This is a genomic window from Antrihabitans cavernicola (assembly GCF_008297975.1).
Taxonomy (GTDB): domain Bacteria; phylum Actinomycetota; class Actinomycetes; order Mycobacteriales; family Mycobacteriaceae; genus Antrihabitans; species Antrihabitans cavernicola.
On the sequence record NZ_VLNY01000003.1, the window covers coordinates 226,872 to 457,557 of the forward strand.

Sequence of the window (230,686 nt, forward strand, 5' to 3'; positions counted from 1 at the left end):
ACCTTGTCGCTGTTCAGAAGCGCCTTGGTGACGTCTGTGCTCGACGCGTTGAAGTCGGTGGTCAGCGGAAGCTCCGCGGTGCTGCTGGCCGCGTAGCCCGCAGCCGCGATCCGGGTATCCGGCGTGGACTTGTCCGAGCCGATGGTCGACACGTTCTTGGTCCGGGCCATGTCCGCCGAGTGGCCCTGAGCGGCCGCAGTGAGCTGCGGGTTCACCGAGAGTGATGCGCAGCCGAGCTTGGCGCGGGCGGCGTTGATCTGGCCGACCGAAGCATTGGTGTCGAGCGACGATGCCGACGCGGGCACGGCGAGCGCGACACTTGCCGCCGCGATGCCGACAGCCGAGATCGCCAGGGTGACGCCGCGGCGCGTGGTGTTACCGATATGCATAGCGGGAACCTTAGCGTTCGAGAGGCCCTCGCGCACTGCGAGGGGCATCCTGTTCGGTCTAGTCCAGTTCGGGCCTAGTCCAGGTAGTCGCGCAACACCTGCGAGCGCGACGGGTGACGCAGCTTGCTCATGGTCTTCGACTCGATCTGACGGATGCGCTCACGCGTGACGCCGTAGACCTGGCCGATCTCGTCGAGCGTGCGCGGCTGACCGTCGGTGAGGCCGAAGCGCAGGCGAACGACGCCTGCCTCGCGCTCGGACAGCGTCTCCAGCACCGACTGCAGCTGATCCTGCAGCAGGGTGAACGACACGGCATCTACTGCGACAACGGCTTCGGAGTCCTCGATGAAGTCGCCGAGCTGGCTGTCGCCCTCGTCGCCGATGGTCTGGTCCAGCGAGATGGGCTCACGCGCGTACTGCTGGATCTCCAGCACCTTCTCGGGCGTGATGTCCATTTCCTTGGCGAGCTCTTCTGGGGTGGGCTCGCGGCCCAGGTCCTGGAGCAGTTCACGCTGGATGCGGCCGAGCTTGTTGATGACCTCGACCATGTGCACCGGGATACGGATGGTGCGGGCCTGGTCGGCCATGGCGCGGGTGATGGCCTGACGGATCCACCAGGTTGCATACGTGGAGAACTTGTAGCCCTTGGTGTAGTCGAACTTCTCTACCGCGCGAATCAGACCGAGGTTGCCTTCCTGAATCAGATCCAGGAACGCCATGCCACGACCGGTATAGCGCTTGGCCAACGACACGACCAGTCGGAGGTTTGCCTCGAGCAGGTGGTTCTTCGCGCGGTTGCCGTCACGGCAGATCCAGGTGAGGTCGCGACGCTGAGCAACGGGGAGCTTGTCGCCCTTCTCGGCGAACTCACGCATCTTCTCGGTGGCGTAGAGCCCGGCCTCGATGCGCTTGGCGAGTTCCACCTCTTCCTCGGCGTTGAGGAGGGCGACCTTGCCGATCTGCTTCAGGTACGCGCGGACCGAGTCGGCGGACGCGGTGAGCTCGGCATCCTTACGCGCCTGGCGAAGGGCTTCGGATTCCTCTTCGTCCCAGACGAAGTCGCCGGACGCCTTGTCAGCGGGCGTCGGTTCCTCGACAGCGCCGTCGTCTTCGGTCGCATCGGCGCCGACGGCAACCACCTCGACGACGTCGGATTCGGCTGCCGCCAACTCGCCTTCGGGTACTTCGAGCTGACTGATGTCTTCGATCTCGTTGCTGTCCGCGCCGTCGGCGTTGTCCGCGGTCGGTGCAGCTTTCTTAGCGGGCGCCTTCTTGGCGGCAGCTTTCTTAGCCGGCGCCTTCTTTGCGGGAGCCTTTTTCGCCGCTACCTTCTTGGCCGGAGCCCTGGTACCCGATGCTGCGGCTGAAGCGCTCGCGTCGTCGTTGGTACCGTTCTCGGTCAGAGAGTCGGTCTGACGGGTATTCGTGGCTACCACGTACGCCCTTTCGTGACGGTGTCGTGCGGCGTCACGCCAGAGTGTTTTCCGGCGGAGAGGTCTGTCGGGTTTCCCCGGTCAGTCACCGGGTATTCACCATTGTAACGACAGATCACGAATCACTCCGGCGCGATGCCCGTCTCGGCGGCCATGGCGGCTCCCACGATGCCCGCGGTGTTGAGCAATTTCGCCGGAACGACCGGAGTTCGGTTGGTCAGCAACGGGATCCATTTGTCGCTCTTGCGGCTGATGCCGCCGCCTGCGATGAACAGATCGGGCCAGAAGAGCGCCTCGTAGGTCGACAGCACGCGGCTGACTCTCTCGGCCCACTCTTCGTAGCTCCAGCCCTTCTTCTCCTTGACCGACGATGCCGCGCGGTGCTCGGCTTCCTTGCCGCCGACCTCGAGGTGACCCAACTCGGTATTGGGTACCAGCACGCCGTGGTTGAGCAGGGCAGATCCGATTCCGGTCCCAAGGGTGACCAGGATGACAAGACCGGTGGCGTCCTTGCCTGCGCCGTACTTGTCCTCGGCCAGTCCGGCGGCGTCTGCGTCGTTGAGCACGGTGACCTCACGGCCGCCCAACGCTTTGCTGAACAAGGCGTCCGCGTCGGTGCCGATCCACGACTTGTCGATGTTGGCGGCCGTATGCACGATTCCGGCGGAGACGACGGAGGGGAGCGTGATCCCGACCGGTCCTTCCCACGACGCCTCGGCGACGATTTTGGCCGCTGTGTCGGCGATCGCTTCCGGCGTGGCAGGCTGCGGCGTAAGGATCTTGATTCGTTCGCCGATCAATTCGCCTGTCGACAAATCGACAGTTCCGCCTTTCACCCCGCTGCCGCCGACGTCGATTCCGAATGCTGTCTTTACTTGATCAGGCATGAAGTTCTCCCGGCGAAGTGTGGTCCGGCTCTCGTCGGAGCCAACATTAGTGCGTAAGTACCGGTATCTGTGTTGCGATTGAGAGGTGCCTGAGTCGGAATCCGAAAATTTGCCCGGTGTTGACCTACTCGAATTGCGAGACGTAGCGGTCCGGATCGCCGAGGAGGCTGCCGCGCACGTTCGGGCTCGCCGTCCAGAGGTGTTCGGCGGGGTGGGTGCCAGTCGCATCACCGACGACGCCGATAGCGTCCAATCCAAAAGCACGCCAACGGATCCGGTCACGGTGGTGGACACCGAAACCGAGGAAGTCGTTCGCGCACTGCTGGCGCGTTTGCGCCCCGAGGATCGGATTCTCGGTGAGGAGGGCGGTGGGTCGTCGCAATCGCTGCACGGTATTCGCTGGGTGGTCGATCCGATCGATGGAACCGTCAATTTCCTCTACGGAATTCCGGCCTACGCGGTCTCGGTGGGCGTGCAGATCGAGGGTCGCTCGGTCGCCGGCGCAGTGGTCGACGTCGCACGTGAATACACCTACAGCGCGGCGCTGGGGCACGGCGCTACTCGGTCGGGCGACGGTACGAGGACCGACTTGCGGTGCACCGACATCGAATCCGTGTCGATGGCTCTGGTGGCCACCGGATTCGGCTACGGCGCTGCTCGTCGCACCGCGCAGGGCGAGCTGATCGGTGCATTGCTACCGCGGGTTCGTGACATCAGACGCATCGGATCGGCTGCGTTGGACCTGTGCATGGTCGCGTCCGGCCAGGTGGACGCGCACTTCGAGCACGGATTGAGCCCGTGGGACTGGGCGGCCGGTGCCTTGATCGCCGCTGAGGCCGGTGCCCACGTCCATCTGCCCACCGCCGATTCGATGAGTGCGGCAGGCGATGTCGTGGTCGCCGTCGCACCTGGTATCGCGTCGGAGTTGGGCGCGATCTTCGACGAGATCGGGGCTTACGCACCCATTCCGGACGCTTGAACGGTCAGCACTTCGCCGTGCGGGCGGCTTCGAGCAACTTGATGTCCAAGGGCGCAGGAGCTACGCCGGGCGGCGGGTCCTTCAGCGACCGCAGTACTTCGTCGGCATCCGTGTTCGGCGCGATGTCGCTGAAATAGGTGCCGAGGGCAAGGTCGACGGTGTCGTCCTGACGTTTGTCTTCGATCAGTTCGGCGCACGGCGCCGCCAACTGCAACGTTGCCGCTGCCGCCTGGCCGCTGGGACCGAATCGGATCTGGCTCGAGCACTGCATGTTCTGATCGACGTAGACGGGATCGTTGCCTACCTGCACGTCGGGAGCACTTGCGAAGCCGTAGTCGCTGAGCTCGGAGGCGACGTGCGCAGCTTGACCTCGCTCACCGTTGGCGTTGAAGACGCGCACCTTGGTCGCCGAAAGGGCGGCGGGCTCCACATCGTGCACGCTGGCCGATCCGACCCGCTCACCCAGCGGAGCGGGTGGCGGGGCGCCGGGATCCTGCGACGCGGGGACGGTGGGGCTGTTGCACGCCATCGCAGCCGTACTCGCGTCGTCGGATGTGAACACCTTGATCCAGACCACGGCGCCGATCAACGCCGTGATGGCGACCATCACCAGCCAGGGGGTGGCCCGGCGATGCGGGTACCGCTTACCGTCCGGGTCCGTCGAACTGCCCTCGGTGATCAGTGAAACCACAGTGTGCCTTTCGTGGGAACCACGGCGTCGCTTTCGTGGTTCGGTCTGCGAAAAGTGCAGCGTTCCGACGGGAATGCGGTCGGCATGCGTCATCACTCTAGATGGCCCGACTCGGTGTGACGACGATCCCCGGGGTTCGCGGAATGTCTCGCGGCGCGGCGTTGTTGGTGACGATTGCCCGACACTTTCGTGCTGATCGGATCGCGAGAGCGACAATTGCCGATCTGTCCGCTATTGTCTGGCGGCCGAGACCGAAATTTCGCAGCGTGGCAAACCAGGGTCGAGGAACCGTTCTCGGTGCAGTTCGTGTTTCTCCAACCGCCGTTTCGGGCACTTTCGAACAACCCGAGACGTTGACACAACACCAAGTTCGAGTGCACCACCGGCGGTCATGGTGACGGCGTCGAAACGGATCGTTTCGACGCGGCGATGCCAGGGCCGGGATACATGAAGGAAGACGAGGGGAAGAGACAATGGCAACCGACTACGACGCACCGAGGCGAACCGAATCCGACGATGTGTCGGAGGATTCGCTGGAGGAACTGAAAGCCCGCCGCAACGAGGCGCAGTCCGCCGTTGTGGACGTGGACGAGTCCGATACCGCGGAGTCGTTCGAACTGCCGGGCGCTGACCTGTCCGGCGAAGAGCTCTCGGTTCGGGTCATCCCGAAGCAGGCGGACGAGTTCACCTGTGCGAGCTGTTTCCTGGTTCACCATCGGAGCAGGCTTGCGAGCAGCTCGAACGGCCAGCTGATCTGCATGGACTGTGCCGCGTAGCGACGCGGTCCATGAAAATTGCCGCGTAGCGACGCGGTCCATGAAAGTTGTGCCGCGGTTTATCTCGTCTCGGGCGCCGAGCTGCTAGCTCCGGCGTCCGAGACACCCATCGCGGCCAATAGTGCGGCAGGGCGGCGAGTGCTCAGCAACCAATAGGGCGTCGGATCGTCCGGGTCGTCGAGCACCACGAGCACCATCGACGGCACCCACGGTCGATGCTGCACGTATGCCGCTGGATCCAATTGCCGCCCGAGTGCGGCACTTTTTGCGCTGGCGGGAATGGATCCCGCTCGCGCGACCACGTTCAAGGGCAGATGCGCCCTACCGACCCGCAACTCGCCGGCACTCGCGCCGGCGGCGGGTACCACTTCGACCGTCAGCCTGCTGAAGAACAACAGCACCCATACGGGCAGTGGGAACAGGATCACGTAGGGCAGCCAGGCCCGGAGGCCGGGGGCGCCCATGTGGATCTCCGCGGCCAACAGTCCCGTGATAGCCAAACCGATGGGCCACCACCACAGCGGAACCCATAGACGCTCGGAATATTTCGTTCCTGAGTCGCCATCGCGTTCGGCAGGAGCTGGCCGGGATTGTTCTGACACCAGTCCAGCCTAAACAGCCGCGGCCGTGGGCGTAGTCTCGGTCCACGTGAGCGGCATACCCCCCATCGCCCTGCGGCGCCTCGACCCAGAGATAGCAATTCCCCAGCGTGCCCATGAGGGCGATGCCGGTGTCGACCTGTGCAGCACGGTCGACGTCACCATCGCACCAGGTGAGCGGACGCTGGTCGGAACCGGAATTGCGATCGCACTACCGGTCGGCACCGTGGGCCTGATCCATCCGCGGTCCGGCCTCGCGGCAAAGTCAGGGCTGTCGGTAGTGAATACGCCGGGCACCGTCGACGCCGGCTATCGCGGCGAGATCAAGGTGTGCCTGATCAACCACGATCTGCAGACGCCGATCGAGCTGCGACGCGGCGATCGGATCGCCCAGCTGCTGGTACAGCGGGTCGAGTTGGTCGACTTCGTCGAGGTCGACGAGCTGGACGAGACTGCTCGCGGAGCAGGCGGATACGGGTCGAGCGGCGGCCACGCCAGCTTGTCTGCCGCGGTGACGAAGGGGGCATGATCATGTTCGGAAAGCGTAAGAAGGCAACCGATTCCGAGCCGGAGACGTTCTTCGCGGACGAACCGCGCGGCTACCATCGAGCCCCCGACGACGACGCCGCGGACGACTTCGACGATGTCGCGGACGAGTACGCACCGACTGCGTCGGACGAGGATCGCGGACCGTACGACGCCAACGATGTCGAAGAAGACTCCTTCGAAGGCGAGCGACTGGATCTGGGCTCGGTGATCGTGCCCGTGCCCGCCGGCGGCCAGCTTCAGGTCGAGATGGGCCCGGACGGCGCCCCGCAAGCCGTGCACCTGATGTTGACCGATGTCGGTCGCATCACTGTCGCTGCCTATGCGGCACCGAAATCGGCAGGGCAGTGGCGCGATGTCACGACCGACCTCGCCGACTCGCTGCGCAAGGACAACGGCTCGGTGAGTATCGAGAACGGTCCGTGGGGTCGCGAACTGGTGGCATCGGCCGAGGGCGCCGACATGCGTTTCATCGGTGTCGACGGCTACCGCTGGATGGTCCGGCTGGTCGCCGTCGGGCCGAAGGGAGCGGCCGAGGAAGGGCTGCCCCTTGTCGAGGCGGCGCGCGAAATTCTGCGGGAGACGGTCGTACGCCGCGGCGACGATCCGCACCCAGTGCGCACGCCGTTGCCGGTCGTGCTGCCGCAGGTGCTGGCGGAACAATTGATGGCCGCCCACCAACAGCAGTTGGCGCAGCAAGCCGCCGCCGAGCTGGAGCCGGCGTTACCCCAGCCGAGCGAACCGGAACCGCAGCAGCCGAAGCGGCCGCGACGCGGTGCGGGCGGCTCCGCAATGCAGCAGCTGGGTCGCCAGTAGCGGAATTCAGAGCACGAAACCCGTTGCAGCCAAAGCAGTTACGGCGCCGTTGCCCAGTTCCGCCGGGTCGGCGCCGATCCTGTCCAGGGTCGTACGGAACAGCCCGGCGCGGGGGAGTCGAGCGGCCCACTCCTCGCCGACGGCCAGCGGGTGCACCGGATCGTCGACGGCCGAGCAGATGCCGACAGGCACCGTGCACCCCGACAGGTCGTCGAGCGTGGGCGCACCGTAGCGCGCGGCTTCGTCGAGCGCGGCGGGCAGGTCCGGCCACTGCTGATGCCACGATGCGGTCAGGGTATCGGCGAGCCATGGTGGACTACTGGCACGCATCTCGGCGGTGACCGAGTCGAGTCCCTGGTCGCGCAGTTTCTGGGCGGTGAATGCCGCGCTCAGGGCGGCGGGAGCACTGCCTGATGCTCCGGTCCACGGGGGCAGAGCAACCAGCACGGCAACAGCTGTGGCGTCGGCTTCGATCGCCCAATTCACTGCGGCGGCAGCACCGAGGGAAATGCCGCCGACCAGAATCGGGCCGTACCGCTGCGACGCATCGACCATCGCTGTGACGTAACTCTCGATGACGCGGCGCGGGTCCGGTTCGACGGCGATCAGCGGAATCGAGAGGCCGCTCACACACGGCCCGAAGGCAACCTTCGCAAATGCCGCGTTGGAGCCTGTACCAGGCAAAACAACGGCGGCACGAGGCCGCGGACCAGGCTGCATGCCTCGATTTTGCCAAGAACGTTTTTGTACCGGCGCACCGAGTGGTTCGTGTATCAGGATGGGTCTACAGTCGACTTCGGATGGCCTGGAAGGTAGTAGTTTCGAGGCCGAGATTTGCACCGCACCACAATTGCTCGAGGAGCGCGCCATGGCATCCCCCGCCACAGGCTATTTTCGACGGCTGGGCAAGAAGTTGACCGAGGACATCGATCAACGCGACGCCCGCGAAATGGCAGAGACCGCCGACGCCTCGGGAGCGCAGCGGGCGTCGGAGTGTTGCCGCGGTGACGAGGTCACCATGCTGGGCAGGCTCCGCAGCGTCGAGGCATGCCCGAAGGCCGCGGGTGCGGGCATGGAAGCCGAATTCTTCGATGGCACCGACACCATCACCCTCGTATGGATCGGTCGTCGTCGCATTCCTGGCATCGAACCGGGCAAGACCGTCAAGGTGCGGGGCCGCGTCGGTGAACGCGGGTCGGACAAGGTGATCTACAACCCGTACTACGAACTGCAGGAAAACAGCTAGCGGATTCCCGGGTCGGCCATGCCTTGTGGCACCCTCGTCTGGTGACCGACAACCAACCCCAGACCATCCTCGAGCAACTCGGGGGCATCAGCGGGTTGATCTACTCGACCCTGCCGATCCTGGTGTTCGTGCCGGTCAACAGCATTTTCGACCTCACAGTGGCAGTCTGGTCGGCGCTGGGCGTTGCTGCCGCGATCCTGGTCTGGCGGCTGATCCGTCGAGGTCCCGTGCAGCCTGCGATCTCCGGATTCATCGGCGTCGGTGTCTGCGCGTTCATCGCGTACCGGACCGGCGATGCGAAGGGCTTTTTCCTCTTCGGTATCTACACCAGCCTGCTCTACGGCGGCGTGTTTCTGGTGTCGATTCTGGTTCGCTGGCCGCTGGTCGGCGTGCTGTGGGGATTCCTGAACGGGCACGGCAACTCGTGGCGCTCCGACCGTAGGGCATTGATCGGCTACGACATCGCCACCGCCGCCTGGGTGCTGGTCTTCGGGGCGCGCTACCTGGTGCAGTCGCAGCTCTACGACGCCGACCAGGCGGGTTGGCTCGCTGTCGCACGTATCGCGATGGGCTGGCCGTTGACCGCGTTGGCGTTCCTGGTCAGCGTGTGGGCCGCGCGGCGCGCAGACCACATGGTGAAGAAGAGCGAACCGGCCGTGGTCGAGGACGCCGAAGACAAGCCTGCTTAAACGCCGACCGCCGCTCGTAGCGCATCTTCGACCTCGACGGACGCCACGAACAGCAGTTCGTCGCCGCCTTCGAGCGGGTCGTCGGACTGCGGGACGATCACCCGACCACCACGCAGAATCGTGACCAGCGCGGCATCGCGCGGCAAGTCGAGCTTGCGGACCGGCTTGCCGGCAAGCGGTGTGTTGCCGGGCAGGGTGATCTCGACCAGGTTCGCCTGACCTTGACGAAACGTCATCAATCGCACCAGGTCGCCGACGGATACCGCTTCTTCGACCAACGACGCGAGAATCCGCGGCGTCGACACCGCGACGTCTACACCCCAGGACGGGTCGAAGAGCCACTCGTTGCGGGGATCGTTCACTCGGGCAACGACACGTCTGATGCCGAACTCGGTCTTGGCGAGCAGGCTCAGCACCAGGTTGGCCTTGTCGTCGCCGGTAGCGGCGATCACCACCTCGTACGTCTCGAGTTTCGCGGCCTCCAGCAGGGCTAGCTCACACGCGTCTGCGTGGACCCACGTCGCCTCGGGAATCGCTTTCGAATCGACGTGATCGAGTTGGCGTTCCAGCAGCATCACGTCGTGCTCCGCCCGGATCAGCTCACGGGCGATCGATCGTCCGACCGCACCCGCGCCGGCAATTGCGACTCTCATCGTCGATGTCCTCAGTTCTCTGCCGGTGGGGGGTTGCCTGCCAAGGCGACGGCCTCGCCGACCGTGCCGGAGACCGCGGCGATGTACACGGTGTCGTCGGCCTGGATGACGGTCTTCCGATTGGGGAGCACGCCCTCACCGAAGCGGACAATGAAGGCGACACGTGACCCGGTGGCGGTCTCGAGATCGGTGACGGTCTTGCCGAACCAGTCTTCGTGCAAGCTCAGTTGGGCAACGGCGACCGCACCGGACGGGTCGCGCCATTTGGTGATCTCGTTGTCCTGGACGAGGGTGTGCAGGAACCGGTCGGTGGTCCAGGGAACCGTTGCGACAGTAGGGATTCCGAGCCGTTCGTACACGGCGGCGCGCTTGGCGTCGTAAATCCGTGCGACGACGCGTTCCACTCCGAACGTCTCGCGCGCGACGCGTGCCGAAATGATGTTGGAGTTGTCACCGGACGAGACGGCCGCGAATGCCTGGGCTCGTTCGATTCCGGCGTTCACGAGCACGTCCCGGTCGAAACCCATTCCGACGACGCGATGGCCGGCGAAGTCGGGTCCGAGTCGCAGAAACGAGCTCTCGTCTCGATCGATCACGGCTACTTCGTGCCCGATACGTTCCAGACCCGCGGCGAGTGCCGAGCCGACGCGTCCGCATCCCATCACGACTACGTACAACGCTTGTCACTCCCCATCACTGTTGCTGCCCACGGCATGGAACCGTACCGCCGATCACACCACGGCGCGCCTGCATCGGCGCGGATCGGGTCGAGGTGGTGGTGCTCGAAATGGATGTTCCCGGTTGCGGCTACGCTTTCCCGGTGTCCAAGCTCACGACGGCGACCAAGCGCCTCTTGCTAGGTAGGCCCTTCCGTAGCGACACACTGGGGCACACCCTGCTACCGAAGCGAATCGCCTTGCCGGTTTTCGCATCGGACGCGTTGTCGTCGGTCGCTTATGCGCCCGAGGAAGTCTTCCTCGTTCTCTCCACCGCGGGCCTGTCTGCGTACGTGTATGCGCCGTGGGTCGGCCTCGCGACCGCCGCGGTGATGATCGTCGTCGTCGCCAGCTATCGGCAGAACGTGCATGCGTACCCATCGGGCGGCGGTGACTACGAGGTCGCCACCACCAACCTCGGCCCGACCGCAGGGCTCACCGTGGGTAGCGCGCTGCTGGTGGACTACGTGCTCACCGTGGCGGTGTCGATGTCGTCCGCGGCGTCCAACATCGGATCGGCTGTGCCGTTCGTCGCCGAACACAAGGTGCTGTTCGCAGTCGCGGCCATCGTGTTGTTGACCGCGGTGAACCTGCGTGGCATCCGGGAATCCGGCATCGCCTTCGCCATTCCGACGTACGCATTCATCGTCGGCATGATTTTCATGCTCGGCTGGGGGCTGTTCCGCATCTATGTACTCGGCGACAACATCAAAGCCGAGTCGGCAGGATTCGAACTGCACGGCGAGAATTCGCACCTCTACGGCATCGCATTCGCGTTTCTGATCGCACGAGCATTCTCGTCCGGCTGTGCCGCGCTGACCGGGGTCGAGGCCATCAGCAACGGCGTTCCCGCGTTCCGCAAGCCCAAGTCACGCAACGCTGCCACCACGCTGCTCATGCTGGGTGGCATCTCGATTTTGTTGCTGCTCGGCATCATCCTGCTCGCGCAGAAGCTTGGAATCGTCTACGCGCAGGACCCGAGGACGCAGCTCGGTGGGGCGCCGGACAGCTATCAGCAGAAGACGTTGATCGCGCAGATCGCGCATTCGGTGTTCAGTGATTTCCCCGTCGCCTTCTTCTTCATCACCGTCGTCACCGCTCTGATCCTGGTGCTGGCCGCGAACACCGCGTTCAACGGTTTTCCCGTACTCGGGTCGGTGCTTGCGCAAGACCGGTTCCTGCCGCGCCAGCTGCACACCCGCGGCGATCGATTGGCCTTCAGCAACGGCATCCTGTTCCTCGCCGGTGCGGCCATCGCGTTCGTCGTGCTCTTCGGCGCCGAGGTCACCAAGCTGATCCAGCTCTACATCGTCGGCGTGTTCGTGTCGTTCGTGCTCAGCCAGACCGGCATGATTCGACACTGGACGCGACATCTGCGTACCGAGACCGATCCGGCGGAGCGCTCGCGCATGATGCGTTCGCGCGTCATCAATGCGATCGGCTTGACCATGACGGCGATTGTGCTGGTGATCGTGCTGGTCACCAAGTTCCTCGCCGGTGCCTGGATCGCCATCGTGACGATGACCGCGATCTTTGTTTTGATGCGACTCATCCGTAAGCACTACGACACGGTCGCCAAGGAACTCGCCGATACCGAGTGGGACGGCGTGCTGCCCAGCCGCACGCATTCGATCGTCCTGGTGTCCAAGCTGCACATGCCGACGATGCGCGCGCTCGCCTACGCACGGGCGACGCGACCGGACACACTCGAGGCCATCACCGTCAACGTCGACGAGCCCGACACCCGCGCTCTTGTGCGCGAATGGGAGAAGAGCGACGTGACGGTGCCGCTCAAGGTCGTCGAATCGCCGTATCGCGAAGTCACCAAACCGGTCCTCGACTACGTCAAGCGGGTGCGCAAGGATGCGCCGCGCGACGTGGTGACGGTCTTCATCCCCGAGTACGTCGTCGGCCATTGGTGGGAGCAGATTCTGCACAACCAGAGCGCGTTGCGGCTCAAGGGGCGGCTGTTGTTCGAGCCCGGTGTGATGGTGACGAGCGTTCCGTGGCAGCTGATGTCGTCCGAGCGCGCCAAGCGCGAAGGCTGGGAAGACGCACCTGGTGCAATTCGACGCGGTTATCAGGACAAGTGACTGATTCGCGCTGGTTCGGCCGCACGTTGGAGTTGCGGTTGGGCAATCCTGGGCACGGCGGTTTCTGCGTCGCTCGTCACGAGGGTCGAGTCGTGTTCGTTCGGCACGGCTTGCCGGGGGAGTTGGTTCGAGCAACGATCACCGAGGATCGGGGCGGATCGTTCTGTCGCGCGGACGCCGTCGAGATCATCGAGGCCTCGGCCGATCGCATCCCCGCGCTATGCCCGGTCGCCGGACCCGGTGGCGCCGGATGCTGCGATTTCTCGCACGCGACGTTGTCGGCTCAGCGCGCCATCAAGGCGAGTGTGGTGGCCGAACAACTTCGACGACTTGCCGGGCTCGACATGAGTGTCGACGTCGACGAGATCGCGGGAACAGGTAACGGCGGAGGTTGGCGAACGCGGGTTCGGCTGGCCGTCGACGACCGAGGTCGCGTGGGAACCCACCGCTTCCGAAGTTCGGATGTGATCACCGATCTTCGCTGCCCCCAACCCGTTCCGGGGGCGATGGATGGTTTGGACGATCAGGAGTGGCGCCCGGGATCCGACGTGCAGGTGGCGATCGACAGCGAGCGGACTCGCCATGTCGTGGAGCTCGAGCCCGCGCGGGTGTCGAAAACGGGCAAGCGCAGTCCTGGGCGCAGGGGAGCGATGGCTCGACGTGCTGCCGCAGGCGGTCCGCGTGCCGAGCGCGTGGTCGATGGAACCGGGAAACCCGTTCAGCGCGTGGGTGATCGGGAGTGGCGCGTGGGTGCGACCGGCTTCTGGCAGGCCCATCGTGGCGCGGCCGACGCCTATTCGCAGGTGATCTCGGAGTGGGCGCAGGCATCGCGCGACGCTGTGGTGTGGGACTTGTACAGCGGTGCAGGTGTTTTCGCGGCCCAGCTGGCAGAGCAAGTCGGTGCATCGGGAACCGTTGCGGCGGTGGAATCGTCGGGCGCCGCGGTGGCAGACGGGGTCCGCGCGCTGGGCGACCTGCCGCAGATCGACATGCGGGCGCAACGGGTGGAGCGCGCCATCCCCGAGCTACCGGCCCGCCCCCAGGTGGTGGTGCTCGATCCGCCCCGCGCAGGGGCTGGGCGCGAGGTGATAGCTGCAGTCGCACACCACGGTCCGGAGCGCATCGTCCATATCGGTTGCGACCCGGCCTCTTTCGCGCGCGATGTCTCGCTGTACCAGAGCGAGGGTTACCGGGTGGAGCAGATCCGAGCATTCGACGCGTTCCCGCTCACGCATCACGTCGAATGCATCGGCTTGTTCGTCCGCTGAATCAGCGGCCCTGACCGAGGGCCACCCCGAACAGCATCTTGATCGTGGTCACGACGAAGTCCGGCAGAGCACTCAGGTTGCCTTGATCGAGCAGAGTCGATGCGACGGTGGACGTGCGGCAGCCGGGCGGATTGACCGGTTGATCGCTCGACATCGCCCTGTCGAGCCAGGCGAACGCGCCACCGGCGCCGGTCAGTGCGACGATGGTGTGATCGCTGACGATGTCCGGAAGCCCATCTCGAGTGTAGGTCACCGACGTACCTGTCGAGCAGTACTGAGCGACCGTCTTGTCCACTCCGGCAATCGAACTCACCTCGTCGTTGACGCCGTTGTAGATGTACATCGGGACGGTCGGTGCTGCAGGCGGGCGAGTGCGCGCTGCGATCTCACGCTTGACCACCGGATCGGCGAGCAATTGATCGAGCGGAACCGTGATGTAGCTCGAGACCTGCCGAAACATGTTGAACAGAACATTCTTGTTCAAGCATTGCGCGCCTGCGGCGGCCATGATGGACCGGCCCTCCGGGGTCAGATACTTGTCGATCGTTGCGGCGAACTCGGGCGAGTCCTTCGAGATCGAACTGACGCCGATCGGGATGAGTCCGGCGAGAATGCGGCCGTTGGCCGTGTTCAACGCGGTCGCTAGGTCGGGCACGGGTGCGCCTATCGCGGCACCGGCAAGATTCAGTTCGGGCGCGTACTTCGGTTGCAGCTCGGATGCCCAACTGGTCGCGATACCACCGCCGGAGTACCCCCACATCGCGGTCTTCGTGCTCTTGCCCGGCAGGCCGAGCGGAGCAAAGTTCTGGGCCGCGCGAATGCCGTCGAGCGTGGTGTACCCCATGACCCGCGGGGTGAGGAAGTGATTGTCGATGCCGCCGGGGTCGGGCATCGAGACCGCCCAGCCTTTGTCGAGCCCCGCAGCGGCGAGGGCGAACTCCAGCGGTGGGAGGGCCCATGGCGCCTGCTTGGTCGAATCCAGCAGGTCGAGGGGGTTTGCCTCGCGCAACGAGTACGAGGGCATGCATTCGCGTTGGGTCGAATCGTAGGCGGTTTGGTAGGACAGCAGCGGCCGCGGCTTCGCCGGTCCTTGCGGAATCATCACGGTGGTGACCGCGGCGTACGGGCTGCCGTCGGAGTTGGTGGTCCGGTAGAGCAACTGCCATGCCTGAACGTTGACGGGGAACAGCTCGAGAGCCTTGACCGTCACCGGTCGGCTCTTCAAGATTGCACCGGGCGCGGCACTCGCGAAGTTGGCGGGCGGATCGTAGAACGAGTCCGTCGGTGGCGCGGCGACGGCGGCGGGAGCAGTTGCGACGACGATCGCGCCGAACCCCACGATCATCAGCACACTCGATGCGAATCGAAGCCAGCGGTTACCCATCGAAGCCATGCTCATTCCAACCCCATTGCGCGAAACCGTCCTCAGTAGATGCCTGACGCTAACCAATCGGGCCCGGCTCGGTGCCGAAATCGGCGAGTGCGGTTGTGCCGACACCGATATCGTGCGATTCCTCCCGGTATTCGGGAGTACTTGCAACGGATCCCCTTGGCGGTGCGGGAATACCGTCGCATCGGCGACGACCAGTGGGACACGATTCTTTCGCCACTGTTCGACATGCCGGGCGCCGACAAGCCGGGCCCGCTTCGCGCCGCGATCAACCACTACGCCTACGACGACGCCTGGGTCCCCCGACATGCTCGCAGGCAGAACCGTGGACGAAGCAGGATGCGACAAGTTCGACGGTGATCTCCTGGGCGCCGAGCCGTCACGACGCGTGGCCGCGCGCCCACCTGGCACTACTTCTGGCAGCTGAAGAAGTTGACGGGTCGGAGGGGCTGATCGTCTGCAGCGCAACCGATTCGGAAGACAATCGGTGTCTCCACGTACTCGACCAATCGGCGCGCACGGCAGTTGCAGCGTTGGTAAGACACCGTGCCGGTACTCGTCCTATGGGTCGATTCGTTCATCCACTGGTGTCCATGCATGTCGGTCATCCCACCAGTGTGTTGTAATGCCATTGTGCATCTCAACCCTTACGGTGCCGATGCGGTGGTGCTGGCGACCGAGCTCGTCAACGACCCGCCCGATGACGTCCGAGCGCTCGCGCGGCGATGCGTCGACGCGGGTGTGGTGGTCGAGGTCGAACCGACCGCCGCCGACTTCGCCGCCACCCACCGTTTCCTCGACGCCTGGACCGAGGTGGTCGACGCAGAGTCGGATGCCGAGCGCGCACTGCTGCTGAACCGACTGCTCGCTCGGGCATCGGCCTATCCACGGTTGACGGACCACGCAGAGACCGGCTGGCATATTCACTACCGGGACCCGGACATGCCGTTGAGCGGCGTTCTCGAGGCGCTCTTGAGCGTCGGAACAGCTCTGCACCTCACGGGGCGTGGGATGGATCGACTCGGCAGGTGTGCCACCGCGGAATGTGGTCGGGTGTTCGCGGACGTCTCACGCAACGGACGGCAACGCTACTGCAGCCCGGCGTGTTCCAATCGGGACGCGGTGCGGCGGCATCGGGCACGCAGTCGCGGGTAGCTCACCGTCGAAGGGGTGCGGCTGCGGCGCGCACCATCTCGGTGATGCGATCCACTCGGGGTGATCGCAGCCGCCAGCATTGCCAGTACAGGGGTACGTCTACGCGATCGCGGATGCTCAGCCTGACCAGCCGTCCTGTCTCTAGGTCGTCGCCCAATTGATCCTCCGGCACGGTGCCCCAACCCAATCCGGCGCGGACTGCGTAGATGAAGCCCTCCGACGACGGCACTCGATGCGTCGGTGGCACCGAGTTCACGCGATGCGCGTCGAGTATTCGTTGTTGCAGATCGTCTTTGGCGTTGAATCGAACGACAGGCATCGACGACCAAGCGGTACCCCGTGCCGTCGAAAAGCGTTGGGCGAGCTGAGGTGCGGCAACCGGTAGGTAGCGGATCAAGCCGAGCGGTTCCACCGAGCAGCCCTGCACCGCAACGGGATCGGAGGTCACGGCGCCCAGAACTGCGCCGCTGCGCAACAGTGCGGCAGAGTGATCCTGATCTTCGACGTGCAGCCGCAGCATCACCTCACCCCATCGGGCGCACTCGTCGATCACCGGTCGGAACCAGGTTGCGAGGGAGTCCGCGTTCACGGCGACCGGGAGTTCGGTCAGCGCGCGCTCACCGGAAGACAATTCGGCAAGTGCCTCGCTGGTCAACAGTCGCCGCTGTCGTGCCATCCGCAGCAGAATTGTGCCTGCGTCGGTCGCCCGGCACGGCGTGGTGCGTACGACCAATACCTGCCCGACGGTCGATTCCAATCCGCGAATCCGTTGGCTGACGGCGGACGGAGTCACCGACAGCGCACGCGCCGCGGCATCGAAAGTGCCGTGGTCGACGATGGCCGCCAGCGCGTCCAGTTGATCATCGTTCATGTGAAGTGATGCTAATGGTTGGTTAGAAACATTCGCTTCACTAATGTGGTGCCGAGACCTAGCGTCAGTGTCGATGACAGCACTCCTCGCGGGCTTGTTGACCGGCCTCTCCCTCATAGTCGCGATCGGCGCGCAGAACGCATACGTGCTCCGGCAAGGACTTTCGCGCAATCACATCGGTGTCGTGGTCGCGATCTGCACATTCGCCGATGCCGTGCTGATCATGGCCGGCGTGAGCGGCGTCGGCGCAATCATCGAATGCAACTCGACCGCGCTGTCGGTTCTGGTGTGGATCGGTGCCACCTACCTCGTCGGGTTCGGGCTGCTGTCGTTGTGGCGCGCGCGGAAGCCGCAGTCGCTGCGACCCGCTCCGGAGAACGGGCGGGGGAGGGCCGCGGTGATCGCCGCGACGCTCGCGTTGACCTTTCTCAACCCGCACGTCTACCTCGACACCGTGCTGATGCTCGGTTCGATCGCGAATCAATATGGTGCGCAGGGCAGATGGTGGTTCGGCGGCGGCGCGGTCGCAGGCAGCGTCATCTGGTTCACCGGGTTGGGGTACGGGGCACGAGCTGCTGCTGACGTCGTAGCCCGACCCCTCACGTGGGGGATTCTCGACACCGTCATCGGCATCGTGATGATCCTGCTCGCGGTCAAGTTGATCCTGATGTAGCGGCGCTGGAATCAGCTCGAAATGCGTTGGCTCAGAGTCTGTATCGCCGCCGACATCTGCTGATAGGCGCCCGCCGCCAGCTGCTCGAGCAAGGCAAGTTTCACGTCCGGATACGCGGTCGTCAACGCCGCGAACGCCGCCGCAGGCAGCACGTACACCGTGACCCGGGAGTCCGCGCGCACATCCACCAGGGAATCGGTACCGAGCAACATCGGCATCTCGCCGAAACTCATACCGGCGGCCAGAGTGGTGATCCGGTGTGTCACCTCGTCCGGCGCCGTCACGGTGGTGCTGACCCGCCCGCTCGTGATCAGGAACAACCCGTCAGGGGTGTCGCCGTGCCGCATCAGCACCTCGTCGCGCACGTAGGTCCGTTCCGCCAACTCGGGGAGGAAATTCGACAGTTGCTTCGGCGTCAGTCGAGCCAGCATCGGATGGTCGCCGATCGGCACGGATGTGGGTTGTCGGCGACCACCGCAGTGCCGATCGAGCAGAATCTCCTCTACCCACTCGGTGGCCGATTCGAGATCGGCGAAAGTGCGGCCTTTCGCGGCGTCGGAGCCGACGCCGGCACCGCCGAGCAGGCCCTCCGGATCCACCAGCACCACCTGGCAGCCGCGGGTCAGGAGATCGTGGCGCAGATCGTCGAGCATGCGACGCGCGACGAGACCGACGTCGTCCACGCGACGGACATCGATGATCAATGCGTCCACCTTGTCGCGCAGCAGGCTGATCTCGCGAACCGCCGTTTCCGCGCCCGCGAACAGTAGGTCGCCGTGCAGTTCGAAAATTCGACCCTGAGATCCGTTGCGCTGCAGCGTTGCTCGTTCGGCATCGGTGCGTCGAGTTCGCGACGGCGCGTCGGCGACGGTGTAGCGGGCGCGAATGGACGATTTTGCGGGCCTCGGCACGTGCAAGAAATGCAGTTCTAGTTCGCGCGACAGCATCCGGCACGCTTGCACCCCGCGGACGCTGTTGCCGTGCTCGTCGAGGCGCGGCGAGTAGACGGCGATCCCGATTTGACCGGGTAACACCGCCAACACACCGCCGCCGACACCGCTCTTGGCAGGCAGGCCGACGTCGGCAACCCAGGTTCCGGCCGCGTCGTACATTCCGCAGGTGGTCATGACGCTGAGCACGCGTTCGACCAGTTCGGTCGACAGCGCGCGCTCGTGGGTCGTCGGATTGACGCCGTTGTTGGCCATCGTTGCTGCCATCATCGACAGATCGCGGCAGGTGACGTCGATGGAGCATTGCTGGAAGTAGGTGTCGACAGCCTGGTCGGGATCGTCGGTGATGATGTCGAACGAGCGCAGCATGTGCCCGATGGCCCGGTTGCGATGCCCGGTGCGCGCTTCGGATCGATAAACGGAGTCGTTGATGGCCAGCTCACGCCCGGCGTAGCGCGAGTAGGTGGCACGAATTCGCTCGAACCTGTCGGACGCCGATGCGCCGGTGATCAACGACGCCGACGTGATGGCGCCTGCATTGATCATCGGGTTGCGCGGACGCTCGGTGACCGGGTCCAGGCTGATCTCGTTGAACGGCTCACCGGACGGTTCCACGTCGATCTTCTCCGCCACTCCTGCGAGCCCACGATCGCCAAGAGCAAGGCCGTAGGTGAAGGGCTTCGAGATCGATTGGATGGTGAACGGCACGTCCGTGTCGCCGACCTCGTAGACGTACCCGTCGCTGGTGGCGATGCAGATGCCGAAGGAGTCGGGTTCGACGGCGTCCAGTTCCGGAATGTAGTCCGCCAGCGCACCGTCCCGATTGCGCAGGCACTCGTCGTAGACCGCGGCAATGAACCCGTCGACCACGTTCGGCATTGCTTCACCCTAACGTCGGTGGGTGACCGAAGGGCGCCCGCCGACGGTAGTGTCCAGCAACTATGGAGACCACCCCGTTCGGCCGCGTCATCACCGCGATGGTGACGCCCATGCACGACGACGGCTCGATCGACTACGACGGCCTGCAGCGGCTTGCCGTTCACCTCGCCGACCACGGCCACGACGGGCTACTGGTCAACGGCACCACCGGTGAATCACCGACCACCACCGACGACGAGGACTACGCGTCGGTGCAAGCGGTCGTCGAAGCCGTCGGCGATCGCGTAGCGGTGATGGCGGGCTGCGGCACCAACGACACCGAGCACTCTGCCCGTGCCGCGCGAGAGATGGTGGCCCGTGGCGCGGACGCGCTGTTGGTGGTCACGCCGTACTACAACAAGCCCCCGCAGGACTGCATCCTCGAACATTTCCGCGTCGTCGCCGAGGCCGGCGGGCAGACGCCGGTCATGTTGTACGACATTCCCGGCCGCACCGGCACGGCGCTCACCACCGACACGATTCGACGCGCCGCCGAGATCGAGCAGGTCAAGGCTGTCAAGGACGCCAAGGGCGACCTGTTCGAGGCCAGCCGACTGATGGCGGAGACCGATCTGCTCTGGTACTCCGGTGACGACGTCATCAACCTCCCGCACCTCGCGCAGGGCGCCACGGGAATCGTGTCCGTGGTGGGACACGTCGCAGGCGACCGCTACGCCGAGATGATCGCTTGCGTGGACCGAGGCGACCTGGTGCGGGCGCGCGCGATCCACCGACAGCTGATTCCCGCGATCGACGCGATCATGAACATCTCGCAAGGTGCGATCCAGGTGAAGGCCGCGCTGAAGATGATGGGGATCATCGAGTCCGACCGACTGCGAATGCCGTTGCGGCAGGGCCCAGCCGAACACGTCGAACGGCTGCGGACCGGCCTCGCAGCGGCAGGCTTGCTCTGATCGAAGGACGCGTGGACTTGATGGGGTGTGCTCGGATCTACTGTGGTCCTGGAGGGGATCGCCGCATAGTGTGAGAGGACTTCGATCGCAGGTGACAAGAGTCTCAGGGAGTGTGCGGCGGCGCTTCGATGCGCTCCGTAGACTGACGGGACTGTTTTGGCCCGCAGGGGTCGTGCAATCCGGAGGGAGCGTTTCGTTGGGTGTTCTGTCCCGGGTAGACATGCCCGCTGATCTTCGTGGGCTCTCACTCGACGAAATGACGATGCTCTCAGCCGAGATTCGCGACTTCCTCGTCGAAAAGGTGTCGGCGACCGGCGGCCATCTCGGCCCCAACCTCGGCGTCGTCGAACTGACGCTCGCGATCCACCGCACGTTCGACTCGCCCAACGACGCGATCATCTTCGACACCGGTCATCAGGCGTACGTCCACAAGATCGTGACCGGTCGCAAGGACCGCTTCGAGACGCTCCGGAAGCAGGGCGGTCTGTCCGGCTACCCGTGCCGTGCGGAGAGCGTGCACGACTGGGTCGAGTCCTCGCACGCGTCGGCTTCGCTGTCCTACGCCGACGGGCTCGCGAAGGCTTTCGCCCTCAAGGGCGAGGATCGTCACGTCGTCGCCGTCGTCGGTGATGGTGCCTTGACCGGCGGGATGTGCTGGGAGGCCCTGAACAACATCGCGGCCGGACGCGACCGATCGCTGGTGATCGTCGTCAACGACAACGGCCGCTCGTACGCGCCCACGATCGGTGGACTTGCCGATCGACTCGCGGCACTGCGGTTGCAGCCGGGCTACGAACGTTTCCTCGACACCGGGCGGCGCTTGTTGCAGCGGGTTCCCGGTGGCAAGCCGACCTACTCGGTGTTGCACGGCATCAAGGTCGGGCTCAAGGATGCGATGAGCCCGCAGGTGCTGTTCACCGACTTGGGAATCAAATACCTGGGGCCCGTCGACGGTCATGATCAACAGGCCATGGAGGCCGCGCTTCGACGCGCCAAGGACTTCGGCGGACCGGTCATCGTCCATGCGGTCACCCGCAAGGGGATGGGCTACGAGCACGCAGAGAACCACGAAGCCGACCAGATGCACTCGGTCGCCGTCATCGACCCGACCACGGGCAAGTCGACGAGCACGTCCGCGCGCGACTGGACGTCCGTATTCTCCGACGAGCTGATCGCGCAAGCGGAGCAACGCGACGACATCGTCGCCATCACCGCAGCAATGGCGGGGCCGACGGGGTTGGCCGCCTTCGGTCAGCGCTTCCCCGATCGGACCTACGACGTCGGTATCGCCGAGCAGCACGCGATGGCCTCGGCGGCGGGGCTTGCCCTGGGCGGTCTCCATCCGGTCGTCGCCATCTACTCGACGTTCCTCAACCGCGCCTTCGATCAACTGCTCATGGACGTTGCGTTGCTGCAGCAGCCGGTCACGCTGGTGCTCGACCGTGCGGGCGTCACCGGATCAGACGGCGCAAGCCACAACGGCATGTGGGATCTGTCGTTGCTCGGCATCGTTCCGGGTATGCGGGTTGCCGCACCGCGTGATGCCACCACCTTGCGCGAAGAGTTGGCGGAGGCGCTGGCGATCTCGAACGGTCCTACGGCACTGCGGTTTCCGAAGGGTGCGGTCACCGAAGAGATCGCTGCGGTGAATCGCATCGACGGTGTCGACGTGCTGCACATGCCGAACGGGGGACAGGGCGACGTCCTGCTGGTTGCCGTCGGACCGTTCGCCACCCTCGCGCTCGATACGGCACAGCGCCTCGCCGAGCAGGGCATCTCTGCGGCAGTGGTCGATCCGCGTTGGGTGTTGCCGGTTCCCGAGGCGATCGTGAAGCTCGCCGAAGAGTTCCGGATCGTCGTCACGGTCGAGGACAGCGGTCTGCACGGCGGTATCGGCTCGACGGTGTCCGCGATGCTGCGCGCTGCGGGCTTGGACGTACCGTGTCGCGATCTCGGTGTGCCGCAACAGTTTCTGGACCACGCTTCGCGCGATCAGATTCACCGCGAACTGGGCCTGACTGCGCAGGATCTCTCTCGCCGGATCACCGGCTGGGTTGCGGGTCTCGATCCGGTCGACAGCGCCCACCCGGTGCTCGATGCCGGTAAGCAGGTGCTCGGTTAGTCGGTCGCCGGTTCTTCGGCGACGGCCGGTGCGGTCAGGATTGCCTCGGCCAAGCGATGGACGGTGAGTGTGCGCTGCCACACCCGTGCGTTACCCGCCGCCAGATAGTCGTCTATCGCCGGCACCAACATGTCCGGTGTCGCGAGTAACTCGTCCCACTCGATGCCGTCCCAGACCAAACGCCGCAGCAGGTCCGGTAGCAAGATGTTCTCGACAGGAACCGACACTTCGTCGCTGAGGGCGGCCATCGCGGCCCTTGCGGCTGTGAGCCGTTGTGCCGCTTCGGGATTGCGGCGCGACCAGCGGTTGATCGGCGGCGGTCCGGTGATTTGTTGATTCACCGGCGGGAGTTCGTTGTCGGGCAGTGCCCGGGCTTCGTCGATGGCGTCCAGCCATACCCTCGACATCCGTCGTTGCCGCGGCCCGCCGAAGACAGGCACCTTACGCAGCTGATCAACCGATTTCGGATCGGCCGACGCGGCCGCCACGATCGCCGAATCCGGAAGGACGCGGCCCGGCGCGATATCCTTGCGGCTGGCCAATTCGTCTCGGGCAAGCCACAACTGACGCACCGTGGCCAACTGCCGAGCCTTCTTCAGTGTGTGAATCTGCGACGTGCGGCGCCACCGTTCGGCTTTCGGCTTCGGCGGCCCCGCGGTGCGAATGTATTCGAATTCCTCTGCGGCCCAATCGGTCTTGCCGGTCGCGGCCAGCTCCTCGACCATCTTCTCGCGCAGCTCGAGCAACACTTCCACGTCGAGTGCCGCGTAGTTCAGCCAGGTATCGGGGAGTGGACGCGTGGACCAGTCGGCGGCGCCGTGCCCTTTGCGCAACTCCAGGCCGAGTGTGCGTTCGACGATCGCGGCCAGGCCAACGCGCTCGAACCCGGCGAGTCGGCCTGCCAACTCGGTGTCGTACAGCGCGGCAGGGCGCAAGCCGAGTTCATCGAGCCCCGGCAGGTCCTGGTCGGCCGAATGCAGCACCCATTCGAGCGGATTGATCGCCTCGGCCAGCGGCGCCAGATCGCCGGCGACCGGGATCGGGTCGACGAGGAAACTGCCACTGCCTGCTCGTCGCAGCTGAATCAGATACGCCCGATTCGAGTATCGGAAACCCGACGCCCGCTCGGCATCCACGGCCAAGGGTCCGGTGCCGGCTGCGAGCTCCGCTGCGGCCTCGGCGACGGCATCGGCTGTGTCGATCACCGGCGGCACGCCGTCCGCAGGTTCCAGAAGCGGCACAGGACCGTCCGATGCTTGTTCTACTTCGGACGTACCGGCCTCGGACATAGTGGAGAACTTTACGTGCCGATGGTTCGGTAACTGCGCGACCCCTGAGATTTCCAGGCGAAAGGGATCGTGGTCTCGACCTGTGCTGGTTGACACAGTAGAACCTGTTCTAGTTATGTTGGTGAGATGAAGCTCACTGCCGTTGCGCCGGTCGGCGAGATCCGGACCGGAACTATGGTCGATCTGCCCGGCCGAGGCAGCACGTACGTGGTCGATTCCGGGCCGTCCGATGGACCGACCCTGCTGTTGCTGCACTCGGTTGCCTGCACCGGAATGCTGACCTGGTACCCGGTGTTCGATCGCCTCGCCGCCAAGGGGCGCGTCGTGGTCTTCGATCAGCGCTGGCACGGCCGGGGGATCCGTAGTCCCCGATTCACGTTGGAAGACTGTGTCGACGACGGCATCGCGTTGGCAGACGTTCTGGGTATCGACAGGTTCGTCGCCGTCGGATACTCGATGGGATCACTGTTGGCGCAGCTCACGTGGCGTATGCATGCCGATCGAGTTGCGGGTTTGGTGCTGTGCGCGGCCACCACCAGCTTTCGTCGCGCACCTCGCGAGCGGATGGTGCTCGACGGATTCGCGCGCGCGGTCGCCACTATCGGCGCGGACGCGGGTCCGCTTCCCGTCGATGGCGGCAGGCAGGGCGTCGGCGATCGACGATGGGCCTACGAGCAGTTCCGGCAAACAACGTCCGGCGCCGTCAGCGGGGCAGTTGCGGCCATCGGCAAGTTCGATTCCGCCGACTGGGTCGCCGACATCGATGTGCCGACTTCGGTGGTGGTCACCGCGCGAGATCGCGCGATTCCGCCGAGCCGACAGCGTTGGCTCGCACGCCAGATCGCAGGTGCAACGAGTTACGAAGTGAACTGCGGACACGCAGGGTGCGTCATGAACGCCGAGGAGTTCAGCTCGGGGTTGCTACCTGCGTGCTCGTCTGTTCTCGCTCGTGTGCGGCTTTGACCAACTCTTCGAGCGCCTCGGGGAATGCGTCGGCCAGAGACCACAGGTCGGGAGCCAGCTCGGAGCAGGCGATCAATCCGACGTCGAGCTTGTCCTCCAGCGACATCACGGTGGCGGTCAACCCGGCACCGTGGAAGACGGGTCCCATCGGGTACATGCCGTCGATACGCGCACCAAGGAAATAGAGCGGAACCGGAGGGCCCGGGACATTGGAGACGACCAGGTTGTGAATCACCGGGTGGCGTTCGGCGAGTCGGAGGCCTGCGTAGAGCCGCATCGCCGCACCGAAGGTGGCAGGCGAGGCGAACTGTGCCCAGTCCTGCAGCAGGGTCGCGCCCAGCGCCTCGTTGTGCAGCTTGGACACCACGTTGGCCTCGGCGATCGCCTGTAGCCGCTCGGCCGGATCTTCGATGTCGGTACGCAATTGACTGAACATGCCGGAGACCTTGTTGGTGCCCGGCCGATCCGATGTGGCGTGTACCGACACCGGCACCATCGCAACCAACGACGAGTCGGGAAGCTCGCCGCGATCTTCGAGGTACATGCGCAACGCACTGGCGACGAGAGTGAGCACCACGTCGTTGACCTTCACGCCGAACGCGTTCTTCACAGTCTTGACGTCGGCGATCGCGAGCTTCGTGAATGCGACGCTGCGATGACCTGTGATGGTGCCGTTGAAGGACGTGCGTGGTGCGGTGAACGGCGCGGGCATCGCCTCGCCTCGACGGGCTCGCCCGATCCAGCCGGGTAGCAATGGCATCGCGGACGGCAGCATCTTTGCGAATTGCACAGGGCGAGAGGCGAATCCAAGGAGGCCGCCGAGCGCGAGCTCCATATTGTTGGCACCGCCCGTCTCGTTCCCGCGAGTATCCGCGATCTCCGGGCGTGCGGCGTCCGGTTCGAGGCTGCAGAGTTGCGAGATCATGTTGGCGCCGGTCACGCCGTCGACACCGGAGTGGTGCATCTTGGATACGACAGCCACTCGACCGTCCTCGAGCCCCTCGATCACCCACATCTCCCACAGCGGTCTACTGCGGTCGAGTGGTTGACTGGCGATATGGCCACACAGTTCGGCAACCTCTTTGCGGCCGCCGGGTGCGGGCACGGCGATGCGGTGGCAGTGCCGGTCGATGTCGAAGTCGGGATCGTCGACCCACACCGGATGATCGAGATTGAATCTCGAATCATGGATTTTGCGTCGGAAGCCCGGCATCATTCTCGCGCGAATGGCAAGCTCGGCCTTGAGCTTCTCGAACGAATATCCGTCCGGCGTGGTGGATGGATCGAGCTCGATCAGCCCCACCACGTGCAGCAGTTGGGTCGAGGTTTCCAGATACAGGAAGCTGGCATCGAGCCCACTGAGTCTCTCCATGGCGACCATACTAGAACGTGTTCTAGAATGGCGTCCATCGGTTCGGCAAAATCAATGGTGATGATGGTCACGGAGGAGTTGACGGCGTGACGCGACGGTTCCTGTTTCGACAAGCGGCAAATCTGGCATTGACGGTGAATGCGGTGCGCCCGGTGCCGGGCATGACGGCCTCGCTTCCGGTGTTCTTCGCGGGGTGGCTCACCTCGGAGCTGGCGCCGCAGCTCCTTGCCGCGACGGCTCTGGACGCGTCGGTGCACGTGGCGCGACGCGGTCTCGGCGATCGATCCGACCGCCTCGGCGTAGCGGCGGCGGGTGCGTCCGCGATCGGCCTTGCGGCGATGACCGTGAGCGCCCGCCGAGCAGGCACCGAGGTGGAGGACGCGCTCACCGAGGGTTTGGGCCCCGACTATCGCGAGGTGGCCGACCTACCCGGTCGCACCGCCGAGGCATTGCCGTTGCGCAAGTTGGCGATGCCGTTCCATGTCCGGCGACCCGACGTCGTCCGGCACCGCAACCTGGCGTACGCGGAGGGCGGCAAGCGATTTGCCGTCGACATCTTTCATCACCGCGACATGCCGTCGAACGCTCCGCTGCTGTTGGAGATACACGGTGGCGGCTGGGTGACCAGCAACAAAGATCACCAGGCGTTGCCCTTGATGGTGGAGATGGCATCGCGCGGGTGGGTCTGCGCGTCGATCAACTACCCGCTGTCGCCGAAGGCGAAATGGCCTGACCAGCCGATCGCAGTCAAACGTGCGATCACCTGGTTCAAGGAGCACGCCGGCGAGTACGGGGGCACGCCGGAGTTCCTGGCTATCACCGGCGGATCCGCGGGCGGGCACCTCGCTGCACTCGCGGCGCTCACACCGAACGACCCATCGGTGCAACCGGGATTCGAGTCGGCCGACACGTCGGTTCAGGCCTGTGTTCCGATGTACGCGCCGACGGACATGGCGAACGAGACGGGACTGAAGAGTGTGCGCCTGCGCAGCGAATCGTTCCTGATGCCGATGGTGTTCGGTAAGGGCGCGAAGTTCCCGGACGACTATCTTGTGGCCTCGCCCTACGCGAAGGTTCGCGCGGACGCCCCGCCGTTCTTCGTGGTGCACGGCTCGAACGATTCGCTGGTGCCGGTGCCCGAATCGCGGGCGTTCGTCGAGCACCTGCGATCGGTATCCCGAAATCCGGTGGCCTACGCCGAGTTGAAGGGAGCGCAGCACGCGTTCGACGTGTTCGCATCACTTCGCAGCATCGAGGTACTCAACGGTGTGACGAGGTTCCTGGAGTGGTCGCGGGTGCATGCGCGCTCGACCGAGCGCGTGGCGGTGGGCAGCTAAGTCCGGTTGTGCTGGCCCAGTTCGGTGATGCCGGCGGGCGGCAGACCAGCCGCGTAGGCGAGTACGTCGCAGAACGCTTCTACGTGCGGGGCAAGAGCTTCGGACGTTGCTGTCCAGGATGCGCGCAGCTCGAGCTGGTGCGCACTGGGCGGACCGGCGATGTCGCCGTAGCGGACCGAGCTGGTCGCCGTGACAGTGCCGCCGAGAGCGTTGAGCGGTTCGGAGCGCGATTCCAACGCTTCGGTCAACCAACTCCACGCGACCTCGGGCAGCAGCGGATCGCCCGCGAGCGCCGCTTCGAGGTCGGCCTGGATGTAGGCGACCAGTCGTAGGTTGCCGTTCCACGCGTCGTCGCCGTTGGGGTCGTAGAGCAGGATCAGACGGCCGAAGGCGTCACCCTCGGACTGTTCGGGGATCACGTCCGTATCGGCGTGCTTGACCTCGGCGCTGATCGCATACGAGTAGGGAGCCAGCTTCTGCGGCGGACGCATCGGGCCCAGTTCGATGCCTGGATGGACCACAGCCGCATGCATCGCGTCGATGGCGGCGCGAAACGGTGCTGGCTCGGCAGCGGTACCCGACGTTGTCACAGAATCGGACGGTAGACGGGGTTGCTGCTCGCGAGCGGCAGGCGCGCCGAGTAGTCACCGCTTTACCGCGTGAGACGATGGAGTAGATGAGCGAATTACTGGGAAGCACCCGCCGGCAGTTGGTCGATTCACCGTTTCTCGCCGCGGCGACAGGCCGCATTCCGAGCCGTCGGCCGGTGTGGTTCATGCGGCAGGCCGGACGATCGTTACCGGAATATCGGGAGATCCGCGCAGGCATCGGAATGCTGGAATCGTGCTTCGATCCGGCCCTGGTCTGCGAGATCACGTTGCAGCCGGTTCGCCGCCACGGCGTGGACGCGGCCATCCTGTTCTCCGACATCGTCGTACCGCTCAAGGCGGCGGGCATCGATCTCGACATCGTGTCCGGTGTCGGCCCGGTGATCGCGAACCCGATCCGCTCGACGGCGGACGTTGCCGCCCTGCCACACCTCGAGCCCGGCGCTGTCGGCGCCATCGGCGAGGCCGTTCAACTCCTCACCGCGGAGCTGGGCGATACGCCGCTGATCGGATTCGCCGGGGCACCGTTCACGCTGGCGTCGTATCTGGTCGAAGGCGGGCCGAGCCGCAATCATGAGCGCACCAAGGCGCTCATGCACTCCGATCCGGCCACCTGGCATGCCTTGCTGGGCGCGTTGACCGACATCACCATCGGCTTTCTGCAGGCGCAACTGCAGGCCGGTGTCGACGCTATCCAGCTCTTCGATTCCTGGGCGGGCACGCTCTCGCTCGCGCAATACCGCACCTTCGTTCTGCCGCACAGCGAGCGCGTGTTCGCCGAGCTGTCGGATTGGGGCGTGCCGCGCATTCACTTCGGCGTCGGCACCGGCGAGCTGCTCGGCGTCATGGGCGAGGCGGGCGCCGACGTGGTCGGCGTCGACTGGCGCATCCCGCTACCCGATGCGGCCCGACGCGTCGGAGCCGGAAAAGCGTTGCAGGGCAACCTCGATCCCGCTGTACTGTTCGCCGGTCAGGAGGCCGTCGATACGGAGGTGCGACGGATCGCTGCCGAGGCCGACGAGGCGATCGCACTCGGCTCTGCGGGTCACATCTTCAATCTCGGCCACGGCGTGCTCCCCGACACCGATCCCACTGTGCTCACGTCGGTGGTGGAGCTGGTGCATTCGCTGTGACGTCGGTTGCGGTGATCGGCGGCGGTATCGCCGGCCTGGTTGCCGCTTATCGCTTGCGGCACAGCCTCGGTGACGCCGCGACGATCACGGTGATCGAGGCGTCCGACCGAGTCGGCGGGAAGCTGCGCACCGAATCTCTGGCCGGTGGTTCGGTGGATGTCGGTGCGGAGGCGTTCATAGCCCGACGCCCGGAGGTGCCTGCGCTGCTCACCGAACTGGGTCTCGCAGACCAGCTGGTGCATCCAGCGGGGTTGCGGCCGTTGGTGTTTGCGGGCGGGTCGTTGCATGCGCTCCCCGCCGCGACACTGATGGGCGTCCCATCGGGGCCGGATTCGATGGTCGGTCTGGTCGACGACGCGACGATCGCCAGAATCACCGACGAGCCCAACTCTGCGCTGACGTGGAATCGCGATACCGACGTCGACGTCGCGTCGTTGGTTGCCGCGCGTTTCGGTGAGCAGGTGGTGGCGCGATCGGTCGATCCGTTGTTGGGCGGGGTGTATTCCGGGCGTGCCGACACCATCGGGATCCGTGCCGCACTGCCGACCTTGGCGAAGGCCTTGGATGCGGGTGCGCCGAACCTCACACAGGCTGTGCGCGACGCGATGCCGCAGCCGAGCGCGGGTCCGGTCTTCGGCGGTATCCGCGATGGTTACGGGGTGCTCCTCGACGCGTTGGTGGCAGCAGCCGATGCATCGGTACTCACCGGGACCGCAGTGGAGTCCCTCGAGCGGGTTGGTGATCGGTGGTCGGTTGCGCCGATCGGGACATTCGACGCCGTCGTGCTCGCTGTTCCCGCACCGGGTCTTGCGTCGCTGTTGGGCGACAGTGCACCCGACGCCGCCGGAGCTGCGAGTCGGATCGCTGTTGCCGCGTCGGCGTTGGTAACACTGGCTTTTCCGGCGGACACCGCGTTGCCCCAGCACTCCGGTGTACTCATCGGATCGGGGGAACCGTTGCACGCCAAGGCTTTCACGCTGTCGAGCAACAAGTGGCCACACTTGCGCGAACGTGAGGCCGTGTTGGTTCGCGCGTCGTTCGGTCGATTCGGTGACGACTCGACGGTGCGGTGGCCGGATGCCGAGTTGGTGTCTGCGGCTCGAGCCGACCTGTCGACCGTCCTGGGCGTTACCGCCGAACCGGTCGGATCAGTGGTGCAGCGGTGGTGGACAGGGCTGCCGCAATACGGGCCGGGCCACCTGGATCGGGTGCGTGCGATCGAGGACGGCGTGGCACGACTGGACGGGCTCGAGGTGGCCGGCGGGTTCCTGCACGGAGTCGGAGTTCCCGCGTGCGTGGCGTCGGGTACGGCCGCAGCGCAGCGCTTGGCGGCACGAGTGGCACCATAGAGGCATGGCACGCCTCGACTTCGACGCACTCAATTCCACCATCCGATACCTGATGTTCTCGGTCTTCCAGGTGCAACCGGGCGTTCTCGGCGACGATCGCGAGGCCGCCATCAAGGAGGCACGCGTCTTCTTCGAAGGCCTCGCCGACAAAGACGTGGTGGTACGCGGGATCTACGACGTGGCGGGTTTGCGCGCCGATGCCGACTTCATGATCTGGACGCACGCCGAGAAGATCGAGGATCTGCAGGCTGCGTATTCCGACTTCCGCCGCAGCACGGCTCTGGGTCGCGCGAGCGCGCCGGTGTGGAGCAACGTGGCGCTGCACCGCCCTGCGGAATTCAACAAGAGCCACCTGCCTGCGTTTCTGACGGGGGAGGAGCCGGGCAACTACATCTGCGTCTACCCCTTCGTCCGCTCGTACGACTGGTACCTGCTGCCCGACGCCGAGCGCCGCAAGATGCTCGCCGATCACGGCAAGGAGGCTCGCGATTACCCCGATGTGCGGGCGAACACGGTCAGCTCGTTCGCGCTCGGCGACTACGAATGGATCCTCGCGTTCGAGGCGCCGGAGTTGCATCGGATCGTCGACCTGATGCGCGATCTTCGCGCGACCGAGGCGAGGCGTCATGTGCGCGAAGAAGTTCCGTTCTTCACAGGTCCACGAGTCGATGTCGAGAAGCTCATCACCGCACTGCCGTAACTAACGCACTGCCGTAGTCGTTCCCGGGTGAATGTACCTTTCGTTCGATCTGAGCGAACGAAAGGTACATTCACCCAGGTCAGGGGCCGGCAGACGTAGGCGTGCGGGGAGCGCTACTCCTTCGGTCGCAACGTCAAACTGATGCTGTTGATGCAGTAGCGCTGATCGGTCGGGGTGTCGTAGCCCTCACCTTCGAAGACGTGGCCGAGGTGGCTCTTGCAGTTGGCGCACACGACCTCGACACGCTTCATGCCCATCGACCGGTCTTCGTGAAGGATCACGGCGTCGGTGTCCTTCGGGTCGAAGAACGACGGCCAGCCACAGTGCGATTCGAACTTCTCCGAGCTGCGGAACAACTCGGCGCCACAGGCGCGGCAAGCGTAGACGCCTTCGGTTTTGGTATCGGTGTATTCACCGGTGAACGGCCGTTCGGTGCCTGCCTTGCGGAGTACCGCGTACTCGTCGGGCGTGAGGCGCTCGCGCCACTGGTCCTCGGTGATCTGGTCTGCGGGAGTGTTCTCCAGGGAACTCATGCCTCCACGCTAATACGTCGTCGCGTAATGCGTGCTCAGGACCGCGCGGGCACCCGTTCGGGCTCAGCGTCCCTCAGGAATGCGGGGTCGATTCCCGACTCCAGCCTGCCCTCGCGTTTCGCGACGAGATAGCGATCCACCAGAACGGCGCACACCACGATCAGCAGCAGACTCCAGCCGAACGTGATCTTCATGTACTCCGCCCACCGACCCATGGTCGGGAATCTGTTGGACAACCACTGGTCGTACGACAGGAATCCGTAGATCGCCAGCCACGCAGGCCAGTTCCGCAGCACCGAGTTTCGAAGCACCACCGTCATCAGCATGGGGAACAGGAACATCGAGTAGTACATCTGGCCAAGCGAGCTGAGCAGGAACTGCGCAGTCATCAGGACGCCCGACGCGGTGGTGACGAAGAACAGCTCGTCGTCGCGGTAGTAGCGATACAGCAGCCAGAGCGAGACCAGCACGATGATGCCGAACAGCACTCGCATGAACCACACCAGACCGTCGGGAAGGCCGTAGTACAAGCCGTTTCCGACGATCGTGCTGTTGAAGTAGTCGCGCGACTCGCTCAAGTAGGGCGCGGTGTGATGGATGAAGTCCATCGGGTCGGCCGAGAGCGGCCATGCGATGAGCGTCAGCACGACGGGAACACCGATTGCCGTGATGAAGACCTTCCATTGCCCGCGAACCAGCGCGATCAACAGCAGCGGAGCGAGGATCGGTTTCACTGCGAGCGTGAGGCCCATCGCCACACCCGCCCACAGGTCACGCCGCGAGAGCAACAACATGATGAATCCGACTTCGCCGAGCAGGACGAGGCCGTTGACGTTGGTGAAGACCAACGTGTTGGTGACAGTCTCCGACATGAACATCGTGAGCAATAGAATCGGCGCCGCGATCGACGACAGCGTGAATTTGAACAACCGCAGCAGCAGGTATCCCGCGATGATGATCGCGATCGCGTTGATCGCGATGAAGCACCACCGCGACTTCTCCGGGTCGATGATTGCGATCGGCGAGAACAGCAATGTGGCGCTGGGCGCGTAGAGGTAGTGCGGGTCGACGTAGTCGAAGTTGGTGTCGTAGACGGGCTTGTGATTCAGAAAGGCAAGGGCGGCGCGATAAACAGGGGAGTAGTCGTCGGTGATGTAGCCGTTCACGGCCTTGACCACCACTCGCTGCAGCACGGTCAGGATGGCGATAGGCCACAGTGCGTACTTGATCACGTCGCTGGCAGATCGCCCCGTGCGCGGCTCGAGCTGTCTAAGGAACACTGGGGCACGGTACACCGGCCGAGTCCTTTCGCCGTGTGGACACCCCGGTCACCAGCACTTCACGCAGGACACACCGTTCCGTTCGGCGGCAGCTTGCCGGTGTCGGCATACGCAACGGCCGCTGCCTGGGCGCAGCCGGAATGCGCGAGCGTCGGATGGCCCCAGCCCTGCCAATTGACCGTCGACGGGCGACCACCGGCCCCCGACACCGCACCTGTCGCCGAACCGAGCCCCGCATTGCCCGCAACGGGATCTGCCGCGCCACTGAGCGCCAATACCGGAATCTTCAGGTTCGTCACTCCTGCGGGTGAGGGTGCGACGGGCCACGCGGTGCAGGCGAGCATGCTGGTTGCGGCCTGCTTGCCGAAGACCGGATAGAGCCGATCCCACTTCTCCTGCAACTCACGGACGCGCTGCTGCGCGGGCCACTGCTGACCGTCGCTGCACCGAGCTATGAACTGTCCGTCGCTCCCGATCGCGGCCTCCTGCGATGCGATCAACGCCGAAAGGGCTGCTGTGTCACCCGTACCCGCCGACGACAATGCATCCGACAAGGCCCGCAGCTGGTTCTGCTGATCGGCGCGCGGCGAGCCGAGGAAGCCGTACAGGGCCGTCAGCAGCGCATTCGACGAGATCGGCCCCAGTCCGCCGTTCCCGGCGCGCTTGATCAGATCGATGATCGCCCCGTGCGGATCCGGGCCGAGCGAACATTTCAGGCCGACGCAGCGGGCTGAGAATGCCGCGACGGCGGCCTCCGCACCCTGCACCCGTTGCTCGGTGATCGTCGTGGCGTCCATGTTGACCCCCGGTGGGGAATCCATGATCAGGCGGCCGACGTGGGTCGGGTACTTCGCCGCGTAGGCGAGGGCGACGTTGGTGCCGTTGCCGGTGCCGATGATGCCCAGGCTGTCGACCTGCCAGACCAAGCGCAGCTGCTCGAGGTCGTCGGCGGCGTGGGGTGCATCGAACGCCAGCTCCTGCGGCTGCAGAAAGTCTTTGCAGGCAATCGTCGCCTTCTCGCTGAACGCGGCGAGGGCGGTGACGGCATCGGGATACTCCATCGTGAACTCGGCGTTGTCGGCCAACGCGCGGCGCGTATCGGCCGGAATGCAGTCGATCGGTGTCGACGTGCCGATGCCGCGCCTGTCGACGGCGACTATCGGGCGAGCGGCGAGCAGGCCGCCGGCGGGTGCGGCGGCGAGTCCCGCCAGGGTCGCGGTGGACGAACGATCCGAGCCCGACGTCAACACCAACGGCGCCGCATCGAGGGGCGTCTGGGGGAGACGGGCGCGGAGAGCGCCGACGTTGAAGGTGCCGTAGATGGCCCCGGACGAATCGACGGGCGCAGGAAAGTCGGCGCATTCCAGGATCAGGCCGTTGGGGCCTGCACCGAGTCCGAGCGAGTCCAAAGTCGTTCGCGTGCAGTCACGCCACGCCAGATCGCCCTTCGGCTTCGCGAGGGCGGGCAATTTGTCCGCAGCGTTGGGTGTGGTGGTTCCCGCAGACCCGCTACCCGGACTTTGCTGCTCGACCGCAACCCCCGGTCGTTCGGATGGACCGGCACCGCACGCGGAGCAGACCGCGACAACTATCGAGATGGCGGCCGCCAACCGTGTCCAGCGCATGCTGCACAGCCTGCCAGGTTCGTCAGCGCTGCCGAGCGCGCACCCATCGGGTCAGCACGGTGCCGTCGCCGTCGATCAGCATGTGGCCTCGCGTCATCGCGTTGCGTAGGCCGCGCGCGGAGTGTGCGATTCTGCTGCTCGAGCCGCCGACGAGCACCGGCGACGTGGTCAGGCACAGCTCGTCGACCGCGTCGTCGTCGATGAGTTGACCGAAGATGCCCGGACCGCCTTCGCACAGAACCCGGGCGAGTCCCTCGGCGGCGAGCGCGCCGAGCAATGCATCGGTCGGAACCGAATCGGTGCCCAGTTCCAGCACTCGGGCACCGGCTGCGGTGAGTCGGTCTTTGCGCTGGGCCTGCGCACCGGAAGTGGTGAGAATCAACGGCGGCACCTCGGTGTCGGTGAACAACCGCGACGACGCATCGATGGACGCGCTCGCAGACACCACGGCGACCGGAGGAACGGCCGCCCGACCTGCGACGAGGCGTCGCCGTCTCGTCGCATCGTCGACGCGCACTCCACCGTAGTTCTCGGCGCGCACGGTGCCCGCGCCGACCAGAACGACGTCGGCCAGCTCCCTCAGTACGCCGAAAACCTTTTTGTCCGAAGGTGTTCCGAGTCCGCCCGATGCGCCGTCGACAGATACCGCGCCGTCGATGCTCGATACGAAGTTCACCCGAATCCACGGGGCCGCGAGGTCGGCGGGATACGCATAGAGGCCCAGCAGGTCGGTGTGGCCGATGTCCGCCTGATCTGTGAGGTAGGTCGCATTATCGATATGCTGCACAGATCCGATAAGACCACGTCGTTAGGGTTGCGCGCATGCCCGCACGTCTCGTCGATCGCAGTCCGGTGGTTCCGGCTGACCAACTGGTCGCACAAATGGTTCCGCCGCCCATGTTCGACGATGTCAGCTTCGCGTCCTACATCCCCGATCCCAACGAGCCGAGTCAGGCCGAAGCCGTCCGTAAGGCGGAGGCGTTCGCCGAGAAGGTCGGCAAGATTCGCCAGGGCAAGCGCGGCCTGTTCGGCAAGCGCACGCCGTCGATCGGCGCGGGTCTGTATCTGGACGGCGGATTCGGTGTCGGCAAGACCCACCTGCTCGCGTCGATCTATCACCGGGTGGCCGAGCCGAAGTCGTTCGGCACCTTCGTCGAACTGACTCACGTGGTCGGCGCGCTCGGCTTCAACAAGGCCGTGGAGGAGTTCTCGGCGAACAGCATCCTGTGTATCGACGAATTCGAGCTCGACGACCCGGGCGACACCATGCTGGTGTCGCGACTGTTGACGGAGCTGTCCGATCGCGGTGTGTCGATCGCTGCGACATCGAACACCCTGCCCGGCCAGCTGGGGGAGGGCCGCTTCGCGGCACAGGACTTCATGCGGGAGATCAAGAAGCTCGGTTCGATCTTCGAGTCGATCCGCGTCGACGGTCCCGACTACCGGCACCGCGATCTACCGCCGGCGCCGGAGCCGATTTCCGATACCGAACTGGAAGCCCGCGCCGCCGCCGTTCCCGGTGCCACGCTCGACAACTTCGACGCGCTGTGCGAGCACTTGAGCACTCTGCACCCGTCGCGCTACGGCAAGTTGCTGGACGGCGTCGCGTCCGTGTTCATCGAGAACGTGCATGCGGTGAAGGATCAGGCGGTGGCGTTGCGTTTCGTAGTGTTCGCCGACCGGTTGTACGACGCGAGCATCTCGGTGACGGTGTCCGGAGCGAAGCTCGACGAGATCTTCACCCAAGAGATGCTCGACGGTGGCTACCGCAAGAAATATCTGCGTGCGACGTCGAGACTGCTGGCGCTGTCCCGCTTCGAGGTCCCGAGCTCCTAAAGGTGTTTCTGCATCACGAAGTCGTGATGGATCTGTGAACCCACCTGAAACGTCTTGGTACCGACCTTCTCGAAGCCGCTCTTCTCGTAGAACCGCTGCGCTCGCGCATTGTGCTGGTTGACGCCGAGCCACACCCCCGGGTAGTCGTTGTCGCGCGCGTAGGCGACCGACGCATCCATGAGGGCGGTCGACACGCCGGTTCCGTGCTGGCCGGGGAGTACGTACATCTTGCTGATCTCGAGGATCGGCCGCACCGTCAGCACGGCGGCGACGTCGGGATCGGCCGGCTCGCCCTCCAGCAGCATCGCGTAGCCGACTATCCGGTCGACGTTGGTCGCCTTCAAGACCGTGCGGCTGGGATCGGAGAGGTACTCGCCGAACCGCTCGAACGAGAGCACCTCGTCGACGAAGGCTTCGATGTCCTCGGCCGACGAGCCGGGCGGGCAGGCCAATGGAAACGTTGCGGCTGCAACGTCGCTGAGTGCCTCGGCATCCCAGAGACCAGCGCGGCTCACGTCGACGGCGACGGTGTTCATTCTGTTAGTAGACCACGCGATTCATCGGAAAACCGTTATCCACAGAGTTGCGAGCCTGATGAAATGCTGGTCCAGGAGTTTGCTGGCTTCCCGAAAGTGGTTGCACAGTCAACTTGTTGCCGCTGATGAAGTGCGCATTTCGGGCGTCCGCGCGTTGCGGTTGCGAATGCCCGCAGGTTTGCGACGATCATGTCGTGACCGAACCCGCGACGAGTCGTCCGCACGTGATCGTTCTCTTCGGAGCCACCGGCGATCTGGCACGACGAAAGCTGTTGCCGGGCCTGTTTCATATCACCGCGTCCAAGCTGGCACCCGAATGTCGGATCGTCGGAACGTCACTCGACGATCTCGGCGACTCCGGATTCGCCGCGCTGGCACGTGCGGCGTGCGACGAATTCTCGACCAGGGTGATCGACCCCGGTGGTTGGGCGGAATTCGAGAAGCGGTTGCACTACGTCCCGCAGAGCGCCGGTGCGGCTGCCCTCGCTGCTGCGGTTCGCGAACAACAGGCCGAACTCGGCGACGACGTCGAGCTGCTGCACTACCTCAGCGTTCCGCCGAAAGCCGCTGTCGCAGTGGTGCGTACGCTCGCCGAGGCTGATCTGGTTGCGCATTCCCGAATCATCATGGAAAAGCCGTTCGGTACCGACCTGGCCAGCGCGACCGCGCTCAACGCGACGATCCGCGAGACGTTCGCCGAAGATCAGATCTTCCGCATCGACCATTTTCTCGGCAAGGAACCCGCGCTCAACGTCCTCGCGATGCGATTCGCCAACGGATTGTTCGAGCCGATCTGGAACAGGACGTTCATCGATCACGTCCAGATCGACGTTCCCGAGCTGCTGAGTGTGCAGGGTCGAGCCGAATTTTATGAATCGACAGGCGCTTTCAGAGATATGGTGGTCACCCATCTGTTCCAGATCCTGGCGTTCACGGCGATGGAGCCGCCGACCGACTTGACTCCGGCGGCGATCAGCGAGGCGAAGAACAAGGTGTTCCGGTCGATGCTGCCGATCGACCCCGCGAACGTCGTGCGCGGGCAGTACCGCGGCTACCGCAACGAACCGGGTGTGTCGACCGAGTCGGAGACCGAGACGTTCGTCGCGTTGCGGTGCGACATCGACAACTGGCGTTGGGCGGGGGTGCCGTTCTACCTGCGCACCGGGAAATGTCTTGCGGAGGGCCAACGCATCATCTCGATCGCGTTTCGGCAGCCGCCGAAGAGCATGTTCGCCGAGGAATCGGGCGTCGGTGCCGAAGGCCCCGACCACCTGACGTTCGATCTTGCGGACGCGTCGAAGGTTTCACTGTCGTTCTACGGCAAGCGCCCTGGACCAGGTATGCGTCTGGACAAGTTGAGTCTGCAGTTCGGGTTGTACGAGACGGACACGGCAAAGGATGTACTCGAGGCGTACGAGCGGTTGATACTCGACGCCATGCACGGCGATCACACGCTGTTCACCACCTCGGAGGGCATCGAGCGTTTGTGGGAGGTGTCGGCGCCGTTGCTGGCCGACCCGCCGCCGGTCAAGAGTTACGAACCAGGATCGTGGGGTCCCAATGCAATCCACCAACTCGTCGCTCCCAACGCCTGGCGGCTCCCCTTCGAGCGAGCCTGGCGTGGCATCGAAGCGCAGTAGACCACTGCTGCCCGAATGGGCGCACCACGCCGACTGGCCGCTGACAGGCGCCGCCGTCGCGTTCCTGATCGCCTACGCGTATTCCGTTCTGGCGCAACCGCATGGGTCGGCGCGCACGGTGACCGACGCGATCCTGTGGCTGACCTGGCTGTGCTTCGCGCTCGACTACGTGGTTCGCCTCTATCGCGCCGAGAATCGCCTGCGTTGGTTTCTGTACAACCTGCACGAGTTCGTGATCGTTGCGCTACCGATGTTGCGTCCATTGCGGCTGCTGCGGCTGGTCACGTTGATCAGTGCGTTCCAGCGGTCGGTCGGCGGTGCCCTCCGGGGCCGCGTGGTCGCGTACGCGTGCGGTGGTTCCGCGTTGCTGGTGTTCGTCGCCGCGCTGGCAGTGCTGGAGGCCGAGCGGGTCGATCCGAGCGCCACCATCACCCGCTTTCCCGACGCATTGTGGTGGGCCGCAGCAACAGTCACCACCGTCGGCTACGGCGACTATTCGCCGGTCACCACCACCGGCAGGGTGATCGCCGTCGGGCTGATGATTGCGGGCATCGCGTTGCTCGGTGTAGTGACCGCCACCCTTGCCTCCTGGTTGGCGCAACGAGTCGCCGCCGACGACGCGCAATCACAGTTGGCGACCCGCGAACACGTCGACGCGCTGACCGCCGAGATCGTCGCGCTTCGTGCGGAACTGCGTCAGCTCGGAGAGCGAATGCAGTAGCGCTGTTCTAGGCGCACGGTGGTTTGTAGGGCAGTTGCGGCAGATGCTCGGTCCACAACTCGGGAGTCATCATGGTCGCGGTGGTGGCACAGATCCGATGGATCGAGTGCGCAACATCGAGATCCCACAATCGAACTGCGCCACCTTCGCCGACCCCCGCCAGCGAGCCGCCCGCAGGATTGAACTGGACGAGCCAGCGCTGCGTTCCGGGTGGGGTGATCGACGTGCCGATGGCCGACGGATTGCTGCGGTCCGACACGTCCCACAATCGCACAGTGGTGTCGTCGCTGCCGGAGGCGATGGTCCTGCCGTCAGGGCTGAACGCGACCGAATGGATCGAACTACGGTGCGCCACTATCGGTTTGCCGATAGCTGTGCCGTTGGCCGGGTCGGTGATGTCCCACAGTCGGATGGTCAGGTCGTCGCCGGTGCTCGCCAACGTTCGTTGATCCGGACTGAACGCGATGCTGTTGACGGCCTTGGTGTGTCCGTCGAGTTCGTGGCCCAGTTGCCGCACCCGAGCACGGTCGGAAACATCCCAGAGCTTCACGGTGTCGTCCGATCCGGCGGTCGCCAGGATCTTGCCGTCGGGACTGAACTGCGCGTCGTTGATGAAGCCGGAATCGGCATCGATCGGCGCACCGATTCGAATCGGCTTGGTCCGATCGCGCACGTCCCACAACTGAATCGAGTTGTCGTCGTTGCCGGTCACGAGAACGGAGCCGTCGGGGCTGAAGGCGAACGGGTAGGCGTAGCGGGTTGCCAACTGCAGCATGGTGATCGGTTTGACGTTGCGCCGATCGGTGGTGTCGAGCAGGAACGCCTTGCCGTCGGCGCCACCGCCGACCACCACGGTGCGTGCGTCCGGGCTGATCGCCAATCCGTCGACCTGATGCCTGCCGTCGAGGACGTACCTGCCCAAGCGTTTGGGTCCGGTCGGATCGCTCGAGTCCCACAATTGCATCGTCCCGTCGACCGATGCGGTCGCCATCACCGACCCGTCGGCGCTGAGGCCCAGCCCTTTCACCTGATCGGAGTGGCCGGCCTTTACGGTCGTGGACAGCGACCACAACCGGACCACACCCTCTTGGCTGCCGGCCGCGAGTGTCTGTCCGTCCGGGCTGAACGCCACGGAGATCACCGCACCGCCACCACCTGCCAGCGCCGGACCCTCGAGGGTCGGGGTTGCCGGATCGGACAGATTCCACAGCTTGGTCGTGCCGTCCCAGCTTCCGGTAGCCAAGATGTGGCCGTCGGGGCTGAAGGCGACTGTCCACAATGCGGCGCTGTGCGCGGCGAGGGGCCGACCGAGCACCACCGGATGAGCCGGATCGCTGACGTTCCACAGTTGGGCCGTCGTGTCGTCGCTACCCGCCGCGAGCTTCGAACTGTCCGGGCTGAACGCCACCGAGTGGGCCGCGCGGGTGAAACCGGTCAGCGGTGGGCCCCACGGGACGGGATTCGCCAGATCGGTCATGTTCCACAGCTGCACCGTCGTGTCGTCGCTGCCGGTTGCGAGACTGCGGCCGTCGGGGCTGAAAGCGAGGGTTCGGACCGGCGCCTGCTGGCCGACGAGTGGTTTGCCGAGCAGTGTCGGCCTGGTCGGGTCGGACACGTTCCACAGTGCGACGCTGTGATCGTCGTTGGGTGCCGCCAAGGTTCGGCCGTCCGGGCTGAACGCGACCACGTACACCGTTCCGGCGCCGCGGGTCAGCGGCTGCCCCAACGGTTTTGCGTGGGCCGGGTCGGACACGTCCCACAGTCGAATCGTGTGGTCGCCGCTGGCACTGGCAAGGACCTTGCCGTCCGGGCTGAAGGCCGCCGACGTGAGAAAGCTGGTGTGCCCGGTCAGCGGCTGGCCCAGCTGCTTCGGATGTGCACGATCGGATACGTCCCACAGCCGAACGGTCTTGTCGTCGCTGGCCGACGCCAGCACCTTCCCGTTCGGGCTGTAGGCAACGGTGTAGACCGAGCCTTTGTGGCCCGGCATCGGTGTCGCCAACGCCAGATCCTGGCTCGCGAGGATGCGAGATTCGACCGCATCGTCGTCGGGTCGAAGGTTGTGCGCGACCAGGTCGAGTTGCGCGGACAGTGACGGATCTTCGGTCTGCAGCTTGTCCGAGTCCGTCAGGACATTCCGGAACACTGCGTCGTCGCGACTCGATTCCGCCGCATGGCCTTCGCGATCGGCCGCCACGGCGGCGATGGCGGCAACAACGGCCGCGACGAAGGCGATCAGCGCGAAGGCGGCAACTGCGCCGACCAGATTGCGGCGGCGGCGCTCCCGGGCGCGGCGTTGCTGCATCGATTCGGCGAGGAACTCGTCGACGACCTGTCGCAACGCGTTGGGGCTGCGTTCGTCGGCCCACTCTTTGGCGCTGACGAGCCGCGTTCCGGTGTAGAGAAGGTCGCGATCGCGGCTGTGCGTGTTCCAGTCGTCGGCATCCTTCTCCAGGCGCTGGCGGAGCAGATTGCCTGCACGGTCCTCGTCGATCCAGGATCGTAGCGGCGGCCACGCGTCGATGATCACCTCGTGCGCCAACGTGACGCTGTCCGCGTCGACGGTCACCAGCCGTGACTTGGTGAGCGCCTCCAACGCGCGCTCGGCGGCTTCGGGATCGTCGTTGTGATGGCCGACCAGGTCGTTGCGATTGCGCGTGCGCCTGCTGTCTCGACTGTCCTCGCCGATCTGCACCAGGCCCAGCAGGATGTGCCGCGCTGCCTGGCGGGCGGGCTTGTCGAGGTCGGCCCACACATGGTCGGCGGTCGCGGACAGCGAGCCGGCGACCCCGTCGGCCGCGTAGTAGCCGGCGATGGTGAGTTTGTTGCCCCGTCGATGCTGCCAGGTGCCTGCGAGGACGTGGGAGAGCAGCGGCAGCGCGCCGGGGTGATAGACGGCACGACGTCGTTGCCCGCCACCGATGCCGCACAAGTCGGCGATGATCAGATCTTCCAGACCGCGCTCCAGCTTCAGCCCGACCGCTTTCGCGGGCATCGCGATCGCGTCGCGCAGTTCCGCGATGCGCATCGGCCCCAGGGCGAGTGAGCGCCGTTGCAACGCGTCTTCGAGTTCTGGATATTCGAGGCAGCGGGCATAGAAGTCGGCGCGAATACCGACGACGACCACCGCGGGTGGCCCGTCACCGTGGTTCTCACTCGCGGCGGCCAGGACGGCGAGGAAAGCGTCCCGCTCGGCATCGTCCGGGCAGGCGGTGAACAGTTCCTCGCCCTGATCGACGACTATCAGCACCTGTTGCTGCTTGCCCCACGATCGGACCTGCGCGCGCACCGCGTCGGCATCGACGTCGTTCGAGTCGATCTGCAGCGTGGGGATCGCGGCGGCCAGCGTCGCAAGGGGGGTGGTGCCCGGCGTGATCGATACCACCGGCCACGTCGCGGACCCTGGAATGGACGAGTCGGCGCGGGCCAGAGCGGGGATCAGGCCGGCCGCCAACAAGGACGACTTGCCCGCACCCGACGCACCGATCAGCAAGGCGATTCCGCCGTCGACGGACGACTGTTTCGCCAGATCGACCAACGATTGGGTTGCCCGGGTGCGACCGAAGAACCAGTCGGCCTGGTCGGGTCCGTATGCCGCCAATCCGAGGTAGGGGCAGACAGCCGGAACCTCGTCGGCCACGGCAGCGGCGCCGTTGCTCGCCGACTCCCAGATCCGCTTCCAGCGATGCGGTTCGAGCAGTCGGGTGTCGACGGTGTCGTCGCGTGCCTTGGTGCGATCGATCAGTTCGAGCAGGACGGGAAGCAGCGGCTCGAACGAGGCGGGAACGTTCGTTCCGGCCTTCCAATCACTGATGCGTTGCGCCGACGGTGTCGACCCGCGACGGCTACCGGTACTCGCCGATCGTGCTGCGGCGGCATCCGCAATGCGACGCAACGGCGGTTCGCCCGCAGCCGTGTAGAGCTGACGGAACTGCTCCGCGAAAACGCCTTTTGCGTCCCTCGAGGGGTCGACCACTGAAGATTCTCCCTTGTTTCCCCGAGGGCGTCCGGTCCGGACAACCCACTGTAGCGCCCTGAGCTGCGCTGTTTCGGCGGATATCGTCCGGTGCCGTTGCCGACGCCGAGGGTGCGTCGACATTCTTGGCTCACGCCACGACCGAGGTCGTGCTCACCGCAGGGGGGTGGGCATGGCCTCGGTCGGGCCCTGACTCCGAGGTGACTCCGAGGGTTTGCACCGTGAAGTGCCCGGGCACCCGATAGCCATGACATCGAACGACAACACTGTTCCGCTCGTCGAACTCAACGATGGCAACAAGATCCCGCAGTTGGGTTTCGGCGTTTTCCAGATCGAGCCGGAGAACACGTCCGCCGCCGTGAAGACCGCTCTCGACATCGGTTACCGGCATATCGACACCGCCCAGATGTACGGCAACGAGAAGCAGGTCGGTGCAGGCATCCGCGACTCCGGGATCGACCGCGCGGACGTCTTCATCACCAGCAAGCTCAACAACGGTTTCCATCGGCCCGACGATGCACGGCACGCATTCGACGACACGCTGGCCGCGCTCGGTACCGACCATGTCGACCTGTTTCTCATTCACTGGCCGCTGCCCACGCGCTACGACGGCGACTTCGTCTCCACCTGGAACGTGCTGGAGGAGTTCGCCGCGGACGGTCGGGCTCGCAGCATCGGCGTATCGAATTTCCAACCTGCACACCTCGACCGGCTGGCGCAGGAATCCGGCACGGTCCCCGCGGTGAACCAGGTCGAGATCCACCCGTACTTCGTCAACGACGAGGTTCGCAGATACGGCTGGGACCACGGAATCGCGACGGAAGCGTGGTCGCCGATCGCGCAAGGCAAGGTGCTCGACGATCACGAGATCGGCATCATCGCCGAGACCCTCGGCAAGTCGCCCGCCCAGGTGGTGCTGCGATGGCACATCCAGCGCGGCGACATCGTGTTCCCGAAGTCCGTGACCGCCGCACGCGTGCAGTCCAATTTCGAGCTGTTCGATTTCGATCTCAGCGATGCGGACATGGAAACGATCGCCGGCCTCGACAAGGGTGAGTCGGGGCGCACCGGTCCAAATCCTGATGAGTTCGACTACATCCCCGACTAGGCCATCCCCCCATTAGGCGATCCCCGATCAAGCCCAGGAGCGGGGGCTGCGTTCTCTGATTCGGCCGTGTATCGGGACGATCGATTCGCACCGAGCGGCGCGCGGATTGTCGGGGTCAAGGGCGTTGAGCACGAAGTCGGCTGCTCGCCTCGACCCGGCGAGCGCGAGATGGTCGGAGCGGTCCTTCGGGCAACCGTCCTGTACGACGATGTTGGTGGCGTTCTCGCCGTCGACGATTCCGGATGTGTACGGCATGACGATCTCGTCGTAGCGGGTGACGATGTTGGTGTACTGCACGCCGGATGCGTACGGCGTGCCGTCGGACCAGAGTTCACGCAGCAGCTTGGAGCCGTGGATCAGCTCGCCGGCGGCGCCGAGCGGTGATCGTTCGTCGAGCAGCGCCTGCAGCGCGGGCGGTATCAGCTTGGTGAGATTGGCCGGGCCGGTGCCGTCCCAGAGCGGCGCGAGGGACGCGATGGAGCCGACTGTGCCGGGAAGCAGCTTCTTGGCGACCCAGCCGGCGACCACCGAGCCTTGCGAGTGGGTTACGTAGTCGACCTGATCGGCGCCGGTCGCGTCGAGGACTCGCTCGGTGAACGCGGCGACCTCGGGTGCGCCGTGCTCGCGAATAGATCGCAGCCCGCCGACCGCACCGAACGGCCAGGGCGCGGCGTAGTTGCCGTAGGTCAGGGAGTAGACGGTGTAGCCCTCGTTGTAGAGCAGCGGGCCGTACGCCAACCAGTTGTCGGTCATACCGCCGCCCGTGCCGTGGACCAGAACGACCGGTCGCGGATGCGCGGCGCACGGTGTCGCAGACCAGTCGTTCGCGCCGGGTAACGGAGCGTGCGGATGGGCCAACTCCAGCCGTGCACCCGCAAGAAATCGATCCTTCAGGGGGAGTAGTAGCCGCTCCGCCTCAGCGACGACATCCGATGATTCGATGTCCGGTAGTTCGCCCAATGTCGGCTCAGCCCTGCCTGTATCGCGAAGAAGTGTCGTAGTCCCGGCCATACTTTCAGGCAGGCGAGTTCGTGGGGCCCTCGGGTCCGAACGTTCCAGCACCGATGAGTTCGCGAACTCGCAACGGTCTCATCAGGTATGGACACGAACGAGGAGTTGCAGATGATCGATCTTCGGCCCGCTTGCCGACAGATGAGCGACCTGATCGCTGGAATCGACGACGAGAAGTTGGAATTGCCGACGCCGTGCGCGGAATATTCGGTCCGCGATCTGATCGAGCACGTCGATCAGGGGGCTGTCGGCTTCGCGATCATGGCGCGTAAGGCAGATGGCGAGGAGCCCGACATCGAATGGGGAGCGGGTTGGCACGACCGCGTGGTCGGTCATGTTCAGGATTTGGGTGAAGCATGGACAGATTCGTCAGCGTGGGAGGGGAGTACGGCTGCCGGACCAGGATTGGATCTGCCGAACGACGTCTGGGGCAAGATTGCGCTGACCGAGATGGTGGTGCACGGCTGGGATCTCGCCGTCGCAACAGGTCAGCAGTTCGATCTACCTGAGCCGATGCTGCAGGCTTGCCACGATCATGTTGCGAGTCTGCTCACGGAGCCGCCGCTACCCGAGTTGTGGAGCAATCCGATCGAGGTGGGCGCGGATGCGTCGTCGATCGATCGAATCGTCGCCGTGACGGGTCGAGATCCGGGTTGGGCGAGCGGCGCGTGAGCGGTTCAACGGATTCGGCGACGTTCGGTCATCTCGTGATCACGTCTGTTCTGCGCGATGGTCAACGAGACCGCGAACGCGAACATCACGACGACCAGCACGGGCACCACCCACATGGGCCACTCGAGCCCTTCGGCCAGTTCGTAGGTCTCTTTCGCGGCGATCAGGAATCCGCCGAGGGCGACGAGCATCCAGCCGAGCGACTTGTTGCGAAGGCTGGTGAACGCGAACAGGTCTTCGTCGGACATTCGGTCGACGATGTCGCGCTGATGCCGCTTGCGTCGGCGGCGCGTGAGCAACATCCGAACCGGCGGCAGCAGCCACCACCAGATCGAGACTCGTGGCGGCGACGGAATATCGGCGGTCGCGGCACGGATGCGATCGAGTTCGACATCCTCCGACTGCAGTTCGATCGACGCTTGATAGATCGGCCCGGCCACCAGGAGCCACGCACCGAGAAAGCCGAACCAGAGGGCAGCGCAATGCATGGGTCAGAAGCCTATGCGACGCAATCGGACTCGGCTCACCCCGATTTGCGCGCTCGGTAGGCCGCGACGGCTGCGCGGTTGCCGCAGGCCGTGCTGCAGAAGCGGCGGGATCGGTTGCGCGACAGGTCGAGTACCAGAGCGTCACAGGTTGGGTCGTCGCACAGGCCGAGGCGGCTCATCTCGTCCGAACGGATCACGTCGATCATCGCCATCGCGGTCTCGACTGCGATGCGGGTGGCCAGTGCGCGGTCGTCCTCGACGGCGTGTAGGTGCCAGTCGGTGGTGCCGTGGCGAACCAATTGAGGGTTGGCCTTCGTCTCGGCGAGCATCCGGTTGACGAGCGCCACAGCGTCGTCACGGTCGCTGGTGAGAAGTTCCCGCAGCGCCGGTCGCAATGCGCGGACGGAGGCGAGCTCGGCGGCATCGCCGTCCATGCGGCCGGTATAGGAATGCTCGACGAGGAACGCCGCGAGCTGGTCGGTCGTCGTCATGGTGTCCGGGTCCTCGCCGGAATTGACGAGTGCGACGGCAGCCAGCATCGCCAACTCGGTGTCATGAGTGAACGGCATATTGACACCTTACAACCCGACGCCTAGCGTCATGTGTCATGACGGCTTTGGCTCATGACATCGAAACGGCCCCTTCCTCTCGCGTCGCGTCGGGGTTCGGATTCGCGGCGCTGTCGGCTATGGCCTTCGGGCTGTCCGGCTCACTGGCGAAGGGGCTCCTCGATGCTGGGTGGACTGCAGGCGCGGCGGTGACCGTGCGTGTGCTCCTTGCCGCCGCGGTGCTTCTGATTCCCGCTGCTGTTTCGCTGCGCGGACAATGGAATCGACTGCGGGACAACGCAGGCCTGATCGTCGCGTACGGCGTGATCGGGGTCGCCGGCTGTCAGTTGGCGTACTTCAACGCAGTCGACCACATGGATGTCGGCGTGGCGTTGTTGATCGAGTTCACGTGTCCGGTCGTGGTGGTCGGATGGATGTGGTTTCGCCACGAGCAGCGCCCGGGACGGCTCACCGTGATCGGTGGGAGCCTGGCAGCCGGGGGACTGGTGCTCGTCCTGAATCTGTTGTCCGGCGCCGATATCGATGGCATCGGCATCGTGTGGGCACTCGGTGCCATGATCGGAGCTGCCGTGTACTGGGTCATTTCCGCCGACGACGACACCGGACTACCGCCGCTCGCACTCGCCGCGGGTGGATTGCTCTGTGGCGGAGTGATTTTGCTGATCGCCGGTCTGGTCGGCGTCGTTCCGTTCGCCGCCACTCGCGCCGATGTGACCTTCGCGCACGCGACCGTGCCGTGGTGGGTGCCGATCGTCGGGCTCGGAGTCGTCACGGCCGCGCTCGCCTACGTCTTGGGAATCGCCGCCAGCCGTCGTCTCGGTTCGCGACTGGCCTCGTTCGTCGGCCTGGCAGAAGTGCTGACCGCTCTGGTGTTCGCATGGCTGTTGCTCGATCAGTCACCGAGCCCGGTGCAACTCGGTGGCGGTGCGCTGATCTTGCTCGGTGTGATCGTGGTCAAGCTCGGCGAGCGGCAGGTGCGTCAGGAAGATTTTTCGACAGGCAGCCAGATCTCCACTGTGTAACTGTCTTTCGCGCCATCGGAATCGGTGCCGTAACGCTCGAACTCGGGGCCGACGACCGCGAAGCCGGACGTCGGCATCCATTCGTTGCGAATGCGGGCATACGTGTGTGGCAGTTGTCGGATCGGGCCGTCGTGAGTGAAGACGGCGTAGTTGCCTGCCGGAATGTCGATCGATCGGAACCTGCTCGGCAGGCCCGAAGCGCTGCTCACTTCGACACCGGCGACGTAGTCGAATCCGTCGTCGTGAAAGTTGGCGGCGGCGCCGTAGGTGAAGTCGCCGACCCGGTTCGGGATGTCGTCGATGCAATCGTCCAGCGATGTCCACAGTTCGGGGATGGCAGCCGCTGTGGTGTGCGTGTACCGACCGGACAGGCCCGCGACCACGAACGGCTCGGCTGTCTCGAGCCGCGGCGTCAGCGTTTCGGTCATCCGCCGACGACCAGATCTGCGCACTTCTCGCCGATCATGATCGACGGCGCATTCGTGTTGCCACCCACGATGTTCGGCATGATCGACGCATCCGCGACGCGGAGCCCGTCGATGCCACGAACGCGAAGTTCCGGATCGACGACCGCGCGCTCGTCCACGCCCATCCGACAGGAGCCGACGCCGTGATAGACGGTGGTCGCCCTGTTGCGAATCTCGTCGCGAAGCCCGGTGCCGGTGACGCCCGAACCCGGATGCAACTCGCCGTCGCACGCCTGCGCGATCTTGGCGTTCGCCATCACGTCGCGGATCATCTCGACGCCCTCCTGCAGCACCTGCAGGTCGGCGTCCTCGGCCAGGTAGTTGAAATCGATCAGCGGCGCTGCGGTGGGATCGTTGCTCGCCAACCGCAGAGTGCCGCGCGAGCGTGGATAGATCAGCGTCGACATCACCGTCAGCGCGGGGCGTCGGTCGACCTTGTGGAAGACGGGTTCGTCCTGATTCGGCGAGGGGTAGGCCCACGGTAAGACGTGGATCTGGAGGTCGGGGACGTCGGTCGCGAGCGATGTTCGGACGAAGCCCACGGTTTCGAACACGGAGTTCTCGAGGAACGACCCGCCTCGGGTCATCTGCTTGGCCATGCCGCGGGCGTAGTACGTCGGGATGCCGCGATGCTTGGCGCTCGGCATCAACCAGGTGGTCGGAACGAACAGGTGGTCGTGCAGGTTGTCGCCGACGGGCAGGTCTGCGAGCGTCGAAATGCCCTGTTCCGCAAGATGATCGGCGTGGCCGATGCCGGACAGCATCAGCAGCTGCGGCGATCCGAAGACCCCTGCCGACACGATCACCTCGCGACCGGCTCGAACGGTTCGCCGGTTCTTCGACTTGTCGATCACCTCGACGCCCGTCGCTCGCGTGCCCTCGATGACGATGCGCGCGACGGTCAGGCCGGTCTGCAAGGAGAGCGTCGGATGCGATCCGTTGTGCAGGTAGCCACGTGAGGACGAGTAGCGCAGGCCGTTCGACGCACTCTGCTGGAAGGTGCTGATGCCTTCCTGCGAGCGGCCGTTGTAGTCGTCGAGAACGGGAACGCCGAGCGTGTCGACTGCGGCGTCGCGAAACCGCTCACTGGCCTCGGTTGGCTGCGTGTGCCGGGTGACCTTGATCGGACCACCCGCACCACGAAATTCGTTGTTGCCATCCTCGAAGTCTTCGATGCGCTTGTAGACGTCGTTGACCTCGTCCGCGCTCCACCCGGTGTTGCCGTCGGCTGCCCACGAGTCGTAGTTGGCGCGGTTGCCTCGCACCCACAGCATGCCGTTGACCGAACTCGATCCGCCGAGCACTTTCCCGCGCGTCTGCGGAACCTTGCGGCCGAGCGCGTGCTGCTGCGGGGTTGTGTAGTAGCCCCAGTCGACCAGCTTCTTGAGCTGCGGCACCGAGTGCATCGGGCCGATCATGCCCGGCATCTTGAACAGCGTCTTGTCGTCGCTGCCACCGGCTTCGAGGAGAATCACCGACGCCCCCGACTCGGCCAATCGGGCGGCAACCGCGCATCCGGCACTGCCTGCGCCGACAACGACGTAGTCGGCCGCATCGACGGGATTCTGTTTGCTCATCGACAACCTTCGGTCGCACGTCAGGGATACGCCGCAACTGTAACAAGTTCTACTTTGTGCGGGGAATGCCCGTGCGAAATCACTTGTGTTCCGCTAGCGCCCGTCGACGAGGACCAGCACAGGCCGAGGGATCTCTGCGGCTCCGTCTGCGAGCGCGGCCAGATCACCATCGAGCGCGACAAGATCCGCGCGTCGCCCAGGTGCCAACGTCCCGACCCGGCCCTCGTCGTGCACAAGATAGGCACTGTCGACGGTCATCGCCCGGATCGCTCGCTGCACGCTGATTCGCTGGTCGGCGCCCAGCACCGAACCAGCGCTGGTCAGGCGGCTGACTGCGGTCCTGATGGTCTGCAGGGGATCCATGGGCGTGATCGGGCAATCCGAGTGCAGACCGAACCGTAATCCGAGCGCCGCGGCGCTTGCGAGCGGGTCGATGTCGGCCGCGCGTTCCGGGCCGAGGAATCTGTCGCGATGGCGATCGCCCCAATACCGGATGTGGTTGACGAAGAAGCTCACGCCGAGTTCCGCATCTCGAATGGCGGCGAGATCCGCCGGGCTACTCACCTGGCAGTGTTCGATGCGGTGGCGGGCCCGTCGCCCGTCGCTGTCTTGCGCACGTGTGAGCGCCGAGATGGCAGCCCCTACGGCGGCATCGCCGTTGGCGTGCACCGCGACTTGGCCGCCGGCTCGATGGATGTCGATGACCTTTGCGTCGAGCTCATCTTGCGAATAGAGCAAATCGCCGTGGTGGTCGGGGTTGCAGGCGTACGGGTTACGCAGCGCGGCAGAGAGCCCCTGAATGGATCCGTCGGCCCACAGCTTCGCGCCGGCCAGTCGGAAGCGGGAGCCAGGAGGGGCGACGGACCGGAACTCGTCGCCGCTCGGAATCGACTCCCGCAGATCACCGCGAACGAATCCCACAGTGTGTACGGGTAATTCGCCCCGGCCGTCCAGATAGTGGTAGGCGGAAAGCTCTTGCGCTCCGCCGGCGATACCGATAGCCAGATCGTGCACCGTCGTGATCCCACGCGAGCGTGCGAGTTCCAGACTTCGCAGCAATGCAGCGCGCACGTCCTGCTCGGACGCCTCCGGGATCGCATCGGTCAATCGAACAACGGCGTCGACTTCCCACGCCAACCCCGTCAGTCGTCCGTCATCGGTGCGCGGAAATCCTCGATCGCCTGGATCCACCGTGGATTCGTCGATTCCTGCGGCAGCCAACCCGACGGTGTTCGCCACGGCGAAGTGCCCCGAGATGTGCTGGACGATGATCGGGCGTTCGGTGCTCACCGCGTCGAGATCGTCGCGGGTCAGATGCCGGTTCTCGCGAAGGAGGGTGTCGTCGTAGCCCCAGCCGCGGATCCACCCTGTCCCCACGTTTGCCGCCCGGAGCGCAGCCTGCACATCGGCGACGGATGTACACGGCGGCGTCCGGCAATCCGCCCACCCGTCCGTCAGACCTGCATAGGTGGGATGCACGTGCGATTCGATCAGTCCGGGAACGACCGTCGCTCCTGGCAAGTCGATACGGCGAGCACCCGGACCGGCGAGGTCGGCCATCTCGGTCCGGTTCCCAACGGCGAACACGCTGTCACCCTCGATGACGAGCGCCGCTACCGTCGGCGCCGTCAGATCCTGCGTGTGGATCGCCTCAGCGGTGACCAACGTTCTCGTCATGGCGCTGTCACCTGTTCCGTAACGAAGGTCTCGGTCCGTGCCCGGCGGCCCGCCCGGAGACCCGCAACGGGATCGACTGCAGGCCACAGGAACCTGGTCGCGACCACGAACAGAGCGTTCAGCACGAGTGCCGCGGCACCGATGTTGACGCCGTGGTCGTTGATCCATACCGCCACCGGACCGTTTTTGTCCAGGTACAGCCAGAGCACGATCGCGTCGCCGAGAATCACGCCGAGTGCGAGCGCCGCAGGGCGTACTTTCCAACCGAATACCAACGTCGCGAACACGATTGCCGCTTGCGTCACGCCGTAGTAGGCGGTGTTGACCAAGGTGAGCAGCACCTGCGGCGTCGCGAGACACAATACGAGGGAGACGCCGAGGTAGGCGACGATGACGCCACGCACCCAAATGCGTTGGCGCGACTCGGGAATTCTCGGCACCACGTTCCGAGAGACGATCGAACCGATTCCCAATGCCGATCCGCACAGCACCACGATTGCGCACAGCGCGGCACCGCCGGCAACGACGCCCGTCAACCAGTCGGGCAGCACGACCCGGGACAGCTGCAACAGGGCCTGATTGGATTGCGCACCCTCCAACTTCTTGGGCAGCAACGAGATTGCGCCGAACGCCGCTGCAACGAGGAACGGGTACATCAGCATGTACAGCGGGTTGAAACGCGCAACGCGCTTGAGGGTCGCCTCGGACTTCGCCGAGAGGATCGCCTGCACGAAGAACGGGAAGATGAACAGTCCTATCGCTTGAAAGACGATCGTCGTCAGGACGAAGATCAGCTGACTGCCGGAAAACGACGAGTGCCCGGCATTACTGGCTGCGGCGTCGGTGAAAAGCTTGGTGAGTCCACCCGACTTCACGGTGGCGGCGAGGCCGATGAGCACCGCGCCGATCAGCAGGGCTGCGTCTTTGACGTAGGACACGAACGCCGGCGCGCGAACCCCCGACAACAGCAGAAACAGCAGCGCCAACGCTGCGCCGGCGAAGACGGCGACCGTGGGGTCGACCGTGATTCCGAGTCCGCTCAACGCGACTTGGAGCCCGGCAAGCTGGAGCTGCCCCCATGGGATCAAGAAGATGACAGAAGAAATGGCGATCGTGAGTTCCAGTGCGCGAGAACGAAAGTGTCGTCCGGCGACGTCCGGAAGTGTCATGGCGTTGTACCGCTTGCCTGCGCGCCACAGATACGGGGCGAAGAAATACCCGATGGGGTAGGCCAGCAATATGTAGCCGATGAACCACACGCCATAACTCGCGCCGTTCGCGTACACGCCGCCGGGGAAGCCGATCAGAGTGCCGATGCTGTAGGTCTCGCCCGCGCCCAGAATGAAGACGAGGATCGGCCCGAAGGTACGTCCGCCGATCAAATAATCGGCGATCTCCTTCTTGGCACCGCGGCGCGAGAGAAAACCTGCACCGAGAGCGAGAACCAGGACGAGGGTGAACGTGGCGGCGATCATGATTGCCCACCGATCTCGGCGTCGGCGTCGTGGGCATCAGCGCGCTCGGCTGCCTCGAATTCGTCGCGGTCGAACAACGTCCAGGCGAGATGCAGGCAGAGGGTCGTCAATGGCATCCACAAGAACAACCAGGCGAACACAATGGGGAACCCGAACACCGTGGTCCCGGAGCCTGCGAGGAGCACGATTCCCCCGAGTACCCCGACGAAGGGGATTCCGATCGCGACAATCGCACTCTTGGCTTCGTTGCTCACAGCAGTGAATACCCCCAGCGTGACTTCCGAATCCGTGCCGGTGAGGCCGGAAGCCCATGTCGAGTTCGAAACGGACTCGGTCGATCATGGTCGCTGTTGCCGGTGACGTCCATCGTTGGAATCGTGGGGAAGTTATGAAATTCGGGGATGCGTACTGGGTCGAGGACGTCACGAAACAAGAAAGGCACCCTCGAAAGGGTGCCTGACCTGCTCTAACTGTGGTGCGCGATACTGGGATTGAACCAGTGACCTCTTCCGTGTCAGGGAAGCGCTCTCCCGCTGAGCTAATCGCGCGAGGTGGAGACGGGAATCGAACCCGTGTGCACGGCTTTGCAGGCCGTTGCCTCACCACTCGGCCACTCCACCGTGATAAGAGTCGAGCCCAACCTCTCGAGCGGATGACGGGATTCGAACCCGCGACCCCAACCTTGGCAAGGTTGTGCGCTACCAGCTGCGCCACATCCGCACTCCTCGGGGGCATGTTTCCGCCTCCGTGGTGCGAGAGGAAACATTAGCCCACGGACCTCAGTTGTCACAAATCCGCTGGCCAGCACCGAGTTGGGTGATGAGCGCGGGAACTGATTGGGAGGCAATCGTCGCGTCATGTTAAAGTTCGTCCTCGTTCGGCTGGCGTTCGATCGAAGCCGAAACGGTCCCGTGGCTCAGTGGAAGAGCGTCCGCTTCACACGCGGAAGGTCGCTGGTTCGATCCCAGCCGGGACCACTCCTCTTGCGAATCCCCGATAGTGTGCGATTCCTCCCGGAAACCGGGAGTAATACAACTGGATCAGCCGCCATCAACGATTGTGGTCGTTAGCATGGTTCCCGACGGTCTCTTCGGGGCGGATCCGAAGCCGAAACGCACTGGCGGATCGACTGGACCCAACGTGCCGAGATCGGCTCCACGCCACGATGCGACCACCGACTCGATCGCGTATTGCCCTCGCGCACCGTAGAACTCGCGCCGACCGTTGCCTGCCGTTCCACGCGTGCGGACACCACGCATCACGACGCGGGCAATTGGATCGCTCAACGCGCAGAACCATGGAGCAGTCGACACTGCGCGGGGGACCATTGACAGCATCCTGCCCAATAAAGTTGCGCGGCCGAGTTCTAACCGCACCAGCAAATCGCCGGCGGAAACGACCCGCGTGGAACCCTCGACGCTGAACTTGACCGGCGTCACCACCGTCCTATCGAACGTGTAGGTCGCTGTGACGTAATCACGTACTTCGTCGGACGGCGCGATCAACAATCGCTCGCCGTCAGCGAATTCGACCATCACATCGGTGAATTCGCCCAGCGGCGACGCCAGCCAATGGCCCACGACGATTCGAACTCCCGATGCCGTGCCCATGCCGAAGATTTCGCCGTCGAATCGCGACCGTGTCACAGTCCGAGGCTACGGGCGTCGGGTTGCTTCGATCACATTCGTTGTCCGAATTAAGTGGTTTCTCAGGGTTTGACCATATTGTCGGAATTTGCGCCGTGTTCAATGTGGAGCCGGCGCCGGACGTGAACATGTTGGCCCACAACCGGATTCATCCCCGGCGAGGAGAGCGATGTCGACCGACACCCTGATCCACAGTTCCACCGAAAAAGTCGCTGAACCTGCAGAACCTTCGAAACTGACCAACCTGCTGCGCCACGACCTGCCCGCCTCGCTGGTGGTCTTCCTCGTTGCGCTACCGCTGTCACTCGGCATTGCCATCGCATCGGGAGCCCCGATCATGGCCGGTCTGATCGCCGCCATCGTCGGCGGTGTGGTTGCCGGCGCGATCGGTGGATCGCCGTTGCAGGTCAGCGGACCCGCCGCCGGATTGACCGTCGTGGTCGCCGAACTCATCGACAAGCTCGGCTGGCAGCTGACGTGCCTGGTCACCGTCGGCGCGGGCGTGCTGCAGATTCTGTTCGGTCTGAGCCGGATGGCCCGTGCCGCACTGGCCATTTCGCCCGTCGTCGTACACGCGATGCTCGCCGGAATCGGCGTCACGATCGCACTCCAACAGGTGCACGTCCTGCTCGGCGGGACCTCGGAGAGTTCCGCCTTCGCGAACATCACCGCCCTACCAGGTCAGCTGCTGGACCTGAACATCGACGACGCGCTGATCGGTGGCGCGGTCATCGCAATCCTGCTGGGTTGGCGCATGCTCCCGGCGGCGATGCGCAAGGTGCCTGCTCCATTGGTCGCTGTAGTGGTGGCCACTGGCATATCCGTGCTGTTGCCCACCGACGTTGCCCGCATCGAGTTCGACGGATCGCTCTTCGACTCCATCGGTTTGCCCGCCATGCCCGACGGGCAGTGGTCCGCGGTGATCATGGGCATCGTCACGGTGGCGCTGATCGCGAGTGTGGAGAGCCTGCTGTCCGCAGTCGCCGTCGACAAGATGCACAACGGCCCGCGCAGCGACTTCAACCGCGAAATGCTGGGTCAGGGTTCGGCGAACATGGTGTCCGGTGCGATCGGTGGCCTGCCGATCACCGGCGTCATCGTCCGCAGCACTACCAACGTCGCGGCCGGCGCGATGTCTCGCGCCTCGACGATCATGCACGGCGGGTGGGTCTTGTTGTTTTCGGCGTTGCTCGCGAGTGTCGTGCAGTTGATTCCGAAGTCGGCGCTGGCCGGTCTGCTGATCGTAATTGGCATCCAGTTGGTCAAGATGACTCACATCAAGCTCGCCCGGCGCACCGGCGATATCTGGATTTACGGCGTGACTCTGCTGGGTGTGGTGTTTCTGAACCTGCTCGAAGGTGTGCTCGTCGGGCTGGCGCTCGCATTCGGATTGTTGCTGTGGCGCATCGTGCGGGCATCGATCCACACCGACGAGGTGGCAGCCGGCCGCTGGCGCGTCGCCATCGAGGGATCGTGCACTTTCCTTGCGCTGCCGCGGATTTCGGCTGCCCTGGCATCGGTTCCCGGCGGCAACGTCGTCGATGTCGATATGACCGTGGACTTCGTCGATCATGCCGCCTACGACGCGATCACCGAGTGGGCAGCAAAGTACGAAGCCAACGGTGGCACTGTGCGGATCAACGAGGTGGGCGGTGCGCTGATGTCGTCGGCGACGGCGGGACCACCGATCAGGGAAGCTGTGGACGCCCCGTTGCGTGACATGTTGGCACCTCGCAGCGCGGACGTGAGTGCACCGCAGTCCGAACGCTCGCCCGCGATTGCGCCGATCATCGATGGCATCGCGAGCTACCACCGTCGGCATGCCCCGCTGATGCAACCGCACATGACCGAGCTGAAGGACGGCCAAGCGCCGGACTCGCTCTTTCTCACCTGCGCCGACTCTCGGGTGATGCCGAACATCATCACGGGAACCGGCCCCGGGGACTTGTTCACGGTCCGCAACGTGGGCAATCTGATTCCGTCGAACCGGGCGGACAGCTCGATCGAGGCGGCGCTGGCCTTCGGCATCGACGAGTTGGGCGTGAGTTCGGTTGTCGTCTGCGGTCATTCCGGGTGCGGTGCCATGAATGCGCTCGATGGCGGTGCGTGCGAACCGGATTGGGATGGCGATCCGGCAGTCGGGGAGTGGTTGCGCCACGCTCGGACGACCATGACGAACTTCGCGAGCGGACATCCCGTCGCCCGCGCAGCGGAGGACGCCGGGTTTGCGCCGATCGATCGACTCGGCATGGTCAACGTGGCAACCCAACTGCAAACGCTGACTCGGCACCCGGTGGTCGGCCCCGCCTACTCGGACGGGCGCGTGCGCCTGGTCGGGCTTTTCTTCGACATAGCCACGGCGCAAGTGATCGAGATTTCGCAGAGCGGCATCTCACACATCCGAAGCTGAGTAATTCGCAAGTAATTGCCAGCAAGTGTGCAGGTGTGGCTCAGGCTCGGCCAAGACACTGTTTCCATGGCGCTGCTATCCCATCAACAGGTGTCCCACCACCGACCCGCACCGGGTCGGGTGGCGCGCTTCGGCATCACATGGCTGGCCGGCGTCATGGCGTACGTGGCGCTGTTCGTCGTGTTGTATCCGGTGCTCGAGGTCTACAGCGCGAACGTCGTCGCTGGGGCGAGCGCAGCACTTCTCGTCCTCGCGGTGAATCCCGCTCACCGCACCGGCGGGCAACGGTTGCAGGACGTGCTCCTGGTCGGTGTCGGGCTGGCCGTCACCAGTGACGCGCTTCTGATCCTCCACGAATGGATGCCTGACACGTCGATGCGCGCCGAGGTGCTCACGATGAGCGTGGTGAACCTTGTGGTCGTCGTCGCGTTGGATCTCCGGTTGCGCGTGACAGCGAATTCGGGGCCGGCGCAGTAGGCCGGCCCCGAATTCGGCTGCGTGACTTCAGTTGAAGCGCTGCCACTCCCACCGTCCGTGACCCCAGCGGTCGCCGTGCCATTCCCAGTGGCCGTGGCCGTTGTCGCAGTTGTTCCAACCCCACTGGCCGCGGTTCTGCTGCCACTGCCACGGGCCGCCGTGGTCGCAGTCCTGCTGCCATGGCCGGTTCACCTGGGTGAGCCCCGGAACCGACGGCGCGGCGAGAGCAGGCGCCGCGAAAAGACCCATCGGCAATGCGACCAGCGAGCCGGTCACCATCACTTTCGCGAAAAGGTGGCGCTTGGTGTCCTTGATCATGATCGAACCTTCCTTGCATCGAACGTTCGGACCACCTGGGCGGCGGATCCGAAATCAGCCAAGCAGCGCTCCCTGGAGGTCACCTGCGATCGGCCTGGCAGTTCGCCCCTCACTGTGACCGCCCGTTTTGTCGTGACTGGGTACGCTGGGGCGGCGAGGTAGTACCGGAACAGACGTAGAACCGGCACGAGGGGGAGTCCTGAGCGGCAACGAGCTGGCGGCCGATCGAACCGACGACGAGCCCGGTCCGTGGGCGAGGCGACGCGCGAAGATCGCCGAGCGGCCGACTGCCAACCTGGTCTATCGCATCGGTGTGGGCGTCGTGGGCACCATCGTGCTGATCGGCGGGATTTTCGCGATTCCGTATCCAGGCCCAGGCTGGTTGATCGTGTTCGCGGGTCTGGGGATTCTTGCGTCCGAATTCGAGTGGGCGCAGCGCGCGCTGCATTGGGTGAAGCTGCGCTACGACCGCTTCATGGACTGGTTCGGCAAGCAGTCGATCGTGATCAAAGCGCTCGGTGTCCTGTTGACCACCGCTGTGGTGTTGCTGACGCTCTGGTTGCTCGGCACCGGCAAGCTGGTCGGCAGCTGGTTCGGCTTCCATCAGTCATGGTTGAAGAGTCCGCTGGCCTCGTGATCGCCGGGACCGCGCTCGCGGACACCCGGTGGCTCGCCGACCGGATCGCCGACACCGCTCGGACGTGGCGGCACGACGATCCGCGGGTGATCGGGACGCTGTGGTGGTACATCGTCAGCTCGACGATGTTGGAAGAGCCGATGCGCGCGCTCGTCGCAACGGGTTCCGCGCCCGACCCAGCTCTCGAAGCACTGACCTGCACCGTCAGGCCTGACGGTTCGCTGGAACGTGTCACGTCGTCGGGTGTGGTCGACGGCCCGAGCGCCTTCGCCACCGCGCTGGGCGCAAGCCTGCACTCGATCGTGACCGCACTCGCATCGGTGAGCGGCGCCGGGGAGCCGTCGTTGTGGGCTATCGCTGCCGATGCGCTCGGCAACCGCGTGCTCGACGCCTCGCCGACCGATCACGACCGGGCCACCGAACTGGCTCTGACCATTGCCGATGTGATCGGCGATGTCATGCCGACACCGCGATTCGTCGACGTGGGGAACCACCGGTACGTCCACCGCACGTCGTGCTGCCTGATCTACCTGACCGGGGTCGCCGACAAATGCGTCAGCTGCCCGCGCCGGACACCGGAGGAACGCGCAGGGCTGCTGGCCGCGCGCGCAGGCACCGGCCGATAGCATAGGCACGCCGGAACCGATCGTGTTCGGCGATCACCACCACCGACATCAGGAGCGCACAGCCGTGAGCATGCCAGCCCCAGTACCCGCCGGAACCGTCGTTGTACGGGCGGGAACGACGGCCGGTGCCGCTGTGCGCGAGGCCGATCTGCCAGGTAAGGGACCCGACGCCATCGTCGTCGTTCGCAATTCCGACGGTGAGCTCAAGGATCTGTCGTGGATTCCCGACGCCGACACCGAGGTGGAGCCGGTCGCGGCCAACACCGACGGTGGTCGCAGCGTCATCCGCCACTCGGCCGCGCACGTACTCGCTCAGGCTGTGCAGCAGGAGTTTCCCGATGCCAAGCTGGGCATCGGCCCGCCGATCAAGGACGGTTTCTACTACGACTTCCAAGTCGAGCGTCCGTTCACTCCGGAGGATCTGGTCAAGCTCGAAAGCCGGATGAAGAAGATCGTCAAAGGCTCGCAACGGTTTTCGCGTCGAGTCACCGATCTGGAGTCGGCCCAAGTCGAGCTGGCGAACGAGCCGTTCAAGCTCGAACTCATCACCGACAAATCGGGTATCGACGACCCCGAGGTCATGGAGGTGGGCGGGAACGAACTCACGATCTACGACAACCTGGATCCGCGTTCCGGCGAGCTGGTCTGGAAAGACCTGTGCCGCGGCCCGCACATCCCGACCACCAAACACATCCCGGCGTTCAAGCTGACCCGCAGTTCTGCCGCATACTGGCGTGGCGATCAGAGCCGCGAGGATCTGCAGCGCATCTACGGCACCGCCTGGGAAAGCTCCGAAGCGCTAGAGGCGCACCTGGAACTGCTGGCCGAGGCCGAGAAGCGCGATCACCGCAAACTCGGTGCCGAGCTGGACCTGTTCAGTTTCCCCGACGAACTGGGTTCCGGTCTGCCGGTGTTCCATCCCAAGGGCGGAATCATCCGGAAGGAACTCGAGGACTACTCGCGGCAGCGGCATATCGAGGCGGACTATTCGTTCGTCAACACCCCGCACATCACCAAGGGCCAGCTTTACGAGACCTCGGGACACCTCGACTGGTACGCCGACGGCATGTTCCCGGCCATGCACGTCGACCAAGAGCTCAACGAGGACGGCACCGTCCGCAAGCCCGGCCAGGACTACTACCTCAAGCCCATGAACTGCCCGATGCACTGTCTGGTGGTGCGCTCGCGCGGTCGGTCCTACCGTGAACTTCCGTTGCGGCTCTTCGAGTTCGGCAGTGTGTACCGCTACGAGAAGTCCGGCGTCATCCATGGCCTCACCCGAGTGCGCGGCATGACTCAGGACGACGCCCACATCTACTGCACCCGCGAGCAGATGCGCGATGAGCTCGCCAGCCTGCTGCAGTTCGTTCTTGCGCTGCTGAAGGACTACGGCCTCGACGACTTCTATCTCGAGCTGTCGACCAAGAACGAGGAAAAGTTCGTCGGCTCCGACGACGTCTGGGAAGAAGCGACCGAGACGCTGCGTGAGGTCGCCACCGCATCGGGTCTGAACCTGGTGCCCGATCCGGGCGGTGCCGCCTTCTACGGCCCGAAGATTTCGGTCCAGGTGAAGGATGCGTTGGGTCGAACCTGGCAGATGTCGACCATTCAGCTCGACTTCAATACCCCCGCGCGCTTCGAGCTCGAGTACACCGCATCCGATGGCACCAAGAAGCAGCCGGTGATGATTCACCGTGCACTCTTCGGCTCCATCGAGCGGTTCTTCGGAGTGCTCACCGAGCACTACGCAGGTGCGTTTCCGGCGTGGCTCTCACCCGTTCAGGTGGTCGGCATTCCGGTTGCCGAGCCGTACGTCGAACATCTGCAGGCAGTTGTGAAGTCGTTGAAGCAGGCCGGTCTTCGCGCCGAAGTGGACTACAGCGACGACCGGATGCAGAAGAAAATCTTCAATCACACCGCGCAGAAGGTGCCGTTCATGCTCCTCGCAGGCGAGCGAGACGTAGAAGCCGGCGCGGTGAGTTTCCGCTTCCGTGACGGAACCCAGATCAACGGTGTGCCGGTGGCTGACGCGGTTGCCAAGGTGACCGAGTGGGTCGCTCGCCGCGAAAATGCCTCACCGACAGCCGAATTGCTGGGGTGACCGACATGGCTGACGACGCACAGGAAAAGGATCTGGTCGATCGCGGCGCCGGACACCCCGATCGTCTGCAACGACTGTGGACGCCGCACCGGATGTCCTACATCGCCGAAGCGCCGGCCGCCAAAGACTCGTCGAGCGAACCCTTTTCGGATATTCCGAAGATGTCGGACGAGGACGGGTTGGTCATCGCTCGTGGCGAGCAGGTCTACGCGGTGTTGAACCTGTATCCGTACAACCCGGGGCACACGATGGTGGTGCCGTACCGCCGGGTGGCGAACCTCGAGGATCTGACGACGGCGGAAGCCGCCGAGCTGATGTCGTTCACGCAGAAGGCGATCCGGGTGATCAAGCAGGTGTCGAATCCGCACGGCTTCAACGTCGGGCTCAATCTGGGCGGCGTCGCGGGCGGATCGCTGGCCGAGCACCTGCACCAGCACATCGTTCCGCGCTGGGGTGGCGACGCGAACTTCATCACGGTGATCGGCGGCGTGAAGGTGATGCCGCAGCTGCTGCGCGATACGAGGTCGTTGCTTGCGTCGGCATGGAACGACGGAGCCGACGGCGACCCGCTAAATTGAACGCAACAGAATTGGGGGACAGGTAGGTGCTGAGCTTCTTCGGTCGAGCAGCGGTCTCGAAGGCCACCTTGCCCTTGGGGAGGGCGCTGAACAGCACGGGTCTCACTCCGGATGCGGTGACGGTCGTCGGCACGGTCGCAACGATCGTCGCCTCCGTCACGTTGTTTCCGACGGGCCATCTGTTCTGGGGTGCGTTCGCGATCTGGATGTTCGTGATGTTCGACATGCTCGACGGTGCCATGGCGCGTGCGCGGGGCGGCGGCACCAGTTTCGGTGCCGTGCTGGACGCAACGTGCGATCGCGTGGCTGACGGTGCGATCTTCGCCGGTCTCGCGTGGTGGGTGGCCTACACCGAACAGAGCAAATCGTTGCTGGTGGCGACGCTGATCTGCCTGGTCACCTCGCAGGTGATCTCCTACGCCAAGGCGCGCGCAGAGGCGAGTGGCCTCTCCGCCGACGGTGGGCTGATCGAGCGGCCGGACCGCCTGATCATCGTCCTCGTCGGTGCCGGATTCACCGGAATCGCAGGCTACTGGGGTATCGGCTGGTTCGAATGGTCTGTCTACGTGGCGATGTGGCTGCTCGCGGTGGCCAGCGTCATCACCGTGTTCCAGCGTGTGCTGGAAGTGCGACGCTCGCCTGGTGCGCGTGACATCATTCCGATTGCACCCAAGACCACCGACGAGCGGGGACAGACGCCGGCATGAGTCTTTCGGAGCGAGCCAGCGACCTCGGTTACGCCGCAGGGTGGCGACTCGTTCGCGCTCTGCCCGTAGGTGTCGCCAGTCGCCTCTTCGATGCAGGCGCGGATTTTGCCGCACGTCGCAACGGCGGCCCAGATCAGTTACGTCGCAACCTGTCCCGCGTCGTCGGAGTTCCGCCTGCCGAGGTATCCGACGAGCTGATGCAGGCGAGCATCCGCTCGTACGCGCGGTACTGGCGTGAAGCGTTCCGGCTGCCGTCGATGGATCCGGTCTGGGTGGGCAATCAGGTCGACGAGAATCTGACCGGGCAAGAGCATCTTCAGGCCGCTGTCGACGCGGGCAAGGGTGCGATCGTGGCGCTGCCGCACAGCGGAAACTGGGATTTCGCAGGAGTATTCGTCGTTCAGCGATACGGAACGTTCGCGACCGTTGCCGAGCGGTTGAAGCCGGAGTCGCTGTTCTGGCGCTTCGTCCGCTACCGCGAAAGCCTGGGCTTCGAGATCTTCCCGCTCAGCGGTGGCGAGCGCCCGCCGTTCGAGGCGCTGTCCGAACGGCTACGCGAAGGCAAGATCATCTGCCTTCTCGGCGAACGCGATCTGGCGAAACATGGTGTGCCCGTGACGTTCTTCGGCGAACCGACACGCATGCCCGCTGGGCCTGCACGGTTGGCGATCGACACCGGTGCCGCCCTGCTGCCGACGCACTGCTGGTTCACCGACGACGGCGGGTGGGGATTTTCCGTCGGCGAGCCCATCGACACGTCGGGCGGCGTCGAATCGGCGACGCAATTGCTGGCCGACAAATTCGCCGAGAACATTGCCGCTCACCCCGAAGACTGGCACATGCTGCAGCCCTTGTGGCTGGACGATCTGTCGCAAGCCCGACTGGATCGAATGGGTGAATCAGGGCCGCCGACATGAACATCGGCATGGTGTGCCCCTACTCCTTCGACGTCCCCGGTGGGGTGCAGTCACACGTCGTCGAACTGGCCGAGGTGCTGATCGAGCGCGGTCACCGGGTGAGCGTGCTGGCGCCGGCCTCCGATGACACGGTGCTCCCGGACTTCGTCGTATCGGCGGGGCGCGCGGTCGCCATTCCGTACAACGGTTCGGTGGCCCGCCTGAGTTTCGGCCCCACCGCGTACTCGCGGCTGCGTCGTTGGATCTCGGACAACGACTTCGACGTTCTGCATATTCACGAGCCGAACGCGCCGAGCCTGTCGATGCTTGCGCTCAAGGTTGCCGACGGTCCGATAGTTGCGACGTTTCACACGTCGACCACCAAGTCGTTGGTGCTCAGCACCTTTCAAGGCGTCCTGCGGCCGTATCACGAGAAGATCAGCGGTCGGATTGCTGTGTCCGAACTGGCCCGGCGCTGGCAGGTCGAGTCGCTGGGCTCCGATGCTGTTGAAATCCCCAACGGCGTCGATGTCGGCGCGTTCGCCCATGCGACACCGTTGCCCGGCTACCCGCGTTCCGGCGGCACGGTGCTGTTCCTCGGTCGCTACGACGAGCCGCGCAAGGGTATGGCATCGCTGATCGCCGCGCTGCCCGCGTTGGTGGCGCGGCATCCCGAGATAGAGATTTTGGTCGTCGGCCGCGGTGACGAGGATCGGCTGCGACGCGAGGCAGGCCGGCATGCCGGGCACCTGCGCTTTCTGGGGCAGGTCACCGACGAAGAAAAGGCGTCTGCTTTGCGCGGTGCCGACGTGTACTGCGCGCCCAACCTCGGCGGGGAAAGTTTCGGCATCGTCCTCGTGGAAGCGATGGCGGCCGGAACAGCCGTGGTGGCAAGCGAACTCGACGCCTTCCGGCGCGTGCTACGCGACGGCGCCGCCGGGATTCTGGTTCCGCTCGACGATCCGCAGCGGCTCTCGGAGGCGCTCGACACCGTGCTCACCGACTCGGAACGCCGAGACGCGCTGGTAGCGACCGCATCTCGAATCGTCGCCGAGTACGACTGGCCGGTAGTCGCCGAGCAGATCGTGCGCGTCTACGAAACCGTCACCGTCGGTGACCAGCGCGTACGGGCGGCGGTGTAGGGGCAGTGACAATTTCGCTCTCGTCCCGCCCCTCCGCTCCTCGCTCGTTCCTCGCTGCGATGCTCACGACGGGACTCGAGACGTGACACTTTCGCTCTCGTCCCGCCCCTCCGCTCCTCGCTCGTTCCTCGCTGCGATGCTCACGACGGGACTCGAGACGTGACCTTTTCGGCCCTGACCATCCTCATCATCGCCCTCGTTGCAGCGGCGATTTTCCTGCTCGGCCTGTGGGCGTATTCGACCGCCAACCGGCTGGACCGATTGCATGTTCGCTCCGATCAGGCGTGGCAGGCGCTCGAAGCCGCTCTGGGGCGTCGGGCCGTCGTCGCGCGAACCGTAGCCACGGCAACGGCGGGCACCCGAGCAGATGAGAGCAAACGGTTGACAGCGCTTGCGGGGCAAGCGGAACGAGCGGACCGCAGCGAGCGGGAGAGTGTCGAGAACGCGTTGTCGGCAGCGTTGTCCACCGTCGACATCGAGACTCTTCGGCCGCAGATGGTTGCCGAACTCGCCGATGCCGAAGCACGTGTCCTCATCGCGCGCCGGTTCCACAACGACGCCGTGCGCGACACACTCGCCTTGCGCACGCGTCGATCGGTGCGGGTGCTGCACCTCGGCGGTACGGCTCCGTTGCCCACCTACTTCGAGATCGCGGAACGGATCGGGTCGACCGGCGGGTCCGGCCTGGGTCCCGCGGCCAACCGGACATCCGCCCGGGTGGTCATGCTCGCCGCCGACGGCGCCGTGCTGTTGCTCCGGGGCCACGACCCTCAGATACCGGATTCGTCCTTCTGGTTCACCGTCGGTGGTGGCGTGGAGCCGGGCGAGAGCCTGCGTGCGGCGGCGGTCCGCGAGATCGCCGAAGAGACCGGGCGCACGGTGGAGCCGGGATCGTTGCGCGGGCCGATGTGGCGTCGGGTCGCGGTGTTCCCGTTCGACGGCGAGCTCATCCGGTCCGAAGAGTTGTTCTACGCGCTCGAGGTGCCGCGGTTCGAGCCGAGCCACGGTGGGTTCACCGACCTGGAGAAGCGCGCGATCACCGGCCACAAGTGGTGTTTGCCCGCCGACATCGATGCACTGGTGGCGGCAGGTGAACCGGTGTATCCCCAGGATCTGGGCGTGCTCCTCGACGAAGCGCGCAGTGCCATCGACACTCTGGTTCAACCCGAGGTTCGCTCGATCCGCTGAGCTGGACAAGGCCAGCGGTTCCCGGGTGGATATCGACCGAAGTATTGCTCGGCCTAAGATTGAGTGATATCGCAGCGTCCCTCGGCCGGTTCACGTGGTCGAGGGTTCAGCTATGCACCTCAATCGTCTACCCAGGAGTACGCCGTGAGCACCCCCGAGAACACCCAGGCGACGCCCGTCGCTTCGCCCGCCCAGGTCGGTACGGCCCGGGTGAAGCGAGGCATGGCCGAGATGCTCAAGGGCGGGGTCATCATGGACGTCGTCACCGCTGACCAGGCAAAGATCGCGGAAGACGCCGGCGCCGTTGCTGTCATGGCTCTCGAGCGCGTGCCTGCCGATATCCGCGCGCAGGGTGGCGTGTCTCGCATGAGCGACCCGGACATGATCGACGGCATCATCGCCGCCGTGTCCATTCCGGTGATGGCCAAGGCGCGCATCGGCCACTTCGTCGAAGCGCAGATCCTGCAGAGCCTGGGCGTCGACTACATCGACGAGTCCGAGGTGCTGACCCCCGCCGACTACGCCAACCACATCGACAAGTGGAACTTCACAGTTCCCTTCGTCTGTGGCGCCACCAACCTCGGCGAAGCGCTCCGACGCATCACCGAAGGCGCCGCGATGATCCGCTCGAAGGGCGAGGCGGGCACCGGCGACGTGTCGAACGCCACCACCCACATGCGCAAGATTCGCGACGAGATCCGTCGGCTGACCTCGCTCCCCGAAGACGAGCTGTTCGTCGCAGCCAAGGAATTGCAGGCACCGTACGACCTGGTTCGCGAGATCGCACAGGCTGGCAAGCTCCCCGTCACGCTGTTCACCGCGGGCGGCATCGCCACTCCCGCAGATGCGGCGATGATGATGCAGTTGGGTGCCGAAGGCGTGTTCGTGGGATCTGGCATCTTCAAGTCCGGCAACCCCGCCGAGCGTGCCGCAGCCATCGTCAAGGCCACCACGTTCCACGACGACCCGGACGTGCTCGCCAAGGTGTCGCGCGGGCTGGGTGAGGCTATGGTCGGCATCAACGTCGACGACCTCCCTGTGGGCCACCGTCTCGCGGAGCGAGGCTGGTGACGCTGCCTCGCCGAGCGCGGTTGGTGATCACCGTCCGTTGACGGAGAACGCTCGGCCGGCGCAGGGCGCCTTCAGCGCTGTAGTCCCACTGGGATTGGCGATGGCTCTCGTCGGCGCGTCGTTCGGGGCGCTGGCTACGGGTAGTGGTCTGCCGTTGGTCAAAGTTGTTGCGCTGTCGGCAATCCTGTACGCAGGTGGGGCGCAGTTCCTGGTTGTAGCTGCCGTAGCCGCTGGTGCTGCGCCGGCTGCTGTGGTCATCGGTGGCGCGTTGCTAAATGCTCGCCATCTGCCCTACGGCCTCGTGCTGGCCGACGTCCTTGCGGGCAGATGGTGGACCCGCGTGATCGGTGCTCATCTGATGACCGACGAGGCGACCGCGTTCACGACCGCCGAGCTCGCGCGACACGGCGACGTGGCGAAGGCGCGACGTACGTTCTTCATCGCAGGGACAACGCTGTTCGTGGGCTGGAACGTCGGAACGCTGATCGGTGCGGTTGGCGGCGACCTGGTCGGCGATCCCAACGCATTCGGCCTCGACGCGGCTTTTCCCGCGGCGCTGTTGGCGTTGACCGCAGCCTCGATGCGAGCGCGACTCGACCGTCGGGTCGCATTGCTGGGGGCGGCCGTCGCAGTGGTTCTCACGCCGTTCCTGCCTGCCGGGGTCGGCGTTCTTGCAGGGCTGCTCGGTTTGATCGCCGCAGGCCGCGATCCGGTGCGGGCGAGTGAAACGTCATGAGCTGGTGGGTGATCGGGGTTTTGGCCGCGCTGACGTACTGCTTTCGGATCGTCGGTCCGGTCCTGCGTGAGCGGATCCACGTCGGACCTCGCGCCGTCCGCTACATGGAACTTGCCGCGACGGCATTGCTGGTATCGCTCGCGATCACGCAGACCGTGTACGCGAGCGACGGCTTCGCCGGGTGGGCACGAATCGCCGGAATAGCCGTTGCGGGAGTGCTGATCTGGCGGAGAGCGCCGTTCGTGGTGATCGTGGTCGGGGCCGCTGCTGTGACAGCGGTGCTCCGTCTCGTTGGACTCACCTGACGTCGGCCGCGATCGCAGGTCGATCGCGATGATCCCACCGAACAACGATCGCGTCCTCGCCTTCTGTTTCGCGCTCGTGCTGCAGCAGAGCAGGCACCGTCCACTGCTGATCGGGAGGTGTCGTGCGTTCCAGCGCAGCAGAACCGAGCTGCAGGCGCACCGCAGCGTCGAATCGAATGTCCCGGCCCAGCAGCATCGGGCCTGCGATGATCACGGCGGAGTCGGCTCTGGCCGTGCGCACTGTGCTCCGCGTCGACCGATCGAGTCGTTCGTCCCACAATGCGGGCAGCCAGCGCCCGTCCGCGCGGAACGAGTCCACCACCTCGCGGGCAAGCGCGTCGTAGTCGAACCACAAGGTGCGATAGGACATTTCGTCCGTCCGACCGAACTCCAGGCGGATGGAGGCCGGCCGCGCGTAGTCGTGCAGCGACACGACCGCGCATTCCCGGCCGCGGGCACGTACTTCTGCGGCTACATCACACGCCACCACCATCGGATCGGCAGCGTCTGCGCCATCGAGGGCGATCACGGCCCGACCGGGCACCGCGATGACATGATCCGCGACGTAGTCGACGAGGCGGTCCCCCGAGATGGGCGTGAACTGGTGCGGCACAGTCCCATCTTGCCCGTATGTACGTATTGCTAGCCTGAGCACACAGTTTCCGGGTTGAAGGGACAGGTCATGGCGACCATCGAGCAGGCGCTGGAGATCGAGCAGCTGGAGAAGGACATCTTCCGCGGCAAGTCGGTCGAGACCGAGCTGCAACGCACGTTCGGTGGTCAGGTTGCCGGACAGTCCTTGGTGGCGGCGGTGCGAACCGTGGAGCCGCAGTTCCAGGTGCACTCGTTGCACGGTTACTTTCTGCGGCCGGGAAATCCCAAGGCGCCGACCGTGTATCTGGTCGATAGGATTCGCGACGGTCGCTCGTTCTGCACGCGTCGGGTCACCGGAATCCAGGATGGCAAGGCGATCTTCACGATGTCGGCGTCGTTCCACGTCGGCGACCAAGGCATCGAACACCAGGACACGATGCCGGATGTTCCGGGACCGGACGACATCGTCGATCAGACCGAACTCACTCCGGAGCAACTCTGGTTGTACAGGGAATGGGACCACTGGGACATTCGGGTTCTTCCCGATGACCGCGTCGATCATCGTCGCGGGTCCGTGGCGCAACAGCAGGTCTGGTTTCGTTACCGCGAGAAGCTGCCCGACGACCCGATTTTCCACGTCTGCACGCTCGCGTACATGAGCGACATGACGCTGTTGGGTTCGGCGAAGGTGATCCATCCCGACGAGCCGACGCAGACGGCATCGCTCGATCACGCACTGTGGTTCCTGCGTCCGTTCCGCGCCGACGACTGGTTGCTCTACGACCAGACCTCCCCGTCGGCGGGATTCGGCAGGGCGCTCACGCAGGGCCGCATCTACGACCGGTCGGGTGCGATGGTCGCCGCCGTTGTTCAAGAAGGTCTGTCGCGGACACTGCACGAGTCGTAGCTGCCGTCACACTCCGACCGCATCGAGTCGGACGTGGCACACCAACGCATCGGTGTCCTTGCGTAGCAGCCGATCCAGTTCTGCCACATGATGGCTGGGCAGAATTCGTCGCCAGGGCCGCGGTGCGTCGACTTCGCCGATAACCACGACGACGCGACGGTCGGCGAACTCCCGGCGCACGTAGTCCACGATCGGCGCCGCGATCTCCGCGTCGGTGTGGTCGAGGAGCACGAGTCGCACATCTGGATGCCAGTCGTCCCATTCTCTGGTGAACCGAGTGGTCGATTCGCCGGGCAGGCAGACGTGCACCGCGACCACGTCGGACCCGATCGACATTCCCGCACACAGGGCTTCTCGACTCACCTGGGACACCTCGGCAACCGGGACGACGACGACGGTGCCCGCAGGCGCGGGAATCGGCGGCACGGCGCCGCGTTGGACGCGGTTGTCGATTCTGGTGTAGGCGTTGCGGATTCGCTCCATCAGCAGTACAAGAGCAGGCAGCGCCAACACGACAAGCCACGCCCCGCTGGTGAATTTCATTGCCGTGGTGACGATTGCGGCGACGAAGGTGAGTATGCACCCGAAACCGTTGAGCGCTGCACGCCACTGCCAGCCCGACTGCTTGTCGAGAAGCCAGTGCCGGACCAGCCCTGCTTGCGCAATGGTGAAACCGACGAACACGCCGATGGCGAAGAGCGGCACCAGCGCGTTCATATTGCCGTCCGCTCCGATCAGCAGGACGCCTGCCGCGATGCCGAGGGTGACGACGCCGTAGCGATACACGTCGCGATGGGACTTCATCGCGAATCGGTGGGGGAGACAGTTGTCGTCGGCGAGGATGCGCAGCAGCGTCGGCAGACCGCCGTACGAGGTGTTGGCAGCGAGTGCCAAGAGAACGACTGTCGCGAATTGCACCACGTAGTAGCCGATTCCATGGCCGAGTGCCGCTTCGGTCAGCTGCGCGAGCACCGTGGTGCCCTCGACCGGGTGCAACGAGAACTTGGCAATGAGGATGGACAGGCCGATCAGCATTGTGCCGAGCAAGGCGCCGAGTGCAACCTCGGCGCGTTGTGCGCGAACCACTTTCGGAGCCTTGAAGTCGGGGACCGCGTTCGCGATCGCCTCGACACCGGTCAGCGCCGCGCAGCCGCTGGAGAACGCCTTGAGCAGCAGCAGAATTCCGATCGTGTGTGCGTTCGACGCGACCGCTGCGCCTTCGGCGACACTCGCCGGGTGCGATCGGAGCAGTCCGGCGACGATCACGACGGCGATGCTCCCGACGAAGATCACCGTCGGGAGCATGAAGGCGCGTGCACTCTCGGCGATGCCACGCAGATTGATCGCGGTGACGCCGACCAGGATCGCGAGGCAGATCCACACCGTATACGGCAGCAGCCCCGGGATCGCCGAGGTCAGCGCAGCCACCCCGGCGGCTATCGACACGGCAACGTTGAGGACGTAGTCGATGATCAGGGACGCCGCAGCGGCCAGGCTGGTGCGGCGGCCGAGATGCGCTCGCGCGACCGCATATGCGCCACCGCCGTTGGGAAATGCGACGATCACCTGGCGATACGACGCGACCAGCACCGCGAGCAGTGCGGCGATCGCGAGGGTGACCGGCACCGTGAATCCGAGACCCGCACCGCCTGCTGTGGCGAGGACCAAGACGATGGCCTCGGGGCCGTAGGCGACGGACGCCATGGCGTCGAGGGACAAGCCCGCAAGCCCGGTGGACACGGTCAGTTTGGTGCGGTCGGACGCCGCACCGGCGGGACCGGTTTTCGGGCCGCGCTGAAGTAGAGCAATGGTCACGTCGCGACTATGCGCGTGGAAATGCGCTCGACGACTGGTCTTTACGTATCGCTGACGGCCGGGCAGTCGATTTTGACGGGCTGGAAATGCAGGAGAACCAGAGCCAGGCTGCGCTGACCGTCGTGGCGGCGGCCGCAATCAGTTGCCACGTGAAAGCCGATCGAAAAGCGGATTCGGCATCCGTCGAGAGCCCGCGAGCCAAGACGACGGCAAACAGCGCACCACCGACCGCGCCTCCGATTCGCTGCACGATGCTGACCTGCGCCGTCGCATCCGGCAGTTGATCAGGTTGCACGGTCTTGAACGCTTCGATGCCAGGCGGCACCGCTGCGCACGCGATCGCAATACCCAACAGCACCAACAGAATCTGCACGAGGATCGGATCGGAGTTCGCATCGAGCAGGACGAACGGCAGGGTCGTGGCAACGGTGGCGATGCCGCCGAGCGTCGCGATGGTGCCGCCACCGAAGCGGTCGATCAGCCGCCCGCACAGCGGTAGTGCCAGCGCGGTTCCACCGCCGAGGGAGAGCAATTGGAGGCCGGTCGAGATCACACTGCTTCCGTGCAGCAGCTGAAAGTAGAGGGGAAACAGCAGGGCACTACCGAACATCAGGGCTCCGGAGAATCCGGCCGTCGCGCTTGCGGCGACGTAGACGCGGTTGCTGTACAGCCGCATGTCCAACAGCGGATTGTGTTGGCGCAGTGAGCGTGCGGTGAATGCGGCCAGCCCCGCCACTCCCAGCGTCAGCGAAATCCACACCTCGGCGTCCAGGGGAGTTCCCGCCGATCCCCACGACGTCAGTGCGAACACGAGCAGCGGAAGCCCGACTCCGATCAGGATCAGCCCGCGCCATTCCAGCCGCTCCGTGGGTCGGGCGGCGCCGCGCGGAATCAGCCGCATGCCCAATGCCAGCTCCGCGATTCCGATCGGAACGTTGACCAGGAACAGCCAATGCCACGACGACCAATGCAGAATCACGCCGCCCGCGACCGGTCCCAACGCGGGGGCCAGCGATACGGCGATGCCCAGCGTTGCCATCAACCGGCCCAACCGTTCAGGGCCGACGGCTTGGCCCAGAATCGTCTGACCTGCTGGAACGAGCAGCCCTGCAGCCAGGCCTTGGACCACGCGCAGCGCGACGAGCGACTCGATGTTCGGCGCGAGCGCGCACAGTGCCGACGCGATGGTGAAGCCCGCGAGTGCACACAACCACAGTCGACCTACCCCGATTCGACGCCCGAGCCACGCACATGCAGGTAACGACACCGCCAGGGCAAGCAGATATCCGCTCGATACCCACTGAGTCGTAGCGAGGTTCGCGTGCAGGTCGGCGCCGATGCTGTCGAGGCCGATGTTGGTGACCGACGCGTCCAGCCCGCCGGCGAACGCCCCGAACGCGATCACCCAGGCCATGCGCCAGACGACAGGTGGGATCGTGGTGTCTTCGCGGATGGCTGTCACAGCAGCGCTGCCTCGAGTCGCCCCGATCGCAGAGCGGCCAGCGCGGTGGACCATGCGATCAGTTCGTCGAGCATGGCGTGCAGGGTCGGGACTTGATGCGAACCCGGTGTGAGAGTGCCTGATTCGAGCGGATCGGCCAGTTGGAAATCCGTGGACATGGTCAGGGCGACCTGTGTGCGGACCGTGGCGACCTCGACTTCCGACAAGACCGGCCGCAAGTGTTCGACAGCGCGGGTGCCACCTTGAATCCCGTAACTGACGAATCCTGCTGCCTTGTCGTTCCATTCGTCGTAGAGATAGTCGATCGCATTCTTCAACGCTGCCGGGAACGAGTGGTTGTATTCGGGAGTGACGAAGACGAATCCGTCGTAGGAAGCTATCGCCTCGGCCCAGACGCGGGTGTGCGCATTGGCGTAGCCACCGTTGTTCGGAGCGACTTTCGCCGGTGCGGACTCGTCGAGGAGCGGCAAGTCGTAGGCGGCGAGGTCGACCGATTCCAACTCGACGGTGCCGTCGCGGACCGCGGCGTGTTGTGCGGCTGTTGCCGCGACCCAGTCGGAGACCATGGTGGCGCGTCGTTCGGGGCGGGTACTGCCGGTGATCACAGCTATGCGGATCATGATTTCTCCTTCGGTGTGACGGACGCTCCGGTACTCTAGTTCCAAAGTACAACGAGCGTTGCAGTTAGTAAAACGATCGTTGTAAACAAACCGAGAGGAACGCGATGAGCAGGACCGACAAGCGGCGGTCGATGTTGGACGGTGGGCTCGCGGTGTTCGCGCGCGACGGCTATTCCCGTGCGAGCATCGACACGATCGCGGGGGAGTCCGGTGTCTCCACACGCACTATCTACAACCATTTCGAGGACAAGGCCGGACTGTTTCGTGCAGTGATCTTGGAAAGTGCGAATCAAGCTGCGGAACATCAGATGGCAATCATCGATCGGCACCTCCGTAAGGTCGTCGATCTGGAGGCCGACCTGGTGGAGTTCGGTCGCGCATGGGCGACGCCCGACCCCGATGCCGCAGTCCACTTCGCGCTGGTTCGCCAGATCAACGCCGATTCCGGTCACCTACCCAAGGACGCGATCGATGGGTGGCAGGAGACCGGGCCTATGCGCGTGCGCCGGTATCTGGCCGACCGGATCGCCGAGTTGATCGAGCGTGGCCTGCTCAGTGGCGACGATCCTTTCCGCATGGCCCTGCACCTGTCGTTGCTGGTGACCGTCCGCAATCCCTCGTTCCACGGCGCGGAGCACACCGCCGCCGAGACCGAGGCGATGGTGCGTGCCGGAGTGCACGCCTTCCTCCACGGATACGGCGACTGACCGTTCTCGTATGCTCGGGCCATGAGTCAACGACCGACCATCGGGGTCCTTGCGCTGCAGGGTGATGTGCGAGAGCACTTTTCGGCGCTCGTCGAGTGCGGTGCGGATCCGGTCGGTGTTCGACGCGTCAGCGAATTGGATCGGATCGACGGCCTGGTGATTCCGGGTGGCGAATCCACCACCATCAGCCGACTGCTCTCGGTTTTCGAGTTGCTGGAACCGCTGCGCGAGCGGTTCCGTGACGGACTGCCCGGGTTGGGCTCCTGTGCGGGGATGATCATGCTGGCGTCCAAGGTGCTCGATACGCGACCCGACGCCCAGCACCTCGATGCGATCGATATGACCGTGCGGCGCAATGCTTTCGGTCGCCAGGTCGATTCGTTCGAAACCGATCTCGAGTTCGCGGGAATTGCCGGCGGGCCGATGCGGGCTGTGTTCATCCGGGCGCCATGGGTCGAGGAAGCCGGCGACGACGTCGAGGTGTTGGCGCGAGTCCCGCACGGTCCGGCGGCGGGGCGAATCGTCGCGGTGCGACAGAGCAAGGTGATCGCGACGTCGTTCCATCCCGAGGTGACCGGCGACCTGCGCGTGCACCAATTGTTCGTCGACACCGTCCGCCGGGACTGAGCATCGCGCCTAGTGTGAGGTGATGGCGAACTTCATCGACAACGCCGACACTTTTCTTGCCGATTCGACCCGAGGCTTCGTCGCCGCGCACCCCGATGCCCGGTGGGATCGCGCCGGGTTTCTGGCGCGGCGAGCGCCGCTCCCGCCCGGTCGGGTCGCGGTGGTATCCGGTGGTGGTTCGGGGCACGAGCCGTTGCACGCGGGTTTTCTCGGCGACGGAATGCTGACCGCTGTCTGTCCGGGCCTGGTGTTCACATCGCCGAATGCTCTGCAAATCGCCGCAGCCACAACGGAAGTCGATGCAGGCGCGGGCGTACTGCACATCGTCAAGAACTACACGGGCGACGTGATGAATTTTCGGATCGGTCGGGCGATCGCGGCGGAGGCAGGCGTAACCAGCGACGTGGTTCTGGTGGACGACGACGTCGCAACCGAATCAGAATCGGGGCCGGGGCGACGCGGCACCGCAGCGACGATTGTCGTCGAAAAGCTCTGTGGCGCAGCGGCTGCCCGCGGTGACACTCTGAGCGAGGTTGCCGAGTTGGGCCGTCGGACCGCTGCGGTCGCCCGGAGCATGTCGGTTGCGCTCAGTCCGTGCACGGTGCCCGGAGCAACCGCACCGAGTTTCGATCTCGAGCCTGGTCAGATGGAAGTCGGCATCGGTATCCACGGTGAGCGTGGTGTCACGCGCACCGAGCTGGAACCGGCCGAAAGCATTGTGCGACTTGTGCTCGACCGGATTGTGCCGTCGGCTTCCGTCGCATCCGGTGACCGGGTCTTCGTCGTGGTGAACGGCCTCGGCGCCACCCACGACCTGGAATTGCATCTGCTGTTCGGGCACGTCGTCGAGCAACTCGCACAGCGCGGAATCTCGGTGCTGCGCAGCCTGGTCGGTACTTTCGTCACGGCCCTCGACATGGCAGGCGCGTCGATCACCGTCGTCAAGGCGGACGAAGCGATGCTCGACCTCTGGGATGCGCCGACGGCTGCGCCCTCCTGGCCCCGAGTGACCGGCGGGCCGGTCGACGCCGTGGCGGATACGTCGTTCGCCGAGCCCGACGACACCGCGGAGACCGGCAGCGAGAATCGTTGGTTGACTGCGTTCGTGGGCAAGGTGCTCGACCAAGTCGACAACCTGACCGCCCTCGACCGGCAGGCGGGAGACGGTGATTTCGGCACCAACATGGCTGCCGCGTTGAAGCACTTCTCGCTGCCGTTGCGCGGCGACGACCCGACGGTGCTGACGGCGATCTCGACGTCGTACCTGCTCCGCTCGGGCGGCACATCCGGCGCGGTGTTCGGAACGTTCTTTCGCGCCCTCGCCCAGGGGCTGCCCGCCGAGGGCGCGACGGTGCCGGATGTGGCGGCGGCGGTCCGCACGGGATTGCGGCAGGTTCAGGATCTCGGCGGTGCCCAGGTGGGGGACAAGACCGTCGTCGACGCGCTGTCGCCCGCCGCGGATGCGCTCGACGAACACACCGGCGACCTCGCGGCCGCCTTCGCGGCGGCTGCAGCGGCAGCATCGGATGGAGTCGCGGCAACAAGGTCGTCGGTTGCTACGAGAGGCCGCGCCAGCTACGTCGGCGATGCTGCTCGCGGAGTCGAAGACCCCGGCGCGCTCGTGATGAGTTGGCTTTTCGAGGCGTGGGCTTCTTGACGCGACAGTTGTGTACGCATCGCGACCGTTGCAACTGTCGCGACACGTAGACAACGTGCGCGTATTGGCTGGCGGGGGACGCCGCGTAAGCTGGTGAAGCTGTAAGCCGGACGGTGCACCGGGGAATCGACCTGAAGGAACAATACGTATGAGCGGCCACTCCAAATGGGCTACGACCAAGCACAAGAAGGCTGTGATCGACGCCAAGCGCGGTAAGTCCTTCGCGAAGCTGGTCAAGAACATCGAAGTGGCAGCACGTACCGGCGGCGGCGACCCCGCAGGCAACCCCACGCTCTACGACGCCATTCAGAAGGCCAAGAAGACGTCGGTGCCCAACGACAACATCGAGCGCGCGCGTAAGCGTGGCGCAGGTGAAGAAGCGGGCGGCGCCGACTGGCAGACCATCATGTACGAGGGCTACGGGCCCAACGGCGTCGCGCTGCTGGTCGAATGTCTCACCGACAACCGCAACCGCGCAGCCGGTGAGGTACGCACAGCAATGACCCGCAACGGTGGCAACCTCGCCGATCCCGGATCGGTGGCCTATCTGTTCTCCCGCAAGGGCGTCGTGGTGCTCGAGAAGAACGACCTGTCCGAGGACGACGTGCTGACGGCCGTGCTCGAGGCCGGCGCCGAAGACGTCAACGACCTCGGCGAGTCCTTCGAGATCATCAGCGAGCCCACCGATCTGGTCGCCGTGCGCACCGCGCTGCAGGATGCCGGAATCGATTACGACTCTGCCGATGCCAGCTTCCAGGCTTCGGTCAGCGTGGCCGTCGATGCCGACGGCGCGCGCAAGGTGTTCAAGCTGATCGACGCGCTCGAAGACTCCGACGACGTGCAGAACGTGTACTCGAACGTCGACATCTCGGACGAGGTCCTCGCCGAGTTGGACGACTGACGGGGCCGATGCCGACTCGTCGCTTCATCGCGGTTCTCGCTGGGCTTGGTGCTGTCAGTGGTGGCCTTGCGTCCCTCGTGTGGCGGTATGTGGATCCGCCGACGTTCGGGAATACCTACTATGCGACTTCGCAGATGCAGTACGAGCAGTTCATCGAGCCGTACTCGGGTTCGATGGACATCCACACACCCTGGGCCGCGGGTTGGCTCACTGCCAGCGTGTCCCTCGTCGCTCTCGGCGCAATTCTGTTTGCAGTTGCAGGGCTGTGGAAGTCACGGGCGTGGCGTTTGGTCCGCGACTATGACGCACCGGTGATCTCGCTCGTTACCTTCCTTGCAGCGCTCGGTCTGCTCCTCGGCCTTTGTGTATCCGTCGCAATCCTTGCCCTGCCGCCCGGGACGACGCTCGACGGCGTTGGGAACCGATTCCAGTCGTTCACGCTTCATCTGACAGACACGGACACACTCTGGTGGCTGACTCCGCTGATCGGTGCACTGCTTGGTTGCATCGCCGCGGTGGCGGCAACGAAGCTCGGCTGGCGACTCGTTCGAACAGGACCCGTGTCGCAACAAGGAACCGTCTGACCCTGCAGCTAGGCTATCGAACAGCTGTTCGTAGTCGGTGGAGGGAAGTGCTGTGCGCGTAATGGGCGTCGACCCTGGGCTGACTCGCTGCGGTCTCAGCGTGATCGAGGGCGGGACGGGGCGGAAAGTGATCGCCCTCGACGTCGACGTCGTCCGCACTCCCGCGGACATGGATCTGGCCGAACGGTTGCTGCTGATTGCCGATGCCGCCGAGTACTGGATGGACACCCACAAGCCGACCGTCGTCGCCGTCGAACGGGTCTTCGCGCAGAACAACGTGCGGACTGCAATGGGAACGGCACAGGCCGGCGGAGTGATTGCACTTGGTGCGGCGCGTCGGGGCATCCCCGTCGCCTTCCATACTCCGAGCCAGGTGAAGTCCGCCGTCACCGGAAACGGCACCGCAGACAAGAATCAGGTGACCGCCATGGTGACGCGCATCCTCGGATTGCAGACCAAGCCGACCCCTGCCGACGCGGCCGACGCCCTCGCGCTGGCAATCTGTCATTGCTGGCGCGCGCCGATGATGGAGCGCATGGCCAAGGCGGAAGCCGCGGCGGCCGAGCAGAAGAAGCGCTACGACGCGAAGTTGAAGCAGATCCGCAAGGAGGCCGCGGTTGCCAAGAAAGGCTGATATCAGGTGATTGCCTCTGTACGCGGCGAGGTTCTGGAGATCGCGCTCGATCACGTGGTGATCGAAGCCGCGGGGGTCGGTTACCGACTCAACGCGACCCCGTCCACGCTCTCCGCGTTGCATCGCGGCGACGATGCTCGACTCGTCACCGCGATGATCGTGCGCGAAGACTCGATGACGTTGTACGGATTCACCGATGCCGAATCACGCGACCTGTTCGGTTTGCTACAGACGGTGTCCGGCGTCGGCCCACGACTGGCGATGGCGACATTGGCGGTTCTCGAGCCAGAGGCACTGCGTCGGGCGTTGGCCGACGGCAACGTCGTTGCGTTGACCAGGGTGCCGGGCATCGGCAAGCGCGGCGCCGAGCGCATGGTGGTCGAGCTTCGCGACAAGGTCGCCGCCGTTCCCACTTCGAGCGGTGTGCCCGGCGCGACACCTGAGCAGTCTGCGGGTTCGGTGCGCGACCAAGTTGTCGAAGCATTGACGGGGTTGGGCTTTCCCGCGAAGCAGGCAGAACAGGCCACCGATGCCGTACTTGCGGCAGAGCCCGACGCGAATACCTCTGTCGCCCTGAGGGCTTCGCTCGCATCCCTGGGTAAGAATCGATGACGGAGGAATCCGAGTCGCAGGTGGACGCCAGTTTCATTGCGTCCGACGGCGACATCGACGCCAGCCTCAGGCCGAAGTCGCTGGACGATTTCATCGGTCAACCCCGGGTGCGCGAACAGCTGCAGTTGGTGTTGAGCGGGGCCAAAATGCGCGGCGGCACACCGGATCACATTCTGCTCTCGGGTCCGCCCGGGCTCGGCAAGACCAGTATGGCCATGATCATCGCCGCTGAACTCGGCTCGGCGCTGCGACTCACGTCGGGCCCGGCGCTGGAGCGAGCCGGCGACCTCGCAGCGATGCTGAGCAACCTGGTCGAGGGCGACGTGCTGTTCATCGACGAGATCCATCGCATCGCCCGTCCCGCCGAAGAAATGCTGTATTTGGCGATGGAGGACTTTCGTGTCGACGTCATCGTGGGCAAAGGCCCAGGCGCGACGTCGATTCCGCTCGAGGTGGCACCGTTCACGTTGGTCGGAGCCACCACGCGATCCGGTGCACTGACGGGCCCGTTGCGAGACCGCTTCGGCTTCACTGCGCACATGGATTTCTACGAGCCTGCTGAGCTGCAACTGATTCTGGCCAGGTCGGCTCGGATTCTCGGCGTGCCGCTGGGCGACGACGCCGGCGCTGAGATCGCCGGTCGATCACGCGGTACTCCCCGTATCGCGAACCGCTTGCTGCGCCGGGTCCGTGACTACGCGGATGTGCGGGCCGATGGCGTGATCACCCGCGAGATCGCCCGCGCCGCTCTTGCTGTGTACGACGTCGACCAGTTGGGACTCGATCGTCTGGACCGGGCCGTGCTGGGTGCCCTGGTCCGGAGCTTCGGCGGCGGACCCGTCGGTGTCTCCACCCTCGCCGTCGCGGTGGGTGAAGAACCTGCGACAGTCGAAGAGGTTTGCGAGCCATTCCTGGTGCGGGCCGGGATGATTGCCCGCACACCGCGAGGTCGGGTGGCGACTGCCGCTGCGTGGGAGCAGTTGGGACTTACGCCACCACCCGACCTGACGATCGGTGGTATCGAGGTTCGCGCCAACGAACCCCAACAGGGTTTGTTCTAGCTCTTCGGCTGGGTCAGGTTGTACACCGTCGCCGATCCCACTGTTGTTGGTGTGAAGTTCGACGTGACCCAGTCGGCGATGTCGCTGTGGCCCCGCCCGAAGAAACCGGCCACCGACGCCGGCGACCCTATGACCGGCGGCTGCTGCGTAGTTTGACCGCCGCGACCCTTGGCGCCTGCCTTACCCGTCGGTGCCGCCGGCATTGTCTGACCGCCGCGCCCGCCACGATTCTGCACGATGTAGTACGTCACATCGTGATCGTGGACATAGGTCTGGAACTGCTGCAGTGTCGGTGCCGGGTCGCTGCCCGAGAAGCCGCCGATAGCCATAATCGCTGTGTTGCTGGGCAATTCGAGTGCGGCAGCGGACGATGAGCGATCCATTGCCGCCGACCACTTGGTATCCGTCGCGCGCAACATCGCGTCGAGCTGCGGGTTGTCCTGACCTTGGCCGAACATCCCCGCGAACGCTGCGAATGCGGCAGGAAGCTCACGCTTCTGCTGCGGACCGACCGTGGGGCCGCCACCCAGGTGTGGCTGGCCGACAGTGGCAACCGCGTATGCCGTCGAGCCACCGAGCGCCGCGATGATCGCGATCGAGGTGACGATCGTGGCGATGGACCGCGAACGCTGCCACGAAATCAGCAGTGCCGCAGCGGCAACGACGGTCAGAGCCAAGATGATCCAGCGAAGCTCCGGGAACCAGCCGCTGTTGCGACGCAGGATCCAGAAGCCCCAGCCGCCTGCGGTGAGGACCAGTGCAGACATGCCTGCGCGTCCGAACCACGATTCGCGTCGACTCCACATTTCGTGGGCGGCGATCGCGGCCATGCCTGCAACGCCCGGTGCCAGGGAGAGGCAGTAGTACGGGTGGATGGTGCCCTTCATGTAGCTCAGCACCAGTCCGTCGACCAGCAGCCAACCACCGAACACGATCGCACCGGCACGCACCAGATCGGTACGCGGAGCACGACCCCGCGAGATCAGCACCAACACGAAGCCCAGCAGCGCAGCCGGAATCAGCCAGCCGATCTCGTAGCCGAATTCGCCGGTGAAAAGCCGTGACAAGCCGCGGGTTTGGCCGCCGAAGCCACCGAACCCGCCACCACCGAACCCGCCACCGTGCCCGCCCGTAGTCGCTGCGTGCCCCGCTGCGCTGGCGCCATGTCCGGCTGCCGCAGCTGGGGGAGTCGGCATGTGCTGTGCGCCGCCACCGGGACCGCCACCACCGGGGTGGTTGCGACCCAATACGCGAGCAAAGCCGTTGTAGCCCAACACCAGGTTCATGAAGTTGTTGTCCGTGGATCCGGCGAGGTAGGGCCGCGCGGGTGCGGGCCAGAGCAGCGTGAGAACGACATACCAGCCGGAGGCGACGAGCAACGCGACCAGCGCACCGACCGAGTGCAGCAGCCGCTTGCCGAGCGGTGTCGGCGCAGCGATCAGATACGCGATGCCCAGCGCAGGCAGCACCATCAACCCTTCGAGCATCTTCGCCAAGAACGCGAATCCCAGTGCCGCGCCTGCCAATGCGATCCACGTTGCACTGGCGCGCTCGAGTGCGCGCACAGTGCAATAGGCGCCGACCATCATCAGCAGCACCATTACCGCGTCCGGGTTGTTGAACCGGAACATCAGTACCGCCACCGGAGTCAACGCCAGCGCAGCGCCCGCGAGCAAGCCCGCGTTGCGTCCGCTGATGCGGGTGACGGCGCCGTAGAGGAGTGCGACCGATGCGACTGCCATCAGTGCCTGCGGGATCATCATCGACGCGCTACTGAAGCCGAAGATCTGGCCGGACAGCCCCATCACCCACTGGGAGACCGGCGGCTTGTCGACGGTGATGAAGTTGGAGCTGTCGAGCGAGCCGAACAGCAAGGCCTCCCAGTTCTTGGACCCGGCCTGTGCGGCCGCGGCATAGAACTGGTTGCCCATCCCGTTGATGGTGATGTTCCACAGGTAGAAGACGGCCGTGCCGACGAGCAGCACGCCGAGGCCGAGACGTTGCCAGCCCGTCGCCGTTACAGCTTCCCCGCTATCCAAGGCAGGGCGTCCGAGAAGGCGGTTGCCGCGAACTGCCATGTGTGGCCTCCCGTCATCGTGTTGACGTTGCACGTAATCGATACCGATGTCGCTGTCTTGCATAGGTTTTCCGCTGCACCCTTCTCGTCAGTGTCCGGCGTGTCGTCATGACCGCCGAATCCGCTCGCGGTCGCTGCGGACTGTTGTGGTCGATGGAAATTGCCGGGAAATTGGCCGTTCTTCCCCGCGCCGTAGCGCTTGGCGGGTGTGCCCGTGTCCTCGAATCGACCCGAAACCCCTGTGTATGGGCCGTGACTCGTCATCACCGTCGTCGGATCGTATTTCGCCCAAGTTGCGGCATTGCCGCCGTAGAGGCGATCGATGGTCTGTTGTTTGGTGCCTGCTGTCGGGCCGGCATCGCCTGCGATATCGACGAACGAGCTGAACAGATCGGGGTGCATCACTGTGAGATCGACGGCGCAGGTGCCGCCCATCGACCAGCCGATGATTCCCCACTGGGCGGGGTTCGACGAGGCGGAGAAGTGCGAGACGATGTACGGGCGCACGTCTTCGGTGAGGTGATCGGCCGAGTTGCCGCGCGGTCCGTCGACGCATTCGGTGTCGTTGTTGAAGCTGCCACCGGAATCGACGAACACCAGGATCGGCGTCTGACCGTTGTGCGTGCTGGCGTAGTTGTCGACGACGGGAATGATGTTTCCGCTCCGCATCCAGTCGGCGGGCGTGTTGAACTCGCCGGCGATCATCATCACGGCGGGAAGCGTGGGTGGGGTGGGGCCCGCGAACCATGCGGGCGGGAGGTACACGTACTCGGTGCGGTGGGCGAAACCGCTGGCGTCGTCGGGAATGCTGACCGGAACCACCTTGCCGGTGCTCGGATTGGTGCCGCGGAGGCCCGCCAGGTCGCTTGCATCGACCTGATCGGGCAACGGCCCTGCTGTGACGGCACCCCATGCCGACTGCAGGGTGGGGAAGTAGCCGACCCATTGATTGAGTGCGAGCAACGCGCACAACACGCTCAGCGGTATCGCGAGTGCCGACAGAATGCGGCGCCACCAGCGGGTCCGCCGCCAGCCGAGGACCAGCACAGCGATCGCACCGATCGTGACGGCGATCCACACCCAGAGTTGGAACGGCGCCGGATCCGACGACAAGCCTTCGGAATCCATGTAGAGGCGGGCCAGAAATGCCCCACCGACGCCAACCGCAGCGCTGATAGGAACCCAGATCAGCCGCCAACGACCGGTGCGCCAACCGATGGCCGCGATCAGAACCACCACGGTCACGATTTCCACCGTCAACGGCAGCCAACCGCCCAGCACGGAAATTCCATGCTGAAATCCGCCGTGGGCGGCGGGAGCGGCGACTGGGTTAGCTGCTGGGGGAGCCTCGGATTGCACGTTCGAGAGTCTCGATGCGCTACCTGGGTACACCCTGTGAGGACGCCGCGACTTTGCTGGAAGGCGGGCGGTGGGAGACACCGACTGTCCAGTAATGGCAGACTGGTGGTTCGCCCTGGGTTGTTGTCAACCCGGGTAATGCCATGCCGTGCCTAACCCTGAGGACTGACATCCGCGATGGAACTGCTGTTTCCGCTCTTGATCGTTGCCCTGCTCGTTCCGATGTTTCTCGGCGTCCGGCGCCAGAAGAAGGAACTCGCACGCACCACTGAGCTGCAGGAATCGCTGAAGGTCGGCGACCGCGTCCTCACCACATCGGGGCTCTACGGCACCATCGTCGAGATCGACGACACCACCGTCGACCTCGAGATCGCCGAGGACGTCATCACCACCTGGTCGCGCGCCGTCGTTCGTGAGCGCGTTGCCGACGATCATTTCGAGGATGCGGACGACACCACCGCAGACGATGCGACCGCAACAGATGTCGCTGATCAGCATGTCGTCGAGAAGACGGATGTCGCGCCGGAAGAAACCGCTGCCGACACCGAGCGCCGCCTGAACAAGGAGTGAGTGCACCGACTCGTCGTCGCCGGCCGCGAGGCATCTCAGCATCCTGAGACCTCGCAGGCCGGTTTCTGTCGCCTGCCCACCGAACCGCACGTACTGAGGAGAATTACGGACCGTGGCACCTTCCAACGGATCGGTGCATACAACGCGTGCGCTGGCGATTTTCGCCGCGCTGGTCGCTGTTGTGTATGCCTTGATTTTCTTCACAGGAGACCATTCGGCAACGCCGAAGCTAGGCATCGATCTCGAGGGCGGTACGCGCGTCACGCTGACCGCGCGCACCCCGGACGGCAGCAAGCCGAGTCAGGACAGCCTCAAGCAGGCGCAATCGATCATCCAGACCCGCGTCGACGGACTCGGCGTCGGCGGGTCCGAAGTGATCATCGACGGTGACAACCTCGTCATCACGGTCCCCGGTGACAACAGCTCGCAGGCCAGGGCCCTCGGCCAGACTGCGCGTCTCTACATTCGCCCCGTTCTCTCGTCGCGTCAGGGTGGTACACCCGGCGCCGCGCAGGCACCAGCAGCACCAGGTGCCAACCAGCAGGCACCCGCGCCGGCAGAACCCGCTGCACCTGCACAGCCCGCTGCACCCGCACAGCCCGCCGCACCGGCGCCGCAGGGCCGACCCTTCCCTGCGCAGCAGCCCACCAACCCGGCACCGACGCCGACGCCCGCGCCGAAACCTGATTCGGATTTGAGCGCCAGTCAGCTGGCTGCGAAGGAAATCCAGGAAGCCAAGGCGACGCGGCAGAGCACGGATCCGGCCGCGCAGCAGGCCGCACTGGCCGCGATGGACTGCAGCAAGCCGGACCCCCTGCAAGGCAGCGACGATCCGAAGCTGCCGCTGGTCGCGTGCTCGCAAGACGGCACGCACGTCGACCTGCTCGGTCCCAGCATCATCGACGGCCAGGAGATCGCCGACGCCTCGTCGGGCTTCAACTCGCAGCAGGCACGTCACGAGGTGAGCCTGAAGTTCAAGTCCACCGGCAGCGATACCTGGGCGAAGTTCACCTCCGCCAACATCGGCAAGCAAGCCGCCTTCGCGCTCGACTCGAAGGTGGTCAGCGACCCGGTCATCCAGGGCGCAACACCGGCGGGCAGCTCCACCTCGATCACGGGCAACTTCACCGCCGCGTCGGCCAAGGATCTGGCCAACACGCTGAAGTACGGATCGCTGCCGCTCTCGTTCGCGTCGTCGGAGGCAGAAACGGTCTCCGCAACGCTGGGCTTGGCGTCGCTGAAGGCGGGTCTGCTCGCCGGCGCGATCGGCCTGGTCGGAGTGCTGATCTACTGCCTGCTGTACTACCGGATGCTGGGCATCCTCACCGCGCTGTCACTGCTGCTCTCGGGCGTGATGGTCTACGGAATTCTCGTGTTGCTGGGTCGATACATCAACTTCACCCTCGACCTAGCCGGTATCGCCGGTCTGATCATCGGTATCGGTATGACCGCCGACTCGTTCGTGGTGTTCTTCGAACGAATCAAGGACGAGATGCGTGAGGGCCGCAGTTTCCGGTCCGCCGTGCCTCGCGGTTGGGCGCGAGCCAGACACACCGTCCTCTCGGGTAACGCGGTCACGTTCATCGCCGCAGCCGTGCTCTACATCCTTGCGGCCGGTCAGGTGCAGGGCTTCGCCTTCACCCTCGGCCTGACCACGATCCTCGACGTCGTCGTCGTCTTCCTCGTCACCGCACCGTTGGTGACGTTGGCATCGAAGTCGCCGTTCTGGTCGCGTCCGAACATCAACGGCCTCGGCGCCGTGCAACAGGTCGCCAGGGAACGCCGCGCCGTTGCCGCTGCGGGCGCGAAGGAGCTGTGACCATGAGCGACTCCAGTACCGAACAGAGCACCACCATCACCGATTCCGGCGTCGATCAGTCGAAGCAGCCGCACCACAGCCTGCTGTCGCGGCTCTACACGGGCACCGGCGGCTTCGACGTGATCGGGCGTCGGCGGTTCTACTACATCCTCACCGCCGTCATCGTCCTGGTTTCGTTGGCGAGCATCGCGTTCCGCGGTTTCACCTTCGGCATCGAGTTCGAGGGCGGATCGCAGATCCAGTTGCCCGCAGGCAACGCGACGGTTCAGCAGGTCGAAGACCTGTACTCGCAGACTCTGGGCCAAGAGGCCGTGTCCGTGCAGACGGTTGGCGCGGGCAGTAGCAAGACCATCCAGATCAGGTCCGAGGCGCTCGACACCGATCAGGTCAACAAGCTGCAGGACTCGCTCTACACAAAGTTCCAACCCAAGGACACCAACGGCAACCCCAGCCGCAATGCGATCAGCACTTCCGATGTCAGCGAGACGTGGGGCGGCGAGATCACGCGAAAGGCGCTGATAGCCCTCGCGGTGTTCCTGGTCCTCGTCACGATCTACATCGCGATTCGCTTCGAGCGTGACATGGCGATCGCCGCCCTGGCTGCGCTGTTCTTCGACATGAGCGTCACGGCAGGCATCTACTCGCTCGTCGGATTCGAGGTCACGCCTGCAACGGTGATCGGCGCTCTGACGATTCTCGGCTTCTCGCTCTACGACTCGGTCGTCGTGTTCGACAAGGTCGACGAAAACACCCGTGGCGTAACGCATCTGAACAAGCGAACCTACGCGGAGCAGGCCAACCTCGCGGTCAACCAAACATTGATGCGTTCTATCAACACCACCCTGATCGGCATCCTCCCGGTGATCGGGTTGATGGTCATTGCGGTGTGGCTGCTCGGTGTCGGCACCCTGAAGGATCTAGCCTTGGTCCAACTCGTAGGCCAGATCGTCGGTGCGTTCTCGTCGATCTTCTTCGCGACACCGTTGCTGGTGTCGATCAAGGAACGGTGGGGACCAGTGGCTGCTCATACAAAGAAGGTGCTCGGTAAGCGGCAGACCGCTGCTGCGGGAGGCGTAGTCGCCGCCGCTGCTGCGCCGTCGTATGCGGTCGCGTCAGGAACTCCCCGTTCGCGTAGCACTGCTTCGGCACCCCAACCCGGGGCAAGGCCGACTGGAAAGCGCAACAAGAGAAGGCACTGACATGGGACAGCGCTTTGTGGGATTCCGCTCGGCCGAATACCGCGTCGCTGCTGCGACCGTCGCCATCGGCGCTCTTGCCGCGGGACTGCTCTCCTCCTGCTCGAGTACGGATCAGGTGCCGTCGATCGGCTACGCGGTGGACAGCCCGCTCACCACGTACAACGCGAACACGACGCAAGGCGCCGCCAGTGCCGCACCTGTGGCGTTCCCGCGGGTGCTCACCGGTATGAGCTACACGGGTCCCGAAGGCAATGCCATCGCCGATACGGACTACGGCACTGCCAACGTGGTGCCCGGCGATGCGTTGACCATCCAGTACCGACTCAATCCCGCAGGTGTGTACTCGGACGGCGTCCCCACATCCTGCGAAGACCTCGTGCTCGCATGGGCGGCCCGCAGTGGTCGCTTCACCAAGAACGACGACGCGGGCAAGTCGGTGCCGATGTTCGATGCAGCGAATACGGCCGGATACGCGGACATCGAGCGGGTGCAGTGCCAGGCGGGGTCCAAGGATGCGACGGTCGTATTTCGTCCCGGTCGCGGATTCGCGGAGTGGCGCTCGTTGTTCGGCGCGACGGATCTGATGCCCGCACACGTCGCGGCGAAGGTCGCGAACGTCTCCGACATCGTCTCCGTCATTGCGGCGAACGACAAGGACGCCGTCGGCCGGATCGCAGATTTCTGGAACAACGGCTGGAAGCTGACCCCGGGTCAGATCGATCCTTCGCTGTTGCCGTCGTCGGGTCCGTACCGGATCGAGTCGTACAGCAACGACGACGGATTGATCCTCGTCGCAAACGACAAGTGGTGGGGCAACAAGCCCGCAACTCCGCGAATCGTGCTGTGGCCCAAGAACACCAACATCAAGGACAAGGTCGCGTCGGGTGCGGTCGAGGTGGCCGATCTCGGCGCCAACTCGATCGACGGACTCGACTTCTCCGGGTTCACCCATGCGAATGCGCCGTCGCGCAACTCCGAGCAGCTCACGCTGGGAACGACCGGCGTGTTCGCGTCGCCGGACGCACGCAAGGCATTGGCGCTCTGCACTCCGCGGCAGGCACTCTTCGACAAGCTCGGGCACCCCGATTACATCAAGACCTCCGGTTTGGGATCGGGTCCGCTGAACTCGCGGTTGGTGCAGGCCGACACGCTGATCTACCCGGCCGAGTCGGGTGAGGGCGCCAAGTATCCGGGCGGCGACGTGCCGGGCGCCGTCGCTGCGCTCGCTGCAGCCGGTATTCAGACACCGACGGTGAAGATCGGTTACCTCGCTCCGGACGATCGTCGGGCGCAGACGGTCAAGGCGATCGCAGATGCCTGCAAGCCGGCAGGCATCAACGTCGAGGACGCGGGATCGCCACAGTTCGATCCGGCCGCCTTGCGTGCCGGCCAGGTTGAGGCAGTCCTCGGCGGCACGGCCGCCGCGCCCGGTTCTGCAGGCGCGACCGACAACACCGACGCGCGATTCGCGTTGCGTGCAGGCAGCGGAACCAACTACGGCAACTACAACAACCCGCGCTACGACGCGATCGTCGATCAGTTGTCGGTGGATGCGTCGCCTGCGACGCAGTTGAGCGCGTCGGGAGAGGCAGAGACGTTGCTGTGGGCCGAAATGCCGACGATTCCGCTGTTCAACGAGCCGCGGACCACAGCCTTCGCTGACGGCATGGAAGCCGGCATTCCGAATCCGAGCAAGTCGGGCGCCGGCTGGAACATGGACAAATGGGTACTGAAGCGGTGACCCGGGCCGACGTGGCGGGCGACGCCGTTCGACGGCTCACCCGCTGGTGCGACGACTTTCCAGCTCCGGGAATCCGCTTCGCCGATCTGACGCCGGTGTTCGCCGACGCCGACGGCTTCACCGCGGTCATCGACGCCATCACACAGGCAGCACCGGATGCCGATCTGGTCGCCGGCATCGACGCGCGTGGATTCCTGTTGGGTTCGGGTGTCGCCCTACGGTTGGGATCGGGTGTGCTGGCTGTTCGCAAGGCAGGCAAGTTGCCGCCGCCGGTACTGTCGCGCAGCTACGACCTTGAATACGGCTCGGCCTGCCTGGAAATCCCGGGCGACGGTATCGATCTGCAGGGTAAGCGCGTTCTGGTGGTCGACGATGTTCTCGCAACGGGCGGCACCCTCGTCGCGGCGGCCGATCTACTCACCGACGCCGGCGCGGATGTGATCGCGCTGGCGGTGGTGCTCGAGCTGGCCGAGCTGGGCGGTAGGGACCGCGTCGGAAAGTACCCGCTGACATCCTTGGTGCAGATCTGAGGACTAAAGTGGCGCCAGGTGCGGGGATTCCACTGTGCCATCGAAAGCCAGTGCGGCGGTAGGAGGTGACGACGTGACGCAGCATCTCGATAGGTCCGAGACCACCGAATCGGCCGACGCAGCGCCCGACGATACCGGCGCGCCTGCCACCGGGGTCGCACCCATCTCCGTCCCGTCTTCCGCGTCGCGTCGCGTGCGCGCCCGGTTGGCCCGTCGTATCACCGCCCAACGCCACGCATCGGTGAAGCCGGTCCTCGAGCCGTTGGTCGCCGTGCATCGGGAGCTCTATCCCAAGGCAGACCTGACGCTGCTGCAGCGCGCCTACGACGTCGCCGAAGAACGTCATGCGACCCAGATGCGCAAGTCCGGCGACCCGTACATCACCCACCCGCTTGCCGTCGCGAACATTCTTGCCGAGCTCGGCATGGACACCATCACCCTCGTTGCCGCGCTGCTCCACGACACGGTCGAAGACACCGGGTACTCCCTCGAGCAACTCACCGAAGAATTCGGCGACGAGGTCGCGCACCTGGTGGACGGCGTCACCAAGCTCGACAAGGTGAACCTGGGCACCGCAGCCGAGGCCGAGACCATTCGCAAGATGATCATCGCCATGGCCCGCGACCCGCGCGTCCTGGTGATCAAGGTCGCCGACCGGCTGCACAACATGCGGACCATGCGGTTCCTGCCGCCGGAGAAGCAGGCCCGCAAAGCCAAAGAGACGCTGGAAGTCATTGCGCCGCTTGCGCATCGGCTCGGCATGGCGACTGTGAAGTGGGAGCTCGAAGACCTGTCGTTCGCGATCCTGCATGCCAAGAAGTACGACGAGATCGTACGGTTGGTCGCGGATCGCGCGCCGTCGCGCGACACCTACTTGGCGAAGGTTCGGGCCGAGATCCAGTCGACGCTGAATGCGTCCCGGATCAATGCTGTGGTCGAGGGACGTCCCAAGCACTACTGGTCGATCTATCAGAAGATGATCGTCAAGGGGCGCGACTTCGACGACATTCACGACCTGGTCGGGGTGCGGATTCTCTGCGAGGAAATTCGCGACTGTTACGCGGCGGTCGGCGTCGTGCACTCGTTGTGGCAGCCGATGGCAGGGCGCTTCAAGGACTACATCGCGCAGCCGCGTTTCGGCGTCTACCAGTCGCTGCACACGACCGTCGTCGGGCCCGAGGGCAAGCCGCTCGAGGTGCAGATCCGCACGCACGACATGCACCGCACCGCCGAGTTCGGCATTGCCGCGCACTGGCGCTACAAGGAACTGCGCGGCAAGGATGCGGCGAAGCACGCCGATCTGACCGAGGTCGACGACATGGCGTGGATGCGTCAGTTGCTCGACTGGCAGCGGGAGGCAGCGGATCCGGGCGAGTTCCTGGAATCGCTGCGGTTCGACCTGGCCGTCAAGGAGATCTTCGTCTTCACCCCGAAGGGCGACGTCATCACGCTGCCCGCCGGTTCCACCCCCGTCGACTTCGCGTATGCGGTGCACACCGAGGTGGGGCATCGCTGTATCGGCGCGCGGGTCAACGGACGTCTGGTCGCCCTGGAACGGACGCTCGAAAACGGCGAAGTTGTCGAGGTCTTCACCTCCAAGGCGATCAACGCCGGGCCGAGTCGCGACTGGCAGTCGTTCGTCGTCTCACCGCGCGCGAAGACCAAGATTCGACAGTGGTTCGCGAAAGAGCGTCGCGAAGAAGCGCTGGAGGCGGGCAAGGACAACATAACAAAGGAAGTCCGTCGGGTCGGACTTCCGTTGCAGCGCTTGATGAATGCGGAGTCGATGGGTGCGATCGCCCACGAGCTTCGCTACACCGACGTATCCGCGCTTTACACCGCGGTGGGGGAGAACCATGTCTCCGCGCAACACGTTGTCCAGCGCTTGGTCGCCCACTTCGGTGGTGTGGGTGATGTCGAGGAGGAGCTGGCAGAGCGGTCGACGCCGTCCAACGTTCCGACGCGCGCGCGGACAGCTGGCGATGCGGGCGTGCTGATTCCGGGCGCGCCCGGCACCGTTGCGAAGCTCGCAAAATGTTGCACGCCCGTACCAGGTGACGAGATCCTCGGCTTCGTCACCCGCGGTGGCGCGGTGAGCGTGCACAGGACCGACTGCACCAACGCGGAGTCGCTGCGCGAGCAGGAAGAGCGGTTCATCGACATCGAGTGGGCGCCGTCGGCGTCGTCGGTGTTCCTTGTCGCGATTCAAATCGAGGCACTCGACCGTCACCGCCTGCTGTCGGACGTGACGAAGGTGCTGGCAGACGAAAAGGTCAACATCCTCTCGGCATCGGTCACCACTTCGGGCGACCGAGTGGCCATTAGCAAGTTCACCTTCGAGATGGGCGACCCGAAGCATCTGGGCCATGTTCTCAACGTCGTCCGCAATGTCGAAGGTGTTTACGACGTCTATCGGATCACCTCAGCGGCGTAAGTTCCTCGTCGAGTTGATGCTTATGGTGGCATCGGCCGAGTAGCCATCTACGCAACCATCAATTCGGCGGGCGTGTCGTACCCTCCGCGCAGCATCTGCTCATGGGGGAGTTCGATCGGCCATTTCTTGGATCGGCAGCATTGCGGGAAGGCAGGCTGACCCTGCACGCGCTTCGCATGGAGTGCTCGCGGATCTATCGAGATGTATACGTCCGCAAAGGAATTCGAGTCGATGCGCTTATTCGTGCCGAGGCGGCGCTGCGGTTCGGGGGCGGCGGCGCGGTGCTCGCGGGGTTGTCGACCACTCCGGCGCGTACCGCATTCGATCTCGGTAGACGACTTCCGTTCGGGCGAGCGGTGGAGGTTCTCGACGCGCAATGCCACAGGTGTGAAGCCGGTCGAGGTCATAGCCGTTGTCGATCGGCATCGTGGCGTGCGGGGGCTCGCACAGCTCCGACGAGTCCTCGAAGTGATGGATGGCGGCGCCGAGTCGCCGCCGGAAACGCAGACGCGGCTGCTGCTGATCCGGAATGGGCTGCCGCGTCCGAGCACCCAACTCGAGATTCGAGACGCGAACGGCTATCTGATCGCCCGAGCAGATCTCGGCTGGTGGGAATGGCGGGTGCTCGTCGAGTACAACGGTGAGCAACATTGGACGGACGGTCGTCAGCGCGCATGGGATATCGACCGCACGGCAATGTTGGAATCGATGGGCTGGGCGATAGTACGGGTGAGCGCAGCACCGCTCAGAGAGCGGCCGCACGTAGTGATCGAGCGGGTCCGCGCCAAAATGCTAACTGTCGGGACCCCGATTGCGACGGTGAGTTGATGGTTGTGCAGGCATCGGCCGACTTGGTCTCAAGGGGTGGATGCAACACCATCGGTTGATCGAGGAGTGTTGCAATGCCCTTGCCCCCTGTCAGAGCGGCGGTTCGAGAGTTCTGGGATCACATCCGTGGCGGTCGGACAACTGCAGATGCTGCTGATCGTGTGGGCGTGTCAGAAGCCACCGGAGAGCGATGGATCCGTGATGTGAAACCACACTTCACCGATCCCGAAACGGATGGGCCGCGACCACGCTTGAATCTCGCCGATCGTGTCGAGATCGAGGTCGGAGTCCGAATCGGCGAATCGCTGCACTCGATCGGAGACCGGTTGGGCCGGCCGGCCTCGACGATCAAACGCGAAATCGACGCCAACGGTGTGATTCGGTGTTTCGAACAGCACGGAATCAAATCGGGTTACCGCCGTAAAAAGATGTTCGGGGCACGACAAAGCGGTAACACCGCCCGCGTCGACTACCGCGCACTCGTCGCGCAGCAACGATCCGATCAACGAGCACGACGACCCAAGCAGGGCAAACTCGCGGCCATCGATGAGTTGCGAGAGGCCGTGCAGGACCGGTTGAGTGAGCAACACAGTCCCGAGCAGATCACTGCAACGCTGCGCCTCGACTACCCCGACCGCCCGGAGATGCAGGTGTCCCACGAAACGATCTATAAAGCGATCTACCTGCAAGGACGAGGCGGGCTGCGACGTGAGTTGGCGACGTGTCTGCGGACCGGTCGTGCACTGCGCAAACCCCGGCGCGGCGAACGCCGCGGCAAACGACACGACATGATCCTCATCAGCGAACGCCCTCCTGAGATCGAGGACCGGGCCATCCCGGGTCACTGGGAAGGCGATCTGATCATCGGGAAGAACCAGGGATCAGCGATCGGGACCATCGTCGAACGGACCTCCGGGATGGTGTTGTTGCTACATCTGCCCGACAACCACACCGCCGAAGCCGTTGCCGCGCAAACCATCCTGAAAATGGGTGAACTACCCGCCATCCTTCGACAAACGTTGACGTGGGATCAAGGCTCGGAAATGGCGAACCACGCCCAGATCACGACCGCCACCGGCCTCGACATCTACTTCTGCGACCCACACTCACCCTGGCAGCGCGGCACCAACGAAAACACCAACGGGCTCCTACGCCAGTACTTCCCGAAAGGCACCGACCTATCGGTGTTCCCCGCCGACTACCTCGACCACGTCGCCCTCAAACTCAACACCCGACCACGCAAACGCCACGGCTTTAAAACACCCGTCGCAATACTCAACGAACTACTCTCGAACCCACCCACTGTTGCATCCACCGCGTGATTCCGCCTGAGTAGCCATGTGCACAACCATCAACTCGACGTCAGGCGACGGTCTTGATCTGAACCGGCGTATTCGGCTTGCCGCCACCGGCGGACATGGAGCCGTCATCGCCTGCGGCTGCGATCTTCTCGATCGTCGCGATGCCTTCGGGGGAGATGGTGCCGAAGACCGTGTACTGCGGCGGGAGCGGCGAATCGTCGTAGACCAGGAAGAACTGGCTGCCGTTGCTGCCCGGCTGGCCGGTGTTGGCCATCGCTATGGTGCCGCGCGGGTAGATCACCGGCTGTTGAGCTGCCTGATCACCGGGCTGGAAGCTGGTGCTGGGGTATTCGTTGTCGTAGCCGTATCCCGGCCCGCCGGTTCCCGTGCCGGTCGGATCGCCGCACTGCAGAATCTTCAGCCCGGTCGTGCTCAGTCGGTGGCACGGCGTGTCGTTGTAGTAGCCCTGCGTCGACAGGCTGACGAAGCTGTTGACCGTGCACGGCGCCTCGGCCGGGTTCAGGGTCAAGCCGATCGGACCCTGATTGGTGTCCATTGCCAGCGTCTTGGTGCCCGTGGTGGCGACACCGCTCGTCTCGGGCGGCTGGACGGGCTTGGCGGGGCTACCTGCACTCGGGTACGAGCAGTCTACGGTGCCTGCCGGGGCAGGCGGTGTGGGGAGCTTGCCGAACGACGACATGTCCGTCGCTGCATCCGCTGACGTCGTCGACGCCGATGTGGTCGAGGCGGCGGAGCTGCCCGAATCGTCGGAACAGCCCAGTACCGCCACACCGAGACCCGCGCAGATCGCGGCAACTGCTATGCGTGGCATCATCAGTCCATCCTTACCGAGGTCAGCTGCACCGGGAGCTTCGGCTTGCCGTCGCCCATGCCGGTGTCGCCGTCGATACCGCCTGCGGCGATCTTGTCGAGTGTCTTCAGTCCGGTCTCGTCGACGGTGCCGAAGACGGTGTACTGCGGTGGCAGCGTGGAATCCGCGTAGACCAGGAAGAACTGGCTACCGTTGGTTCCCGGACCGGCATTGGCCATCGCGATGGTGCCACGCGGGTAGATGGCAGGCGTCTGGGCGCCTGCGTCGTTGGGGCCGAACTGGTCCGTGGGGAACTCGTTCGCGAACTGGTAGCCGGGGCCACCTGCACCGGTCCCCGCGGGATCGCCACACTGCAGAACCTTGAGGCCTTCACCGGTGGTGAGGCGATGGCACGGTGTGTTGTCGAAGTAGCCCTGGCTCGCCAGGCTGACGAAACTGTTCACGGTGCAAGGCGATTCGGCGTTGTTCAGGGTGAGACCGATGTTGCCCTGGGTGCTCTCGATGCTGACGCTGACCTTGTCGACCGTCGTCTGGATGCCGTCTGTACGCGGCGGGCTGACCGGCTTGGCCGCGGGCTGGGGAGACGGCGGGTAGGCACAGCTGACCGTGTCCGCGAGCGGAGTCTTGCGGCCCTTCGGCAATGGGGCTCCCTGCGGCGGCGCGTCGGCGGACGTCGTCGACGCGTCGGAGGCCTGGTTGGAATCGTCGTCGCCCTTGGTGACGGTGTAGACGAGCGCACCTGCGGCAACCAGCAGAACCAATGCCAGAACCGAACCGGCAATCGTGAGTTGCTTCCTCTTGCGAGCTCGCTGTGCGCGGTGCTCGAGTTGACGCTCGAGTTTGCGCTTCGCAGCCTCACGTCGCTGTTCGTTTGTGGGCACTGCTGTAGTCCTCCCGTGCTCGCTGTCTTGCTGCTTGGGGTATCCCTCGTGACGAGAAACACCCGGCTGGCCGGGAATGAGTGTGCCATTCCAACCTGAGACAACCCTGACCGGACCGATTTGCGAGCTACCGGTTGGACTCAGCGGGCGCAATTGGGAAAAGTAGTACCTGTGAGTAAGCCGAGCGCGTTCGCTGCCCCGAAGGGCATCCCCGATTACGTCCCTCCCGGATCTGCCGAGTTCATCGCGGTACGCGACGGACTTACCCGTCCGGCGCGCTTGGCCGGCTACGGACATATCGAGCTGCCGATCTTCGAAGACACCGGGTTGTTCGCTCGTGGCGTCGGTGAATCGACGGATGTGGTGAGCAAGGAGATGTACACCTTTGCCGATCGTGGCGATCGCAGCGTCACGCTGCGCCCGGAGGGCACGGCCGGTGTGATGCGCGCTGTCATCGAACATGGTCTCGATCGCGGACAACTTCCGGTCAAGCTGAGCTACGGCGGTCCGTTCTTCCGATACGAGCGTCCACAGGCAGGCCGTTATCGGCAGTTGCAGCAGGTTGGTGTCGAGGCGATCGGCGTCGACGATCCAGCGCTGGACGCCGAAGTGATCGCGATCGCCGACGCCGGATTTCGGGGACTCGGCCTCGACGGGTTCCGCTTGGAGATCACCTCGCTCGGCGACGACACCTGTCGCCCCCAATACCGCGAGTTGCTGCAGGAGTTTCTGCTGAAGCTGCCGTTGGACGAGGCCACCCAGCAACGCGCGCGAATCAACCCACTCCGCGTGCTCGACGACAAACGTCCCGAAGTCCGCGAGCTGACCGCCGATGCGCCCTTGATGCTCGATCACCTGTCGGAATCGGCGAAGTCCCATTTCGACGACGTGCTTCGCTACCTCGACGCGCTCGGAGTCACGTATGTGGTGAATCCGCGGATGGTGCGAGGCCTCGACTACTACACGAAGACGACCTTCGAATTCGTGCACGACGGCCTGGGTGCCCAGTCGGGTATCGGCGGTGGCGGCCGCTACGACGGACTGATGGCACAACTCGGCGGACAACCGTTGTCCGGCATCGGCTTCGGACTCGGTGTCGACCGAACGATGCTCGCACTGGCCGCCGAAGGCAAGACTGCCGGCACGCCGGAGCGCTGCGATGTGTACTGCGTGCCACTCGGCGACGACGCCAAGTTGAGACTCGCCATGATCGCACAGCAGCTGCGAGCCAACGGTATTCGCGTAGACCTGGCCTACGGCGGTCGCAGTGTCAAGGGGGCGATGAAGGCCGCCGACAAGTCGGGTGCACGGTTTGCGCTCGTCCTCGGCGATCGCGATCTCGCCGACGCCACCATCGGACTCAAGAACCTCGGCAACGGTGAACAGCAGCAGATTCCGCTCGACGACGCGGTTGCGACGGTGGGTGACCTACTTGACCGGTCCTGATCGAGCCGATCCCGATCGCGCCGATCCTGCATACCCGGCGCCCCAGCGCACACCGCTCGATCTCGTTCCGCCACGGCTGTTCGCGCCGCGGTTGCGAAAGATCGCTCTGATCGCGGTGGGCGTGGGAATCGTGGTCGGGGTTGTGGCCGCGATTTTTCTGCCGTGGCCGATCGCGCTCGCCATCGGCTTGGTGGTCGGGGCGCCGACGGCAATGTCGGCGGTTTTCGGCATGCGGGGTCGGATCTGGCTGGCCGGCAACACCGTTCACGTGCGTCGCGTACTGGGGGAGCGGCAGGTCGATGTCTCACGGACGGTCAGCGCCGAGCTGCTGGTTCACGTGGCCCGCGTGAGTCAGGTCGGTGTTCGTATCGGCGACGGAAACAAAACGGTCACCGTGCCCCTTGCGCTCTATGCCCACGGCGGCGGCCGGGAACTCGATCTTGTCGCGTTGCGCAAGCTCGCCGATGCGCTGGCAGCGGGAGAACTCGTCGCGGCAGCCGCCGTTGCATCCGTTCTCGTGCAACAACTTCGCGCGGAAGCTCTCGACGCAGGCCTGGAGCAGCGACCGCTCTATCGGGCAGTGAAGATTGCGACGGACGCCGGTCGCACGCCTCGCACCACGCTGACCGACTCGGAGGTGGCAAGCCTGCTATGACCAATTCGCCAGTGACCGTGACAGTGACCGGGGCATCCGGTCAGATCTCCTATGGCATGCTGTTTCGCATCGCGGCGGGTGCTATGTTGGGCCACGACACACCGGTTCGCCTGCGACTCTTGGAAATTCCCGCCGCCATCCGATCGGCGGAAGGTGTCGCCATGGAACTCGACGACGGCGCGTATCCGTTGTTGTCGTCCATCGACATCACCGACGATCCGCGAACCGCCTTCGACGGCAGCGGTGTCGCTCTGCTCGTTGGAGCCCGCCCGCGCACCAAGGGCATGGAGCGAGCCGATCTGCTCGCCGCAAACGGCGCGATCTTCACCGAGCACGGCACGGCGATCAATGCGGTTGCGGCCGCCGACGTAAAAGTGTTGGTGGTCGGGAATCCCGCCAACACCAATGCCTTCATCGCGATGAGCAACGCACCCGATGTGCCGCGTAGCAGGTTCACGGCACTGACTCGGCTCGACCACAACCGGGCCATCGCACAATTGAGTCGCAAGACTGGTGCACCCGCCGCGGACATCGCGAAAGTTGCTGTCTGGGGTAACCATTCGGCGACTCAGTATCCCGATCTGTTTCACGCCACCGTCGCTGGTCGACCCGCGCTCGACGTGGTGAACGACGAGGCGTGGCTGACCGACGACTTCATTTCGACAGTGCAGCAGCGCGGAACGGCGATCATCGCGGCGCGCGGATCGTCGTCGGCAGCCAGTGCGGCAAGCGCGGCCATCGACCACATCCACGACTGGACGTTGGGAGCGCCCGACTGGGTGTCCATGGCGGTCTGCTCGGACGGTTCCTACGGTGTCCCCGACGGCCTGATCTCGTCGTTTCCGGTCACCTGCGAGGCCGGCGACTACACGATCGTCCCCGATCTCGAGATCGGGGACTTCTCGCGAACCCGTATCGACGCAAGCGTTCGGGAACTGGTGGACGAGCGCGCTGCCGTCGTCGAACTGGGTTTCGCGGCAGGCTGATTCAGTCCAGGTAGTCGTCGTGGACGTCGTCGAACTCGTCGGGGTCCGGTGCGCCGATCACGGGTGATACCACCCGGGGAAGCTCGCCGACGACGTCGGAGTTGTTGACCGGACGGTTCAGGTAGCTGGGCGTGTTGTGCTCGTTGTCGCCGCCGCCGCCACGACCTGCGGCACCCATCATGCCGCCCATTCCACCCATGCCCGACATCCCGGACGCGGTGGTCCCGGTCGGAACTCCGGCGACTCCGCCGGTCGGTGCTCCCGGTGCGCCCGACAGTCCGCCCGGCGCCGCGGAACCCAGTGCTTGCCGGCCGCCTGCTGCCGATCCGCCGCCGAGCAGACCGAGTGCGCCGCTGCCGAGTCCGCCTGCGCCGCCGACACCGCCGCCACCGATTGAAGTTCCCGCCGCGTGTGTGGCCGCAGGCCCCAGCAGCGCACCGGAACCGTCTGCGCCGGAACCCAATCCGGATGCATACGTAGACGATGGGTCGGAGCCCGCCGAGTTACCGCTGACACCCTGCACAACGCCCTCGACACTCTTCGTCGCCGAGTCGATCAACGGTTTGCCCTGATCGACGGCTTGCGACGCGGCCGCGAACGGCGACTGGCCTGGCGCACCCATCGGTGCCGGACCCGCGGGCACCGACAGCGGACCTGCGAGAGCGGCCATATGCGCTGTGTGCGTGGTGAGTTCACCGCGCGTCTGCGCTACGACGGCCAGCGCCTGACCGAGATGGTCTGCCGCGGAAGCCATCAGCATGGCTTGGCCCGGCGGTGTGAAGATCACCGGAGCCGCAGCAACCGCGGTCGCAACGAACGACTGGACGATTCCGGCGAGCTTGATGTTGCCGCGTTCGACGGAACCGGCGGCATCGCGAGTCACGGCCGAGATGTCCTTGCCGCGCTTGCTGACTTCGTCGCCGCTGACCTGGGCGCTCTGACCCATCGCCTGCGCATTCTGCGCGGCACCGCTCTGCCACACCTGGTCCAGCCCCTTGAGGCCGGTCTGACCCAGCTGCAAGGCGCCGTCGAGCGCAGAGGACACCTGCGAAAGGATCTGCGTCGGATCGAACGCGCCCAGCACGCCGCTACCGAATCCGCTCGCAAGATCCGTCAGCGGCTTCAACAGCTGATCGATGCCGGGTAGGGCTGGGATGCCGTCGCCCTGCAAGAGCATGTCCAGCGGATTGGGCGGCAGCGCCGGGGCAGCTGCGATCGGAGACGGCAACATTGGTGGCAATGCACCCGTGGCGGACGGCTGCGGCAACTGTGGCAACGGCAGATCGAGGAACGGCCCGGCGGGCGAGCTACGCAGCGCGTCGAGAACGGTGGGTTGATAGGCCGGGTTTTGGAACGCCGGGGTTTGGTAAGCAGCGGGTTGGTACACGGGTGAGCTCACGGCCGCGCCTCGATCCCGTTGCCGACGGCACCCAACGCCGCAGCGGACCTGTTGTCGGTGCCTTCGTACGAGGCGGCGGTATCGTTCGCCGCCGTCGCGGTTGCGGCGTAGTGGCCTGCCAGTTCGAGCACTGCTTTCGAATGGTTGGTCTGCGCCGCACCGAATGCCGACAGGAAGTCGATGCCGATGGCGCCGAACACAGGAGTCAGCGTCGTGATGTTGGCCTGTAGGTCGTAGACACCTTCGTTGAAGATGCGCGACGCGACTTCACCCGATGTGTGTCCGTAGCTTCGAATGCCGTCCGGTACTGCATGAACTTCGCTCATTGGCCCCCCCAATCGCCAGTGTGGCCGTATCGGCAAGCCACCTTACGAGACGTCGACCGCCTCCCCTGATAGTGAAATATAGCGGAGGGACGCCGAGGTGACACACGTGCACACGCCGTCGAATCAGAGGCCGCCCAGGCGAGTCAAGACCTCCAATGCCACATCGGTGGTGCGCCACAGGGCGTCGATCTCGCCCTGGGTGCCCGCGGCGAGCTGGGGATTCTGCAACGCGAGGCCGTTGGAGAAGGTGATCACGTTGTAGCCGTTGTCGGCCGCGCGCAGCAACAACCCGCTGGCCACGCCCTGCCCGACCACCCGGTCCAATCCCTCACCGACGAAGTAGAACCGCCACAGCGGGCCCAAGTCGGCGCCGTACTCGGCCTTCGTCCGGTCGACGATCGCGCCGCCGTGGGTGGCGATCGAATCGACGATCTTGAAGAAGTCGGGCGCGTTCTCGGGGCGGGTGCCCACGGCGGCGACGGACTCGGCCAGGTCAACGGTGAGGTGCGAGTTGTAGCCGGCCATGGCCACTCGGGCGGGCGACAACGTGCATTGCCGGGTCAGCTCGAAGTAGTGGGCCCAGGCAGGCGTGGTCGTGCCACCGGTAAATTCGGCGTGGATGTTCCGCAGGAACCGCGATATCAGTTCCAGGCTGATTCGGTGCGCGTATTCGGTGTCGACGAACGAGCCGGGGGTGTGTTGCAGCGGCATCACGGCGTCCTGCTCGACGGCATCGAGGCCGAGGGGGAACATTCCGCGCCAATCCTTGTGCGACACCAGGATATCCGTGAGGCGCTTGTTCTTGGCGACCGCGTCATCGAGTTTGGCGAGCGTCGTTGCGCCGGTGATCGACGCCGGATCGGACAGATGAGCGATCGTGTCGATCTCGCGTGCGCTGAGAGGCGACCCACACGCTGCGGCAGGCACGGGCGGCGTGGCTGCGGCGGTCCCCGCCGACAAGGCGGGCGCGAGGAGAACAGTCGTTACTAGAGTGGCAAGGCTGACGATTCGTGGCTTTCGGCGTCTCCGGTGCATCGCAGGAGAGTAGCGGGTCGACCTGCGTTAGGTTCTGCGTATGTCACGCAATCCGTCGCCCGCCGATCTGCTGGCCGTGGTGCAGCGATCGCCCGATGCGGTGAAGATTCACGACCGCGACGGGTGGGTCGCGCTCTACTCCAGCGATGCCGAGGTGAACGACCCGGTCGGGTCGGAACCACATACCGGACGCCTCGCCATCGGGCGCTTTTACGACACGTTCATCGGGCCGAACACCATCACGTTTCGGGTGGATCACGACGTGGTCTGCGGAATGTCGGTGGTTCGCGATCTGACCGTGGTGACCAAGATGTCCACCGGCGCGGTTCTCGAGGTGCCGATGCATTTGCGCTACGACGTGGTCGAGGAGGGCGGCGCGCTCGCGATTCATCGTTTGTATGCGCATTGGGAGCTGCCGTCGATGGTCGGTCAGCTCGCGAAGTCCGGTCGAAAGGGAGTGCTGGCGTCGAGTCGACTGGCGCCGCAGCTGCTGGGCAACCAGGGCGCGCGGGGGGCGGTCGGGTTCATGAAGGGCTTCAGACGCGTCGGGCAGACCGCGAAGAACAGCTGCGTGGCATTCGTCGATGCGGCGCGACGAGGCGACGTTGCCGGTGCTCGGGCATTGCTCATGCCCGGTGCCGTGGTGGAGTTGCCGTTCGGTACCGCGAAGTCGATCGAAGAGGTTGGTGCGGCTCTACGTGATGCTCGCGTGCACAAGCTGATCGCTGCAGGTCACGTAGTGAGCGCGAGCATCGATCTGGGCTCGCGGCACGGCGTCGCGTTGTTTGCGTTCGGCGACCGTGGCAACAAGATCGAGCGTGTGCAAATCTTCCTCTGACCGGCGTATTTCTGAAATTCTGCTGAAAAACGGCGCAAAAACTAGAACCTGTTCTACTATCGTCTGATTGGCCCGATCGGATGGAGTCGTGGAATGAAGGTTGCCGTCACCGGTGCAGCAGGGTTCGTGGGTAAGAACCTGATCAACCAGCTGGTCGAGGCCGGGCACGAGGTCGTCGCGATCGATCGGTTGCGATCCGATCGGTGCAGGCAGGACGGCGTCACGTGGATCGACGGCGACGTGCTCGACGCGAAGTCGATGATCGATGCACTCGACGGCGCGGAGCAGGTTTTCCACCTGGTCGCGATGATCACCCTCGCTCAGAAGGACGATCGAGCCTGGACGGTCAACACCGTCGGTGTTCGCACGGTCGCGCAGGCGGCATTGGCCGTGGGTGCACGACGAATGGTGCATTGCAGCTCGGTGCACTCCTTCGATCAGGCGATCTGCAACGGCAGGCTCGACGAGACGTCCGCGAGATCCACCGCGCCGACGATTCCGGTGTACGACCGGTCCAAATGGTTCGGCGAGGTGGAATTGCGCAAGGTGATCGACGCGGGGCTCGACGCCGTCATCTGTAATCCGACGGGTGTGTACGGCCCGGTTGATTACGGTCTGTCCCGAATCAACGGCATGCTCCGCGATTCGGCGCGCGGCCGGGTCCCCGCGGTGATCGAGGGATCTTTCGATCTGGTCGACGTGCGCGACGTGGCGGCCGGACTGGTCGCGGCAGGGGAGAAGGGCCGTACCGGCGAGAACTATTTGCTGACAGGCGAAATGGTGACGATGTTCGATGCGTTCCGCATGGCTGCGAACTTTGCAGGCCGACGCGGGCCGCGGTTCGCCGTGCCGATGCGCTTCATCAAGCCGCTGCTGCCGATCGCCGAGCCCATAGGTACGCGGTTCGGTACCGACGTGGTGTCGAAGGCCGCGATGGGCGCATTGCTCGCGGCACCCAAGGTCGACGGCGCCAAAGCACGAGCAGAACTTGGCTACGGCCCCCGAACAGCTGCTCAGACCATCCGCGACCTGGTCGGTTTCTACGTTGCGTCGGGCCAGCTCGGCGCGCGGTCGGCGCTGCCTGCGTAGTTCGGTGTTTGACATCGCCTAGAACGCATGTTCGACTGTCGTCATGCGATGGCAGGGCCAGGCGTTGGACGCCGACGACGGTGCGCTGCCCGGGCTCGAGCGGTCGGGGTTGGTGCGGAGTGTGCAGACGCCGGAGTTCGAGGGCGTCACCTTCCACGAAGTGCTGTGCAAGAGTGCGCTGAACAAGGTTCCGGGTGAATCGGACCTGCCGTTCGACTGGACGATCAACCCGATGCGGGGCTGCTCGCATGCGTGCCGGTACTGCTTCGCGCGCAGCACGCACGAGTACCTCGACCTCGACGCCGGCAGCGATTTCGATACGCAAATCGTGGTGAAGACCAATGTCGCGGCGGTGTTGCGCAAGGAATTGGCACGGCGTTCGTGGCGGCAGGAGCACGTCGCGCTCGGCACCAACACGGATCCCTATCAGCGGGCCGAGGGTCGATATCGGTTGATGCCGGGCATCATTGCTGCTCTCACCGACTCTCGCACGCCGTTCTCCATCCTCACCAAAGGCACACTGCTGCGGCGCGATCTCCCATTGCTGACGCTTGCGGCGCAGCAGGTATCGGTGGGAATCGGGGTGTCGCTGGCGATCCACGATCCTGATCTGCAGAAGTCGATAGAGCCGGGAACGCCGTCGCCCAAGGCGCGGCTCGAACTGATTCGTGCCATCACCGATGCCGGGCTGCCGTGCAACGTGATGGTCGCGCCGGTGATTCCGTATCTGACCGATTCCACGTCACATCTGGATGGCCTGCTCGCGGCGATCGCGGATGCCGGCGCGACCGGCGTCACAGCATTTCCGATGCACCTGCGGGCGAGTACGCGCGGCTGGTTTCTCTCCTGGCTGGCGGAACAGCATCCAGCCTTGGTGAAGCGGTACCGATTGCTGTACGGCAGGGGAGCGTATGTGGCGCCGGGGTATTCGGCCTGGCTGAAGGGCCGCGTCGGTCCACTCATCGCCGAGCACGGTCTCGGCGGCAGGTCAGAGCATCGCAGCACGGAGGCGCATGCGCGTAGCAGTCGACCGGTGCGCGTTCCGGAACGTGAGCTGACGCTGTTCTGAGCTATTACCGCTCGGCCGACAACAACGGCGTGGGCTGCGACTCGTCGATCGGAAAGACGTAGCGGCGCATTGCCCACCAGCGGAAGGCCATGGCGAGCAGCGTGCCGATCAGGGATGTGCTGACGAAGTCCGCGATGTTCTCGACGAACACCGACACGTTGGGCGTGCGGAGGTGGAAGACATAGCTGGAGATGTAGAGCGGGACCTGGTTGATCGCCATGCCGATACCCGCGACGACGAAGAACAGGGCCGCTTCGTGGTGGCGTTGCCGCCCGCCGCGCTGTGTGAACGACCATTCGCGGTTGAGCACGTAGGACAGCACGGTTGCGACCAGCACCGCAATCACGTTCGCCGTCACCGGTTTGTCATGGAGAACGGTCCATTTGAGCCCGAAGAACAAGACGAACGTGACTACGAAGCAGATGCCGCCCACGATCAGGAATTTGAGCGCCTCCGCGTGTTTGACCAGCGTCGCCAGCCACCCCTCGGGGATGCGATCGACTATGTGCTGGTTCAGTGACATCGCACCAGACTACTTAGCTTTGCTCACCAGAGCTTCATCGGAAGAATCGCACCGGTCTCCAAGAGCGACTTCAGGTTGGACAACACCGCAGGCCAGCCGCCCGCCGCCTTCGTCAGATCGTCCTCGTCGAGGTCGAAATGCGACACGGTGAGACGGACGACGCTGCCGAGCGACTTCACGTCGTATTCAACGCGTGCCTGCTTCGCGGGATCCGCCGCGTCGGCCCAGGTCTGCACCAACCGGACGGGCGGGTCGACCTCCAGAACGGTGCCGACCACATCGACCGTCCCGGCATCGTCGAGCCGCCTGTGTTCCCAGCTAGAGCCGACGGTCCAGTCCGAGACGTTGTGGTGGTCCCAGTACTCGGCGGTGATCTCCGGGTCGGTCAGGGCCTGCCAGAGCTTCTCCGGTGTCGTCGCGATGTAGGTGACATAGACGTAGCTGGGCTTGTCGGTCATGGTGGACTCCAATCGTTGTTTCACGCGGCGCAATGTACGCAGCCGTGGTTCTTCGAAATTGCCGATCCAGCGCGCCTGGATGTCGTGGATCGGCACCGGGTTCAGGTAGTGCAATTTCTGGCGGCCGTGCCGAACCGTCGAAACGAGATTTGCCGCCTCCAGTACGGCTAGGTGCTGGCTGGTCGCCTGCCGAGTCATCTCGGTCTCCGCGCACAGCTCGCCGAGCGTCTGCCCGTTCGTGGCGCGAAGCAGGTCGAGCAGGTGCCGACGAGTCGGATCGGCAAGCGCCTTGAAGGCGGAATCGAGATCGTCGACCGGCATGTCGACCACTATAGGCAAGCAATTGCTTGCATATCAAGACTTGGCGCGTCGTCTGCGGGTGAACAGGCGCTGACGTAGCGTGGATCGAAGAGCACCGCCGACGAGGGTGGAGGGTCTATGACGTCCGATATCGCAGCCACGCCGCTGGAACGCGTCGTGATCAGATTCGCAGGCGATTCGGGTGACGGTATGCAACTCACCGGTGATCGATTCACCCATGAAGCGGCAGCATTCGGAAACGATCTCGCCACCCAGCCGAATTTCCCTGCCGAGATCAGGGCGCCGCAGGGCACGTTGCCGGGTGTCTCGTCGTTTCAGATCCAGATTGCGGACTACGACATTCTGACGGCGGGCGATCATCCGGACGTGCTGGTGGCGATGAATCCGGCAGCGCTGAAAGCCAATGTCGGCGATCTGCCCCGTGGTGCAACGATCATCGCCAACGCCGACGAGTTCACCAAGCGCACGCTGGCGAAGGTGGGGTACACCTCGAATCCGCTCGACGACGATTCGCTGGCGGCGTTCGCCGTCCATCAGGTCCCTATGACCACGCTGACCCTGGGCTCGGTGGAGCCCGCGGGACTGAGCAAGAAGGACGGCCAACGGGCGAAGAACATGTTTGCGCTCGGACTGCTGTCGTGGATGTATCACCGTCCCATCGGGGGGACCGAGCAATTCATGCGCGCGAAGTTCGCGGCGACGCCGGAGATTGCCGAAGGCAACGTTCTTGCGTTCAAGGCCGGCTGGAACTACGGCGAAACCACCGAAAGTTTCTCCACCACATACGAAGTCGCGCCTGCGAAGCTGCCGTCCGGGACGTATCGGCAGATCACAGGGAACACGGCGCTCGCGTACGGCGTCGTGACCGCTGGGCAGCTGTCCGGATTGCAGGTGTTCGTCGGCACCTATCCGATCACTCCCGCTTCCGACATCCTGCACGAGCTGAGCAAGCACAAGAACTTCGGCGTGACGACGTTTCAGGCGGAGGACGAGATTGCCGGTATAGGCGCGGCCCTCGGTGCGTCGTTGGGCGGATCGCTCGGTGTGACAAGCACTTCCGGTCCGGGACTTGCTCTCAAGAGCGAGACGATCGGCCTTGCGGTCATGACCGAACTGCCGTTGTTGGTGATCGATGTTCAACGCGGCGGCCCGTCCACCGGCCTGCCGACCAAGACAGAGCAGGCAGACTTGCTGCAATCCCTGTTCGGGCGCAACGGTGAGTCACCGGTTCCGGTGCTGGCGCCGCGCTCGCCTGCCGATTGTTTCGACGTCGCAGTCGAGGCCGCGCGCATCGCGTTGACGTATCGCACGCCGGTGCTGTTGCTTTCCGACGGTGCGATAGCGAACGGCTCCGAGCCGTGGGCGATTCCCTCGGTCGCGGACCTCGAGCCGATCGATCCGAAGTTCGAGACGCCGCCGACTGCCGAGCAGCCCAACGCTTTTCAGCCGTATGCACGCGACCGCACCACACTCGCGCGGCCATTGGCCGTTCCTGGTACCGCTGGTCTGGAGCACCGCATCGGCGGGCTGGAGAAGGCAGACGGTAGCGGAAACATCTCCTACGATCCGGCCAATCACGAACTGATGGTTCGTTTGCGCAAGGCGAAGATCGACGGGATCGCGGTGAGCGATCTGGTGGTCGACGACCCGACCGGGGACGCCGACGTACTGGTTATCGGGTGGGGGAGTTCCTACGGTCCGATCGGCGAGGCGTGCCGTCGAACTCGGCGGGTCGGACGCAAAGTCGCGCACGCACACCTACGTCATCTCAACCCGTTCCCGGCGAATCTCGATACGGTGCTGCACAAATACCCGACGGTGATCGCGCCGGAGATGAACATGGGCCAACTGTCGATGCTGCTGCGGGCGAGGTACCTGGTGGACGTGGTTCCGGTGACGAAGGTGGCAGGACTGGCGTTCTCGGCGGGGGAGTTGGAAGACGTGATCGGCGCTGCGCTGGACGGAACGATTCGACAGCGCGAACCGGCGAAAACAGCTGCGACACTTGCCGAGGCGACCTACCGATGACCGATCTGGACTTCACGGCATTCGACGACGTACCCAAGACGGATGTGCCGTACAAGGCAAAGGACCTGACGTCGGACCAGGAGGTTCGTTGGTGTCCCGGCTGCGGTGACTACGTGATTCTTGCGACGATGCGTAGCTTCTTGCCCGAGCTCGGCCTGCGCCGCGAGAACCTGATGTTCGTGTCCGGGATCGGCTGCTCCAGTCGGTTCCCGTACTACCTGGACGCCTACGGAATCCATTCGATCCACGGCCGCGCGCCTGCTATCGCAACAGGTTTGGCCGTTACCCGGCCGGATCTGTCGGTGTGGGTGGTGACGGGTGACGGGGATGCGCTGTCCATCGGCGGCAATCATCTGATCCACGCGTTGCGGCGCAACGTGAACATCACGATCCTGTTGTTCAACAACAGGATCTACGGGCTCACGAAGGGGCAGTACTCGCCGACCTCGGAGGTGGGGAAGGTGACCAAGTCGACGCCGATGGGATCGGTGGATCACCCGTTCAACACGCTGTCCCTGGCGCTGGGCGCCGAAGCCACTTTCGCTGCCCGCGCACTGGATTCGGATCGCAAGGGCCTCACCGAGGTGCTCCGGGCGGCGGCGCAGCATCGTGGCGCGGCCTTCGTGGAAATTCTGCAGGATTGTCCGATCTTCAACGACGGCTCGTTCGACGTACTGCGCAAGGACAATGCCGAGCAACGCTTGATCCGCCTGACACACGGCGAACCGATCCGCTTCGGCAACGACGCCGAATTCTGCGTCGTACGAGACGGATTCGGCCTTGCGGTTGCGCAGACCGCCGACGTCGCTGCAACAGACATCGTGGTGCACGATGCGTACACCGACGACCCGGAATACGCCTACGCCTTGTCGCGGCTGTCCGATCAAGATCTGCAACACGTGGTGACAGGCGTGTATCGCAGTGTCGCTCGGCAGAGCTACGACGATGGTGTGCGGGCCCAGTTGCGCGAGGCTGCGGAACGGAAGCCGCTGGGGCCGGATTCGTTGCAGGACCTGCTCGACGGCCGAGAGACCTGGACGGTCGGACCAGGACGCTGAGTAGCGAGTTACTTCGTTGCGCCACATAAGTATTGGATGATTCCGGCTTGAATTGCGTGTCGGTGCCCACCGCTATAATTTCGCACATGAGTTCGATAGCGGGTGAGGTGACGTTCAGCGATCCGGGTATCGCTGACGCGCTCGCCGCTGTCGACACCGGAATGAGTGTGCTCGCGCAGTCGGCGACGGATGCGTTGTCGAATCGGGACCGTGTCCTCGTGTTGCAACAGATGGAAACCTGGTTCCGGATGATCCCCGGGATCGGGCACACCCTGATCAACCAACTGCACGAACAACGCGGTGACGGCACCGTCGGTGAAGCCAACGTCTGTCAACTGCTGCAGTCGGCGTTACGGATCTCTCCGACCGATGCGGGCCGGCGGGTGCGGGCAGCGAAAGAACTCGGCACCCGCACCACGATGACCGGTGAGACCGTCGAACCGGACCTGGTGAACACTGCTGCCGCGCAACGCGACGGTGCTGCCGGTACCGATCATGTGCGGGTGATCCGCCGCTTCCTGCACCAGCTGCCGGCCGCGGTCGATACTGGTACCCGGGCGCAGGCGGAAGCCGAGTTGGCCGGGTTGGCGCGGGAGTTGCGGCCCGACGAGTTGGGTAGAGCGGCGGAACGGTTGGCGGTCTACCTCAACCCGGACGGGACGCTGGCCGATGAGAACGATCGGGCGAGGCAACGCTGTTTCCGGATGGGTCCGCAAGGGCCGGACAAGATGTCGACAGGCAGCTTCGTTGCCGACCCCGAACTACGCGCCTATTTGGAAGCGGTCTTCGCGAAGTACGCGAAACCCGGTGTGTGCAATCCGGAGGATCCGGCCCCGATCGTCGACGACGACCCCGAACCCGCGGTCGCGCAACGCGATACCCGCTCCACCGGCCAACGCCAGCACGACGCACTCAAAGCGATGTGCCGGGCGATGCTCGCCTCCGGGCAGCTCGGCCAGCATCGTGGACTACCGGTGACCACGATCATCAGCATGACCCTGCAGGAGTTGGAGACTGCGTCGGGTGTCGCCGTCACCGGTGGCGGCAGCCTGATCCCGATCCGCGACGCCTTACGGATGGCGCGGCACGCGCACCATTACCTCGCAATTTTCGACGACCGTGGTCGACCGTTGTATCTCGGCCGGAGCAAACGTGTCGGATCCGGTAATCAACGGATCGTGTTGCATGTTGCCGACGGCGGTTGCACCTTCCCCGGCTGCCCGAAACCCGGCTACCTCTGTCAAACCCACCACGGGCGCAAGGACTGGGCGCAGGGGGGTGAAACCAACATCGACGAACTCACCTTCGCGTGCGACGAACACCACCCCCTGGCCGGAGCTGCTGACACCGACTGGCACACCATCATCGCCGGCCCCGACGACCCCTACCCAGGACGCACGTACTGGATACCACCCACACATATCGACCCAACCCGAAAACCCAGAATCAACCACTACCACCACCCCGGCGAATACCTCACCAGGTCAGGATGACGCTTGTTAACCCCCGTTGGGGTTGCTCAGATCACGGGCCGAGAAGGTGTCGCACTGGTTCAGCTGGCCGCTGCGATATCCGGCGATGAACCACTTCTGCCGCTCTTCCGACGAACCGTGCGTCCAGCTCTCCGGGTTGACGCGGCCGCGCGAGGCTTGCTGGATGCGATCGTCGCCGACGGACGATGCAGCGGAGAGCGCATCGCGAATGTCGTTGTCGGTCAACTTCACCAGGAACGGCTTGTTGGTGCCCGGTGCGGGAATTGTGTCGGCGTAGTTGGCCCAGATGCCTGCATAGCAATCGGCCTGCAGTTCGGTGCGGACGGATGCCGAGTCGGCACCTTGCGGATCCGACTGCGCGCGTCCGATGTTGCCCAGCTGATTCTGGATGTGGTGACCGATTTCGTGGGCAACCACGTACTCCTGTGCCAACGGCCCGCCGCTGGAGCCGAACTGGTCGACAAGTTCCTGGAAGAAGCTGGTGTCGAAGTACGCCGTCTGATCCGTCGGGCAGTAGAACGGGCCGACGGCCGTAGTGGCCTGGCCGCAGCCGGTATTCACCGAGCCCGAGAACAGATGAACGGCCGGCTTCACATACTGAACGTTCGCCTGCTTGGGGAGCTCCGTGCCCCACACGGAGTCGAGGCTGAGTGCAGTTCCGAGAATGCGGCAGCTGAGATCGGTGTTCGCCGTGTCGCTGGTGGTGCACTGCGAGAGGCTGCCGCTGGGGCCCTGTTGAGTCTGATCCGCTTGCGCACCAGTGAGATTGCCGAGGACCGATCCGGGATCGCCGCCGAACAGGAGCGTGAGAATCAGCAGGATGATGCCGCCGGCACCGCCGCCGAGCGCTACCTTGCCGCCCATTCCACCGCCGCCACCACCGACCGAGACACGGCCCGGGTCCATCTGCATGCCCTCGTTGAAGGTCATCGTCCACGCTTTCTCGTGTGCTGAGACTTTCGATCGCTCAGTCGTTTCAGTGCGGAGGCCGAACCTGGTGCGCGATACAGCTTCCCACGTCGAAGCCGATATCGGGTTCCACTCGCTCGAGAAGTCTCCGTAGGATCTCAGACTGTCGGGAAGCTGAAACGAACTTTCGAAGGGAATCTTGTGCTGCGCACCCATTTGGCCGGCTCGTTACGGGGCGATCATGTCGGAAAGACGGTCACGCTGACCGGTTGGGTTGCGCGGCGCCGAGATCATGGCGGTGTGATCTTCATCGATCTCCGCGACGCATCTGGGGTCGCCCAGGTGGTTTTCCGTGAAGGCGAGCCCGCTGAGCAGGCACATCGTCTGCGCGCGGAGTACTGCGTGAAGGTCACCGGGATCGTCGAGGCACGGCCCTCGGGCAACGAGAACCACGAGATCCCGACCGGTGCCATCGAGGTCAACGCGACCGTTCTCGAGGTCCTCAACGAGAGTGCGCCGCTGCCGTTCCAGCTCGACGAGCAGCCCGGCGACGAGGCGCGGTTGAAGTACCGCTACCTGGATTTGCGTCGTGAGGGGCCGGGTAAGGCCATCCGGCTGCGGTCGAAGGTCAATGCTGCGGCTCGTGATGTGTTGGCGCACCACGAGTTCGTCGAGGTCGAGACCCCCACGCTGACCCGGTCCACGCCCGAGGGGGCGCGCGACTTCCTGGTCCCTGCCCGATTGCAGCCAGGCACGTTCTACGCGCTGCCGCAGAGCCCGCAGTTGTTCAAGCAGCTGCTGATGGTCGGCGGCGTCGAGCGGTACTACCAGATCGCACGCTGCTACCGCGACGAAGATTTCCGCGCCGACCGGCAGCCCGAGTTCACGCAGCTCGACATCGAGATGAGCTTTGTGACGCAGGACGATGTGATCCTGCTGGCCGAGGAGATCCTCGCTGCTCTGTGGAAGCTGGTCGGCTACGACCTCGCGCATCCGATCCAGCGGATGACCTACGCGGAAGCGATGCGTCGTTTCGGTTCGGACAAGCCCGATCTGCGATTCGGCGTCGAGATCACCGAGTGCACCGAGTACTTCGCGAACACGCCGTTCCGGGTCTTCCAGGCGCCCTATGTCGGTGCCGTGGTGATGCCGGGTGGTGCGAGCCAGCCGCGGCGTGAGCTCGATCGCTGGCAGGACTGGGCGAAGCAGCGCGGCGCCAAGGGTCTGGCCTACGTGTTGGTCGGTGAGGACGGCACTCTCGGTGGGCCGGTGGCGAAGAACCTGACCGACGACGAGCGGGCCGGTCTCGCCGCGCACGTCGGCGCGAAGCCCGGTGACTGCGTGTTCTTCGCCGCCGGTCCGATCAAGGCGCAGCGTGCGTTGCTCGGCGCTGCACGTGGCGAGATCGCCCGCAAACAGGGATTGATCGACGAGAACCAGTGGGCCTTCGTCTGGATCGTCGACGCGCCGCTGTTCGAGCCCGCGGCCGAGGCAACTGCGAGTGGTGATGTGGCACTGGGGCATTCGGCATGGACGGCGGTGCACCACGCCTTCACCTCGCCGAAGCCGGAGTACCTCGATACCTTCGACGCCGATCCCGGATCGGCGGCCGCCTACGCCTACGACATCGTCTGCAACGGCAACGAGATCGGTGGCGGCAGTATTCGTATCCACCGCAAGGACATTCAGGAACGCGTCTTCAAGGTGATGGGCATCTCCCACGACGAGGCGCAGGAGAAGTTCGGTTTCCTCCTCGACGCCTTCGCATTCGGCGCACCGCCGCACGGCGGCATCGCGTTCGGTTGGGATCGCATCACCGCATTGCTCGCCGGCGTGGATTCGATCCGCGACGTGATTGCGTTCCCGAAGTCCGGTGGCGGTGTCGACCCGCTCACCGACGCACCTGCCGCGATCACGGCACAGCAGCGCAAGGAATCGGGCATCGACGCGAAACCTGCCGAACGAAAGCCGGACGCACCGGCGTCCGAGTAAGCCGAAGCCTACGACGAAGAGGCCTACGACGAAACGGTCCCCGCGATGATCATCGTGGGGACCGTTTCGTTCGGTCGTGGTGCTGTCAGGCGGTCGGCGGGGAGATCGGTCCCTTGACGAGCACCCGGTATGCGTAGGTGCTGGCGATCGCCGCAACGGGGGCCGCGACGAACAAGCCGACGCAGCAGAGCAGTGCGCCGACGAAGAGAATGGCCACGAGAGCGAGTGCCAGCAGTGCGACGTCGGCGATGTGCTCGCGAACCAGGTTGTAGCTCGACTTCAGTGCGGTGACCGCGTCCTGACGCTGATCGACGACGAATTGGAATACGAACAGCGTGAAGAAAGACACTGCGATGGTCCACAGCAGCGACAGCACGAGGCCGAACCCGCCGAGCAGCTGCAGCAGGCTGCCGATAGCGCCGAGAACACCGACCAGCAGGCCTGCGATGGCGATGTTGCCGACGTTGTCGAACTGGAAGAAGTCGCCGAATCCGGGGCGACGGCCGTCGACCTCGTGCAACGCGCCTCGCACGAACGCGGCGTGAACGAAGGCGGTGACCAGCGATGTCAGGATGCCGCCGATCAGCGTCAACCCTGCCGACGGCGCATTCCCGTTTCCGCTGATCGCGCTCGCCGCACCGAACGGAATCTGGATGGCGAGGATGATGACCAACGTCACCAGCATCATCAGGATCCAGATACCGGCGTTGTTCTTGAACTTGTTCCAGCCGTAGCTCAGAGACTGGCCGACATCGAGCTTGTTCGGGGCGCTGAAGCTGGGCGGCTGGTTCTGACCGCTACCCGTCGGGTACTGGGGCGGGTAGTCGCCGCCACCGAAACCGCCGCCACCTGCGCCGTACTGAGGCTGGCCGTACTGCGGGGGTTGCTGACCGTACTGCGGAGGCTGCTGGCCGTACTGCGGCGGCTGGTTACCGTAGCCACCACCCGCGGGCGGTTGCTGTCCGTATGGTTGCTGACCGTACTGCGGGGGCTGCTGGCCGTACTGCGGCGGCTGGCTGCCGTAACCACCTGCGGGCGGGTACTGGGGTGGCTGCTGCTCGTGACGTCCTGCGCCGGCGTCGCCCGAGTCCGGGTACGACGGGAACTGGCGTGTTTCGTCGGTACCGTCGCCGGTCGGCTCGTTGGGGCCGTCGTTGCGCGGCGGTGGGTAGTCAGTCATCGGATCGAGTCCTTAAGTCGGTATCGAATCGGGCTCTCAGTGGATTCTCAGCAAAGCGAACCCGACCCGATCACCCGTGTCAAGGACGCCGCGCCGGACGGAAACCGCAGGCCGCCCCGGCAATCGGTCTGTTTCGAGCCGTGGTCACCCAACGGTTACGAATTTGCAACCTGAGATCGGTGCTGGTCACCGCAGCAGGGGATTGCGTAGCGCGCACACTCGACATCGAGACAGGTAGGTTGGACTCCGATGACCGCACTTTTGGCAGAACGCACAGCCGAGGTCGTGGCCGCAGCCGAGTTGCTGCTGGCGAAACGAATGGGCGCACCCGTCAAACTCGTCGATCCAGTCGAGTTGGGCGGAAGTGGTCGCACAATCGTCCTCCGAGTTCGGGTGGCGGACAACGCATATTCACTTCCGCGCACCCTCATCGTGAAGCAGGTCAGCGACGGTGCGCTCGACTCGTTGGACGGTTTCGGAGCCGAACCAGGCATCGGGAGCATCGACTCGGCGTTTCTGCACGAAGCGGTGTCGTACCAATTCGCGACCGCGCTGGCTCAGGTCAACAGACCGGGACCCGACCTGCTCGCGCACGATCTGGACGCGCGGCTGCTCATCCTCAGCGACCTTGTCGGGGGCACCCGGCTGACGACAGTTCTGCAGAATTCGGTGGAGCCGGCCGCGGGAAATTCGTTGATGGCGTTCGCACAGGCTCTCGGCCGATTGCATGCTGCAACGGTCGGACGTGAACACGACTTCACCGCCCTGATGCGGCGCGCCGAGGTTGCTCATCAGACCGAAGCGATCACGGCTCAGGCGACGGCAGCGATCAGCGCAGTTCCCGCACTCCTGAAGCAACACGTCGGTGTCACCGTGCCGGTCGAGCTCGACGAGTTCGCCAAACACGCATCGCGGCTGTTCGGCGGTGGCCGATTTCGTGCGTTCAGCCCGTCCGATCTATGCCCCGACAACGTGATCGTGAACGACGACGGCATTCGGTTCCTCGACTACGAGTGGGGTGGGTTCCGCGACGCCACACTCGACATCGCCTATGCGCTGGTCTCGTTCCCCGGATGTCTCTGCTACTACGACCTGTCGCGCGATCGCGCGCAGGCGATGATCGAGGCATGGCGTGCCGAGGTGGTCGGAATGTGGCCGCAACTCGTCGACAACGACCTGCTGCGCGCCAAGATTCTGGAGGCGCAACTGGTGTGGGTCTGGCTGACCACCTACTGGTTCCTGCCCGACGATCACACCCGGATCGCTGCCGTCCGCGAGCATCGACTCTCGGTTCCGCGCTCCGACGCACTGATTTCGCGATGGGACACGCTCGGCACGTCCGCAGACGAAGCGGGTCGGGCGGACATCGCCGAGTTCGCGCACGGCGTCGCAACGGCCATCGAAGCGCAGCGACTCACCAAACCTTGAGCCTCACCAAACCTTGAGCCTCACCAAACCCTGACCCGATCTTGCTCCGGTAGAAACTCCTTGTCGGTCGCCTTGACGTCGAATGCGGCATAGAAGTCGGGCACGTTGCGCACCACCTGATTGCAGCGGAACTCCGTCGGCGAGTGTGGATCGGTTGCCAGCCCCTGAATCTGTGCTTCCTTGCGTTCCTTTCCGCGCCAGATACGACCCCACGACAGGAACACGTCCTGCAACTTCGGGGTGTTGCCCGCCTTCTGCTCGGCGATCTTCAGCGCGGCCAACGAGATGGACAGACCGCCGAGATCGGCCAGGTTCTCGCCGATCGTCAGTGCACCGTTGACGTGCTGTGTCGGTGCCAGCCCAGCAGGGACCAGCGCTTCGTATTGGGCGATCAAGGCCTTGGTCTTGGTGTCGAATGCCGCTCGGTCCTGGGGTGTCCACCAGTCACGTAGCAATCCGTCACCGTCGAAGGTCGATCCCTGATCGTCGAAGCCGTGCCCGATCTCGTGCCCGATCACTGCGCCGATGCCGCCGTAGTTCATCGCCGGTTCGGCATCGGGGCTGAAGAAGGGCGATTGCAGAATCGCGGCCGGAAAAACGATTTCGTTGTAGCTGGGGTCGTAGTACGCATTAACGGTCTGTGGCGTCATCTGCCACTCGTCCTTGGTCACCGGCGTTCCCAGTTTCGCGAGCTGTCGCGCGCTCTCGAAGCTGTTGCCGGCCCGGACGTTTGCGACGATCTTGTCCTTCTCGATCTGGAGCTTCGAGTAGTCCCGCCACTTGTCGGGGTAGCCGATCTTGGTCGTGATCTTGCCGAGCTTCTCGATCGCTGCCTTGCGGGTCGGTTCGGTCATCCAGTCGGAGGTGTCGAAGCTGTTCTTGTATGCGGCAAGCAGATTGCCGACCAAGTCGTCGGCCTGCTTCTTGGCGTCGGCGGGGAAGTGGGCAGCCACGTACTTCTTGCCCAGCGCTTCGCCGAGCAACTTGTCGACCGTGGTGATGCCCTCTTTCCACCGATCCGGCTGTTGTTGAACACCTTTGAGGGTCTTGCTGAAGAAGTCGAACTTCGCGTCCGCGATATCCTTCGCCAGGTATTCGCCATAGCTGCGAATCACACTGATACGCAGGTAATCGCGCAGACCTTCGATGTCCGTCGCGGTCCACACACCCGCGACGTGGGTGAGGAACGACGGCTCGGCGACGATGACCGTAGCGAACTTCGTCGCGTCTCCACCCACCGACTTCGCCCAGGTCTCGAAATCGAAACCTGGAGCGAGAGTGGGCAATTGATCCCACGGGAACGGGTTGTAGGTGGCAACGCTGTCCCTGGTCCGCACGTTGTCCCAATGGCCGGCGGCGATGGCGGTCTCGATCGCGAGCACGCGGTCACCGATGCCTGCGGAGTTGGGTAGAGCCGCGAGTCGGCCGATGGTGTCGACGAACGTCCGGTACTTGTCGCGTTGTTCAGCGTAGTCGGGTTCGCGGTAGTACGACTCGTCCGGCAGGCCGATGCCCGACTGCGCAAGGTTGGCAACGTATCGGGTGGGGTTCTTGGCGTCCGGGTAGACGTCCAATTCGATCAGACCGACGGCGCCACCGGTTGTCATCGTCCCCATCACCGTGATCAGGTCGGACTTGTTCTGCGCCTTGGTGATTGCATCGAGCAGGTCGGCGATCGGTTGGGTTCCGGCCCTGTCGATCGCTGCCGTGTTCAGGTAGCTGCCGTACAGATCACGGATCTTCTGTTCATCGGATCCGGAATCGGCGGAATTGATGCCTTCGATGATTTTGCGAAGGTTCTCCTGCGCTTGATCGTCGAGTTCGTCGAATGCGCCGAAGCGCGACTTGTCGGCGGGAATCGTGTAGTCGTTCAACCACTTGCCGTTGACGTGACGGAACAAGTCGTCTTGGGGGCGGATGGCGTCGTCGGCGCCGGACAGGTCGGGTGTGAGCGGCGCCTTCGGCTCGTCCGTCGTTCGCGTGCATGCCGCGACGGCACCAGCGGCGGCGAGTCCGGCGACCGCGGAAAGAAATCGGCGACGGTCGAGCATTGACTCGGCGATGGACATGCGCGCTGGCATCAGCGGCCCCCTTGCTGATCGATGGTCTTCGCTCTCTTGCGGGCGAACCCTACCCATCCACGCGTCGGCGCGCCGGGACCTGATCCGGCTACAGGGCCCGCGCTCGACAGTCGTCGGCGCGCGCGAGCAGCAAGGTCCGTTCGCGCTCGTTCTTCGTCAGCGCGGCCGCGCTTTCGAACTCCGCTCGTGCCTCGTCGTATCTCTCGAGTTTGGCAAGGAAGTCGCCGCGCACGCTCGGGAGCAGGTGATATCCGCTCAACGAGCCGTCCGCGACCAATCGATCCGCCACCTCCAGGCCCGCGGCGGGGCCGAACGCCATCGAGAGTGCGACGGAACGATTCAGCTCGATGATGGGCGAATTGTCCCGCTCCGAGAGTTCTGCGTAGAGCGCCGCGATCCGCGCCCAATCGGTGTCTTCTGGAGTGCGAGCCCGGGCGTGGCACGCGGCGAGTGCGGCCTGCATCGCGTAGTTGCCACGCACCGGCGCCAGCGACTCGGCCGATTCCAGGGCGCCGAGACCACGTCGAATCGCCAGGTGGTCCCACCGCCCGCGGTTCTGATCCAGCAGCAGGATCGGCTCGCCCGACGGGCCGGTCCGGGCAGCGGTGCGCGACGCCTGGATCTCCATCAGGGCAACCAAGCCGTGCACTTCGGCCTCTGTCGGCATCAACCCGGCAAGGATGCGACCGAGCCGCAGTGCCTCCGCGCACAGTTCCGGGCGCATCCAATCGTCGCCCGCGGTCGCCGAGTAGCCCTCGTTGAACACCAGGTAGATGGCCTCGAGTACCGATGCCAGGCGGGCGGGAAGTTCGTCGGCTGCAGGCACTTCGAATGGGACGTCGGCATCAGCAAGAGCGCGTTTCGCTCGGACGATGCGCTGTGCGACAGTCGATTCCGATACCAGGAATGCGCGGGCGATCTCACCGGTCGTGAGGCCACCCAGTAACTTCAGCGTCAGCGCAACCCGCGCCTCGGTCTTGAGGACGGGGTGGCACGAGATGAACATAAGCCGCAGCAGATCGTCTTCGATCTGCCCGTCGAGCGTGGCGTCCACGTCGGCACCGTCGCTTGCCTGCTGAATCTCGAGATCGTGCGCGATTTCCTGATGTTTACGGTCGAGGCGTTCCTGGCGCCGAAATCGGTCGATGGCTCGGCGTTTCGCGGTGGTCATCAGCCAGGCGCCGGGATTGCGCGGAACGCCCTGCTCCGGCCACTGCTCCAGGGCGGCAACCAACGCGTCCTGCGCCAGTTCTTCGGCGAGCCCGACGTCGTGCACCATCCGGGTCAAACCGGCGATCACGCGCGCCGATTCGATTCGCCAGACCGCGTCGATGCTGCGATGGGTATCGGTGACCGTCACGATTTACCATCACAGCACATCCGTCACACCTACTCTGTCGTCGTGACCGATCTGCGCAGCATCGCGACTCGACTCGCTGTGGCCTCGTTCGTGCTGACTCTCGCGTGCGGAAGCGGGATCGCATCGGCCGCACCGGGTTCCGACACGACGGTGCGGGAAGTGCCGAAGGTCATCTTCGATGGTGACGTGGGCCCGGACCCCTGCGACTTCAGCGCGCTGGCGATGGCGCACAACCTGCATCAGGCCGGTGAAATCGACCTGCTCGGCTTCATGTCGACCATGCCGGAGCCCAGCAACGTCGAAGTCATGGACATCTTCGATCGCTGGTACGGACATCGAATTCCGATCGGCACGTTCGAAGATCCGTCGGATCTGGGGTACGACCGCTTCGTGCGGCCCTCGTCCGAATTGGCGAACGGTCTGTTCCCGGCCAGCCGGACCATCGCCGCGCACTATGCGGGCTGGCATCCGCAGACCATCGATTCGGTGCCCGACAGCGTCAGCCTCTACCGGAAACTGCTGGCGGGCGAGCAGGATCACAGCGTCACCATCCTGACGACCGGTCAGCTCTACAACATCAAGGCACTGCTGAATTCCGGACCGGACGCCTACTCGCCCGCGAGCGGTATGGATCTGGTGCGGGCCAAGGTGAGCCGCTTCGTGATGATGATCGGCGCGTTCGGAAAGCCCGTGACGGCGGACGATCTCGTGTATTACAACGCGGAGTACAACAACGATCCGCCGAACGCCTTCTTCCCGCTCACCGTGTCACAGCACGCGTCGACCGGCGCGGGTACCGGAGCCGAGTACAACGCGCTGGCTTGGTATCCCGGATTGACGCAGGATGTGTTCGCGAAGTTGGACCGCCTTGATACGCCGAAGATCATCATCGGCAACGAGGAGGGGTGGCGAGTACCTGCCGGCGACGCCTACAACAAGCTGGCGGCCGATCACCCCGTACGGATGGGCTTCTCCGACAACAATGTCGGCCTGCCAGGCGTCGCCAAGAACGATCCCGCCTACGACGAGGTCGCGCTGGTGTATGCGGCACGCGGCTTGGACGGCTACTTCGACCAGACGCCGGGGCATGCGCAGTTCCAGAATCTGGGTACCTCCACCTGGACCGACGATCCTGCGTCACGGAACCTGCGCCTGACGCTCGAAGCAGGCGTCAACGACCACCACGCACTGTCCGATCTGATCGAAAGCCTGGTGATGGGACGCGCGTCCACTTGGCAGTCGCCGGCCGAATGAGGCCGGTCAGGTGTGCGGCTCGAAATCCTGCGGCTCTAAATCCTTAGGCTCTAAATCCTGGAGCTCCATGATGGGCCGAACCTCGACTTCGACGTCGTCGAAGATGTCGGCGAATCTGCTCGCCCACTCGACGGCTTCCTCGGGTGATCTGACGTCCACCATAACGAACCCGGCGATCACCTCTTTCGCCTCGGCATACGGCCCGTCCGTGACCTTCCGTTCGCCGTTGGTCACCGTGATCCGAGTACCTGTGCGTGGATGCTTCAGCCCGTCGGTGGCGAGGAGAACGCCGGCCTTGTTGGCCTGGTCCATGTAGGCGCCCATCTTGGCGACGAACTCGGGGGGCGGCGGATTGGTGTTGTCGTAGTACTCGTCCACCTTGAACACGATCATGTGGCGCATCGCAGCTCCCGTCCTCGGATCCTGTCGTCCGCAGTATTGCGGACGACGACAATGCGTCGAACAACCATCCGCGGAATCGACACGTCGGACCGCGCCGGTAGCGTTTCCGATCGTGAGCGACACCGACGGATTGTTCGATCCGCCGTCCGAACCGGTCGAGGCGGCGGGCGCCGACAGCTTCCGCGCGCCGATTTCCGGGGCGCCGCTCGCCGTTCGGATGCGTCCGGCGTCGCTGGGCGAGGTGGTGGGGCAGCAGCATCTGCTGGGCGAGGGCGCACCGCTTCGCCGGTTGGTCGAGGGGTCGGGTGCAGCATCGGTGCTGCTCTACGGCCCGCCGGGAACCGGAAAGACCACATTGGCGTCGCTGATCTCGCAGTCCACCGGCCGCCGATTCGAGGCGTTGTCCGCGTTGTCGGCGGGCGTGAAGGATGTGCGGGCGGTCATCGACCTTGCCCGGCGCAGGCTCACCGCCGGCGAACAGACAGTGCTGTTCATCGACGAGGTGCACCGGTTCTCCAAAACCCAGCAGGATGCATTGCTCGCGGCCGTGGAGAACCGGATAGTGCTGCTGGTCGGAGCAACGACGGAGAACCCGTCGTTCTCGGTGGTGTCACCGTTGCTGTCGCGATCCTTGGTGCTGCAACTCCAACCGCTGACCGAAGACAACATTCGCACGTTGCTGGCCCGCGCATTGTCCGACGAACGAGGCTACGGCGGCACTTACACCATCTCCGACGACGCGATCGAGCACATCGTGCGGATTGCCGGGGGAGATGCGCGCCGGTCGTTGACGGCGCTGGAGGCGGCTGCCGAGTCCAGCCTCGACGGCGACATCACGTTGGAGTTGGTGGAAGCGAGCGTCGACAAGGCGGCCGTCCGCTACGACCGGGGTGGCGACCAGCATTACGACGTCACCAGCGCGTTCATCAAGTCGATCCGCGGCTCCGATGTCGACGCGGCACTGCACTACCTGGCCCGCATGATCACGGCGGGCGAGGACCCGCGATTCATTGCGCGACGCTTGGTGGTGCACGCGAGCGAGGACATCGGGATGGCAGATCCCATGGCACTGCAAACCGCGTCGGCTGCGGCACAGGCGGTGCAGATGATCGGCATGCCCGAGGCCAAACTTGCGTTGGCGCAGGCCACGATTCACCTTGCGACGGCGCCGAAGTCGGGCTCGGTCGTTGCGGCGTTGGGCGCGGCGATGGCCGACGTCGCGGCTGGTAAGGCTGGAGCCGTACCACCGCATCTGCGCGACGGGCACTATGCAGGTGCCGCGAAGCTCGGCAATGCGCAGGGCTACAAATATCCGCACGACGACCCGGATGGTGTTCTTCCGCAGCAATATCCGCCGGACGAGTTGGTCGGCGTGGACTACTACCAGCCCACCGAGCACGGATCTGAGCGCGGACTCGCCATCCGTATCGGCAAGCTGCGCAGGATTATTCGCGGCCGGTAGGGAATCGCTGATTCCGTGAGATTCCTCCCGGATACCGGTAGGAATCGCAACCGATGGCAACTCGGTGGCGGAAGGTCGTAGCAAGTCCACGACCGGTAACCTGAACTGTTGTGCAGACCCATGAGATTCGACGTCGCTTTCTGGACCATTACGTCCGGGCCGGGCATACCGAGGTGTCCAGCGCATCGCTGATCCTCAACGACCCGAACCTGCTGTTCGTCAACGCAGGCATGGTCCAGTTCGTGCCGTACTTCCTGGGTCAGCAGACACCGCCGTGGGATCGCGCAACCAGTGTGCAGAAATGCGTCCGCACCGGCGACATCGAGAACGTCGGCATCACCACGCGTCACAACACGTTTTTCCAAATGGCCGGCAACTTCAGCTTCGGCGACTACTTCAAGCGTGAAGCCATCTCGTTCGCGTGGAGTCTCCTCACCGACAGCGTCGAGGACGGCGGCTACGGCTTCGATCCCGAACGCCTCTGGGCTACCGCCTACCTCGACGACGACGAGGCGATCGAGCTGTGGAAGGAGATCGCCGGGCTACCGGACGAGCGCATTCAGCGCCGCGGCATGGCCGACAACTACTGGTCGATGGGAATTCCCGGCCCGTGTGGCCCGTGCTCGGAGATCTACTACGACCGGGGCCCCGAGTTCGGCGTCGAAGGCGGCCCCGAGGCCGACGAAGATCGCTACCTCGAAATCTGGAACCTCGTGTTCATGCAAAACGAGCGCGGGGCGGGCACATCGAAAGACAACTTCGAAATTCTGGGTCCGCTGCCGAAGCAGAACATCGATACCGGCCTGGGTGTCGAGCGAGTGGCATTCCTGCTGCAGGGCGTCGACAACGTCTACGAGACCGACCTCGTCCGCCCAGTTATCACCAAGGCGGAAGAGCTGACCGGCCGCACCTACGGCGTGAACAACGAGGACGACGTGCGTTTCCGCGTCATCGCCGACCACGCGCGCACGGCCGTCATGCTCATCGGCGACGGTGTGAACCCCGGCAACGACGGCCGCGGTTACGTGCTTCGGCGGCTGCTGCGTCGGATCGTGCGCTCCGCCAAGCTCCTGGGTGCCGAGCAGCCGACGATGCGTGAGTTGGTCGCCGTTGTGCGTGATGAGATGTCGCCGTCGTACCCGGAGCTGGCAACCGATTTCACGCGTATCGAGACGGTTGCCGTCGGCGAGGAAACGGCGTTTCTGAAGACCCTGACGTCGGGGTCGCGCCTGTTCGAAGGTGCCGCCGACGACGTGAAAGCCAAGACAGCAAGTGGAGGCGGCGCTGTAATTTCCGGAGAGCAGGCCTTCATCCTGCACGACACCTACGGCTTCCCGATCGACCTCACCCTGGAGATGGCAGCCGAAGCCGGGCTGAGTGTCGACGAAGACGGTTTCCGATCGTTGATGGCCGAGCAGCGCAAGCGGGCCAAGGACGACGCGCAGGCCCGCAAGCACGCCCACGCCGATCTGACCGTCTACAAGGAACTGGTCGACCGCGGACCTACCGAGTTCACCGGATTCGCGGAATTGAATTCCGAAGCCACCGTGCTGGCGCTGATCTCCGGTGGCGTCCGGGTTCCGACGGCGGTGGCGGGGGAGTCGGTCGAGGTAATTCTCGATCGCAGCCCGCTCTACGCGGAGTCGGGCGGTCAGATCGCCGATCAGGGTTCGCTCACGGCAACGGGTCTCCGCGCGTCCGTCGACGACGTCCAGAAGATCGCCAAGAAGCTCTGGGTCCACAAGGTGACTGTCGACGAAGGTCAGCTGACCGAGGGCGACGTCGTGCTCGCACAGGTGGATCCACAGTGGCGCCACGGTTCGACGCAGGGTCACTCCGGCACCCACATGGTGCACGCTGCCCTGCGTCAGGTGCTCGGGCCCAACGCCGTGCAGGCCGGGTCGCTGAACAAGCCGGGATACCTGCGTTTCGACTTCAACTGGCAGGGCGGTCTCACCGAATCGCAGCGGGACCAGATCGAGGTCGTCACCAACGACGCGGTCGGCGCCGACTTCCCGGTCAACACCTTCGTCACCGATCTGCAGAAGGCCAAGGAGATGGGCGCGATGGCGCTCTTCGGTGAGAACTACGGCGACGAGGTCCGCGTCGTGGAAATCGGTGGCCCGTTCTCGATGGAACTCTGCGGCGGTACGCACGTGCAGCATTCGTCGCAGATCGGTCCGGTGACCATCCTCGGCGAATCGTCGGTGGGCTCGGGTGTGCGACGAGTCGAGGCTTTCGTCGGACTCGACTCCTATAAATACCTCGCGAAGGAGCGGGCACTGCTGGCCGGCGTGGCTTCGTCGTTGAAGGTGCCGTCGGAGGAAGTGCCCGCACGCGTCGAGCAGTTGGTGGAACGGCTCCGCGTGGCGGAAAAGGAACTCGACAAGACCCGGATGAACGCAGCGTTGTCCGGCGCGAGCGGGTACGTCGAGAAGGCCGAGCGCCTCGGTGCGCTGAAGTTGGTGGCCGCTGCGGCCCCGGACGGCGTGACCGGAAACGACCTCCGGACGCTCGCAACCGACATCCGCGGCCGATTCGGTTCCGATCCCGCGGTGGTAGTGCTTCTCGGCACCGCGGACGGCAAAGTGCCGTTCGTTGTCTCCGCTAACAAGGCCGCCCAGGACCTGGGCGTGAAGGCAGGCGAGCTGGTCGGCAGCTTCGGCCCCGCGATCTCCGGTCGCGGTGGTGGAAAAGCAGAGATGGCGCAGGGATCGGGATCCGACCCGTCGGGCATAGATGCAGGTCTGAGCGCCGTCCGCGCCCGGGTCGCCGAGCTTGCTGCCGGTAGCTGATCGAGGGTCGACAAACGTGAGCGTGCGACCCGACAGGCCCGGCGACGACGACCCGGGGCGGGGGCGGCGGATCGGAATCGATGTCGGAAGTGTCCGTATCGGCGTCGCGTCGTCGGACCCCGACGGGATCCTCGCGACGCCCGTCGAAACCGTCGCGCGAACAAAGGACGATTCGAGAAACGCGTCCGATATTCGACGTATTGCCGAGATCGTGGTGGAGTATGAGGCCGTCGAGGTGATTGTCGGCCTGCCGCAGACCCTCCGGGGTGAACACGGCAAGGCGGCGGTTCTCGCGACGCGGTTCGGGGATCGACTCCGTGAACTACTCGCACCGATACCAATTCGTTATTCGGACGAGCGGTTGACTACGGTGTCAGCAACGCGCGCTTTGCAAGCAAGTGGTGTGCGGGCAAAAGGTCAGCGAAATGTGATCGACCAGGCAGCGGCGGTATCGATTCTGCAGGGTTGGCTGGACGAACGAAGCGCAGTGGCAGCACGCAACGCAACTCACACCGAGGCAGTGTCGACAAAGGCGCTGCCGACGAAGGCAAGGGACGATCTGTGAACAACCGTTGGACGCCGACAGAGCGCCGCGACAGCGAGCACGACCGACCCGACCTCCGCCAGGACACCGGTTGGCGCGAGTACGACGCACCCGAGCAGCCGTACCAGGGCGGCCACCGACGTGACGATGTGCCGCCGCAGCAACCGCACTACGACGACGGCCACCGATACGAACAGGCGCGATACGAACAGGCGCCGAGGCACTCGGACTACGGGCGCACCGACTACTACGCTCCCGAGCAGCCCCAGTACGAGCAGCCCCAGTACGACCAGCAGCACTACGACCAGCCCCAGTACGAGCAACCTGACCACGGGCAGCAGCAGTACGACGAGCCGCGGTATGACCATTCCGGCTATGCGCAGCCTCAGCACAGGCAGCCCGAATACGACGAGCACTACGACGAGCCGCCACGTGCCCAGCACTACGACGACCACTACGGCGTTCCGGCCGACGACTCGCACGGCAACGAGAACGGCCGATACGAGTACGAGTCGTCGAATCACGACTACGACCGCGCCGAGCATCTTGCCGAGCCCCAGCACTACGCAGCAGCCGAGCCGGACCCCGAACCGGTAGCAGCGGCAGTCCCGCCACGTACGCGGAGTCGTTCCCGTCGCGCCAAGGCCACCGCTCGCAAGAAGCGCGGCCGCGCGATCATGGCGATCGCGGCGGCGGTCGTCCTGCTGTTCGGTGCCGCGGTTGCCTATGCCGCGGTCAGGTACTTCGACCGGCCCGAGGTTGCGGCAGACTTCACCGGCGCCGGTGGCGACGATGTGATCGTGCAGGTGAAGGACGGCGACACCGCCGACCAGATCGCAACCGAGATGGCGAGCAAAGGCGTCACGGCGAGTGCGTCCGCCTTCTTCGAGGCTGCCGTGAAGAACACCGCAATGAACGGGGTTCAGCCCGGCTTCTATTCCGTTCCGTCCAAGGTTCCGGCTGCGAAAGCTGTTGCGGCCCTGGTCGATCCGTCTTCGCGCGTCGGTGAGGTGGTGCTCTCCGAGGGTCGCCAGCTCCATGATTCCAGCGACGTGAAGACCGGCGCGACCAAGGAAGGCATCTACCGGAAGATCGCGGCCGCAAGCTGCATCAACGAGGGCGCCACCAAGAAATGCGTGTCCTACGACGATTTGAATGCTGCGGGCGCGAGCACGGACCTGGCGTCGTTGGGCGTTCCGGATTGGGCGGCGGACAACGTTCGTAAGGTGCCGGACCGCGATCGCCAGTTGGAGGGCCTGATCGCTGCGGGCTCACTGAACTTCGATCCGAGTCTGTCGGCCAAGGACATTTTGAAGCAACTGGTCACCGACAGCACCTCGAAGTACGAGCAGACGGGCATCCTCAACAGCGACAAGGCCGACGGAAACCTGTCGCCGTATCAGAAGTTGACGGCTGCGTCGCTGGTGGAGCGCGAATCCTTGCCGCAAGACTTCGGCAAGGTCGCTCGAGTGATCGTCAACCGCCTTGCGGTGAACCAGCCGCTGCAGTTCGACTCCACGGTGAACTACTCGCTGGATCAGACCGAGGTAGCTACCACCGATGCCGATCGGCAGAAGGTGACACCGTGGAACACCTATGCAAGCCCCGGTCTGCCCGCGACGCCGATCTCTGCGCCGAGCATCGATGCGCTCAAGGCGGTGGAAGCACCCACACCGGGTAATTTCCTGTACTTCGTCACGATCGACAACCAGGGCACCACGCTGTTCACCGACAACTACGACGAGCACCTGCGCAACATCGAGCGGGCCAACGACAGCGGGATCCTCGAGAGTGGTCGCTGACCGTAAGGCAGCGGTGCTGGGCAGTCCGATTGCCCACTCCCGCTCGCCACAGCTGCATCTCGCGGCCTACGCGGCGCTGGGGCTGACGGGCTGGACGTACGACCGGATCGAATGCGACGCCGAGGCACTGCCCGGGTTGGTGTCCGGACTCGGCCCCGAATGGGTGGGGCTGTCGGTGACCATGCCCGGCAAAGTTGCTGCGTTGCGTTTCGCGGACGAGCGGAGTGAACGGGCAGTCCTCGCGGAATCCGCCAACACTCTGGTGCGTACCGAATCGGGTTGGCGGGCGGACTGCACGGATGTCGACGGGGTTCGGGGGGCCTTGAACGACGGCGGCGTCGACAGTCTGCACAACGCCGATGTGGTGGTGATCGGTGCAGGTGGAACCGCCCGACCTGCGTTGATCGCATTGGCCGAACTCGGTGCGAGTGGTGTCACGGTCGTTGCCCGTAGCGCCGATCGGGCCGGGAGCGCACTCGATCTCGCCGAGCACTTGGGCATGACCGCGCAGGTGATCGGGTTGGATCCCGATGCGGTGGCCGATGTCTGCGGCAGGGCGAAGGCAGTGGTCAGCACAGTCCCCGCGGATGCGGCTGCCGCAATCGCGTCGTCGGTCGCGCGAGCTCCGGTGGTACTCGACGCGATCTACAACCCGTGGCCGACGCCGCTGGCGCAGGCCTGCGACGCAGCCGGTTCGACGGTGGTCAGTGGATTGCAGATGCTGTTGAACCAGGCGTTCGGCCAGGTGGAGCAGTTCACCGGACAACCGGCGCCCAAGGCGGCGATGGCCGCGGCGTTGTAATAGCGGTCTCGTACAGTACGTGTGAAAGTCGCGTTGTTCACAACGGTCCGATCTATCCACAGATGTTGCTACCGCGCACTTTTCGACCCGAGATTCGAGCAGCCTGAACTGGTGCTCGCAATGCTGGCCCTCACGATCTGGTGCCTCTCTCTGTCCATTGTCGATATCGCCGAACGCCGGCTGCCGAACGTTCTGACTGTGCCCGGTGCGCTGGCGGTGGTCGGCTACGGCTCGGCCCTCGGTCAAGTCCGCGCTGCTGTCGTCGGGGGATCGATACTGGCAGTGGCGTACTTGCTTCTCCACGTCATGGCACCGCACTCCCTCGGTGCCGGGGACGTGAAACTTGCCGTCGGCCTCGGCGCTGCGGCGGCGTTGGGCGGACCCGATTGCTGGGTACTTGCAGCGCTGCTCGCGCCGATCGGCACCGCGGCAGCGGGCGTGATCGTTCTGATTCGGCGGGGTGACGAGGGTCGTCGCGCCGGCATCGCGCACGGTCCGTCGATGTGCGCAGCCACTCTGGTCGCGCTGTGTTCGTACGGATGACACCGCGTTCGTACGGGTGACACCGGCCGCGTGGTCGGCGAACCGGTTCGTCATGGAAGGATGATGGGCGTGTTGCGATGGACTACTGCAGGAGAATCCCACGGTCCGGCCCTCATCGCCCTGTTGGAGGGCATGGTTGCCGGTGTCGAGCTGACGTCGAAGGACATTGCCGATCAGCTGGCACGGCGACGCCTCGGCTACGGCCGCGGGGCACGCATGAAGTTCGAAGCCGACCAGGTCACGATCGTCGGTGGTGTGCGCCACGGTAAGACCCTCGGGGGCCCCATCGCCATCATGGTCGGCAACACCGAATGGCCCAAGTGGGAGACCGTCATGTCGGCCGATCCGGTCGATCAGGCCGTGCTCGCCGATCTTGCGCGCAACGCCCCGCTCACGCGGCCACGACCGGGCCATGCCGACTTCTCCGGCATGCTGAAGTACGGCTTCGACGACGCGCGGCCGGTACTCGAGCGCGCGAGCGCCCGTGAGACCGCTGCCCGTGTTGCGGCAGGAACGGTTGCCCGCGGATTCCTGCGGCAGGCCTTGGGCGTCGAGGTCATCTCGCATGTGGTCTCCATCGGAACCGCCGCGTCGGCCGACGGCATCGTTCCCACGCCCGAAGACATCGACGCGATCGATGCCAGCCCGGTGCGTGCGGCGTCCAAAGAGGCCGAAGTAGCCATGATCGCGGAAATCGAGGCGGCCAAGAAGGACGGCGATACGCTCGGCGGCGTCGTCGAGGTTGTCGTCGCCGGTCTGCCGGTAGGCCTCGGCTCGTTCATCAGCGGCGACAACAGGCTCGATTCCCGGTTGGCAGGCGCCCTGATGGGCATTCAGGCCATCAAGGGCGTCGAGGTCGGCGACGGATTCGAAACGGCACGCCGACGCGGTAGCCAGGCGCACGACGAGATCAGGCCCGGTCCTGACGGTGTCATGCGGTCGACCAACCGAGCAGGCGGGCTCGAAGGCGGCATGACCAACGGCGAGCCACTTCGCGTACGCGCCGCGATGAAGCCGATCTCGACGGTTCCGCGGGCGCTTGCGACCGTCGACATGTCCACCGGCGAAGAGGCTGTCGCCATCCATCAGCGCTCCGACGTGTGTGCCGTGCCTGCCGCGGGCGTGGTTGCCGAAACCATGGTGGCCCTGGTGGTCGCCCAGGCGACCCTGGAAAAGTTCGGCGGCGATTCGCTCGGCGAGACCATCGCCAACATCGACGGCTACGTCAAGGGCAATTCCGCCCGACCACCGCGGTGATCCCGTCGCGGCCGATCTCGCAAGGCCGGAGCGTGCGACGGAAAGCTCCGACGCCGCGAGCAGTGCTTGTCGGCCCGCCCGGTGCGGGCAAGTCGACGATCGGCCGTCGTCTGGCCCACGCGCTGGAGGTCGACCTCTTCGACACCGACGTAGCGATCGAACGCGAGACCGGCCGGACCATCGCCGACATCTTCGCGGTGGACGGTGAGCCCGCGTTCCGCAAGATCGAGGAACGCGTAGTCCGTGAGGCAGTGCTGCGGGAACGCGGCATCGTGTCGCTCGGCGGCGGGGCCATACTGTCGCGCGCGACCCGCAATCTACTCAGAGATCGCACCGTGGTGTACCTGGAGATCAGTGTCGCCGAAGGCCTACGCCGAACCGGATCGAACAACAATCGGCCGCTGCTCGCCGGCGACAACGGGTCGAAGTACCGCGCGATGATGCGCCGACGCAGGCCCCTCTATCGCGAGGTCGCCACCATCCGCGTCCGCACCGACGGCCGCAGCCCCGGCCGTGTCGTCAAACAGATCCTGTCCAAACTGAACGTGCCAGGCGACGCCGCAGGCCGGAGCACAGAATCGGAGTCATGACGTGAACGAGCAGGACGTGGTAACTGTCCAGGTGCGCACAGCCGACCCGTACCCCATCATCATCGGTCGCGGGTTGCTCGGTGAGTTGGTCGAGGAATTGAAGGGCACGCGCACGGTCGCGATCTTCCATCAGCCGCCGCTCGCCGAGACTGCCGAGGCTGTGCGAAGTGCGTTGGCAGAGACTGGAATCGACGCTCATCGGATCGAGATTCCGGATGCCGAAGCTGGCAAGGAACTCGCTGTCGCGGGGTTCTGCTGGGAAGTGCTGGGCCGGATCGGGCTGACGCGCAGCGACGCCGTCGTGAGTCTCGGTGGCGGCGCTGCAACCGATCTCGCCGGCTTCGTCGCCGCCACGTGGATGCGCGGAGTTCGGATAGTGCATGTGCCGACGACTCTGCTTGCGATGGTGGACGCGGCGGTCGGCGGCAAGACCGGTATCAACACCGAGGCCGGCAAGAACCTGGTCGGCTCGTTCCACGAACCGGCGGCCGTACTCGTCGACCTCGCAACACTGGAAACGGTGCCGCGCAACGAGATCGTGGCCGGCATGGCCGAGATCGTGAAGGCAGGCTTCATCGCGGATCCGGTGATCCTCGACCTGATCGAGCGAGATCCGGAGGCCGCCCTCGATCCGTCTGGATCGGTACTCCCGGAACTGGTCCGGCGCTCCATCGAAGTCAAGGCCAAGGTGGTTGCCGCGGATCTGCGCGAGTCCGATCTGCGCGAGATTCTCAACTACGGGCACACGCTGGGGCACGCGATCGAGCGGCGCGAAAAGTATCGGTGGCGCCACGGCGCCGCCGTGTCCGTCGGTCTGATGTTCGCGGCCGAATTGGGCAGGCTCGCAGGGCGTCTCGACGACGCGACCGCCGATCGACACCGCACGGTGCTGGAAAGCATCGGGCTGCCGACCAGCTACGACGCAGATGCATTCACGCAGTTGCTCGAGGGTATGCAGACCGACAAGAAGAACCGATCGGGAATCCTGCGCTTCGTCGTGCTCGACGGTCTTGCGAAACCGGGCCGCCTCGAAGGGCCGGATCCCTCGCTGCTTGCGGCCGCGTATTCGGCCATCGCACGCGAGGACAGTCCCGGCGGCGGCGCGGTTCTGCTCTAGCCGATACACTTCGACTACTCCAGTCAGTTCGTCCCACAAGAGCTACGCCGCAGAACGTGGGACACGGCCCCCGATGATGGGTCCGGAGGGGCGGTATCGATACCGCACACCCTCATGAAGGAGTAAATGCAATGAACGTAGGTCTCGGCCTTCCCATCGGTGATCCGGTCGCACTGCTCGAGTGGGCCCGCCTCGCCGATGCAGGCCCGTTCAGCTCGCTCGGCCTGCTCGATCGACTGGTCTTCGACAATCCCGAACCGATGATCGCGCTCGCCGCCATCGCCGGAGCCACCTCACGAATCAGAATCCAGACCGAGGTGTTGCTTGCGCCGCTGCGTGAGACGGCACTGCTCGCGAAGCAGGCGGCAACGCTCGACCGAATGTCCAACGGCCGCTTCACTCTTGGCCTTGGTGTCGGTGGCAGAGCTGACGATCATGCTGCCGCGGGGATCGAGCTGAAGACGCGTGGGCGTCGGCTCGATCGGCAGATGGACGAGTTGCGGGCGATCTGGTCGGGGGAGTCGGGAATCGGTCCAGCCCCATATCGACCGGGCGGCCCGGAGGTGTTGTTCGGCGGGTTCGCACCGGAAGCCATCGAGCGCGTGGCCCGCTCGGGTGACGGGTTTCTCGGTGCAGGCCTGGGCCCGGCCCACATGAGCGGCAGGTTTCGCGATGTCGAAGCATCGTGGGTGCAGGCCGGGCGTGCGGGTTCACCTCGGTTGGTCGCGCAGATCAACGTGGCGTTGGGCAATTCGCGCGTGGTCGACGACGCACGGACTGCTCTAGCCGAGTACTACGCGTTCACCGGCAACGCCGCGTACATGGTCGACGGAATGTTGGTGTCGCCGAACGAAATCGGCGACGCGGTTGCCGCGTACAGCGCCATCGGTGCGGACGAGGTGATGCTGTACTGCTGGTCGGCCGACGTCGGGCAGGTCGACCGGCTCGGGGCACTACTGCCGAACTAGTCCCTGCGCTCGGTCGGAGGCTGCCAGGTCTGCTGCTCGTGCCTGCCGGTCGACTCGTTGTAGTCGGTCTCTTCCGGCTCGCCGTAGTAGGTGTCGACGGACTGCGTCTCGCCCGAGTATCGGTCGCTCGCGTAGTTCTCGTCGGCATAGTTTCGGTCGGAATAGTTGTCCTCGGAGAAGTAGCCCTCGGACGGCTGGGGGACCGGTTCGGCCGATCCGGCACCTGCGCCGACGGCGACCGGCGCCGCCTGCTGGGCCTTTTGCGCCTTCTCTGCCTTGCGGTCCTTGCGGCTGGCCAGCCAACGACCGAGCGCGACTCCGATCAGAGCGGGGATGAAGATCAGCAGAATGGTCCAGGCCGCGCCGGAGGTGAGTTCGAAGAACAACGGGTTGTCCCCGAGATCGAACTTCGGTGCCTGGTCCACGATCCAAGAGACCGCGCCGGCAACCAGACCACCGAGGACGGCGGCCTTCAGCCACAACATGGTCAGGTCGGCGCCACGCTCCGGATCGGGGTTCTTGCGGCGATCTCGCCTGCCGTCGAAGAAGCCCCACACAATGCCGAGCAGCACCATCACGGCGACCGACAGCCAACGCAACGGCGATCCGTGCAGTGGCCATTCGGAGATGGCCAGTCCCAGCACGGTCCTGATGACAACGTTTACCAACGCGAGACCGAGTCCGCGCACCAACCATCCACTCATGGGGACAGCGTAGTCATACGGGTGTCACCTTGTGTCCGAGCCCACAGACTGGTTCGGAGGTACGTTGACACGATGTCTGCCGACTATGCGAAGAGACGTCAGTCCTTGCGAGCTTTGGTCGCCGAGCAAAGCGCGGAATCAGGTGTCGATGCGCTGCTGATCACGGACCTGCTCAACATTCGCTATCTCACCGGCTTCACCGGTTCCAACGCCGCTCTGCTCGTCGATGTGTCCGATTCGCAAGCAGCCGAGGACAACACGATCATCTGCACCGATGGCCGATACCTCACCCAAGTAGCGGAGCAGGTGCCCGATCTGCGTGCCGAGATCGACAGGGCCAGCGCCAATCGGCTCCTCGAGCTCGCAGCTGGAGCGGGCACGCTCGGCTACGAGTCTCATGTGGTGACCGTGGATCAGTATCGGCGTTTTGCGGATCTGTTCGACGGAGATCTGGTTCGGACGCCCGGCCGCGTCGAAGAATTGCGGATGGTGAAGGACGACCATGAAGTGGAGCTGCTGCGTGAAGCCTGCGCCGCGGCCGATGTCGCGCTCGCCGATCTGATCGGCGGCGGCGGTATCCGGCCCGACCGCACCGAACGTGAAGTGGCCCGTGAGCTGGAGTTTCTGATGCTCGAGCGCGGTGCCGACGGGATTGCCTTCGAAACCATCGTCGCAACCGGAGCCAACTCGGCGATTCCGCATCACCGGCCGACCGACGCGGTGCTGGCGGCCGGCGATTTCGTCAAGCTCGACTTCGGCGCCATGGTCGGCGGCTACCACTCGGACATGACGAGGACCTACGTATTGGGTTCGGCCTCCGATTGGCACAGGGACGTCTACGACCTGGTCGCCCGGTCGCAGGCTGCGGGCCGGGCCGCGCTGAAACCCGGTATGCCGGTCGCCGACGTGGATGCCGCATCGCGGTCCGTCATCGAGGACGCCGGATTCGGGGACCTGTTTCTGCACGGTCTCGGGCACGGCGTCGGACTCGAGATCCACGAAGCGCCGGGAATCGGTAAGGCCGGGACCGGTACACTTCTCTGCGGCGCGGCAGTAACCGTCGAACCAGGTGTGTATTTCTCCGGGCGCGGAGGCGTCCGGATCGAGGACACCCTCGTTGTGCGTGAGCAGGATCCGGAGCTGCTCACCCTCACAAGCAAAGACCTGACCGTCCTATGACGGTGACCATGACAAAGAGGAGAAGCGAAGCAAGTGGCTGACACCAGCGATTTCAAGAATGGGCTCGTCCTGAAGATCGACGGCCAGCTTCAGCAGATCACCGAGTTCCAGCACGTCAAGCCAGGTAAGGGCCCAGCCTTCGTTCGCACCAAGCTGAAGAACGTGCTCTCGGGCAAGGTGGTCGACAAGACCTTCAACGCGGGCGTCAAGGTCGAGACCGCGACGGTCGACCGTCGCGATATGACCTACCTGTACCACGACGGCAGCGACTACATCTTCATGGACGGCGACACCTACGACCAGATCTCGATCAACGAGACCACCGTCGGCGACGGCGCACGCTTCCTCCTCGAGAACATGACCGTGCAGGTCGCGACCCATGAGGGCGCGCCGCTCTACGTCGAGCTTCCGGTGACCGTGGAGCTGATCGTGCAGCACACCGATCCGGGTCTGCAGGGTGACCGCTCGACCGGCGGTACCAAGCCGGCAACGCTGGAGACCGGTGCCGAGATCAACGTTCCGCTGTTCATCAACACCGGTGACAAGCTGAAGGTGGACTCGCGTGACGGGAACTACCTCGGTCGCGTGAACTCCTGATATGACCGACAAGGCGCACCAGAAGAAGCTCGGTGCCCGGCACAAAGCGCGTAAGCGTGCGGTTGACCTGCTGTTCGAGGCGGAGGCCCGTGACGTCGACCCGGTGAATCTGGCCGCCGAACGCGTCGAGTTGGCCGTGGCCGACGATACCGTTGCACCGGTCAATCCCTACGCCGTCACCGTCGTGCGTGGCGTTGCAGAGAATCTCGACCGGCTCGATGGCACCATCACCTCCTACCTGCAGGATTGGACGCTCGATCGGCTGCCCGCCGTGGACCGCGCAATTCTGCGGATCGCGGTATGGGAGCTGTTCCACGGCACCGACGTGCCGCCGGTCGTTGCCGTCGACGAAGCAGTCGAGCTCGCGAAAGAACTCTCGACGGACGAGTCTCCCGCCTTCATCAACGGTGTGCTCGGACAGGTCGTCCTTGTCGCCCCCCAGGTCAGAGCCGCTGCTGCTGCCACGGCGTCCTCCGCCGACAGCAGCCCTAGTTCGGACTAGCTCGAAATTCGAGGGCCCAGCAGGTCGTCGAGTGGTCCGGTCGGCACGTGGATCCAGCCTTCACGGGACGCGACATCGCGTTCGGGGCCGTCGGGTAGCGCCGTCCGACCCAACGCAGCCGCGCGCGCAATCAGCGCGGCGATCACCGCGTCGAAGGCATCGTCCGATTCTCGCCACATACCGTCGAACTCGCCGAAGTCCAGCCACGGAGTGGCGGTGGTGAATGCGGTTACGAGGTCGTCGAAACCCCCTGCGGCCGAACCTTTGTAACCGCGGTTCTGCAGGCCCCAATGTTTCAGCGCCGCAGCGGGATACGCCTCGACTGCGACACCGTCCACTCGATCGGCAACATTCAGCGCGGCAAGAATTCCCACGCACCGCAGCGCGACATGTGCGATCCGATCGGCCGACACACTCATCGGTACGACGCCCGATCGCTGTTGCACGACCAGGTCGGTCAGCCGCTTGGCCAACGGCCGGCGCTGGTCGCGGGTCTCCAACGGACCGGCAAGCGGTCGGTGCGCATGGTGACCGGCGACGAAGTCGACGAAGGCCTCGGGCCAACCGAACGGTGCGTCGATACCGATTCGGGTCGCGCCCGCCGCGGCCGCGACGATGTCGGAATCCGAAATCCCGGTCGCAAGTTTCACGACGCGCGCTGACTTGGTGGTCCACGTCACAACCGCCATCGCAGTCTTGGCCGGTTCCGCCGCGAGATCTACTCCCACAGTGGTCATCGGCACGTTTGCGACGGTAGTGGCAATCTCGGACAACCGCTGCGCGAAACATATCTGAGACGTTTGGTTACGGTTAGCTGGTTGCAAGCGCCCCGCCCTGATATACATGTGAAACACGGTCACATACATTTGTATCGAGGTTGAAAGGCGCTCGGATGACAACGACGACTGAATTGCGCAACGTGGCAGGCGAGAACGAGTCCTACGTCGAGATGCTGGAGCGGCTTGCCGACGGTTCGATTCACCGGAGCTTCGATCCATACGCAGACATCGACTGGGATTCCCCCGAATTCCAGGTCGTCGAGAACGACCCGCGCTGGATACTCCCCGAGATCGATCCGCTCGGCCGCCACCCTTGGTACAAGGCATTGCCCGAAGACAAGCAGATCGCGATCGGCATGTACCGGCAGGCTAACGTCGCGAAGGTCGGCCTGCTGTTCGAGCAGGTGCTGATTCGCGGATTCATGCAGTACCTGTCGATGCTGCCCAACGGTTCGGCCGAGTTCCGGTACGCGACGCACGAGGTCATCGAGGAGTGCAATCACACCTTGATGTTCCAAGAGGCGGTCAACCGCATCGGTGCGAACGTGCCCGGTTTCGGCCCGATCATGCGTCGCGCAGCACCGTTCCTCGGGGTTGCCGCCTGGCCGTTTCCGAACATCTTCTTCATGGGCGTGCTCGCCGGTGAGGAACCGATCGACCACATTCAGAAGAGCTACCTGCGCAGCGATGGTGACTACCACCCGATCATCAAGGGCGTCATGCGTATTCACGTCGCCGAAGAAGCCCGGCACATCTCGTTCGCGCACGAATTCCTTCGTCAGCATGTGCCGGAGAACGGGCCGGTAGGCCGGTTCGCGTTGTCACTGGTCTACCCGGTGGTCATGCGCATCCTTGCGGACGTGATCGTGATTCCACCCCGCGAGTTCTTCGAAGAATTCGACATCCCAACATCGGTGAAGAAGGACCTGTTCTGGAATCTGCCGGAGTCGCGCGAAACGCTGCGCGGCTACTTCGGCGATGTGCGCATGCTCGCCGATGAGCTCGGCCTCATGAATCCGGTCTCCAAGGTGCTGTGGCGGGCGCTGAAAATCGGCGGCAGGCCGTCGCGGTTCCGCAGCGAACCCGAGCGTGCACCCATCCGACTCGTCAGCTGACCAGGGAGAATTCCGATGCCACACGTCGTAACTCAGTCGTGTTGCAGTGATGCGTCGTGCGTATACGCATGCCCGGTCAACTGCATTCACCCGACACCCGACGAACCCGATTTCCTCACCGCGGACATGCTGTACATCGATCCGGAGTCGTGCGTCGACTGCGGTGCGTGCATCTCGGCGTGTCCCGTCGACGCCATCGTGCCCGGCAGCAAGTTGGAACAGTCGCAGCAGGTGTTTCTCGACATCAACGCGGACTTCTACAAGCAGCCGCGGTCGTATCCGCTGCTGGCTCCGCTGGTGCCTGCCACCATTGCGCGACGCGATCGCGGTGCGCTGCGAGTCGCGGTGGTCGGCTCCGGCCCAGCGGCCATGTACGCGGCCGACGAGGTACTGAGGCAGTCGGGTGCCGAGGTGGACGTGTTCGATCGCTTGCCCGCGCCGTACGGGTTGGTGCGTGCAGGTGTTGCTCCGGATCACCAGAAGACCAAACAGGTGACCGAGCTGCTGGACAAGATCAGCCATGAGCGCGGCTTCGAGTTCTTTCTCGATGTCGAAGTCGGCAAAGACATTTCGCACCACGAGCTGCTGCAGTCCCATCACGCAGTGATCTACGCGGTCGGCGCATCGTCGGATCGCCGCCTGGAGATTCCGGGCGCGGACCTTCCCGGCGTCGGGACCGCAACCGAGTTCGTCGGCTGGTACAACGGGCATCCCGATCACGTACATCGGAAGTTCGACCTCTCGAATGCGCGTGTGGTGATCGTCGGCAACGGCAACGTTGCTCTCGATGTTGCCCGCATCCTCGCGTCCGACCCGGACACTCTTGCGAGCACCGACATCACAGACGACGCACTCGCGGCGCTGCGGGCAAGCAAGGTGAAAGAGGTGGTGATCGTCGCGCGCCGCGGCCCCGCCGATTCCGCGTTCACCGTTCCCGAGCTGACCGGACTGCTCGCGCACGACGACTTCGATGTTGTCGTGGACCGCGTCGGCGTCGAGGCACCGGCCGGTGAGTTCTCACCTGCCGTGTCCACGAAGCTCGCGATGCTGGACGGCTTGCCCGACGCGACGGCGCCGTCGGATCGGCGCCGGATCGTCTTCCGCTATGGCTCGTCTCCCGTCGCCATGCACGGCACCGATCGCGTCGAGGCCGTCGAGTTCGACTGTGCCGGTGCCGCCGAGCGTCTCGGCTCGGGCCTCGTGCTCACCTCCATCGGCTATCACGGTGAACCGGTCCCGGATCTCCCGTTCGATGCCAGTACGGGAACGGTGCCCAATCTCGACGGTCGAGTCGTCGGTGTCGCCGGTACCTACGTCGCCGGATGGATCAAGCGCGGGCCGTCGGGCTTCATCGGTACCAACAAGAGCTGTGCACACGACACAGTGGAAAACCTGATCGCGGATTTCAACGCAGGCGAGTTGGTCGAGCCCGTCGGCAATCGATCCGATCTGCGGAAACTCCTCGCTCGTCGGGACGTGCGATTCGTCGATCGCGCGGGATGGGCACGCATCGACGACGCAGAGCGGCGCCGGGGCGCTGCCAGCGGACGTGTTCGGGCGAAGATCACCGACAGTGCCGAAGCGGCCGCGATCGCCCGGACGTCGACGCGGGGACGACTGGCGCTGCACAGATAGCTTTGCGTTGCGCTGCTCACATCTAGCCGCGTGATGGATGGATCCGCGCCGGCGTGACTGCCCCGCGCTGCTACAGTTGTTCGCGGTAAGACATCCTTTAACGATCCGTCCAGAGAGGCGGAGAAGGAGGTCCGTAGTATGCGTCTGCCCGAGGAACGTGCGTCCGAGCACGCCGGATCCGTCGATTCGCCGACCGGTGAGTCCGATCCCGCCGGGTCCGATCCCGCCAAGGCACTCGGCGCGCAGAACGTGCGGGAACTTCTTTCGTCGGCCGACGTGGCCAGAACCATCGCGCGTATCGCGCACCAGATCATCGAAAAGACGGCATTGGATGCCGACGATGTGACTGCGCCCCGAGTGGTTCTTATCGGTATCCCGACACGCGGCACCTTCCTTGCCGCTCGGCTCGCGGATCGGATCCAAGAGTTCTCCGGTGTTCGACCCGCCGTCGGATCACTGGACATCACCCTCTACCGCGACGACCTGCGCACCAAGCCACACCGTCCGCTCGAGCGGACGTCGGTCCCCGACGGGGGCATCGAGGACGCGCTGGTCGTGTTGGTCGATGACGTCCTGTTCTCCGGCCGCACCGTCCGCTCGGCACTCGACGCGCTTCGCGACCTGGGCCGACCCCGAGCTGTCCAACTGGCCGTTCTGGTGGATCGCGGCCATCGTGAGCTTCCGCTGCGCGCCGATTTCGTCGGCAAGAACGTGCCCACCGCCCGATCGGAAGACGTGTCGGTGCTCCTCAGCGAACATGACGGCCGCGATGGCGTCGTGTTGCGCAGCGGCTCCCGCGACGAGGGGATGTCGGCGAAGTGAGACATTTGCTCTCGGTTTCCGACCTCACCCGGGAGAGTGCGACGTCGCTGCTCGACGAGGCGGAACGGTTCGAACAGGCCTTGTTGGGCCGCGAAGTTCGCAAACTACCGACGTTGCGCGGTCGCACGGTGATGACGGTCTTCTACGAGAACTCGACGCGGACCCGGGTGTCGTTCGAGGTAGCAGGCAAATGGATGAGCGCGGACGTGATCAACGTCAGCGCCAGTAGCTCGTCCGTATCCAAGGGCGAATCCTTGCGCGATACCGCCATGACATTGCGTGCCGCGGGCGCCGACGCGTTGATCGTCCGCCACCCGGCTTCTGGGGCGGCGCACCAGATTGCGGCCTGGATGGACGAAATGGATTCCGGAGCAGTGTCTTCGGGTCGCTCCGCAGGCTCCGCTCCCGCCGTCGTCAACGCCGGTGACGGCACCCACGAACACCCCACCCAGGCCCTGCTCGACGCCCTCACCATCCGCCAGCGGCTCGGCGGTATCGAAGGCAAGCGAGTGGTGATCGTCGGCGATGTGCTGCACAGCCGGGTCGCGCGGTCGAATGCGTTCCTGCTTGCCACCCTCGGTGCCGAAGTAGTGCTGGTGGCCCCGCAGACGTTGCTGCCGATCGGTGTCGGAACGTGGCCGGTCACCGTGTCCCACTCCCTCGACGCAGAACTGCCCGGCGCTGATGCGGTGCTGATGCTGCGAGTGCAGGCCGAGCGGATGAACGGCGGATTCTTCCCGTCGGCGCGCGAGTACTCGATTGCCTACGGGCTCTCCGAGCGTCGTCTTGCGCTGCTGGCCGACCATGCCACCGTCCTGCACCCCGGTCCGATGCTGCGTGGCATGGAGATCGCATCGTCGGTGGCCGATTCGTCGAAGACGGCTGTACTGCAACAGGTTACGAACGGAGTGCATATGCGGATGGCTGTGCTGTTCAGCCTGCTTGTCGGCACAGAGGAGGCGATCGCGTGAGCGAGAAGGTCTTGATCACCGGGGTGCGCCTGTACGGCGAGGGCGAGCCGGTCGACGTACTGGTCGGCGACGGTGAGATTCTCGAGATCGGCGATATCACCGCGGGCGAAGGTACCGACGTGATCGACGGTGCCGGTCAGGTGCTGCTGCCCGGCTTCGTGGATCTGCACACGCACCTGCGCGAGCCAGGTCGGGAAGATACCGAGACCATCGAAACCGGTTCGGCCGCAGCTGCACTCGGCGGTTACACGGCGGTATTCGCGATGGCGAACACCAGTCCGGTCGCCGATTCGGTGGTCGTCACCGATCACGTCTGGCGACGCGGGCAGGACGTCGGCATCGTCGACGTCCATCCCGTCGGAGCTGTCACCGTGGGCCTCGAGGGCAAGCAGCTCGCGGAGATGGGAACCATGGCGGCGGGCGTCGGCAACGTGCGGATGTTCTCCGACGACGGCAAGTGCGTCGACGATCCGCTGCTGATGCGCCGAGCCCTCGAATACGCCAGCTCCCTGGGCGTCCTCATCGCGCAGCATGCAGAAGAGCCACGGCTGACAGTCGGTGCTGTCGCACACGAGGGCCCCAACGCGGCGCGACTCGGCCTGGCCGGTTGGCCGCGTGCCGCGGAGGAATCGATCGTCGCACGCGACGCCTTGCTCGCGCGCGACGCGGGCACCCGCGTGCATATCTGCCACGCGTCGACCGCAGGCACTGTCGAACTGGTCAAATGGGCCAAGGGGCAGGGTATTTCGATCACCGCCGAGGTGACTCCCCACCATCTGCTGCTCGACGATTCGCGTTTGGCCACCTACGACGCCGTCAACAAGGTCAATCCGCCGCTGCGGGAGACGTCGGACGTCGAGGCGCTTCGACAAGGCTTGGCCGACGGCACCATCGATTGCGTCGCAACCGATCACGCCCCGCATGCCGAGCAGGACAAGTGCTGCGAGTTCGCGGCTGCACGGCCGGGCATGCTCGGGCTGGAGACCGCACTGTCGATTGTCGTGCGGACCATGGTGGAGCCCGGCCTGATCGACTGGCGCGGCGTCGCAAAGGTGATGAGCGAGCGTCCCGCCGAAATCGTGGGGCTGCCCGATCAGGGACGGCCGATCGAAGTGGGGGAGCCCGCGAACCTTGCGCTGGTCGATCCGGACGCGTCGTGGACGGTGACCGGACCGGCACTCGCCAGCATTGCGAACAACACACCGTACGAGGCCATGACGCTGCCGGGTCGCGTCACAGCCACCCTGTTGCGTGGGCGGGTCACCGCGCGCGACGGAGTCGTGCGATCGAAGACCGACAGCGAAATCGGAGGCTAGCGACGTGGAACGAACACTGTGGGTAATCGGACTACTGGTCTTCTGGGCGTTGATGATCGGCCTGATGTACGTGGGTTGGCGACGCCGCGCGAATCGTCAGACGTATCGAATCGGCGAATTGCCTTCGGTGCCCGACGATCTGGGCGCTCAGCTGCTCGAGCCCGCCACCGGCTTGTACGTGGGTAGCACGCTGGCCCCGAGCTGGCAGGACCGGATTGCCGTCGGCGACCTGGGATTCCGCGCGACCGCCGAGATCACGAAGTTCGAGCACGGCATCCTGCTGCAGCGCAGCGGCGCGACGACGGTCTGGATTCCACAGGAGCGCATTCGCGCGGTCCGCACGGAGCGCGGGCTTGCGGGCAAGGTGATGACGAAGGACGGCGTTCTGGTGATCCGCTGGGAACTGCCGACGGGAACCGAGATCGATACCGGATTCCGCGGAGACGACAAGACGCTGTACCCAGCCTGGGTGGGCAGTTACGCCACCACAACCGACAAGAACGGAGATGCGTCGTGACTGCATCCACCACGCAGGCCGCGCTGGTGCTCGAAGACGGACGGGTGTTTCGAGGCACCGGTTTCGGCGCAGTCGGCGAGACGCTCGGTGAGGCGGTCTTCTGCACCGGCATGACGGGATACCAAGAGACGCTGACGGATCCGAGCTACCACCGGCAGATCGTCGTTGCCACCGCGCCGCAGATCGGCAACACCGGATGGAACGACGAGGACAACGAGTCGGTCGGGCCCACCGGCAAGCAGTCCGAGTCGAAGATCTGGGTTGCGGGCTATGCCGTGCGTGACCCATCGCGGCGGGTGTCGAACTGGCGCGCCACCGGCACACTGGAAGGGGAGTTGGAACGCCAGCAGGTCGTCGGGATCGCAGGCATCGACACGCGCGGACTGGTGCGGCACCTGCGCACCCGCGGTTCGATGCGAGCCGGGATCTTCTCCGGCGCCGCACTGGCCGATATCGAGGAATTGACCGAGCGGGTACGCACCCAGCCGTCGATGCTCGGTGCCGACCTGGCCGCCGAGGTGACCGCGTCCAAGGCCTACACCATCGAACCTGCCGGGGGCGAGGCTCGTTTCACCGTCGCTGCAATCGATCTGGGCATCAAGACCAACACGCCCCGAATGTTCGCCGAGCGCGGGATTCGCGTCCATGTGCTGCCGTCGACCACCAGCTTCGACGAGGTCATGGCGCTGAAGCCGGACGGCCTGTTCCTGTCCAACGGTCCCGGTGACCCTGCGACCGCGGACGGCGCCGTGCAGCTCACCGAGGCAGCGCTCGGAAAGGGCTTGCCGCTCTTCGGTATCTGCTTCGGCAACCAGATCCTCGGGCGTGCGTTGGGCCGCAAGACCTACAAGATGAAGTTCGGTCACCGGGGCATGAACGTGCCCGTGATCGAGCACGGCACCGGTCGCATCGCCATCACCGCACAGAACCATGGGTTCGCGCTGGAAGGTGAGGCGGGCGAGGAGTTCGACACACCGTTCGGCAAGGCAGTGGTGAGCCACACCTGCGCCAACGACGGTGTCGTCGAGGGTGTTCGGCTGCTGAGCGATCGTGCCTTCTCGGTCCAGTATCACCCGGAAGCTGCTGCGGGGCCGCATGATGCGGCGTACTTGTTCGACCGGTTCACAGGATTACTCGAAGGCGAGGCGAAGTGAGCATCGCAGCGACGCAGGAGCGAGGAGCGGAGCGCGTGCCGAGTCGAGGAATGTCACAGCGGGGAGACAAGTAATGCCGAAGCGCACAGATCTGAAGCACATTCTGGTGATCGGGTCGGGTCCGATCGTGATCGGTCAGGCTTGCGAGTTCGACTACTCGGGAACCCAGGCGTGTCGCGTCCTCCGTGAGGAGGGCTTGCGGGTCTCGCTGGTGAACTCCAATCCGGCGACCATCATGACCGATCCCGAGTTCGCCGACTCCACCTATGTGGAGCCGATCAACGCCGAGTTCGTCGAGAAGGTGATCGTGCTCGAGGCCGAACGCGGCCATCCCATCGACGCGGTCTTGGCAACCCTCGGCGGTCAGACAGCGCTGAACTGCGCTGTCGCACTGCACGAGCAGGGCATTCTGCAGAAGCACGGCGTCGAGTTGATCGGCGCCGATTTCGAGGCCATCCAACGCGGCGAGGATCGGCAGAAGTTCAAGGACATCGTCGCCAAGGTCGGTGGCGAGAGCGCCAAGTCGGCCGTGTGCTACACGATGGACGAAGTTCGCAAAACCGTTGCGGAACTTGGTTTTCCGGTAGTCGTACGACCCAGCTTCACCATGGGCGGTCTCGGCTCCGGCATGGCGTACGACGACGACGATCTCGATCGGATCGCGGGCGGTGGACTCGCCGCATCGCCGACAGCCAACGTGTTGATCGAGGAATCGATCCTCGGGTGGAAGGAATTCGAGCTCGAGCTGATGCGCGACAGCCGCGACAACGTGGTCATCGTCTGCTCGATCGAGAACGTCGACCCGATGGGTGTGCACACCGGCGACTCGATGACCGTCGCACCGGCGCTGACGCTCACCGACGTCGAATATCAGAAGATGCGCGATCTCGGAATCGCGATTCTGCGAGAGGTCGGGGTCGACACCGGCGGCTGCAACATCCAGTTCGCGATCGACCCGGCGGACGGTCGCCTGATCGTGATCGAGATGAACCCACGCGTATCGCGTTCCAGCGCACTGGCATCGAAGGCCACCGGCTTCCCGATCGCCAAGATCGCGGCCAAGTTGGCGGTCGGCTACACCCTCGACGAGATCGTCAACGACATCACCAAGGAAACCCCCGCCTGCTTCGAGCCGACGCTGGACTACGTCGTGGTCAAGGCGCCGCGGTTCGCGTTCGAGAAGTTCCCCGGCGCGGATACGACGCTGACCACCACGATGAAGTCGGTCGGCGAGGCAATGAGCCTGGGCCGCAACTTCTCCGAGGCACTCGGCAAGGTCTTGCGGTCGCTGGAGACCAAGGCGACGAGCTTCTGGACGCTGAGCGACGAGGCCATCGCGGGGGAGCGAGCACGCGATGTGGCTGCGGTACTTGCCGATCTGAAAGTGCCGACCGAGGGTCGCATCTACGACGTCGAACTCGCGCTGCGCCTCGGCGCTTCGGTGGACGACGTCGCGAAGGCTTCCGGCATCGACCCGTGGTTCGTCGAGGAGGTCAACGGGCTGGTCGAGCTGCGCGCCGAACTGCAGGACGCGCCGGTGATCGACGCGTGGCTGTTGCGTCGCGCCAAGCATGCTGGGCTGTCCGACGGCCAGATCGCCGCCCTGCGACCGGAACTCGCGGGCGAGGACGGTGTCCGGACCCTGCGGCACCGGCTCGGCGTGCGTCCGGTCTTCAAGACCGTCGACACCTGCGCGGCCGAATTCGAGGCCAAGACCCCGTACCACTACTCCACCTACGAATTGGATCCCGACGCCGAGTCCGAGGTGGCGCCGCAGACCGAGCTCGGCAAGGTGATCATTCTGGGCTCGGGACCGAACCGGATCGGTCAGGGTATCGAGTTCGATTACTCGTGCGTGCACGCGGCAACCACGTTGTCGGAGGCCGGTTTCGAGACCGTCATGGTCAACTGCAACCCGGAGACCGTCTCCACCGACTACGACACGGCCGACCGCCTGTACTTCGAGCCCTTGACCTTCGAGGACGTGCTCGAGGTCTATCACGCGGAATGCGAATCGGGTAAGGGCGGACCGGGCGTTGTCGGCGTGATCGTGCAGTTGGGCGGCCAGACTCCGCTCGGCCTGGCGCAGCGCCTCACCGATGCCGGCGTGCCGGTGGTCGGGACATCGGCCGCGGCAATCGATCTGGCCGAGGATCGCGGCGAATTCGGTGACGTCCTGGTAGCTGCCGGTCTCCCGGCACCGAAGTACGGCACCGCAACCACGTTCCCGCAGGCGAAGAAGATCGCCGCCGAAATCGGATACCCGGTGCTGGTACGCCCGTCGTACGTGCTCGGCGGCCGCGGCATGGAGATCGTCTACGACGAGGCGACGTTGGAGAACTACATTTCCCGCGCCACCGAGATCACCCCCGAACACCCGGTTCTCGTCGACCGATTCCTCGAAGACGCGATCGAGATCGACGTCGACGCGCTGTGCGACGGCACCGAGGTGTTTCTCGGCGGTGTCATGGAACACATCGAAGAGGCCGGCATTCACTCCGGCGACTCGGCATGCGCGTTGCCGCCGATCACGCTGGGCCGCAGTGACATCGAAGCCGTGCGCCGCTCCACCGAAGCCTTGGCCAAGGGCATCGGTGTCAAGGGCCTGATGAACGTGCAGTACGCGTTGAAGGACGATGTGCTCTACGTGCTGGAGGCGAATCCGCGTGCCAGTCGAACCGTCCCGTTCGTCTCCAAGGCGACCGCGGTGCCGCTGGCCAAGGCCGCGGCACGGATCATGCTGGGCGCGACGATCGCCGAGCTGCGCGCCGAAGGCATGCTGCCCGCGGAAGGCGACGGCGGCAAGGTGGTAGCCGATGCGCCGGTCGCGGTGAAAGAGGCTGTGCTGCCGTTCAACCGGTTCCGGCGGTCCGACGGCACCAACGTCGACTCGCTGCTGAGTCCGGAGATGAAGTCCACCGGCGAGGTGATGGGGATCGACGCCGATTTCGGTACAGCCTTCGCCAAGTCGCAGACCGCCGCCTACGGATCGCTGCCCACCGAGGGCACGATCTTCGTCTCCATCGCCAACCGCGACAAGCGATCGATGGTGTTCCCGGTGAAGCGGCTCGCCGATTTGGGCTTCCGCATACTCGCGACCGATGGCACGGCGGAAATGCTGCGGCGCAACGGTATCCCTTGCGAGAACGTGCGCAAACACTCCGAGAGCACTCCCGAAGGCGAACCGACGATCGTCGACCAGATCCGCGATGGCGAGGTCGACATGGTGTTCAACACGCCGTTCGGTAACTCCGGTCCGCGCATCGACGGCTACGAAATCCGCAGCGCCGCAGTGTTGGTGAACATTCCGTGCATCACCACCGTGCAGGGTGCCGCGGCGGCCGTGCAGGGTGTCGAGGCGACCATTCGCGGCGACATCGGCGTTCGATCACTGCAGGAGCTCCACGCGACGTTGCGGAAACCATAGGGAGGCCACCATGAAGGATTTCGGCTCGCGGCTCAGCGGGGCGATGGCCCATCGAGGGGCCTTGTGCGTCGGCATCGATCCACATCCGGAGCTGTTGCGGGCGTGGCAGTTGCCGGTCACCCCCGAGGGACTGGAGCAGTTCGCCGAAATCTGTGTCGAAGCCTTCGACGGTGAGGTGGCGATGATCAAGCCGCAGGTCGCCTTCTTCGAGGCGTTCGGTTCCGCGGGCATCGCTGTGCTCGAGCGAACCATCAGCGTTCTCACGGCGTCGGGAACGTTGGTGCTCGCCGATGCCAAGCGTGGCGACATCGGCTCCACGATGGCCGCCTACGCGCGTTCCTGGCTGTCCGAGGATTCACCGTTGCGCTCGGATGCGGTGACTGTGTCGCCGTACCTCGGCTTCGGGTCGCTCGAACCGGCGCTCACCCTCGCGCACAACACGCATCGGGGTGTCTTCGTGATCGCTGCGACGTCGAATCCCGAAGGTGCACAGGTGCAATCGGCCACTCGTCCCGATGGTCGAACGGTAGGTCAGACCGTGGTCGACGAGGCCGCGGCCCGCAATGCAGGCGCGCACCACCTCGGCTCCGTCGGCGTGGTCGTCGGCGCGACGCTGGGACACGCTCCGGATCTCGGCAAACTGAACGGTCCGATCCTGATGCCCGGGGTGGGCGTGCAGGGTGGGGGACCCGACGACGTGCGGCGACTTGTCGGCGACAGCAATCTGAAGGCCGTGGTGCCCAGCGTGTCTCGCGAAATCCTGCGCGCGGGACCGTCGGTCACCGCGCTGCGGGACGCCGTGCACAAGTCCGCTGAGGACTTCGCGTTCCTGCAGGCCTGAATCAGGACGCTGCCGCCGTAGAACCGCTACAGACATGCGTGCGCCCCTCTGGTGAGATGGGCGTATGAATTCTCGAACATTTCGTGCGCTGACTTCCGTAACGGCCGTCTCCGCGATCGCGTTGGTACTCGGCGGTTGTGGATCCGACGACAGCTCGAGCGGGAGCGGTGCGTCTGCCGCCGCGCCTGCCGCACCATCGGGTGGCGCGAAGGCAGAAGGCAAGCCGATCGATGCCTGCGCGTTGTTGAGTCCGGACGAGATCGCCCCGATCATCGGTGTCCGCGTAGACGGTCGCTCCGGATCGACGGATCCGTCCGCGCCGGTATGTACGTGGGAGAACCCGACCACGTACACGTCGGTGACGGTGACCATCGGTTCGACCGGAACAGCGCCGAACAACACGCTCCCGCCGGTTCCGCAGGGATTCGACGCGCGGCCGGGTCCGGACGGTATCCGCTTTCCGATGTCGGGCATGGCCGAGTTCGCCGCGGCCGACCGAGTGAACAACGTTCAGGTGGCCGTCCCGTCGATGCCCGCCGATCAGGCCGAGTCGACAGCGGTCGACTTCGCCAAGAAGGTGAGCGCCGCGCTCGATCGGTGATGCATTCGCGTGGCCGTGTCCTGATTTCGCTGGTCACGGCCTCCGACACGCCCCGACGAGCAGAAACTTCCCAATCGAATTTCGGGACAGCGTGCGGTGGGTGCCGAAAAGTCGGATCGAGTCGGTGACGCGTCGACCGACGACGGCGTGGGGATCGGATCGAATAGGCCTGTGGCCTGCACGTTTGCGTCGAACCGTCGTGAGTGCGGCTGACTGCCTCCCGCGTTGTCCAGCGCGCCGGATTCGGTGGAACGATCGGCGTTCTGCACACTCGATTTGTGCGCTGACCTGGGGGGTGGGTTAGCAATCGCCGCCCAGCGTGGGTACGGTCGCAAGCGCTGCCGGGAAACCGGTGGATGAGGACTCAAATTGCAGAACGATGAGACGGAGGAACCGTGGCCCTTCCCCAGTTGACTGATGAGCAGCGTGCTGCTGCTTTGGAGAAGGCGGCTGCCGCTCGTCGCGCCAGGGCAGAGCTCAAGGAGCGTCTGAAGCGGGGTGGCACCGATCTGAAGCAGGTGCTCACCGACGCGGAGAAGGACGAGATCCTTGGCAAGATGAAGGTGTCTGCTCTGCTGGAGGCGCTGCCCAAGGTGGGCAAGGTGAAAGCACAGGAGATCATGACCGAGCTGGAGATCGCTCCTACTCGGCGGTTGCGTGGCCTGGGCGATCGTCAGCGCAAGGCGCTGCTCGCCAGGTTCGACTTCGACTCCTGACGACGAGGGTGGTCGCTGACGCGCGGCCCGGGTGCAACGACATGGCCCAGCGGGCGAACGTAGGCGATGAGCGGAGGGGCCGACTGGTTGTACTGGTCGGCCCCTCCGCCGTCGGGAAGTCCACCGTTGTTCGCTGCCTACGCGAACGATTGCCGGAGTTGGTGTTCAGCGTGTCGGCGACGACGCGCGACCCCCGGCCAGGAGAAGTGGACGGCAAGGACTATCACTTCGTCAGCAGGTCCGAGTTCGACAGGCTGATCGATGCGGGCGAACTGCTCGAATGGGCCAGCATTCACAGCGGGCTGCACAGGTCGGGCACGCCGGCCGCGCCGGTCCGCCAGGCTTTGGACAGCGGCAGCCCCGTGCTGGTGGAAGTGGATCTGGCAGGCGCGCGTGCGGTGCACCGGTCGATGCCGGAGGCCGTGCTGGTCTTCATGGCCCCACCGAGTTGGGACGAATTGGTGTCACGGCTGACCTCGCGGGCCACCGAATCGCCCGAGGTGATCGCGCGGCGGCTGGAGACCGCGAGGGTCGAATTGGCTGCCAAAGACGAGTTCGATGCGGTGGTCGTGAACGACGACGTGCAGCGATCCTGCGAAGAGTTGGTATCCTTGTTGGTCGGACGACTCGACACAACGGTCGATCCTTAGATTTCAGTGTCTATTTTCGTTCCAGATTCCAAGCAAATGCACGATCGAGCAATTCAGGAGAGTGTGCGAGTGAGCAGCACCCAAGCAACAGCGGCCGGCGATATCAAGGCGGCGCTGCCGGCGTACGACACGCCGCTCGGCATCACCAACCCTCCGATCGATGAGCTCCTCGAGCGCACGTCGTCGAAGTACGCGCTGGTGATCTACGCGGCCAAGCGCGCCCGTCAGATCAACGACTACTACAACCAGCTCGGCGACGGCATCCTCGAGTACGTCGGACCGCTGGTAGAGCCGGGTCTGCAGGAGAAGCCGCTGTCGATCGCGATGCGTGAGATCCACTCCGACCTGCTCGAGCACACCGAAGGCGAGTGAGCAAAGCTCCGACCACGACCGTGGGCGCGCACAGGAATTCCGACACACCACACGTCGTCGTCGGCGTCGGTGGTGGAATTGCGGCGTACAAGACCTGTTCGCTGATCCGTAGCTTCACCGAGAGCGGGCACATCGTTCGTGTCGTGCCGACGGAGTCCGCACTGGAATTCGTCGGTAGAGCCACGTTCGAAGCCCTCTCGGGCAACCCGGTACACACCGGCGTGTTCGAGGACGTGCCGCAGGTACCGCACGTTCGGCTGGGCCAGGAGGCCGATCTCGTCGTCATCGCACCCGCGACGGCGGACCTGCTGGCCCGCGCCGCACAGGGCCGTGCGGACGACCTGCTGACGGCCACGTTGCTCACTGCGCGCTGTCCGATCGTGTTCGCCCCCGCCATGCACACCGAAATGTGGGAGCACCCCGCCACCGTCGCCAACGTTGCGACTTTGCGCGAGCGCGGTGCCACAGTGATCGAACCCGCGTCGGGCAGGCTCACCGGCTCCGACACCGGTGCGGGCAGGTTGCCGGAACCCGAAGAGATCTTCGGAATCGCGACCCTGCTGCTCGAGCGTGCCGACGCGTTGCCCCGCGATCTGGAAGGCAAACGCATTCTGGTCTCGGCAGGCGGCACTCGGGAACCGTTGGATCCCGTCCGTTTTCTCGGCAATCGCAGTTCGGGCAAGCAGGGCTATGCGCTTGCGCGGCTCGCTGTCCAGCGCGGTGCCGACGTCACTCTGATCTCCGGCATCACCGCCGGACTGGCGTTGCCTGCCGCCGTCGACGTGGTGCACGTGCAGACCGCGGAGCAGATGCGCGCGGCCGTCGAGAAGCATTCGACCGCCGCGGATGCTGTGGTGATGTCCGCAGCCGTCGCAGATTTTCGCCCCGATTCGGTCGCGACGACGAAGATCAAAAAGGGTGCGGACGAACCGAATTCGATCTCGCTCACCAAGAACGACGACATCTTGGCCGGCCTGGTCCAGTCGCGTCGCAACGGGGATCTGCCCGCTGGTATCGCCATCGTCGGCTTCGCAGCGGAGACCGGCGACGCCAATGGCGACGTGTTGACGCACGCTCGTGCCAAGCTGAAGCGCAAGGGCTGCGACCTGCTGGTCGTCAATGCTGTCGGCGAAGGCAAGGCATTCGAAGTGGACAGCAACGACGGTTGGCTGCTCAGCGCGGACGGCACCGAAACAGCGTTGGAACACGGCTCCAAGGCGCTGATGGCGAGTCGGGTACTCGACGCGTTGACGCCTCTGCTCGGACGTTGATGGTCGGCCCGCCTGCAGCGTCGGCGCATCTCCTCGAATACCCTCGAGCCGAAGGGTTGCGTCTGCGTAGCCCACGATTATCGTCGTTGCGATGCAGTGTCGCGAATTCGAAGGGAAACATCTGTGAGCAAGTCCGGCAGTCGGCTATTCACCAGTGAGTCCGTGACCGAGGGTCATCCCGACAAGATTTGTGACGCGATCAGCGACTCGATCCTCGACGCCCTCCTCACCGAAGACCCCCGGGCGCGCGTCGCGGTCGAAACCCTGGTGACCACCGGACAGGTCCACGTCGCGGGTGAGGTCAATACCACCGCGTACGCCGACATCCCGAAGATCGTGCGCGAGAAGGTGCTCGAGATCGGCTACGACTCGTCCGCAAAGGGCTTCGACGGCAACTCCTGCGGTGTCAACGTCGCGATCGGCGCGCAGTCGCCCGAGATCGCCCAGGGCGTCGATCACTCGCACGAGGCCCGCACCGAAGGCCTCACCGACGACGAGATTGATCGCCAGGGTGCAGGCGATCAGGGTCTGATGTTCGGTTACGCCACCACCGAGACCCCCGAACACATGCCGCTGCCGATCGCGTTGGCGCACCGGCTCGCGCGTCGGCTCACCGAGGTCCGCAAGACCGGCGTGCTGCCGTACCTGCGCCCGGACGGCAAGACGCAGGTGACCATCGAGTACGCGGGTGATCAGGCCGTGCGGCTCGACACCGTCGTCGTCTCCACTCAGCACGCTGCGGACATCGACCTCGACAACCTGCTGACCCCCGACATTCGCGAGAAGGTGCTGGAGTCGGTGCTCGCCGATCTGGAACTGCCGTCGCTGGACACCTCCGATGTCCGTCTGCTGGTGAACCCCACCGGCAAGTTCGTCCTCGGCGGGCCGATGGGCGACGCCGGTCTGACCGGCCGCAAGATCATCGTCGACACCTACGGCGGCTTCGCCCGCCACGGTGGCGGTGCGTTCTCGGGTAAGGATCCGTCGAAGGTGGATCGCTCGGCTGCCTACGCGATGCGCTGGGTCGCGAAGAACGCTGTCGCTGCCGGTCTGGCGCAGCGCATCGAGGTGCAGGTCGCCTACGCCATCGGCAAGGCAGCGCCCGTCGGCCTGTTCGTCGAGACGTTCGGCACCGAGGCCACGGATCCGATCAAGATCCAGCAGGCCATCTCCGAGGTGTTCGATCTGCGTCCCGGCGCGATCATCCGCGATTTGGATCTGCTGCGTCCGATCTACGCCCCGACCGCGGCGTACGGCCACTTCGGTCGCACCGACATCGACCTGCCGTGGGAGCACACCGATCGCGCAGACAAGCTGCGTTCGGCCGCGGGCCTCTGACACCGGCAGCTGGGAGACGGGGTTCGGCGCCGTCGCACGGTTCTGCTAGACCTGCACGGTGATTACCAGGGCGCCGAGTACCAAGTCGCCGGCTGATGTATTGCCGGTCGCGCGGGTACTGCCGATGCTGCCGTTGGCACATCTGGACCGGGTTTTCGACTACCTGGTTCCTGTCGAGTTCGACGAGGCTGCGCAGCCCGGTGTGCGCGTACGCATCCGGTTTGCGGGCCGCCTCGTCGACGGTTTTCTGCTGGAGCGGATCGCCGTCACCGAACATCTCGGCAAGCTCGGATTCCTGGATCGGGTGGTATCACCGGAGCGGGTGCTGACGCCCGAGATCGCCGATCTGGTCACCGCGGTCGCCGGTCGATACGCGGGAACGCGCGCCGACGTGCTGCGGCTGGCGATCCCACCACGTCACGCCAAAGTGGAGGCCGAGGAGACATCGGCACCCGAGCCCGGTCCGGATTCGCAGCTCGACGAGGCCGGATGGGGTCGGTACTCACACGGTGACGCCTTTTTGCGAGCGCTGACCGAGGGGCGCGGACCGCACGCTGCATGGCAGGCGCTGCCGGGCGAGGATTGGCCGCGCAGGTTGGCCGAACTGGCGTGCGCGGCAACGACGGACGGTTCCGGCGCCGTGCTGGTGGTGCCCGATCAGCGCGATCTGGATCGGGTGCACTCGGCGTGTGTCGACGTGGTCGGCGACGAGCACGTGGTGGCCTTGGCCGCCGGTCTCGGTCCGTCCGCACGCTATCGGCGCTGGTTGGCCGCGTTGCGTGGGCAGGCGCGGATCGTGGTCGGGACGCGCAGTTCGGTCTTTGCTCCGGTACCGAAACTGGGTCTGATCGCGATCTGGGACGACGGCGACGCCAGTCATGCCGAGCCTCGGGCACCGTATCCGCACGCGCGCGAAGTGGCGCTGCTACGGGCGCATGCGACGAAATGCGCGTTCGTGGCCGGTGGTTTCTCGCGGACCGCGGAGGTGCAGTCGCTGGTGGATTCGGGGTGGGCGCACGACCTCGTCGCACCTCGAAACATCGTGCGCGAGTCCGCGCCGAAGGTGACCGTACCCGGCGACAGCGATCACGCCTTGGAGCGCGATCCCGCCGCCAAGGCCGCTAGGTTGCCCGCGATCGCGTTCGCCGCCGCGCGGACGGCGTTGGCCGCGGGGAATCCGGTGCTGGTTCAGGTGCCGCGCAAGGGCTACGTGCCGTCGCTGGCGTGTGCAAAGTGTCGGACGCCCGCACGGTGCCGTCGCTGCAACGGGCCGCTGGCATTGCCGTCGGGTGCGACAGCAGACGTTGCGGCCAGCCCCACGTGCCGCTGGTGCGGCGAGGCCGATGCGGCGTATCGCTGCGCTGCCTGTGGGTCGCGTGCGCTGCGTGCCGTGGTGGTCGGGGCCGGTCGTACTGCCGAGGAACTGGGCCGGGCGTTCGCCGGGGTAAGTGTGCAGAGTTCGTCGGGCACCACTGTTGCGGACACGGTGAAAGCCGGACCGCGACTGGTCGTCGCCACCGTGGGCGCCGAACCCGTTGCGGCGGGCGGCTACGGCGCCGCGTTGTTGCTCGACGGCTGGGCGCTGCTGGGCCGTGCCGATCTACGTGCGGCCGAGGAAGCGTTGCGGCGCTGGATGACTGCGGCCGCGCTGGTGAAGCCTGCGGGGGAGGGCGGGCAGGTCGTCATCGTCGCCGATCCCGGACTTCCGACGGTGCAGGCGTTGGTGCGGTGGGATCCGGTCGGGCATGCGGAAGCCCAACTTGCCGAACGCGCCGAGGTACGGTTTCCGCCTGCTGCGCGGGTCGCGGCTGTCGACGGCAGTGCTGCGGCGATCGCGTCGCTGCTCGACGTCGCCGAATTACCCGATGGCACAGAGCTTCTCGGACCGGTGCCGCTACCCGACGGTGCGCGCACGCCGTTCGCGGGCGATTCCGCCGAGCCCGTCGACGTGGAACGGATGCTGTTGCGGGTGCCGAGACAGCTCGGTCCCGCGTTGGCGCGCGCACTGGCCGCAGCGCAAGCGTCGCGGAGTGCGCGCAAAATCGATGCTCCGGTACGGATTCAGGTGGATCCGGTCGATATCGGCTGAGTAGCCCGCTCCCGATCCCGAGCCAGGGTTCCCCGCATGCGCATAGACGTTGTGAGGGTGGCCCCTGGCTCATGTCCGCGTGCTTTGGTTCTTGACGTAGATACATTGCCGATATATCGTCGATAACGTAACGACTAAGCCTGAGGAGGCTGACATGGAAGGCATTCGAGCCGAGTACGGAATGTGGGGACGTCGTCCGCGAGGCGGGCGACCCCCATTCACAATGTGGAGTCCAGCGGACTCCGAGGACGGCCCACACGAGGGTCGTCAACCGCGCGGCGAAGGCCGCCGCGGCGAAGGTCCCCGCGGTGAAGGGCACAGAGGACGCGGTCCGCGTGGCGGGCGGCGGGGCTTCGGTCCCGGTTTCGGACCGGGCTTCGGTCCGGATTTCGGGCCAGGATTCGGTCCCGGTGGACCCGAGCACTTCGGGCGCGGACGGGGCCGCGGTGGCCGTGGTCGCCGAGGCGACGTGCGCGCGGCAATCCTGTTGTTGCTGGAAGGCGAGCCGATGCACGGCTACGAGCTGATCCAGCAGATCAAGGACCGCAGCGACGGCGTCTGGAAGCCCAGCCCCGGGTCCATCTACCCTGCGCTGGCGCAGCTGGAAGACGAAGGTCTCGTCCTGATCGAGAAAGTGGCCGGTCGCAAGACCGCGCAGCTGACCGACGAGGGCAAGGCGTACGTCGAGACGAATCGTGCCGAACTGGGCGACCCGTGGGCGGACGTCAACGCAGGCGTCGGTGACCAGGCACTCGATCTGCGCGCACTCACCGGACTGTTGATGGGTGCGGCCGCTCAGGTGGCTGCCGTCGGAACGCCGGAGCAGGCGCAGCGCGCCCGCGACGTCCTGGTGGAGGCACGGCGGTCGCTGTACCGCATCCTCGCCGAGGACGGTCCGTCCGACACCGAGAAAGAGTAACCGGCGACCCGACGACGATTCTTGTCGAAGTTGTGACCTGGAACGAAAGGCCTTTGCGGCCAGTGTGTCCCATGATCAGCTATGCCCGGACTTTCGTCGTCGTTCCGCGATCGGCTGGCCACCCCGGCCCGCCTGATCGCCACTGCCGCAGTTGTGCTCGCCCTACCTCTCGCGCTTGCGCCGAACGTCGTCGCAGATCCGCTGGGGGGCGTGCCGGATCCGCCGGGAACCATCTCGACGGTCCCGACCGGTGTCGGCCCCGCACAGCCCACCCACGGAGCGGCAGCCACGTTCGCGAACCACAATCCCGAGTCGGCACCGTTGGGGTCCAACAACTTCGGTTGCCGTCCCACAGCGGAGCATCCACGCCCCGTGGTGTTGGCGCACGGTAGCGATTCGACGAGCTACTCGGACTGGTCGGCTCTCTCGCCGCGACTTGCCGCGCAAGGCTTCTGCGTATTCGCGCTGAACTACGGCGGCAAGCCGGGGGCGCCCTCGTTCGGCACCGAGAACATCGAGGCGAGCGGCGTCCAGTTCACCGAGTTCGTCGACCGGGTCCTGGTGAGCACCGGGGCAACGAAGATCGACATCGTCGGCTACTCCCAGGGTGCGACCCTGACCAGGTACTACATCAACAGACTGGGTGGCGCGCCGAAGGTCGCGAACTGGGTCGGTCTGGCGTCACCCACCTACGGCGGCATCCTGTACGGATTGGTGCCGGTCCTGCAGAGCATTCCCGGGGGCACGCTGGCGGCGACGAACATAGGAATCGTGTCGCCGGCGGTGATGGAGCAGATGCAGGGTTCGCGCTTCATAACGGCCCTCAACGCGGGCGGAGACACGGTGCCCGGCGTTCGCTACACGACGATCGGATCGCGAGTCGACGAGATGATCCAGCCGTTCGAGAACATCGCGTTGCACGGCGCGGGAGCTACCAACCTGGTGGTTCAGGATCTGTGCCCGATCAATCTAAGCGGACATTTCAACATGCCCTACGACCCGTTCACGCTGCAGTTACTGATGAACACCCTCGATCCCACGCACGCACAGGTGCCGAGGTGCGAGGTCGTCCCACTGGGGACCGGGATCCCGGAAGTCATCTGGGCGGCACATTCCTAGCAAACGAAAAGGTGACCGAGCGGGGGTGTCAAGACACCCCGCCCGGCCACCTCTTTGTTCTACCCGGCCGACGGTGGTTCTCGGGGCTTATTCGGCCAGCTTTGCTACGGCCTGCGCCCACAGGAAGAACTTGTTGGTGCCGAGATCCTTGACGGTCGTGATGTTGAAAGCGGCCTTGAGGTGCTCTGCATCGGAGTCGCTCACGCCCTGCAGCGACGCAACCGGTGCCGAAGCCAGCTCGTCTACCGACTTGGTCTCGTAGGCCTTGTCGAACTTGTCAGCAATTCCTGCCATGTGATCCTCCGTTGATTTCGTAACCGAATTCGGTCGGACTCTCGTGGCCGACACACTTGGACAGTTAATACGCCGGGAACGCCCGTGTACACGGTTTGCGTCGGGCGAGTTGCAATCGATTGCCGAATTGTCCGAGCCCATGGGCGAAATGTTCGGGTCCTGTTGCGTACCTAGACTGTCGGTGCCTACTTTCGTTCGCCGGCGTCGATTCAGGAGCAGCAGTGACCGTTCATCCCGTTCGTCTGTTCGGCGATCCTGTGCTGCGCGCCCGTGCGGCCGAGGTGGTCGATTTCGATCGTGAGCTGCACCGTTTGGTAGCCGATCTGACCGACACCATGCACGAGAACGGCGGCGTCGGTCTCGCCGCGCCGCAGCTGGGCGTCGGCCTGCGCGTGTTCACCTACGACGTCGGCGACTTCAGCGGACACCTCGTCAATCCCACCTTCGACGTCGTCGGCGACGAGAACCAGCTCGGATCCGAAGGATGTCTGTCCATTCCCGAACTGAAATTCGACTGCCTCCGCGCGATGAGCGTCATCGCCAAGGGATTCGACATGCACGGCGAACCGATCACCATCGAGGGGAGCGACCTGCTCGCTCGCTGTATCCAGCACGAGACCGACCACCTCGACGGCGTGCTGTTCCTCGACCGCCTCGATCCAGCAACCCGAAAGAAGGCAATGCGCGAAATCCGGGAATCCGACTGGTTCGGCGTCGACCCCGTCGTCAAGGCCAATCCGCTGGGACTGCACGGGCGAGGTCGCTGAGATGCGCATCGTCTTCGCGGGCACACCCGATCCGGCGGTCCCGTCGCTGCAGCGGTTGATCGACTCGCCCGAGCACGACGTGGTGGCCGTGCTGACACGTCCGGACGCGGTGTCCGGTCGGGGCCGGAAGGTGACCCGGTCGCCCATCGGTGCACTCGCCGACCAGCACGGCATCCCGGTGCTGACCCCGCGTAGGCCGAGCGAGGACGAGTTCGTCGCCGCACTCCGTGCGCTGGAACCCGACTGCTGTCCCGTCGTCGCCTACGGCGCCTTGCTGCCGTCTCCGGTGCTGGCGATTCCGCGTCTCGGGTGGATCAACCTGCACTTCTCGTTGCTGCCCGCGTGGCGTGGCGCCGCGCCCGTGCAGGCCGCGATCGCTGCGGGCGACGAATTCACCGGTGCCAGCACGTTTCTGCTGGAGGCTGGACTCGACACCGGCCCGGTCTACGGCGTGGTCACCGAGCGCATCAAGGACGACGACACCGCGGGTGCACTGCTCGGCAGACTCGCCGATACCGGTGCGCAACTGCTGGAGACCACGCTCGACGGCGTCGCTGCCGGCGCGTTGACGGCGGTGCCGCAGTCGGGAGACGGTGTGTCGTTCGCGCCCAAGGTGAGTGTGGACGCCGCTCGGATCCGGTGGGAGCAGCCCGCTCTCGCCGTCGACCGGCACATCAGGGCGGTGACGCCGGCTCCCGGTGCATGGACGACCATTGCGGGAGCGCGGGTGAAGGTAGGGCCCGTGACGATCGCTACCGAATCGTTGGGCGTCGGGCTGATCGAACTGCGAAAGGACGGCGTCCATGTCGGAACCGGTTCGACCGCAGTGCGTCTCGACCGAATTCAACCGCCGGGCAAGAAGATGATGTCGGCGGCGGACTGGGCGCGCGGCGCTCGGCTGGAACCGGGCACGGTGGCAGAATGAGCGAGTCGCGACGTCCGTCGAAGGCAGCGGGATCTCGTCCCGGCGACAAGTCTCGTAGGCCGAAACGTCCCCGTACCCCGGAAGGCGGCATCGTGCGCGACGAGGTGCGCGCCGTTGCCCGCGATGTGCTGCGCGCCGTCCGGGAACGCGATGCCTATGCGAACCTGGTGCTGCCGGGTCTGCTGCGCGAGCGCGGCATCAGCGGTCGAGATGCCGCGCTGGCAACGGAATTGGCGTACGGCGCGTGCCGTGCGCAGGGTCTGCTGGACGCCGTCATCGAGCGAAGCGCGGGCAGGCCGATCGACGACATCGATGGCGCACTGCTGGATACGCTGCGCATCGGCGCATATCAGTTGTTGCGCACCAGAATCGGTGCGCACGCCGCCGTCGCAACGTCCGTCGATCTGGTCCGTGCCGAATTCGGAAGCGGCAAGGCCGGATTCGTCAATGCGGTGCTACGCAGGGTCAGCGAGAAGACAGCGGAACAGTGGATCGCTGTGCTCGCACCGGATTCCGTGCAGGATCCGGTCGGCCATCTGGCCTTCGAATATGCCCATCCGGTGTGGATCGCGCAGGCCTTCGCCGACGCGCTCGGTCCGCGGGCGGGGGAGTTGCGCGATGTGCTTGCCGCCGACGACGCCCGTCCCGCAGTGCATTTGATCGCGCGGCCCGGTGCGATCTCTGCGGCCGAACTCGCGATTCTCACCGGCGGTGAGGTCGGCCCGTACTCGCCGTATGCCGTGCACCTCGACGGCGGCGATCCCGGTCAGCTGGAGCCGATCCGCACCGGAGCCGCCGGCGTGCAGGACGAGGGCAGCCAGCTCGTTGCGAGGGCGTTGACGCTCGCGCCGCTCGACGGTCCGGACGGCGGTCGGTGGCTGGATCTGTGTGCCGGACCCGGAGGCAAGGTTGCGTTGCTCGGTGCGCTCCAGACAGATGGCAATCGCGTCGACGCCGTCGAACCGGCCGAGCATCGTGCGGAGCTGGTCCGCAAGACCACCCGCGATCTGCCCGTCGACGTCCACGTCGTCGACGGTCGCGAGTCGGGGCTGACACCCGGTTACGACCGAATCCTCGTCGATGCGCCGTGTACCGGTCTGGGTGCGCTGCGGCGCCGGCCCGAGGCTCGGTGGCGCAGGCAGCCGAGAGATGTCGCGGAACTGGTGCGGCTGCAGCGCCAGTTACTCTCGGCGGCAATCGAATTGGTCCGGCCAGGTGGCGTCGTTCTGTACTCGACGTGCTCGCCGCATCTGTCCGAAACGGTTGGCGTGGTCGCCGATGCGGTTCGACGATTCGGCCTCACGCAACTCGATACCCGTGAGCTGTTGCCCGGTGTGCCGGAGCTCGGCGACGGTCCGGCTGCCCAGCTGTGGCCGCATCGCCACGGCACGGACGCGATGTTCCTGGCGGCGTTGCGCAAGCCCTGACACGCGATTGTCTCGGTGCCACCGCGGCGCTGAAACACACTTCAGTAGGTCACCGAAATGGCGGATACGGGTGGTCGCGTCCGGATCGTGAGTTTGAGGTTGCACGGTATTGAGAACCGCTCCGTTACACCCCGGGATCAGGGTCCGAGGGACTCGACTGCGGGTGCGAGTGCCGCGGCCAAACTCGGTTCGTGTTGTTCGACTTCGTTTAGGTACGCGCGGGCGGTCGCGTGTAATGAGCGCCAGAGTTCGGTGTCTTCGAGACGCGTAGCACGCGCAGCCATGAGGTCTGTGGTGTCGGTCGGCGGAAGCAGGTGCGCTCCGCGACCGTGCTCCGGATTCAGCCTGCGACGGAGGCATGCCAAGGTGAGGACCTGTTGACGCAGGTCGCTCAACATCATCTCGGCCTGCCACACCCTGCCGCGAGCTATCGCGGATCGGGCGTGCACGGCGTAGAGCCATCCCATCCGAATCGGCAGGCTCGTGTCGGGCTCTCTTCGCTCCGCCGTCGGCGGTGGCTCTCCGAACACCATTTGCAAGGGCTCACCGGTGGATCGGAAAGTGTCGTGTGGCCAGAAGGAGAGGTCGATCTGCAGCGACGTGCTGCAGAGGAACACGCGGTAGAGCGCACCGAATGCGTGCATATCGAAGGTGTCGGCGATCTTGACCGTCTCGCGAAGCCACGCCGTCCAGTCGCCGACCAAGGAACCGAAGTCAGTCGTGGGCGCCACCTGCATCGCGAAATCGATGTCGGACCACGCGTCCTCTGCGCCGCGCGCCGCTGATCCCACCAGAGCACAGCCTATGACCCGGTCGTCGGCGCGAGCCTGCTCGATCAACCGATCGCGGAGACGGTCGCGCTCGCGAACAGTAAACACTCGGCGATCGTAACGGGCGACCGCGCGGTGATCTCTCTATGGCCGTCCGACAGCGCGGCGTCACGGATGTCGATGCCGGTCAACATCGCTTCGCTGCTGGCGATGCCCGCCAGAATCCTGCAGCGTTAGTCTCTACGGCAGGCAGAGCTATTTCAAAAACTCGACGCCTTTCGACAGCCGGGTGGTCAACGCGATGGGTGGTCTGGTCGGCATGCACGCGCTGCAGATCCTGCCCTTGCTGGCCCTCTCGCTGAGTGTGCTCCCGGTGACCGCCCGCCTCAACGCTGGAACGCGTCGCAACATCGTTGTCCTCGGCGCGATCGGCTAGCGCGGAATCTTTGCGCTGACGCTGTGGCAGGCCCTTCGCGGACAGGCGCTGACCGCTCCCGACACCACGTCGCTGGCGCGTTCGGCGGCCTGGTGCTGCTCCTTGCGGTCGGTGCGATCGGCGTCGTGCGCGCCGCCGCAGTTCCCATTTGTGCAAGCGAAGGTTCTGCTGGTGCACGAGGATCGACTCATGGCGATTACGTGGGAACAGGTGGTCGCGCTCGGCGGTGAGTTGCCGGGCGTCGAAGAGTCGACGTCGTACAACACGCCTGCGTTGAAGGTGGCGGGCAAGTTGATGGCGCGCTTGCGTACCGAGGCCGAAGGTGGCCTGATGGTGATCTGCAGCCTCGACGAGAAGGAAGCGCTGCTCGCTTCAGGTGATGCCGCATTCTACACAACTCCGCACTACGACGGCTACGGCTCGATTCTCATCGACCTCGATCGGGTGGACGAGCAGCAACTGCGCGAGCTCATCGAGGAGGCGTGGCGGATGAAGGCGTCGGCAAAGCTGCGCCGTCAGTCGAACGAATGACTGAGCGGTAAACTTCTCAGCCGTGCCTACGCCGATGATTGCGCCGTCCATTCTGTCCGCCGATTTCGCGCGACTCGCCGAGGAGACTCAAGCGGTCACCGGCGCCGACTGGCTCCATGTCGATGTCATGGATGCGCACTTCGTGCCGAACCTCACGCTCGGGCTTCCGGTCGTGCAGAGTCTGATCAAGGCAACCGACATCCCGATCGACTGTCACCTGATGATCGAGGATCCGGCGATCTGGGCGCCGCCGTACGCCGAGGCGGGTGCCCACAACGTGACGTTCCACGCCGAGGCCTCCGACGATCCGATCGCCGTCGCCCGCGACATCCGCGCGGCAGGCGCCAAGGCCGGTCTGAGCGTCAAGCCCGGAACGCCCATCGAGCCGTACCTCGAAATTCTCCGCGACTTCGACACGCTGCTCGTGATGAGCGTCGAGCCCGGTTTCGGCGGCCAGTCTTTCATGCCCGAGGTGCTGAGCAAGGCCAAGGCTGTGCGCAAGCTCGTCGATTCGGGTGAGCTTCGGCTGATCGTCGAGATCGACGGTGGCATCAACGAGGACACCGTCGCAGCAGCTGCGGAAGCGGGCGTCGACTGCTTCGTCGCCGGTTCCGCTGTCTACGGCACGGCCGATCCTGCGCAGGCGGTTCGTTCGTTGCGTGCGAAGGCTGCCGAGGCATCGGCGCATTTGTCGGTCGGTTAGTTTCGGCGCTGATCACGGAGTTTCTGCGGCCGGCTTCTCGGCCGATTCATCAGAAAGTCCGTGATCGCGAGTGCGTATTTGTCCTGGTCAAGAGTAGGTTATCCGTGTATTATCGAAGGTATGTTCGATACCGGGGAGATTGACAAATTTGAGGACGCAGCGGGGGTCGCTGCGTTCATCGACCGCTTACGTGGGCTCGATCGTCATGTCGATAACGGCACACGCATCGACATGACGCGACTGCTCGAAGAAGTGAAGGCGGCCGCTACCGCAGCACAGGCGAAGTACGCGGCCGACTTCGAAACCGCACGCTTGGCGCAGCGGGCTGCGTTGGGTGTGCCGAAATCACAACAGAGTCGTGGGATCGCATCAGAAATTGCGTTGGCTCGCCGGGATTCGCCGAAGCGCGGGGACCGGCATCTCGGTTTCGCGAAAGCATTGGTCCACGACATGCCGCACACCCTGAATCTGTTGGAACGTGGTCTGCTCAACGAGTGGCGGGCCACGATCCTGGTCCGTGAAACCGTGTGCCTGAACCGTGAAGACCGCACCGGTATCGATGCCGATCTCTGCTCCGACCCCGCCACGTTGGACGGGCTCGGCGACAAAGCGTTGGAAGCGAAAGTCCGTGAGCATGCTGCCGCACGTGATGCCGAAGCGATGGTCAAACGAGCACGCAAAGCCAAAGAAGATCGTCGGGTCACGACACGGCCGGCACCGGACACCATGGCCTACGTGAATGCGTTGCTGCCGGTCGATCAGGCCGTTGCGATCCAAGCGATCCTCGGTCGTGATGCCGACAGCATCCGCGCCACCGGTGACGAACGAACACGGTCGCAGATCATGGCCGACCTCCTCGTCGAACGCATCACCGGCATCAGCACCGCGGTGGGTCCGCCGATCACCGTCAATCTGGTGATCTCCGATCAATCGCTCTTCGGCGACGGGACCGAGCCTGCTCATGTCAAGGGTTACGGGCCGATCCCGGCCGGGTTGGCGCGTCATTGGGTCAAACGCGCGACCAGCAAGGAAGAGTCGGCCGCACGCCTGCAACTACGCAAGCTCTACGCAAATCGGGATACCGGTGCGTTGACTGCGATGGAATCGAAGTCGCGCTGCTTCCCAACTAGTTTGGCGAGGTTCATCGACACGCGCGACCGGTTCTGCCGGACACCATGGTGTGACGCGCCGATTCGGCATCGTGATCACATCGTCGACCACCACAACGGCGGACCGACGGATGCGAACAACGGTGCCGGCCTCTGCGAAGCATGCAACCACGCCAAACAAGGTGAGGGCTGGCGATCACAACCCGACAAGCAACAACCAGGTGAGCGCCACAGCTACCGATTCACCACACCCACCGGACACGAGTACCGCTCGGAAGCGCCACCGATGCCCACACCACTCGAGGTCTACATGCCCGCAGAACGATGGCTACAAACCATCCTTTACGAAGCTGTCTGACTGGCTACGAGTCCCGATGAGAATGCGGTCAGCAAAGCCCGCCCGAAGTCCCATCGCCCGAGTCCGCTGGACGAATTGATGTGGCCGACGTTGCCGGCACTGATGTGGTCGAGTTGGAAGGCATTCGCGATGAGCCGACCAGTGGAAGTTGCGCAGTAAGGATCGTTGTCACTGCAGACAACTACTCCTGGCACGTGCAGCGGCACTCTCCGCAATGAGCTGAAGCCGTGGGCAGTCTTCGGGAAGTTGGGAGCCGAGTTGTCCGGCGGGGCGACCAAGAACACCCCACAGGCCCCGGATCGATCCGGTCGCCGGCGCGTAACCCATTGGGCGGCAGCGAGACTGCCGAGGCTATGGGCGACTAGGACGATTTGGTCGCAATGACTGTCGGTGACGGCTCGGTCGATCGCGCCCACCCAGTCGTCGAGATTCGGCTCTGCCCATGATGAGGGTGCGATGCGCGACGCGTCCATGCCCCATTCGGCCTGCCATCGGCTCTGCCAGTGCTCTTCATCGGAACCGTCGATCCCAGGGACGATCACAAAGTGCATTCGCAGTCCTTTCATCGTTCAGAGTGACAGGTAGCAATTCATTACGCATGTCACTATGTGCTGATGATCGAGCAGACGCACTCGGTGGCGATGAATGGAAAGCGAAACGGGCTCGAGACCTCGGACTCATTGGACTCGATCGACTACAAGCTCCTGGATATTCTCCAGGTCGAGGGTCGCCTCGGTGTCACAGAACTCGGTCGGCGGATCAATCTGTCCCAGCCGGCGGTCTCCGCGCGCATCAAGCGACTGGAGCAGTCGGGAGTCATCAGCGGCTACCGGGCAGTTGTGGACCACGGCAAACTCGGCCTGAACATCCACGCCGTGATTCGGTTGCGGACAACACACGCCAGAATTGCTGCCGCGCTAGAACACTTTGCACAATTGCCCGAGATCGCGAATGTCTTCCGGTTGACCGGCGACGACTGCTTTCTGATCGACGTTCGTGCGCGCGATTCCGAACGGCTGGAGACGATCGTCGATGGCATTGCCCGATTCGGCCCCGTGACAACATCATTGGTTCTCCGAGCGTACGAGACGAATGCCGTCGGTCCATATCAAGACTGCTGACTCCGGAGCCATAGGCCTGCACCTACACCGTCTACAGTTTCGATGTGCCTCCAACCCCAGCCGCGCTCGAAGCAGCAATACGCACAGCTGTCGCGGCATCGGAGAAGGTTCGCGGCACCACCAACCCCAATCCACCTGTCGGCGCAGTGATTCTCGATGCCGAGGGCAACACCGTTGGCATCGGCGCCACCCAACCCGTCGGTGGTGCACATGCGGAGGTGATGGCGCTCCGCGAGGCGGGTGACCGGGCGCGCGGCGGCACTGCCGTCGTCACGTTGGAACCCTGCAACCATCACGGTCGTACGCCGCCGTGCACCGGCGCACTGATCGACGCCGGCGTCGCCGCCGTGTATTTCGCGGTCGGCGATCCGGGCGCCGAAGCGGGCGGGGGAGCCGCGACGCTTCGCGAAGCAGGCATCGAGACCCACCAGGGTCTTCTGGAAGACGACGTCACCGCAGGCCCGCTGCGCGCGTGGCTGCACAAACAGAACAGCGGCCGCGCGCACATCACCTGGAAGTTCGCTGCCAGCCTCGACGGCCGCAGTTCTGCCGCAGACGGCACGAGTCAGTGGATCACCGGTCCACTCGCCCGCGCCCGCGTGCACGCCGAACGTGCACAACTCGACGCGATCGTCGTCGGGACGGGCACCGTGCTCTACGACAACCCATGGCTCACAGCGCGGCTGCCCAGCGGCGAACTCGCCGACCATCAGCCGGTGCGCATCGTCGTCGGCATGAGCGACATTCCCGAAACCTCGCGCATCCTGGACGACGCAGCACCGACCGTGCACATCCGCAGCCGCGACCCCCACGAGATCGTCGACGCGTTGTCCGAATACACCGACGTCCTCCTCGAAGGCGGACCGAAATTGGCTGGCGCCTTCCTTGCCGCCCGGCGGGTGGACCGGATACTGGCCTACATCGCACCCGTCCTGTTGGGTACCGGCTCCGCAGCGCTGGAAGGCGCTGGCGTCGGGAATATCGAGCAGGCGTTGCGGTTTCGTAGGGAGCGTGTGGAAACGATCGGACAGGATCTACTGCTGAGCCTGGTCCCAGCCGATACGCCGACAGAGGAGTAACGAAAAGTGTTCACCGGAATTGTCGAAGAGCTCGGCGAAGTTGTCGCGAAGGAAGATCTGACCGATGCAGCACGATTCACCGTCCGCGGCCCGCTGGTGACATCCGATGCCGGTCACGGCGATTCCATCGCGGTCAACGGCGTGTGCCTCACCGTGGTCGACGTGCTGGACGGTGGCTCCTTCACCGCCGACGTGATGGCCGAGACGCTCGATCGCTCCAGCTTGGGAGCGCTGAACGTCGGCAGCGCCGTCAACCTGGAACGGGCGGCAGCGCTGAACAGCAGGCTCGGCGGCCACCTCGTCCAGGGGCATGTGGACGGCACCGGAACGATCGTGTCGCGCACACCGTCCGAGCGTTGGGAAGTGGTTCGCGTCTCATTGCCGGACGACATTGCCAAGTACGTCGTCGAGAAGGGTTCGATCACCGTCGACGGAATTTCGCTGACCGTCTCGGCGCTCGGCGCGGAGGCCGAAACCGGCGACTACTTCGAGGTTTCCCTCATTCCGACCACCCGCGAGCTGACCACCTTCGGCACCGCCGCTGTCGGAACTCCGGTCAACCTGGAGGTCGATGTGATCGCCAAATACGTCGAGCGGCTTGCTGCACGGGGCTGATCGAACCGGACCGCGGCCGACGCCGTGGGAGAGGAAGATTAGTGTTGACAGGCATTCGACGAATGCCGCCCGGACGCGATCCGGGACGAATTCGCAGACTTTGGAGCGCAGCGACGTGACCAGGTTCGACACCATCGAGCGAGCAATCGCCGACATCGCCGCTGGTAAAGCGGTAGTCGTTGTCGACGACGAGGATCGTGAGAACGAGGGCGACCTCATCTTCGCAGCGGAGAAGGCCACCCCCGAACTCGTGGCGTTCATGGTCCGCTACACCTCGGGCTACCTGTGCGTTCCGCTGGCAGGCGACGATTGCGATCGCCTCGGCCTCCCGCCTATGTACGCAACCAATCAGGACAAGCACGGCACCGCGTACACGGTCACCGTCGACGCTCGCGAAGGCATCGGCACCGGCATCTCCGCCTCCGACCGGGCCGCGACCATGCGTCTGCTGGCCGACCCCAACACGGGCGCCAACGACTTCACCCGGCCCGGCCACGTCGTCCCGCTTCGCGCGAAAGAAGGCGGTGTCCTGCGCCGCCCCGGCCACACCGAGGCCGCCGTCGATCTGGCTCGGATGGCCGACCTCCGCCCGGCGGGCGTGATCTGCGAAATCGTCAGCCAGAAGGACGAGGGCCACATGGCCCAGACCGACGAGCTGCGCGTGTTCGCCGACGAACACAACCTGGCGTTGATCTCGATCGCCGACATGATCAGCTGGCGCCGCAAGAACGAGAAGCATGTGGTCCGGGTCGCGGAAGCGCGCATCCCCACCCAACACGGCGAGTTCCGCGCTGTCGGCTATCAGAGCATCTACGACGACGTCGAACACGTCGCACTGGTCCGCGGCAACATTCCGGGCGAGGACGGCGAGGGCAGCGACGTTCTGGTTCGCGTGCACTCCGAGTGCCTGACCGGCGACGTCTTCGGCTCCCTGCGGTGCGATTGTGGCCCGCAACTCGACGCCGCACTCGATCTGGTCGCGCAGGAAGGCCGCGGTGTCGTGCTCTACATGCGTGGACACGAGGGCCGCGGGATCGGTCTGTTGCACAAGTTGCAGGCCTACCAACTGCAGGATGCGGGTTCGGATACCGTCGACGCGAACCTGGAGTTGGGTCTGCCTGCCGACGCCCGCGACTACGGCATCGGTGCCCAGATCCTGGTGGACCTCGGCATCACCTCGATGCGGCTGCTGACCAACAATCCGGCCAAGCGCGTGGGTCTCGACGGCTACGGCCTGCAGATCACCGAGCGGGTCCCGATGCCGGTGCGTGCCAACGCGGAAAACCTGACCTATCTGCGCACCAAGCGCGATCGAATGGGCCACGACTTGATCGGCCTCGACGACTTCGATGCCGGCACCGCTCGATGAGCGGCGAAGGCATTCCGTCGCTGCAATTGGGCGATGCCAAGGACATCAAGGTCGCCATCGTCGCGGCCCGCTGGCACACCGAGATCTGCGACGCTCTCATCGCAGGCGCACAGCGCGTTGCTGCCGATGCGCGAATCGACGATGTGACACTTGTTCGCGTCGCAGGCGCGATGGAGTTGCCGGTGGTGGCGCAGCTACTGGCTCGCTCGCATGACGCGGTGGTTGCGCTCGGGGTGGTGATCCGCGGTGGCACACCACATTTCGAGTACGTATGTGACGCCGTCACCGCCGGGTTGACTCGCGTTTCGCTGGACGAGGAGACGCCGGTCGGCAACGGAGTGTTGACCACCGACACCGAACAGCAAGCACTCGACCGGGCAGGTCTGCCGGGTTCCGCCGAAGACAAGGGCCAGCAGGCCGCCATGGCCGCGATCGATGCGGCGATGACACTGCGCTATCTCCGCCAACCCTGGACGGAGCAGACCTTCCGATGAGCGAATACGAGCTCGACGTCCGATCCCGAAAGACAGCGCGATTCGCGTTGGGTATCGCCGTATTCCTGATCGTTGTCTTCACGGTCAGCGCGGTGTTGTTGCGCGGCACTGGAACCGGCGTGTATTTCCGGCCCTCCGACCAGGTGGCGATGGTCTTCCTCGGCCTCCTGCTCGCCGGTGGAGTGTCCTTGCTGGCCCGACCTCGATTGCGTGCCGATGCCGCCGGTGTCCGAGTGCGCAATGCCTTCAGCGAAAAGACACTCGACTGGAGCGTCGTCCGTGGTCTGACGTTCCCCGACGGTGCGGCATGGGCGCGTATCGAATTGCCCGACGACGAATATGTGCCGGTGTTGGCAATCCAGGCGAACGACCGCGAGCGCGCGGTCGACGCGGTGCGGCGTTTCCGCGCGCTCGGTGCCAAGTACTCCACCGCTGTTTAGGACCGCCGCCACATAGGACTGCCGCCACGTCTGCTCCGATCGTATGCTTGGGCACTATGTCGGAGCCCGACTTCATTCGTGCCCGGCGGCCGGAACAGAAACAGCGGCGGCGAGAAGTGATCCTCGAGGCGGCACGTGTCCTTGCCGCCGACTCCGGTGTGCGCAACGTGAGCCTGTCCAACGTCGCCGGGGCCGCGGGTTTGGCCAAGTCGAACGTGGTCCGCTATTTCGGTTCTCGGGAAGAGATCTATCTCGTTCTTGCCGGCGCTGGGTGGACCGAGTGGACCGATGCTGTCGCCGATCGCCTGACGGACGACATGAACCAGGACGCGGTTGTCTACGCGCTCGCATACACCTTGCTCGAGCGACCGCAATTCTGCGACCTGCTGGGGCATACGACGACCAATTTGGAACACAACATCTCCGTAGCGGCGGCGCGGGCCTACAAGATCACCGTCTACTCCACGATCATCGGCCTGAGCACGAAGATCTCGCGGTCGTATCCGCTGCTGTCGGTCAGCGAATCGATCGAACTCGTCGCTGCTGCTACGGGATTCGCGGCGATGTACTACCCCGTGTCCAATCCGCCGCCGCCACTGGTCGAGCTCTACCGACGGGAGCCGGGCCTCGGCGCACTGTGCCCGGACTTCCTTTCCGCCGTCAGCCGCGCGCTGACGGTGATGGCTACGGGACTGCCCGCAGCCCGGCCGCTGGGATGATCGACTACTTGGACACCTTGTAGACAAGGTGCGTGACTCTGTTGCCCTTGCGCACCGTCGGGTTCTCCAGCCGAATCGGCGCCGACGCCAGATTGGCGAAGAACGGGATGCCGTCACCGAGTAGTACCGGGATCAGGTCGACAGCGATCGCGTCGACGAGGCCGGCGTCCAAGCACTGACGCGTGATGTCGGCACTGGCAATTGCGACGGTCTTCTCGCCCGCAGCTGCTTTCGCCTGTGCGACTGCGCTTTCCACCCCGTCGCTGACGAACGTGAACGGTGCGTCCGGGTGTGGCCACGCCACCGGCGCTGTGTGGGTCACGACGAACACGGGCGCATCGACGGGATGCCGACCGCCCCAGCCGTCGGTGAGGTCGAAGAGGCGACGCCCCGAGATCAAGGCGCCGACGCTGGGGAAGGTCTCTTGCACCAGTTCCGCGTCGTCGTCCGAGGTCCGAAACTTCACGTCGTCGTTCCCGGTGTCTACGGCGACGTCGCCGCCGGCCGTGTACCACTCGAACAGCTCCTGGACGCCGTCGTTGCGGTCGGCGATGTAGCCGTCGAGGGACATGGACATGTTGGCGATGACTGTGGACATGATGGGCTCCTTGTTCGGTGGTTTCCGTCGCCGTTGTCGGCGCTCACCACAGGGTCGGAGCAGCCACGCGATTCTCTACATCACCCGACGGTGTCGCCCATGACAGCACCTTCGCGGCGGGGATCGGCACCGCCGATCCAGCCGTCGCCGTCGCGCTTCAACGCGCTGAGCCCGCTCGATTGCGGCGCCACGGACACTTGGTGGCCGAGCGCGCGGAGCTGTTGAACCAATGGATCGCCCGCACCGTCGTTCGCGACGTCGATGCCTGGATGTTCGCCGCCGACACCGGTTGCAGGGGAGTTGGCGGCCCCGAAGTCCACGGCGGACACGGCCTGCTGCGGATCGAGCCCCCAATCGAGCATGCCGACCAACGTCTTGACGACGAACTGGATGATGACGGATCCGCCGGGGGAGCCGGTGACGTATTGCAGGTCGCCGCGCTTGCCGTCCGGAGTGCGGTCGAACACCAAGGTGGGCGACATCGAACTACGCGGACGTTTCTGCGGTTCCACCCGATTGGCGAGCAACTGGCCGTCGGGACCGGTCGGCGTCGCCGAGAAGTCGGTGAGCTGATTGTTCAACACGAAACCGTCGGTCATGTGGAACGAGCCGAATGCCGACTCGACCGTCGTCGTCATCGAGGCAACGTTGCCGTATTTGTCGGCGATCGAGAGGTGACTGGTGCCGTGCTCCTTGTCCTGCGGTTGCACGCCGAGCGGTACCGGGCCGAAGTCCCCGGGCTGTGCGGTACCCATGCTCTTGCCGGTGTCGATCAGTCCCGCCCGCTTCTTCAGGTAGTCCGGGTTCAGCAGTGTGTCGGTCGAATTACCCGGCAGCGGAACGAAATCCGTGTCCGCGACGTATTTGTCGCGGTCGGCGTAGGCAAGTCGCTCGGCTTCGGTGACAAGGTGGACGCCCTCGGCGGTGGGCAGCCCGCCGTTGCGGTCGAGTGTGCTCGGCTTGTACTTGGCCAAGTCGAAGTTCTCGAGAATTCCCAGCGTGGACGCGACGGCGGTACCACCGGAAGAGGGGCTCGGCATTCCGCAGATCTCGTGATCGCGATAGGCCGTGCACAACGCGGTGCGCTTCTTCGCCTGATACGACGCGAGATCGTCGAGGGTGATCTGACCGGGTGTGCGACCACCGGACGTCGTCGCCGTCGCGTCGACGATGCCCTTGGCGATCGATCCGGTGTAGAACGCGTCCGGGCCGTCGGTCGCGATAGCGCCTAGCGTCTTCGCCATCGCCGGATTGGTCAGGGTGGTCCCCGCGGCGCGCGGTGATCCGTCCGGGTTGAGGAAGTAGGCGCGCGAGGCGTCGTCGACCGCCAGGTCTTTCGCGGATTCGCCGATCTGCTCGGCCATCCGCGGACTGATCGTGAGGCCGCGGTCGGCAAGCGTGATGGCCGGGTCGAACAGGTCCTTCCACTGATCCTTGCCGTGGTCCTTGTGCGCCATGTCCAGCATCCGCAGGACACCGGGGACGCCGATGGACCGGCCACTCGCGCGCGCGTTCGGTTTCGGCACTGTGCGGTCGGCGTCGTCCACCCATTGCAGATAGTTCTCGGTAGCCGACTTCGGCGCCACCTCGCGACCGTCGTAGGCATCGACCGACTTCTTCGCGGCGTCGTAGTACACCAGGAAAGCGCCGCCGCCGATCCCGGACGACTGCGGCTCGACCAGCCCGAGCACCATCTGAGCGGCCACCAGTGCATCGGCTGCCGTGCCACCGTCGCGCAGTACCTCGCAGGCAGCCTTCGTCGATACCGGATTGGCCGTCGAGGCCGCGTACGACGCGGTCCGAACGGGCGTCATATTCGTTCGGTAGCCGGTCGCGATCTCCGGGTTCGTCGACAAGTTCGTCGGCGGCGATCCGGGGGAGGGCGGCGACGCCACCGGCGTCCCGTTCGGCACCTCGGCGCACGCGTTCGCTGAGTCGGTCGAACTGCTCGGCGCAGCGGAATCCGAACCGCTGTCGGTCGTGCAGCCCGCCAACAATCCGAGCGAGAAAGTCGCCGCGAGTGCGGCGCGGTAACCGGAACGCATCCTGTTCACGGGGATCATCTATCGACGCTAACAATCTGCGGCGGGTCGGGATAGTCGGATGGCACGACTAACCTGGGGGCGTGTCAGATCCCGCCAAGTATCGCCCAGCCCCCGGCACCATTCCGGTGGAACCGGGCGTCTACAAATTCCGGGACCAGCACGGCCGCGTGATCTATGTGGGAAAGGCGAAGAGTCTGCGCAGCAGGCTCAATTCGTACTTCGCCGACATCACGTCGCTGCATCCCCGGACTCGCCAGATGGTGACCACCGCCGCCGCCGTCGAGTGGACGGTCGTGTCCACCGAAGTGGAGGCGCTGCAGCTCGAATACAACTGGATCAAGGAATTCGATCCACGGTTCAACGTCCGCTACCGCGACGACAAGACGTATCCCGTGCTCGCGGTGACGCTCAACGAGGAGTACCCGCGGCTGTTCGTCTACCGCGGTCCGCGCCGCAAGGGTGTCCGATACTTCGGCCCCTATGCCCATGCCTGGGCCATCCGCGAGACGCTGGACCTGCTGTTGCGGGTATTTCCCGCTCGCACCTGTTCGGCCGGAGTGTTCAAGCGGCACAACCAGATCGGGCGGCCGTGCCTGCTCGGCTACATCGACAAGTGCTCGGCGCCGTGTATCGGCCGGGTCTCGGCAACAGAGCATCGAAAGATCGTCGACGACTTCTGCGACTTCCTCGCAGGCCGCACCGATCGGCTGGTACGCGACCTCGAGGTTCGGATGCGCGAAGCATCGGAACGATTGGACTTCGAGGTTGCCGCTCGCTTGCGCGACGACATCGGCGCATTGCGTAGGGCCTTGGAGAAGCAGCAGGTGGTCCTTGGCAACGGTACCGACGCGGACCTCGTTGCGTTCGCCACCGACGAGCTCGAAGCCGCAGTTCAGGTGTTCCACGTCCGTGGTGGACGTGTGCGCGGACAGCGTGGCTGGGTGATCGAGAAGGCCGGAGAGGCAATCGAACCCGGCGTTGCCGACACACCGGACGGCGATCTGCCGATTCTGGTCGAGCAGTTCCTGACGCAGTTCTACGGCGAGCAGGCCGCGCTTGCGGGTCAGGACGACGAGCAGCCCGCCGTGGTACCGCGCGAAGTGCTGGTCCCGGTGCTGCCGCCGAACGCCGACGAAGTGCAGGCCTGGTTGTCGGAACTGCGTGGTTCTGCTGTCCAGCTTCGCGTACCGCAGCGCGGCGACAAGAAGGCGCTGTCGGAAACCGTGCAGCGCAACGCGATGGACGCGCTCACCCAGCACAAGTTGAAGCGCGCCAGCGATTTCACATCCAGATCTGCTGCACTGCAAGGCATCCAGGAAGCGCTCGATCTCGACAGTGCGCCCCTGCGTATCGAGTGCATCGACATCAGCCACGTGCAGGGCACCGACGTCGTCGCGTCGTTGGTGGTGTTCGAAGACGGGCTGCCCCGCAAATCGGACTACCGCCACTACGCGATCAGGGAAGCCGCAGGCGACGGGCATTCCGACGACGTCGCGAGTATCGCGGAGGTGACCCGCAGGCGGTTCATGCGGATGCGTCGCGACTTCGGCACGGGCGATCTCGCCAACGGCGAGAAGACGGTGGTGTTGGAGGACGGCCCGGAGTTGACGTCCGACGCCGCGATCGATCCGCAGACCGGCAGGCCGCGCAAGTTCGCGTATCCGCCGAACCTGTTCGTCGTCGACGGTGGCGCACCGCAGGTGGCCGCGGCCGCCGAGGTGCTCTACGCGCTCGGCATCACCGACGTCGCGGTGATCGGGCTGGCTAAGCGCCTGGAGGAAGTGTGGGTGCCCGGCGAGGTCGATCCGGTGATTCTGCCGCGCACCAGCGAATCGCTGTATCTGCTGCAACGCATCCGCGACGAGGCGCACCGCTTCGCGATCACCTTCCACCGAAGCAAGCGATCCCGGCGCATGACTGCATCGGCTTTGGACTCGGTTCGCGGCCTCGGCGAGGCTCGCCGCACCGCGTTGGTGATGCATTTCGGGTCGGTCGCTCGGCTGAAGGACGCGACGGTGGAGGAGATCGTCGAGGTCCCCGGAATCGGGGTCGGGACAGCCAAAGCCGTCCTTGCTGCCTTGGGCGCCGAAGACAAGGCAGACCCTGCTGATGCTCACTGAATCAGCCGGTCGCGATCGGCATGCGTTCAGCACTAGGGTTGCTTGGAGGTAGCGGAATCGACACGGAACAGGGCGGCCACGTGAATCAGCAGGCGCAGGACGATCGCGGTGTCGACGTGGTCGTGGTGACCGGCCTGTCCGGTGCGGGGCGTGGCACCGCGGCCAAAGTGTTGGAGGATCTCGGCTGGTACGTCGCCGACAACCTGCCGCCGGAGTTGATCCCCCGCATGATCGATCTGGGCTTGGAATCGACGCCGCCCATTCGCCGGCTCGCGGTGGTCATGGACGTCCGCAGCCGCTTCTTCACCGACAATCTGACCGAGGTCATCGACGACCTCGACACTCGCTCGGTTCGCACTCGGGTGATGTTTCTGGAGGCATCCGACGAAGTACTGGTTCGTCGGTTCGGTCATGTGCGCAGGCGGCACCCGCTGCAGAGCGAGGGCGTCGACGGCACGCTGTCGGAGGGCATCGCCACCGAACGCGATCGGTTGGCGCCGGTGAAGGCCGCCGCCGATCTGGTCATCGACACCACGGCACTCTCCATCCACGAGTTGCGTCGACGGATCGAAGACGCCTTCGGCGGTGACGTCCCACAGGTGATGCAGCTGACGATTCAGTCGTTCGGATTCAAATACGGCGTGCCCATCGATGCGGACATGGTCCTCGATGTGCGTTTCCTCCCCAATCCGCACTGGCTGCCGGAGTTGAGGGAACACACTGGGCAGGAGGCCGTGGTCAGCGAGTTCGTACTGTCGCGCGATGGAGCTGCCGACTATCTGTCGACCGGACATCATCTGGTCGAGTTGACGACGAGCGGATACCGTCAGGAGGGAAAGCGCTATGTGACCATTGCGGTGGGTTGCACCGGCGGCAAACACCGAAGTGTTGCGATGGCGGAAGCGTTGGCCGACTTGTTGAGCCACGACAAGGACCACTCGATTCGGGTGGTCCACCGAGATCTGGGGCGCGAATGACCAACGCGGAACAGGATTTTGGGGTCGAGCGGAGCGAGGGGGAATTGACGCGGGTCGAAGGTGACGCAGTTCGGTCGAACCCTGCGATCGTCGCGCTCGGCGGTGGGCACGGCTTGTTCGCGACCCTGAGCGCGTTACGCAGACTGAGTTCCGACGTGACCGCAGTGGTGACGGTCGCCGACGACGGCGGATCATCGGGCAGGCTGCGGTCCGAGCTCGGTGTGATTCCGCCCGGGGACCTTCGGATGGCGCTCGCTGCCCTCGCCGATCCGGGTGCGGACACGCAGGTCTGGACCGACACGGTGCAGCATCGCTTCCGCGGTACCGGCGCGTTGGCAGGCCATTCGGTCGGAAACCTGATTCTCGCCGGGCTCACCGAGGTGCTCGGGGATCCCGTTGCGGCACTGGACGAATTGGCCAAGGTGCTCAAGATCAGCGGTCGGGTGCTCCCGATGTCGCCGATCGCGCTCGACATCGAAGCCGACGTCTCCGGGCTCGAAGCCGACCCGCGGGTCAGCCGCTGCATTCGCGGCCAAGTCGCTGTCGCGACGACGCCCGGCAAGGTTCGCAGGGTGCGATTGATCCCGTCGGATCCACCCGCGTGTTCCGATGCGATCACCGCCATCGACGATGCCGACATGGTGGTACTCGGCCCCGGGTCCTGGTTCACCAGTGTGATTCCGCACGTACTCGTTCCCGAGTTGCATCACGCTCTCCTCCTCACTCGGGCGCGCAAGGTGCTGGTTCTCAACCTGGCCGCGGAGCCGGGGGAGACCGCGGGATTCTCCGCAGAGCGACACCTCCACGTACTGTCGCAACACGCGCCCGCTTTCACGGTCGATCACGTGATCGTCGATTCGGGCTGGGTACCGGAAGGCAGGGAGCGGGAGCATCTTGCGCGGGCCGCGGACAAACTCGGTGCGGTGATTACGTTCGCCGACGTATCCGAGCCGGGGACGCAGAAGCACCACACGGGCAAGCTCGCCGCGGTACTGGAGCAGTTGATCGATGCGCAGCAAACGATGAATCCGCGAGCGGGCGCGGACGACCCAGGGGTGGAGACGATGACGAAGGAGGGCGCCACGTGGCGATGACAGCTGAGGTTAAGGACGAGCTCAGCAGATTGACCGTCACTCAGGTCAGCGCTCGTCGCGCGGAACTGTCCGCTCTGTTGCGGTTTGCCGGGGGCTTGCACATCGTGGCGGGACGGGTGGTAGTCGAGGCCGAGGTGGATCTCGGATCGACCGCGCGCAGATTGCGGCGCGAGATCTTCGAGCTGTACGGCTACAGCTCCGATGTTCATGTGCTCGGTGCGGGCGGACTCCGCAAGACATCGCGCTATGTGGTGCGCGTCGCCAAGGAGGGCGAGGCGCTGGCACGGCAGACAGGTCTGCTCGACGTGCGTGGCCGGCCTGTGCGTGGACTCCCCGCACAGGTGGTCGGCGGAACGGTCGGTGACGCGGAAGCAGCGTGGCGCGGGGCATTTCTGGCCCATGGTTCGTTGACCGAGCCCGGCCGGTCGTCGGCGCTCGAGGTCAGCTGTCCCGGGCCGGAAGCGGCGTTGGCGCTGGTCGGGGCGGCTCGAAGGCTAGGCATCGCTGCGAAGGCGCGCGAGGTTCGCGGCACCGATCGCGTCGTCGTTCGCGACGGCGAGGCCATCGGCGCTCTGCTGACACGGATGGGTGCGCAGGACACCAGGCTCACCTGGGAGGAGCGGCGGATGCGTCGCGAAGTGCGCGCGACGGCGAATCGCCTTGCCAACTTCGACGATGCCAATCTGCGCCGCTCGGCCCGTGCCGCTGTTGCCGCAGCCGCCCGTGTGGAGCGCGCGCTGCAGATTCTCGGCGACGACGTTCCCGACCATCTCGCGGCGGCGGGAACTCTGCGCGTCGCGCATCGTCAAGCGTCGTTGGAAGAGCTCGGCCAACTCGCCGACCCGCCGATGACCAAGGACGCCGTAGCGGGTCGCATCCGTCGGCTGCTGTCGATGGCGGATCGCCGGGCGAAGGACACCGGCATCCCGGATACCGAGTCGGCAGTCACCGCAGACCTGCTTGACGAGGCCTGACCACTTCGAGTCGCCAGGCCCGCGCGGGCTAAGGTGATACGCGAATCCCACGAAACGAGCAAGGAGCGAAACTGTGACGGTCCGGGTAGGCGTGAACGGCTTCGGCCGTATCGGTCGTAACTTCTTCAGGGCTGTCGACGCGCAGAAGGCGCTCGGCACGACGGACATCGAAATCGTTGCCGTCAACGACCTCACCGACAACGCGACGCTGGCGCACCTCCTGAAGTACGACTCCATTCTGGGTCGGCTTCCGTACGACGTGTCGCTCGAGGGTGACGACACCATCGTCGTCGGTGACCAGAAGATCAAGGCGCTCTCGCTGCGCGAAGGGCCGTCGGCACTACCGTGGGGCGACTTGGGTGTCGACGTCGTCGTCGAGTCCACCGGCATCTTCACCGACGCTGCCAAGGCCAAGGGTCACCTCGACGCCGGCGCCAAGAAGGTCATCATCTCCGCGCCTGCCAAGGGCGAAGACATCACCATCGTGATGGGCGTCAACGACGACAAGTACGACGGCAGCCAGAACATCATCTCCAACGCCTCGTGCACCACCAACTGCCTCGGCCCCGTCGCCAAGGTGCTCGACGACGAGTTCGGCATCGTCAAGGGCCTGATGACCACGATCCACGCGTACACCCAGGATCAGAACCTGCAGGACGCACCGCACAGCGACCTCCGTCGCGCCCGCGCAGCCGCCCTCAACATCGTCCCGACCGGCACCGGTGCGGCCAAGGCCATCGGTCTGGTGCTCCCGCAGCTGCTGGGCAAGCTCGACGGCTACGCGCTGCGTGTCCCGATCCCGACAGGTTCGGTCACCGACCTCACCGCGCAGCTGAAGAAGTCGGCCAGCGCCGACGACGTCAACGCCGCGATGAAGGCTGCAGCCGAGGGTCCGCTCAAGGGGATCCTCAAGTACAACACAGATCCGATCGTGTCCAGCGACATCGTCACCGATCCGGCTTCGAGCATCTTCGATGCGCCGCTCACCAAGGCGATCGAGGACCAGGTCAAGATCGTCTCCTGGTACGACAACGAGTGGGGCTACTCCAACCGTCTCGCCGATCTCGTCGGCCTCGTCGCGAAGTCGCTGTAGATCGTGGCGGTGAAAACCCTCCAAGACCTGCTCGATGAAGGTGTCGAAGGTCGGGGCGTGCTGGTGCGCTCCGACCTCAACGTCCCGCTCGAGGACGGTCAGATCACCGATCCGGGCCGCATCATCGCATCGGCGCCGACGCTGAAGGCGCTGGCGGAAGCAGGTGCCAAGGTGATCGTCACCGCGCACCTCGGCCGACCCAAAGGCGCCGTGGATACGGCGTTGTCGCTGGCACCCGTTGCGGCCAAGCTCGGTGAAGAACTCGGTCGCAACGTTCAGCTCGCCGGCGATGTTGTCGGCGGCGATGCGCTCGCCCGCTCGGAGGGCCTCACCGACGGCGATGTGTTGCTGCTGGAGAACATCCGCTTCGATCCGCGCGAGACCAGCAAGGACGACGCCGAGCGCAAGAAACTCGCCGAGGCGCTCGTCGAACTGGTCGGCGACGACGGAGCGTTCGTCTCCGATGGTTTCGGCGTGGTGCACCGCAAGCAGGCGTCTGTCTACGACGTCGCCGAGCTGCTCCCGCACTACGCGGGCAACCTGGTTGCGGCCGAAGTCGACGTGCTGGCCAAGCTGACGCAGGACCCCGAGCAGCCGTACGCGGTGGTGCTCGGTGGTTCCAAGGTCTCGGACAAGCTTGCGGTCATCGAGGCTCTTGCGCCGAAGGTCGACACATTGGTCATCGGTGGCGGTATGTGCTTCACCTTCTTTGCGGCACAAGGTCATTCGGTCGGTAACTCGTTGAAGCAGGACGAGATGATCGACACCTGCAAGGACCTGCTGGACCGGTTCGCGGACACGATTCACCTGCCCAAGGACGTCGTCGTCGCGGACAAGTTCGCGGCGGATGCCGAAGCCAAGACGGTTGCCGTCGAGGCGATCCCGGACGGCTGGATGGGCCTCGACATCGGTCCCGAGTCGGCGAAGCGATTCGGTGCTGTGCTCGGTGCGGCCAAGACGGTCTTCTGGAACGGCCCGATGGGCGTGTTCGAGTTCGCGAAGTTCGAGGCAGGCACCCGCGCGGTTGCCGAAGCAATCGTCGGTGCCACCGGCAAGGGTGCGTTCAGTGTGGTCGGCGGTGGCGATTCGGCTGCGGCCGTGCGTGCACTGGGACTGCCCGACGACGGCTTCTCCCACATCTCGACCGGCGGCGGCGCGTCGTTGGAATACCTGGAGGGCAAGGAATTGCCTGGCCTCAGCGTTCTGGAGTCCTGAGTAAATGGCACGGAAGCCGCTCATCGCGGGCAACTGGAAGATGAACCTCAACCACCTCGAGGCCATCACTCTGGTGCAGAAGATCGCGTTCTCGTTGCCCGCCAAGTACTTCGACAAGGTGGACGTGACGGTGATTCCGCCGTTCACCGACATCCGAAGCGTGCAGTCGTTGGTCGAGGGCGACAAGTTGCTCGTCACCTACGGTGCGCAGGACGTCTCGGCCCAAGATTCCGGTGCGTACACCGGCGAGATCAGCGGCTCCATGCTGGCCAAGCTGGGCTGCACGTTCGTGGTTGTCGGCCACTCCGAGCGGCGCACGCTGCACGGCGAGGACGACGCCACCGTGTTGGCGAAGACCAAGGCCGCGCTGAAGAACGACCTCACGCCGATCGTCTGCATCGGTGAGGGCCTCGAGATTCGCGAGGCCGGCAATCAGGTGGAGCACAACCTCGAGCAATTGCGTGGCTCGTTGAAGGGCTTGTCGGCGGACGACATCGCGAAGGTCGTCGTTGCCTACGAGCCGGTGTGGGCGATCGGAACCGGGCGCGTAGCGACGCCGTCGGATGCGCAAGAAGTATGTGCAGCTGTGCGTGCGGAGTTGGCGACGCTGGCGAACGACGAGGTCGCAGCCGGTGTTCGCGTGCTCTACGGCGGTTCGGTGAACGCCAAGAACGTCGGCGAGATCGTGGCCGAGGACGACGTCGACGGTGCCCTCGTCGGAGGAGCGTCGCTCAAGGGTGACGAATTCGCCACACTGTCCGCCATCGCCGCCGGTGGCCCGCTGCCCTGATCGGCACGGTGTCTGCAAGAACACGGTGTCTGCAAGAAACGGCGTCGCCTGTAAAGTGGGCAAGGTTGTCTATGTACTCGACCTAAAGGGCAAAAATGGAACTGTTCCTGGATATCTTGCTGGTCATCACCAGCGCGTTGCTCGTGCTGCTGGTGCTCCTGCACCGCGCCAAGGGCGGCGGTCTGTCCAGTCTGTTCGGTGGCGGTGTCCAGTCCAGCTTGTCCGGGTCCACCGTCGTGGAGAAGAACCTCGACCGCATCACGCTGTTCACGGCAGCTGTCTGGCTGATCGCGATCCTCGGAATCGGCCTGGAGATCAAGTTCAGCTGAAGTTTCGAGTGACCTGGGTCATGTAGCGGTAACGGGGACCCGCCATACTCTTGCGATGACTGCGACTGACCCCGGCCGTGCCGCAACAGAACCACTCCGCGAAGACATCAGATTTCTCGGCGGAATCCTCGGACAACTGGTCCGTGAACAAGAGGGCGACGACGTCTTCGCGCTCGTCGAGAAGGCGCGTGTCGAGTCGTTTCGGCTGCGGCGATCGGAGATCGAGCGGGGCGAACTCGCAACATTGTTCGACGGCATCGAGATCGGGACTGCCATCCCCGTTATCCGTGCTTTCAGCCACTTCTCGCTGCTCGCCAACCTGGCCGAAGACATTCACCGTGAGCGTCGCCGCGCGATTCACATCCGTGCTGGCGAGGCGCCGCAGGACAGCAGCCTTGCCGCCACCTACGCCAAGCTCGATGCCGCGAAGATCGATTCGGCGACGGTGGCCGATCTCCTCAAAGATGCGCTGGTGGCGCCGGTCATCACGGCGCATCCGACCGAGACGCGTCGTCGCACCGTTTTCGAAACGCAGCGGCGGATCACCGATCTGATGCGATTCCGGGAGCGGACCGATCTGGACGAGGCCGAGCTGGCCGAGGTCAACGTTCAGGTGCGGCGGCAGATTCTGACCCTGTGGCAGACCGCATTGATTCGCCTGTCGCGGCTGCGGATTCAGGACGAGATCGAAGTGGGGCTGCGGTACTACGAGATGTCCCTGCTCGAGGTCATGCCCAAGATCAACGCCGAATTGCGGGCGGAATTGCGTAAGCGTTGGCCCGACGCCGATCTGCTACCGACGCCGATCCTGCGACCGGGCTCGTGGATCGGCGGCGATCGGGACGGTAACCCGTTCGTCACCGCAGAAGTGGTGCACGCTGCCATCCACCGTGCCGCCTTCGTCGCGCTCGAGCACTATTTGACCGAGCTGCGCATCCTGGAGCAAGAGTTGTCCATGTCGGCGCGGCTCGTGTCGGTGACCTACGCCCTCGACGAGTTGGCGGACGCGGCAGGCGAGCAGTCAGCGTTCCGGGCCGACGAACCCTACCGCCGCGCGCTGTGGGGTGTGCGGACCCGACTCACCGCAACTGCGGAGCGGTTCCTCGACGACCTCCCCGCCGACGCGGTCCGCGCCGATGCCGAACCCTACGACTCTCCACAGCAACTGCTGGATCACCTCGACATCGTGGATTCGTCGTTGCGACGCCACGGCGACCAGATCGTCGCCGACGACCGCCTCGCCACCCTGCGTCAGTCGGTGGAGACTTTCGGATTCAACCTGTCAGGCCTGGACCTACGACAGAACTCCGAAGTTCACGAAGAGGTGATGGCCGAACTGCTCGCCTGGGCGGGCGTGCATCCGAACTACAAGTCGCTCCCCGAATACGACAGGGTGCAGATCCTCACAGCCGAACTGGCGACGAGGCGGCCGCTGTCGAGCCCCGATGCGACGTTCAGCGAGCTCACCACGAAGGAATTGGCGATCACGCGTGCCGCGGCCAACGCGGTTCGAACGATCGGTCCGGGCGCGGTGCCGAACTACATCATCAGCATGTGCACCTCGGTCAGCGACATGCTCGAGGCGGCAGTGCTGCTCAAGGAAGCGGGCATCCTCGATCCCGGAAACGGAAAAGCGCCGTATTCGCCGATCGGGGTCGTTCCGCTGTTCGAAACGATCGAAGACCTGCAGCAGGGCGCGACCACCCTGCTCGCGACACTCGACATTCCGATCTACCGCGCGCTGGTTCGTGCGCGCGGCGACAACCAAGAGGTGATGCTCGGATACTCCGACTCCAACAAGGACGGTGGGTATCTGGCCGCGAACTGGGCGCTCTACCGTGCCGAACTGGATCTGGTCGACGCCGCGCGCAAGAGCGGAATTCGGTTGCGGCTCTTCCACGGTCGCGGCGGCACCGTCGGTCGCGGCGGCGGCCCGAGCTACGACGCGATCCTGGCCCAGCCGGTGGGTGCGGTCACCGGCTCGTTGCGCATCACCGAGCAGGGTGAGGTGATCGCGGCCAAGTACGCCGAGCCGCGTCGCGCCAAACGAAACCTGGAGACTCTGCTGGCGGCCACCATCGAGTCGACGCTGCTCGACGTCGAAGGTCTCGGCTCGAGTGCGGAACCCGCCTACGCGATTCTCGACGACCTCGCCGAGCGTGCTCGGGTTTCCTACGGCGAGTTGGTGCACGAGACGCCCGGTTTCGTGGAGTACTTCCGGCTGTCGACGCCGGTCGCCGAGATCGGCGAACTGAACATCGGCAGCCGACCGGCATCGCGCAAGGCGACCAACTCCGTCTACGACCTGCGCGCCATCCCCTGGGTGATGTCGTGGAGCCAGTCGCGGGTGATGCTGCCGGGTTGGTACGGAGTGGGGTCTGCCTTCGAAGGCTGGATCGACGGCGACGACGCCAAACTCGCGAAACTGGCCGACCTGCACGAGAAGTGGCCGTTCTTCCAGACGGTGCTGTCGAACATGGCGATGGTCATGTCCAAGGCCGACCTCGGTCTCGCGGCTCGCTACGCGGAGTTGGTGCCGAATGTCGAGTTGCGCGAGAAGGTGTTCGGCATGATCACCGACGAGTTCGATCGGACCATCCGCATGCACAAGGCCATCACCGGTTCCGACGACCTGCTCAAGGACAACCCAGCGGTCGCGCGTTCGGTGTTCAACCGCTTCCCGTACCTGGAGCCGCTCAATCACCTGCAGGTGGAGTTGCTCCGGCAGTTCCGCGCGGGTGACGATCGCGAATCGGTGAAGCGCGGGATCCTGCTCACCATGAACGGCCTCGCAACGGCGTTGCAGAACAGCGGGTAGGTAACCGCGCCTATCGATATTCGGCAGGCAATTCGGCGTAGTCCGCCCAGGTGGGCAGTGGTACCCGCGCTATCGACGCTTCGAGGCGGTCGAGATAGTACTGCCACCTGGGGCCGACCTCGGCAACTTCGCTCGGATGCAGGTGGCGGCGGATCACCTCGAGCGTGGTGACGACGCCCACCTGGCTCAAACGCAATTCCAGCACGCCACCGTCGATGGTCACGTCCAGCTCGTGCGGCGACAAGCAGTTGTCGATCCGGACCGTCATGGTTTCGCGCCGGCAGTCGTCGTCGGTGTGGATCGCGACCGTGCCGCCGAACGGGTCGCCAGTCATGATCCCGAACCAGTCGGGCACCTTGTCTGCCTCGGTGATGCGCTCCCACAGATCGACGACGGGCAGCGCGAACGCTCGCACGTAGTGCACGAGCACCAGATCGCTGCCCGCGTCGCGGTCGTGTTCCGGTCGGACTTCGCCGAGGCTCGACGTCGGTGTCACAGTGCTCTCGATGATCGGGTCACCTTGCTATTGCAACATGTCGCGCGCTCGTCGCGCTGCCGACTCGACCAACCGATGGACAGCTCGTACGCCTGCATCGGCGGTGTCGGGCAAGCCGATGTCGGGGAAGGCCTCGGGGGCAGGCAGGCGGGGGAGTGGACCCGGAATCCGCGCGTAGACGGCAGCGGCGGGGACCCCGAGTTGCCGTGCCGCCTCCGTTCGCGAATCGTCAACTGCGCCAACGGAGTCTCGAAGTCGCGCGAGTAGATCGTCGCGTCCCCGGCCCCGGATCAGCAGAACCAAGAAAGGATCGTCGTCGACAAGCCACGCTGCCTGATAGGCAATGGCCGCGGCGTGCCTGCACGGCAATTCCCAACCATCGCAACCACATTCGGAATCGATGTCGCCCAACGTCGGTATCAGGTCCATGCCTAGATCGGCCGTGGTCTGGGCGAGGTCCCGCGGTAGGTCGCCGTCCAACAGTGCCGCGAGGTGTGCGGCCCGCTCGGCGATGCGGGTCTCGAGCTGCGTCCAACGCCCCTCGTCGAACCTGCGGACGAGCAGGCGCGCCGAGTACTGCTCGCCGTCCTCGACGGTTGCCGAGATCAGACCCGGCGACACCGTGATCGGGCCGACAACCCCGGCTTTCGCCAGTTTGCGACCCTTCTTCAGCTGACCCAAGTCCAACGCCGTGTCTTCCATGGCGCCGATCCACGCGCGGCCCCACCACGAGCGAGCGAACGTGCCGCCACGTCTGCTCGGCGCGAACGCCGAAAAGCCCTGCGCTGTAGTCACATCTGCTCCTTCAGCTCGATGAAGTCGCGCAGGACGTCGTTAGACATGCCGGACAGCGTCGCGATCACGGACTTCTCGTCGCTCAGCACCGAGTCGGCAAGATCTGACTTGTCGGCGATCATCGCTGCGATCCGATCTTCGATGGTCCCTTCGGTGAGCATGCGATGCACCTGCACGGGCTTGGTCTGGCCGATCCGGTAGGCGCGATCGGTCGCCTGCGCCTCGACGGCCGGATTCCACCACCGGTCGTAGTGGATGACGTGATCGGCGCGCATGAGATTGAGCCCGGTGCCACCTGCCTTGAGGGAGAGCAGGAACACCGGTGCGGCCGCCGCCTGAAACCGATCGACCAACGCCTGGCGTTCCGAAACAGCCGTGCCACCGTGCAAGAACAGCGTTGCGACGCCACGGGATTCGAGGTGCCGTTCGAGTAGCCGTGCCATCGCCACGTACTGCGTGAAGATCAGGACGGCACCGTCCTCCGCGATGATGGTGTCGATCAGATCGTCGACCAGGTCCAACTTCTCCGATCGGCCCTCGATCACCGGATCCGACTCGCGCAGGTACTGCGCTGGATGATTGCAGATCTGCTTCAACGCGGTCAGCAGTCCCATGATCTGGCCCCGTCGAGTGATATCGGTGGTCTCTGCAACGGCGGCCAAGCCCTCGTCGACGGCCGCCCGATACAGTCCTGCCTGTTCGCGAGTCATCGAAACGACTTGATCCGTCACGGTTTTCGTCGGTAGCTCGGGTGCAATACCCGGATCCGACTTGCGACGCCGAAGGACGAACGGACGGATCACGCGCGTGAGTCGCTCGGTGACGATCGGATCGCGGCGTTCTTCGATCGGGCGTGCATACGTCCGGCGGAATTGCGCGCGGTCGCCGAGTAGGCCGGGGCTCGCCCAATCGAGGATGGCCCACAGGTCGGTCAGGCTGTTCTCGACGGGTGCTCCGGTCAAGGCAACCCGAACGCGCGCGGTGACATCGCGCAGTGCGCGTGCGGACTCGGACGACGGATTCTTGATGTACTGCGCTTCGTCGGCGACCATGAGCTGCCACGTCACCGCTGTGGGCGCCGAACGTACGACGGTGCCGTACGTGGTCAGGACGAAGCCAGTCGTCGTCGAATCCACCTGTCGGCCTGCACCGTGGAAGCGATAGACAGGTGTGCCGGGTGCGAACCGGCGAATCTCGCGCTCCCAGTTGCCCATCAGTGATGCCGGGCAGACGATCAGCGTCGGGCCCGCGGTATCGGCGTCGAGCTGCCGATGCAGATGCAGCGCAATGACGGTGACCGTTTTGCCGAGGCCCATGTCGTCGGCGAGGCAGACGCCCAGCCCCATTGCGGTCATCCGTGCCAGCCACGCGAAGCCGTGTTCCTGATATTGCCGCAGCGTCGCCTGCAGGTTCGCAGGCACGGCAATCGGCTCGACCGGGGCCGAGAGGCGCTGCCTCAGGTCGGCCAACCACGCGGAGTCGATCACGCGAACGGGTGCGTGATCGACCTCGATGGTTCCGGTGAGCGCGGCGGCCACACCCGACAGCGCGGAGACAGTCTCGGACTGCTTCTGTGCGGCACGTTGCACTGTCGATGGCGCGGCGAGCACCCAGCTGTTGCGAAGCCGGACTAACGGCCGGGTGGCAGCGGCAAGTTCGGCGGTCTCGGCCTCGGTGAGTACCGATCCATCGAGAACGATGCGCCACTCGAACCCGAGACTTTCGTCGGTCGAGCAGCTGCCCTGGTGGAGGGCACGCTGGTGGAGGGCAACCGCGGTGTGCAGCAGATGCCGTTCCCAATGGATGTCCACGCCGAGCGTGCCCAATTGCTGGGCGACACCTGCAAGCAATTCGCTCACGTCCGCGTCGCCGATGACCACAGATCCGGGCGCGTGGTCGTCGAGGACAGCCCCGAGCGTCGGCCAGACCCGCTCGGCGTCGCGCAGCGCGCTCATGGCCCGCGCTCGCACGACTGGATCGGTCCCGGTCCAGACATCGTCCAACGACCGAACTCGACCGTCGTCGTGGACCAGGACGGTCAGCGCGAAGGTGCCGGAAGTTTCGTCGTGATCGATGCGGAGCGCAAGAGGGAGCGGCTCGGCCTCCGAGTGTTCGGCCAGCTCTGTCCACTGCCGAAGATGTTCTGCCGAAATAGAATTCGTGCCGATGACGGAATCCACCACCGCGTCCAGATAGTCGCGCAACAGCCTGTGCGACGAGTGCAGTAGCGGCGGATCGACAGCGTCGATCGGTATCGCCCGTGCTTCGGCGGGCATTGCGGCCGCGGTCTCCGCGATCAGGAGGCGCCTCGCGACGTCGAGGCCGCCGACGCGCCACGCTGCGAATCCGGCCGCGGTCACCGTTGGCCGGACCCGGCCTTCTGCCAGCAAGACCAGCGCGAGGCGGTGAGCGTGGCGCCAGTACGCCGCCGACTCGCTCGCGGTCGCGTCGGTCGCCGCTACCGCGAGCATTGTGGCGTCGACGCCGGTAGGTGCGACGCCCGGATCGGCCACCACGTCGATTCGGTCGGTACCCGCTCCGTCGCCCCAACGAGCAAGTTGGGATTCACGTGGCGGATCGGCTGGGATGAAGCTGAGCTGGGCGGGCATGCACTCCCTTGTCGCGATCGTCCAATTTACCCAATACAGCGTACGCGAAAGAATTCGACTGGAACCGAATTGCGTCCGCGCACGTCAAAGCTGACAAGAGGGACAAGTGGGACCGAACGGAAGGCGATCACCGTGGAGCGCTACAGCGAATGCCACGCAGCATGGCGGCGCGGGATGACATCGTGGTCGCGTTCGCGTCCTGCGATCAGAGGAGGTTGCCGTACTGCGCCAGGCTCCGAGCACGGCAACAACACACCGCGTGCACGGCCGAACGACGGAGGCGACGAACTGCCGTGAGCGCTCAGTCGAGTTTGCTCGCGGCGGCCTCGTCGAGCAGCCATACGGTGGCGTCGGTGCCATGCGCTCCAGCGGAGGGCACGTCGTCCGGATCGGCTCCGCCGACCGCTGCGGCGACGGCGTCGGCCTTCTCGGCGCCGGACACCACCAGCCACACCTGCTTGGCGGCCTGCACCGCGGGCAGCGTGAGGGTCACTCGAACCGGCGGCGGTTTCGGTGAATCCTGCACCGCAACAACGAAATCCTGCTTCTCGCGTACCGCGTCCGTGTGCGGGAACAACGAGTTCATGTGGCCTTCACCGCCCATCCCGAGCAGGTGAATATCGAACGCGGGAACGCCGGTGCCGCCGGCGTTTGCGGCAAGGGTCGCTGCGTATGCGGTTGCTGCGGCATTCGGATCGTTGCCGAACTCGCCGTCCGACGCCGCCATCGGAAACACCCGGGTCGGATCGACCGCGACGTGATCGAGCAGGGCGTCTCGGGCCTGCAGCTCGTTGCGTTCGGAATCGTCGGCGGGCACGAATCGCTCGTCACCCCAGTAGATGTCGAGCTTCGACCAGTCGATGTCACCGGATTCGCTGCGCAGCTTCTTCAGCAAACCGATGCCGGTGCCGCCACCCGTCAGCACTACCGATGCCGTCCCGCGAGCCGACTGCGCAGCAACGACGGTGTCGACGAATCTCGTTGCCGCGGCGGCGATCAGGGCTTCGGTATCCGAGTAGCGCTCGATAACGGTGTCACTCATAGCTGACCAACTCCAGACCTTCGAGTGCGGATTCGTAAATTTCGTCGGGGTCGAGACGGCGCAGATCCTCGGCAAGACATTCGCTGGTCGACCTGCGGGGCAGTGCGAGTAATTTGTCCGGCTGTCCGGTTCGGCTCAGCGTCGCCGTACGTCCGGTTTGCGGCCGGGTCAATGTGACCGTCGACTTCGCGCGATGCAGCTCGACAGCAAGGTCGCCGACCGATCGCTGCACGGGGCACTGCAACCGAATCGCCAGCCAGCCGGCCATCACGTCGAGCGCCGGTTCGTCTTTCAACCCGGAGACAACCACCTTTTCCACGGGCTCGAACGGCGGTTCGTCGAGCGCGGAGGTGAGCAATGCTCGCCAGTAGGTGACCCGCGCCCACGAGAGATCGGTATCCCCGCTCGTGTAGCTGGCGCCGCGCGCCTTGATGGTTGCCATCGGATCATCGGTGAAGGTGGCGTCGGTGATGCGGCGAACAGCGAGCCGACCCACCGGGTCCTCGGCGGGATCGGCAGGCGCACCACGGGGCCACCACACGACGACCGGCGTATCCGGCAGCAAAAACGGTGTGACGACGCTGCTTTCGTGCTCGGACAGTTCGCCGAACAGCCGAAGAACCAGCACCTCCGACGCCCCCGCGTCGCCGCCGATCCGGATCTGCGCATCCAACTTGGTGTCCGCGGAACGGTCGGCGCGAGCGAGGACGATCACCCGGCACGGATGTTCCTTGCTCGCCTCGTTGGCGGCTTCGATTGCCGCTTCGGTGTCCTCGTCGTCGAGCGCGCACACCACCAGGGTGAGTACGCGCCCCTGCGTGACGGCGCCGCTGCTCTCGAGGACCTCCACCAACTTCTTGTTGATCGCGACCGTGGTGGTGGCCGGAATGTCGACAATCATCGCGTCCTGCCCTTCAATGGTCGGACCTCACGGACAGCCTCTTCATGGACAGCCTTTTCATGGACGCCGCCATTGGCGGCCGGTGCGTTCCATCATCGCGTCGGCGGACGCCGGACCCCAACCGCCGGACTCGTACGATTCCGGCGCTCCCGACTTGGCCCAGTGGTCGAGCACGGGATCGAGTATCTCCCAGGACAATTCGACTTCCTCGTTGACCGGGAACAGCGACGGTTCACCGAGCAGCACATCCAGTATCAGGCGTTCGTAGGCTTCTGGGGACGACTCGGTGAACGCCGAGCCGTAGCTGAAGTCCATGTTCACGTCGCGGACCTCCATGCTCGAGCCCGGCACCTTGGAACCGAACCGCATGGTGACACCCTCGTCCGGCTGCACGCGAACGACGAAGGCGTTCTGGCCGAGTTCTTCGGTCATCGTGGAATCGAATGGCAGATGTGGAGCTCGCTTCAGCACGACAGCGATTTCGGTGACCCTACGGCCCAACCGTTTACCGGTTCGCAGGTAGAACGGCACGCCCGCCCAGCGCCGGGTGTCGACCGCAAGCGTGATCGCCGCGAACGTCTCGGTCTTGGAGTCCTTCGAGAAGCCTTCCTCGTCCAGCAGCCCGACGACCTGTTCGCCGCCCTGCCACCCTGCGGCGTACTGACCGCGCGAGGTGGTCTCGTCCAAGGGCTCCACCAACTTGACGGCCGAGAGCACCTTCACTTTTTCCGCCTGCAGCTCTTTCGGATGGAAGTTGATCGGTTCTTCCATCGCGGTGAATGCGAGGAGTTGCAGCAGGTGGTTCTGGATCACATCGCGTGCGGCACCGATGCCATCGTAGTAGCCGCCGCGACCGCCGAGGCCGATATCCTCGGCCATCGTGATCTGCACATGATCGACGTAGTTGGCGTTCCAGATCGGCTCGAACAACTGGTTTGCAAAGCGCAGCGCCAAGATGTTCTGGACCGTCTCCTTGCCTAGGTAGTGGTCGATGCGGAACACCGACTTCTCCGGAAAGGTCTTGTTGACAAGCGAATTGAGTTCTTTCGCGCTCGCCAGGTCGTGTCCGAAGGGCTTCTCGATCACCACCCGACGCCACTGACCGTCCTCCGGCTCCGCCAGCCCCGCCTTCGAGAGCTGACCGAGTACCACCGGGAAGGAGTCGGGTGGAATTGCAAGGTAGAACGCGTGATTGCCGCCGGTTCCGCGTTCGCCGTCGAGCTTGTGCAAGGTGTCGGCCAAGGTGGCGAACGCCTTGTCGTCGTCGAACGTGCCTTGGACGAAGCGCACACCTTCGGCAAGCCGATCCCACACCTCTTGCCGAAACGGGGTGCGCGCATGGTCTTTCACCGCGTCGAGCACGATCTTCGCGAAGTCCTCGTGCTCCCAGTCGCGGCGTGCGAACCCCACGAGGGCGAACCCGGGCGGGAGCAGGCCGCGATTGGCGAGGTCGTACACCGCGGGCATCACCTTTTTGCGCGCGAGATCGCCGGTGACGCCGAAGATCACGAGGCTGCACGGGCCTGCGATGTGGGGGACCCGCTTGTCGCGTTCGTCGCGAAGCGGGTTCACCCAATCGGCGGTGCTGGTGGTGGTCGATTCGGCCACCGGGTCAGCCCTTCTGCTGTGCTGCCTGCAACTGCTCGGTCGTGGCATCGAGAAGTTCCTGCCACGATTTGGTGAACTTCTCGACTCCCTCTGTCTCGAGGGTCACGAAGACGCCCGGCAGATCGATGCCCGCCGCCGTCAGATCGTCGAACACCTTCTTCGACTCCGCAGTCCGACCGGTGACCGTGTCACCGGTGACGGTTCCGTGATCGGCGACAGCCTCGAGCGTCTTCTCCGGCATCGTGTTCACAGTGTTGGGCGCGACCAGCTCGGTGACGTAGAGCGTGTCCGAGTAGTCGGGGTTCTTGACACCCGTCGACGCCCACAGCGGCCGCTGCACGTTGGCACCCGCTGCTGCGAGATCGGGGAAGCGGCTGCCGGTCTCGAAAACCTCCTGGTAGGCGTCGTACGCCAAGCGAGCGTTCGCGACGCCGGCCTTGCCGCGAAGCGCGAGCGCCTCGTCGGTTCCGATCTTGTCCAGCTGCGCATCGATCTCGGTGTCCACGCGGGAGACGAAGAACGATGCCACCGAATAGATCTTCGACAGGTCGTGACCAGCGGCTTTGGCGGCCTCCAACCCGTCGAGGTAGGCGCCCATCACGGCCTGGTGGCGCTCGACCGAGAAGATCAGCGTCACGTTGACGCTGATGCCTTCGCCGATGGCCTTGGCAATAGCGGGAATGCCTGCCTGCGTTGCGGGAATCTTGATCAGCACGTTCGGCCGGTCGACGATCTTCCAGAGCTCGATGGCCTGGGCGATGGTCTTGTCGGTCTCGTTCGCGAGGAACGGATCGACCTCGATCGACACGCGGCCGTCGGCGCCGCCGCTCGCCTCGAACACCGGCGCGAAGATGTCGCACGCGTTGCGCACGTCGTCGGTGGTGACAGTGCGGATGGTCGCCTCGACATCGGCACCGCGAGCGGCGAGTTCGTTCACCTGCTCGTCGTAGGCTTCGCCTTTCGACAGGGCAGCCTGGAAGATCGACGGGTTGGTGGTGACGCCCACGATCGAGCGAGTGGCGATCAGGTCCGCAAGGTTGCCGGACTTGATTCGCTCACGGGACAGATCGTCGAGCCACACCGAGACGCCGGCCTCGGACAGCGCGGCCAGATTCGCATTCTGAGTCATGGGTTATCCCTTCACATTGGTGATGGAGCGTTGCGCGGCAGCAACGACTGCTTCGGGCGTGAAACCGAACTCGCGGAACAGTGTGTTGGCATCCGCCGACGCACCGTAATGCTCGAGCGACACGATCTCGCCATATCCGCCGACAAGGCGGTACCACGGCATCGCGATGCCCGCTTCCACGGACACGCGGGCCTTCACCGTCGGTGGCAGCACCTGATCGCGATAGTTCTGATCCTGGCTGTCGAACCACTCGACACACGGCATGGACACCACTCGGGTACCGATGCCCTGAGCTTCCAGTGCGGTCCGAGCTTCGACGGCCAGTTGTAGTTCCGAGCCGGTGCCGATGATGATGACATCGGGTGCGGGAGTGGAGGATTCGGCCAGGATGTAGCCACCCTTGGCCACGCCCTCGGCGTTGGTGCCCTCCAGGATCGGTACACCCTGGCGAGTCAATGCCAGACCCACCGGACCGCTGCTGCTCGACCGCGCGATGACCGTCTTCCATGCGAACGCCGTCTCGTTGGCATCGCCGGGCCGAACCACGCTGAGGTTCGGAATGGCGCGCAGCGCGGCGAGATGCTCCACCGGCTGGTGCGTCGGGCCGTCTTCGCCGAGTCCGATCGAATCGTGCGTCCAGACGTAGATGGGATCGATGTCCATCAGCGACGCGAGCCGTACTGCCGGACGCATGTAGTCGCTGAACTGCATGAAGGTTCCGCCGTACGCACGAGTCGGCCCGTGCAGCACGATGCCGCTGAGGATCGCGCCCATCGCATGCTCGCGAATTCCGAAGTGCAGGGTGCGGCCGTACGGCGTCGCGTTCCAATCCTTGGTCGCGATGGACGTCGGACCAAAGGAGTCGGCGCCCTTGATCGTGGTGTTGTTGCTGCCCGCGAGGTCGGCGGAGCCGCCCCAGAGCTCGGGAAGCACCGGGCCGAGCGCGCTCAGCACGTCACCGGACGCCGCGCGGGTCGCGATGCCCTTGCTGCCCGGTTCCCACGTCGGCAATACGTCGGCCCAACCGTCGGGCAGTTCGTCGGCGGTCAACCGGTCGAGCAGCTTCTTCCGCTCGCCGTCGCGTGCCGCCCACGCCTCGAAACCCTTGTCCCACTCCGCGTGTGCCGCGCGACCGCGGGCCTGCAGTTCGCGAGTGTGCGCGATGACGTCGTCGCTGACCTCGAAGGACTTCTCGGGATCGAACCCGAGCACCTTCTTGACGGCGGCAACCTCGTCGGCGCCCAGCGCCGAGCCGTGCACGTCACCCGAGTTCATCTTGGTGGGCGCAGGGAAGCCGATGATGGTGCGCAAGACGATGATCGACGGCTTGTCGGTCACCGCTTTGGCAGCGGCGATCGCCTCTTCGATCCCGACGACGTTCTCGCCGCCCTCGACAACCTGGACATGCCAGCCGTATGCCTCGTAGCGCTTGGCGGTGTCCTCGGACAACGCGATGGTGGTGTCGTGCTCGATCGAGATCTTGTTGTCGTCGTAGAAGAGGATCAGATTGCCGAGCTCCTGTGTGCCCGCCAACGACGACGCTTCCGATGTGATGCCCTCTTCGATGTCACCGTCGGATGCGATCACGTAGATGAAGTGATCGAACGGGCTGGTGCCTTCGGCGGCGTCCGGATCGAACAGGCCGCGCTCGCGCCGAGACGCCATCGCCATGCCTACCGCCGATGCGAGGCCCTGACCCAGCGGGCCGGTGGTGATCTCGACAGCCTTGGTATGACGGAACTCCGGGTGGCCGGGAGTCTTGGAATCCCACGTGCGCAGGGCCTCGATGTCGGCCAGTTCCAAGCCGAAGCCGCCGAGGTAGAGCTGCAGGTACAGCGTCAGGCTGGAGTGGCCGCAAGACAGCACGAAGCGGTCGCGGCCGAGCCAGGTCGGATCGTCGGGGTCGTGGCGCATCTGGCGCTGAAAGAGCGTGTAGGCCAACGGTGCAAGGCTCATCGCGGTGCCAGGGTGGCCGTTGCCGACTTTCTGCACCGCGTCTGCGGCGAGAACTCGGACTGTGTCGACGGCCCTGGTGTCCAGGTCAGTCCAATCCGAAGGATGGTGTGCCTCGGTGAGAACTTGGATGTCGTCTGTGATCGACACGAGCAGAAGTCTCCTGACCTTGAATGTGGCTGATTGCGGGATGTCCGGTGCTGGGAATTCTGGGTCCGGTTACCACCCTAGTTCCGTGTCGACCCTAATGTCGCTCCAATCACGGATCGGTGCGGGCTCGCGTGCGGCCCCCTGATGGGGGTTCACCGATATGGCGGTCGGACCGGCGTCTACCATCGTGCGTAGTAGCTGCACCGTGCCTCGAGCCGTCGGCTGCTTCGAAGGCCGAATTCGGCATGTGTGCGGGTGGTGCGAGGAGAGATTGTGCGGATAGGGCAACAGTCCGGTGGCCATGGCCTCGGCAGCCCCGTACCGAAATCCGGCGACGAAGTCGTCGAGACGTCGCGTAACCCGCTGATCGCCCGCCCGCTGGCATACCTTGCGTTGACCAAGCCGCGTGTAATCGAGCTCCTCCTCGTCGCGACGATTCCGGCCATGCTCCTTGCCCACCGTGGCAGCGTGGACATCGGCCTGATTCTGAGCACCCTTTTCGGTGGCTGGATGGGCGCTGCCAGCGCGAACACGCTGAACTGCGTTGCCGACGCCGATATCGACAAGGTGATGAAGCGCACCGCTCGCCGTCCGCTGGCCCGCGAAGCCGTTCCGCGTCTGAACGCTCTGATCTTCGGTGTCGTCCTCGGCTTGGGCTCGTTCGCCTGGCTCTGGTGGCGGGCGAACCTGCTCAGCGGCCTGCTGGTCGTTGCGACCATCCTCTTCTACGTCTTCGTCTACACCCTCGGTTTGAAGCGCCGCACCTCGCAGAACGTCGTCTGGGGCGGCGCGGCCGGGTGCATGCCGGTCCTCGTCGGTTGGTCCGCGGTGACCGGGAACATCGGATGGCAGGCGATCGTCATGTTCGCCGTCATCTTCTTCTGGACTCCGCCACACACCTGGGCGCTCGCCATGCGTTACAAGGAAGACTACAAAGCGGCCGGCGTGCCGATGCTGCCCGTCGTCGCCACCGAGCAGGTGGTCACCAAGCAGATCGTCATCTACACCTGGCTGACCGTGCTGGCCACGCTGGCGCTGGTCCCGGCCACCGGGGCGATCTACGGCGCCGTGGCGCTCGTCGCGGGCGCCTGGTTCCTCCTGATGGCGCACCAGCTGTATGCCGGTGTGCGGCGTGGCGAGTCGGTCAAACCGCTCAAACTGTTCCTGCAGTCGAACAACTATCTGGCTGTGGTGTTCTGCGGTCTGGCAGTGGATTCCGTGCTCGGCTGGTCGACCGTCGGACACCTTTTCTGACGTCTGTCGCGTTTGTTCAATAGCGAGTGATCGGCACGCAATAGCGTGATCTGCATGACCTTCCAAGCTCAGATCGCAGACAGCGCAACCGAAGCCGCCCGGATCGCTGCAGGCATCACGGATGCGCAGCTCGCAGGCACTTCGACGCCCTGTCCCGAGTTCGACACTCGCACCCTCGTCAATCACTGGGTCGCCTACGCCGGTACCGGCATGGAACTGCGAGCGCTCCGGCAGCCGTACCCCGACGATCTTGCCGACCGTGACTTCACTGCCGACCCGCAGTGGGCCACCGCGTTCGCCGCACAACTGGACAAGGCAGTCGCCGCGTGGAACGAGCCCGCGGCATGGGACGGCGAGATAGACATGGGCGGTCAGGCAATGGCGGCCGGCGACATCGCCAAGATGCTGTTCATGGAGCTGCTGCTACACGGCTGGGACGTTGCCGAAGCCACCGGCCAGACGTTTCGAGCCGATTCGGCATCGGGCGCGCTGTTACTCGACATCGTCACCGAACAGGCCGAGGTGTATCGCCAGTACGACGGGTTCGGCGAACCGACCGCAGTCCCGGCCGATGCGTCCGACTTCGAACGAGCGGTAGCGCTGTCGGGGCGCGATCTGAACTGATCGGCCACGTCCTGAGTTCGGGCGTCGCGTCTACTGTGTCGCCACCAGCGGTAACTTTCCCGAACGGAAGATGCAGGCGGTGAGTAGTGCGCCACCGAGGAAAACTGCGGCACCAGCCCAGAAAACTGTGTGGTAGCTCGACAGGGCGGCGAGGGTCTGTGCTTGCACCGCATTGCGATTCGGGTTGTCGGCGAGATAGTGGTCGACCGCGCTGACGCTGACCGACGTGAATACCGCCAGGCCTATCGAGCCGCCGACCTGCTGCATCGTGTTCACCAACGCTGAGGCAACTCCCGAGTCGGCACTGTCGACATCGAACGTTGCGACGTTCTGTGCCGATCCGAAAACGAGGCCTGTACCGAATCCCGACAAGAGGATGGACGGCAATACGCCGGCCGAGTAGGTCGAGTCCAGACCGATACGCGTCAAGAGGACCAGCGCTGCTGCCGCAAAGATGCATCCGACGGGGATGACGGGTCGCGGTCCGAACCGGGGCAGAAGGACCGATCCCGATATGCCTGCGCCGACGATCAACGCGAATGCGAAGGGGAGGAACGCAACCCCGGCATGTAGTGCGGACCAACCCAAGGTCTGCTGAAGGTAGTACGAGAGGTAGAGAAAGACCGCGAACGCCCCGACGCCGACGATTGCAATCGCCAGGTACGCCGCCCCGCGGGTGCGGTCCAGGATGATCGACAACGGCAGAAGTGGATGTGTCGTAGTCCTCTCTCGCTGGACGAATCCGGCGATCAGAATTGCGCCGACGATCAGAGGAAGCATCGTTCGTAGATCGCTCCAGCCGTGCGTGGCTGAGTTCGTGAACCCGAACACGATGCCGAAAAGTCCTGCAGCGATCGCGAAGGCACCCGGCATGTCGAGTGTGCGCACGTTGTCGTCCGACTCATCGTCGCGAACTACGACAACGGCGCCAAGCGCGGCGACGCAGGCGATCGCGATGTTGACATAGAGACACCAGCGCCAGGACAGGGCGTCGACGAGCAGGCCGCCGGCGGTGAGACCTATTGCGCCGCCCATACCGGACACGGCTCCGAAAACGGCGAACGCACGGCCGCGTTCGGACGCATTCTGGGAGAACGTGACCGATACGAGGGACAGCGCAGCCGGGGCAAGTGCCGCTGCGAATACTCCTTGTGCAATGCGCGCACCCAAAAGCACCTCGAACGTTCCCGAAGCGCCGCCGACTGCAGAGGAGGCGGCGAAGCCGATGAGGCCGATGAGAAACAGGCGCTTGCGGCCGAATCGATCACTGAGGCGGCCTCCGAAAAGCAACAGACTCCCGTACGCCAGCGCGTACCCGGTGACCAGCCATTCGCGACTGTCGGAGCTGAAACCCAGGTCTTGCTGTGCGCTCGGAAGTGCGATGTTGATGATCGTGCCGTCGAGGACATCCATCAGTTGGGCGAGGCTGAGGACTGCCAGTGCCAACCACCGCTGGTAGCCCGGCGATCGCATGTTGACGGTGTCGGTTGCCCGAGCTGTGTCGGGGCCGCGCAATTCGGCGTTCATCGCATCGATCCGTTCCGACTCGATCCGCGTCGGATCGAGCCGCTCGTTTTACACTCAGTGTAATTATTCACCACGGTAGGCGAAGAAGGCACAATGCGCACCATGACATCCGATTCGGAGGGATACACCGATCGCGAGAGCGTGGCGACGCAGGCGTCCACCCTGCGTGAGCGGAAGCGGCGTGCCCTCAGGCGCCGTTTGTCCGATACCGCAACCGCCATGTTCCTCGAGCGAGGGTTCGACAACGTAAGGGTCTCGGATGTCGCCACGGCGTGCGATGTATCGACCAAGACCGTCTGGAATCACTTCGCCACCAAGGAATCGCTTCTTTTCGACCGAGGCGAAGCGTTGGCCGAGACGTTGCGCCTAGCGGCGCAGCAACGTGGCGACGTGATCGCGTCGGTCGTCGCCCAAATTCACGTCGAGGTGGAGCAACTCGACCGCACCGAACTCGCACGTTTTGCCTACGATGGCGATTCCCTGCGGATGGTCCACGCCTTCACCGAGTTGGTGCAGTCACACCCGGCGCTACGCGCAGCCACGGCCGAGCGGGTCGAGGCGCTCACCAGCCTGGGCGCGAAAGCTGTAGCTGCGCAATGGAACAGCAACGAGGACGCACCGCAAGCTCGGATTGCGGGGTCCGCCCTGATCACGCTGTGGCAGGTTCACCTCACGGCGCTGCTGCGGCTGAGCGACACCGACGCCCCACGCGACGAAGTCCGAAGTTCCGTGCTGCAAGACGTGAACGCGGCTGAAACAGTGGTTCGTCGCGTGATCGGCGTACTCGAACCGCGGTGAAGGATTTTGCGACTATGGGAGCAGCACGATCGAGCCGGTGGTCTTGCGGCCTTCCAGATCGGTGTGGGCCCGGGCGGCGTCGGCAAGAGGGTATTCGCCACCGATCCGGATCTTCAACGTGCCGTTCGCAATTGCGGCAAGGACGTCACCCGAGCGCCATAGCAACTCCTCGCGGTCGCGGGTGTAGTGCGCGAGTGTGGGTCGGGTCAGGAACAGCGAACCCGCTGGATTGAGGCGCTGCGGATCGAACGGGGGCACCTTGCCGCTCGCGGCGCCGAACAACGCAAGGGTGCCGCGAATTCGCAGTGAGACAAGACTGGCGTCGAAGGTGTCCTTGCCGACGCCGTCGTATACGGCGGCAACGCCGACCCCGTCGGTCAGCTCACGCACCCGATCGGCCAGATCGTCGCCGTAGCGCAGCACCTCCGCGGCGCCCGCGGCGCGGGACAGCTCTTCCTTCTCGTCGGTCGAGACCGTGGTGATCACGCGAACCCCCGCAGCTGCCGCCAGCTGCGTCAGGATGAGGCCGACACCGCCGGCTCCGGCGTGCATCAGAACCGTGTCGCCGGACTGCGCGGGGAACACCGACTTCAGCAGGTAGTGCGCCGTCATCCCTTGCAGCAGAACGGAAGCCGCCTCCGACGGGTTGACTCCGTCCGGAACAGGGACGGCATTGTCGACATCGACGGCCACCTTCTCGGCATAGCTGCCCGGCGCGGCTGCCCACGCGACGCGATCGCCGACTGCTACGTCGGTCACGTCGGTGCCGATCGCCTCGACCACCCCGGTGCCCTCCGAGCCGGGGACGTACGGCATCGCTTGCGCGTAGGCGCCGCTGCGGATGTAAGTGTCGATGAAATTGATGCCGATCGCCTCCGTCCGCACCAGCAATTGCCGTGCGCCGATCGTCGGGTCGGGGAGTTCGGCGGGCGTGAGGACCTCGGGTCCACCGGTCTGCGATACCTGGATTGCGCGCATGGACTCCGTTCTACACGGGCCTGCTGTTACCGGCCGGTACGGGCCAGTATTGTCAGGGCATGACCACAGATGCGCAGTCGACGGACGATGTGAAAGCACCCGCGGTGAAGTTGCCGAGCGGTGTCGTTAAGTCGTTGACCAAGTTTCTGTCCGACCACGGCGAGTCGGCGAGCGCCGTTCTCCAGCCTGTCGGACGGATGGGCGTTCGGATAACCCTCGTCGGTGCCGACGGCGTCCTCGGCGACGAAATGGTCAAGGATCTCGACACGGCGCGTGCCGTCGTCGACCATTTCTCCGCGATCACCGTGTCGGAGTGGACGCGCGAGCTGACGTCGGTCGTGACGCCGCGCGCAGGTCACGTCAAGAAGATGGCAGGCTGGGTTGCCCAGCAGACGCGGGGCTTTCCGAAGCCGCGAAATCAGTCGTAGCCCGCACTCGCGCTGACGCCCACAACGCAGCTGTCGCTGCAACGCACAGTGTCGCGCCACCGACGTGCATCGCGACCAGAGCCGCGGGCACATCGGTGAAGTACTGCACGATCCCGATGAGAGCCTGACCGAGAACGAGTGCCAGCAGCACCTGTAACCGCAGCTTGACGGCCTTCGACGCGTCGACCGCGTACAGCCCGAAACCGAGTCCGACCAGCAGCGCCAGGTACCCGATCAGCAGTTCGGCATGGACGTGGACCAGCGTCACTATCTCGATCTGCAGCCGAGGCACCACGCGGTCCAGGCTCTTGTCACCCGCATGCGGACCGGCACCGGTGACCAGGGTCCCCGCAATCAGCACACCGGTCAGCGCGACGCCCGCCAGCCCGATCAGCCACCGCAGCGATTCCGGAATCGCAGGACTCGTTGTCGCGTCGTCGGGTTCGGTGACCTTGACGTAGAGCAGCGTCGCAAGCCACACCATCGCCATCGACGCCAGCAGATGGACGGCGACCGTCCACCACAGCAGTCCGGTCCGCACAGTGATTCCACCGAGAATTGCCTGGACCACGGTGCCTGCGGGCATCAGCCAGGCGAACACGATCACGTCACGCCTGCGATGCGCGCGGGTCACCGCCAGCACGATCAGCGCCGCGACGATCACGACGATCGAGGTGAGCATGCGGTTGCCGAATTCGACCAGCTGGTGAATCACCGGGACTTCGGATACGCCGACCGGTGTGAAGCTGCCGGGGAAGCATTGCGGCCAGGTGGGGCAGCCGAGACCGGATGCGGTCACGCGGACGATGGCGCCGGTCACGGAGATGCCGGCCTGCGTGGCGATCACCAGAAACGCGATCAGCTTCTGCACCCGCAGCGACGGAAGGGGCAATCGATCCACCAGGTTGACGAAGCCGCGATACAGCACGCCCCGATGGTAGTTGCCGAACAACTACACGGTGTCGTTGACCCTCATCGCCGTGCTGCGACGGCGACGATTCCGGTCACCGTGCCCTGTAGATACTCGCCTCGCGCCGTGATCTGCGCCGACATCTGGATCGGATCGTCGACGACCGTGCCGGGCAGGTCGTGGCGGGAGCGAACCTCGCCGGTCGACGGATCGAGTGTGACGAAGGAGAAGCCGTCTGCCGGACTCGTGACGGTCGCGCCGTTGCGCACCGCTGTGTAGAGCAGCCCGTCGCCGATCGAGAGGTGTGGGACGGCCGCACTGCGCACGCGGTTCTGCCAGACCGTGTGACAACCGGATTCGTCGACGTCGACGCGCGTCATCCCGCCGATGAAGGGCGCTGTCGGTGGCACGGCAGGACCCGCACCGTCCGGGACGGTGGGATAGGGATAGCCGTACGTGTCGGCGACGAACACCGACCTGCCGATACCGATGGGGGAGTTCTCGCTTCCCGCACCCGGGCTCAACACCGGTTGGCTGCAGACCAATTCACCGGTGGCAGCGCGGTAGACCAGCAGCCGCTCCTGCGCGTCGGCGTTGTCGACGATGGTCAGGTACTCGGCGCCTGTCGACGGCCCGAAATACGTGGGAGTGGAACCGGTGCCCCAACTCAGCTGGCCGGGTTTGCGTGCGGTGCCGCGATCGTAGGTGCGACGCCAATCGATGTGCGGTGTGCCGTCCGAACCCATGTTCAGCTGATACAGCGCGTGCGTGGTCGCCACCGCGGTTCCTGTCGGAGCTGTGGAGATGCTGTTCGCGACTTGCTCGCCGGCGGGAAGATCGACGGTTCCGACGCGACCGTCGATCGTGACTGCGCCCACGCGGCTTGCCGCCGTCGCGAACCAGACAGTTCCATGGGTATCGGGTGCCAGGCCGGTGACGTTGTCACCTGCGGGAATTGCGCGCGACAGGTCGGTGGTGGCGTCGATCGACAGCAGCCACGTCCCGTCATGTCCGCGATGATGACCCACCCGCACCAGTCGGCGGTTCCCATCGACGACCACCAGCCTGTCGAGATTGTCCAGGTAGGCGTACACGCCACCGAGCAAGCTGCCCTTGGCCAACGGCAACGCCGCCAGCGGGCCGCGCTGGGTGTCGAGTAGAAACACGGTCGGAATCTGACCGATCACCGTGGTGCATAGCGCAACCACCATGCCGTCGGAGCCCTGCAGGATCGTCGGGCAGGCCGCACCGAGTGGGAGCGGGCGGACCGAAACCGGACCGCTGCCGGGCCCGGCGAACGGCGTTGCGTCCGACGAGGCCGGATCGCCATGGCTCGTCGATGTGCCGGTGGGAGCCGCGAACGGATTCTGCGGGACCAGTGGCCCCCATGTCGGGGCTGCCGACGCGTTCCCACCTACAAGGGCAACCATAGCGACTGCTGCGATCGCGCCGCATACCCGCCTCACGTGAACTTGAACGTCCTCGCAGCCAACCAGCCGCAGACCGCCGCCCAGGCGGCAAGCACGGCTACGCCGACCCAATCGATCGACTCTTTCAGTGCCTGCTGCAGCGTTTCCGCGAGTGCACCCGACGGAATCAGACGCGCGATGAACCGAAGGGCCGACGGTAGGTCGTCGGAGGCGAAGATCACGCTCCCGATGCCCAGCATGATGAACCACAAGATGTTCGCCAGGGCAAGCACGATCTCTGCTTTCAGAGTCCCGCCGAGCAGCAGGCCCATCGCCGCAAAGGTCACCGTGCCCAACGCGATGACGACGGCGCCCAACGCCAGGCCTGCGATGCTGGGTCGCCAGCCGAGCGCAAAACCTATGGCGCCCAACAGGACTGCCTGCAGTACGACAACGATGAGGACCGCGGAGCTCTTGCCCGCGATGATGCCCCACCGGGGAAGAGCGGTGGCGCCGAGCCGTTTCAGTGCTCCGTAGCGTCGGTCGAACCCGACAGCGATCGCCTGACCTGTGAATGCCGTCGACATCACGGCGACCATCATCACGGCAGGCACCACGGTGTCCACCCGGTGATCGCCGAGGTTGCCGAGAGGCAGCAGGCAGAGCCCGATCAGCAGCGTGATCGGAATGAACATCGTCAACAGCAACTGTTCGCCGTTGCGCAGCAACAGAATCAGCTCGAGCCGTGTCTGTGCGACCAACATCGTGTGTGCGGCGTTGGGCGTGGGATCCGGCGTGAACGTGCCCGAATCGAAACGACTTGTGGTCATCCGCGGAGCTCCCGTCCGGTCAGGTCGAGGAAGACGTCTTCGAGACGACGCTGATCGACGCGTAGGTCGGTGGCCAGCACGCCGATACGCGCACACCAGGCGGTCACCGTCGCGAGCACCTGCGGGTCGATATCGCCCTCCACCAGGTAGGAGCCCGGTGTGGTTTCGCGGGGCGAAAAGCCTTCCGGCAGTGCGGTTTGCAACAACGACAAGTCCAGATTCGGCGGGGCGGAGAAATGCAGCTGACCTTCGGCGCCCCGCGTCGTCAGCTCCGACGGCGTTCCCGACGCCACGATCTTGCCGTGGTCGATGATCACCAGTTCGTCGGCCAGTTGCTCGGCCTCGTCCATCAGGTGCGTGGTCAGCAGCACGCTGACGCCGTCGCGTCGCAAGGACTCGATCAGGTCCCACACCATCAGCCGCGCCTGCGCGTCCAAGCCCGCCGTCGGTTCGTCGAGGAAGACCAGTTCGGGTCTGCCGACCAGTGCGCACGCCAACGACAGGCGTTGTTGCTGGCCGCCCGACAATCGGCGGTACGGCGTCTTGGTGGCGTCCTGCAGTCCCAGGGTCCGCAACAACCAGTCGGGGTCGAGGGGATTGGCGGAATACGACGCGACGAGTTGCAGCATCTCACCGGCACGCGATCCCGGATACGCGCCGCCGCCCTGCAGCATCACACCGATTCGGGAGCGCACCTCGGCCGAGTCGGCGATGGGGTCGAGGCCCAGCACCTGGACCGAACCCGTGTCGGGGCGGACGAATCCTTCGCACATTTCGACGGTCGTGGTCTTGCCCGCACCGTTGGGGCCGAGCAGCGCAAGTACTTTCGCCCGCTCCAGCACCAGTTCGAGACCGTCGACAGCAGTGATCGAACCGAATGCTTTGGTCACGCCGTCGAGCCGCACAGCGGGCTGCGTCGCGCCGGACGCACCAGAGGTCACGAGGATTCAGCGTAAGCGTCGGTGGTCTCCGTCTTCGACTTTGCCCCTGTGTCTCCGCTCACGGCGCCACGCCACGGAAGGATGTTGCGCGTCGCGAGAATGATGATGGTGCAGACGATGATCGTGGCGATCGATGCCTGGACGATCACGAACGGCTTGTACTCGGCACCGTTCGGCATCAGGATCACGCAGACGATCGACGAGAACGCGATAGTCGGAATTCGGAACGCCGCTCGCGTCGCCCATGCGGCGAGTGGAATCACCGCCCAGAGCAGATACCAGGGCTGCACGACGGGAAACAGCAACACCAGCGCGCCGAGCGATACGCCGAGCGCACCCACCGGATGGAGTCGACCGGTGAAGGCTGCGATCAGCATTCTGACGATGATGAACGCGGCGACCACGGCGGCGATCGGTCGCGTCAGGCTCAAGACGGCAGTCGTGTGATCGCCAAGACCCAGCAGCACGCCACCGAAGCCGGTCATGATGCCGATCGACGTGGGTAGAGACATCCAGCTGCGCACGGCGTTCGCGGTGCCGAGGGTCGCCGGGCTGAGCCAGCCGAGGCCGAGTCCGCTCGCGAAGCTGACAGCCACGATCACCACCGCGGTGATCGAGCCCAGATACAGCGCCGACTTGATCAGCGATTTCACGCTCGGACCCCACCGTCGGGCCAGTGCCATCCAGATGAAGGCCAACGCGAGGATCGAGGTGATCTTGATGGTGGTGGAAAGCGCCATCAGCGTGGTGCCTGCCAGCAGATACGCCGCACTGCGCCCGGTGATCGGTTCGCTTTTCTCGATGGCGCGCAACGCGAACTCGATGCCCGCCAGCATCAGTCCCAACATCAGTGCTTCGTTGTGAACGCCGGAGACGAGATGGAAGATCAGCAGCGGATTGGCGGCGCCGAGCCACAGCGCGCTCACGCTCGCGACGCCGCATCGCTTCGCCAAACGGGGGAGCGCCCACACGATGAGGGCGACGCCCGCGAGCGCGCACAAGCGGTGCAGGAAGATACCGAAAACGATGTTGTCGCCGGTGATCGCCGAGATGCCACGGCCGATCCATAGGAACAGCGGTCCGTACGGCGCCGGGGTATCGCGCCAGATGGTGGGCACCGTTCGAGTGAGCACGTTGTCGAGACCGAGCGCCTGACCTGGTCCGATGCTGTACGGATCGAGCCCGCGGGCGGTGATCTCGCTCTGCGCGAGATAGGAGTAGACGTCGCGGCTGAACATCGGCGGCGCGATGGTCAGCGGAAGAATCCAGAGCAACAGAGTGCGGTCGAGTTGCGATCGAGTCATCCGCCGCGGTGGCAATCCGTTTGCCGATCGTCCGACTGCGAACCTGCCCAGCAGCAGCCAGGCAAGCACCACGAGGACGGTGCCGGTCATGGCCATCGTCAGCGCCGTGGTGGGAATCCGGGCAGGCAGACCCAGGATTCGCACGCCCTGGATCGGGTTCTGCAATACCGGCTGCGCGCCCGCGCCGAGCGCGCCGATCGCCATCAAGACCGATCCGGTGGCGCCGAGGCGTCGGATGTGGCGCAGCTGTCGCGTCTCCCGCGCGTCGAGGCCGGGAGCGTCCGGCTCGTCGCCGTGCCATCGCGCCACGGTCTGATCGGAAGCGGAAACATCGAGGCCGAGTATCCGGCGACCGACTGCGACCGGACCTCGCGAGATCAACCGGCGAACGGCGGGTCTTTCGCCAGTCTCCGCCGTCGCTTTCACACCTGGCAGCCTAGCGGTGGGCACGCCCCGTCCAGGCGGCGGTTGTTACCCAGGGCACCCTTGGTGGAATACCACACTTAATTCCGTCACACTGGTGTTGTGAAAACGGTTCAGCGGACGAGTGTCGATGGCGAAAGCGCAGGTCGCAGTGATGCGACTTCGTCGCCTGTCGATGCGACGACCACTGTTACCGTCTCGCACGACGGTCACACCCGCGCCGCAATCGTGAAATTGCTGCTCGAGCAGGGTCCGATCACTGCCACCGCGGTCGGCTCCAAGCTCGGGTTGAGCGCTGCAGGCGTGCGCCGACACCTCGATGCGTTGATCGACGCAGGAGAGGCGCGCGCGGCAACCTCGGCCAGCTGGCAGCAGAAAGGTCGGGGACGCCCCGCCAAGCAGTACCAGCTGACGCCTGTCGGTAGGGGTCGTTTGGGGCACGCCTACGACGATCTTGCCGGTGCGGCCATGCGACAGCTCCGCGAGCTCGGCGGCGAAGCGGCCATCCATGAATTCGCCCGTCGGCGCGTGCAGGCGATCGTCGGCGAGGTCACTCCGGCAGCGAGCGACGACGCGTCGTCGTTGAGCGCCAAGGCGGACGAGATCGCCGATGCGTTCACCAGCGCGGGATTCGCGGCGACCACTCGCCAGGTGGGCAGCGGAGTGCAGATCTGCCAGCACCATTGCCCGGTGTCGCACGTCGCCGAAGAGTTTCCCGAACTCTGCGAGGCGGAGTCCGCCGCCTTCGGCAATCTGCTCGGCACCCACGTACAGCGGCTCGCAACCATCGCCAACGGCGACTGCGCCTGCACCACCCACGTTCCGCTCGTTGCTCCGAACAGCCCGGCTCGGAACAGCTCGGCCCCCACAAGCGTTTAGCCAAGCGTCGATGCCCAGCCCGCATCGGCGAAGAACAAGACTCCGGAAGGAGCTCGCATGACAGTCACAGACCAGGTGACCCCGTCGGAAAGCTTGACCCAGGAAGAGACCATCGCGTCGCTGGGTAAGTACGGGTACGGCTGGGCCGACTCCGACGTGGCAGGTGCCTCTGCCAAGCGCGGCGTCAATCCCGCCGTGGTTGCCGACATCTCGGCCAAGAAGAGCGAGCCGGAGTGGATGCTCGAGGCTCGCCTCAAGGCGCTGCGCATCTTCGATCGCAAGCCCATGCCCAACTGGGGTTCCAATCTCGACGGCATCGACTTCGACAACATCAAGTACTTCGTGCGGTCCAGCGAGAAGCAAGCCGCCACCTGGGACGACCTGCCCGAGGACATCAAGAACACCTACGACAAGCTGGGCATCCCCGAAGCCGAGAAACAGCGGCTGGTCTCCGGTGTCGCAGCCCAGTACGAGTCCGAGGTGGTCTACCACTCCATCCGCGAGGATCTGGAGAAGCAGGGCGTGCTGTTCCTGGACACGGACACAGCGCTCAAGGAGCAGCCCGAGCTGTTCCAGCAGTATTTCGGCACCGTCATCCCGGCCGGTGACAACAAGTTCTCCGCGCTGAACACCGCCGTCTGGTCCGGTGGTTCGTTCATCTATGTCCCGCCGGGCGTGCACGTCGACATCCCGCTGCAGGCGTACTTCCGCATCAACACCGAGAACATGGGTCAGTTCGAGCGGACCCTGATCATCGTCGACGAGGGCGCGTACGTGCACTACGTCGAGGGCTGCACGGCGCCGATCTACAAGTCGGATTCGCTGCACTCCGCCGTCGTGGAGATCATCGTGAAGAAGGGTGGCCGCTGCCGGTACACCACGATTCAGAACTGGTCGAACAACGTCTACAACCTGGTCACCAAGCGCGCCAAGGCAGAAGAGGGCGCGACCATGGAGTGGATCGACGGCAACATCGGGTCCAAGGTCACCATGAAGTACCCGGCCGTGTGGATGACCGGCGAACATGCACACGGCGAGGTGCTGTCGGTGGCGTTCGCAGGCGAGGGCCAGCACCAGGACACCGGTGCCAAGATGCTGCACCTGGCACCGCACACCACCTCGACCATTGTCAGCAAGTCGGTGGCTCGTGGCGGCGGCCGCGCGTCCTACCGCGGCCTCGTCCAGGTCAACAAGGGTGCACACGGCTCTCGCAGCACCGTGAAATGCGATGCGCTGCTGGTCGATCAGATCAGTCGGTCGGATACGTACCCGTACGTCGACATCCGCGAGGACGACGTGACTATGGGCCACGAGGCCACCGTGTCGAAGGTCAGCGACGATCAGCTGTTCTACCTGATGAGCCGCGGTCTCAACGAAGACGAGGCGATGGCCATGGTGGTTCGCGGCTTCGTCGAGCCGATCGCCAAGGAACTCCCGATGGAATACGCGCTCGAGCTGAACCGGCTCATCGAACTGCAAATGGAAGGGGCTGTGGGTTGAGCACCCCAACCACCGGAGTCATCGGCGCCGTCGAGGGTGAGAACACCACGATCAAGCCCGTTCAAAATCCCGCTGTTCAAAATCCCGGCGCCGGCGCGGCGACGAACAAGGGCGAGGTGTTCACGTCTTACGACGTGAATCAGTTCGAGGTGCCGTCAGGTCGCGACGAGGCGTGGCGGTTCACCCCGATGCGTCGCCTTCGCGGATTGCAGGACGGCACCGCTGTTGCGAATGCCGCTGTGACCGTGGACGTCAGCACCACCGACGCCGTTCGGGTCGAGACCGTGGGTCGCGACGACGAGCGCCTCGGCGTCGCAGGTGCCCCCGCGGATCGTGTTGCCGCCCAGGCATATTCCAGCTTCGAGTCCGCAACCGTCGTCACCGTCGGTAAGGAGACCGAGGTCGCCGAACCGGTGAACATCGTGGTCACCGGGCCCGGCGAGGGCAACGTCGCGTTCGGACACACCCAGATCAGGCTCGACGCGTTCGCGAAGGCGACCGTCGTGATCGATCAGCGTGGCAGCGGAACCTACGCGGAGAACGTCGAGTTCGTCCTCGGCGACAGCGCCAGGTTGACCGTTGTGGCAGTGCAGGATTGGGACGACGATGCGTTGCACGTCACTGCTCACCATGCGCTGGTCGGGCGCGATGCCGTGCTGCGGCACACCAACGTCACTCTTGGTGGCGACCTGGTGCGACTTACCGCAACCGTGCGTTATGCGGGTCCCGGCGGCGATGCCGAATTGCTCGGCCTCTACTTCGCCGACGCCGGGCAGCATTTCGAGCAGCGACTGCTGGTGGATCACGCACAGCCGCACTGCAAGTCGAACGTCGAGTACAAGGGTGCGCTGCAGGGCGACCCGAACTCGGGTAAGCCCGACGCGCACACGGTCTGGATCGGCGACGTGCTGATCCGTGCCGAAGCCGAAGGCACCGAGACGTTCGAACTCAATCGCAACCTGGTCCTCACCGACGGCGCGCGTGCCGACTCCGTGCCGAACCTCGAGATCGAGACCGGGGAGATCGTCGGTGCCGGACACGCCAGTGCCACAGGGCGTTTCGACGACGAGCAGCTGTTCTACCTACGTGCCCGTGGCATCCCGGAGATCGAGGCGCGACGACTGGTGGTGCGTGGTTTCTTCCACGAGATCATCAACAAGATCGGTGTCGAGGACCTGCGCGAACGGCTCGAAGCCGCCATCGAAATCGAACTTGCCGCTGTCGGCGTCTAGCCGCTCATAGCTGAAGAAGGGCAACCAATGACGAAGCTCGAAATCAAGGATCTCCACGTCAGCGTCGCGAACCCGGACGTCAACGCCGATCCGATCCAGATCCTCAAGGGTGTCGACCTCACGATCGAGTCGGGTCAGACCCACGCGATCATGGGCCCCAACGGTTCCGGCAAGTCCACGCTGTCCTACGCGATCGCCGGTCATCCCAAGTACCAGGTCATCTCCGGTTCGATCACTCTCGACGGTGAAAACGTGCTCGAGATGAGCGTCGACGAGCGCGCCCGCGCGGGCTTGTTCCTCGCCATGCAGTACCCGGTCGAGGTGTCCGGTGTCTCGATGTCGAACTTCCTCCGCACCGCTGCCACCGCTGTTCGTGGCGAAGCACCCAAGCTGCGGCACTGGGTCAAAGAGGTCAAGACCTCGATGAACGAGCTCGAGATCAGCCCCGAATTCGCGGAGCGGAGCGTCAACGAGGGCTTCTCGGGCGGCGAGAAGAAGCGCCACGAGATCCTGCAGCTCGGCCTGCTCAAGCCGAAGATCGCCATCCTCGACGAGACCGATTCCGGCCTCGACGTCGACGCGCTGCGCGTCGTCAGCGAGGGCGTCAACCGCTACAAGGAACGCGAGAACGGTGGTCTGTTGCTGATCACCCACTACACCCGCATCCTGCGCTACATCGAGCCCGATTTCGTGCACGTTTTCATCAACGGTCGCATCGAAGAGTCCGGCGGCAAGGAGCTCGCGGAAGAGCTCGACGCCAACGGCTACGACCGCTTCACGGCTTCGAAGTCGCCGGCCGGAGCCTGACCCGATGACGACCGTCGAAACGCTTGACGTCGCGAAGTTGAGGTTGGACTTTCCCATCCTCAGCCGCACCGTGCGTGACGGCAAGCCGCTCGTCTACCTGGACTCGGGCGCGACGTCGCAGCGCCCGGTGCAAGTGCTCGACGCCGAACGCGATTTCCTCACCCACCACAATGCCGCCGTGCATCGTGGCGCGCATCAGCTCGCCGAGGAAGCGACCGATGCCTACGAGGGTGCGCGTGCCGATGTCGCGCGGTTCGTGGGTGTCGAGGACGGCGAGATCGCCTTCAACAAGAACGCGACCGAAGCGCTGAACATCGTCACCTACGCGTTCGCCGACACCCGCTTCGATCGCCATCTGAAGCCGGGTGACGAGATCGTGATCACCGAGCTCGAGCATCACGCCAATCTGGTTCCGTGGCAGGAGCTTGCGCTGCGGACCGGTGCGACGCTGCGCTGGTACGGCGTCACCGACGACGGTCGCATCGACCTGGATTCGCTGGAGCTGACCGACGCCGTCAAGGTCGTCGCGTTCACCCATCAGTCCAACGTGACGGGTGCTGTGGCTCCCGTTGCCGACTTGGTTCGACGTGCGCGGGCCGTTGGTGCGCTGGTCGTGCTCGACGCGTGCCAGTCGGTACCGCACATGCCGGTGAACTTCCGCGACCTCGACGTCGATTTCGCCGCCTTCTCCGGCCACAAGATGCTCGGCCCGTCCGGCGTCGGAGTGCTCTACGGCAAGCGTGAGCTGCTGAATGCCTTGCCGCCCTTCATTACCGGTGGCTCCATGATCGAGACCGTGACGATGGAGAAAACCACGTTTGCTCCACCGCCGCAGCGGTTCGAAGCCGGCGTGCCGATGACATCGCAGGTGGTCGGACTCGGTGCCGCCGTGCGCTATCTGGAGGCAATCGGCATGGATGTCGTTGCCGCACATGAGCATGCGCTCGTCTCGGCTGCGCTCGAAGGCTTGGGTGCCATCGAGGGTGTTCGCATCATCGGTCCCACCGAGAATGTCGAGCGTGGGGGAGCAGTGGCGTTTGTCGTCGACGGCATTCACGCCCACGATCTCGGACAGATCCTCGACGACGAAGGCGTAGCTATCCGCGTCGGCCACCACTGTGCCTGGCCGCTGCATCGTCGCTTCGGCGTCGCAGCCACCGCCCGTGCGTCGTTCGCGATCTACAACACCGTCGACGAAGTCGACGCGCTGGTTGCCGCGGTGCGGAAGGCTCAGCAGTTCTTCGGGGTGACGCCTTGAGAATGGAACAGATGTACCAGGAAGTGATCCTCGATCACTACAAGCACCCGCATGCGCGGGGCCTGCGCGAGCCGTTCGGCGCCGAGGTGCACCACGTCAACCCGACGTGCGGTGACGAGGTGACGCTGCGGGTGGACATTCAGGACGGCAAGATCGCCGATGTGTCCTACGACGGGCAGGGCTGCTCGATCAGCCAGGCATCGACGTCGGTGCTCACGGATCAGGTCATCGGGTTGCCGCTGGACGAGGCCATGAAAGTGGTGGATGCGTTCAACGAAATGATCGGCAGCCGGGGTAGCGTCGAGGGCGATGAAGACGTGATCGGCGACGGCGTTGCCTTCGCAGGTGTGTCGAAGTACCCGGCCAGAGTCAAGTGCGCTCTTCTGGGCTGGATGGCCTTCAAGGACGCGGTAGTTCGTATCGACGAGAGGCAAGCATCATGACGGAGACGCAGCCGGAAGCGGTGTCCGCCGAGAAAGAAAAGTTGCTCGAGGATCTGGAAGAGGCGATGCGCGATGTCGTCGATCCCGAACTCGGCATCAACGTGGTCGACCTCGGCCTGGTCTACGGCATCGACGTCGACGAGGAAGACGTTGCCCTGCTGGACATGACACTCACATCTGCGGCCTGCCCGCTGACCGACGTCATCGAAGATCAGTCCCGAAATGCACTGGTGCGCAGCGGCTTGTGCGCCGATTTGAAGATCAACTGGGTCTGGATGCCGCCGTGGGGCCCGGACAAGATCACCGACGACGGTCGCGAGCAGTTGCGGGCCTTGGGCTTCACAGTCTGACTCGCTACGGCCGATCGAGCATGGTGAGCAATCCGCAAAGATTGCTCGCTGCCTCGGCGCAGCCGCTTGCCGAATTCCTGTCGACCACAAGGTGTTTGCGCAAAGAGTCGTGACTTTCGTCGGACAACACCCAGCCCAAAGGCGCTCGGACGCTGGGCTCGGTCGGTGGTGCGACGGTCAGGAAGTACGACGAGTCACTCCCGAAGTTACTTCCGACCGACTTCGATACCTGGGCGCAGATCGCGTTACCGGGCGATCCGCAGCTGGTTCGCAGCTCGTTGGTGATGCGCTGGCCCAGGCTGCGCCACGAACTCAGCTGCGCATGCGCGGGACTCTGAATCTGCGTGGGCGCCAGAATCTCGGCGATCGGGCGTCCGATGTCGCGGAGTAGGTCTTCGCCTGGCTCGTCGTCCAGATAGACGACCAGCGGCACAACGATCGGACTGGCGGATCGGCGATCACGCGCGATCTGATCGAGGATCGGGGCATTGTGGTCACGGATGATCGCCGACAGCCCGGGGGAGATGTCCGCAATCGTGCCGAGTCCCGATTCCTCGGCATAGCCGCCGTCGACCAACTGCATGTCGGCCTTCGGGCACGAGTCGTCGAGCCCGGTGCGCGCGGTCGGTGTGACATAGGGGAATCGTGCCGAGATGAACGACGCGGTCGCCCACGTCTCGGGCAGCCCACATTTCGCGCCTGCGGACAGCAGGTCGATCGAACCTGCCGGGGCACCGGAATACGCCCGGCAATCGCCGGTCGAGGGCACCGGCTCGAAGTTCTGACTGAGATCGACCTGGCTGATCTGGACTCGGCATTTCGACGTTGCCGAGGTGGCATTGAAAACCAATGCGCCCGCCGGACCCTCGATGTCCGTCGGCTGGAACGTCTGACGCATCGCAGCGGACTTCTTCTCCCACACCGTTTCGATCAACCCTGCTCGATCTATCCACTGGTCTGATCCATTGGGGGCCAACAGGATTCCCGACGCGCCGGCGACCAGATCACCCACTCCGAGGCCTGCAAGGCCTGCGGCAAGCGCATCGGATTCGCCGACTTTTTCGGTCAAGCGCAACGGATCGGCGCCGGTCGTGCCAGGCAGGCCGCGCGTCAACGCCAGCCCGACGGAGCCGCCCGATACTCCACTGGACAGCATGGTCGCCGACGCGCCGCAGGAGCTGGAGCTGGACAGTACTGTCACAACACCGGCGGTCCACTCGGCAGCGCGGATGCCACCGCCGCTCGCGCCGAGCAGCAGCAGCGGCCGAACCTTCGCCTCGCCTGCGTTGTTCGCCAGCGCGACGGTGCGATCACAGGCAGAGCTCGAGGCCAACCATCGATCGAAAGTTGTCCGCAGGTTTGGTCGCGCCGCCGCTGCGGCCACCGCGTCGGCACCGGCCACGCCGTGCCGAATCTCGTGAAGCCGTTGATCGCCACCCAACCAGGCGACGAGTATCAGTGTCACGGCGGTGAACGTCAGGAACGGGTTGGCCTCCATGCGGAGCTCGCGGAACAGTTCCAACGGCTGCCGCGCCTGAAGGTGAATGATCAAGAAGCCCAACATCAACGACCAGATGCCGAGGACAAGTGTCACCATCGCGATGACGCCGATCGAGCTGCCGATCTCGATCGGCCAGCGCGCGAGCGCAACGACTCCGATGAAGCTGACGACGGGAAGCAGATTTGCCCAGCCCGACGGGTCGACCGAGTCGCCAGGATCCATCAGCGTGACCGCCCAGTTGGACTCGCCCGCGGACTCTTTCGGGAATTTCAGCAGCGGACGAATCGCGAGAAGCGGAATCGCCACTGCGACAGCCACACCGACCACGAGGGCGATTAGCTGTACAACCGGCAGGTCGCGGACATCGCTGAGGCCGAGTGCAACGGGCGCGACCAGCCCGCGCACCACCGCGAGCGCCAACACCACAAGAGCAGCCAGTGCGAGGACATCCCCCGCGATCCAGGTCGATTGGCCCAGTGGCTCTTCGTCCGGCTTCTCGCCCAGCGGGGGTGGGCTGGTGCCGTTGTGCGCGCGCCATCGGCGAATTCCGAACGAGATGACCACCAGCGCAACCGGAATCGCGATGGACACCAACAGTGGTCGCCACCGAACGGTCGACACTTCTTCGGTCAGGGTGACGACTGCGGCTACCAGCACGACTACCGGCGCGATCAGCCACCACCACAGCTGTGCGGGCCTCGAATCCGGTGCGGCCGTGGAGTTCGCGTCGTGGGCATATGCGCGCTCGGTGCGCTGTCGACCTTGAACCAGCAGCAGGCAGGCGATCGCAATCGACATGAGGATGGCGAAGACAGCATCCCAGATTCCGCTTCCGTCGCGGTCGAACCAGCTGCGGACGACGTCGGGGCCTTGGTCGAAGATGTTCTCTTTCGGGACCAGCGCAAGAATCCCGACGCCAGCGACGACAATCGCCGACAGCCGCTGCACCCACAGTGCGCGCCACACCCGTCTCGTCGCACGAAACATGGAGTGCCGGAGCTGATAGTTGCGGACGACGTTGATCAGGAGCCCAAGGTAGGCAATCCATTTGAGCGACGTCACCACGGCCGCGAACCACGTGAACCAGCCCGGTGCACCACCCTGATCGACGACAAGCGCGCCGATCAGGAACACGACTGCCTCGCCCGCTTCGAGACCGACGACCCACCGCAGCGCTCGACGCTCGGGCGTCCGTCTTTCCAGCACCGTGCGCAGCCACAGGAACATGCACGCGACGAGTACAAGATCCAGTGCGACGTGAATGACGATCCACAGTGCGATCGCACCCGGGTGCGTCGTGTCCGCCCACACCTGCCAGGCATCGCGGTGCGTGAACGCAGTCGGTGCGAGAACGGAATCGATACTCGCTCGCTTACCCGCCTGCGCCACGATCTCCGGATCCGCGACGGCGGTGGCAATCAACCGATTGATCTCGCTCATCGATATTGCCGCGGCCACGGCAACGACGAGCAGACTGAACCAGCGTCGGACGGGGCCCGGATCAGGCCGAATCACAGTGCGAGCGACAACTCCACCAGCCACCATGTCGGCCCCTCGGCATACATCGTGATCCCGCTAGCTCGGCGACGGCAAGATTGGGCTCAAGCGCCCTTTCGCTCGGCTGTCGCGGTCTTCTTTGCGGGTGCCTTCTTCGCTGCGGACTTCTTTGCCGGAGCCTTCTTGGCAGCCGCCGACTCTGTCGGTTTCTTGCCTGCCGCATCCACGCTGCGCTGCAGGGCCGCAACGAGATCGACCACTTCCGCGTCTTCTTCCTGCTCTTCCTGCTTCTCCGGCTGCACCACCTTTTTGCCGCCGGCCGCGATCGTCTCGTCGAGCATCTTCTTCAACTCGATCTGATAGTCGTCGGTGAACTCGGACTGATCGAAATCGTCGGACATCGTTTCGACGAGCGTCTCCGCCATGGCGATTTCGTTCGGTCGCGGCTCGGCGACGCCGTCGAGGGACTCGAACTCGGCCGCGCGCACCTCGTCCGGCCACAGCAGCGTCTGCAGTACGAGCACGCCGTCGCGGACGCGCAGTGCGGCAAGGCGTGTCTTCTGACGGAGAGTGAAGTGCACCAACGCAGTTCGATCGATCTTCTCGAGTGTGCGCGCCAGCAGGACGTACGCCTTCGGGGTGGCCGAGTCCGGCTCGAGGTAGTAGCTCTTGTCGAGCAAGATCGGATCCAGTTGCTCCGACGGGACGAACTGCAGCACCGGGATCTCATGTTTCTCGGCAGCAGGAAGTTTGCTGAAATCGTCGTCGGTGAGGATCACTTTCTCGCCGTCGGCCGACTCCCACGCCTTGTCGATGTCCGCGTATTGCACGGACTTTCCGCATACGGAGCAGACGCGGTCGTACTTGATGCGACCGCCGTCCTTGCCGTGGACCTGGTGAAACTTGATGTCGTGGTCCTCGGTGGCGGTATAGACCTTCACCGGGACGTTCACGAGCCCGAATGCGATGGAGCCCTTCCAGATCGATCTCATCATTCAATAATGGTGGAAAGTGCCCGAATTGGCGAGTATTTGCCCATCGAAAGCGACGATCCCGTTACCGCGCGGCGTAGGTCGGCGGGCAGGACGCGGAACAGGTTGCCCATCGCGGCGGCAGTCTCCGCGAAGTTGGTTCGTTGCGATAGATACGCCCGCTGCTGCGGCAGTGGAAGTTCGAAGAACGCGTCGAAAAAGGGCACCACCTGCGTCGGGTCGAGATCCAGCAAGGTTCGCAGTCCTGCCGCCCGTAGTGCGGCGATCGCTTTCGTGCGGGCAGGCCACAAGGTGTGGTCGAGGTTGTGTCCGTTGGCGATCGCGGCAGCGAGCGGCTCGGCGCACGTAAGCGATGCGGCGACGCTGTAGCCGGTGCCCGGGTGCAACATGCCGCCGCGCGAACCGAAAGCCGTTGCACCGCCTCGTCGTGACCGCTTCGGTGCCTCCACGGCGAAGCGCACTCGCTCCACCTGTTCGGTGCCGGTCAAGCCGACACTGCGGGCAGCAAGGCGGTTTCGGAGCCTGGCCGCCAATTCACGTTGATCGAGCGCCGGTCTGCCGACCAGGCAGGTTTCCTCGAGGAGAACGCGGTCGTCCGAAGTCGGCACCGCGTAGAGAAACGACGGCTGATCGTCCGGTGCGGCACCGTTGTCGCTGCGCCAGTCCATGAACCACGCCGCGGCCCCGTCGAGGATGGGTTCGGCGACAGCGGAGTCGACCACCAATCCGAATGCGGTCTGCTCGGCCAACCCCGACGCGTCGAACAGGCCGCGAGCATCGACGACGTTGCTGCCCTTGATGATTCGGCCGTCCGACATCGTGACCGAGGTGCGATCGACGCGCGTTGCGCTCGCCGCGACCACCCGAACGCCGTCGATCGTCAGCGCCTGTTGCAGCCCTGGCGTGTCCAGAACGGTGTAGGCCCGTGCCAAGGTCCGCGCCCGAGCGGTCCACACACCGACCGACGCAACGGTGACACCGACCGCCGCATCCGGGAGCCAGCCCGGCAGCTCGTCGGACCATGCGGCGTAGGTGGGGGTCCACCGCCGATCCGGATGTGGATCGACTGCGACCACGTCGAGACCTCGGACGCTGCAGCGGTGCGCAAGTGCCCGTCCTGCAGGACCGAGGCCGACGACTACTACGTCGGCGGTCAGAGCCCACCGGTGGAGAGAAGGCCGCCGTCCACCCGCACGGTTTCGCCGGTGATCCACGATGCGGCATCGGAGACGAGGAACCCGACCAGCGACGCGACGTCCTCGGGCGAGCCGAGCCGCTTCATCGGGTAGGGCGCAGCCGCGGCCTCTTCGCCTGCGGCGACGAGGGCGGCAGCGAACTTGGTCTTCACGACAGCGGGTGCAACGGCGTTGACCCGAATGTTCGGGCCGAGCTGCCATGCCAGTTCCTCGGTGAGTCGAATAAGTGCCGCCTTGGACGCGCCGTAGGCAGCGATCAGTCCGGTGGAGCGGATGCCCGCAACGCTTGCAAGGTTGACCACAGCGCCGCCGTGTTCGCCCATCCAGGCCCGGTGCGCCTGCTGCAGGTAACCGAGTGCGGCGACCACGTTGACGTCGAAAATCTTGCGAACGGCGTCCAGGTCGGCGTCCATCAACGAGCCGTACACGGGGTTGATGCCGGTGTTGTTGACGAGAATGTCGAGCGACCCGAGTTCGCTGACTGCGAGATCGACAGCCTCCGCGCGCGACCCTGCGTCGCCGGAGTTGCCTGCGAGCGTCACCACCTTGCCGTCGTGGCCCAAGGCGGACAGTTCTGTCGCCGCTTCCTCCAGTGGCTCGGGCTTGCGCGCTGTGATCAGCACGTTCGCTCCGCGCGAGAGCAGTTCGGCGGCGATCGCCTTGCCGATGCCACGGCTGGCTCCCGTGATCAGCGCACTTTTGCCTGAAAGATCCTTCACATCACCCATGACTCGAACGTTAGCGGAGTCACCGGCGAGATGGTCGAGCGCGGTGGCGTTCGCGGTTAAACTGGGAAGTTCTTTGTGCCACGATCAGCATGGAGACATCCGTGTTCCGACGAACGTCGGATGCCAGCCGCTGTAAGGGAGATGCCGTGATTACCGCCACCGACCTCGAGGTCCGTGCCGGTGTGCGCACCCTCCTGTCCGCGCCAGGGCCTGCACTTCGAGTCCAGGCCGGCGACCGTATCGGCCTGGTCGGTCGTAACGGCGCAGGTAAGACCACCAGCCTCCGCATTCTCGCCGGCGAGGGCGAGCCGTACGCGGGCGAGGTGGTGCGTAGCGGCGACGTCGGTTACCTGCCGCAGGATCCTCGCGAAGGTGACCTCGACGTGCTTGCCAAGGATCGGGTGCTCTCCGCACGCGGGCTCGACACCATGCTGCGTGACATGGAGAAGCAGCAGCTCCTGATGGCCGAGGTGGTCGACGAGGTGGAGCAGGAACGCGCCATCCGCAAATACGGTCAGCTCGAGGACCGCTTCTCGTCACTCGGTGGTTACGTTGCCGAAAGCGAAGCGGCCCGCATCTGCAACAGCCTCGGCTTGCCCGACCGGATTCTGGGCCAGACGTTGCGAACCCTGTCCGGTGGTCAGCGTCGGCGAGTCGAACTGGCGCGCATCCTCTTCGCCGCGTCCGACGGCAGTGGCGGTCGCTCGGACACGACGCTCCTGCTCGACGAGCCCACCAACCACCTCGACGCCGATTCGATCACCTGGCTGCGTGGCTTCCTGCAGAGCCACGAGGGCGGCCTCATCGTGATCAGCCACGATGTCGAGCTGCTCGGCGATGTGGTGAACCGGGTGTGGTTCCTCGACGCCGTTCGCGCCGAAGCCGACGTCTACAACATGAGTTGGAAGAAATACCTGGACGCGCGTGCCACCGACGAGCAGCGGCGTCGACGCGAGCGCGCCAACGCCGAAAAGAAGGCGGGTGCGCTCCGCATCCAGGCGGCCAAGCTCGGCGCGAAGGCCACCAAGGCCACCGCAGCCCAGAACATGGCGAAGCGCGCCGACAAGCTGATGGCGTCGCTGGACGAGGTTCGGGTGTCGGACAAGGTCGCGCACATCCGCTTCCCCGAGCCCGCGACCTGTGGCAAGACCCCGCTGATGGCGGAGAACCTCACCAAGGTCTACGGCTCGCTGGAGATCTTCACCGGAGTCGATCTTGCGATCGATCGCGGCAGTCGCGTGGTGGTGCTCGGTCTCAACGGCGCGGGCAAGACAACGTTGCTGAGAATTCTCGCCGGTGCCGAGCAGCCCGACGCAGGCAACCTGGTGCCCGGGCACGGCCTGAAAATCGGGTACTTCGCGCAGGAGCACGACACACTCGACGATCAAGCCACCGTCTGGGAGAACATCCGCCACGCGGCACCGGACGCGGGAGAGCAGGACCTTCGTGGCCTGCTCGGTGCGTTCATGTTCACCGGTCCACAGCTCGAGCAGCCCGCCGGCACACTCTCCGGCGGTGAGAAGACGCGCCTGGCGCTGGCCGGTTTGGTGTCGTCCGCGGCCAACGTGTTGCTCCTCGACGAGCCCACCAACAACCTCGATCCGATCTCCCGCGAGCAAGTTCTCGATGCGCTGCGAAGCTATGCCGGTGCCGTCGTGCTGGTGACGCACGATCCGGGCGCTGCCGAGGCGCTGTCGCCGGAGCGGGTGATCCTGTTGCCCGACGGTAGCGAGGACCACTGGTCGGCCGAGTATCTCGAATTGATTCAGCTCGCGTAGCGGATCGTTAGCTTCGCGTTGTTGATCTATCCCGAAGTCGGTGTCTAGCCTGGAAATACGCTGGTCTGCTGACTGGAGGAAGCCGTGGGCGATGATGCTGGTCTTCCCAAGGGTGCGCGTGTCACGGGCAAGTCGCGTGATCGTTTGCAGTCTCAGTTGAAGAAGCAATACGAGGCCGGTGCGAGCATTCGATCTCTTGCGAAGACGACTGGACGTTCGTACGGATTCGTGCACAACGTCCTCGTCGAATCCGACGTGGTACTGCGCGGTCGCGGGGGAGCGAACCGACGTAAGCCGGGTGTCTGACGCGTCAGCGCCGCCCCGCCTCCCGCTCTGCCCACCAGTTCGGGGCGCCGACGAAGTGGTTGTCGAAGCGATCCTGTGAGGCCATCAGATCGTCGGCCGTTGCCTCGCCGTCGCGGATTCGGCCGAGCAGTCGGAAGTAGTCGAATCGTTCGACACCCGGCGTGAGCGCAATCAGTACCCGGGCCGGAGCGCCGGGAGCAGCACCGAACGCGTGGATCATCCGCTTGGGAACCACCAACGACCCGCCCGCGCCCACCGTCATGATCTTGTCGTCGGCCAACACCTGCAATTCGCCGTCGATCACGTAGAAAAGTTCGGACGATCTGGTGTGGAAGTGCGGCGACGCGCCATCGACGCCTGCTGCCATGCGGACCTCGAGCGAACTCACCGCGCCGCCGGTAGCGGAGGCGTCGGTGAGCAATCGAATCGACGAACTATCGTCCCCGAGAACTTCGGCTTCCTCGGGGAGAACGATCGCTGCGGGTGCGCTGATGTCAGTAGTCATTGGAGGCTCCTAGGTAATTCGACCCAATATAATTCACCACCGAACTATAACTCGACGAACTACGCTGTGTCCATGACTGAAAACGATCGCGTCGAAACTGTGGTCGCGCAGTGGCAGCGCGAACGACCCGATCTGCAGACCGAGGCTATGGCGCTCTTCGGGCGGCTCGGCCGACTGGCGCTCCTCGCCGAGGAGGCGATCAATTCGACGTTCGTGCGAAACGGTCTGCAGCGCGGCGAGTTCGATGTCCTTGCGGCACTGCGCCGTTCGGGGGCGCCCTACGAATTGAATCCGTCCGTGCTCGCCGAGCAGTTGATGCTGTCGCGCGCAGGCATGACGGGGCGACTCGATCGCCTGGAGTCGGCCGGCCTTGTGCAACGGATTGCGGATGCCGGCGATCGTCGAAGCATCCGCGTCGTGCTGACGGACGACGGCAAGACGTTGATCGATCGCGTCGTTGCGGAGCACGTCGACAACGAAGAGGGGTTGATCGAATCGCTGACCAAGCACGATCGAGCCGAACTCGATCGGCTCGTGCGCAAACTTTCTGCGGCGATGGGCAGACGCGAGCGCCCCGGCGGCGCCTCCTGATTTCGCGCATCGAATCTATACTGGCGCAGTAAGTTTCGCGCTCGGATACAAATTCGGTGCGCAGAATTGGATTGCGCTCTCGTTAATGTTGGCGGCGGACCGAGGCCTCGACGAGATCGAGCACGGCCGAAAGATTGTCGCTGGTGTGCCCGGACGCAATGCGGGCGATGAGGCCGTCGAGGACCAGATCCAAGTAGCCGAGCAGCACATCGGTGGGCACGTCGTCGCGTAGCCGACCGGCGGCCTTCTGCCGCTCCAGTCGTTGCACGGTTGCTTCGGTGAGTTCAGCAGATCGCTGCGACCAGCCGTTGCGGAACTCGGCGTCGGTGCGGAGTCGGCGAGCGATCTCCAAACGTGTTCCGAGCCAATCGAATTGCTCGGGATGGGCGAGCATGTCGCGCATGACCTGAACCAGGCCCTGCTCGGCCGCGACATCGGCCATGCGGCTGGCATCTTCGTGCGCCAGCGCGAGGAACAACGCATCCTTGTCGCGAAAGTGGTGGAAGATCGCGCCGCGGGAGAGCCCGGTGGCTTCTTCAAGTCGGCGAACGGTCGCGCCGTCGTACCCGTGCGCAGCAAAGCAACTCCGCGCGCCATCGAGAATCTGGCTACGCCGAGCGGCGAGATGATCCTCGCTGACTTTGGGCACGCTGCCTCCTTCGTCGTCACCCGCAAGAGCACGGGTGCGAACACACACGGGTGGGCGGGGGGCACGGACGCGTAGTGCGCCCGTGCCCCCGCGCGCACTACGCGTTGACCATGTTCCTCAGCACGTACTGCAGGATGCCGCCGTTGCGGTAGTAGTCCGCTTCACCGGGGGTATCGATGCGCACGACCGCGTCGAACTCGACCTTCTCGCCTGCCCCCGGCGCAGCCGGATCATCGGACGCGGCCTTGGTGGCGGTCACGTGCACGGTCTTCGGCGTCTTGCCGTTGTTGAGCTCCGTGATGCCCTCGATGTCGAACGTCTCGGTGCCCGTCAGGCCCAGCGACTTGGCGGACTCGCCTGCCGGGAACTGCAGCGGAATGACGCCCATGCCGATCAGGTTCGACCGGTGGATGCGCTCGAACGACTCGACGATGACCGCCTTGACGCCCAGCAGGCTGGTGCCCTTGGCTGCCCAGTCGCGCGAGGAACCGGAACCGTATTCCTTGCCACCCAGCACGACCAGCGGGATGCCGGCCTTCTGGTAGTTCTGCGACGCGTCGTAGATGAACGACTGCGGTCCACCGTCCTGGGTGAAGTCGCGGGTGTAGCCGCCCGACACTCCGCCGTCGACGACACTGTCCAGGAGCTGATTTCTCAACCGGATGTTCGCGAACGTGCCGCGAATCATCACTTCGTGGTTACCGCGACGCGAGCCGAGCGAGTTGTAGTCCTTGCGCTCGACACCATGGCTGTCCAGGTACTGCGCGGCCGGGGTGCCCGGCTTGATCGGACCGGCCGGGCTGATGTGGTCGGTGGTGACCGAATCGCCCAGCAGGGCCAGCACGCGGGCGCCCGAGATGTCGCCGACCGGAGACGGTTCCATCTCCATGCCGTCGAAGTACGGCGCCTTGCGGACGTAGGTGGAGTTCTCGTCCCACGCGAAGGTGTCGCCCTCGGGAGTCGACAGGTTCTGCCACCGCTGGTCACCGTCGAAGATGGTGGCGTAGGAGTTGCGGAACATGTCCTGGCTGATCGCCGACTTGATGGTGTCGTCGATCTCCTGCGCCGACGGCCAGATGTCCTTGAGGAACACGTCGTTGCCATCGGTGTCCTGACCAAGCGGATCGGCTTCGAAATCGAAGTCCATGGTGCCCGCGAGACCGTAGGCGATGACCAACGGCGGCGACGCCAGGTAGTTCATCTTCACATCGGGGGAGATGCGGCCTTCGAAGTTGCGGTTGCCCGACAGCACCGCGGTGACGGTGAGGTCGTTGTCGTTGATCGCTTTCGAGATCGGCTCGAGCAACGGGCCGGTGTTACCGATGCAGGTGGTACAGCCGTAGCCGCCGAGGTAGTAGCCGAGCTTCTCGAGGTAGGGCCACAGACCGGCCTTCTCGTAGTAGTCGGTGACGACCTGCGAACCCGGTGCCATGTTGGTCTTGACCCACGGCTTGGTGGACAGGCCCTTCTCCACGGCGTTGCGAGCGAGCAGGGCCGCACCCAACATGACCGACGGGTTGGACGTGTTGGTGCAGGAGGTGATGCCTGCGACAACGACGGCGCCGTGATCGAGGACGAACTCGCCGCTCTCGTCGGTCTTCACGGTGACCGGCTTGGTCGGACGACCTTCGGCACCGTTGGCTGCGGACTGCACGTCCACTGCGCCGTCGTCGGCGAAGGACAGGGTTGCCGGATCGCTTGCCGGGAACGATTCTTCGACGGCTTCGTCGAGCTGTGTGTGCGGGGTGGTCGCTGCCACGCCGCCTTCGGAATCGTCGGTGTAGTTGTGAATGTCCTTGCGGAACGCCACCTTCGACTCGCTCAGCAGGATGCGGTCCTGCGGACGCTTCGGGCCTGCGATCGACGGTACGACGGTGGACAGGTCCAGTTCCAGGTACTCGGAGTAAGTCGCCTCCTCGGCAGCATCTCCAGAGTCGTGCCACATGCGCTGCTCCTTGGCGTACGCCTCGACGAGCGCGAGTTGCTCGTCGGTGCGGCCGGTCAGGCGCAGGTAGTTGATGGTTTCGCCGTCGATCGGGAAGATCGCTGCGGTGGAACCGAATTCGGGGCTCATGTTACCCAGGGTTGCGCGGTTGGCCAGCGGAACCTCTGCCACGCCCTTGCCGTAGAACTCGACGAACTTCCCGACAACGCCGTGCTGACGCAGCATGTCGGTGACCGTGAGGACCACGTCGGTCGCGGTGACGCCGGGCTGGATCTCACCAGACAGCTTGAAGCCGACGACGCGCGGGATCAGCATGGAGACGGGCTGGCCGAGCATGGCCGCCTCTGCCTCGATGCCGCCGACGCCCCAGCCGAGCACGCCGAGGCCGTTGACCATGGTGGTGTGGCTGTCGGTGCCGACGCAGGTGTCGGGGTAGGCCTGACCGTTGCGGGTCATGACGGTGGGTGCCAGGTACTCGATGTTGACCTGGTGGACGATGCCCATGCCCGGAGGGACGACCTTGAAGTCGTCGAACGCACCCTGGCCCCAGCGCAGGAACTGGTAGCGCTCGCCGTTGCGCTCGTACTCGAGATCGACGTTGCGCTCGAGCGCGTCGGCGCGGCCGAACACGTCGAGGATCACCGAGTGGTCGATGACCATGTCGGCGGGGGAGAGTGGGTTGACCTTGCTCGGATCGCCGCCGAGAGTCGTGACTGCCTCACGCATGGTGGCGAGGTCGACGATGCAAGGAACGCCCGTGAAGTCCTGCATGATCACGCGGGCGGGCGTGAACTGAATCTCGATGCTCGGATCCGCCGACGGATCCCAATTGGCAATGGCGCGAATGTGATCCGCGGTGATGTTGGCACCATCTTCGGTGCGAAGCAGGTTCTCGGCAAGAACCTTCAGTGCGTAGGGAAGTTTTTCGGTACCGGGCACTGCAGAGAGACGGAAGATCTCGTACGACTGGCTTCCGACCTCGAGAGTGCCCTTGGCGCCGAACGTATCGTTGGTTGAAGTCACGTCAGCTCCACTCGTGTGTGAGGGTGTCGCCGACAGGGCTGTGTCGGCGACGGATTCGAGGATACGGGCGAACGTGTCGACTCCCGTTTCCCCTGCTTTCCAGCTTAACAGTACGCTTGTCCTGTGAGAATCCGGGGCGGAATCGCGCCACAACCTAGGAAATTCGGATCGGGTCGTCGCGTACTCTGCTGACCTGTGTCTCCGACTTCCATGTTCACGCCCGCGGCCGCCGACCTGCCGCCGGACACCGATCTCGACATGGTGATCCGTGACCTGGCAGGTGACCACGTCTCCGCGCCCAGCAAAGACGTCGACCAGTTGACGACGGTGGTGCGCGACGCTCGCTCGAAGGGCGTGGATCTCAGCATCGTGGTACTGGACAAGAATCCGATCCGCGACTCGCAGCTCCGCGACCTCGCGACCGACGTCGGGAAGCATGAGGGCGGCACCGTTCTGGTGCTCAGCCCGAGCTGGGTCGGAACGTTCAGCGGTTCGATAGACCGGGTCACCCTCGAAGCGGGACAAGACCATACCTATACGGGTAACGCTGTAACCGCGTCCCAGAACTTCGTCGCCGAGATCACCAAACCCGAGATCCCGTGGACCGGTGCCACCTGCGTGATTCTGGCCGGCACCGCGCTGGCAGCGGTCGGTCTGTACGCGATCAAGGCGCGACGCGCTCGCGCTGTGGCCCCCGTCACAGCTGCACAGACGCCTGCAGTGGATTCCTCGCACTCGAGCTGACTCGGCTCGCGCCACCCCGCTCCATTCGAAGAAACAGCAATATCTGCAGGTGAAGGCCTGTCGAATTACGTTGTTGTTATTTGTGACTGGAGTTTCTTTAGTGGGAAAAGTGTCGTACGGTGCCATTGACACTTATGGGGAAGATGTGTCGCGGAGAACACGCAGTTGCCGAAGTGGCCGTTGATTCGGTCGGCATCACGGGTGCGCGTTCGATCGGCCCGAACCTGGGTCGGTGGCGTCTTCTTCTCGCGTGGGCTAGGTGAAACCGAGGGAGAGATTTGTGAGGCGAAGGTCGAGCAGTAGCGACTTGTCGCGCACGAGAAACGCGCGCCACACATCCCGAACTCGAGCGTCCGTGACCCGCGCGCTGATCGGATTCGGATTGGCGATTGCGCTCAGCGCAGCGATGCCGGGTCAGAGTGCGGCCGTGCCGCCACCCCCGCCCAACCCGAGCGATGGCGATATCTCGCAAGCGAATTCGGCAGTGACAGCCCAGCTCGGTGCTGTCGGAGCGCTGATCAACCAGGTCGCTTCCGCCAACGATCAGCTCAGCAAGCTCGACGACGCAGTAGCGGTCAAGCGCGAAGACGTCAACAAAGCTCTTGTCGATCTGCAAAATGCGCGCAGCGCGGCGGACGTTGCAAATGCGGCGGTCACGGCAAGTAAGCAGGCACTGAGTTTCGCCACGACCGAAATCGACAAAGCGCAGAAGAAATTCGACGGCTACGCGGCGAAGACCTACACCGATGGTGGCGCCGCATCGTCGATCGCGTCGTATCTCGGATCGTCTAATCCCGACGAAATTCTCGATCGTGCGCAGGCGCTCGAAATGTTGTCGCGCAGCCAGCAGGCCGTCCTCGATGGCTTGCAGCGGGCCCGCACCGAAGAGGCGAACAAAGATTCAGCTGCGCGAAAGTCGAAGCAGGATGCCGACGCAGCGGCTGCCGATGCCGAGTCGAAGAAAGGCGCGGCGGAACAGGCCATCGCCACCGCTCAGGCCGCGCTGCAACAGGAAGCGTCACGCAAGACTCAGATAGAGGCGCAGCGTGACTCCGCCCAGTCTCAGCTCGATGCCGCCCGCACCAACGTGGCCGGACTGCAGGGTCAGCGCGAAGCGTTCATCGGTTGGGACAACCAGAAGCAGGCCGAGGACGCAGCTCTCGCCGCAGCGGCCGACGTCGCCAAGCAGATCGCGATGCAGGCGATCCAGCGGGTCGCCGCGAACCAGGCAGCGAAGGATCGCGCGGCCGAACTGGCGGCCGGTCAGCGTCCGCACACGCAGGTCGAGGACGACAACAGCACCGACCAGTCGTCGGACAACGATTCCAGCGACGGTGATTCCACCGACGGCGATTCCAGCGACAGCACCGACGATTCCGGTACGAGCTCCAAGACCACCAAGTCGTCGCAGCCGACCATGACGGGCAGCGCGGCGATCGAGACCGTGATCGATCGCGGCATGTCGCAGCTCGGTGTCACCTACGCATGGGGTGGCGGCGACGAGAACGGTCCGACGCTCGGTATCCGAGACGGTGGCGTCGCCGACAGCTACGGCGACTATCGGAAAGTCGGCTTCGACTGCTCGGGCCTGATGGTCTACGCATTCGCCGGTATCGGAATTTCGCTTCCGCATTACAGCGGTTACCAGTACACAGCGGGCACGCAGATTCCGTCGTCGAAGATGAAACGCGGCGACATGATCTTCTACGGTGCCAACGGCAGTCAGCATGTCGCGCTGTATCTGGGCAACGATCAGATGCTCGAGGCGCCGGAATCCGGTTCGCACGTGAAGGTTTCGCCGGTTCGTGACGACGGCATGACGCCGTACGTGGTGCGGATGGTCTCCTGACGGCAGACCGACTATCCGACGGCGGTGCCAGCGCGGATCGGGTACACCTGGAATAGTTGGATCGGTAGGCATATCGGGGCAGGACTTCGAAGGTGAAAGCGGTGGATTCTTGGTGACCTCATCTGACAGCGCGGGCTCTCGAGAGGCGGGGGCGAGTCTGGCACAGGACACGCAAACCCTCGAGAAAGCGATCTACGAGGTCAAGCGTGTGATCGTCGGCCAGGATCGCCTGGTGGAGCGACTGCTCGTCGGTGTGCTCGCCAGAGGGCACGTGTTGCTCGAAGGCGTCCCAGGTATCGCCAAGACGCTGGCGGTGGAAACATTCGCGACGGTGGTCGGTGGTTCGTTCTCGCGTGTCCAGTTCACGCCCGACCTGGTGCCGACCGACCTGATCGGTACCCGCATCTACCGCCAGGGGCGCGAGGAATTCGATACCGAGCTGGGCCCCGTCGTCGCGAACTTCGTCCTCGCCGACGAGATCAACCGCGCGCCGGCCAAGGTGCAGTCGGCCCTGCTCGAGGTGATGGCCGAACGGCACGTCTCGATCGGTGGCAAGACCTACCCGATGCCCGATCCGTTCCTGGTGATGGCGACGCAGAACCCGATCGAGAGCGAGGGTGTCTACCCGCTTCCCGAGGCGCAGCGCGACCGGTTCCTGTTCAAGGTTGTCGTCGACTATCCGTCGATCGAGGAAGAACGCGAGATCGTCTACCGGATGGGTGTCACACCCCCGGTCGCCAAGCGGATCCTCGACCCCGAGGAAGTGGTTCGCCTGCAGAAGGTGGCCAGCGGGGTGTTCGTCCACCATGCGCTTGTCGACTATGTGGTCCGCGTGATCGCAGCGACTCGCACGCCTGCCGAATTCGGTCTCAACGATGTTGCGGGCTGGATCGCGTACGGCGCATCCCCACGCGCCAGCCTCGGCATCATTGCTGCAGCTCGTGCGCTCGCGTTGATCCGCGGTCGCGATTACGTGGTTCCCCAGGACGTTCTGGAGATCATCCCGGACGTGCTGCGTCACCGCCTCGTGCTGTCCTACGACGCGCTTGCCGACGAAGTGTCGCCCGAAGACGTCATCACCCGTGTGTTGCAGACCGTCGGGTTGCCGCAGGTGGCCGCGCAGGCGGTTGCGCCGACGGCGCCGGTTCCGGCAGGGGCCGCCATGCCGGCAGCTCCGACAGGCGGGCAGGCTCCGCAAGCCGGTCCGGTTGCGAGCGGCGCGGTCTCGAGCGGGAACGCGCCGAACGGGAACAGCAAGCCGCAGTGACGGCACCGAACCCGCCGTCCTTCCAGTCGGGTGAGCTCTCGGATCCGAGGCTTGCCGCTGCACTGCGCACGCTCGAGCTGACGGTTCGCCGCCGCCTGGACGGTGTCTTGCACGGCGACCACATGGGTCTGATCCCCGGTCCCGGCTCCGAGCCG

General features: G+C 64.9%; 213 protein-coding genes, 4 tRNA genes and 2 pseudogenes (2 of these 219 only partly in view). 139 read left to right on the plus strand and 80 right to left on the minus strand.

The window, feature by feature from the left end; all coding sequences use genetic code 11:
* The 3 genes and pseudogenes from FOY51_RS08285 to ppgK all read right to left on the minus strand — a co-directional run.
* Positions 1–389: the 5' portion of a CAP domain-containing protein gene (locus FOY51_RS08285; RefSeq protein WP_187776242.1), read on the minus strand. Its footprint begins 106 nt before the window's first position; only the first 389 of its 495 coding nucleotides appear in the window; the start codon lies at positions 387–389; its stop codon lies off the left edge, out of view.
* Between the two features lie 74 nt (positions 390–463).
* Positions 464–1,900: pseudogene (locus FOY51_RS08290) on the minus strand (RNA polymerase sigma factor); the annotation flags it as partial.
* Positions 1,901–1,944: 44 nt separating this feature from the next.
* Entirely contained in the window at positions 1,945–2,709 is a 765-nt protein-coding gene (ppgK, locus tag FOY51_RS08295) for a polyphosphate--glucose phosphotransferase (protein WP_149429742.1), read from the minus strand.
* An 85-nt stretch (positions 2,710–2,794) separates the two neighbouring features.
* On the opposite strand from ppgK, the gene FOY51_RS08300 reads away from it, so the two are divergent.
* Entirely contained in the window at positions 2,795–3,688 is an 894-nt protein-coding gene (locus FOY51_RS08300; protein ID WP_149429743.1) for an inositol monophosphatase family protein, read from the plus strand.
* 4 nt (positions 3,689–3,692) lie between these two features.
* Here the strand turns inward: FOY51_RS08300 and cei are convergent, their stop codons facing one another.
* Complete coding sequence (cei, locus tag FOY51_RS08305; protein WP_149429744.1) at positions 3,693–4,379, minus strand: envelope integrity protein Cei; 687 nt, start codon at positions 4,377–4,379, stop codon at positions 3,693–3,695.
* Positions 4,380–4,852: 473 nt separating this feature from the next.
* Between cei and FOY51_RS08310 the strand changes: the two genes are divergently transcribed.
* On the plus strand, positions 4,853–5,155 hold the full coding sequence (locus tag FOY51_RS08310) for a DUF4193 domain-containing protein (protein WP_149429745.1): 303 nt from the start codon (positions 4,853–4,855) through the stop codon (positions 5,153–5,155).
* Between the two features lie 59 nt (positions 5,156–5,214).
* Here FOY51_RS08310 and FOY51_RS08315 read toward each other — a convergent pair whose 3' ends face one another.
* Complete coding sequence (locus FOY51_RS08315; RefSeq protein ID WP_149429746.1) at positions 5,215–5,757, minus strand: DUF3093 domain-containing protein; 543 nt, start codon at positions 5,755–5,757, stop codon at positions 5,215–5,217.
* A gap of 46 nt (positions 5,758–5,803) precedes the next feature.
* Here FOY51_RS08315 and dut point away from each other — a divergent pair, with 46 nt between their 5' ends.
* Positions 5,804–6,283, plus strand: a complete 480-nt coding sequence (gene dut, locus FOY51_RS08320; protein ID WP_149429747.1) for a dUTP diphosphatase — start codon at positions 5,804–5,806, stop codon at positions 6,281–6,283.
* A 2-nt stretch (positions 6,284–6,285) separates the two neighbouring features.
* Positions 6,286–7,116: a DUF3710 domain-containing protein gene (locus tag FOY51_RS08325; protein ID WP_149429748.1), complete on the plus strand. Its 831-nt coding sequence runs from the start codon at positions 6,286–6,288 to the stop codon at positions 7,114–7,116.
* Between the two features lie 6 nt (positions 7,117–7,122).
* Here FOY51_RS08325 and FOY51_RS08330 read toward each other — a convergent pair whose 3' ends face one another.
* Positions 7,123–7,836 (minus strand): alpha/beta hydrolase, encoded by a 714-nt coding sequence (locus FOY51_RS08330; protein WP_149429749.1) that lies wholly within the window; start codon positions 7,834–7,836, stop codon positions 7,123–7,125.
* A gap of 148 nt (positions 7,837–7,984) precedes the next feature.
* Between FOY51_RS08330 and FOY51_RS08335 the strand changes: the two genes are divergently transcribed.
* Both FOY51_RS08335 and FOY51_RS08340 read left to right on the plus strand, forming a co-directional pair.
* Positions 7,985–8,362: an OB-fold nucleic acid binding domain-containing protein gene (locus FOY51_RS08335; protein ID WP_149429750.1), complete on the plus strand. Its 378-nt coding sequence runs from the start codon at positions 7,985–7,987 to the stop codon at positions 8,360–8,362.
* A gap of 41 nt (positions 8,363–8,403) precedes the next feature.
* Positions 8,404–9,051, plus strand: coding sequence for a DUF3159 domain-containing protein (locus FOY51_RS08340; RefSeq protein WP_149429751.1), 648 nt, complete (start codon positions 8,404–8,406; stop codon positions 9,049–9,051).
* Here the strand turns inward: FOY51_RS08340 and FOY51_RS08345 are convergent.
* A complete protein-coding gene (locus FOY51_RS08345) occupies positions 9,048–9,704 on the minus strand; it encodes a potassium channel family protein (RefSeq protein ID WP_149429752.1) in 657 nt (218 codons plus the stop codon). The genes FOY51_RS08340 and FOY51_RS08345 overlap by 4 nt on opposite strands.
* Before the next feature lie 11 nt (positions 9,705–9,715).
* On the minus strand, positions 9,716–10,381 hold the full coding sequence (locus FOY51_RS08350; RefSeq protein ID WP_149429753.1) for a potassium channel family protein: 666 nt from the start codon (positions 10,379–10,381) through the stop codon (positions 9,716–9,718).
* Between the two features lie 143 nt (positions 10,382–10,524).
* On the opposite strand from FOY51_RS08350, the gene FOY51_RS08355 reads away from it, so the two are divergent.
* Complete coding sequence (locus FOY51_RS08355; protein ID WP_149429754.1) at positions 10,525–12,513, plus strand: APC family permease; 1,989 nt, start codon at positions 10,525–10,527, stop codon at positions 12,511–12,513.
* Positions 12,510–13,781: a class I SAM-dependent RNA methyltransferase gene (locus FOY51_RS08360; RefSeq protein ID WP_149429755.1), complete on the plus strand. Its 1,272-nt coding sequence runs from the start codon at positions 12,510–12,512 to the stop codon at positions 13,779–13,781. Before FOY51_RS08355 ends, FOY51_RS08360 begins: the two co-directional genes overlap by 4 nt.
* 1 nt (position 13,782) lies before the next feature.
* Here the strand turns inward: FOY51_RS08360 and FOY51_RS08365 are convergent, their stop codons facing one another.
* Positions 13,783–15,180, minus strand: coding sequence for a lipase family protein (locus tag FOY51_RS08365; RefSeq protein WP_235916198.1), 1,398 nt, complete (start codon positions 15,178–15,180; stop codon positions 13,783–13,785).
* Positions 15,181–15,336: 156 nt separating this feature from the next.
* Between FOY51_RS08365 and FOY51_RS08370 the strand changes: the two genes are divergently transcribed.
* Both FOY51_RS08370 and FOY51_RS08375 read left to right on the plus strand, forming a co-directional pair.
* Positions 15,337–15,531, plus strand: coding sequence for a hypothetical protein (locus FOY51_RS08370; protein ID WP_149429756.1), 195 nt, complete (start codon positions 15,337–15,339; stop codon positions 15,529–15,531).
* A gap of 273 nt (positions 15,532–15,804) precedes the next feature.
* Positions 15,805–16,326: a CGNR zinc finger domain-containing protein gene (locus FOY51_RS08375; protein WP_149429757.1), complete on the plus strand. Its 522-nt coding sequence runs from the start codon at positions 15,805–15,807 to the stop codon at positions 16,324–16,326.
* 1 nt (position 16,327) lies between these two features.
* Here FOY51_RS08375 and FOY51_RS08380 read toward each other — a convergent pair whose 3' ends face one another.
* Positions 16,328–17,197, minus strand: coding sequence for a LysR family transcriptional regulator ArgP (locus FOY51_RS08380; protein WP_149429758.1), 870 nt, complete (start codon positions 17,195–17,197; stop codon positions 16,328–16,330).
* Positions 17,198–17,270: 73 nt separating this feature from the next.
* Between FOY51_RS08380 and FOY51_RS08385 the strand changes: the two genes are divergently transcribed.
* On the plus strand, positions 17,271–17,870 hold the full coding sequence (locus FOY51_RS08385; RefSeq protein WP_149429759.1) for a LysE/ArgO family amino acid transporter: 600 nt from the start codon (positions 17,271–17,273) through the stop codon (positions 17,868–17,870).
* Between the two features lie 11 nt (positions 17,871–17,881).
* Here FOY51_RS08385 and glsA read toward each other — a convergent pair whose 3' ends face one another.
* Complete coding sequence (gene glsA, locus FOY51_RS08390) at positions 17,882–19,699, minus strand: glutaminase A (protein WP_149429760.1); 1,818 nt, start codon at positions 19,697–19,699, stop codon at positions 17,882–17,884.
* 62 nt (positions 19,700–19,761) lie between these two features.
* Between glsA and dapA the strand changes: the two genes are divergently transcribed.
* Together dapA and dxs are read left to right on the plus strand one after the other, a co-directional pair.
* Positions 19,762–20,652 carry a 4-hydroxy-tetrahydrodipicolinate synthase gene (gene dapA, locus FOY51_RS08395; RefSeq protein ID WP_149429761.1) on the plus strand — a complete coding sequence of 297 codons (891 nt, stop codon included), beginning with the start codon at positions 19,762–19,764 and terminating at the stop codon, positions 20,650–20,652.
* Between the two features lie 196 nt (positions 20,653–20,848).
* Positions 20,849–22,774, plus strand: a complete 1,926-nt coding sequence (dxs, locus tag FOY51_RS08400; protein WP_149429762.1) for a 1-deoxy-D-xylulose-5-phosphate synthase — start codon at positions 20,849–20,851, stop codon at positions 22,772–22,774.
* On the opposite strand, the gene FOY51_RS08405 is transcribed toward dxs, so the two are convergent.
* Positions 22,771–24,063 (minus strand): HRDC domain-containing protein, encoded by a 1,293-nt coding sequence (locus FOY51_RS08405; protein WP_149429763.1) that lies wholly within the window; start codon positions 24,061–24,063, stop codon positions 22,771–22,773. The two genes, dxs and FOY51_RS08405, sit on opposite strands and share 4 nt — an antisense overlap.
* Positions 24,064–24,189: 126 nt before the next feature.
* Between FOY51_RS08405 and FOY51_RS08410 the strand changes: the two genes are divergently transcribed.
* Complete coding sequence (locus FOY51_RS08410) at positions 24,190–25,026, plus strand: alpha/beta fold hydrolase (RefSeq protein WP_149429764.1); 837 nt, start codon at positions 24,190–24,192, stop codon at positions 25,024–25,026.
* Here FOY51_RS08410 and FOY51_RS08415 read toward each other — a convergent pair.
* On the minus strand, positions 24,971–26,398 hold the full coding sequence (locus FOY51_RS08415; protein WP_149429765.1) for a WS/DGAT/MGAT family O-acyltransferase: 1,428 nt from the start codon (positions 26,396–26,398) through the stop codon (positions 24,971–24,973). The two genes, FOY51_RS08410 and FOY51_RS08415, sit on opposite strands and share 56 nt — an antisense overlap.
* 86 nt (positions 26,399–26,484) lie before the next feature.
* Between FOY51_RS08415 and FOY51_RS08420 the strand changes: the two genes are divergently transcribed.
* A complete protein-coding gene (locus FOY51_RS08420) occupies positions 26,485–27,735 on the plus strand; it encodes an alpha/beta hydrolase (RefSeq protein WP_149429766.1) in 1,251 nt (416 codons plus the stop codon).
* Here the strand turns inward: FOY51_RS08420 and FOY51_RS08425 are convergent.
* A complete protein-coding gene (locus tag FOY51_RS08425; protein ID WP_149429767.1) occupies positions 27,732–28,325 on the minus strand; it encodes a DUF3000 domain-containing protein in 594 nt (197 codons plus the stop codon). The two genes, FOY51_RS08420 and FOY51_RS08425, sit on opposite strands and share 4 nt — an antisense overlap.
* 86 nt (positions 28,326–28,411) lie before the next feature.
* Between FOY51_RS08425 and hemE the strand changes: the two genes are divergently transcribed.
* The 3 genes from hemE to hemQ are packed head-to-tail and all read left to right on the plus strand — an operon-like array spanning position 28,412 to position 31,525.
* On the plus strand, positions 28,412–29,476 hold the full coding sequence (gene hemE / locus FOY51_RS08430; RefSeq protein WP_149429768.1) for a uroporphyrinogen decarboxylase: 1,065 nt from the start codon (positions 28,412–28,414) through the stop codon (positions 29,474–29,476).
* Positions 29,473–30,825 (plus strand): protoporphyrinogen oxidase, encoded by a 1,353-nt coding sequence (locus FOY51_RS08435; RefSeq protein WP_149429769.1) that lies wholly within the window; start codon positions 29,473–29,475, stop codon positions 30,823–30,825. The genes hemE and FOY51_RS08435 overlap by 4 nt, the downstream gene beginning before the upstream one ends.
* Before the next feature lie 4 nt (positions 30,826–30,829).
* On the plus strand, positions 30,830–31,525 hold the full coding sequence (hemQ, locus tag FOY51_RS08440) for a hydrogen peroxide-dependent heme synthase (protein WP_149429770.1): 696 nt from the start codon (positions 30,830–30,832) through the stop codon (positions 31,523–31,525).
* Positions 31,526–31,638: 113 nt separating this feature from the next.
* On the opposite strand, the gene msrB is transcribed toward hemQ, so the two are convergent.
* From msrB to FOY51_RS08460, 4 genes are read right to left on the minus strand one after another with little or no spacing between them, the layout of a single operon-like run.
* A complete protein-coding gene (msrB, locus tag FOY51_RS08445; RefSeq protein WP_149429771.1) occupies positions 31,639–32,058 on the minus strand; it encodes a peptide-methionine (R)-S-oxide reductase MsrB in 420 nt (139 codons plus the stop codon).
* Positions 32,059–32,093: 35 nt separating this feature from the next.
* Positions 32,094–33,353, minus strand: coding sequence for a glycosyltransferase family 87 protein (locus FOY51_RS08450; RefSeq protein WP_149429772.1), 1,260 nt, complete (start codon positions 33,351–33,353; stop codon positions 32,094–32,096).
* A 44-nt stretch (positions 33,354–33,397) separates the two neighbouring features.
* On the minus strand, positions 33,398–34,963 hold the full coding sequence (locus FOY51_RS08455) for an alpha/beta hydrolase (protein ID WP_149429773.1): 1,566 nt from the start codon (positions 34,961–34,963) through the stop codon (positions 33,398–33,400).
* Positions 34,964–34,985: 22 nt separating this feature from the next.
* Entirely contained in the window at positions 34,986–35,750 is a 765-nt protein-coding gene (locus tag FOY51_RS08460; protein ID WP_149429774.1) for a pyrimidine reductase family protein, read from the minus strand.
* Positions 35,751–35,785: 35 nt separating this feature from the next.
* On the opposite strand from FOY51_RS08460, the gene zapE reads away from it, so the two are divergent.
* A complete protein-coding gene (gene zapE, locus FOY51_RS08465) occupies positions 35,786–36,799 on the plus strand; it encodes a cell division protein ZapE (RefSeq protein WP_149429775.1) in 1,014 nt (337 codons plus the stop codon).
* Here zapE and FOY51_RS08470 read toward each other — a convergent pair.
* The gene (locus tag FOY51_RS08470; protein ID WP_149429776.1) at positions 36,796–37,335 is read right to left on the minus strand and encodes a GNAT family N-acetyltransferase; all 540 of its coding nucleotides are present in this window, start codon (positions 37,333–37,335) and stop codon (positions 36,796–36,798) included. The two genes, zapE and FOY51_RS08470, sit on opposite strands and share 4 nt — an antisense overlap.
* A gap of 194 nt (positions 37,336–37,529) precedes the next feature.
* Between FOY51_RS08470 and zwf (FOY51_RS08475) the strand changes: the two genes are divergently transcribed.
* Together zwf (FOY51_RS08475) and FOY51_RS08480 are read left to right on the plus strand one after the other, a co-directional pair.
* Positions 37,530–38,975: a glucose-6-phosphate dehydrogenase gene (gene zwf / locus FOY51_RS08475; RefSeq protein ID WP_235916199.1), complete on the plus strand. Its 1,446-nt coding sequence runs from the start codon at positions 37,530–37,532 to the stop codon at positions 38,973–38,975.
* Positions 38,956–39,696 carry a potassium channel family protein gene (locus tag FOY51_RS08480; protein ID WP_235916200.1) on the plus strand — a complete coding sequence of 247 codons (741 nt, stop codon included), beginning with the start codon at positions 38,956–38,958 and terminating at the stop codon, positions 39,694–39,696. The genes zwf (FOY51_RS08475) and FOY51_RS08480 overlap by 20 nt, the downstream gene beginning before the upstream one ends.
* 7 nt (positions 39,697–39,703) lie before the next feature.
* Here FOY51_RS08480 and FOY51_RS08485 read toward each other — a convergent pair whose 3' ends face one another.
* The gene (locus FOY51_RS08485) at positions 39,704–43,672 is read right to left on the minus strand and encodes an NACHT and WD repeat domain-containing protein (RefSeq protein WP_214633080.1); all 3,969 of its coding nucleotides are present in this window, start codon (positions 43,670–43,672) and stop codon (positions 39,704–39,706) included.
* 247 nt (positions 43,673–43,919) lie between these two features.
* On the opposite strand from FOY51_RS08485, the gene FOY51_RS08490 reads away from it, so the two are divergent.
* Positions 43,920–44,780, plus strand: a complete 861-nt coding sequence (locus tag FOY51_RS08490) for an aldo/keto reductase (protein ID WP_149429779.1) — start codon at positions 43,920–43,922, stop codon at positions 44,778–44,780.
* 27 nt (positions 44,781–44,807) lie between these two features.
* Here the strand turns inward: FOY51_RS08490 and FOY51_RS08495 are convergent, their stop codons facing one another.
* Positions 44,808–45,791 (minus strand): esterase/lipase family protein, encoded by a 984-nt coding sequence (locus tag FOY51_RS08495; RefSeq protein WP_149429780.1) that lies wholly within the window; start codon positions 45,789–45,791, stop codon positions 44,808–44,810.
* Positions 45,792–45,902: 111 nt separating this feature from the next.
* Between FOY51_RS08495 and FOY51_RS08500 the strand changes: the two genes are divergently transcribed.
* Positions 45,903–46,463 carry a TIGR03086 family metal-binding protein gene (locus FOY51_RS08500; RefSeq protein ID WP_149429781.1) on the plus strand — a complete coding sequence of 187 codons (561 nt, stop codon included), beginning with the start codon at positions 45,903–45,905 and terminating at the stop codon, positions 46,461–46,463.
* A gap of 5 nt (positions 46,464–46,468) precedes the next feature.
* Here the strand turns inward: FOY51_RS08500 and FOY51_RS08505 are convergent, their stop codons facing one another.
* The gene (locus tag FOY51_RS08505; protein ID WP_149429782.1) at positions 46,469–46,951 is read right to left on the minus strand and encodes a hypothetical protein; all 483 of its coding nucleotides are present in this window, start codon (positions 46,949–46,951) and stop codon (positions 46,469–46,471) included.
* A 35-nt stretch (positions 46,952–46,986) separates the two neighbouring features.
* Positions 46,987–47,520: a CGNR zinc finger domain-containing protein gene (locus FOY51_RS08510; RefSeq protein WP_149429783.1), complete on the minus strand. Its 534-nt coding sequence runs from the start codon at positions 47,518–47,520 to the stop codon at positions 46,987–46,989.
* 38 nt (positions 47,521–47,558) lie between these two features.
* Between FOY51_RS08510 and FOY51_RS08515 the strand changes: the two genes are divergently transcribed.
* On the plus strand, positions 47,559–48,542 hold the full coding sequence (locus FOY51_RS08515; protein WP_149429784.1) for an EamA family transporter: 984 nt from the start codon (positions 47,559–47,561) through the stop codon (positions 48,540–48,542).
* Here FOY51_RS08515 and FOY51_RS08520 read toward each other — a convergent pair.
* The 8 genes from FOY51_RS08520 to FOY51_RS08555 all read right to left on the minus strand — a co-directional run bounded on the left by FOY51_RS08520 (position 48,500) and on the right by FOY51_RS08555 (position 54,458).
* Positions 48,500–48,970 (minus strand): GyrI-like domain-containing protein, encoded by a 471-nt coding sequence (locus tag FOY51_RS08520; RefSeq protein WP_149429785.1) that lies wholly within the window; start codon positions 48,968–48,970, stop codon positions 48,500–48,502. The two genes, FOY51_RS08515 and FOY51_RS08520, sit on opposite strands and share 43 nt — an antisense overlap.
* Positions 48,967–50,586 (minus strand): GMC family oxidoreductase, encoded by a 1,620-nt coding sequence (locus FOY51_RS08525; protein WP_149429786.1) that lies wholly within the window; start codon positions 50,584–50,586, stop codon positions 48,967–48,969. Before FOY51_RS08525 ends, FOY51_RS08520 begins: the two co-directional genes overlap by 4 nt.
* Before the next feature lie 93 nt (positions 50,587–50,679).
* Positions 50,680–52,263, minus strand: coding sequence for an amidohydrolase (locus tag FOY51_RS08530; protein WP_149429787.1), 1,584 nt, complete (start codon positions 52,261–52,263; stop codon positions 50,680–50,682).
* A complete protein-coding gene (locus tag FOY51_RS08535) occupies positions 52,260–53,738 on the minus strand; it encodes a sodium:solute symporter family protein (protein WP_149429788.1) in 1,479 nt (492 codons plus the stop codon). The genes FOY51_RS08530 and FOY51_RS08535 overlap by 4 nt, the downstream gene beginning before the upstream one ends.
* The gene (locus FOY51_RS08540) at positions 53,735–53,992 is read right to left on the minus strand and encodes a DUF3311 domain-containing protein (RefSeq protein WP_149429789.1); all 258 of its coding nucleotides are present in this window, start codon (positions 53,990–53,992) and stop codon (positions 53,735–53,737) included. The genes FOY51_RS08535 and FOY51_RS08540 overlap by 4 nt, the downstream gene beginning before the upstream one ends.
* 219 nt (positions 53,993–54,211) lie before the next feature.
* Positions 54,212–54,286: transfer RNA gene (locus tag FOY51_RS08545), tRNA-Val, on the minus strand.
* A 1-nt stretch (position 54,287) separates the two neighbouring features.
* Positions 54,288–54,358, minus strand: a tRNA-Cys gene (locus tag FOY51_RS08550).
* 27 nt (positions 54,359–54,385) lie between these two features.
* Positions 54,386–54,458: transfer RNA gene (locus tag FOY51_RS08555), tRNA-Gly, on the minus strand.
* A gap of 185 nt (positions 54,459–54,643) precedes the next feature.
* On the opposite strand from FOY51_RS08555, the gene FOY51_RS08560 reads away from it, so the two are divergent.
* Positions 54,644–54,715, plus strand: a tRNA-Val gene (locus FOY51_RS08560).
* Positions 54,716–54,778: 63 nt separating this feature from the next.
* Here FOY51_RS08560 and FOY51_RS08565 read toward each other — a convergent pair.
* The gene (locus FOY51_RS08565) at positions 54,779–55,384 is read right to left on the minus strand and encodes a hypothetical protein (protein WP_149429790.1); all 606 of its coding nucleotides are present in this window, start codon (positions 55,382–55,384) and stop codon (positions 54,779–54,781) included.
* 169 nt (positions 55,385–55,553) lie between these two features.
* Here FOY51_RS08565 and FOY51_RS08570 point away from each other — a divergent pair, with 169 nt between their 5' ends.
* Both FOY51_RS08570 and FOY51_RS08575 read left to right on the plus strand, forming a co-directional pair.
* On the plus strand, positions 55,554–57,794 hold the full coding sequence (locus FOY51_RS08570; RefSeq protein ID WP_149429791.1) for a SulP family inorganic anion transporter: 2,241 nt from the start codon (positions 55,554–55,556) through the stop codon (positions 57,792–57,794).
* Positions 57,795–57,860: 66 nt separating this feature from the next.
* Entirely contained in the window at positions 57,861–58,271 is a 411-nt protein-coding gene (locus FOY51_RS08575) for a hypothetical protein (RefSeq protein ID WP_149429792.1), read from the plus strand.
* A 27-nt stretch (positions 58,272–58,298) separates the two neighbouring features.
* On the opposite strand, the gene FOY51_RS08580 is transcribed toward FOY51_RS08575, so the two are convergent.
* The gene (locus tag FOY51_RS08580) at positions 58,299–58,589 is read right to left on the minus strand and encodes a hypothetical protein (RefSeq protein WP_149429793.1); all 291 of its coding nucleotides are present in this window, start codon (positions 58,587–58,589) and stop codon (positions 58,299–58,301) included.
* A 214-nt stretch (positions 58,590–58,803) separates the two neighbouring features.
* On the opposite strand from FOY51_RS08580, the gene FOY51_RS08585 reads away from it, so the two are divergent.
* The 11 genes from FOY51_RS08585 (at position 58,804) to FOY51_RS08635 (ending at position 68,576) form a co-directional block, all read left to right on the plus strand.
* Positions 58,804–59,226, plus strand: a complete 423-nt coding sequence (locus FOY51_RS08585) for a TIGR02611 family protein (protein ID WP_187776260.1) — start codon at positions 58,804–58,806, stop codon at positions 59,224–59,226.
* The gene (locus tag FOY51_RS08590) at positions 59,223–59,852 is read left to right on the plus strand and encodes a (2Fe-2S)-binding protein (protein WP_187776244.1); all 630 of its coding nucleotides are present in this window, start codon (positions 59,223–59,225) and stop codon (positions 59,850–59,852) included. Before FOY51_RS08585 ends, FOY51_RS08590 begins: the two co-directional genes overlap by 4 nt.
* Positions 59,853–59,922: 70 nt before the next feature.
* Positions 59,923–61,953, plus strand: coding sequence for a threonine--tRNA ligase (gene thrS / locus FOY51_RS08595; RefSeq protein WP_187776261.1), 2,031 nt, complete (start codon positions 59,923–59,925; stop codon positions 61,951–61,953).
* 5 nt (positions 61,954–61,958) lie between these two features.
* Positions 61,959–62,531, plus strand: a complete 573-nt coding sequence (locus FOY51_RS08600) for an ATP adenylyltransferase (protein WP_149429797.1) — start codon at positions 61,959–61,961, stop codon at positions 62,529–62,531.
* Positions 62,532–62,557: 26 nt separating this feature from the next.
* Complete coding sequence (gene pgsA, locus FOY51_RS08605) at positions 62,558–63,238, plus strand: phosphatidylinositol phosphate synthase (protein WP_149429798.1); 681 nt, start codon at positions 62,558–62,560, stop codon at positions 63,236–63,238.
* A complete protein-coding gene (locus tag FOY51_RS08610) occupies positions 63,235–64,155 on the plus strand; it encodes a phosphatidylinositol mannoside acyltransferase (RefSeq protein ID WP_149429799.1) in 921 nt (306 codons plus the stop codon). The genes pgsA and FOY51_RS08610 overlap by 4 nt, the downstream gene beginning before the upstream one ends.
* Positions 64,152–65,276: a glycosyltransferase family 4 protein gene (locus tag FOY51_RS08615; protein ID WP_149429800.1), complete on the plus strand. Its 1,125-nt coding sequence runs from the start codon at positions 64,152–64,154 to the stop codon at positions 65,274–65,276. The genes FOY51_RS08610 and FOY51_RS08615 overlap by 4 nt, the downstream gene beginning before the upstream one ends.
* Before the next feature lie 159 nt (positions 65,277–65,435).
* Entirely contained in the window at positions 65,436–66,464 is a 1,029-nt protein-coding gene (locus FOY51_RS08620; RefSeq protein ID WP_149429801.1) for an NUDIX hydrolase, read from the plus strand.
* A gap of 144 nt (positions 66,465–66,608) precedes the next feature.
* Positions 66,609–67,535: a pyridoxal 5'-phosphate synthase lyase subunit PdxS gene (pdxS, locus tag FOY51_RS08625; RefSeq protein WP_149429802.1), complete on the plus strand. Its 927-nt coding sequence runs from the start codon at positions 66,609–66,611 to the stop codon at positions 67,533–67,535.
* A gap of 37 nt (positions 67,536–67,572) precedes the next feature.
* The gene (locus FOY51_RS08630; RefSeq protein ID WP_214633081.1) at positions 67,573–68,271 is read left to right on the plus strand and encodes an AzlC family ABC transporter permease; all 699 of its coding nucleotides are present in this window, start codon (positions 67,573–67,575) and stop codon (positions 68,269–68,271) included.
* Positions 68,268–68,576 carry an AzlD domain-containing protein gene (locus FOY51_RS08635; protein WP_149429803.1) on the plus strand — a complete coding sequence of 103 codons (309 nt, stop codon included), beginning with the start codon at positions 68,268–68,270 and terminating at the stop codon, positions 68,574–68,576. The genes FOY51_RS08630 and FOY51_RS08635 overlap by 4 nt, the downstream gene beginning before the upstream one ends.
* Here the strand turns inward: FOY51_RS08635 and FOY51_RS08640 are convergent.
* Positions 68,569–69,189 (minus strand): nucleoside/nucleotide kinase family protein, encoded by a 621-nt coding sequence (locus tag FOY51_RS08640; RefSeq protein ID WP_149429804.1) that lies wholly within the window; start codon positions 69,187–69,189, stop codon positions 68,569–68,571. The two genes, FOY51_RS08635 and FOY51_RS08640, sit on opposite strands and share 8 nt — an antisense overlap.
* Positions 69,190–69,258: 69 nt before the next feature.
* On the opposite strand from FOY51_RS08640, the gene FOY51_RS08645 reads away from it, so the two are divergent.
* Positions 69,259–70,077, plus strand: a complete 819-nt coding sequence (locus tag FOY51_RS08645) for an acyl-CoA thioesterase (RefSeq protein WP_149429805.1) — start codon at positions 69,259–69,261, stop codon at positions 70,075–70,077.
* A 6-nt stretch (positions 70,078–70,083) separates the two neighbouring features.
* Here the strand turns inward: FOY51_RS08645 and FOY51_RS08650 are convergent, their stop codons facing one another.
* The 3 genes from FOY51_RS08650 to FOY51_RS08660 all read right to left on the minus strand — a co-directional run bounded on the left by FOY51_RS08650 (position 70,084) and on the right by FOY51_RS08660 (position 73,974).
* Positions 70,084–71,781, minus strand: a complete 1,698-nt coding sequence (locus FOY51_RS08650) for an APC family permease (protein ID WP_149430038.1) — start codon at positions 71,779–71,781, stop codon at positions 70,084–70,086.
* Between the two features lie 118 nt (positions 71,782–71,899).
* Positions 71,900–73,354 (minus strand): DHA2 family efflux MFS transporter permease subunit, encoded by a 1,455-nt coding sequence (locus FOY51_RS08655; RefSeq protein WP_214633082.1) that lies wholly within the window; start codon positions 73,352–73,354, stop codon positions 71,900–71,902.
* A complete protein-coding gene (locus FOY51_RS08660) occupies positions 73,351–73,974 on the minus strand; it encodes an NADPH-dependent FMN reductase (RefSeq protein WP_149429807.1) in 624 nt (207 codons plus the stop codon). The genes FOY51_RS08655 and FOY51_RS08660 overlap by 4 nt, the downstream gene beginning before the upstream one ends.
* 104 nt (positions 73,975–74,078) lie before the next feature.
* On the opposite strand from FOY51_RS08660, the gene FOY51_RS08665 reads away from it, so the two are divergent.
* From FOY51_RS08665 to ruvB, 8 genes are all read left to right on the plus strand, one after another.
* Entirely contained in the window at positions 74,079–74,681 is a 603-nt protein-coding gene (locus FOY51_RS08665; protein WP_149429808.1) for a TetR/AcrR family transcriptional regulator, read from the plus strand.
* Between the two features lie 21 nt (positions 74,682–74,702).
* Complete coding sequence (gene pdxT, locus FOY51_RS08670) at positions 74,703–75,308, plus strand: pyridoxal 5'-phosphate synthase glutaminase subunit PdxT (RefSeq protein ID WP_149429809.1); 606 nt, start codon at positions 74,703–74,705, stop codon at positions 75,306–75,308.
* Positions 75,309–75,330: 22 nt separating this feature from the next.
* Positions 75,331–76,965 carry a dihydroxyacetone kinase family protein gene (locus tag FOY51_RS08675; protein ID WP_149429810.1) on the plus strand — a complete coding sequence of 545 codons (1,635 nt, stop codon included), beginning with the start codon at positions 75,331–75,333 and terminating at the stop codon, positions 76,963–76,965.
* A 148-nt stretch (positions 76,966–77,113) separates the two neighbouring features.
* Complete coding sequence (locus tag FOY51_RS08680; protein ID WP_149429811.1) at positions 77,114–77,866, plus strand: YebC/PmpR family DNA-binding transcriptional regulator; 753 nt, start codon at positions 77,114–77,116, stop codon at positions 77,864–77,866.
* An 8-nt stretch (positions 77,867–77,874) separates the two neighbouring features.
* Positions 77,875–78,450 carry a hypothetical protein gene (locus FOY51_RS08685; RefSeq protein ID WP_149429812.1) on the plus strand — a complete coding sequence of 192 codons (576 nt, stop codon included), beginning with the start codon at positions 77,875–77,877 and terminating at the stop codon, positions 78,448–78,450.
* A 52-nt stretch (positions 78,451–78,502) separates the two neighbouring features.
* A complete protein-coding gene (gene ruvC / locus FOY51_RS08690; protein WP_149429813.1) occupies positions 78,503–79,084 on the plus strand; it encodes a crossover junction endodeoxyribonuclease RuvC in 582 nt (193 codons plus the stop codon).
* Between the two features lie 6 nt (positions 79,085–79,090).
* Complete coding sequence (ruvA, locus tag FOY51_RS08695; RefSeq protein ID WP_149429814.1) at positions 79,091–79,696, plus strand: Holliday junction branch migration protein RuvA; 606 nt, start codon at positions 79,091–79,093, stop codon at positions 79,694–79,696.
* A complete protein-coding gene (gene ruvB / locus FOY51_RS08700) occupies positions 79,693–80,757 on the plus strand; it encodes a Holliday junction branch migration DNA helicase RuvB (protein ID WP_149429815.1) in 1,065 nt (354 codons plus the stop codon). The genes ruvA and ruvB overlap by 4 nt, the downstream gene beginning before the upstream one ends.
* Here ruvB and FOY51_RS08705 read toward each other — a convergent pair.
* Together FOY51_RS08705 and FOY51_RS08710 are read right to left on the minus strand one after the other, a co-directional pair.
* Positions 80,754–82,835, minus strand: coding sequence for an ArnT family glycosyltransferase (locus FOY51_RS08705; protein WP_149429816.1), 2,082 nt, complete (start codon positions 82,833–82,835; stop codon positions 80,754–80,756). The genes ruvB and FOY51_RS08705 overlap by 4 nt on opposite strands.
* Complete coding sequence (locus FOY51_RS08710) at positions 82,775–84,193, minus strand: alpha/beta hydrolase (RefSeq protein WP_235916201.1); 1,419 nt, start codon at positions 84,191–84,193, stop codon at positions 82,775–82,777. The genes FOY51_RS08705 and FOY51_RS08710 overlap by 61 nt, the downstream gene beginning before the upstream one ends.
* 177 nt (positions 84,194–84,370) lie before the next feature.
* On the opposite strand from FOY51_RS08710, the gene yajC reads away from it, so the two are divergent.
* From yajC to FOY51_RS08750, 8 genes and pseudogenes are all read left to right on the plus strand, one after another.
* Positions 84,371–84,763, plus strand: a complete 393-nt coding sequence (yajC, locus tag FOY51_RS08715) for a preprotein translocase subunit YajC (RefSeq protein WP_149429817.1) — start codon at positions 84,371–84,373, stop codon at positions 84,761–84,763.
* A 112-nt stretch (positions 84,764–84,875) separates the two neighbouring features.
* The gene (secD, locus tag FOY51_RS08720; RefSeq protein WP_149429818.1) at positions 84,876–86,582 is read left to right on the plus strand and encodes a protein translocase subunit SecD; all 1,707 of its coding nucleotides are present in this window, start codon (positions 84,876–84,878) and stop codon (positions 86,580–86,582) included.
* A 2-nt stretch (positions 86,583–86,584) separates the two neighbouring features.
* Positions 86,585–87,781 carry a protein translocase subunit SecF gene (gene secF / locus FOY51_RS08725; protein WP_149429819.1) on the plus strand — a complete coding sequence of 399 codons (1,197 nt, stop codon included), beginning with the start codon at positions 86,585–86,587 and terminating at the stop codon, positions 87,779–87,781.
* A 1-nt stretch (position 87,782) separates the two neighbouring features.
* The gene (locus FOY51_RS08730; protein WP_149429820.1) at positions 87,783–89,522 is read left to right on the plus strand and encodes an ABC transporter substrate-binding protein; all 1,740 of its coding nucleotides are present in this window, start codon (positions 87,783–87,785) and stop codon (positions 89,520–89,522) included.
* Positions 89,504–90,052, plus strand: a complete 549-nt coding sequence (locus FOY51_RS08735) for an adenine phosphoribosyltransferase (RefSeq protein ID WP_149429821.1) — start codon at positions 89,504–89,506, stop codon at positions 90,050–90,052. The genes FOY51_RS08730 and FOY51_RS08735 overlap by 19 nt, the downstream gene beginning before the upstream one ends.
* A 73-nt stretch (positions 90,053–90,125) precedes the next feature.
* Positions 90,126–92,486 (plus strand): RelA/SpoT family protein, encoded by a 2,361-nt coding sequence (locus FOY51_RS08740; RefSeq protein WP_149429822.1) that lies wholly within the window; start codon positions 90,126–90,128, stop codon positions 92,484–92,486.
* Positions 92,487–92,587: 101 nt separating this feature from the next.
* Positions 92,588–93,314 (plus strand): annotated as a pseudogene (locus tag FOY51_RS08745) (endonuclease domain-containing protein).
* A gap of 74 nt (positions 93,315–93,388) precedes the next feature.
* On the plus strand, positions 93,389–94,636 hold the full coding sequence (locus tag FOY51_RS08750) for an IS30 family transposase (protein WP_149429823.1): 1,248 nt from the start codon (positions 93,389–93,391) through the stop codon (positions 94,634–94,636).
* 40 nt (positions 94,637–94,676) lie between these two features.
* Here the strand turns inward: FOY51_RS08750 and FOY51_RS08755 are convergent, their stop codons facing one another.
* Both FOY51_RS08755 and FOY51_RS08760 read right to left on the minus strand, forming a co-directional pair.
* Entirely contained in the window at positions 94,677–95,447 is a 771-nt protein-coding gene (locus FOY51_RS08755; protein ID WP_149429824.1) for a peptidylprolyl isomerase, read from the minus strand.
* Positions 95,448–95,449: 2 nt separating this feature from the next.
* Complete coding sequence (locus tag FOY51_RS08760; RefSeq protein ID WP_149429825.1) at positions 95,450–96,328, minus strand: peptidylprolyl isomerase; 879 nt, start codon at positions 96,326–96,328, stop codon at positions 95,450–95,452.
* A 171-nt stretch (positions 96,329–96,499) separates the two neighbouring features.
* On the opposite strand from FOY51_RS08760, the gene hisS reads away from it, so the two are divergent.
* The 3 genes from hisS to FOY51_RS08775 are packed head-to-tail and all read left to right on the plus strand — an operon-like array spanning position 96,500 to position 99,415.
* Positions 96,500–97,774, plus strand: a complete 1,275-nt coding sequence (gene hisS / locus FOY51_RS08765) for a histidine--tRNA ligase (protein ID WP_149429826.1) — start codon at positions 96,500–96,502, stop codon at positions 97,772–97,774.
* On the plus strand, positions 97,761–98,429 hold the full coding sequence (locus tag FOY51_RS08770) for a hypothetical protein (RefSeq protein WP_353961360.1): 669 nt from the start codon (positions 97,761–97,763) through the stop codon (positions 98,427–98,429). The genes hisS and FOY51_RS08770 overlap by 14 nt, the downstream gene beginning before the upstream one ends.
* Positions 98,426–99,415: a malate dehydrogenase gene (locus FOY51_RS08775; RefSeq protein ID WP_149429827.1), complete on the plus strand. Its 990-nt coding sequence runs from the start codon at positions 98,426–98,428 to the stop codon at positions 99,413–99,415. Before FOY51_RS08770 ends, FOY51_RS08775 begins: the two co-directional genes overlap by 4 nt.
* Position 99,416: 1 nt before the next feature.
* Here the strand turns inward: FOY51_RS08775 and FOY51_RS27835 are convergent, their stop codons facing one another.
* From FOY51_RS27835 to FOY51_RS08790, 3 genes are all read right to left on the minus strand, one after another.
* Positions 99,417–100,814 carry a hypothetical protein gene (locus FOY51_RS27835; protein ID WP_149429828.1) on the minus strand — a complete coding sequence of 466 codons (1,398 nt, stop codon included), beginning with the start codon at positions 100,812–100,814 and terminating at the stop codon, positions 99,417–99,419.
* Entirely contained in the window at positions 100,811–101,140 is a 330-nt protein-coding gene (locus FOY51_RS08785) for a type VII secretion target (RefSeq protein WP_149429829.1), read from the minus strand. The genes FOY51_RS27835 and FOY51_RS08785 overlap by 4 nt, the downstream gene beginning before the upstream one ends.
* A gap of 123 nt (positions 101,141–101,263) precedes the next feature.
* The gene (locus FOY51_RS08790) at positions 101,264–102,175 is read right to left on the minus strand and encodes a DUF5995 family protein (RefSeq protein WP_149429830.1); all 912 of its coding nucleotides are present in this window, start codon (positions 102,173–102,175) and stop codon (positions 101,264–101,266) included.
* Between the two features lie 40 nt (positions 102,176–102,215).
* On the opposite strand from FOY51_RS08790, the gene FOY51_RS08795 reads away from it, so the two are divergent.
* The 3 genes from FOY51_RS08795 (at position 102,216) to FOY51_RS08805 (ending at position 105,171) form a co-directional block, all read left to right on the plus strand.
* Positions 102,216–103,013 carry a nuclear transport factor 2 family protein gene (locus tag FOY51_RS08795; RefSeq protein WP_149429831.1) on the plus strand — a complete coding sequence of 266 codons (798 nt, stop codon included), beginning with the start codon at positions 102,216–102,218 and terminating at the stop codon, positions 103,011–103,013.
* Between the two features lie 93 nt (positions 103,014–103,106).
* Positions 103,107–104,102, plus strand: coding sequence for an NAD-dependent epimerase/dehydratase family protein (locus FOY51_RS08800; protein ID WP_149429832.1), 996 nt, complete (start codon positions 103,107–103,109; stop codon positions 104,100–104,102).
* Positions 104,103–104,145: 43 nt separating this feature from the next.
* Positions 104,146–105,171, plus strand: coding sequence for an Rv2578c family radical SAM protein (locus FOY51_RS08805; RefSeq protein WP_149429833.1), 1,026 nt, complete (start codon positions 104,146–104,148; stop codon positions 105,169–105,171).
* A 4-nt stretch (positions 105,172–105,175) separates the two neighbouring features.
* Here FOY51_RS08805 and FOY51_RS08810 read toward each other — a convergent pair whose 3' ends face one another.
* Together FOY51_RS08810 and FOY51_RS08815 are read right to left on the minus strand one after the other, a co-directional pair.
* Positions 105,176–105,694 carry a GtrA family protein gene (locus FOY51_RS08810; protein WP_149429834.1) on the minus strand — a complete coding sequence of 173 codons (519 nt, stop codon included), beginning with the start codon at positions 105,692–105,694 and terminating at the stop codon, positions 105,176–105,178.
* A 23-nt stretch (positions 105,695–105,717) separates the two neighbouring features.
* Complete coding sequence (locus FOY51_RS08815) at positions 105,718–106,473, minus strand: ArsR/SmtB family transcription factor (protein ID WP_149429835.1); 756 nt, start codon at positions 106,471–106,473, stop codon at positions 105,718–105,720.
* 117 nt (positions 106,474–106,590) lie between these two features.
* On the opposite strand from FOY51_RS08815, the gene FOY51_RS08820 reads away from it, so the two are divergent.
* From FOY51_RS08820 to FOY51_RS08830, 3 genes are all read left to right on the plus strand, one after another.
* Positions 106,591–108,501, plus strand: coding sequence for a 2-oxoacid:acceptor oxidoreductase subunit alpha (locus FOY51_RS08820; RefSeq protein ID WP_149429836.1), 1,911 nt, complete (start codon positions 106,591–106,593; stop codon positions 108,499–108,501).
* Positions 108,498–109,559: a 2-oxoacid:ferredoxin oxidoreductase subunit beta gene (locus FOY51_RS08825; RefSeq protein ID WP_149429837.1), complete on the plus strand. Its 1,062-nt coding sequence runs from the start codon at positions 108,498–108,500 to the stop codon at positions 109,557–109,559. Before FOY51_RS08820 ends, FOY51_RS08825 begins: the two co-directional genes overlap by 4 nt.
* A gap of 86 nt (positions 109,560–109,645) precedes the next feature.
* Positions 109,646–111,052, plus strand: coding sequence for an HNH endonuclease signature motif containing protein (locus tag FOY51_RS08830; protein WP_149429838.1), 1,407 nt, complete (start codon positions 109,646–109,648; stop codon positions 111,050–111,052).
* Between the two features lie 6 nt (positions 111,053–111,058).
* On the opposite strand, the gene ypfJ is transcribed toward FOY51_RS08830, so the two are convergent.
* Complete coding sequence (gene ypfJ / locus FOY51_RS08835) at positions 111,059–111,982, minus strand: KPN_02809 family neutral zinc metallopeptidase (RefSeq protein WP_149429839.1); 924 nt, start codon at positions 111,980–111,982, stop codon at positions 111,059–111,061.
* 180 nt (positions 111,983–112,162) lie between these two features.
* Here ypfJ and aspS point away from each other — a divergent pair, with 180 nt between their 5' ends.
* The gene (aspS, locus tag FOY51_RS08840; RefSeq protein ID WP_149429840.1) at positions 112,163–113,953 is read left to right on the plus strand and encodes an aspartate--tRNA ligase; all 1,791 of its coding nucleotides are present in this window, start codon (positions 112,163–112,165) and stop codon (positions 113,951–113,953) included.
* 85 nt (positions 113,954–114,038) lie between these two features.
* On the opposite strand, the gene FOY51_RS28185 is transcribed toward aspS, so the two are convergent.
* Positions 114,039–115,133 (minus strand): DUF2189 domain-containing protein, encoded by a 1,095-nt coding sequence (locus tag FOY51_RS28185; RefSeq protein ID WP_149429841.1) that lies wholly within the window; start codon positions 115,131–115,133, stop codon positions 114,039–114,041.
* A gap of 249 nt (positions 115,134–115,382) precedes the next feature.
* Here FOY51_RS28185 and FOY51_RS08850 point away from each other — a divergent pair, with 249 nt between their 5' ends.
* Positions 115,383–116,561: a phosphotransferase family protein gene (locus tag FOY51_RS08850; RefSeq protein WP_149429842.1), complete on the plus strand. Its 1,179-nt coding sequence runs from the start codon at positions 115,383–115,385 to the stop codon at positions 116,559–116,561.
* Between the two features lie 20 nt (positions 116,562–116,581).
* Here the strand turns inward: FOY51_RS08850 and FOY51_RS08855 are convergent, their stop codons facing one another.
* Together FOY51_RS08855 and FOY51_RS08860 are read right to left on the minus strand one after the other, a co-directional pair.
* Positions 116,582–118,642, minus strand: a complete 2,061-nt coding sequence (locus FOY51_RS08855) for a M13 family metallopeptidase (protein WP_235916202.1) — start codon at positions 118,640–118,642, stop codon at positions 116,582–116,584.
* Between the two features lie 88 nt (positions 118,643–118,730).
* Positions 118,731–120,002, minus strand: coding sequence for an RNA polymerase sigma factor (locus FOY51_RS08860; protein ID WP_235916203.1), 1,272 nt, complete (start codon positions 120,000–120,002; stop codon positions 118,731–118,733).
* Between the two features lie 42 nt (positions 120,003–120,044).
* On the opposite strand from FOY51_RS08860, the gene FOY51_RS08865 reads away from it, so the two are divergent.
* Positions 120,045–121,256 (plus strand): nucleoside hydrolase, encoded by a 1,212-nt coding sequence (locus FOY51_RS08865; protein ID WP_187776246.1) that lies wholly within the window; start codon positions 120,045–120,047, stop codon positions 121,254–121,256.
* A 6-nt stretch (positions 121,257–121,262) separates the two neighbouring features.
* On the opposite strand, the gene FOY51_RS08870 is transcribed toward FOY51_RS08865, so the two are convergent.
* Positions 121,263–121,658, minus strand: a complete 396-nt coding sequence (locus tag FOY51_RS08870; RefSeq protein WP_149429845.1) for a YciI family protein — start codon at positions 121,656–121,658, stop codon at positions 121,263–121,265.
* A gap of 112 nt (positions 121,659–121,770) precedes the next feature.
* Here FOY51_RS08870 and FOY51_RS08875 point away from each other — a divergent pair, with 112 nt between their 5' ends.
* From FOY51_RS08875 to FOY51_RS08920, 10 genes are all read left to right on the plus strand, one after another.
* On the plus strand, positions 121,771–123,120 hold the full coding sequence (locus tag FOY51_RS08875) for a replication-associated recombination protein A (protein WP_371830426.1): 1,350 nt from the start codon (positions 121,771–121,773) through the stop codon (positions 123,118–123,120).
* A 110-nt stretch (positions 123,121–123,230) separates the two neighbouring features.
* The gene (alaS, locus tag FOY51_RS08880) at positions 123,231–125,915 is read left to right on the plus strand and encodes an alanine--tRNA ligase (protein WP_149429847.1); all 2,685 of its coding nucleotides are present in this window, start codon (positions 123,231–123,233) and stop codon (positions 125,913–125,915) included.
* A gap of 16 nt (positions 125,916–125,931) precedes the next feature.
* The gene (ruvX, locus tag FOY51_RS08885; protein ID WP_149429848.1) at positions 125,932–126,480 is read left to right on the plus strand and encodes a Holliday junction resolvase RuvX; all 549 of its coding nucleotides are present in this window, start codon (positions 125,932–125,934) and stop codon (positions 126,478–126,480) included.
* The gene (mltG, locus tag FOY51_RS27530) at positions 126,477–128,261 is read left to right on the plus strand and encodes an endolytic transglycosylase MltG (protein WP_149429849.1); all 1,785 of its coding nucleotides are present in this window, start codon (positions 126,477–126,479) and stop codon (positions 128,259–128,261) included. Before ruvX ends, mltG begins: the two co-directional genes overlap by 4 nt.
* Positions 128,251–129,063, plus strand: coding sequence for a shikimate dehydrogenase (locus FOY51_RS08895; RefSeq protein WP_235916204.1), 813 nt, complete (start codon positions 128,251–128,253; stop codon positions 129,061–129,063). The genes mltG and FOY51_RS08895 overlap by 11 nt, the downstream gene beginning before the upstream one ends.
* Before the next feature lie 120 nt (positions 129,064–129,183).
* The gene (locus FOY51_RS08900) at positions 129,184–129,606 is read left to right on the plus strand and encodes a prepilin peptidase (RefSeq protein ID WP_149430042.1); all 423 of its coding nucleotides are present in this window, start codon (positions 129,184–129,186) and stop codon (positions 129,604–129,606) included.
* A gap of 69 nt (positions 129,607–129,675) precedes the next feature.
* On the plus strand, positions 129,676–130,863 hold the full coding sequence (aroC, locus tag FOY51_RS08905; RefSeq protein ID WP_149430043.1) for a chorismate synthase: 1,188 nt from the start codon (positions 129,676–129,678) through the stop codon (positions 130,861–130,863).
* A 32-nt stretch (positions 130,864–130,895) separates the two neighbouring features.
* Positions 130,896–131,453 carry a shikimate kinase gene (locus FOY51_RS08910; protein ID WP_149429851.1) on the plus strand — a complete coding sequence of 186 codons (558 nt, stop codon included), beginning with the start codon at positions 130,896–130,898 and terminating at the stop codon, positions 131,451–131,453.
* Position 131,454: 1 nt separating this feature from the next.
* Positions 131,455–132,570 carry a 3-dehydroquinate synthase gene (gene aroB / locus FOY51_RS08915; protein WP_235916205.1) on the plus strand — a complete coding sequence of 372 codons (1,116 nt, stop codon included), beginning with the start codon at positions 131,455–131,457 and terminating at the stop codon, positions 132,568–132,570.
* A gap of 131 nt (positions 132,571–132,701) precedes the next feature.
* A complete protein-coding gene (locus FOY51_RS08920) occupies positions 132,702–133,538 on the plus strand; it encodes an LLM class flavin-dependent oxidoreductase (RefSeq protein ID WP_149429852.1) in 837 nt (278 codons plus the stop codon).
* Here FOY51_RS08920 and FOY51_RS08925 read toward each other — a convergent pair.
* Positions 133,535–134,242, minus strand: a complete 708-nt coding sequence (locus FOY51_RS08925; RefSeq protein ID WP_149429853.1) for a B-4DMT family transporter — start codon at positions 134,240–134,242, stop codon at positions 133,535–133,537. The two genes, FOY51_RS08920 and FOY51_RS08925, sit on opposite strands and share 4 nt — an antisense overlap.
* Positions 134,243–134,314: 72 nt before the next feature.
* On the opposite strand from FOY51_RS08925, the gene FOY51_RS08930 reads away from it, so the two are divergent.
* The 3 genes from FOY51_RS08930 to nusB are packed head-to-tail and all read left to right on the plus strand — an operon-like array spanning position 134,315 to position 136,520.
* Positions 134,315–135,421, plus strand: a complete 1,107-nt coding sequence (locus tag FOY51_RS08930; RefSeq protein ID WP_149429854.1) for a M24 family metallopeptidase — start codon at positions 134,315–134,317, stop codon at positions 135,419–135,421.
* Between the two features lie 33 nt (positions 135,422–135,454).
* A complete protein-coding gene (gene efp, locus FOY51_RS08935) occupies positions 135,455–136,018 on the plus strand; it encodes an elongation factor P (protein WP_149429855.1) in 564 nt (187 codons plus the stop codon).
* 1 nt (position 136,019) lies between these two features.
* A complete protein-coding gene (gene nusB, locus FOY51_RS08940) occupies positions 136,020–136,520 on the plus strand; it encodes a transcription antitermination factor NusB (RefSeq protein ID WP_149429856.1) in 501 nt (166 codons plus the stop codon).
* Here nusB and FOY51_RS08945 read toward each other — a convergent pair.
* Positions 136,517–137,257, minus strand: a complete 741-nt coding sequence (locus FOY51_RS08945; protein ID WP_149429857.1) for a DUF429 domain-containing protein — start codon at positions 137,255–137,257, stop codon at positions 136,517–136,519. The genes nusB and FOY51_RS08945 overlap by 4 nt on opposite strands.
* 155 nt (positions 137,258–137,412) lie before the next feature.
* On the opposite strand from FOY51_RS08945, the gene FOY51_RS08950 reads away from it, so the two are divergent.
* From FOY51_RS08950 to FOY51_RS09035, 18 genes are all read left to right on the plus strand, one after another.
* A complete protein-coding gene (locus tag FOY51_RS08950) occupies positions 137,413–138,414 on the plus strand; it encodes an AurF N-oxygenase family protein (RefSeq protein WP_149429858.1) in 1,002 nt (333 codons plus the stop codon).
* Between the two features lie 15 nt (positions 138,415–138,429).
* On the plus strand, positions 138,430–140,049 hold the full coding sequence (locus tag FOY51_RS08955; RefSeq protein ID WP_149429859.1) for an FAD-dependent oxidoreductase: 1,620 nt from the start codon (positions 138,430–138,432) through the stop codon (positions 140,047–140,049).
* Positions 140,050–140,187: 138 nt separating this feature from the next.
* On the plus strand, positions 140,188–140,871 hold the full coding sequence (gene pyrR, locus FOY51_RS08960; RefSeq protein WP_149429860.1) for a bifunctional pyr operon transcriptional regulator/uracil phosphoribosyltransferase PyrR: 684 nt from the start codon (positions 140,188–140,190) through the stop codon (positions 140,869–140,871).
* Positions 140,868–141,842, plus strand: a complete 975-nt coding sequence (locus FOY51_RS08965; RefSeq protein WP_149429861.1) for an aspartate carbamoyltransferase catalytic subunit — start codon at positions 140,868–140,870, stop codon at positions 141,840–141,842. Before pyrR ends, FOY51_RS08965 begins: the two co-directional genes overlap by 4 nt.
* A complete protein-coding gene (locus FOY51_RS08970; protein ID WP_149429862.1) occupies positions 141,839–143,158 on the plus strand; it encodes a dihydroorotase in 1,320 nt (439 codons plus the stop codon). Before FOY51_RS08965 ends, FOY51_RS08970 begins: the two co-directional genes overlap by 4 nt.
* 4 nt (positions 143,159–143,162) lie before the next feature.
* Complete coding sequence (locus tag FOY51_RS08975; protein WP_149429863.1) at positions 143,163–143,675, plus strand: PH-like domain-containing protein; 513 nt, start codon at positions 143,163–143,165, stop codon at positions 143,673–143,675.
* Complete coding sequence (gene carA / locus FOY51_RS08980; RefSeq protein ID WP_149429864.1) at positions 143,672–144,829, plus strand: glutamine-hydrolyzing carbamoyl-phosphate synthase small subunit; 1,158 nt, start codon at positions 143,672–143,674, stop codon at positions 144,827–144,829. Before FOY51_RS08975 ends, carA begins: the two co-directional genes overlap by 4 nt.
* Before the next feature lie 73 nt (positions 144,830–144,902).
* Positions 144,903–148,256, plus strand: a complete 3,354-nt coding sequence (carB, locus tag FOY51_RS08985; protein WP_149429865.1) for a carbamoyl-phosphate synthase large subunit — start codon at positions 144,903–144,905, stop codon at positions 148,254–148,256.
* A 10-nt stretch (positions 148,257–148,266) separates the two neighbouring features.
* Entirely contained in the window at positions 148,267–149,097 is an 831-nt protein-coding gene (pyrF, locus tag FOY51_RS08990; RefSeq protein WP_149429866.1) for an orotidine-5'-phosphate decarboxylase, read from the plus strand.
* A gap of 64 nt (positions 149,098–149,161) precedes the next feature.
* Positions 149,162–149,698, plus strand: coding sequence for a DUF3558 family protein (locus FOY51_RS08995; protein WP_149429867.1), 537 nt, complete (start codon positions 149,162–149,164; stop codon positions 149,696–149,698).
* Positions 149,699–150,093: 395 nt separating this feature from the next.
* Entirely contained in the window at positions 150,094–150,414 is a 321-nt protein-coding gene (gene mihF, locus FOY51_RS09000; RefSeq protein ID WP_149429868.1) for an integration host factor, actinobacterial type, read from the plus strand.
* A 41-nt stretch (positions 150,415–150,455) separates the two neighbouring features.
* Positions 150,456–151,064 (plus strand): guanylate kinase, encoded by a 609-nt coding sequence (gene gmk, locus FOY51_RS09005; protein WP_149429869.1) that lies wholly within the window; start codon positions 150,456–150,458, stop codon positions 151,062–151,064.
* Between the two features lie 69 nt (positions 151,065–151,133).
* Positions 151,134–151,436 carry a DNA-directed RNA polymerase subunit omega gene (gene rpoZ / locus FOY51_RS09010; protein WP_149429870.1) on the plus strand — a complete coding sequence of 101 codons (303 nt, stop codon included), beginning with the start codon at positions 151,134–151,136 and terminating at the stop codon, positions 151,434–151,436.
* Positions 151,433–152,707, plus strand: coding sequence for a bifunctional phosphopantothenoylcysteine decarboxylase/phosphopantothenate--cysteine ligase CoaBC (gene coaBC / locus FOY51_RS09015; RefSeq protein ID WP_149429871.1), 1,275 nt, complete (start codon positions 151,433–151,435; stop codon positions 152,705–152,707). Before rpoZ ends, coaBC begins: the two co-directional genes overlap by 4 nt.
* 123 nt (positions 152,708–152,830) lie before the next feature.
* Complete coding sequence (gene metK, locus FOY51_RS09020) at positions 152,831–154,045, plus strand: methionine adenosyltransferase (RefSeq protein WP_149429872.1); 1,215 nt, start codon at positions 152,831–152,833, stop codon at positions 154,043–154,045.
* A gap of 124 nt (positions 154,046–154,169) precedes the next feature.
* On the plus strand, positions 154,170–156,134 hold the full coding sequence (locus tag FOY51_RS09025; RefSeq protein ID WP_149430045.1) for a primosomal protein N': 1,965 nt from the start codon (positions 154,170–154,172) through the stop codon (positions 156,132–156,134).
* A 223-nt stretch (positions 156,135–156,357) separates the two neighbouring features.
* Positions 156,358–157,053 carry a PadR family transcriptional regulator gene (locus tag FOY51_RS09030; RefSeq protein WP_149430046.1) on the plus strand — a complete coding sequence of 232 codons (696 nt, stop codon included), beginning with the start codon at positions 156,358–156,360 and terminating at the stop codon, positions 157,051–157,053.
* Between the two features lie 81 nt (positions 157,054–157,134).
* On the plus strand, positions 157,135–158,172 hold the full coding sequence (locus FOY51_RS09035) for an esterase/lipase family protein (RefSeq protein WP_149429873.1): 1,038 nt from the start codon (positions 157,135–157,137) through the stop codon (positions 158,170–158,172).
* Between the two features lie 87 nt (positions 158,173–158,259).
* Here FOY51_RS09035 and FOY51_RS09040 read toward each other — a convergent pair whose 3' ends face one another.
* On the minus strand, positions 158,260–158,466 hold the full coding sequence (locus tag FOY51_RS09040; protein ID WP_149429874.1) for a hypothetical protein: 207 nt from the start codon (positions 158,464–158,466) through the stop codon (positions 158,260–158,262).
* 221 nt (positions 158,467–158,687) lie between these two features.
* Between FOY51_RS09040 and def the strand changes: the two genes are divergently transcribed.
* The 3 genes from def to FOY51_RS09055 are packed head-to-tail and all read left to right on the plus strand — an operon-like array spanning position 158,688 to position 161,585.
* On the plus strand, positions 158,688–159,233 hold the full coding sequence (gene def / locus FOY51_RS09045) for a peptide deformylase (RefSeq protein ID WP_149429875.1): 546 nt from the start codon (positions 158,688–158,690) through the stop codon (positions 159,231–159,233).
* A gap of 1 nt (position 159,234) precedes the next feature.
* Positions 159,235–160,158: a methionyl-tRNA formyltransferase gene (gene fmt / locus FOY51_RS09050; RefSeq protein WP_149429876.1), complete on the plus strand. Its 924-nt coding sequence runs from the start codon at positions 159,235–159,237 to the stop codon at positions 160,156–160,158.
* Complete coding sequence (locus tag FOY51_RS09055) at positions 160,155–161,585, plus strand: RsmB/NOP family class I SAM-dependent RNA methyltransferase (protein ID WP_149429877.1); 1,431 nt, start codon at positions 160,155–160,157, stop codon at positions 161,583–161,585. The genes fmt and FOY51_RS09055 overlap by 4 nt, the downstream gene beginning before the upstream one ends.
* Positions 161,586–161,722: 137 nt before the next feature.
* On the opposite strand, the gene FOY51_RS09060 is transcribed toward FOY51_RS09055, so the two are convergent.
* Positions 161,723–162,463: a nucleotidyltransferase domain-containing protein gene (locus FOY51_RS09060; RefSeq protein WP_149429878.1), complete on the minus strand. Its 741-nt coding sequence runs from the start codon at positions 162,461–162,463 to the stop codon at positions 161,723–161,725.
* Positions 162,464–162,656: 193 nt separating this feature from the next.
* Here FOY51_RS09060 and FOY51_RS27840 point away from each other — a divergent pair, with 193 nt between their 5' ends.
* The 4 genes from FOY51_RS27840 to FOY51_RS09075 all read left to right on the plus strand — a co-directional run bounded on the left by FOY51_RS27840 (position 162,657) and on the right by FOY51_RS09075 (position 165,492).
* Complete coding sequence (locus tag FOY51_RS27840) at positions 162,657–162,791, plus strand: hypothetical protein (protein ID WP_290367879.1); 135 nt, start codon at positions 162,657–162,659, stop codon at positions 162,789–162,791.
* A 189-nt stretch (positions 162,792–162,980) separates the two neighbouring features.
* On the plus strand, positions 162,981–163,322 hold the full coding sequence (locus FOY51_RS09065) for an MmcQ/YjbR family DNA-binding protein (protein WP_149429879.1): 342 nt from the start codon (positions 162,981–162,983) through the stop codon (positions 163,320–163,322).
* A gap of 22 nt (positions 163,323–163,344) precedes the next feature.
* A complete protein-coding gene (rpe, locus tag FOY51_RS09070) occupies positions 163,345–164,025 on the plus strand; it encodes a ribulose-phosphate 3-epimerase (RefSeq protein ID WP_149429880.1) in 681 nt (226 codons plus the stop codon).
* 120 nt (positions 164,026–164,145) lie between these two features.
* Positions 164,146–165,492: an HNH endonuclease gene (locus tag FOY51_RS09075; protein ID WP_149429881.1), complete on the plus strand. Its 1,347-nt coding sequence runs from the start codon at positions 164,146–164,148 to the stop codon at positions 165,490–165,492.
* Here the strand turns inward: FOY51_RS09075 and FOY51_RS27950 are convergent.
* Positions 165,477–166,058: an RBBP9/YdeN family alpha/beta hydrolase gene (locus tag FOY51_RS27950; RefSeq protein WP_353961361.1), complete on the minus strand. Its 582-nt coding sequence runs from the start codon at positions 166,056–166,058 to the stop codon at positions 165,477–165,479. The two genes, FOY51_RS09075 and FOY51_RS27950, sit on opposite strands and share 16 nt — an antisense overlap.
* Positions 166,059–166,106: 48 nt before the next feature.
* Here FOY51_RS27950 and FOY51_RS09085 point away from each other — a divergent pair, with 48 nt between their 5' ends.
* The 7 genes from FOY51_RS09085 to FOY51_RS09115 all read left to right on the plus strand — a co-directional run bounded on the left by FOY51_RS09085 (position 166,107) and on the right by FOY51_RS09115 (position 171,329).
* Positions 166,107–166,613 carry an Lrp/AsnC family transcriptional regulator gene (locus FOY51_RS09085; protein ID WP_214633083.1) on the plus strand — a complete coding sequence of 169 codons (507 nt, stop codon included), beginning with the start codon at positions 166,107–166,109 and terminating at the stop codon, positions 166,611–166,613.
* A 44-nt stretch (positions 166,614–166,657) separates the two neighbouring features.
* Positions 166,658–167,692 carry a bifunctional diaminohydroxyphosphoribosylaminopyrimidine deaminase/5-amino-6-(5-phosphoribosylamino)uracil reductase RibD gene (gene ribD, locus FOY51_RS09090; protein WP_149429883.1) on the plus strand — a complete coding sequence of 345 codons (1,035 nt, stop codon included), beginning with the start codon at positions 166,658–166,660 and terminating at the stop codon, positions 167,690–167,692.
* 6 nt (positions 167,693–167,698) lie between these two features.
* Positions 167,699–168,307, plus strand: coding sequence for a riboflavin synthase (locus tag FOY51_RS09095; protein WP_149429884.1), 609 nt, complete (start codon positions 167,699–167,701; stop codon positions 168,305–168,307).
* A 115-nt stretch (positions 168,308–168,422) separates the two neighbouring features.
* Complete coding sequence (locus FOY51_RS09100; protein ID WP_149429885.1) at positions 168,423–169,676, plus strand: bifunctional 3,4-dihydroxy-2-butanone-4-phosphate synthase/GTP cyclohydrolase II; 1,254 nt, start codon at positions 168,423–168,425, stop codon at positions 169,674–169,676.
* Complete coding sequence (ribH, locus tag FOY51_RS09105) at positions 169,673–170,170, plus strand: 6,7-dimethyl-8-ribityllumazine synthase (RefSeq protein WP_149429886.1); 498 nt, start codon at positions 169,673–169,675, stop codon at positions 170,168–170,170. The genes FOY51_RS09100 and ribH overlap by 4 nt, the downstream gene beginning before the upstream one ends.
* Positions 170,167–170,610, plus strand: coding sequence for a PH domain-containing protein (locus FOY51_RS09110; RefSeq protein WP_149429887.1), 444 nt, complete (start codon positions 170,167–170,169; stop codon positions 170,608–170,610). Before ribH ends, FOY51_RS09110 begins: the two co-directional genes overlap by 4 nt.
* A gap of 56 nt (positions 170,611–170,666) precedes the next feature.
* Positions 170,667–171,329, plus strand: coding sequence for a TetR/AcrR family transcriptional regulator (locus FOY51_RS09115; protein ID WP_149429888.1), 663 nt, complete (start codon positions 170,667–170,669; stop codon positions 171,327–171,329).
* A gap of 4 nt (positions 171,330–171,333) precedes the next feature.
* Here the strand turns inward: FOY51_RS09115 and FOY51_RS09120 are convergent, their stop codons facing one another.
* Positions 171,334–171,927, minus strand: coding sequence for a dihydrofolate reductase family protein (locus FOY51_RS09120; RefSeq protein ID WP_149429889.1), 594 nt, complete (start codon positions 171,925–171,927; stop codon positions 171,334–171,336).
* A gap of 80 nt (positions 171,928–172,007) precedes the next feature.
* A complete protein-coding gene (gene ggt, locus FOY51_RS09125) occupies positions 172,008–173,990 on the minus strand; it encodes a gamma-glutamyltransferase (RefSeq protein WP_149429890.1) in 1,983 nt (660 codons plus the stop codon).
* Between the two features lie 62 nt (positions 173,991–174,052).
* Here ggt and uvrC point away from each other — a divergent pair, with 62 nt between their 5' ends.
* The 9 genes from uvrC to ppc all read left to right on the plus strand — a co-directional run bounded on the left by uvrC (position 174,053) and on the right by ppc (position 185,382).
* Positions 174,053–176,092 carry an excinuclease ABC subunit UvrC gene (gene uvrC / locus FOY51_RS09130; RefSeq protein ID WP_149429891.1) on the plus strand — a complete coding sequence of 680 codons (2,040 nt, stop codon included), beginning with the start codon at positions 174,053–174,055 and terminating at the stop codon, positions 176,090–176,092.
* A gap of 20 nt (positions 176,093–176,112) precedes the next feature.
* Positions 176,113–177,069, plus strand: a complete 957-nt coding sequence (gene rapZ, locus FOY51_RS09135) for an RNase adapter RapZ (RefSeq protein ID WP_149429892.1) — start codon at positions 176,113–176,115, stop codon at positions 177,067–177,069.
* Positions 177,066–178,163, plus strand: coding sequence for a gluconeogenesis factor YvcK family protein (locus FOY51_RS09140; protein WP_149429893.1), 1,098 nt, complete (start codon positions 177,066–177,068; stop codon positions 178,161–178,163). The genes rapZ and FOY51_RS09140 overlap by 4 nt, the downstream gene beginning before the upstream one ends.
* Positions 178,160–179,137, plus strand: coding sequence for a DNA-binding protein WhiA (gene whiA, locus FOY51_RS09145; protein WP_187776248.1), 978 nt, complete (start codon positions 178,160–178,162; stop codon positions 179,135–179,137). Before FOY51_RS09140 ends, whiA begins: the two co-directional genes overlap by 4 nt.
* Before the next feature lie 73 nt (positions 179,138–179,210).
* Positions 179,211–180,230: a type I glyceraldehyde-3-phosphate dehydrogenase gene (gap, locus tag FOY51_RS09150; RefSeq protein ID WP_149429895.1), complete on the plus strand. Its 1,020-nt coding sequence runs from the start codon at positions 179,211–179,213 to the stop codon at positions 180,228–180,230.
* A gap of 3 nt (positions 180,231–180,233) precedes the next feature.
* A complete protein-coding gene (locus FOY51_RS09155) occupies positions 180,234–181,445 on the plus strand; it encodes a phosphoglycerate kinase (RefSeq protein ID WP_149429896.1) in 1,212 nt (403 codons plus the stop codon).
* Positions 181,446–181,449: 4 nt separating this feature from the next.
* Complete coding sequence (gene tpiA / locus FOY51_RS09160; protein WP_149429897.1) at positions 181,450–182,235, plus strand: triose-phosphate isomerase; 786 nt, start codon at positions 181,450–181,452, stop codon at positions 182,233–182,235.
* A gap of 95 nt (positions 182,236–182,330) precedes the next feature.
* A complete protein-coding gene (gene secG / locus FOY51_RS09165) occupies positions 182,331–182,564 on the plus strand; it encodes a preprotein translocase subunit SecG (protein ID WP_149429898.1) in 234 nt (77 codons plus the stop codon).
* A gap of 55 nt (positions 182,565–182,619) precedes the next feature.
* Positions 182,620–185,382: a phosphoenolpyruvate carboxylase gene (gene ppc, locus FOY51_RS09170; protein WP_149429899.1), complete on the plus strand. Its 2,763-nt coding sequence runs from the start codon at positions 182,620–182,622 to the stop codon at positions 185,380–185,382.
* A 10-nt stretch (positions 185,383–185,392) separates the two neighbouring features.
* Here ppc and FOY51_RS09175 read toward each other — a convergent pair whose 3' ends face one another.
* The 8 genes from FOY51_RS09175 to tkt form a co-directional block, all read right to left on the minus strand.
* Positions 185,393–185,878 (minus strand): SRPBCC family protein, encoded by a 486-nt coding sequence (locus tag FOY51_RS09175; protein WP_149429900.1) that lies wholly within the window; start codon positions 185,876–185,878, stop codon positions 185,393–185,395.
* A 27-nt stretch (positions 185,879–185,905) separates the two neighbouring features.
* A complete protein-coding gene (locus tag FOY51_RS09180) occupies positions 185,906–186,673 on the minus strand; it encodes an SWIM zinc finger family protein (RefSeq protein WP_187776249.1) in 768 nt (255 codons plus the stop codon).
* Positions 186,670–189,282, minus strand: a complete 2,613-nt coding sequence (locus FOY51_RS09185; protein ID WP_149429901.1) for a DEAD/DEAH box helicase — start codon at positions 189,280–189,282, stop codon at positions 186,670–186,672. The genes FOY51_RS09180 and FOY51_RS09185 overlap by 4 nt, the downstream gene beginning before the upstream one ends.
* A gap of 301 nt (positions 189,283–189,583) precedes the next feature.
* Positions 189,584–190,324 (minus strand): 6-phosphogluconolactonase, encoded by a 741-nt coding sequence (gene pgl / locus FOY51_RS09190; protein ID WP_149429902.1) that lies wholly within the window; start codon positions 190,322–190,324, stop codon positions 189,584–189,586.
* Positions 190,317–191,225, minus strand: coding sequence for a glucose-6-phosphate dehydrogenase assembly protein OpcA (gene opcA, locus FOY51_RS09195; RefSeq protein WP_149429903.1), 909 nt, complete (start codon positions 191,223–191,225; stop codon positions 190,317–190,319). Before opcA ends, pgl begins: the two co-directional genes overlap by 8 nt.
* 57 nt (positions 191,226–191,282) lie before the next feature.
* Positions 191,283–192,833 (minus strand): glucose-6-phosphate dehydrogenase, encoded by a 1,551-nt coding sequence (gene zwf, locus FOY51_RS09200; protein ID WP_235916208.1) that lies wholly within the window; start codon positions 192,831–192,833, stop codon positions 191,283–191,285.
* A 4-nt stretch (positions 192,834–192,837) separates the two neighbouring features.
* Positions 192,838–193,962: a transaldolase gene (gene tal / locus FOY51_RS09205; protein ID WP_149429905.1), complete on the minus strand. Its 1,125-nt coding sequence runs from the start codon at positions 193,960–193,962 to the stop codon at positions 192,838–192,840.
* A gap of 3 nt (positions 193,963–193,965) precedes the next feature.
* A complete protein-coding gene (tkt, locus tag FOY51_RS09210) occupies positions 193,966–196,065 on the minus strand; it encodes a transketolase (protein WP_149429906.1) in 2,100 nt (699 codons plus the stop codon).
* A gap of 273 nt (positions 196,066–196,338) precedes the next feature.
* Here tkt and FOY51_RS09215 point away from each other — a divergent pair, with 273 nt between their 5' ends.
* Both FOY51_RS09215 and FOY51_RS09220 read left to right on the plus strand, forming a co-directional pair.
* On the plus strand, positions 196,339–197,319 hold the full coding sequence (locus FOY51_RS09215; RefSeq protein WP_149429907.1) for a heme o synthase: 981 nt from the start codon (positions 196,339–196,341) through the stop codon (positions 197,317–197,319).
* 54 nt (positions 197,320–197,373) lie between these two features.
* Positions 197,374–197,943 (plus strand): TIGR03086 family metal-binding protein, encoded by a 570-nt coding sequence (locus tag FOY51_RS09220; protein ID WP_149429908.1) that lies wholly within the window; start codon positions 197,374–197,376, stop codon positions 197,941–197,943.
* Positions 197,944–197,973: 30 nt separating this feature from the next.
* On the opposite strand, the gene FOY51_RS09225 is transcribed toward FOY51_RS09220, so the two are convergent.
* Positions 197,974–199,470, minus strand: a complete 1,497-nt coding sequence (locus FOY51_RS09225; protein ID WP_187776250.1) for an MFS transporter — start codon at positions 199,468–199,470, stop codon at positions 197,974–197,976.
* Between the two features lie 102 nt (positions 199,471–199,572).
* Here FOY51_RS09225 and FOY51_RS09230 point away from each other — a divergent pair, with 102 nt between their 5' ends.
* On the plus strand, positions 199,573–200,268 hold the full coding sequence (locus FOY51_RS09230) for a TetR/AcrR family transcriptional regulator (protein WP_149429909.1): 696 nt from the start codon (positions 199,573–199,575) through the stop codon (positions 200,266–200,268).
* 12 nt (positions 200,269–200,280) lie between these two features.
* On the opposite strand, the gene FOY51_RS09235 is transcribed toward FOY51_RS09230, so the two are convergent.
* On the minus strand, positions 200,281–201,246 hold the full coding sequence (locus tag FOY51_RS09235) for a quinone oxidoreductase family protein (protein WP_149429910.1): 966 nt from the start codon (positions 201,244–201,246) through the stop codon (positions 200,281–200,283).
* 59 nt (positions 201,247–201,305) lie between these two features.
* Between FOY51_RS09235 and FOY51_RS09240 the strand changes: the two genes are divergently transcribed.
* A complete protein-coding gene (locus tag FOY51_RS09240) occupies positions 201,306–201,674 on the plus strand; it encodes a hypothetical protein (RefSeq protein WP_149429911.1) in 369 nt (122 codons plus the stop codon).
* Here the strand turns inward: FOY51_RS09240 and FOY51_RS09245 are convergent.
* Genes FOY51_RS09245 through mptB form a run of 5 tightly spaced genes read right to left on the minus strand, consistent with a single transcriptional unit; the run spans position 201,607 to position 207,449 of the window.
* Complete coding sequence (locus FOY51_RS09245) at positions 201,607–202,602, minus strand: COX15/CtaA family protein (RefSeq protein ID WP_149429912.1); 996 nt, start codon at positions 202,600–202,602, stop codon at positions 201,607–201,609. The genes FOY51_RS09240 and FOY51_RS09245 overlap by 68 nt on opposite strands.
* Before the next feature lie 44 nt (positions 202,603–202,646).
* Positions 202,647–204,014, minus strand: coding sequence for a hypothetical protein (locus tag FOY51_RS09250; protein ID WP_149429913.1), 1,368 nt, complete (start codon positions 204,012–204,014; stop codon positions 202,647–202,649).
* A gap of 32 nt (positions 204,015–204,046) precedes the next feature.
* Positions 204,047–204,823, minus strand: a complete 777-nt coding sequence (locus tag FOY51_RS09255) for an ABC transporter permease (protein ID WP_149429914.1) — start codon at positions 204,821–204,823, stop codon at positions 204,047–204,049.
* On the minus strand, positions 204,820–205,764 hold the full coding sequence (locus tag FOY51_RS09260; RefSeq protein ID WP_149429915.1) for an ABC transporter ATP-binding protein: 945 nt from the start codon (positions 205,762–205,764) through the stop codon (positions 204,820–204,822). Before FOY51_RS09260 ends, FOY51_RS09255 begins: the two co-directional genes overlap by 4 nt.
* Positions 205,761–207,449 carry a polyprenol phosphomannose-dependent alpha 1,6 mannosyltransferase MptB gene (gene mptB / locus FOY51_RS09265; protein ID WP_371830430.1) on the minus strand — a complete coding sequence of 563 codons (1,689 nt, stop codon included), beginning with the start codon at positions 207,447–207,449 and terminating at the stop codon, positions 205,761–205,763. The genes FOY51_RS09260 and mptB overlap by 4 nt, the downstream gene beginning before the upstream one ends.
* 267 nt (positions 207,450–207,716) lie before the next feature.
* On the opposite strand from mptB, the gene FOY51_RS09270 reads away from it, so the two are divergent.
* From FOY51_RS09270 to FOY51_RS09300, 7 genes are read left to right on the plus strand one after another with little or no spacing between them, the layout of a single operon-like run.
* The gene (locus tag FOY51_RS09270; RefSeq protein ID WP_235916231.1) at positions 207,717–208,370 is read left to right on the plus strand and encodes a helix-turn-helix transcriptional regulator; all 654 of its coding nucleotides are present in this window, start codon (positions 207,717–207,719) and stop codon (positions 208,368–208,370) included.
* Between the two features lie 57 nt (positions 208,371–208,427).
* Complete coding sequence (sufB, locus tag FOY51_RS09275) at positions 208,428–209,870, plus strand: Fe-S cluster assembly protein SufB (protein WP_149429917.1); 1,443 nt, start codon at positions 208,428–208,430, stop codon at positions 209,868–209,870.
* Positions 209,867–211,102, plus strand: a complete 1,236-nt coding sequence (gene sufD, locus FOY51_RS09280) for a Fe-S cluster assembly protein SufD (protein WP_149429918.1) — start codon at positions 209,867–209,869, stop codon at positions 211,100–211,102. The genes sufB and sufD overlap by 4 nt, the downstream gene beginning before the upstream one ends.
* A gap of 27 nt (positions 211,103–211,129) precedes the next feature.
* Positions 211,130–211,909 (plus strand): Fe-S cluster assembly ATPase SufC, encoded by a 780-nt coding sequence (gene sufC / locus FOY51_RS09285; RefSeq protein WP_149429919.1) that lies wholly within the window; start codon positions 211,130–211,132, stop codon positions 211,907–211,909.
* Between the two features lie 4 nt (positions 211,910–211,913).
* Positions 211,914–213,167 carry a cysteine desulfurase gene (locus FOY51_RS09290; protein ID WP_149429920.1) on the plus strand — a complete coding sequence of 418 codons (1,254 nt, stop codon included), beginning with the start codon at positions 211,914–211,916 and terminating at the stop codon, positions 213,165–213,167.
* Positions 213,164–213,610 carry a Fe-S cluster assembly sulfur transfer protein SufU gene (sufU, locus tag FOY51_RS09295; protein ID WP_149429921.1) on the plus strand — a complete coding sequence of 149 codons (447 nt, stop codon included), beginning with the start codon at positions 213,164–213,166 and terminating at the stop codon, positions 213,608–213,610. The genes FOY51_RS09290 and sufU overlap by 4 nt, the downstream gene beginning before the upstream one ends.
* Positions 213,607–213,960, plus strand: a complete 354-nt coding sequence (locus FOY51_RS09300) for a metal-sulfur cluster assembly factor (RefSeq protein WP_149429922.1) — start codon at positions 213,607–213,609, stop codon at positions 213,958–213,960. Before sufU ends, FOY51_RS09300 begins: the two co-directional genes overlap by 4 nt.
* A gap of 4 nt (positions 213,961–213,964) precedes the next feature.
* Here FOY51_RS09300 and FOY51_RS09305 read toward each other — a convergent pair whose 3' ends face one another.
* Genes FOY51_RS09305 through FOY51_RS09320 form a run of 4 tightly spaced genes read right to left on the minus strand, consistent with a single transcriptional unit; the run spans position 213,965 to position 219,874 of the window.
* Positions 213,965–217,006, minus strand: a complete 3,042-nt coding sequence (locus tag FOY51_RS09305) for a hypothetical protein (RefSeq protein WP_149429923.1) — start codon at positions 217,004–217,006, stop codon at positions 213,965–213,967.
* A 56-nt stretch (positions 217,007–217,062) separates the two neighbouring features.
* On the minus strand, positions 217,063–217,950 hold the full coding sequence (gene ku, locus FOY51_RS09310) for a non-homologous end joining protein Ku (RefSeq protein WP_149429924.1): 888 nt from the start codon (positions 217,948–217,950) through the stop codon (positions 217,063–217,065).
* The gene (locus tag FOY51_RS09315) at positions 217,950–219,107 is read right to left on the minus strand and encodes a lycopene cyclase family protein (RefSeq protein ID WP_149430050.1); all 1,158 of its coding nucleotides are present in this window, start codon (positions 219,105–219,107) and stop codon (positions 217,950–217,952) included. Before FOY51_RS09315 ends, ku begins: the two co-directional genes overlap by 1 nt.
* Positions 219,104–219,874, minus strand: coding sequence for an SDR family oxidoreductase (locus tag FOY51_RS09320; protein WP_149429925.1), 771 nt, complete (start codon positions 219,872–219,874; stop codon positions 219,104–219,106). The genes FOY51_RS09315 and FOY51_RS09320 overlap by 4 nt, the downstream gene beginning before the upstream one ends.
* 146 nt (positions 219,875–220,020) lie before the next feature.
* On the opposite strand from FOY51_RS09320, the gene FOY51_RS09325 reads away from it, so the two are divergent.
* Both FOY51_RS09325 and FOY51_RS09330 read left to right on the plus strand, forming a co-directional pair.
* A complete protein-coding gene (locus FOY51_RS09325) occupies positions 220,021–221,652 on the plus strand; it encodes an ABC-F family ATP-binding cassette domain-containing protein (protein WP_149429926.1) in 1,632 nt (543 codons plus the stop codon).
* A gap of 84 nt (positions 221,653–221,736) precedes the next feature.
* Positions 221,737–221,958, plus strand: a complete 222-nt coding sequence (locus tag FOY51_RS09330; protein ID WP_149429927.1) for a helix-turn-helix domain-containing protein — start codon at positions 221,737–221,739, stop codon at positions 221,956–221,958.
* A gap of 4 nt (positions 221,959–221,962) precedes the next feature.
* Here FOY51_RS09330 and FOY51_RS09335 read toward each other — a convergent pair whose 3' ends face one another.
* Positions 221,963–222,463, minus strand: a complete 501-nt coding sequence (locus FOY51_RS09335; RefSeq protein ID WP_149429928.1) for a cupin domain-containing protein — start codon at positions 222,461–222,463, stop codon at positions 221,963–221,965.
* A gap of 72 nt (positions 222,464–222,535) precedes the next feature.
* Between FOY51_RS09335 and FOY51_RS09340 the strand changes: the two genes are divergently transcribed.
* Positions 222,536–223,054, plus strand: coding sequence for a MarR family winged helix-turn-helix transcriptional regulator (locus tag FOY51_RS09340; RefSeq protein WP_149429929.1), 519 nt, complete (start codon positions 222,536–222,538; stop codon positions 223,052–223,054).
* 82 nt (positions 223,055–223,136) lie between these two features.
* Here the strand turns inward: FOY51_RS09340 and FOY51_RS09345 are convergent, their stop codons facing one another.
* The gene (locus FOY51_RS09345; RefSeq protein WP_149429930.1) at positions 223,137–223,703 is read right to left on the minus strand and encodes a TetR/AcrR family transcriptional regulator; all 567 of its coding nucleotides are present in this window, start codon (positions 223,701–223,703) and stop codon (positions 223,137–223,139) included.
* Positions 223,704–223,800: 97 nt separating this feature from the next.
* A complete protein-coding gene (locus tag FOY51_RS09350; protein ID WP_149429931.1) occupies positions 223,801–226,671 on the minus strand; it encodes an aconitate hydratase in 2,871 nt (956 codons plus the stop codon).
* Between the two features lie 195 nt (positions 226,672–226,866).
* On the opposite strand from FOY51_RS09350, the gene FOY51_RS09355 reads away from it, so the two are divergent.
* From FOY51_RS09355 to FOY51_RS09370, 4 genes are all read left to right on the plus strand, one after another.
* Positions 226,867–227,415 (plus strand): Rv1476 family membrane protein, encoded by a 549-nt coding sequence (locus tag FOY51_RS09355; RefSeq protein ID WP_235916209.1) that lies wholly within the window; start codon positions 226,867–226,869, stop codon positions 227,413–227,415.
* Between the two features lie 406 nt (positions 227,416–227,821).
* Positions 227,822–229,264, plus strand: coding sequence for an NlpC/P60 family protein (locus FOY51_RS09360; protein WP_149430052.1), 1,443 nt, complete (start codon positions 227,822–227,824; stop codon positions 229,262–229,264).
* A 112-nt stretch (positions 229,265–229,376) separates the two neighbouring features.
* Complete coding sequence (locus FOY51_RS09365; protein WP_235916210.1) at positions 229,377–230,531, plus strand: AAA family ATPase; 1,155 nt, start codon at positions 229,377–229,379, stop codon at positions 230,529–230,531.
* Positions 230,528–230,686: the start of a DUF58 domain-containing protein gene (locus tag FOY51_RS09370; RefSeq protein WP_149429932.1), read on the plus strand. 789 nt of this gene lie beyond the right edge of the window; only the first 159 of its 948 coding nucleotides appear in the window; it begins with the start codon at positions 230,528–230,530; its stop codon lies beyond the right edge, outside the window. The genes FOY51_RS09365 and FOY51_RS09370 overlap by 4 nt, the downstream gene beginning before the upstream one ends.

Excerpts from the sequence above, each read along its gene's own strand:
- ppgK (WP_149429742.1), bottom strand. The coding sequence starts at position 2,709 with ATGCCTGATCAAGTAAAGACAGCATTCGGAATCGACGTCGGCGGCAGC.
- FOY51_RS08310 (WP_149429745.1), top strand. The coding sequence starts at position 4,853 with ATGGCAACCGACTACGACGCACCGAGGCGAACCGAATCCGACGATGTG.
- FOY51_RS08325 (WP_149429748.1), top strand. The coding sequence starts at position 6,286 with ATGTTCGGAAAGCGTAAGAAGGCAACCGATTCCGAGCCGGAGACGTTC.
- FOY51_RS08330 (WP_149429749.1), bottom strand. The coding sequence starts at position 7,836 with ATGCAGCCTGGTCCGCGGCCTCGTGCCGCCGTTGTTTTGCCTGGTACA.
- FOY51_RS08335 (WP_149429750.1), top strand. The coding sequence starts at position 7,985 with ATGGCATCCCCCGCCACAGGCTATTTTCGACGGCTGGGCAAGAAGTTG.
- FOY51_RS08345 (WP_149429752.1), bottom strand. The coding sequence starts at position 9,704 with ATGAGAGTCGCAATTGCCGGCGCGGGTGCGGTCGGACGATCGATCGCC.
- FOY51_RS08365 (WP_235916198.1), bottom strand. The coding sequence starts at position 15,180 with ATGAGCATGGCTTCGATGGGTAACCGCTGGCTTCGATTCGCATCGAGT.
- FOY51_RS08380 (WP_149429758.1), bottom strand. The coding sequence starts at position 17,197 with ATGAACGATGATCAACTGGACGCGCTGGCGGCCATCGTCGACCACGGC.
- FOY51_RS08385 (WP_149429759.1), top strand. The coding sequence starts at position 17,271 with ATGACAGCACTCCTCGCGGGCTTGTTGACCGGCCTCTCCCTCATAGTC.
- glsA (WP_149429760.1), bottom strand. The coding sequence starts at position 19,699 with ATGCCGAACGTGGTCGACGGGTTCATTGCCGCGGTCTACGACGAGTGC.
- dapA (WP_149429761.1), top strand. The coding sequence starts at position 19,762 with ATGGAGACCACCCCGTTCGGCCGCGTCATCACCGCGATGGTGACGCCC.
- FOY51_RS08405 (WP_149429763.1), bottom strand. The coding sequence starts at position 24,063 with ATGTCCGAGGCCGGTACGTCCGAAGTAGAACAAGCATCGGACGGTCCT.
- FOY51_RS08410 (WP_149429764.1), top strand. The coding sequence starts at position 24,190 with ATGAAGCTCACTGCCGTTGCGCCGGTCGGCGAGATCCGGACCGGAACT.
- FOY51_RS08415 (WP_149429765.1), bottom strand. The coding sequence starts at position 26,398 with ATGGAGAGACTCAGTGGGCTCGATGCCAGCTTCCTGTATCTGGAAACC.
- hemE (WP_149429768.1), top strand. The coding sequence starts at position 28,412 with ATGAGCGAATTACTGGGAAGCACCCGCCGGCAGTTGGTCGATTCACCG.
- hemQ (WP_149429770.1), top strand. The coding sequence starts at position 30,830 with ATGGCACGCCTCGACTTCGACGCACTCAATTCCACCATCCGATACCTG.
- msrB (WP_149429771.1), bottom strand. The coding sequence starts at position 32,058 with ATGAGTTCCCTGGAGAACACTCCCGCAGACCAGATCACCGAGGACCAG.
- FOY51_RS08455 (WP_149429773.1), bottom strand. The coding sequence starts at position 34,963 with ATGCGCTGGACACGGTTGGCGGCCGCCATCTCGATAGTTGTCGCGGTC.
- zapE (WP_149429775.1), top strand. The coding sequence starts at position 35,786 with ATGCCCGCACGTCTCGTCGATCGCAGTCCGGTGGTTCCGGCTGACCAA.
- FOY51_RS08470 (WP_149429776.1), bottom strand. The coding sequence starts at position 37,335 with ATGAACACCGTCGCCGTCGACGTGAGCCGCGCTGGTCTCTGGGATGCC.
- FOY51_RS08490 (WP_149429779.1), top strand. The coding sequence starts at position 43,920 with ATGACATCGAACGACAACACTGTTCCGCTCGTCGAACTCAACGATGGC.
- FOY51_RS08495 (WP_149429780.1), bottom strand. The coding sequence starts at position 45,791 with ATGGCCGGGACTACGACACTTCTTCGCGATACAGGCAGGGCTGAGCCG.
- FOY51_RS08500 (WP_149429781.1), top strand. The coding sequence starts at position 45,903 with ATGATCGATCTTCGGCCCGCTTGCCGACAGATGAGCGACCTGATCGCT.
- FOY51_RS08505 (WP_149429782.1), bottom strand. The coding sequence starts at position 46,951 with ATGCATTGCGCTGCCCTCTGGTTCGGCTTTCTCGGTGCGTGGCTCCTG.
- FOY51_RS08510 (WP_149429783.1), bottom strand. The coding sequence starts at position 47,520 with ATGCCGTTCACTCATGACACCGAGTTGGCGATGCTGGCTGCCGTCGCA.
- FOY51_RS08515 (WP_149429784.1), top strand. The coding sequence starts at position 47,559 with ATGACGGCTTTGGCTCATGACATCGAAACGGCCCCTTCCTCTCGCGTC.
- FOY51_RS08520 (WP_149429785.1), bottom strand. The coding sequence starts at position 48,970 with ATGACCGAAACGCTGACGCCGCGGCTCGAGACAGCCGAGCCGTTCGTG.
- FOY51_RS08525 (WP_149429786.1), bottom strand. The coding sequence starts at position 50,586 with ATGAGCAAACAGAATCCCGTCGATGCGGCCGACTACGTCGTTGTCGGC.
- FOY51_RS08530 (WP_149429787.1), bottom strand. The coding sequence starts at position 52,263 with ATGACGAGAACGTTGGTCACCGCTGAGGCGATCCACACGCAGGATCTG.
- FOY51_RS08535 (WP_149429788.1), bottom strand. The coding sequence starts at position 53,738 with ATGATCGCCGCCACGTTCACCCTCGTCCTGGTTCTCGCTCTCGGTGCA.
- FOY51_RS08570 (WP_149429791.1), top strand. The coding sequence starts at position 55,554 with ATGTCGACCGACACCCTGATCCACAGTTCCACCGAAAAAGTCGCTGAA.
- FOY51_RS08575 (WP_149429792.1), top strand. The coding sequence starts at position 57,861 with ATGGCGCTGCTATCCCATCAACAGGTGTCCCACCACCGACCCGCACCG.
- FOY51_RS08580 (WP_149429793.1), bottom strand. The coding sequence starts at position 58,589 with ATGATCAAGGACACCAAGCGCCACCTTTTCGCGAAAGTGATGGTGACC.
- thrS (WP_187776261.1), top strand. The coding sequence starts at position 59,923 with ATGCCAGCCCCAGTACCCGCCGGAACCGTCGTTGTACGGGCGGGAACG.
- FOY51_RS08600 (WP_149429797.1), top strand. The coding sequence starts at position 61,959 with ATGGCTGACGACGCACAGGAAAAGGATCTGGTCGATCGCGGCGCCGGA.
- FOY51_RS08610 (WP_149429799.1), top strand. The coding sequence starts at position 63,235 with ATGAGTCTTTCGGAGCGAGCCAGCGACCTCGGTTACGCCGCAGGGTGG.
- FOY51_RS08615 (WP_149429800.1), top strand. The coding sequence starts at position 64,152 with ATGAACATCGGCATGGTGTGCCCCTACTCCTTCGACGTCCCCGGTGGG.
- FOY51_RS08635 (WP_149429803.1), top strand. The coding sequence starts at position 68,268 with ATGAGCTGGTGGGTGATCGGGGTTTTGGCCGCGCTGACGTACTGCTTT.
- FOY51_RS08645 (WP_149429805.1), top strand. The coding sequence starts at position 69,259 with ATGGCGACCATCGAGCAGGCGCTGGAGATCGAGCAGCTGGAGAAGGAC.
- FOY51_RS08650 (WP_149430038.1), bottom strand. The coding sequence starts at position 71,781 with ATGGCGTCCGTCGCCTACGGCCCCGAGGCCATCGTCTTGGTCCTCGCC.
- FOY51_RS08660 (WP_149429807.1), bottom strand. The coding sequence starts at position 73,974 with ATGATCCGCATAGCTGTGATCACCGGCAGTACCCGCCCCGAACGACGC.
- FOY51_RS08665 (WP_149429808.1), top strand. The coding sequence starts at position 74,079 with ATGAGCAGGACCGACAAGCGGCGGTCGATGTTGGACGGTGGGCTCGCG.
- pdxT (WP_149429809.1), top strand. The coding sequence starts at position 74,703 with ATGAGTCAACGACCGACCATCGGGGTCCTTGCGCTGCAGGGTGATGTG.
- FOY51_RS08675 (WP_149429810.1), top strand. The coding sequence starts at position 75,331 with ATGGCGAACTTCATCGACAACGCCGACACTTTTCTTGCCGATTCGACC.
- FOY51_RS08680 (WP_149429811.1), top strand. The coding sequence starts at position 77,114 with ATGAGCGGCCACTCCAAATGGGCTACGACCAAGCACAAGAAGGCTGTG.
- FOY51_RS08685 (WP_149429812.1), top strand. The coding sequence starts at position 77,875 with ATGCCGACTCGTCGCTTCATCGCGGTTCTCGCTGGGCTTGGTGCTGTC.
- ruvB (WP_149429815.1), top strand. The coding sequence starts at position 79,693 with ATGACGGAGGAATCCGAGTCGCAGGTGGACGCCAGTTTCATTGCGTCC.
- FOY51_RS08705 (WP_149429816.1), bottom strand. The coding sequence starts at position 82,835 with ATGGCAGTTCGCGGCAACCGCCTTCTCGGACGCCCTGCCTTGGATAGC.
- yajC (WP_149429817.1), top strand. The coding sequence starts at position 84,371 with ATGGAACTGCTGTTTCCGCTCTTGATCGTTGCCCTGCTCGTTCCGATG.
- secF (WP_149429819.1), top strand. The coding sequence starts at position 86,585 with ATGAGCGACTCCAGTACCGAACAGAGCACCACCATCACCGATTCCGGC.
- FOY51_RS08730 (WP_149429820.1), top strand. The coding sequence starts at position 87,783 with ATGGGACAGCGCTTTGTGGGATTCCGCTCGGCCGAATACCGCGTCGCT.
- FOY51_RS08735 (WP_149429821.1), top strand. The coding sequence starts at position 89,504 with ATGGGTACTGAAGCGGTGACCCGGGCCGACGTGGCGGGCGACGCCGTT.
- FOY51_RS08750 (WP_149429823.1), top strand. The coding sequence starts at position 93,389 with ATGCCCTTGCCCCCTGTCAGAGCGGCGGTTCGAGAGTTCTGGGATCAC.
- FOY51_RS08755 (WP_149429824.1), bottom strand. The coding sequence starts at position 95,447 with ATGCCACGCATAGCAGTTGCCGCGATCTGCGCGGGTCTCGGTGTGGCG.
- FOY51_RS08775 (WP_149429827.1), top strand. The coding sequence starts at position 98,426 with ATGACCAATTCGCCAGTGACCGTGACAGTGACCGGGGCATCCGGTCAG.
- FOY51_RS08785 (WP_149429829.1), bottom strand. The coding sequence starts at position 101,140 with ATGAGCGAAGTTCATGCAGTACCGGACGGCATTCGAAGCTACGGACAC.
- FOY51_RS08790 (WP_149429830.1), bottom strand. The coding sequence starts at position 102,175 with ATGCACCGGAGACGCCGAAAGCCACGAATCGTCAGCCTTGCCACTCTA.
- FOY51_RS08795 (WP_149429831.1), top strand. The coding sequence starts at position 102,216 with ATGTCACGCAATCCGTCGCCCGCCGATCTGCTGGCCGTGGTGCAGCGA.
- FOY51_RS08800 (WP_149429832.1), top strand. The coding sequence starts at position 103,107 with ATGAAGGTTGCCGTCACCGGTGCAGCAGGGTTCGTGGGTAAGAACCTG.
- FOY51_RS08805 (WP_149429833.1), top strand. The coding sequence starts at position 104,146 with ATGCGATGGCAGGGCCAGGCGTTGGACGCCGACGACGGTGCGCTGCCC.
- FOY51_RS08810 (WP_149429834.1), bottom strand. The coding sequence starts at position 105,694 with ATGTCACTGAACCAGCACATAGTCGATCGCATCCCCGAGGGGTGGCTG.
- FOY51_RS08815 (WP_149429835.1), bottom strand. The coding sequence starts at position 106,473 with ATGCCGGTCGACGATCTCGATTCCGCCTTCAAGGCGCTTGCCGATCCG.
- FOY51_RS08820 (WP_149429836.1), top strand. The coding sequence starts at position 106,591 with ATGACGTCCGATATCGCAGCCACGCCGCTGGAACGCGTCGTGATCAGA.
- FOY51_RS08825 (WP_149429837.1), top strand. The coding sequence starts at position 108,498 with ATGACCGATCTGGACTTCACGGCATTCGACGACGTACCCAAGACGGAT.
- FOY51_RS08830 (WP_149429838.1), top strand. The coding sequence starts at position 109,646 with ATGAGTTCGATAGCGGGTGAGGTGACGTTCAGCGATCCGGGTATCGCT.
- ypfJ (WP_149429839.1), bottom strand. The coding sequence starts at position 111,982 with ATGACCTTCAACGAGGGCATGCAGATGGACCCGGGCCGTGTCTCGGTC.
- FOY51_RS28185 (WP_149429841.1), bottom strand. The coding sequence starts at position 115,133 with ATGACTGACTACCCACCGCCGCGCAACGACGGCCCCAACGAGCCGACC.
- FOY51_RS08850 (WP_149429842.1), top strand. The coding sequence starts at position 115,383 with ATGACCGCACTTTTGGCAGAACGCACAGCCGAGGTCGTGGCCGCAGCC.
- FOY51_RS08855 (WP_235916202.1), bottom strand. The coding sequence starts at position 118,642 with ATGCCAGCGCGCATGTCCATCGCCGAGTCAATGCTCGACCGTCGCCGA.
- FOY51_RS08870 (WP_149429845.1), bottom strand. The coding sequence starts at position 121,658 with ATGCGCCACATGATCGTGTTCAAGGTGGACGAGTACTACGACAACACC.
- FOY51_RS08900 (WP_149430042.1), top strand. The coding sequence starts at position 129,184 with ATGCTGGCCCTCACGATCTGGTGCCTCTCTCTGTCCATTGTCGATATC.
- FOY51_RS08920 (WP_149429852.1), top strand. The coding sequence starts at position 132,702 with ATGAACGTAGGTCTCGGCCTTCCCATCGGTGATCCGGTCGCACTGCTC.
- FOY51_RS08925 (WP_149429853.1), bottom strand. The coding sequence starts at position 134,242 with ATGAGTGGATGGTTGGTGCGCGGACTCGGTCTCGCGTTGGTAAACGTT.
- FOY51_RS08930 (WP_149429854.1), top strand. The coding sequence starts at position 134,315 with ATGTCTGCCGACTATGCGAAGAGACGTCAGTCCTTGCGAGCTTTGGTC.
- nusB (WP_149429856.1), top strand. The coding sequence starts at position 136,020 with ATGACCGACAAGGCGCACCAGAAGAAGCTCGGTGCCCGGCACAAAGCG.
- FOY51_RS08945 (WP_149429857.1), bottom strand. The coding sequence starts at position 137,257 with ATGACCACTGTGGGAGTAGATCTCGCGGCGGAACCGGCCAAGACTGCG.
- FOY51_RS08950 (WP_149429858.1), top strand. The coding sequence starts at position 137,413 with ATGACAACGACGACTGAATTGCGCAACGTGGCAGGCGAGAACGAGTCC.
- FOY51_RS08955 (WP_149429859.1), top strand. The coding sequence starts at position 138,430 with ATGCCACACGTCGTAACTCAGTCGTGTTGCAGTGATGCGTCGTGCGTA.
- pyrR (WP_149429860.1), top strand. The coding sequence starts at position 140,188 with ATGCGTCTGCCCGAGGAACGTGCGTCCGAGCACGCCGGATCCGTCGAT.
- carB (WP_149429865.1), top strand. The coding sequence starts at position 144,903 with ATGCCGAAGCGCACAGATCTGAAGCACATTCTGGTGATCGGGTCGGGT.
- pyrF (WP_149429866.1), top strand. The coding sequence starts at position 148,267 with ATGAAGGATTTCGGCTCGCGGCTCAGCGGGGCGATGGCCCATCGAGGG.
- FOY51_RS08995 (WP_149429867.1), top strand. The coding sequence starts at position 149,162 with ATGAATTCTCGAACATTTCGTGCGCTGACTTCCGTAACGGCCGTCTCC.
- gmk (WP_149429869.1), top strand. The coding sequence starts at position 150,456 with ATGGCCCAGCGGGCGAACGTAGGCGATGAGCGGAGGGGCCGACTGGTT.
- FOY51_RS09025 (WP_149430045.1), top strand. The coding sequence starts at position 154,170 with ATGCTGCCGTTGGCACATCTGGACCGGGTTTTCGACTACCTGGTTCCT.
- FOY51_RS09030 (WP_149430046.1), top strand. The coding sequence starts at position 156,358 with ATGTGGAGTCCAGCGGACTCCGAGGACGGCCCACACGAGGGTCGTCAA.
- FOY51_RS09035 (WP_149429873.1), top strand. The coding sequence starts at position 157,135 with ATGCCCGGACTTTCGTCGTCGTTCCGCGATCGGCTGGCCACCCCGGCC.
- FOY51_RS09040 (WP_149429874.1), bottom strand. The coding sequence starts at position 158,466 with ATGGCAGGAATTGCTGACAAGTTCGACAAGGCCTACGAGACCAAGTCG.
- fmt (WP_149429876.1), top strand. The coding sequence starts at position 159,235 with ATGCGCATCGTCTTCGCGGGCACACCCGATCCGGCGGTCCCGTCGCTG.
- FOY51_RS09055 (WP_149429877.1), top strand. The coding sequence starts at position 160,155 with ATGAGCGAGTCGCGACGTCCGTCGAAGGCAGCGGGATCTCGTCCCGGC.
- FOY51_RS27840 (WP_290367879.1), top strand. The coding sequence starts at position 162,657 with ATGGGTGGTCTGGTCGGCATGCACGCGCTGCAGATCCTGCCCTTGCTG.
- FOY51_RS09065 (WP_149429879.1), top strand. The coding sequence starts at position 162,981 with ATGGCGATTACGTGGGAACAGGTGGTCGCGCTCGGCGGTGAGTTGCCG.
- FOY51_RS09075 (WP_149429881.1), top strand. The coding sequence starts at position 164,146 with ATGTTCGATACCGGGGAGATTGACAAATTTGAGGACGCAGCGGGGGTC.
- FOY51_RS27950 (WP_353961361.1), bottom strand. The coding sequence starts at position 166,058 with ATGAAAGGACTGCGAATGCACTTTGTGATCGTCCCTGGGATCGACGGT.
- FOY51_RS09085 (WP_214633083.1), top strand. The coding sequence starts at position 166,107 with ATGATCGAGCAGACGCACTCGGTGGCGATGAATGGAAAGCGAAACGGG.
- ribH (WP_149429886.1), top strand. The coding sequence starts at position 169,673 with ATGAGCGGCGAAGGCATTCCGTCGCTGCAATTGGGCGATGCCAAGGAC.
- FOY51_RS09110 (WP_149429887.1), top strand. The coding sequence starts at position 170,167 with ATGAGCGAATACGAGCTCGACGTCCGATCCCGAAAGACAGCGCGATTC.
- FOY51_RS09115 (WP_149429888.1), top strand. The coding sequence starts at position 170,667 with ATGTCGGAGCCCGACTTCATTCGTGCCCGGCGGCCGGAACAGAAACAG.
- FOY51_RS09120 (WP_149429889.1), bottom strand. The coding sequence starts at position 171,927 with ATGTCCACAGTCATCGCCAACATGTCCATGTCCCTCGACGGCTACATC.
- ggt (WP_149429890.1), bottom strand. The coding sequence starts at position 173,990 with ATGATCCCCGTGAACAGGATGCGTTCCGGTTACCGCGCCGCACTCGCG.
- rapZ (WP_149429892.1), top strand. The coding sequence starts at position 176,113 with ATGCGTTCAGCACTAGGGTTGCTTGGAGGTAGCGGAATCGACACGGAA.
- FOY51_RS09140 (WP_149429893.1), top strand. The coding sequence starts at position 177,066 with ATGACCAACGCGGAACAGGATTTTGGGGTCGAGCGGAGCGAGGGGGAA.
- whiA (WP_187776248.1), top strand. The coding sequence starts at position 178,160 with ATGACAGCTGAGGTTAAGGACGAGCTCAGCAGATTGACCGTCACTCAG.
- tpiA (WP_149429897.1), top strand. The coding sequence starts at position 181,450 with ATGGCACGGAAGCCGCTCATCGCGGGCAACTGGAAGATGAACCTCAAC.
- secG (WP_149429898.1), top strand. The coding sequence starts at position 182,331 with ATGGAACTGTTCCTGGATATCTTGCTGGTCATCACCAGCGCGTTGCTC.
- ppc (WP_149429899.1), top strand. The coding sequence starts at position 182,620 with ATGACTGCGACTGACCCCGGCCGTGCCGCAACAGAACCACTCCGCGAA.
- FOY51_RS09185 (WP_149429901.1), bottom strand. The coding sequence starts at position 189,282 with ATGCCCGCCCAGCTCAGCTTCATCCCAGCCGATCCGCCACGTGAATCC.
- pgl (WP_149429902.1), bottom strand. The coding sequence starts at position 190,324 with ATGAGTGACACCGTTATCGAGCGCTACTCGGATACCGAAGCCCTGATC.
- opcA (WP_149429903.1), bottom strand. The coding sequence starts at position 191,225 with ATGATTGTCGACATTCCGGCCACCACCACGGTCGCGATCAACAAGAAG.
- tal (WP_149429905.1), bottom strand. The coding sequence starts at position 193,962 with ATGACTCAGAATGCGAATCTGGCCGCGCTGTCCGAGGCCGGCGTCTCG.
- FOY51_RS09220 (WP_149429908.1), top strand. The coding sequence starts at position 197,374 with ATGACCTTCCAAGCTCAGATCGCAGACAGCGCAACCGAAGCCGCCCGG.
- FOY51_RS09225 (WP_187776250.1), bottom strand. The coding sequence starts at position 199,470 with ATGAACGCCGAATTGCGCGGCCCCGACACAGCTCGGGCAACCGACACC.
- FOY51_RS09230 (WP_149429909.1), top strand. The coding sequence starts at position 199,573 with ATGACATCCGATTCGGAGGGATACACCGATCGCGAGAGCGTGGCGACG.
- FOY51_RS09235 (WP_149429910.1), bottom strand. The coding sequence starts at position 201,246 with ATGCGCGCAATCCAGGTATCGCAGACCGGTGGACCCGAGGTCCTCACG.
- FOY51_RS09240 (WP_149429911.1), top strand. The coding sequence starts at position 201,306 with ATGACCACAGATGCGCAGTCGACGGACGATGTGAAAGCACCCGCGGTG.
- FOY51_RS09250 (WP_149429913.1), bottom strand. The coding sequence starts at position 204,014 with ATGGTTGCCCTTGTAGGTGGGAACGCGTCGGCAGCCCCGACATGGGGG.
- FOY51_RS09255 (WP_149429914.1), bottom strand. The coding sequence starts at position 204,823 with ATGACCACAAGTCGTTTCGATTCGGGCACGTTCACGCCGGATCCCACG.
- sufB (WP_149429917.1), top strand. The coding sequence starts at position 208,428 with ATGACAGTCACAGACCAGGTGACCCCGTCGGAAAGCTTGACCCAGGAA.
- sufC (WP_149429919.1), top strand. The coding sequence starts at position 211,130 with ATGACGAAGCTCGAAATCAAGGATCTCCACGTCAGCGTCGCGAACCCG.
- FOY51_RS09290 (WP_149429920.1), top strand. The coding sequence starts at position 211,914 with ATGACGACCGTCGAAACGCTTGACGTCGCGAAGTTGAGGTTGGACTTT.
- FOY51_RS09300 (WP_149429922.1), top strand. The coding sequence starts at position 213,607 with ATGACGGAGACGCAGCCGGAAGCGGTGTCCGCCGAGAAAGAAAAGTTG.
- FOY51_RS09305 (WP_149429923.1), bottom strand. The coding sequence starts at position 217,006 with ATGGTGGCTGGTGGAGTTGTCGCTCGCACTGTGATTCGGCCTGATCCG.
- ku (WP_149429924.1), bottom strand. The coding sequence starts at position 217,950 with ATGAGATCGATCTGGAAGGGCTCCATCGCATTCGGGCTCGTGAACGTC.
- FOY51_RS09320 (WP_149429925.1), bottom strand. The coding sequence starts at position 219,874 with ATGGGTGATGTGAAGGATCTTTCAGGCAAAAGTGCGCTGATCACGGGA.
- FOY51_RS09335 (WP_149429928.1), bottom strand. The coding sequence starts at position 222,463 with ATGACTACTGACATCAGCGCACCCGCAGCGATCGTTCTCCCCGAGGAA.
- FOY51_RS09340 (WP_149429929.1), top strand. The coding sequence starts at position 222,536 with ATGACTGAAAACGATCGCGTCGAAACTGTGGTCGCGCAGTGGCAGCGC.
- FOY51_RS09360 (WP_149430052.1), top strand. The coding sequence starts at position 227,822 with ATGCCGGGTCAGAGTGCGGCCGTGCCGCCACCCCCGCCCAACCCGAGC.